Origin of the sequence: Lachnoanaerobaculum gingivalis (assembly GCF_003862475.1) — a bacterium.
Taxonomy (GTDB): Bacteria; Bacillota; Clostridia; order Lachnospirales; family Lachnospiraceae; genus Lachnoanaerobaculum; species Lachnoanaerobaculum gingivalis.
This window is the reverse complement of the sequence record NZ_RRCO01000002.1, coordinates 1-230,686: the sequence shown is the minus strand read 5'-3', so window position 1 is coordinate 230,686 and position 230,686 is coordinate 1. Positions and strand designations below refer to the sequence as shown.

189 protein-coding genes, 1 tRNA gene and 4 pseudogenes (1 of these 194 cut by a window edge) are annotated in these 230,686 nt (G+C 35.4%); 23 read left to right on the top strand and 171 right to left on the bottom strand.

The features are described from left to right. The 9 genes and pseudogenes from EHV10_RS05270 to EHV10_RS05235 form a co-directional block, all read right to left on the bottom strand. A protein-coding gene (locus EHV10_RS05270; protein WP_128673755.1) for an isoprenyl transferase crosses the window boundary here: on the bottom strand, positions 1-207 show its 5' end (the start). 501 nt of this gene lie to the left of the window's left edge; the window shows 207 of its 708 coding nt (coding positions 1-207); its start codon is at positions 205-207; its stop codon lies off the left edge, out of view. A gap of 100 nt (positions 208-307) precedes the next feature. Next, positions 308-862 carry a ribosome recycling factor gene (gene frr, locus EHV10_RS05265; protein WP_128673754.1) on the bottom strand — a complete coding sequence of 185 codons (555 nt, stop codon included), beginning with the start codon at positions 860-862 and terminating at the stop codon, positions 308-310. A gap of 38 nt (positions 863-900) precedes the next feature. Next, entirely contained in the window at positions 901-1,599 is a 699-nt protein-coding gene (gene pyrH / locus EHV10_RS05260; RefSeq protein WP_128673753.1) for a UMP kinase, read from the bottom strand. 146 nt (positions 1,600-1,745) lie between these two features. After that, a complete protein-coding gene (locus EHV10_RS05255) occupies positions 1,746-2,339 on the bottom strand; it encodes a hypothetical protein (RefSeq protein ID WP_128673752.1) in 594 nt (197 codons plus the stop codon). Between the two features lie 67 nt (positions 2,340-2,406). Further along, positions 2,407-2,871, bottom strand: coding sequence for a ComF family protein (locus tag EHV10_RS05250; RefSeq protein WP_243116076.1), 465 nt, complete (start codon positions 2,869-2,871; stop codon positions 2,407-2,409). Positions 2,872-2,934: 63 nt separating this feature from the next. Continuing rightward, positions 2,935-3,087, bottom strand: a pseudogene (locus EHV10_RS15375) (double zinc ribbon domain-containing protein); the annotation flags it as partial. Positions 3,088-3,114: 27 nt separating this feature from the next. Next, entirely contained in the window at positions 3,115-5,349 is a 2,235-nt protein-coding gene (gene recD2 / locus EHV10_RS05245; RefSeq protein WP_128673750.1) for an SF1B family DNA helicase RecD2, read from the bottom strand. A 1-nt stretch (position 5,350) separates the two neighbouring features. Further along, entirely contained in the window at positions 5,351-6,361 is a 1,011-nt protein-coding gene (gene mreB, locus EHV10_RS05240) for a rod shape-determining protein (protein ID WP_007591892.1), read from the bottom strand. Positions 6,362-6,527: 166 nt separating this feature from the next. Beyond that, positions 6,528-8,318: a DNA-directed RNA polymerase subunit alpha C-terminal domain-containing protein gene (locus EHV10_RS05235; protein WP_128673749.1), complete on the bottom strand. Its 1,791-nt coding sequence runs from the start codon at positions 8,316-8,318 to the stop codon at positions 6,528-6,530. A 388-nt stretch (positions 8,319-8,706) separates the two neighbouring features. Between EHV10_RS05235 and EHV10_RS05230 the strand changes: the two genes are divergently transcribed. Continuing rightward, entirely contained in the window at positions 8,707-9,117 is a 411-nt protein-coding gene (locus EHV10_RS05230; protein ID WP_128673748.1) for a PaaI family thioesterase, read from the top strand. Between the two features lie 113 nt (positions 9,118-9,230). Here EHV10_RS05230 and EHV10_RS05225 read toward each other — a convergent pair whose 3' ends face one another. The 18 genes from EHV10_RS05225 to EHV10_RS05145 form a co-directional block, all read right to left on the bottom strand. Next, entirely contained in the window at positions 9,231-10,016 is a 786-nt protein-coding gene (locus EHV10_RS05225) for a P-loop NTPase family protein (protein WP_128673747.1), read from the bottom strand. A 452-nt stretch (positions 10,017-10,468) separates the two neighbouring features. Beyond that, positions 10,469-10,624: a hypothetical protein gene (locus EHV10_RS14620; RefSeq protein WP_009445134.1), complete on the bottom strand. Its 156-nt coding sequence runs from the start codon at positions 10,622-10,624 to the stop codon at positions 10,469-10,471. A gap of 42 nt (positions 10,625-10,666) precedes the next feature. After that, entirely contained in the window at positions 10,667-13,495 is a 2,829-nt protein-coding gene (locus EHV10_RS05220) for an RICIN domain-containing protein (protein ID WP_128673746.1), read from the bottom strand. 280 nt (positions 13,496-13,775) lie between these two features. After that, entirely contained in the window at positions 13,776-15,323 is a 1,548-nt protein-coding gene (locus EHV10_RS05215) for a hypothetical protein (RefSeq protein ID WP_128673745.1), read from the bottom strand. A 211-nt stretch (positions 15,324-15,534) separates the two neighbouring features. Beyond that, positions 15,535-16,590, bottom strand: coding sequence for a zinc ribbon domain-containing protein (locus EHV10_RS05210; RefSeq protein WP_243116075.1), 1,056 nt, complete (start codon positions 16,588-16,590; stop codon positions 15,535-15,537). A gap of 48 nt (positions 16,591-16,638) precedes the next feature. Further along, entirely contained in the window at positions 16,639-18,537 is a 1,899-nt protein-coding gene (locus EHV10_RS05205) for an ABC transporter ATP-binding protein (protein WP_128673744.1), read from the bottom strand. Continuing rightward, positions 18,537-20,282, bottom strand: a complete 1,746-nt coding sequence (locus EHV10_RS05200; RefSeq protein WP_128673743.1) for an ABC transporter ATP-binding protein — start codon at positions 20,280-20,282, stop codon at positions 18,537-18,539. The genes EHV10_RS05205 and EHV10_RS05200 overlap by 1 nt, the downstream gene beginning before the upstream one ends. An 86-nt stretch (positions 20,283-20,368) precedes the next feature. Further along, positions 20,369-20,452: transfer RNA gene (locus tag EHV10_RS05195), tRNA-Leu, on the bottom strand. A gap of 54 nt (positions 20,453-20,506) precedes the next feature. Next, positions 20,507-20,863: a 50S ribosomal protein L20 gene (gene rplT, locus EHV10_RS05190; protein WP_007591881.1), complete on the bottom strand. Its 357-nt coding sequence runs from the start codon at positions 20,861-20,863 to the stop codon at positions 20,507-20,509. 27 nt (positions 20,864-20,890) lie between these two features. Continuing rightward, the gene (gene rpmI / locus EHV10_RS05185) at positions 20,891-21,088 is read right to left on the bottom strand and encodes a 50S ribosomal protein L35 (RefSeq protein ID WP_007591879.1); all 198 of its coding nucleotides are present in this window, start codon (positions 21,086-21,088) and stop codon (positions 20,891-20,893) included. Between the two features lie 28 nt (positions 21,089-21,116). Next, a complete protein-coding gene (gene infC, locus EHV10_RS05180; protein WP_007591878.1) occupies positions 21,117-21,614 on the bottom strand; it encodes a translation initiation factor IF-3 in 498 nt (165 codons plus the stop codon). Between the two features lie 210 nt (positions 21,615-21,824). Then, positions 21,825-23,174: a CAP domain-containing protein gene (locus EHV10_RS05175; protein ID WP_128673742.1), complete on the bottom strand. Its 1,350-nt coding sequence runs from the start codon at positions 23,172-23,174 to the stop codon at positions 21,825-21,827. 21 nt (positions 23,175-23,195) lie between these two features. Continuing rightward, complete coding sequence (locus tag EHV10_RS05170; RefSeq protein ID WP_128673741.1) at positions 23,196-24,206, bottom strand: asparaginase; 1,011 nt, start codon at positions 24,204-24,206, stop codon at positions 23,196-23,198. A gap of 137 nt (positions 24,207-24,343) precedes the next feature. Continuing rightward, the gene (locus EHV10_RS05165) at positions 24,344-29,086 is read right to left on the bottom strand and encodes an N-acetylmuramoyl-L-alanine amidase family protein (RefSeq protein WP_128673740.1); all 4,743 of its coding nucleotides are present in this window, start codon (positions 29,084-29,086) and stop codon (positions 24,344-24,346) included. A gap of 14 nt (positions 29,087-29,100) precedes the next feature. Then, positions 29,101-36,108, bottom strand: a complete 7,008-nt coding sequence (locus EHV10_RS05160) for an InlB B-repeat-containing protein (protein WP_128673739.1) — start codon at positions 36,106-36,108, stop codon at positions 29,101-29,103. A 658-nt stretch (positions 36,109-36,766) separates the two neighbouring features. After that, a complete protein-coding gene (locus tag EHV10_RS05155) occupies positions 36,767-37,012 on the bottom strand; it encodes an ABC transporter ATP-binding protein (protein ID WP_330508470.1) in 246 nt (81 codons plus the stop codon). 17 nt (positions 37,013-37,029) lie between these two features. Further along, complete coding sequence (locus EHV10_RS05150; protein ID WP_243116074.1) at positions 37,030-37,278, bottom strand: hypothetical protein; 249 nt, start codon at positions 37,276-37,278, stop codon at positions 37,030-37,032. Positions 37,279-37,426: 148 nt separating this feature from the next. Beyond that, positions 37,427-38,242: an endo alpha-1,4 polygalactosaminidase gene (locus tag EHV10_RS05145; protein ID WP_128673738.1), complete on the bottom strand. Its 816-nt coding sequence runs from the start codon at positions 38,240-38,242 to the stop codon at positions 37,427-37,429. 166 nt (positions 38,243-38,408) lie between these two features. Here EHV10_RS05145 and EHV10_RS05140 point away from each other — a divergent pair, with 166 nt between their 5' ends. Together EHV10_RS05140 and EHV10_RS05135 are read left to right on the top strand one after the other, a co-directional pair. Next, positions 38,409-38,915 carry a hypothetical protein gene (locus EHV10_RS05140; protein WP_128673737.1) on the top strand — a complete coding sequence of 169 codons (507 nt, stop codon included), beginning with the start codon at positions 38,409-38,411 and terminating at the stop codon, positions 38,913-38,915. A gap of 9 nt (positions 38,916-38,924) precedes the next feature. Then, entirely contained in the window at positions 38,925-39,122 is a 198-nt protein-coding gene (locus tag EHV10_RS05135; protein ID WP_128673736.1) for a helix-turn-helix transcriptional regulator, read from the top strand. A 23-nt stretch (positions 39,123-39,145) separates the two neighbouring features. Here EHV10_RS05135 and EHV10_RS05130 read toward each other — a convergent pair whose 3' ends face one another. From EHV10_RS05130 to EHV10_RS15370, 3 genes and pseudogenes are all read right to left on the bottom strand, one after another. Continuing rightward, positions 39,146-39,523: a hypothetical protein gene (locus tag EHV10_RS05130; protein WP_162497852.1), complete on the bottom strand. Its 378-nt coding sequence runs from the start codon at positions 39,521-39,523 to the stop codon at positions 39,146-39,148. Positions 39,524-39,531: 8 nt separating this feature from the next. Next, positions 39,532-39,774 (bottom strand): hypothetical protein, encoded by a 243-nt coding sequence (locus EHV10_RS05125; protein WP_128673735.1) that lies wholly within the window; start codon positions 39,772-39,774, stop codon positions 39,532-39,534. Positions 39,775-39,867: 93 nt separating this feature from the next. Further along, a pseudogene (locus EHV10_RS15370) lies at positions 39,868-40,047 on the bottom strand (ATP-binding protein); the annotation flags it as partial. Between the two features lie 156 nt (positions 40,048-40,203). Here EHV10_RS15370 and EHV10_RS05115 point away from each other — a divergent pair. Continuing rightward, complete coding sequence (locus EHV10_RS05115; protein ID WP_128673213.1) at positions 40,204-42,066, top strand: IS1634 family transposase; 1,863 nt, start codon at positions 40,204-40,206, stop codon at positions 42,064-42,066. Between the two features lie 135 nt (positions 42,067-42,201). On the opposite strand, the gene EHV10_RS15365 is transcribed toward EHV10_RS05115, so the two are convergent. The 5 genes from EHV10_RS15365 to EHV10_RS14715 all read right to left on the bottom strand — a co-directional run bounded on the left by EHV10_RS15365 (position 42,202) and on the right by EHV10_RS14715 (position 44,111). Continuing rightward, the gene (locus EHV10_RS15365; protein WP_243116088.1) at positions 42,202-42,354 is read right to left on the bottom strand and encodes an ATP-binding protein; all 153 of its coding nucleotides are present in this window, start codon (positions 42,352-42,354) and stop codon (positions 42,202-42,204) included. A gap of 168 nt (positions 42,355-42,522) precedes the next feature. Further along, positions 42,523-42,729, bottom strand: coding sequence for a hypothetical protein (locus EHV10_RS14900; RefSeq protein ID WP_243116073.1), 207 nt, complete (start codon positions 42,727-42,729; stop codon positions 42,523-42,525). Positions 42,730-43,054: 325 nt separating this feature from the next. Further along, entirely contained in the window at positions 43,055-43,639 is a 585-nt protein-coding gene (locus tag EHV10_RS05100) for a GNAT family N-acetyltransferase (protein WP_128673734.1), read from the bottom strand. Between the two features lie 48 nt (positions 43,640-43,687). Beyond that, positions 43,688-43,867: a hypothetical protein gene (locus EHV10_RS14720; RefSeq protein WP_243116072.1), complete on the bottom strand. Its 180-nt coding sequence runs from the start codon at positions 43,865-43,867 to the stop codon at positions 43,688-43,690. Then, on the bottom strand, positions 43,860-44,111 hold the full coding sequence (locus EHV10_RS14715; RefSeq protein WP_207667138.1) for an SIR2 family NAD-dependent protein deacylase: 252 nt from the start codon (positions 44,109-44,111) through the stop codon (positions 43,860-43,862). Before EHV10_RS14715 ends, EHV10_RS14720 begins: the two co-directional genes overlap by 8 nt. 491 nt (positions 44,112-44,602) lie before the next feature. Between EHV10_RS14715 and EHV10_RS05090 the strand changes: the two are divergent. Next, positions 44,603-45,971: pseudogene (locus tag EHV10_RS05090) on the top strand (transposase). A gap of 361 nt (positions 45,972-46,332) precedes the next feature. Here EHV10_RS05090 and EHV10_RS05085 read toward each other — a convergent pair. The 9 genes from EHV10_RS05085 to EHV10_RS05045 all read right to left on the bottom strand — a co-directional run bounded on the left by EHV10_RS05085 (position 46,333) and on the right by EHV10_RS05045 (position 53,827). Continuing rightward, on the bottom strand, positions 46,333-46,968 hold the full coding sequence (locus EHV10_RS05085; protein WP_128673732.1) for an NAD(P)-dependent oxidoreductase: 636 nt from the start codon (positions 46,966-46,968) through the stop codon (positions 46,333-46,335). A 225-nt stretch (positions 46,969-47,193) separates the two neighbouring features. Continuing rightward, positions 47,194-47,451 carry a hypothetical protein gene (locus EHV10_RS05080; RefSeq protein WP_128673731.1) on the bottom strand — a complete coding sequence of 86 codons (258 nt, stop codon included), beginning with the start codon at positions 47,449-47,451 and terminating at the stop codon, positions 47,194-47,196. 231 nt (positions 47,452-47,682) lie between these two features. Then, entirely contained in the window at positions 47,683-48,669 is a 987-nt protein-coding gene (locus EHV10_RS05075) for an SIR2 family NAD-dependent protein deacylase (RefSeq protein WP_128673730.1), read from the bottom strand. Between the two features lie 23 nt (positions 48,670-48,692). After that, entirely contained in the window at positions 48,693-49,490 is a 798-nt protein-coding gene (locus EHV10_RS05070) for a protein-ADP-ribose hydrolase (RefSeq protein ID WP_128673729.1), read from the bottom strand. A 112-nt stretch (positions 49,491-49,602) separates the two neighbouring features. Continuing rightward, entirely contained in the window at positions 49,603-50,028 is a 426-nt protein-coding gene (locus EHV10_RS05065; RefSeq protein WP_128673728.1) for an Rrf2 family transcriptional regulator, read from the bottom strand. Positions 50,029-50,102: 74 nt separating this feature from the next. Then, positions 50,103-51,158, bottom strand: coding sequence for a DMT family transporter (locus EHV10_RS05060; protein WP_128673727.1), 1,056 nt, complete (start codon positions 51,156-51,158; stop codon positions 50,103-50,105). 4 nt (positions 51,159-51,162) lie between these two features. Beyond that, positions 51,163-52,494 carry a putative ABC transporter permease gene (locus EHV10_RS05055; protein ID WP_128673726.1) on the bottom strand — a complete coding sequence of 444 codons (1,332 nt, stop codon included), beginning with the start codon at positions 52,492-52,494 and terminating at the stop codon, positions 51,163-51,165. Positions 52,495-52,501: 7 nt separating this feature from the next. Further along, positions 52,502-53,125 carry a methylated-DNA--[protein]-cysteine S-methyltransferase gene (locus EHV10_RS05050; RefSeq protein ID WP_128673725.1) on the bottom strand — a complete coding sequence of 208 codons (624 nt, stop codon included), beginning with the start codon at positions 53,123-53,125 and terminating at the stop codon, positions 52,502-52,504. A gap of 9 nt (positions 53,126-53,134) precedes the next feature. Then, complete coding sequence (locus tag EHV10_RS05045; protein ID WP_128673724.1) at positions 53,135-53,827, bottom strand: DNA alkylation repair protein; 693 nt, start codon at positions 53,825-53,827, stop codon at positions 53,135-53,137. Between the two features lie 118 nt (positions 53,828-53,945). Between EHV10_RS05045 and msrAB the strand changes: the two genes are divergently transcribed. Then, positions 53,946-55,076: a bifunctional peptide-methionine (S)-S-oxide reductase MsrA/peptide-methionine (R)-S-oxide reductase MsrB gene (gene msrAB / locus EHV10_RS05040; RefSeq protein WP_128673723.1), complete on the top strand. Its 1,131-nt coding sequence runs from the start codon at positions 53,946-53,948 to the stop codon at positions 55,074-55,076. Positions 55,077-55,147: 71 nt separating this feature from the next. Here the strand turns inward: msrAB and EHV10_RS05035 are convergent, their stop codons facing one another. The 7 genes from EHV10_RS05035 to EHV10_RS05005 all read right to left on the bottom strand — a co-directional run bounded on the left by EHV10_RS05035 (position 55,148) and on the right by EHV10_RS05005 (position 64,953). After that, on the bottom strand, positions 55,148-55,747 hold the full coding sequence (locus tag EHV10_RS05035; RefSeq protein WP_128673722.1) for a DMP19 family protein: 600 nt from the start codon (positions 55,745-55,747) through the stop codon (positions 55,148-55,150). A 114-nt stretch (positions 55,748-55,861) separates the two neighbouring features. Then, on the bottom strand, positions 55,862-57,070 hold the full coding sequence (locus tag EHV10_RS05030) for an FprA family A-type flavoprotein (protein WP_128673721.1): 1,209 nt from the start codon (positions 57,068-57,070) through the stop codon (positions 55,862-55,864). Between the two features lie 12 nt (positions 57,071-57,082). Then, positions 57,083-58,993: an acyl-CoA dehydrogenase family protein gene (locus tag EHV10_RS05025; protein ID WP_128673720.1), complete on the bottom strand. Its 1,911-nt coding sequence runs from the start codon at positions 58,991-58,993 to the stop codon at positions 57,083-57,085. A 293-nt stretch (positions 58,994-59,286) separates the two neighbouring features. Further along, complete coding sequence (locus tag EHV10_RS05020) at positions 59,287-60,477, bottom strand: pyridoxal phosphate-dependent aminotransferase (protein WP_128673719.1); 1,191 nt, start codon at positions 60,475-60,477, stop codon at positions 59,287-59,289. Positions 60,478-60,485: 8 nt separating this feature from the next. Beyond that, positions 60,486-60,824, bottom strand: a complete 339-nt coding sequence (locus tag EHV10_RS05015) for a NusG domain II-containing protein (RefSeq protein WP_128673718.1) — start codon at positions 60,822-60,824, stop codon at positions 60,486-60,488. 7 nt (positions 60,825-60,831) lie between these two features. Next, complete coding sequence (gene argH, locus EHV10_RS05010) at positions 60,832-62,214, bottom strand: argininosuccinate lyase (RefSeq protein WP_128673717.1); 1,383 nt, start codon at positions 62,212-62,214, stop codon at positions 60,832-60,834. Between the two features lie 15 nt (positions 62,215-62,229). Then, positions 62,230-64,953, bottom strand: coding sequence for a YfhO family protein (locus tag EHV10_RS05005; protein ID WP_128673716.1), 2,724 nt, complete (start codon positions 64,951-64,953; stop codon positions 62,230-62,232). Positions 64,954-65,078: 125 nt separating this feature from the next. On the opposite strand from EHV10_RS05005, the gene EHV10_RS05000 reads away from it, so the two are divergent. The 3 genes from EHV10_RS05000 (at position 65,079) to ilvC (ending at position 67,600) form a co-directional block, all read left to right on the top strand. Next, positions 65,079-65,876: a class B sortase gene (locus tag EHV10_RS05000; RefSeq protein WP_128673715.1), complete on the top strand. Its 798-nt coding sequence runs from the start codon at positions 65,079-65,081 to the stop codon at positions 65,874-65,876. A gap of 142 nt (positions 65,877-66,018) precedes the next feature. Continuing rightward, the gene (gene ilvN, locus EHV10_RS04995) at positions 66,019-66,516 is read left to right on the top strand and encodes an acetolactate synthase small subunit (protein WP_007591794.1); all 498 of its coding nucleotides are present in this window, start codon (positions 66,019-66,021) and stop codon (positions 66,514-66,516) included. Positions 66,517-66,580: 64 nt separating this feature from the next. Next, positions 66,581-67,600, top strand: a complete 1,020-nt coding sequence (gene ilvC / locus EHV10_RS04990) for a ketol-acid reductoisomerase (RefSeq protein WP_007591793.1) — start codon at positions 66,581-66,583, stop codon at positions 67,598-67,600. Positions 67,601-67,654: 54 nt separating this feature from the next. Here ilvC and EHV10_RS04985 read toward each other — a convergent pair whose 3' ends face one another. From EHV10_RS04985 to clpB, 8 genes are all read right to left on the bottom strand, one after another. Further along, positions 67,655-71,137 (bottom strand): hemoblobin-interacting domain-containing protein, encoded by a 3,483-nt coding sequence (locus tag EHV10_RS04985; RefSeq protein ID WP_128673714.1) that lies wholly within the window; start codon positions 71,135-71,137, stop codon positions 67,655-67,657. A 346-nt stretch (positions 71,138-71,483) separates the two neighbouring features. Further along, positions 71,484-73,652 carry an RNA degradosome polyphosphate kinase gene (locus EHV10_RS04980; protein ID WP_128673713.1) on the bottom strand — a complete coding sequence of 723 codons (2,169 nt, stop codon included), beginning with the start codon at positions 73,650-73,652 and terminating at the stop codon, positions 71,484-71,486. Positions 73,653-73,670: 18 nt separating this feature from the next. Continuing rightward, positions 73,671-75,185 carry a Ppx/GppA phosphatase family protein gene (locus EHV10_RS04975; protein WP_128673712.1) on the bottom strand — a complete coding sequence of 505 codons (1,515 nt, stop codon included), beginning with the start codon at positions 75,183-75,185 and terminating at the stop codon, positions 73,671-73,673. A 13-nt stretch (positions 75,186-75,198) separates the two neighbouring features. Continuing rightward, positions 75,199-76,470 (bottom strand): ATP-binding protein, encoded by a 1,272-nt coding sequence (locus tag EHV10_RS04970; protein WP_128673711.1) that lies wholly within the window; start codon positions 76,468-76,470, stop codon positions 75,199-75,201. Between the two features lie 19 nt (positions 76,471-76,489). Next, on the bottom strand, positions 76,490-77,380 hold the full coding sequence (gene pheA / locus EHV10_RS04965; RefSeq protein ID WP_128673710.1) for a prephenate dehydratase: 891 nt from the start codon (positions 77,378-77,380) through the stop codon (positions 76,490-76,492). A gap of 15 nt (positions 77,381-77,395) precedes the next feature. Then, positions 77,396-78,148 (bottom strand): lysophospholipid acyltransferase family protein, encoded by a 753-nt coding sequence (locus EHV10_RS04960; RefSeq protein ID WP_128673709.1) that lies wholly within the window; start codon positions 78,146-78,148, stop codon positions 77,396-77,398. A 16-nt stretch (positions 78,149-78,164) separates the two neighbouring features. Continuing rightward, positions 78,165-79,643, bottom strand: a complete 1,479-nt coding sequence (cls, locus tag EHV10_RS04955) for a cardiolipin synthase (RefSeq protein WP_128673708.1) — start codon at positions 79,641-79,643, stop codon at positions 78,165-78,167. A gap of 159 nt (positions 79,644-79,802) precedes the next feature. Continuing rightward, on the bottom strand, positions 79,803-82,394 hold the full coding sequence (gene clpB / locus EHV10_RS04950; RefSeq protein WP_128673707.1) for an ATP-dependent chaperone ClpB: 2,592 nt from the start codon (positions 82,392-82,394) through the stop codon (positions 79,803-79,805). Positions 82,395-82,586: 192 nt separating this feature from the next. Between clpB and pyrB the strand changes: the two genes are divergently transcribed. Together pyrB and EHV10_RS04940 are read left to right on the top strand one after the other, a co-directional pair. Beyond that, positions 82,587-83,501 carry an aspartate carbamoyltransferase gene (gene pyrB, locus EHV10_RS04945; protein WP_128673706.1) on the top strand — a complete coding sequence of 305 codons (915 nt, stop codon included), beginning with the start codon at positions 82,587-82,589 and terminating at the stop codon, positions 83,499-83,501. Continuing rightward, the gene (locus tag EHV10_RS04940) at positions 83,501-83,935 is read left to right on the top strand and encodes an aspartate carbamoyltransferase regulatory subunit (protein WP_128673705.1); all 435 of its coding nucleotides are present in this window, start codon (positions 83,501-83,503) and stop codon (positions 83,933-83,935) included. The genes pyrB and EHV10_RS04940 overlap by 1 nt, the downstream gene beginning before the upstream one ends. Before the next feature lie 49 nt (positions 83,936-83,984). Here the strand turns inward: EHV10_RS04940 and ftsH are convergent, their stop codons facing one another. From ftsH to EHV10_RS04830, 22 genes are all read right to left on the bottom strand, one after another. Beyond that, positions 83,985-85,859 carry an ATP-dependent zinc metalloprotease FtsH gene (gene ftsH / locus EHV10_RS04935; RefSeq protein ID WP_128673704.1) on the bottom strand — a complete coding sequence of 625 codons (1,875 nt, stop codon included), beginning with the start codon at positions 85,857-85,859 and terminating at the stop codon, positions 83,985-83,987. Between the two features lie 11 nt (positions 85,860-85,870). Next, positions 85,871-88,165, bottom strand: a complete 2,295-nt coding sequence (locus EHV10_RS04930; RefSeq protein ID WP_128673703.1) for a hydratase — start codon at positions 88,163-88,165, stop codon at positions 85,871-85,873. 95 nt (positions 88,166-88,260) lie between these two features. Further along, on the bottom strand, positions 88,261-88,737 hold the full coding sequence (rlmH, locus tag EHV10_RS04925) for a 23S rRNA (pseudouridine(1915)-N(3))-methyltransferase RlmH (RefSeq protein ID WP_128673702.1): 477 nt from the start codon (positions 88,735-88,737) through the stop codon (positions 88,261-88,263). 3 nt (positions 88,738-88,740) lie between these two features. Next, a complete protein-coding gene (locus EHV10_RS04920) occupies positions 88,741-89,436 on the bottom strand; it encodes a response regulator transcription factor (protein ID WP_128673701.1) in 696 nt (231 codons plus the stop codon). 9 nt (positions 89,437-89,445) lie between these two features. Then, a complete protein-coding gene (locus EHV10_RS04915; protein ID WP_128673700.1) occupies positions 89,446-90,033 on the bottom strand; it encodes a helix-hairpin-helix domain-containing protein in 588 nt (195 codons plus the stop codon). An 85-nt stretch (positions 90,034-90,118) separates the two neighbouring features. Further along, entirely contained in the window at positions 90,119-90,958 is an 840-nt protein-coding gene (locus EHV10_RS04910; protein WP_128673699.1) for a bifunctional 5,10-methylenetetrahydrofolate dehydrogenase/5,10-methenyltetrahydrofolate cyclohydrolase, read from the bottom strand. Beyond that, complete coding sequence (locus EHV10_RS04905) at positions 90,955-91,593, bottom strand: cyclodeaminase/cyclohydrolase family protein (protein ID WP_128674002.1); 639 nt, start codon at positions 91,591-91,593, stop codon at positions 90,955-90,957. The genes EHV10_RS04910 and EHV10_RS04905 overlap by 4 nt, the downstream gene beginning before the upstream one ends. Continuing rightward, positions 91,584-91,925 carry an arsenate reductase family protein gene (locus tag EHV10_RS04900; RefSeq protein WP_128673698.1) on the bottom strand — a complete coding sequence of 114 codons (342 nt, stop codon included), beginning with the start codon at positions 91,923-91,925 and terminating at the stop codon, positions 91,584-91,586. Before EHV10_RS04900 ends, EHV10_RS04905 begins: the two co-directional genes overlap by 10 nt. A gap of 37 nt (positions 91,926-91,962) precedes the next feature. Then, positions 91,963-92,820 (bottom strand): hypothetical protein, encoded by an 858-nt coding sequence (locus EHV10_RS04895; protein ID WP_128673697.1) that lies wholly within the window; start codon positions 92,818-92,820, stop codon positions 91,963-91,965. Further along, positions 92,817-93,128, bottom strand: coding sequence for a hypothetical protein (locus tag EHV10_RS04890; RefSeq protein ID WP_128673696.1), 312 nt, complete (start codon positions 93,126-93,128; stop codon positions 92,817-92,819). The genes EHV10_RS04895 and EHV10_RS04890 overlap by 4 nt, the downstream gene beginning before the upstream one ends. 34 nt (positions 93,129-93,162) lie before the next feature. Beyond that, on the bottom strand, positions 93,163-93,891 hold the full coding sequence (locus tag EHV10_RS04885) for a nicotinamide-nucleotide amidohydrolase family protein (protein WP_128673695.1): 729 nt from the start codon (positions 93,889-93,891) through the stop codon (positions 93,163-93,165). A gap of 24 nt (positions 93,892-93,915) precedes the next feature. Continuing rightward, complete coding sequence (gene pgsA, locus EHV10_RS04880) at positions 93,916-94,455, bottom strand: CDP-diacylglycerol--glycerol-3-phosphate 3-phosphatidyltransferase (RefSeq protein ID WP_128673694.1); 540 nt, start codon at positions 94,453-94,455, stop codon at positions 93,916-93,918. Beyond that, a complete protein-coding gene (gene rimO / locus EHV10_RS04875) occupies positions 94,452-95,774 on the bottom strand; it encodes a 30S ribosomal protein S12 methylthiotransferase RimO (protein ID WP_128673693.1) in 1,323 nt (440 codons plus the stop codon). Before rimO ends, pgsA begins: the two co-directional genes overlap by 4 nt. Positions 95,775-95,846: 72 nt before the next feature. Continuing rightward, positions 95,847-96,092 carry a DNA-directed RNA polymerase subunit omega gene (gene rpoZ, locus EHV10_RS04870; protein ID WP_007591751.1) on the bottom strand — a complete coding sequence of 82 codons (246 nt, stop codon included), beginning with the start codon at positions 96,090-96,092 and terminating at the stop codon, positions 95,847-95,849. Further along, positions 96,093-96,725, bottom strand: a complete 633-nt coding sequence (gmk, locus tag EHV10_RS04865; protein WP_128673692.1) for a guanylate kinase — start codon at positions 96,723-96,725, stop codon at positions 96,093-96,095. It abuts the gene before it with no gap. 7 nt (positions 96,726-96,732) lie between these two features. Further along, positions 96,733-97,611: a YicC/YloC family endoribonuclease gene (locus EHV10_RS04860; protein ID WP_128673691.1), complete on the bottom strand. Its 879-nt coding sequence runs from the start codon at positions 97,609-97,611 to the stop codon at positions 96,733-96,735. 129 nt (positions 97,612-97,740) lie between these two features. Continuing rightward, entirely contained in the window at positions 97,741-98,418 is a 678-nt protein-coding gene (locus EHV10_RS04855) for a copper homeostasis protein CutC (RefSeq protein WP_128673690.1), read from the bottom strand. A gap of 8 nt (positions 98,419-98,426) precedes the next feature. Further along, on the bottom strand, positions 98,427-99,737 hold the full coding sequence (locus EHV10_RS04850; protein ID WP_128673689.1) for an alpha-L-fucosidase: 1,311 nt from the start codon (positions 99,735-99,737) through the stop codon (positions 98,427-98,429). Continuing rightward, the gene (locus EHV10_RS04845) at positions 99,737-102,076 is read right to left on the bottom strand and encodes a transglutaminase-like domain-containing protein (RefSeq protein WP_128673688.1); all 2,340 of its coding nucleotides are present in this window, start codon (positions 102,074-102,076) and stop codon (positions 99,737-99,739) included. Before EHV10_RS04845 ends, EHV10_RS04850 begins: the two co-directional genes overlap by 1 nt. A gap of 2 nt (positions 102,077-102,078) precedes the next feature. Further along, a complete protein-coding gene (locus tag EHV10_RS04840) occupies positions 102,079-102,909 on the bottom strand; it encodes a carbohydrate ABC transporter permease (RefSeq protein ID WP_128673687.1) in 831 nt (276 codons plus the stop codon). A 1-nt stretch (position 102,910) separates the two neighbouring features. Then, the gene (locus EHV10_RS04835; protein ID WP_128673686.1) at positions 102,911-103,801 is read right to left on the bottom strand and encodes a carbohydrate ABC transporter permease; all 891 of its coding nucleotides are present in this window, start codon (positions 103,799-103,801) and stop codon (positions 102,911-102,913) included. A gap of 95 nt (positions 103,802-103,896) precedes the next feature. Next, entirely contained in the window at positions 103,897-105,255 is a 1,359-nt protein-coding gene (locus EHV10_RS04830; protein ID WP_128673685.1) for an ABC transporter substrate-binding protein, read from the bottom strand. Positions 105,256-105,471: 216 nt separating this feature from the next. Between EHV10_RS04830 and EHV10_RS04825 the strand changes: the two genes are divergently transcribed. Both EHV10_RS04825 and EHV10_RS04820 read left to right on the top strand, forming a co-directional pair. Continuing rightward, entirely contained in the window at positions 105,472-107,169 is a 1,698-nt protein-coding gene (locus tag EHV10_RS04825) for a sensor histidine kinase (protein ID WP_128673684.1), read from the top strand. Next, positions 107,166-108,251: a response regulator transcription factor gene (locus EHV10_RS04820; protein ID WP_128673683.1), complete on the top strand. Its 1,086-nt coding sequence runs from the start codon at positions 107,166-107,168 to the stop codon at positions 108,249-108,251. Before EHV10_RS04825 ends, EHV10_RS04820 begins: the two co-directional genes overlap by 4 nt. A gap of 30 nt (positions 108,252-108,281) precedes the next feature. Here EHV10_RS04820 and EHV10_RS04815 read toward each other — a convergent pair whose 3' ends face one another. The 21 genes from EHV10_RS04815 to asrA form a co-directional block, all read right to left on the bottom strand. Beyond that, positions 108,282-109,070 carry a sortase gene (locus EHV10_RS04815; RefSeq protein WP_128673682.1) on the bottom strand — a complete coding sequence of 263 codons (789 nt, stop codon included), beginning with the start codon at positions 109,068-109,070 and terminating at the stop codon, positions 108,282-108,284. A 1-nt stretch (position 109,071) separates the two neighbouring features. After that, positions 109,072-109,809, bottom strand: coding sequence for a class B sortase (gene srtB / locus EHV10_RS04810; RefSeq protein WP_128673681.1), 738 nt, complete (start codon positions 109,807-109,809; stop codon positions 109,072-109,074). A gap of 3 nt (positions 109,810-109,812) precedes the next feature. Beyond that, the gene (locus EHV10_RS04805; protein WP_128673680.1) at positions 109,813-111,066 is read right to left on the bottom strand and encodes a DUF7601 domain-containing protein; all 1,254 of its coding nucleotides are present in this window, start codon (positions 111,064-111,066) and stop codon (positions 109,813-109,815) included. Continuing rightward, complete coding sequence (gene lepB, locus EHV10_RS04800; protein WP_279221811.1) at positions 111,063-111,524, bottom strand: signal peptidase I; 462 nt, start codon at positions 111,522-111,524, stop codon at positions 111,063-111,065. Before lepB ends, EHV10_RS04805 begins: the two co-directional genes overlap by 4 nt. A gap of 139 nt (positions 111,525-111,663) precedes the next feature. After that, entirely contained in the window at positions 111,664-114,039 is a 2,376-nt protein-coding gene (locus tag EHV10_RS04795; RefSeq protein ID WP_243116070.1) for a vWA domain-containing protein, read from the bottom strand. Between the two features lie 199 nt (positions 114,040-114,238). Then, entirely contained in the window at positions 114,239-115,258 is a 1,020-nt protein-coding gene (locus EHV10_RS04790; RefSeq protein WP_128673678.1) for an ABC transporter permease subunit, read from the bottom strand. Next, positions 115,248-116,303, bottom strand: coding sequence for an ABC transporter permease (locus tag EHV10_RS04785; protein ID WP_128673677.1), 1,056 nt, complete (start codon positions 116,301-116,303; stop codon positions 115,248-115,250). The genes EHV10_RS04790 and EHV10_RS04785 overlap by 11 nt, the downstream gene beginning before the upstream one ends. 2 nt (positions 116,304-116,305) lie before the next feature. Further along, complete coding sequence (locus EHV10_RS04780; protein ID WP_128673676.1) at positions 116,306-117,805, bottom strand: sugar ABC transporter ATP-binding protein; 1,500 nt, start codon at positions 117,803-117,805, stop codon at positions 116,306-116,308. Between the two features lie 80 nt (positions 117,806-117,885). Beyond that, positions 117,886-118,965: an ABC transporter substrate-binding protein gene (locus EHV10_RS04775; protein WP_128673675.1), complete on the bottom strand. Its 1,080-nt coding sequence runs from the start codon at positions 118,963-118,965 to the stop codon at positions 117,886-117,888. A gap of 161 nt (positions 118,966-119,126) precedes the next feature. After that, the gene (locus tag EHV10_RS04770; protein WP_128673674.1) at positions 119,127-120,566 is read right to left on the bottom strand and encodes a sensor histidine kinase; all 1,440 of its coding nucleotides are present in this window, start codon (positions 120,564-120,566) and stop codon (positions 119,127-119,129) included. Then, entirely contained in the window at positions 120,556-121,650 is a 1,095-nt protein-coding gene (locus tag EHV10_RS04765; protein ID WP_128673673.1) for a response regulator transcription factor, read from the bottom strand. Before EHV10_RS04765 ends, EHV10_RS04770 begins: the two co-directional genes overlap by 11 nt. Before the next feature lie 3 nt (positions 121,651-121,653). Next, the gene (locus tag EHV10_RS04760; RefSeq protein ID WP_128673672.1) at positions 121,654-122,442 is read right to left on the bottom strand and encodes a Nif3-like dinuclear metal center hexameric protein; all 789 of its coding nucleotides are present in this window, start codon (positions 122,440-122,442) and stop codon (positions 121,654-121,656) included. Beyond that, entirely contained in the window at positions 122,432-123,109 is a 678-nt protein-coding gene (locus tag EHV10_RS04755) for a tRNA (adenine(22)-N(1))-methyltransferase (RefSeq protein WP_128673671.1), read from the bottom strand. The genes EHV10_RS04760 and EHV10_RS04755 overlap by 11 nt, the downstream gene beginning before the upstream one ends. A 5-nt stretch (positions 123,110-123,114) precedes the next feature. After that, entirely contained in the window at positions 123,115-124,284 is a 1,170-nt protein-coding gene (gene rpoD / locus EHV10_RS04750; RefSeq protein ID WP_128673670.1) for an RNA polymerase sigma factor RpoD, read from the bottom strand. A gap of 10 nt (positions 124,285-124,294) precedes the next feature. Continuing rightward, the gene (gene dnaG / locus EHV10_RS04745) at positions 124,295-126,034 is read right to left on the bottom strand and encodes a DNA primase (RefSeq protein WP_128673669.1); all 1,740 of its coding nucleotides are present in this window, start codon (positions 126,032-126,034) and stop codon (positions 124,295-124,297) included. A 10-nt stretch (positions 126,035-126,044) separates the two neighbouring features. Continuing rightward, complete coding sequence (locus EHV10_RS04740) at positions 126,045-127,055, bottom strand: deoxyguanosinetriphosphate triphosphohydrolase (RefSeq protein ID WP_128673668.1); 1,011 nt, start codon at positions 127,053-127,055, stop codon at positions 126,045-126,047. Positions 127,056-127,057: 2 nt separating this feature from the next. Continuing rightward, complete coding sequence (locus EHV10_RS04735; RefSeq protein WP_128673667.1) at positions 127,058-128,683, bottom strand: helicase HerA-like domain-containing protein; 1,626 nt, start codon at positions 128,681-128,683, stop codon at positions 127,058-127,060. A gap of 195 nt (positions 128,684-128,878) precedes the next feature. Continuing rightward, a complete protein-coding gene (gene nifJ, locus EHV10_RS04730) occupies positions 128,879-132,406 on the bottom strand; it encodes a pyruvate:ferredoxin (flavodoxin) oxidoreductase (protein WP_128673666.1) in 3,528 nt (1,175 codons plus the stop codon). 191 nt (positions 132,407-132,597) lie between these two features. Beyond that, complete coding sequence (gene asrC, locus EHV10_RS04725; protein WP_128673665.1) at positions 132,598-133,569, bottom strand: sulfite reductase subunit C; 972 nt, start codon at positions 133,567-133,569, stop codon at positions 132,598-132,600. Positions 133,570-133,579: 10 nt separating this feature from the next. Further along, positions 133,580-134,371 carry an anaerobic sulfite reductase subunit AsrB gene (asrB, locus tag EHV10_RS04720; RefSeq protein ID WP_128673664.1) on the bottom strand — a complete coding sequence of 264 codons (792 nt, stop codon included), beginning with the start codon at positions 134,369-134,371 and terminating at the stop codon, positions 133,580-133,582. Continuing rightward, positions 134,361-135,395: an anaerobic sulfite reductase subunit AsrA gene (gene asrA, locus EHV10_RS04715; protein ID WP_128673663.1), complete on the bottom strand. Its 1,035-nt coding sequence runs from the start codon at positions 135,393-135,395 to the stop codon at positions 134,361-134,363. The genes asrB and asrA overlap by 11 nt, the downstream gene beginning before the upstream one ends. Before the next feature lie 443 nt (positions 135,396-135,838). Between asrA and EHV10_RS04710 the strand changes: the two genes are divergently transcribed. Then, positions 135,839-137,701 carry an IS1634 family transposase gene (locus EHV10_RS04710; RefSeq protein WP_128673328.1) on the top strand — a complete coding sequence of 621 codons (1,863 nt, stop codon included), beginning with the start codon at positions 135,839-135,841 and terminating at the stop codon, positions 137,699-137,701. Between the two features lie 259 nt (positions 137,702-137,960). On the opposite strand, the gene EHV10_RS04705 is transcribed toward EHV10_RS04710, so the two are convergent. From EHV10_RS04705 to EHV10_RS04695, 3 genes are all read right to left on the bottom strand, one after another. Next, a complete protein-coding gene (locus EHV10_RS04705; protein WP_128673662.1) occupies positions 137,961-139,046 on the bottom strand; it encodes an acyltransferase family protein in 1,086 nt (361 codons plus the stop codon). An 82-nt stretch (positions 139,047-139,128) separates the two neighbouring features. Further along, the gene (locus tag EHV10_RS04700) at positions 139,129-141,006 is read right to left on the bottom strand and encodes a fructose-1,6-bisphosphatase (RefSeq protein ID WP_128673661.1); all 1,878 of its coding nucleotides are present in this window, start codon (positions 141,004-141,006) and stop codon (positions 139,129-139,131) included. 21 nt (positions 141,007-141,027) lie between these two features. Beyond that, entirely contained in the window at positions 141,028-142,866 is a 1,839-nt protein-coding gene (locus EHV10_RS04695) for a VanW family protein (protein WP_128673660.1), read from the bottom strand. A gap of 198 nt (positions 142,867-143,064) precedes the next feature. On the opposite strand from EHV10_RS04695, the gene EHV10_RS04690 reads away from it, so the two are divergent. Beyond that, a complete protein-coding gene (locus EHV10_RS04690) occupies positions 143,065-143,943 on the top strand; it encodes a PHP domain-containing protein (protein WP_128673659.1) in 879 nt (292 codons plus the stop codon). A gap of 40 nt (positions 143,944-143,983) precedes the next feature. Here EHV10_RS04690 and EHV10_RS04685 read toward each other — a convergent pair whose 3' ends face one another. The 8 genes from EHV10_RS04685 to EHV10_RS04650 form a co-directional block, all read right to left on the bottom strand. Next, positions 143,984-144,682, bottom strand: coding sequence for an LbetaH domain-containing protein (locus EHV10_RS04685; RefSeq protein ID WP_128673658.1), 699 nt, complete (start codon positions 144,680-144,682; stop codon positions 143,984-143,986). A gap of 3 nt (positions 144,683-144,685) precedes the next feature. Then, positions 144,686-146,680 carry a DNA topoisomerase gene (locus EHV10_RS04680; protein WP_128673657.1) on the bottom strand — a complete coding sequence of 665 codons (1,995 nt, stop codon included), beginning with the start codon at positions 146,678-146,680 and terminating at the stop codon, positions 144,686-144,688. Then, positions 146,680-147,744, bottom strand: coding sequence for an aldose epimerase family protein (locus EHV10_RS04675; protein WP_128673656.1), 1,065 nt, complete (start codon positions 147,742-147,744; stop codon positions 146,680-146,682). The genes EHV10_RS04680 and EHV10_RS04675 overlap by 1 nt, the downstream gene beginning before the upstream one ends. Before the next feature lie 178 nt (positions 147,745-147,922). Beyond that, positions 147,923-149,008: an aspartate-semialdehyde dehydrogenase gene (gene asd / locus EHV10_RS04670; RefSeq protein WP_128673655.1), complete on the bottom strand. Its 1,086-nt coding sequence runs from the start codon at positions 149,006-149,008 to the stop codon at positions 147,923-147,925. 179 nt (positions 149,009-149,187) lie between these two features. Then, complete coding sequence (locus EHV10_RS04665) at positions 149,188-151,425, bottom strand: DNA gyrase/topoisomerase IV subunit A (protein ID WP_128673654.1); 2,238 nt, start codon at positions 151,423-151,425, stop codon at positions 149,188-149,190. Between the two features lie 8 nt (positions 151,426-151,433). Beyond that, positions 151,434-153,347, bottom strand: coding sequence for a DNA gyrase/topoisomerase IV subunit B (locus tag EHV10_RS04660; protein WP_128673653.1), 1,914 nt, complete (start codon positions 153,345-153,347; stop codon positions 151,434-151,436). Between the two features lie 66 nt (positions 153,348-153,413). Beyond that, the gene (gene rho / locus EHV10_RS04655; RefSeq protein WP_128673652.1) at positions 153,414-155,093 is read right to left on the bottom strand and encodes a transcription termination factor Rho; all 1,680 of its coding nucleotides are present in this window, start codon (positions 155,091-155,093) and stop codon (positions 153,414-153,416) included. Positions 155,094-155,096: 3 nt separating this feature from the next. Further along, the gene (locus tag EHV10_RS04650) at positions 155,097-156,419 is read right to left on the bottom strand and encodes a replication-associated recombination protein A (RefSeq protein ID WP_128673651.1); all 1,323 of its coding nucleotides are present in this window, start codon (positions 156,417-156,419) and stop codon (positions 155,097-155,099) included. Between the two features lie 234 nt (positions 156,420-156,653). Here EHV10_RS04650 and EHV10_RS04645 point away from each other — a divergent pair. After that, positions 156,654-157,604, top strand: a pseudogene (locus EHV10_RS04645) (transposase). Between the two features lie 529 nt (positions 157,605-158,133). Here EHV10_RS04645 and fba read toward each other — a convergent pair. The 42 genes from fba to rpsU form a co-directional block, all read right to left on the bottom strand. Further along, positions 158,134-158,997 carry a class II fructose-1,6-bisphosphate aldolase gene (gene fba, locus EHV10_RS04635; protein WP_128673650.1) on the bottom strand — a complete coding sequence of 288 codons (864 nt, stop codon included), beginning with the start codon at positions 158,995-158,997 and terminating at the stop codon, positions 158,134-158,136. 2 nt (positions 158,998-158,999) lie between these two features. Then, positions 159,000-160,499, bottom strand: a complete 1,500-nt coding sequence (gene thrC, locus EHV10_RS04630; protein ID WP_128673649.1) for a threonine synthase — start codon at positions 160,497-160,499, stop codon at positions 159,000-159,002. Positions 160,500-160,558: 59 nt separating this feature from the next. Beyond that, positions 160,559-161,833, bottom strand: a complete 1,275-nt coding sequence (locus tag EHV10_RS04625) for a zinc ribbon domain-containing protein (RefSeq protein ID WP_128673648.1) — start codon at positions 161,831-161,833, stop codon at positions 160,559-160,561. After that, positions 161,814-162,689, bottom strand: a complete 876-nt coding sequence (locus EHV10_RS04620; RefSeq protein WP_128673647.1) for an ABC transporter permease — start codon at positions 162,687-162,689, stop codon at positions 161,814-161,816. Before EHV10_RS04620 ends, EHV10_RS04625 begins: the two co-directional genes overlap by 20 nt. Further along, positions 162,679-163,629 (bottom strand): ABC transporter ATP-binding protein, encoded by a 951-nt coding sequence (locus tag EHV10_RS04615; RefSeq protein ID WP_128673646.1) that lies wholly within the window; start codon positions 163,627-163,629, stop codon positions 162,679-162,681. The genes EHV10_RS04620 and EHV10_RS04615 overlap by 11 nt, the downstream gene beginning before the upstream one ends. Then, on the bottom strand, positions 163,630-166,071 hold the full coding sequence (locus EHV10_RS04610) for a hypothetical protein (protein WP_128673645.1): 2,442 nt from the start codon (positions 166,069-166,071) through the stop codon (positions 163,630-163,632). Next, a complete protein-coding gene (locus tag EHV10_RS04605; RefSeq protein WP_128673644.1) occupies positions 166,037-167,170 on the bottom strand; it encodes a sensor histidine kinase in 1,134 nt (377 codons plus the stop codon). Before EHV10_RS04605 ends, EHV10_RS04610 begins: the two co-directional genes overlap by 35 nt. Then, the gene (locus EHV10_RS04600) at positions 167,160-167,867 is read right to left on the bottom strand and encodes a response regulator transcription factor (protein WP_128673643.1); all 708 of its coding nucleotides are present in this window, start codon (positions 167,865-167,867) and stop codon (positions 167,160-167,162) included. The genes EHV10_RS04605 and EHV10_RS04600 overlap by 11 nt, the downstream gene beginning before the upstream one ends. Positions 167,868-167,879: 12 nt before the next feature. After that, positions 167,880-169,574: an LCP family glycopolymer transferase gene (locus EHV10_RS04595; RefSeq protein WP_128673642.1), complete on the bottom strand. Its 1,695-nt coding sequence runs from the start codon at positions 169,572-169,574 to the stop codon at positions 167,880-167,882. A gap of 153 nt (positions 169,575-169,727) precedes the next feature. Next, complete coding sequence (locus EHV10_RS04590; RefSeq protein ID WP_128673641.1) at positions 169,728-170,672, bottom strand: zinc ribbon domain-containing protein; 945 nt, start codon at positions 170,670-170,672, stop codon at positions 169,728-169,730. A gap of 14 nt (positions 170,673-170,686) precedes the next feature. Then, entirely contained in the window at positions 170,687-172,750 is a 2,064-nt protein-coding gene (locus tag EHV10_RS04585; RefSeq protein ID WP_128673640.1) for a zinc ribbon domain-containing protein, read from the bottom strand. 27 nt (positions 172,751-172,777) lie between these two features. Continuing rightward, positions 172,778-173,878 (bottom strand): N-acetylmuramoyl-L-alanine amidase family protein, encoded by a 1,101-nt coding sequence (locus EHV10_RS04580; protein ID WP_128673639.1) that lies wholly within the window; start codon positions 173,876-173,878, stop codon positions 172,778-172,780. Then, positions 173,875-174,501, bottom strand: coding sequence for a cytidylate kinase-like family protein (locus tag EHV10_RS04575; RefSeq protein WP_128673638.1), 627 nt, complete (start codon positions 174,499-174,501; stop codon positions 173,875-173,877). The genes EHV10_RS04580 and EHV10_RS04575 overlap by 4 nt, the downstream gene beginning before the upstream one ends. A 164-nt stretch (positions 174,502-174,665) precedes the next feature. Beyond that, positions 174,666-175,580, bottom strand: a complete 915-nt coding sequence (locus EHV10_RS04570) for an RluA family pseudouridine synthase (protein ID WP_007591626.1) — start codon at positions 175,578-175,580, stop codon at positions 174,666-174,668. A gap of 17 nt (positions 175,581-175,597) precedes the next feature. Further along, entirely contained in the window at positions 175,598-176,098 is a 501-nt protein-coding gene (gene lspA / locus EHV10_RS04565; protein WP_128673637.1) for a signal peptidase II, read from the bottom strand. Then, positions 176,083-177,171, bottom strand: coding sequence for a 3-dehydroquinate synthase (aroB, locus tag EHV10_RS04560; protein ID WP_128673636.1), 1,089 nt, complete (start codon positions 177,169-177,171; stop codon positions 176,083-176,085). Before aroB ends, lspA begins: the two co-directional genes overlap by 16 nt. A gap of 10 nt (positions 177,172-177,181) precedes the next feature. Then, a complete protein-coding gene (locus tag EHV10_RS04555; RefSeq protein ID WP_128673635.1) occupies positions 177,182-177,931 on the bottom strand; it encodes a YlmH/Sll1252 family protein in 750 nt (249 codons plus the stop codon). A gap of 2 nt (positions 177,932-177,933) precedes the next feature. Beyond that, a complete protein-coding gene (locus EHV10_RS04550; RefSeq protein ID WP_034243316.1) occupies positions 177,934-178,458 on the bottom strand; it encodes a cell division protein SepF in 525 nt (174 codons plus the stop codon). 25 nt (positions 178,459-178,483) lie between these two features. Next, the gene (locus EHV10_RS04545; RefSeq protein WP_007591612.1) at positions 178,484-179,164 is read right to left on the bottom strand and encodes a YggS family pyridoxal phosphate-dependent enzyme; all 681 of its coding nucleotides are present in this window, start codon (positions 179,162-179,164) and stop codon (positions 178,484-178,486) included. Between the two features lie 8 nt (positions 179,165-179,172). Continuing rightward, positions 179,173-180,564: an HlyD family efflux transporter periplasmic adaptor subunit gene (locus EHV10_RS04540; RefSeq protein WP_128673634.1), complete on the bottom strand. Its 1,392-nt coding sequence runs from the start codon at positions 180,562-180,564 to the stop codon at positions 179,173-179,175. Positions 180,565-180,741: 177 nt separating this feature from the next. Then, complete coding sequence (locus EHV10_RS04535; protein WP_007591604.1) at positions 180,742-181,161, bottom strand: hypothetical protein; 420 nt, start codon at positions 181,159-181,161, stop codon at positions 180,742-180,744. Between the two features lie 83 nt (positions 181,162-181,244). Beyond that, on the bottom strand, positions 181,245-182,228 hold the full coding sequence (locus tag EHV10_RS04530; protein ID WP_128674000.1) for a D-alanyl-D-alanine carboxypeptidase family protein: 984 nt from the start codon (positions 182,226-182,228) through the stop codon (positions 181,245-181,247). A gap of 4 nt (positions 182,229-182,232) precedes the next feature. Then, on the bottom strand, positions 182,233-182,628 hold the full coding sequence (locus EHV10_RS04525; protein ID WP_007591595.1) for a methylglyoxal synthase: 396 nt from the start codon (positions 182,626-182,628) through the stop codon (positions 182,233-182,235). A gap of 15 nt (positions 182,629-182,643) precedes the next feature. After that, positions 182,644-183,765 carry an FtsW/RodA/SpoVE family cell cycle protein gene (locus EHV10_RS04520; protein WP_128673633.1) on the bottom strand — a complete coding sequence of 374 codons (1,122 nt, stop codon included), beginning with the start codon at positions 183,763-183,765 and terminating at the stop codon, positions 182,644-182,646. A gap of 78 nt (positions 183,766-183,843) precedes the next feature. Further along, a complete protein-coding gene (locus EHV10_RS04515; protein ID WP_128673632.1) occupies positions 183,844-186,717 on the bottom strand; it encodes a penicillin-binding transpeptidase domain-containing protein in 2,874 nt (957 codons plus the stop codon). Next, positions 186,717-187,226, bottom strand: coding sequence for a rod shape-determining protein MreD (gene mreD, locus EHV10_RS04510; protein WP_128673631.1), 510 nt, complete (start codon positions 187,224-187,226; stop codon positions 186,717-186,719). The genes EHV10_RS04515 and mreD overlap by 1 nt, the downstream gene beginning before the upstream one ends. After that, complete coding sequence (gene mreC, locus EHV10_RS04505; RefSeq protein WP_009662605.1) at positions 187,227-188,057, bottom strand: rod shape-determining protein MreC; 831 nt, start codon at positions 188,055-188,057, stop codon at positions 187,227-187,229. Then, positions 188,057-188,746 carry a RadC family protein gene (gene radC / locus EHV10_RS04500; protein WP_034212413.1) on the bottom strand — a complete coding sequence of 230 codons (690 nt, stop codon included), beginning with the start codon at positions 188,744-188,746 and terminating at the stop codon, positions 188,057-188,059. The genes mreC and radC overlap by 1 nt, the downstream gene beginning before the upstream one ends. Before the next feature lie 85 nt (positions 188,747-188,831). Then, positions 188,832-190,109, bottom strand: coding sequence for a methionine gamma-lyase family protein (locus tag EHV10_RS04495; protein ID WP_128673630.1), 1,278 nt, complete (start codon positions 190,107-190,109; stop codon positions 188,832-188,834). Then, on the bottom strand, positions 190,102-191,052 hold the full coding sequence (gene miaA / locus EHV10_RS04490) for a tRNA (adenosine(37)-N6)-dimethylallyltransferase MiaA (protein ID WP_128673629.1): 951 nt from the start codon (positions 191,050-191,052) through the stop codon (positions 190,102-190,104). Before miaA ends, EHV10_RS04495 begins: the two co-directional genes overlap by 8 nt. Continuing rightward, complete coding sequence (mutL, locus tag EHV10_RS04485) at positions 191,049-193,034, bottom strand: DNA mismatch repair endonuclease MutL (RefSeq protein WP_128673628.1); 1,986 nt, start codon at positions 193,032-193,034, stop codon at positions 191,049-191,051. Before mutL ends, miaA begins: the two co-directional genes overlap by 4 nt. A gap of 4 nt (positions 193,035-193,038) precedes the next feature. Continuing rightward, complete coding sequence (mutS, locus tag EHV10_RS04480; RefSeq protein ID WP_128673627.1) at positions 193,039-195,687, bottom strand: DNA mismatch repair protein MutS; 2,649 nt, start codon at positions 195,685-195,687, stop codon at positions 193,039-193,041. Continuing rightward, positions 195,688-197,115 carry a tRNA (N6-isopentenyl adenosine(37)-C2)-methylthiotransferase MiaB gene (gene miaB, locus EHV10_RS04475; RefSeq protein ID WP_128673626.1) on the bottom strand — a complete coding sequence of 476 codons (1,428 nt, stop codon included), beginning with the start codon at positions 197,113-197,115 and terminating at the stop codon, positions 195,688-195,690. It lies immediately after the preceding gene. 50 nt (positions 197,116-197,165) lie between these two features. Then, positions 197,166-197,753 carry a 5-formyltetrahydrofolate cyclo-ligase gene (locus tag EHV10_RS04470; protein ID WP_243116068.1) on the bottom strand — a complete coding sequence of 196 codons (588 nt, stop codon included), beginning with the start codon at positions 197,751-197,753 and terminating at the stop codon, positions 197,166-197,168. Beyond that, on the bottom strand, positions 197,725-197,943 hold the full coding sequence (locus EHV10_RS04465) for a DUF896 domain-containing protein (protein ID WP_128673625.1): 219 nt from the start codon (positions 197,941-197,943) through the stop codon (positions 197,725-197,727). Before EHV10_RS04465 ends, EHV10_RS04470 begins: the two co-directional genes overlap by 29 nt. Positions 197,944-197,950: 7 nt before the next feature. Continuing rightward, the gene (gene proB, locus EHV10_RS04460) at positions 197,951-198,787 is read right to left on the bottom strand and encodes a glutamate 5-kinase (RefSeq protein WP_128673624.1); all 837 of its coding nucleotides are present in this window, start codon (positions 198,785-198,787) and stop codon (positions 197,951-197,953) included. Position 198,788: 1 nt separating this feature from the next. After that, entirely contained in the window at positions 198,789-200,405 is a 1,617-nt protein-coding gene (locus EHV10_RS04455) for an NAD(P)/FAD-dependent oxidoreductase (protein WP_128673623.1), read from the bottom strand. A gap of 10 nt (positions 200,406-200,415) precedes the next feature. After that, positions 200,416-201,630: an aminoacetone oxidase family FAD-binding enzyme gene (locus EHV10_RS04450; protein ID WP_128673622.1), complete on the bottom strand. Its 1,215-nt coding sequence runs from the start codon at positions 201,628-201,630 to the stop codon at positions 200,416-200,418. Then, a complete protein-coding gene (locus EHV10_RS04445) occupies positions 201,627-203,282 on the bottom strand; it encodes a putative polysaccharide biosynthesis protein (protein WP_128673621.1) in 1,656 nt (551 codons plus the stop codon). Before EHV10_RS04445 ends, EHV10_RS04450 begins: the two co-directional genes overlap by 4 nt. After that, positions 203,282-203,776 (bottom strand): rRNA maturation RNase YbeY, encoded by a 495-nt coding sequence (gene ybeY / locus EHV10_RS04440; RefSeq protein ID WP_128673620.1) that lies wholly within the window; start codon positions 203,774-203,776, stop codon positions 203,282-203,284. The genes EHV10_RS04445 and ybeY overlap by 1 nt, the downstream gene beginning before the upstream one ends. A 39-nt stretch (positions 203,777-203,815) precedes the next feature. After that, positions 203,816-204,808 (bottom strand): PhoH family protein, encoded by a 993-nt coding sequence (locus tag EHV10_RS04435; protein WP_128673619.1) that lies wholly within the window; start codon positions 204,806-204,808, stop codon positions 203,816-203,818. A gap of 71 nt (positions 204,809-204,879) precedes the next feature. Then, the gene (gene rpsU / locus EHV10_RS04430; RefSeq protein WP_005539624.1) at positions 204,880-205,056 is read right to left on the bottom strand and encodes a 30S ribosomal protein S21; all 177 of its coding nucleotides are present in this window, start codon (positions 205,054-205,056) and stop codon (positions 204,880-204,882) included. A 223-nt stretch (positions 205,057-205,279) separates the two neighbouring features. Here rpsU and EHV10_RS04425 point away from each other — a divergent pair, with 223 nt between their 5' ends. After that, complete coding sequence (locus EHV10_RS04425; protein WP_128673618.1) at positions 205,280-206,668, top strand: ISNCY family transposase; 1,389 nt, start codon at positions 205,280-205,282, stop codon at positions 206,666-206,668. 289 nt (positions 206,669-206,957) lie between these two features. Here the strand turns inward: EHV10_RS04425 and EHV10_RS04420 are convergent, their stop codons facing one another. The 11 genes from EHV10_RS04420 to EHV10_RS04370 form a co-directional block, all read right to left on the bottom strand. Continuing rightward, positions 206,958-208,097, bottom strand: coding sequence for a Fic family protein (locus tag EHV10_RS04420; RefSeq protein ID WP_128673617.1), 1,140 nt, complete (start codon positions 208,095-208,097; stop codon positions 206,958-206,960). 48 nt (positions 208,098-208,145) lie between these two features. Beyond that, the gene (locus EHV10_RS04415; protein ID WP_128673616.1) at positions 208,146-210,545 is read right to left on the bottom strand and encodes a cation-translocating P-type ATPase; all 2,400 of its coding nucleotides are present in this window, start codon (positions 210,543-210,545) and stop codon (positions 208,146-208,148) included. Between the two features lie 97 nt (positions 210,546-210,642). Beyond that, the gene (locus EHV10_RS04410) at positions 210,643-211,323 is read right to left on the bottom strand and encodes a DUF1287 domain-containing protein (protein ID WP_128673615.1); all 681 of its coding nucleotides are present in this window, start codon (positions 211,321-211,323) and stop codon (positions 210,643-210,645) included. Beyond that, positions 211,320-211,649, bottom strand: coding sequence for a hypothetical protein (locus EHV10_RS04405; protein WP_128673614.1), 330 nt, complete (start codon positions 211,647-211,649; stop codon positions 211,320-211,322). The genes EHV10_RS04410 and EHV10_RS04405 overlap by 4 nt, the downstream gene beginning before the upstream one ends. 13 nt (positions 211,650-211,662) lie before the next feature. Continuing rightward, the gene (locus tag EHV10_RS14500; protein WP_158609903.1) at positions 211,663-212,418 is read right to left on the bottom strand and encodes a DUF1287 domain-containing protein; all 756 of its coding nucleotides are present in this window, start codon (positions 212,416-212,418) and stop codon (positions 211,663-211,665) included. A gap of 8 nt (positions 212,419-212,426) precedes the next feature. After that, a complete protein-coding gene (locus tag EHV10_RS04395) occupies positions 212,427-213,140 on the bottom strand; it encodes a hypothetical protein (RefSeq protein WP_128673613.1) in 714 nt (237 codons plus the stop codon). Between the two features lie 33 nt (positions 213,141-213,173). Further along, positions 213,174-213,905 carry a hypothetical protein gene (locus EHV10_RS04390; RefSeq protein ID WP_128673612.1) on the bottom strand — a complete coding sequence of 244 codons (732 nt, stop codon included), beginning with the start codon at positions 213,903-213,905 and terminating at the stop codon, positions 213,174-213,176. Between the two features lie 8 nt (positions 213,906-213,913). After that, positions 213,914-214,519: a peptide chain release factor H gene (prfH, locus tag EHV10_RS04385; protein ID WP_128673611.1), complete on the bottom strand. Its 606-nt coding sequence runs from the start codon at positions 214,517-214,519 to the stop codon at positions 213,914-213,916. Continuing rightward, on the bottom strand, positions 214,516-215,616 hold the full coding sequence (locus tag EHV10_RS04380) for an RtcB family protein (RefSeq protein WP_207667133.1): 1,101 nt from the start codon (positions 215,614-215,616) through the stop codon (positions 214,516-214,518). Before EHV10_RS04380 ends, prfH begins: the two co-directional genes overlap by 4 nt. A gap of 251 nt (positions 215,617-215,867) precedes the next feature. After that, the gene (locus EHV10_RS04375) at positions 215,868-216,650 is read right to left on the bottom strand and encodes a YhfC family intramembrane metalloprotease (RefSeq protein WP_128673609.1); all 783 of its coding nucleotides are present in this window, start codon (positions 216,648-216,650) and stop codon (positions 215,868-215,870) included. Between the two features lie 17 nt (positions 216,651-216,667). Beyond that, positions 216,668-217,225: a putative ABC transporter permease gene (locus EHV10_RS04370; protein WP_128673608.1), complete on the bottom strand. Its 558-nt coding sequence runs from the start codon at positions 217,223-217,225 to the stop codon at positions 216,668-216,670. 167 nt (positions 217,226-217,392) lie between these two features. Here EHV10_RS04370 and EHV10_RS04365 point away from each other — a divergent pair, with 167 nt between their 5' ends. Next, positions 217,393-218,154, top strand: coding sequence for a CPBP family intramembrane glutamic endopeptidase (locus tag EHV10_RS04365; RefSeq protein WP_128673607.1), 762 nt, complete (start codon positions 217,393-217,395; stop codon positions 218,152-218,154). Between the two features lie 46 nt (positions 218,155-218,200). Here the strand turns inward: EHV10_RS04365 and EHV10_RS04360 are convergent, their stop codons facing one another. Continuing rightward, on the bottom strand, positions 218,201-219,295 hold the full coding sequence (locus tag EHV10_RS04360; protein ID WP_128673606.1) for a M14 family zinc carboxypeptidase: 1,095 nt from the start codon (positions 219,293-219,295) through the stop codon (positions 218,201-218,203). A 382-nt stretch (positions 219,296-219,677) separates the two neighbouring features. Between EHV10_RS04360 and EHV10_RS04355 the strand changes: the two genes are divergently transcribed. Next, positions 219,678-221,162, top strand: coding sequence for an aldehyde dehydrogenase family protein (locus EHV10_RS04355; RefSeq protein ID WP_128673605.1), 1,485 nt, complete (start codon positions 219,678-219,680; stop codon positions 221,160-221,162). Positions 221,163-221,352: 190 nt separating this feature from the next. Here EHV10_RS04355 and EHV10_RS15110 read toward each other — a convergent pair whose 3' ends face one another. Continuing rightward, positions 221,353-222,021 (bottom strand): hypothetical protein, encoded by a 669-nt coding sequence (locus EHV10_RS15110; protein ID WP_207667127.1) that lies wholly within the window; start codon positions 222,019-222,021, stop codon positions 221,353-221,355. Positions 222,022-222,317: 296 nt separating this feature from the next. Between EHV10_RS15110 and EHV10_RS04345 the strand changes: the two genes are divergently transcribed. The 3 genes from EHV10_RS04345 (at position 222,318) to EHV10_RS04335 (ending at position 225,305) form a co-directional block, all read left to right on the top strand. Then, a complete protein-coding gene (locus tag EHV10_RS04345) occupies positions 222,318-223,121 on the top strand; it encodes an Nmad3 family putative nucleotide modification protein (protein WP_128673604.1) in 804 nt (267 codons plus the stop codon). Positions 223,122-223,351: 230 nt separating this feature from the next. After that, complete coding sequence (locus EHV10_RS04340; RefSeq protein WP_128673603.1) at positions 223,352-224,500, top strand: double-cubane-cluster-containing anaerobic reductase; 1,149 nt, start codon at positions 223,352-223,354, stop codon at positions 224,498-224,500. Between the two features lie 22 nt (positions 224,501-224,522). Beyond that, positions 224,523-225,305, top strand: a complete 783-nt coding sequence (locus tag EHV10_RS04335) for an acyl-CoA dehydratase activase (RefSeq protein ID WP_128673602.1) — start codon at positions 224,523-224,525, stop codon at positions 225,303-225,305. A 204-nt stretch (positions 225,306-225,509) separates the two neighbouring features. Here the strand turns inward: EHV10_RS04335 and EHV10_RS04330 are convergent, their stop codons facing one another. Next, positions 225,510-226,181 (bottom strand): hypothetical protein, encoded by a 672-nt coding sequence (locus EHV10_RS04330; protein WP_158609902.1) that lies wholly within the window; start codon positions 226,179-226,181, stop codon positions 225,510-225,512. 228 nt (positions 226,182-226,409) lie between these two features. Then, the gene (locus EHV10_RS04325) at positions 226,410-227,441 is read right to left on the bottom strand and encodes a S66 family peptidase (RefSeq protein ID WP_128673600.1); all 1,032 of its coding nucleotides are present in this window, start codon (positions 227,439-227,441) and stop codon (positions 226,410-226,412) included. A gap of 568 nt (positions 227,442-228,009) precedes the next feature. On the opposite strand from EHV10_RS04325, the gene EHV10_RS04320 reads away from it, so the two are divergent. Continuing rightward, on the top strand, positions 228,010-229,635 hold the full coding sequence (locus tag EHV10_RS04320; protein ID WP_128673599.1) for a DUF262 domain-containing protein: 1,626 nt from the start codon (positions 228,010-228,012) through the stop codon (positions 229,633-229,635). Positions 229,636-229,819: 184 nt separating this feature from the next. On the opposite strand, the gene EHV10_RS04315 is transcribed toward EHV10_RS04320, so the two are convergent. Beyond that, positions 229,820-230,686, bottom strand: an 867-nt coding sequence (locus tag EHV10_RS04315) for a transposase (RefSeq protein WP_148092612.1), incomplete at its 5' end; no start/stop codon positions are given.

The window sequence follows — 230,686 nt, the reverse complement described above, 5'->3', positions numbered from 1 at the left end:
CACTGCTGATCTTTTCCAATTCTCTGTAGAAAAGGCATATACTGTAAGGCACTCCACTCCAAGTCGTACACAGTCTTCAACAGTTTTTTCAAGCGCCTCACATCCGGCTTTATGTCCCATTGCTCTTGGCAGGTTTCTTCTTTCAGCCCATCTTCCATTGCCGTCCAGTATTATGGCAATGCTTTTTGGTATAACTAAGTTTTCCAAATTTATACTCCATTCACTTTAAACTATAAAACAAGAAGGTGGAAGCCCACCTTCTTAAACTTTAGAAACTATTTGTCTCCACTGATATGAAGTCGGCTAATTAAACTGTTAATATTTCCTTTGACTTGTCTTCAATAGCCTTATCTACTCTCTCAATAGCCTTATCTGTAATCTTTTGTATTTTGTTTTCGCCGTCCTTTAAATCATCCTCTGTGAACTCTCTGGCCTTTTCAAGTTTTTTGATGGCATCTATAGCATCACGTCTGATATTTCTGACAGCAACCTTACATGCCTCACCTTTTTTCTTTACATCCTTAACAAGTTCTTTTCTTCTCTCCTCTGTAAGCTCAGGGAAGATAAGTCTGATACATGAACCGTCATTTGTAGGATTGATACCGAGGTCAGACATATTGATAGCCTTCTCGATCTCCTTTAAAAGAGACTTCTCCCAAGGTGCTATCTGTATAATTCTAGGTTCCGGAACTGAAATATTTCCTACCTGCTGGATAGGTGTAGGTGTTCCGTAATATTCAACTTTTATTCTGTCAAGTACATGAGGGTTAGCTCTTCCTGCTCTGATTGATGCGTATTCCTCAAGCAAAACATCGATAGATTTGGTCATCTTCTCTTCAAACTTTTTAATACTCTCTTGCATAAAATCTCCTTAAAATTATATTAATAAATATATTACAATTACACTGTCACAATTGTTCCGTTTATCTTGCCGTCCAACGCATTTTTTATAGAATTCTCTTCATTTAAATCAAATACTGCAAGCGGCATCTTATGCTCAAGACACATTACTGAAGCGGTCAAATCCACTACAGCAAGTCTCTTATCAATAACTTCCTGAATTGTAAGTGTATCATACTTCTTTGCATTAGGATCTACCTTAGGATCTGCATTATATACTCCGTCAATAGATTTTGCCAAAAGTATCATATCTACGTCCATCTCGATAGCTCTTAAAACTATACCTGTATCTGTAGAGAAGTATGGGTGACCTGTGCCTCCACCGAAGAATACAACCTTGCCCTCTTTAAATCTTTCATTTACTCTGTCTTTTGAGAATACTTCCGCCATATCTCCGCAAGGAAATGCCGAAAAGATTGCAGTATCTATACCCTCTGAACGGAATATCTCAGATACATAGATACAGTTCATAATGGTTGCAAGCATTCCTATCTGGTCCGCCTTTGTTCTGTCAATAGCTTCAGATGTTCTGCCTCTCCAGTAGTTACCGCCACCGATAACCACACCTATATTTGTACCTGCCCCCAAAGAAGGCTTTAATTGCTTTGCAATATCTCTTACTTTATCTTCGTTGTAACCACCCTCAGGTTTTGCCAAAGCTTCACCGCTTAGTTTCAACATTACTCTTTTATTTTGCATAGATTCTTCTATCCTTTTTACTTGGAATTATGACACAAGTATACCATAGGGGAAATAGTTATACAATAAGTTAAAATACAGCAATAAATATTTAAGTACTATACTTTTAGCTATATACTCCTATTTGCCATCTACCGGAAATTAAATTATTTCCACTCAAAACTCTTTGCCATCAGCTCCGCCGCCTGCTTTACAGACTCATCACCGTCAAAGTTTGACATAAAGACCATCACATATTTTTTATCTCTTAATATATAGTATTGACGATCTATCTCGTCACTGTTATTAAACTTGATATCAAAAATATACATTATATCGCCTGCATCTGTTTTTCCTGATGAACCGTAAACTGAAGCATCCATACCGTATTGCTTTATTTGTGTATTTAACTGCCATGTGGTAGACTCAGCAAACTTTTCACTTTCATCCAAGTTATAATTTTGATGCCCCATATTTATAGATATATTATTTGGTCTCGCATCATGTTCATGACCTTCAACAACATAAAAATATCTACCACCGCCTGATTGTTCCTTTGCTTCACCGAATCCTTCTGCCACAATAAAGCTTCCAAACTCCTTCTCAACTCTCTTTGAGTCTTTATTACCGGTATCACCTTTTTGTGTAGCTTCCACAGTACTCTCATCTGCCTTTGTACTTGTAACTACATCCGCATGTTTATTTCCACAAGCAGAAAGCATTACAATCATTAAAGGTAACAGATATAAACTCTTTTTCATAAATTATGTCCTCCCAGAATTTAAAATGTAAGGTTTTAGAAACTGCAAACCTAAGTATATTTTACTACTAACTAATGCTTCCTGTACATATGGTCAAGAAATAAATTTTATTTATTCCTGAATCTTTTAAGACTTTTGCACATTTTTCTATAGTTGTACCTGTAGTATATACATCATCAACAACTAAAACATTTTTAAGGCTTTTTCGCATCTTTTTAACCGTAAATGCATTGTCAAGATTGTGAAGTCTTTCAGTTCTGTTTAGTCCTTTTTGATCTTTAGTCTTTTTTACTCTGCAAAGGCAGTCAAAAAATACAGGTAAATCAAGATACTTTGACAAATATTTTGCCAAAATATCGGACTGATTAAATCCTCTCATCCTCTTTCGTGAGCTGTGAAGCGGTACAGGTATAATACAGTCAATATTTGAGACTTTAATAAACTTTTCATAACGAATTGCCATAAGCTTTGCAAAGCCTTCAATATATTCTCTTTTATTATCATACTTAATTTTAAGTACAATATGCTTCATTTCATCAGTATAATTACAAAGCCCTCTTCCGGCTTCAAACTCTCTGTCTGATTTACATTCATCACAGTAGGCAGAATCTTCTGAAATTATTTCCTTACCGCATTTAATACAGTATGGATCTTTTACAAAAGGAAGCTTCTTTATACATGCCTTACAAATAAGATGACCTTTTTCATTTACTATCTCTTCACATACAGGACATCTTCTCGGGTAAATAATATCAACTATCTTTTTTAATATGTCCTAGTCCTCCTTAAATAACATGGAAAGCTCAATTATTTTTGATTTTAAACCGGTATATCTTGCCATCTCCTTTGTGTTTTGTATCATATTGTAAAACACTTCAGGAATACCTACAAGTACCACGCATTTTTTTGCTCTTGTGACAGCTGTATATATAAGATTTCTGTTCATCAGCATTGCCGGTCCCTTATAAACAGGAATAATTACAGCCGGATACTCGCTTCCCTGTGATTTATGAACTGTAATGGCATATGCAAGTTCAATCTCATTAAACTCCGAAAACTCATAATTTGAAACTTTGCCGTCATCAAAACAAATAGTGAAACTTTCTGAAAACATATCTATTTCTTTTATTATTCCGGTATCACCATTGTAAACTCCAAGTCCCTTATCCACCGGCAGATGTTTTTCATTGTATACGAACCACTCTTTTTGGTAATTGTTTTTTATCTGCATTACTTTATCGCCTTCCCTAAAGACGGTGGCATCATATTCTTTTTCTTTTTTTGAGTTACTTGCGGGATTTAATTTGTTTTGTAAAAACGAATTTAAAACTTCCACTCCTAGAGGACCTTTTCTCATAGGCGTCATAACCTGAAGTTCATTTGTAGATGCTTTTACATAAGAAGGAAGTTTATCTCTTACAAGTGAAATTACCGAATCCATTACATGCTCGGGATTACTTTGCTTGATGAAAATAAAATCATTGCTTTTTTTGCTTAGATCAATCTCCTCATTTGTCATTATCTTATGAGCATTTACTACAATATCGCTTCCCGTGGATTGACGGAATATCTTATTCAGCCTTACAACATTAAAGCAATTTGACTCAATCATATCCTTTAACACTGTTCCGGGTCCTACACTTGGAAGCTGATTTATATCTCCAACCAAAATCAGTCTGGTTCCTATTGCTACAGCCTTTAAAAGTGCATTCATAAGAAAAATATCCACCATGCTGACCTCATCCACTATAAGTACATCGGACTCCAGCGGATTGTTTTCATTTCTCTCAAAATGAGTACCTATATTGCTTGAATTATCACTGTTATTCGGTGTTATTTCCAAAAGTCTGTGGATGGTTTTTGCCTCATATGACGTGGCTTCCGACATCCTCTTTGCCGCTCTGCCCGTAGGTGCAGCGAGCGCAATACTTTCACCTTCACTTTCAAAGTATTTGATAATAGTATTTATAGTTGTAGTCTTTCCTGTTCCCGGTCCTCCGGTAATTATTATAAGACCGTTGCTTATAGATTCTATTACCGCCTGCCTTTGCAAGTCATCAAGAACAATACCTTCTTTGTCCTCAATCTTTAGAATTTTCTCTTCTATCTTTTCTATATCATACTTTGCTTTTATATTGATATCCGTCAGCATTTTTGCTACAGCAAGTTCAGTATAATAGCACTGTGAAAGATAAACTTGAGTTTCTTCATTTTTCTTCACAACGATTCTTTTTTCCATCTGCATCTCAGAAAGTAAAGAATCAAAGTCAAATATATTTTCACCGAATAAATCAAGGAATTCATCTTTTAAAACCGTATCAGGCAGATATAGATGTCCGGACATCATGGCATTTGAAAGAATATATTCCACTCCTGCAACGGCACGAAACTTGGAATCGGCTGTAATACCTACTTTTTTGGCAATATCGTCTGCAATCTTAAAACCTATACCGTCTATATCATCTGCAAGTTTATATGGATTGGTCTCTATTATAGTATATATTTTACTGCCGTATTCCATATATATCTTTGCGGAAAGCTTCATACTGATTCCAAACTTTTGTAGAAAAATCATGGCATCACGCATGGACTTTTTTTCCTGTATCTGTTCACTTATCGATCTTGCAAGCTTTTCACTTACACCTTTGACTTCAGCCAGTCTTTCAGGTTCTTCTTCCATCACTCTAAGAGTGTCCATCTTAAACTTTTTAACTATTCTTTTTGCCAGTGCCTCGCCTACACCCTTTATTGCGGAAGATTCCAGATACTTTTGTATACTGTCAAGTTCTCTCGGCTCTATGATTTCGTATTCATCGACAAAAAGCTGCTCTCCATAGTTTGGATGCAGCTTCATATTTCCTTTTGCCTTTATAAATTCGCCTTCAGCAATATAGTTGAAGGTACCGACAAGGACATAGTCATCATCATCGGCCTCCACGCTGAGCACAGTATAGCCATTAGTTTCATTCCTATAAATGATTTTTTCGATATAGCCTGATACTGTTGACATATTATTTTTTAGAATCTCCCTTATTACCGGTTCTGAATTCGATAAACTTACCTGTACCGATAGCAACCGCTGTCAAAGGATTGTCAGCTATTACCGTGTTGATACCTGTCTTTTCCTCAATAAGAGCGTCAAGACCTGAAAGTAATGCACCACCACCGGTAAGCACAATACCTCTATCATATACGTCAGCTGCAAGCTCAGGTGGTGTTCTCTCCAAAACATTGTGAACAGAGTCTACGATCTGCATTGCAGGCTCTCTGAGTGCCTCTAAAGTCTCATCAGAGTTAACTTCTATAGTCTTTGGAAGTCCTGTTACAAGGTTTCTACCCTTAACTTCCATAGTAAGAACCTCAGGTCTTCTGTATGCGGCACCGATATTAATCTTAATTTCTTCCGCTGTTCTCTCACCTATTAAAAGATTGTGCTTCTTTCTCATATATCTTACGATAGACTCATCGAAATCGTCACCTGCAATCTTTATTGATGTACTTACAACAGTACCGCCAAGAGATATAACCGCAATATCAGCTGTACCGCCACCGATATCAACTATCATGTTTCCTACAGCCTTCTCGATATCAATTCCTGCACCGATAGCTGCCGCTACCGGCTCCTCGATTATTTTTACTTCTCTTGCACCTGCAGAATATGTTGCATCCTCTACAGCCTTCTTCTCGACCTCAGTAGCACCTGACGGGATACATACTGCAATTCTAGGCTTTCTGAAAGTCTTCTTTCCTACAGCCTTGTCGATAAAGTACTTTAACATCTTTTCTGTAATTGTATAATCTGAAATAACACCCTGACGAAGCGGTCTAACTGCAACAATATTTCCCGGTGTCCTTCCGATCATAAGTCTGGCTTCTTCACCTATGGCCTGTATCTTACCGTTTTCTCTATCTATAGCTACAACACTTGGCTCTTTTAAAACAACACCCTTGCCCTTTATATAAACTAAGATACTTGCTGTTCCAAGATCTATACCAATGTCATTGGATGTAAACCAAAACATATTCTCCTCCAAACTTACTTAATAATAATTTTACTATAACACACTGTCTTATATTCTACAACAAATTATCAATTTAGCCAATATCAATATTTAGAAATAAATTATAAAGAAATACGATATTTCTGTATAAAGGATACTTTATTACACTTTTTATAACTTTGACTACTTAAGCAGATATCTTAAAACCTATCTTTGAGTTGTTCTGATCAGATTTTAAATCCAAATCATTCATATCTATGAAATCTTCTTTTCTTAAAATATACTCTATTTTTTCATTTACATTCAAATCTCCATAGTTTCTGAATGCAAAATTGAGTACTCCCGTTTCTATCAGATTTCTGCAAAATCTTCCGTTTCCATTATTTTTATTTTTAATAGATTTCTCACATATTTCCATAATCCTTTTATCAGCCATGTCATCTGTCAAAAATCCCTTCTTAAAGGCTTCCAGTTTACATATATCTAACATCTCCTCAACATTATAGTCTTCAAAATTTACTCTAAAAGGTACTCTTGATCTAAGCCCCGAATTTCGCAAGAAGAACTCATCCATCTCATCAGGATAACCGGCAAATATTACTATAGTGTCCTTTCTGTTGTTTTCCATCTCCTGAACAATCGTATTTATAGCTTCATCACCGAATTCTCCCCTTACTTCTTCCAGAAGTGAATACGCCTCATCTATAAATAGCACACCGCCCTTTGCCCTTTGAAATACATTTTTTACCATAGGAGCTGTTTGTCCCACATACTGTGCTACAAGATCGGCTCTTCCTACCTCTATGAAATTCCCTGTTGTTATAATACCGATTTCTTTCAGCAATCCGGCCACAATCCTTGCTACAGTGGTCTTTGCAGTACCCGGATTTCCGACAAATTCCATATTCATAGTTATAGGTTCTAAATGTTCCCCATTTTCTTCCATAGCCTTTCTCATCTTTGCAAATGCCAAAATCTTTTTTACCTGATCCTTTGCAGCCCTTATCCCAACCAAAGCCTGTAATTCATCCATATAGTTACGCTTATCAACTATATCATCAAAAATATCTTCGGGAATTGCCGGCAATACGATAGAGTCCATATTTTCAAAGAATTCTTCTTCACATGAACTTACATAATTCTTTTCAATAAGCTGTGTTCTGATCTCTGAAATACATTTCCTGCCGAGGTTTCTAATCTTAAGAAGTTCCATATCGGACATCTCAAGAAGCCTTTTTAAAGAAGTAATATTCGCTTTTTTTAATGCATTGTAGGAGCGAACCCCAAGTTCAAGATTGTCAATAGAGTCCTTATCTACCTTTTGCTGCATACCAAGTATTTTCAAAAGAATAATAATATAATCTTTTAAATTCTTTTTACTTATATTATTATCTGTTACTTCATCGCCTACCTCTTCCAAAACACAACCCTTAAAGACCATGGTTATAAGTGATTTAAGCTTTTTGGATATTCTTTGCGGAAAATCAAAGACAATACTTCCAATATTACCGTCCTTTTTTCCTCCGACTATAATCACACTGATATGTCCTCCAACCTCACTTATCTCCTTACACATTGCCTTAAAATATCCGGAATCAGGAATCATATATATTATGTCATCATCTATAAAATTTATATTCACACTTTTATCAACAACAGCTGTATACTTTACTCTGTAATTTTTTGTGGTTTTATCTTCCAAAATATACTTATCCGGAATCACCTTTGCATAATTGTTGAAAATCCAGTCAAACTCATCTGTAGAAACCTCATTATCTGAATCCAAGTATATATAGTTTTTATAAGGCTCACCCGAGTTCATTACGATTTCAAATCCCAAAGTCTCGCCTACTTTTAAATACATTCCATAGGTCATAAACCTGTCACTGACACTATACACCTCACCGTTAAAGTCATCTTTATATTCTATTGAACTTGAACTTAAATATTCTTTACGTATTTCATTTGTATTATTCATTGCTATACCTCTTTTTAAAATTATTTTGTTAATGTCGCAGTCTACAATAACTCTTCCTTGGCATGCTCACTTTATTTTAGGTCATCGCATACTTCTCCGTCCGGCCGTCATTTATATCTGCGGATTTAATTTTCAAGGTACAAAAAAGCACAGCAAAAAGCCATTGCCTTTAAAATTGACGCACTACCCCCAGGTAGTACAATTCATTCTAAAAACAATGGCTAATAATAATTCAATTAAATTTTACCTAGATATATTAGCACACATATTTCATTAATACAATACATATTATTATGTGTAAAATAAAAATGATATTTTTATATGGTACATTTTATTGTATAATTATTAAAATCAATCGGAGTAAATTCCGATTATCAGGAGGATGCATATGGATTATGAGAAACTGAAATCATTTAGAAATATAAACAACAACTTTGCAAAATTACTTGGTATAGAACTTACCGAACTTTCAAACGGCTATGCCAAAGCTGAAATGAAAGTCACAAAAGAACTTTTAAATCCAATAGGTTCAATACATGGAGGCTGCCTCTATACTATCGCCGACATAGCAGGCGGTGCCGCTGCAAGTTCCTACGGAATACATGTAACTACAATTGACGGAAACTTCCATTATCTGCGTGCCGGCTTAAATACAAAAGAACTTTCCGCTACCGCCACAGAAATAAAGAAAGGAAAGAAAATCTCCGTCTACAGCATATCTGTAAAAGATCAGGACTATGTCGAGCTTGCTGTAGGTATATTCTCATTTATGTCGCTGGGGAAGGCGATAGAGATATAAAGGAAGTTTTTCATTCAGTTAAACATTTATCGAATTAATCTTTACACTAAAACTTGCACTAAGATTATACTTAATGCAAGTTTTTAAAAATTATATTTTACAAAACATCCATTTTATTTAATAGACCTTGTTAATCTTATATTTTCTTTCTCAATATTGTATTTTTTCAACTCGTTGATATAGGCTCCTTTTGATACTTGTACATCATTTACTTCATAAACCTCAGCCTCACCATCGAAATGCTTATAATATGCTTTACTTACCCAAATTCTGTTGTCATCACTATCTAATATAGATAAGCTATTGGTATCCCAGCTGGCATTACTATTACTGGTTGAAATATATCCACCTTTAAGAACGTTAAATCTCCAATCACTTACACCCGGGTCAATTACAATCTCAACAGGAGTTTCATTATTTAAAGTGTATATACCTGTAATGAAACCATTATCTCTATCTCCTATTATCAGCTCCTTACTACCATTTCCATTTATATCTATAAAATCATAAACAGGATCCAGTGCATATCCGGCTTCGTCGTTTCTCCATTTATCTATCACAGATGCATACTTTTCCATATAATAGCTGTCACTTTTTTCAGTACTTGCATTTTTTGTTTGTACTACTCCGTTTACAGTCCATGCCCCTGAACCATTTACACTGTAATTGTCAGGTGTAGTAGTATTGAGCATACAATAACCTGCACCGTCAAAGTAGTAACACTCCGCTATTCCGTCAGAATTACCGTCTATCCACTGCCATGATGATGACGGCCAAGTACCGTTACCGTTATCATACCACCAACCGGTATTATTTTTTACCCAATTACCTGCATATGCACTTATTGTCATTATGCAGCTGAAAGTTGTTATCGCTGCTGCTAAAATTACTTTTCTCATCAAAAAACCTCCGCATTATTAATTATATTCTATTCTTATACATAGTTAGTCTTCTTTACTACTATAAAGTTTACAAATATTTCATTCGGTCCTATTCCCTGCAAATTACAGTCAATAAGATTTTTTGAAATAATTTGAGCTAATTACGTCTAGTTTGTTTTTATAGACATTAAATATTTCTCAAATTTCAACTTAAAAATAACGTGATATACTTTTAGTAAAAAGATATTCCAACTAAAATTTATTTGAATATAAATAATATAAGTTACACCGGCAGGAGTAGTGTTTTCAAAACTACTCCTACCGGTTACTTGTATGTTTTATTTTTTTTAATATCAACCATAAACTCATACAGCATAAAACATAATAAAAATTCTGTTATAAGTTAACATTTTTTGATTTTTATCACTTGCCATAAATTTACAGTCAACATTTTCTTTAAATAATATATTCTATAGACAATATCTATTAAATTCACTTATGGCATCTGCCAATGAACTATATGGTCCGTATGATGACCTTCCATCCATAACATATACCCAAAAATTTACACCGTCACCCTCAATCCAACAATGTCCATATGAACTATGTCCTTCTTTGTATACCATGTTTCTCTCCTTTATTTATATAATTTAAAAATATTAACTTTATTACTTTACCCATACACCGTCAGCCCCTAATCTATAGCCGTCTATTGTTGTATTCAAAAGCATTTTTCCTCCACTACCGTCTGTAGCGGTGCTTAGATAATACCATTTTCCTGATACTACTCTCCAACCGGTGACCATCTTTCCATTGTCACTACCTTCGTCTGTATTCATGAAGTACCAACTTCCATTTGAATTTAACCAACCTGTGAACATATATCCTTGTGAATCAAAGAAATACCAACTGTTGTTAACAAGCTTCCATTCATTTCTTGGATATGAGCCGTCACTGTTCTTTATCCACCATCCTTTGTTGTCTCTTTGCCATGATATACTTCCATTGGATACTGAAGATGAGTTCTGTGATGTCTTGGTACCTGCATTACCGGAGCGTGAACCACCGCCACCGCTTCCACCGGAACGTGAGCTACCGCCACCGCCTCCACCGGAGCGTGAGCCACCGCCACCGCCTCCACCGGAATGTGAACCACCTCCACCTCCGGAGTGTGAACTGTTACCAGATGTTGAACCACTAGTATTATTATTTTGTGAATTACTGTTTACAATATTAGAACCGGTATTTCCGGCATTGCTTCCGTTATTTCCTATATTTATTCCATTGTTATTACTTCCATTGTTACTATCAGGCAATTTATTATACTTTGCAGTTACAAAAGTGTTTGCGTGAACATTACTATATTCACCTTCCCAACCTACAAATACATAACCTTCTTTGTAAGGAGCCTGTGGTGCAACCGCTGACTCTCCATCTTCTACAATCCTAGTAGATATTATATTTCCATTATTCTCCTTAAATGTTACAGTATATTCTACAGGTGCAGGAACTCTTTCAAAGAAGAACATTTGTGCCGGATGTTCATGCCAAATATATTGTTGCACATTAGTACCGTTTGCTGTTTGACCTCCGGTTATATCCACAACTTTACCTGAATTCTTATTTACAATTCTATATGTTCCCTTAGTATCATTGTTTTTCACAATATACCAACTCTCACTTGGATTATAATGCCTTTCCCAGCTATATATATTTGCTCTGTTGCTCAAGGAATACCATACTACATCCATATATTTATTATTGTATGTATTCTTTATAAGAAATGTTCCTTCTGACTGCTTCTCAAGCTTCCAAATCTGTGTTGAAGGTAAATTAGGTGAATTATAATCATAGAGGTATATATTTTTACCGTTTGCACCACTTGAATCAGACTCGGTAGTGATAACTTTTGATACATCCAGTTTTGATCGAATTATGTAAGTAGCATTATCTTTTAAATCATCTGCACTTGTTTCTTCTACATTTGGAAAATCATGCTTTTCAAGATAGAATCTTTGTGCTGTAGATTCATTAGGATAGTATTGGTATATATTATTGCCGTCAGTAGTATCTCCGTTTCTTACATCCAATGAATATCCTGAATGTTTAGCAATAAATCTATATCCGCTACCGTTTCTTACTATGTACCATCTTTGGTTGTCATTTCCCTGTACATAGTCCCACATAATGGCATTCTTTTCATTTCCATATGAATATGGTCCACCTAATATATCAAGGAGTTTTCCACCTTGCTTTGTTTTTACGATAAAACTGTCATCACTTTGACGTTCAAGTGTCCACACATAGTCACCATTTTTAAAATAATCTTTTAAGCATACATTCTGTCCGTTTGTATTTCCGTCACCTTCCCAACCTAAGCTTCTACCTTCTGCCACATCTGAACGTATGGTATAGTCTCCGTCAGCTATATCATCATCACTTCCACCTACAGGTCCCGGTATATGGTCAGGTATTACAGGAGGTATTACAAAATCCGGACGAATAATACTTGTAAAATTTCTGAGTGGTTTCCATCTCCACGTACCGGCATCATAATTTCCTGTACCGTTATAATCAAGGTATTTATACGATGTTGAATCTACAGCACGCACTATACCTATGTGGCCGGTTCCGTACATTCCATATTGATGAGCCCCAAATACAACTATATCTCCGGGTCTTGGATCAACATTATTCCCAAATCTTTGCCATCCCGGCGGTAATGGTGAATAATTAAACGTATATGCATATCCATTACCGGCAACATAATTAAATATATTATATCCGAGATATCTGTAATATGATGAGATTAAATCAACACATTGTACACCATAGGCTCCATCATAGTCTATTGCTGTTCCATGCATGCTATCAATCCAAGCTTCTGCATCTGCCTGTGTATGCCCACCTGCAGCACCAAGCATTGCAAAACCATATACTGAAAAGTGTTCTGCAACAAAGTCTATTTTTCCGTCATCTAAACTATCATTTGCAATTTTTGAAATATCACCATCTTCAGTTATATGGAATACTTCTGCTATATTTTCTTTACTCTTATTATTACTTAATAAAGGTTCTATGCTTACATTTACATTGCCATTTTCAGGCTGTATTTCAATGCCGTTTAGCCAAAGTGAAATATCAAATGCAACTACATCAAGTACCTCTCCCTCATCATAATCCACATTTGAGTTTACTATCTTATTAATAGACTCTCCATTTAGCTTCTCTACCTTTTTAATTTTTACAACAGTATCCGGCGGTACTACATTTTTATCTGCTTGTAATATTATTCTGTATCCTTCAAATATTGAATCAAAATAAAATTCATCTGCTATTCTTGCATTACTTGATGTTGCCACATAAATTTCATTATTAACATTTGTATTGTCTAATGCATTCGCACTTGCAACAATATACGAATTAAGATTAAACAATACTAGAAAAAAGGAACAACAAAGTGAAATATATCTTTTTAATCGTATTCTTCTATCCATATTTTTATCCTTTCACATTACATAAATACAATTTTTTTCTAAATCTGTATACCTTCTCACAACATATCAAGTCCCCCTTTTTATTACGTTTAATGATATTTGTACTTTAGTATTTTTTACGAGAAAAGAACATCCCACCAACTTACAACTTACTGTGTAATTTTAGTGTAAGTGCTATAATCCTTATATTTATTGACATTTTTATAAAAATGCACATGAAATTTACAATAAAAAACCACCGTACTAAAACGGTGGTAAAATCAAATTTATAAAATTACATTTAAATACAATTGAGTATAATAAAAAACAAAACCAAAAGTGATGTATAGACAGAAAAATAAATCTTATTGTTTCTCATCACCGGCGCTAATTTTCTCTCTTCTTTATAAATCAGGCATACAAGCCATACTATAACAGCTATTACATTTACACCTATAACCATCATATATGAAGTTGAGTTGTTAAAACACATAATTGTATACAGTGAGGTAACAGATGCTATAAAAGGTGCAAGTAACAAAAAAGACCCCGCACATTGTGCATTGAACTCTACCGCATATGGCGATGTTGATGAAAACCATAAATATGAATACAATCCTATAAGTACAAGACAAAACATAGGTGATATATTTCCCATTACATTATAGCTTGAAAATCCATACATAAATGAAAACAGTATTCCCATAGACGAGAAGAATATATTTACTGCTATGTGAACATTGTTGGCTATAACACTTAGCCTTGTGATTTTCAATGTGTCCGGGTTTTCTTCTATATCATGGAAATCTTTCATAGGCTCTCTTGTAAACAGTAAGAAGCTGTTTACAAATACCAGTACCAATACAAACATTAGAGCTATATTTGCCACTATAGAAAAATCTTTTGATAATAAAAAAGTATCAAAGCTTTCCTGTTTCTTTAAATAGCTGTATAAAGCCAATGCACATAGGGCTCCTGTTATATTGCAAAATAATGAATAACATATATGGCTTATTCCAAGATCATACCTTCCACGACCTTGTATTATTTTGTCTTTATCACCGTATTTGGCAATCATATATATGTCTTTGTAAGTTAATTTTTCCCGGCTTTTATTTTTTATATTATAAATAAAAACTGCAATACCTGTATCAACAAACCCGAAAATCACTGTAGATACCGAAATAAATAATGTCAAAAAAGAAAACAAAGCAGGTGACATATTCTTCATCCAAAAAAACATATCCATTGCGGAAATCCTATAAATACTGAATATTATCGACCCAAGTGTTAAGAAAACAAAACATAGAAATATATAGTTCCAATTTTCCCTTATACTGCTTATATATCTGTTTTTTTCATTTGTATCTATTTTATTTGAATATTCCTCAATATCAATGACATCCAATATATCTTCCGGCACCACAGTCGGTTCTTTAATATATTCTAAGTCTTCCACAAGTAATACAATATTTTTATGGCTGGACGGTAATTCACAATTCTCCAGACCATACTTTAGCATTCGCAAAGAATAAGATTTATAATCATCATCCTGTAAACCTTTATGATTGGGGAATATTAATTTCTCACGTTCAATAAACTCTCTTAATTTATGAAATCCAAGCTCCTCATCTTTGATTGTAAAGCATGTATCAAAAAATAGGTCTTCATGGTTTTCAAGTTCCTTGTATCCCTTTCTCTTCCCACGTTTTATCTCACTGATTCTGGGCTCCACCATATTTCCCGGTCTTACCTTGTCTATAACAGTGCACAATGACGAGTATGGAATACCCAGCTCTTCATTTATATATTTAATTATATCACTTTGACAAATCCTGCGTTCTTGCATGTAATAAACCCTTTAACTCAAACTGCTACATATATTATGTATATTATATTCGTATTTAATTTATAATTAATATATCTAAATACTATCGTAAGGTTTATATAATAAAATGTCAATATTTTTCTTAAGTATATATTACAAAAAATAACAGCCAAAGCAACCCGCTACGACCGTTATTCTATCTTAAATATTAATTTTTATACATCAATGATTATTAGTGCATATTCGAAATCATCCAATAAACTATAAAGTCTATGAACAATCTTAATACAACGCTTAATACTGTCCAAGTTAAAAATCCCATTAAGGCAACCTTCAGTGCAGTTTTTGCTTTTTTAGGATACATACTCTTCCATGCAAAGTATAGAGTCAAACCTATTATAGGAATAAAGAAACATAAAACATTTATACCGGTATTTGGTTCATCAAGTTCATTGGTATTTGCCGTGTTCTCTACGTATACATTTCTTATTTCGTTTTCTCTACCGGCTGTATGTACAGCTTGTTTTCCACATACACTCATACTCCACATAATGAAGAAGATACATACTTCATATACATAAAAAGATATTGTCGCTATAATCCAACAAAGAGTACTTAAACTTGAAAGACTGAATAAGTTCTCAAGTATCGTAGTAAATTCATAGCCAGTAAGATATATTATACTTACCGTATGGCGCAATACTGTTAAAATTAATATAAATCCGCAAAATTTAACAAGCGTCTTATTTTTACTTAATGCCAGTATACATAGCACAACAAATACGATACAATCATCGATTGCGGCTACAAAACTTGTAGGATATATAAATACAGCTTTTAACAAATCAGAAAATAGAAATTCACTTCTAAAATATTGGTAGTAAAGAAATATCGACGGTATCGAGGAAATGATGATGAATATCTTCGGTACAGCCAATATTATTTTGTTCTTTGAATTCAGAACTAAAAGCCCTACTATCATTACTAAAGAAATAATACATAGCAATGAAATATAAAACGGAACACCTATCATTGTTCTTGAGCTGTCAAATATATCAACAATATAAATCATAAATCTGGATAAGATGTAAATACCTGCCGAAACTAAAGCTGGTTTTTTAATATAGCTCGGTATTTCTGTATTTCCGTCTTTTTCTACATTACTATGTGTTTTATCGGGCTTATCTTTACTCAATGTAATATTGCTTTCGCTTTGTACAGGTACGCCGCAAAAACCGCATACTTTATCACTATCTTCAAGCTGTTTACCGCAATTTGAACAAAACATATATGTACACTCCTTAAATTTAGGCCTAAAATATATACTACATTTTTATTATACCACTTTTCCCGTATAAAGTTGATAATATCTTCCTTTTTGTTCCAATAAACTTTCGTGTGAGCCACGCTCTATTATTCTTCCTTGCTCAAGTACCATTATTACATCAGAGTTTTTAATGGTTGAGAGTCTGTGGGCAATAACAAATGTTGTTCGACCAATCATCAAGGAATCCATACCTGCCTGTATAAGCTGTTCGGTTCTTGTATCAATTGAAGATGTAGCTTCATCCAAAATAAGTACAGGAGGATCTGCTAAGGCAGCCCTTGCAATAGAAAGGAGCTGTTTTTGACCCTGTGACAGATTTGCACCACCCTCGTGAAGGAATGTATTATATCCGTCAGGAAGTCTTTCTATAAAACCGTCGGCATTTGCCAGTCTTGCAGCCGCTATGCACTCCTCATCTGTTGCATCAGGACGACCATAACGAATATTTTCCATAACGGTATCTGAGAAAAGATTTGTTTCCTGAAGAACCACACCCAAAGATCTTCTGAGGTCATCCTTCTTTATCTTTTCGATGTTTATACCGTCATATCTTATCTTACCGTTTTGAATATCATAAAATCTGTTTATAAGGTTTGTTATAGTTGTCTTACCTGCACCTGTAGAACCTACAAATGCAATCTTTTGTCCCTTGTTTGCAAAGAGATTTATATCATGTAGTACTATCTTTTCAGGTACATATCCGAAGTCGACATTTTCAAATACAATATCTCCCTCAAGTTTTGTATATGTAATTTCTCCGTTATCATGTTTATGCTTCCATGCCCAGATTCCGGTTCTTGATTTTGACTCTGATATATTTCCCTTACCGTCTATCTTTGCATTTACCAGTGTTACATATCCTTCATCATCTTCTACAGTTTCATCCATAAGTGCAAATACTCGCTGACTTCCAGCAGCCGCCATAACTACCGCATTGAGCTGTTGTGATACAGTCATAAACGGTCTGTTAAATGCTTTTACCAGCGAAAGGAATGCGGCTATAGTTCCTATGGTCACTCCGAAATGACCGTTTATAGCCAGGTAGCCACCAACTACAGCTATTACTACATAACTTAAGTTTCCGATTTGTGCAACTATAGGCATAAGTATATTTGCAAATCCGTTTGCTTTTGAAGCGGCATCACATAATTCATCATTTATGGATATAAACCCTTTTATGTTCTTATCTTCATAGTTGAATACCTTTACAACCTTTTGACCGCTTATCATCTCTTCTATATATCCGTTTACTTTTCCAAGAGTAGCCTGCTGTATTCCGAAATATTTACCTGAAATACTTGCGGCCTTACCTGAAGCCTGTACAGATATAATAATCATAATAACAGACACTAAAGTCATCATAGGACTTAATGAAAGCATTGTGATAAATACAGCAATTAAAGAAAATAGTGCTTCTACCAGCTGTGGAAATGATGTTCCTATAAACTGTCGCAATGTGTCTGTATCATTGGTATAGATGGACATTATATCGCCATGTGAATGTGTATCAAAATATCTTATAGGAAGTTTTTCCATATGTGCAAAAAGATTTCTTCTTATCTCACGCATGGTTCCCTGTCCTACATTTACCATTATCCTGTTATAAGCAAATGATGCCAATACACCCACCGAAAATATACAAATAAGTTTTCCTATCTCAATTGCCAATGGTGTGAAATCAGGATTAGTTTCTTTTGTTAGAGGAATTATATAATTATCTATAATATCCTGCATAACGGAAGCACTGATAGAACTTACTATCGCCGATATCAGTATTCCTATAATTACAACAAAGATACTCTTTTTATAGTTTTTTAATACAAGTGATATTACTCTTTTCATGCTGTCACTTGCAACAACCTGTATAGTTTGATTTATACCGCCTTTTTCTCTATTTATTCCCGACATTATGCACCTGCCTTATCAAAATCCGCATTACCTTCAGACTGCGCATTTGCTGTAGTTCTGTAAATCTCATTAGTCTCAAGTAATTTTTCATGTGTATCAAATCCAACAATCTTACCGTTATCCATTACAATAATCTTATCAGCCTCTTTTATAGATGATATTCTTTGAGAGATAATAATTTTTGTAGTATTAGGTATCTCTTCTTTGAATGCTTTTCTTATCTTTGCATCTGTAGCGGTATCTACAGCAGATGTAGAGTCATCAAGAATCAATATCTTAGGTTTTTTCAGAAGAGCTCTTGCAATACAAAGTCTCTGCTTTTGACCACCTGATACATTACTTCCGCCACGCTCTATCCATGTATTATACTTTTCAGGCATTCTTTCTATGAATTCGTCGGCACAAGCAAGTTCACAGGCTTTCTTTATCTCGTCGGGTGAAGCATTCTCATTTCCCCAACGAAGATTGTCAATTATACTGCCTGAGAAGAGTACATTTTTTTGCAATACCACACTTACCGCATCTCTAAGACTCTTTATATCATAGTCCTTTACATTCTTTCCACCCACATATACATTTCCCTGTGTGGCATCATAAAGTCTTGGAATAAGATTTACCAAAGATGTCTTTGAACTACCTGTTCCACCGATTATTCCTATGGTCTGACCTGATGCTATATGAATATTTATATTTGACAGCACAGGTTTTCCGATACCGGCTTTATATGAAAAGCTGACATTATCAAAGTCAATGCTGCCGTCCTTTACATCTTTGGATGCATTTTCCTTTGTCTTTATATCACTTTCCTCCTGCAAAACTTCCGCAATTCTCTTTGCACTTGCTTCAGATAAAGTAATCATTACAAATGCAAACGAGAGCATCATCAGTGAAATAAGTATACTCATTATATATGAAAAAAGAGATGTAAGTTCACCTGTTGTTAATGCTCCGGCTACGATTCTTTTTGCACCGAACCATGACAGCGCAATTATACATGCATATACCGTAAACATCATCAAAGGATTGTTTATTACAACAAGTGATTCCGCCTTTACAAACAACTTATATAAATTTGTTATAGCTCTATCAAACTTAGATATTTCTTTATCTTCCTGTACATATGATTTTACAACTCTTATACCTGAGATATTTTCTTGCACATTTGCATTCAATGCGTCATACTTTTCAAATACCTGATTAAAGAGTTTAAAAGCTACCGCAATTATAATAGCAAGAGCCGTAGCTAAAAAGAAAATAGCAACGAAGAATATAACCGACATATCTCTTGAAATAGATACAGCCATAATCAGAGCAAAAATAAGTGTAGCAGGAGCTCTCATCAACATTCTAAGTATCATTTGATATGAATTTTGAACATTGGTTATATCTGTCGTAAGTCTTGTGACAAGACCGGCACTTGAAAACTTATCAATATTTGAAAAAGAGAAATTTTGAATATTTCTAAACATACCTTCTCGTAAATTTTTAGCAAATCCCGCTGAGGCATTTGCACCGTAAATACCTGCGGCTATACCGCAAATAAGTCCAAGAATAGCCAGAACTATCATTATTGAACCGTATTTTATTACCGCACCGAAATCATTAATTGCAACGCCTTTATCAATTATAAATGTCATCATATATGGTATAAGTAATTCAAATACTACTTCACCTATTATGAATGCAATTGTGAGTAGGGAAGCAACTTTATATTCTTTTATATATTTTGCCAGTACCTTTAACATATGTTTCTCCTCTCTCTAATAAAAAAAAATTGCACATAATGTACAATCTTTTAAATGAACTACCTCTCAATATTTAGATAGATTGATGCAGAAAAAGGGACTTGAACCCTCATGATATTGCTATCACACGGACCTGAACCGTGCGCGTCTGCCAATTCCGCCATTTCTGCTTATAAGACCACGTGAGATTACCTCACGTGGCAAGTATAATACAATACTAATTATTATGCAAGCTTTGATTTTGCAACTTCTGCTAACTTAGCAAAACCTGCAGCATCATTTACAGCCAACTCAGCAAGCATCTTTCTGTTCATATCAACGCCTGCAACCTTAAGTCCGTGCATAAGCTTTGAGTATGAAAGACCGTTGATTCTTGCAGCAGCATTGATTCTTGCAATCCAAAGCTGTCTGAACTGTCTCTTTCTCTCTTTTCTACCTGCATAAGCACTTGCTAAAGCTCTCATTACAGACTGCTTTGCAATTCTGTACTGCTTTGAACGAGCTCCTCTATATCCCTTTGCAAGTTTTAAAACTCTATTATGTCTTTTCTTTGCATTTAAAGCACCTTTAACTCTTGCCATTTAAAAACCTCCTAACCCTTCGTCAACTTATAGATATGGTAAAATTTTCTTCATAACTTTTGCGTTTGTAGCATCTGTTACGATATCTTTTCTAAGATTTCTTTTTCTCTTTGTTGACTTCTTAGTTAAGATATGTGACTTATAAGCTTTATTTCTTACAAGCTTACCTGTTCCTGTTTTCTTAAAACGCTTCGCTGCTGCTTTATTTGTCTTTAGCTTTGGCATAATGAATCCTCCTTTTATTACAATATCTTTAAGCCTTCTTTGCTGATAAAAACATTACCAAACTTCTTCCTTCTGCCTTAGAAGGTTTGTCAATTGTTGCCACATCTGAAAGAGCCTCGGCAAAATCATCCAAAATATATTTTGACTTGAACATTCTTGCCATCTCCCTGCCTCTAAATCTTAGAGTAACCTTAACCTTGTTTCCTTTTTCCAAGAATTTTCTGGCTGAACCGACTTTAGTATTAAGATCATTAGTGTCAATATTTGGAGATAAACGAACCTCTTTTACTTCTATTGTCTTTTGCTTTTTCTTTGCTTCCTTATCTTTTCTGGCAAGTTCATATCTGAATTTACCATAATCAATAATTTTACAAACAGGGGGTTTAGCTGTTGGAGCAATAAGAACCAAATCCAAGCCTGCTTCCTCTGCTTTTTCCCTTGCCTCATTTATTGAAACTACACCTAACTGTTCACCCTCTGATGAAATAAGACGAACTTCTTTAGCTTTAATCTGTTCGTTAATCAATTGTTCGCTAATACCTTTATACCTCCATTTTCCTTACCAATATAAAAAGGCAGATAGAAAACTATCCGCCCAAATAATCATTTAATCAAAACCAAAAAAATGTTTATATGAACCAAAGTCACTCCTGTGCTAAGGTGAGGCGAACCTGCTTTCTTTCAACGTGTTTATGTTATCAGTTTTCTTTTTGTTTGTCAATAAGTTTTTTTATTTTTATGGATGTACAACTTCATATCCTTCAATGTCATAATAACCTGCCGGATCTTCATCTCCTCCAAACCATAAATGAGAGTAATTTTTATCCATAGCCACTCCCATAGTTGTTATAAATGACCAGTCATTATCACCTGTTATTACTTCATTGTGACCTGAAGAACTCTTCCATAAATCAAGAGCAAGCTTAGGATCTATTCCTATACTGTGGTATACGGATATTTCATATCCCGTTCCCTTATAGTCTGTCAACTCACTTGGCTTATCCCACATGATTTGTGCATGTGCATGATCGGGTGTGTATGCTCCACTGCTCCAATTTCCGTTATTTGACCAGCTGTGCAGATTGCCCTGAATACCTCTGCTATCAAGCTGAAGTCTCGGTGTGTAATCATGTGAATCTTTTACATGGGCTCTTGCAACACTTGTAAGCGATTTTGAGAATGACAGCTTAGAAAGTCCAAGACTCTCTCTATACTCATTTATCAAATAATATAAATTTGCCTCAGCTTCACTCAGTCCGTATTCCCTAAGTTTGGCAATAATCTTTGCTCTTGTATCTCCTTCAACATTGTCGTTTGTAATAACAGTTGTAGGAACATTTGTAACATTAGTATCATTAGCACTTGGTACTGCCTGAGTTGTAGTCTCATTGGCATCATTAACACTCGGCACTGCCTGAGTTGCAGTATCATTGTTTTGGTCGGCAGTCGGTCCTATATTATTTGAATCAGAAGCTGTATTGTCAGCCACAGGTCCGATATTATTATTTGTGTTTTCAAATACTTTTGTTTCTTCAAAGAGATTTGAAGTATAAGCTTCTACTGCATTATTCTCATCGTATACCTCTTTGATACCCTCACCGGCCAAAGAATCTATATTATTTTCCAAATTTTCAAAAACTTCACTCTTATAATACTCGCTTAACTCCGCACCCGGACCAATCAAGCTTTCCAATTCTCTTTTATCAACATCCGGCTTGTGAACGTTGACAGTAATACCGGTCTGATTTGCATCCAAGCTGTCTTCTATCCTCTCACCGTTTTCAAGTACATAGTGACCGTCAGGTGTCATTGCACTTACAAGCATTGCACCGTCAGAACCCAAATAATAGTTTTCCACCCATGAGTCTTCTACCATGTAACCGTTATCATCAAAATAATACCACTTTTTATTTATATTTTTCCAAGAGTCACTAGGGTATGTGCCATCGACCTGTCTATACCACCACCCAATATCATTTTGCTTCCATCCCTCTAAAACAGGAGGTGATGCTAAAGCAGTCATTGATAATAAACAACTTGTAAAACAAACAAAAATTAATCCCAAGATTTTCTTGCTTAAACCCATTTTAATCTCCAAAATAAGACTTTACAATCTCTCAAATGCACATAATATGTCATAATTTATTTCTTCATAGAAAGCTCTTCTAAGCTCCGAATATGATGTGTATCTTTTCAACAGGACCATTAATTTCGTAATTGTAGCTTCCAATGTCATGTCATATGCCTCTATAAGATTGAAATCTTTTTTGATTTTTTGACCTACCTGATAAATTTCCATGTTGGAACCCTCGTTTACCACCTGAGTTGCCATGACAATGAATTTACCCATTTCCTGCCACTTCTCCATCTCAGTATAGAATTTATCAAGCATATTGTCGGGTATACCCCCAACTCCGAAACTCTCTATAATAATGCAATCATAGTTATCAAATAAATATCCAAGCATGCCCTCTTTCATACCCGGAATCATTTTTAATACACATACCGAATCACTTAAGTCAAGGAAGAATCTTACCCTCTCTCTCATTGGTATGTATGGAATGTATCTTATTATGTGCTTTTCCTGGATTCTTGCAAGTACCGGGAAATTCACACTATGAAATGCATTGAATGATTTTGCCATCATCTTTTTTGCTCTGGTACCGGCAATTACATTACCGTCAAATACCAGAACAACATTTTGAGAATAATCATCACATGCATAGAGAATACTGTCTCTTAAATTTAATTTTGCATCTGTGCCGTCTATACTTATCGGCTTTTGTGCTCCTGTGATAACTATAGGCTTTCTGGAATTTTGTATCATATAGCTAAGAGCCGCCGAAGTATATGCCATAGTATCCGTACCGTGTAAAATCACAAATCCGTCATAGAAATCATAATTTCTTTCAATAGCTCTTGCTATATCCTGCCAAATACTTGGAGTAATATTTGTAGAGTCAATATTGCAAACCTGCAATACATCTATCTCACAATACTCTTCTACTTCAGGTACAAATGTCAAAATCTCAGGTGCCGAGAGTGCCGGTGACAATCCCTCACCCATTTGCTTTGAAGCAATCGTTCCACCTGTTCCTATCACTAAAATCTTCTTCATAGTGTACTCCTTATTCGATATATTAGAATACATTCAAATAAGGCAAAACTCAAGTAGAATAATTACCCTATTTTAGGTAATACGCCTCGAACGAATCGAGGCGTTCACCATTTTATCTGAATATAGTTCAGACAATATTATCGCCAAGCTCCCTCAGCATTTACATGAAATCCGTCAGGAGTCTCTTCGTTTACATACATAGAACCAAGCGGTCTTATATCCTTGTTATCTCCATAGTTCCAACGACCTGTGGTATTGTCAAAGAACCATGTCTGAGCCGGTGGGTTAGGATTGAAGAAATACCAGTTTCCATCGATCTTATCCCATGAAACATGCATATGACCGTCGTTTCTGTCAAGGAAATACCATCTTGTATCATCCGGATCATGATGCCATCCCTTAATCATCTCGCCAAAGAAGCCGTCATGATTCATTGACAGATAATACCACTTGTTTGTATCTCTATCTAAGAACCATCCGCTATCCATGATACCGTCCTGTTCAAAGTGATACCATTCAACCTTTGTTCTGCCCTCAAATGTGTAGCTTAGTAATTGCCATCCTGTTACTCTCTCACCTGTTGTAAGCTTAAATATCCACTTTGAATTATCAAGATTCTGAGCTGCTTCCTCAGGATTGATAAGTTCCCAGTTTCCGCCTATGCCTACTGCAATAGGTGTTGATCCTGACCAAGTGTTAGCTCTTCCTCTTCCTGCATTTGAAGAAGCTGCGCCACCACCTGAGCTTCCACGACCGGAGCTACCGCCACTTGAAGAACCGCCACCGGTTGACTTTCTTCCTGCATTTTTTAATGCAAGCTCAAGTGCATCAAATGCAGCCTTTAACTCGGCTGTTGATGACTTTCTGTTAGTCTTTGTGAGTACAGCCTGTGCAGCATCAATTGCCATTTGTAACATTCCTGTATTGGCAACTTTTGGAAGTTCAATATTAGCCTGTTTTATAAGATCGTCAAGGTCTCTTGCAGCCTGAGCTCTATCTACTCTGTCATTTGAGAAATAGAGATATACTGTAGCATCAGACAATACTCTTGTAGTTGTATCTGTAGGTACAAATGAATTTCTGTCATCACTCACACCTTCATAATGCCATGTTATACCATTATTATCCACATAGTCATTTGTAATGTTTGCTGTGTACAAAGACGCATAATCTTCTATTACTCTTGTAGGAGCAATATTAAGTGTGGAAACAAGACTGCCATCTCTTGCATCTCTTACTATAACTTTTCTTACATCATCAGGAAGTGTATATCCCCAAGCATATGTTGAACCGTTTGCCACTGTAAGCGAGAACTCTCCTGTATAAGAAGGTGATGTGAAATCAACTCCTGTAAACGGATTTATTGTATTACCGCCTGCATTTGAAGGTGATGCAAGACTTCCTCCAAGCTCATAGAATCCATAGCTTCTGTTGCCGAGCAAAGCACCTGTCTCAATGTTTGCATCGAATGTAATGTCTGCTCCTGTAGGATCTACATAGTTCTCCCAATTTCCTGTTGCAGGATTCTTCTTTTGAACATTAAATGTCATAAGGAAAACAGACTTGAAGCTGTCATCTGTTTCAAATGCAATAGCATTTCTTGTAGCTGTAGGTATGCTCGACTTTATAATTTGAATTCTAAAGTCCCCGGCCTCATTTACTACCGGATAAATAACACCGACATTCTGGTTTGAACCAAGATTGTCCACGTAGTTCTTAGACCATGTATTACTTGCTGATATCGGTGAAAATACTGTCTGTAATGTAACAGGAACATTAGGCATAGTAAATGCAATTCTGTCTCCTACAATATTGTAGTTTCTAAGGCCTCTAACTACATTCCAGCTCTGGAAATTCTTGCCTGAGGTATCTATAGGAGCTGCCTTTATTTCTACTTGTGTCCCTTCAGCTACACCCTGTAAAGGGTTTCCGGCAGAAGCATTTGCGCCGTTAATTCTCACAAAAGTATACTGTGGAGTGGCATCTGCAATAAGTGTTATATCATTGTTCGTATTAACAATAACAAGGTTTGCAGTACTTACAGTTGTAGGTGATGTAGTAGCCTGTCTGGTTACAGGATCTGTTGTTGTTCCTGTAGGTCTTGCTACTATCTGATAATTCACATCAGGATCAAGGTTGTCAAATACAATATTGTTTCCTGAAGGAGTTGTAAACGGATATACCACTCCGTTTGGTCCTATCAGTGCATAGTCTGTATTTGCAGATAAAGGTGATATTGTAATTTTAGCTTTACCACGATTATTCGGATCAGCCCCCGGCTGAGGATTTATTGCTGTAGGTATTGTTGTAGATGTCGGTGTTGAAACATCACTGCTTGGAACAGGCATTCCTACAGATATCACTGCCGTAGGTAAAGCTGTATATACTTGATAGCTCTGTCCCGGATTGAGCGAACTGTCTGTTATCTCACCGGCTGTAGGTACAAGATTTGCTCCGTTCACTATTTTTACAACATTTCCTGTAATAGGATCGACTATTACATAGCGAAGCCTTGAGTCAATAGATGAAGGATGTATCTGTATTGAAGGTGTTCCGTTTGTAGGATGTAATTGACCGTCGGCTACAGGTGCATTTGCTACAAGTGCTGTGGTCGGCTGTGCAAATGCTGTAAAAGTCTGTCCGTTCAAATTGTTAATAGGTGTGGTTGCATCAACAGGATTAAAGTTACCGTCAAACCACTGTACAGTATAACCCGTATCAGCATTTACTGCAGTATAAGCACTTAAATCACCAAAAGTAAGATTTATAGGATTTCCGCTTGCATCTACATTTGCAATCTCCGCATCCTGACCCAATGGCAAAGGAGATATATGACCGCCTATATTAAAATGATAAGTATTAAAGTTACTTGGTATCTTTGTAAACTTGGCAGTCAATGTAATTGTATTCTTACTTTTTGGAATTCCTGTAACAGTCTGAGGTGTACCAAGATTTAAGTTTACAAGCTGTGATCCAAGTTCAGATGATGTCTCCCAATGATCAAATCTATACCCTGCGTTTGGTACCGGATAATATATCATATCACTTGGCTTTATATCCACATCATATGTAGTACTTGTACTTGTCTGATTAAGCCTTGACAGATTAATTGCAGCATCTGTATTTACATTGTACTCTGCAGCTGTAGGTGAATTTGCAACTCTTATACTTCCTCCGGCTCCGTTTATCGGAATAAGTTGAACTATAGCTGTAGGATCAACTGCATATGTTACAATTATCTCTTTATTTTCGATAGGACCTGTAGCGACAGTAGTTAAATCAAAGTATTGGTTTGTATCACTCCAGCTTGAATCAATATTTGCTATAGCTGTTTGATATGAGCTACCCCATGTTGCGGTACCACCGTTTAGCTGTGCCTTCGGATGATCTGTACCGTATTTATAATTAGCTACCTTAGGAACAGGTATATTAATATTATATGAACCTGTACTGCTATATCCTGTTTTAAATTTGAGGAATGTTGCATTACCCGAACCATCCACTTCTTTATATTTGCTGCCGTTAGATGCTCCGGTTGTTGTAGGAAGTGCTCCATTAGCTCTTTCATACTCCGATAATATCAGGCTTGTGATATCATTTCCCCTATCATCCATATACTTCACACTAAGTGTAGTCTCAAATGCTGGATTGATATAGTATTTGTAGGTTATCTTGACATCCTGGTTTGGCATTTGACCACTTATCTCACCGGCACCTGTTGCTGCGCTTACTGAATTTGCAGTGAGTCTTGTATAGTTACCTGTAGCAGAAACTGCATCATTTGTAAGCAATGTAGCATTAGCTGTGGGATTACTTATTGCAATATTCCTATCGCTGTCAATATAACTTATATTTACTTCTTTAAGAATATATCTATCTGATGAAGCAGCCCTAGTAACATCTTTTGTACTGATGTTTGTATTTGGTCCAATATTCTTTGTACCAATATTTTCCAGTGCAGACTCATAGTATAAGCCACCTACTCTTCCTTTTCTACCTGACAAAACAGTTAAAGCAGCATCTTGGTATATCTCATCCACTACTTGCAAAGATTTTTTTACACCTGTATCTACTGCATAATTAAATGTAATTTCTGTATCTTTATTTACCATGGTTCCACTTAGGTTTTTATTATTATCCATAGTAAAACCTGAATCAATAGCATTAAAACCTGTAAATGGTGTTGTAAATAAAGGTGAAGTATTAGGTTTGAAAAATTTAACAGTATCGTCTGCACCTGTATTTGTTATCTTAAACCCGTTAGGTACTATAGGTGACTGCGGTATTGCATCTAATACATTTTTTGTTGTATCTAAATTTGCCGGAAGTCCCGGAACATAAACACCTGTATCAGCAGTATACTTTACTCTTAAATTATAGTTTTTACTTGGATCGGCCTTAAGTTTAGCATAATAAGTTTTTCCGTTACTTGGATAATTTAGGCCGTCCATTCTCCATAAACCAAAACCGTTTTCCTTATCAGTCATCCAATGCTCTATCGCATAGCCTTCCAATCCGATATTGTCCCAAGATTTACCGTCAAGAGTCTTTGTATTATCAAAAGTTCCGTTATCCGGATTACCTGTGTCCGGCGATACGAAAGGCAGATATACATAGTGATTGGTGTGATTTACTTCCATTCCATGAAAGTCTCCACTACCTGTATCTATTAATGTATTTGCAGTTCCTCCCGTAATATTAATGTTTTGAATAATATTTTTTAAAGAAGGATTCAAATCCGTAAAATTAAACTGAAAGTTTGAACCTGTTGGAGCATCCGGCTGGGTAACCGCTGCTCCCCAAACCGGCAAACTTGCCGGCTGGGTTGCTAACATTGTTCCAACCAATAGGGTCGCAATTTTTCTTTTCATTGTTTTCATATTTTTCTCCAATATCACTGAAGTCTCTCACCATTGGCATTTACAGTGTAGCCGTCAGGTGTTTTTTCATTTTCATACATTGATCCATATGGTCTTGAAGATGTCTTTACATAATCCCATCTCATATCAGTAGAATTCCATTCATATGTAGGTGCAGGAACCACAGGATTGAAGAAATAGTTCTTTCCTCCAATATTTTGCCATCCTGTAAGCATAGCACCGGAATTATCCATATAGTACCATCTTCCGTCTTGAGGATCCTTATGCCATCCTCTTGTCATTACACCATTGTCTTCATCCATGTAATACCATTTATTTGTATTTGTATCTAGTACCCAACCAAGAACCATTTGACCTTCAAGAGCTCCCTTCCCGGTATTCATAAAATACCAGTTCTTTGTAGAAGGATCCTGCATCCATCCTGTTACCATAGTTGACCTTGAATCAAAGAAATACCATCTGCTCACAAGTTTTCCATGACTGTCAGGAATCTGAATCTTTGCCCATGAAGAGTTGAGTGGAAGGCCACCGTTAAGTACAAAACTCCATCCACCGGTCACAGGATTTGTCTCCCATTTACCGTCAGTTCCCAAAATAAAGCTTGTTACATTGCTTCCCTCAAGAGAAGCCTTATTGCCTATTGTATTTTTTTCTCCCGGTGTCAGAAGTATAGATCCTCTTCCTGCTGAAGAGTTACCACCTCCGCTTGCACCTCCGGTTCTTCTGTTTCTGTCTGCAATTCTGCCGTTAGATATATTGCTGTATCTGTTAATAATATCAAGCAATCCGTCAATAGCTCTTTGAAGTTCTGCATAGTTTGCCATTCTTCCGTGGTCGATACCGTCTTTATCCAAGATACCTCTAGCCCAAGCTAATGTATCCATAGCTTCCAATATCTTTTCTCTTATCGTATCAGCCTCGCCTGCCTTCAGATAAGGATCACCAAGTAAATCCTTTGCTGTTTGAATTGTATTTCTAAGATCTACTCTGGCTTTGTCTACCTTCGGCTTGTTATTTTCATAGTAAGCATAGATAGTCATAGCCTTTGTAATATTCATTGAAGGATCAAATACAGAGAGAGAATTCTCCTTCTTTGACCAATTCTTATAGTTGTGTTCCACACCGTAAATATCTTCAAAAGGTGTTACAAGATTTCCGGCTGTTTCTCCGTCCGCATATGCTTGTACAAGAGAATAGTCAAGAGAATAATCCGCATCCTCTACAGCCTCTTTTCTTCTAACCTTAAACTTATGATAGAAGTTTCTGCTTGTATCATTCAAATACTTATAGTCAAGTACAGGCTTATTATCTACAAACACAACCTTAAATATCTTTGAATAAACCAAAACATAAGTATGATTTATATTTGCAGTAAATTTAAACAGTCCTGCATTATTATCAAGTTCTCCTATATAACTCATAGCAACAGGTGTACCTGTAGTTACATCAAAAATCTCATAGTCAAGCTGATCGGTATCTGCTGCCGGAAGCTGTGCTGTTACATCAATGCTTGCATTTGAATCTGTAGCTCTTCCAACCTTTCTTCCGTCAACATATCTTTCAAGTTCTATATCAAGAGCGTATGCTGCAGTGTATGCATCAGGATGATCCACACCTGAAATAGAAACAGGCTTTACCAAAGCGCTTTCAGCATTGCTTGCATTTCTCTTTGAGAATATAACTCTATAGTCAACCTTTGCTCCGTTTATTCCGATAAGTGATTGATCCTGTGGTGATGTAAGATCATGTGCCAGTGCAGGTATCTGATTCGGATCAAGTCCGAACTCTCCTACTGCACCTCCTCTGATTTCTTCATCTGCATCCGCATCATCAGCTGCAATCTTAGGTAAATCATATACCGCCTTGAAAACAATATTTGAATTTGACATTGTAAATGAATAATCATTATCAAGTATCTTTCCGGTAACTCCTACTGCTCTACCTGCAAGAACCTGCCAATACTTAAAGTTATATCCTGCAGAATTCACCATATCTGCATGCAGATTTACAATATCTCCGGCCTTTGCATTATCAAAGCTTACTGCATTAACACTGTTAGCTCCAACCATTACAACTTCGCCATTTACAGCTTCTACAATATACTTAGGTGCATCAGCCATATCTCCGGGGTTAGCTGTAATTGCATTTCCGTCAGGCAATTTACTGAGCGGATCAGTAATAGATGTATCACCCTTTCTTCTTGCCACTACTGTGTATGTCTCATTAGGATTAAGGTTTTTAAAAGTAACTATTGAAGGATTTCCTGATGAACCTATCCATCCGTTATCACTTCCCGGATAATTTATGACATTTCCGTTTTCGTCAATAAGTGCATAATCCGCATCAGGGTCGGCAGGATTTATAACAACCTCAGCCATTCCGTCATTTTCCGGATCATAACCGACACTATAGTTATTATCAACTGTAGGTATATATGTATCTATAGGTGCTGATATATTACTGCTTGTAATACTTGACGTAGGATTTCCTACAACAGCAATAGTATCAGGTGTACCCTCTTGCACATCATAGTGTGCTCCCGGAATAAGATTTGGAACATTTGTAATACTTCCAATAGCTTCACCTGTAACTACTGCTACAATCTTTCCGTTCTTATCACTTATAACATATACATTTCCCGGTGTTGTACCGTTTATTCTGATTTCACCGCTTCCATCGTTTCCAAGATGACCTGTCGGTACTATAGAACCTATAGTAAGTCCCCATGTAACAGGATCCTTAGTAAAGTTCGCATAGTATGTAGCATTATTTACAAGCGGACTTGTTGCAGTCATTGCATTATTTGCACTGTCACTCCAGTTGGCAAAGTTGTAGTTTACAACAGGAATAGTGCTTGGTAAATCACTTTGAATCTGTCCCCATGTATAGTCATATGGCTTATGAAGTGTAGCAGGTGTTCCAACACTTCCATTTGCATTTGCGGCAAAGTTTATATCAATCCACATAGAAGGATCTTCAATGAATTTTGCATAAAGTGTAAGTGGAGTACTTCCTGCTGTAGCTGTATCGGAAGGTAGCGGATAGGTACCTACAACAGGTATAGTTGCGGCAGCATCCATATACCAACCGTCAAACTTATAATAACGATTAGCTACCGTTCCCGGTATACTTCCCTGAGCATTAAGCTTATTAAATGTATCTGCTTTTCTGTCACCTAAAGCTGTACCGTCACTACCAAGGAATGTAGTCGGAACTCCGGGGAATAATGCACCGATACTTCCCTCATTATTTGGAGAAGCTGCAACCTGGAAGTTTATAGCTCTCCACTTATTCGGATCACGACTAAGCTTGTAGTCAACACCTATAGGTCCTGTGGATGAAATAGGCATAGCTCCGGTTAATGCGCCATCTGCCGGATTTACACTTCCCCATGTTGAACCTGAAGGATTAATGTCTGCTGTAGAGTTGCCATCCCAGATATATCCATATAGCTTATCTCCTGCAGTAGTTCCTATTGCAGGTATTTGCATATTTGTAATAGTAGAACCGGGTGCTATAGCATCCACACTACTTGCAAGTACACTATTCGGTACTTCTCTGTCAAAGAATCTACGAACAAGATTGTTTGAAGAATCGGCTGTATAAATATATGTGATTTCTACATTCTGATTCGGCATATGTGCAGTAAACAGTCCGTTTGTCTGGTCATTTAATGTTATAAAACCTGCACTGTCAAGACCTGTCTTATAATTTGGGAATGTTAAATCCTCATGTCCCCCCTGTACTATACTAAAGGATGTATAATTATATCCTGTAATTGAAGTATCAGGCTGACTTGAGAAAATCTGTTCTGCATTTAATGAAGCAGTTTGATCAGCTGCCAATGTATTTCCCGCACTGTCACGGTGATGAATGGTGTAAGTAAATGTCACAGCAGGGTTAACCTTATATCTGTATGTAAGATCCACTCCTGTTGTATTCATTGTTGCATCTACATGACCTGATGTAGCATTCACAGTTCCGGCACTATATGGATTAAGCACACCTGTATTGAATTCATATCCTGCTATAGAAGTAAGCGGATCTGCAGTAATTGGTTGTGTAAAGCTATACTGTCTAGGTGGTTCGCTACCAAAGTCTATAGGTAATGCTACATTCGAGTTCTTATGTGTTACTGTAAAATTATGTAGCGTTGGATCAGGTGTCCATTTTGCATAAAGATATACATTACCTGCCATAGTAGGTGCAGGGAATGTATTAGAAGTACCAGTTACAGGTGGTACTCCATTAAATGCAACACCATCTATATCACCTGTATTATATACTTCATCCCCAGTATTATCAGTATATGTAAACCAACCATCGAAATTATATCCATACTTTGTCGGAATTGGTAAAGCACCTAAAGTTGTGACCGTTAGAGATGCGCCGGCATTCTCTTCCATATTTGCTATCACATTACCACCCTGTGTATCAAAATGATAACGAACAACATTTTTCTTAAAGTACACCGTAATATTTACAGAGTTGGTGCCCATAGTACCTATAATATTTCCGTTTGGGGTTCCTGATGTATCGTTTTGTGAACGTACAGTTGTTACTACTGACGGAATATCAACTCTGTCAAGTACATACCCGGCATAGTTTCCTGTAAGTGTAGGTAAATCATATTTTATATTTGCACCTGCCGCATATGAAGTTGTATACGGATTTGTACCAACTATATGATCACTTCCTGTAAAGCTCATATTTCCAAATGGAATGCTGTTTCCATCCTCATCTGCATAGTTTAGCGTAAAGCTATATACAGGTGCTTTTAAGTATACAACGTTTTGTAATTGATTTGTTCCACCGTTTATAGTGGTTCCGGTTCTTACCTGTTGTGATACATTGCCCGGTGCAATCGTCTGTCCCGGTTTATCTGCAGTAATACTGCCTATTGAATATGGAAGTGCCACAGTTCCTCTTCCGGAGTAGTCTAATACTGTACTTCCCTCAGTATTTGAAGAAGGTAGCCTTGTCTGGTCTGCTTCATTTACACCAACACTTCCTGTAAACTTAGCTCCCTTTGGTATATAAAGATAGTTTGCACCAAGACCTATATTGGCATTAGTTGTTGTATTTGTAGTTGTATCTGTAGTAGTGTTTCCTGTTACATTTACATTTCCTGCAAGTGTAAATGGGTATACAGTTGGTGTTGAACCGGTAATAGCCATTGCATCTGCCAGACTTACAGCAGAAACCTTGTTATCAGATTCGTTACCTGTAATGTTTACAGTACCTGTACCTGCATTTGCCGCCACTACACCATTACCTTCAACATCTATAGCCGAAGCCTTAGCAGTAGTTCCTTTAACCTTATTGTTTATCAGTGTAGTTCCGGATTTCAAATTAAGCTGACCTTCAACCTTTACCAAAGCACCTGTAACATTAGTACCTGCTGTATCAGTTGCAGCCTTGTTACCATCTATCTCTATATTTGTAAGAGTAAGCGTCTTTCCGGCAGGGACCTCTATTAGGTCGCCAGTAAAATCGTTCTTACGAATAAGCTTCTTTGCCTGACCGTCAGGCATATCTTCCGGATGAGTTCCATAGTAACCTGGATCATCCGGTACACTCATTGAACCTATTTTATCATATAGACTGGTCTGGATTGTAAGACTCTTTAAATTTAAAGCATTATTCCAATTAAGTGTTGAAGGAATCTCTGTATCTTCCATTACATAAATATATGCCTTTTCAGTTCCACTGGCTCCTATAGCATCTATTGCATCCTGTACATTCTTATAAGGTTTTGTAATATATCCTGTAGATGCACCATTTTGATCACCATAAGTAGGATCAACATAGTATACAGATACTCTCATAGAAACTTCAAAGGTTGTACTCTTGGTTTGCCCAGGTGCCAAATCAAAGAATGCTGAAAAAGCTGCTGCTGAATCATATCCCTGTACCAAAGATTCCCTTGATTTCACAAACGTAAAACCTGTATGATACACTGATGAATTTGTAGCATCCCATGGTGTCATTGGCCATTGACCGGCCCACACCCTTCCCTCTCCCGACTTTACCTTTACATCAAAGTCAGAAAGTTTATAAGTATTATCTGTAGAAGCCAACTCACCATTATTAAATAAATCTTGCACTTCTGTATTTGTCAAATTTGCCATCATGTGAAGATGTTTTCCACCCTTTGTAACTAAGATAGGTGCCTTGTCATGATTATATAAGAATGTATCTGACTCATTACCAATCATAAATTTTATATTATCACTAGTTGTGTTAGCTACTGTATAAGTTACCAGTAAGTTTTTATCATCGTCATCCGGCTTTATTTCTTGTCGGACTTCAATTTTTGTACCTGCCGGTTTTCCTGGTACTTGAAGTTCTGTGATGCCACCATTATATGTAGCAGGAAAAAGTTTTACAGGAAAACTATTGGGATCTATTGACTTATATTTAGCAGCGGCTCCTGCACCACTAAGATGCGCAAAATAATCATTACCTTGCATTGAAGCGTCATCAGGAGTAATCCCGTTCCCTCTGTATGTAATATATGGTGTCAAATATGTAAGTGAATTAATTGTATCATTTGGTCTAGGCTCACCAAAACCATAATAAGTAGGCCAATAATTTTTTCCATATGCAGTACGTACAGCAGTAGTATAACCCTTTTGAGGACCACTTCTAGCTGTTTCAGTATCATCTATTACTGCTGAAATATTAAAGGAGTTTGTATTACCAATGTTGTTGGAATATAGGTAACCCCCTTGAGTAAATAAATCGGCAGGATCGTAGTTAGTATTTTGGCCAGTAAGTCCTGCTCCCATCTTCTGGAATGTGAATCCTGTAGATTCCGAAGAACCATAACTGATTCTATTATTACCGGCACCACTTGTAGTCATATACGGGTATCTATCCCCATTATCCGTTAAGCTTGTATTCGGCACCAAACTGGTCGCCTTTACTTCCATCTCCCCAAAAGGCAGCGTTGTTGCCACCATTAAAAAGGATAGTAGACCCGCCAACAGTCTTTTACCCTTGTGATTATTCTTTTTCATATATCACCTCTATTTTTCTTTTCGTACAAAATAAAATCATTATCTTGTTATCCTCCATTGAAAATATAAAGAATCTAAAATCGTATTTTTCGCACCCTAAACAAGAGTTTCCTACCTAGCCCAAGTAAGTTACCCTTGTTTTTTATTCTCAAAATAAGGGTTTCTTACCTAGCCCAAGTAATCTTCCCTTGATTTTATATCCTTTATTTTACCTTTGTTTACCCTCTTGCATAGATAAACTACCCAATTTAATTTAAAACAATCTTCTTAATAGAAGAATGAAATTTGTCTATACGAATCTAGCCCTTATCCATATAAACAAAGACTTCATTTTATTGCATTCTTGCTTTGCAAAAAAATGAAAATTTACCCGATTAACCCTACACCTCCTTAATAACAATAAAATTTGATTTTTAAATCCTTACTATTCTACTCTATTTTTTATGTTTTTGGAACTATCAAATGATACTTTGAAAGTTTTTTTCTTAAACTTTTCTTATTTTTTATATTTATAATGCTTTTTAAAACCGTCTATAAAGAAAAAATAGTGTAAATGATAATCTCATTCACACTATTTATGATACTTAAGATATTTATTCCTCAGGCATAAAGATTATATTCAATCTGCCCGTCTTTTAATTCTATATTGCATGTGTTTCTATATCAAAAAGCTCTTTAATGTTCCCCTTGTCAGAATCTCTTTCGGACTTCCGACATCAAATACTTTCTTATCATTCATCAAAATAATTCTATCACAATATGACGCCGCTATATTAAGATCATGTACACAACAAAGTATTGTCAGTCTTTGTCTTTTAAGTATATTCATGATTTGATACTGGTATCCTATATCCAAGTGATTTGTATGTTCATCAAGAAGTATTACAGGAGCTTTCTGACTCAATGCTCTGGCGAGTAAAGTTATTTGCTTTTCTCCACCTGATAATGAAAGAAAATGTCTGTATTTTGTCCGGCACCCGTTCTCTCAAGATTTAGAGTTATGGTGTATGGCTCATATTCCTTTTCTTCCGAGTCATTGCCAACCTTTTGTACATCCTTATTTATTGTGTACTGATCACCTTTAGAACCTACTACTCTCTTTTGATTGCTACATGCAGATAATACAAGTGCTGATATACACAATCCTGTTAATAATGCTATTTTTTTCATTTTTCTCCCTTCAAGTAATTCAAATCAGTATCTGTAAATGATTAAAATTTACACCAGGTATGTATTTTAGTATTTTAGTAAACAAAGTCAGTACATAAAACTAAATTTTTATGCAATATGGCTATGCCCCTTTGGGTATAGCCATTACCTACCTCAGCTCAATATTTTTCGCATTGTACCAATGGAAATCGTTTTCAATACAATATCTTTCTATCTCATTTTTAAGTTTACTGTCAGCCCCATATTCCAGTAGAAATACTTTTAATCCACACGAATTCACTTTTTTCAAGTATTTTGTAAAATATTCTCGTTCTTCTATGCTCTTTTTATTATAAGTTTTATGCTCAAAGTCTATATCGGTAAATACACTTTCTTGATTAACACCGTCAAACATATCCTTTGCAATTTTTTCATCAATGCATTTACTCACAAAAGTATCTCCACCATTGATTATAATATCAAGATTATATTTTTGAAGGCCCTTCAAAGTAGAACAAAGTCCGTTAAAGATATTTTCATCCTTAAATTGATAATATACATCACAGTTATCTATAAAAAATCCGTCAAAACCCTTATCTGCGATATTTTCTCCAAGTTCATCTACAACAAGATTCTGCCATTCCTTATCAGAAACATCCATCCAGTACTCATCTTTCCAGTTCTCATAATTCCCCAAGACTTTACCTTTAAACTTCTCATAGTATTGACGGTAGCTTTCCAAAGACCCTATATTAAGATAGGCATATATTTTTTTATTCTTCTCATGTAGTTTCTTTATATCATCCTTATTAAATTCAGTCGGTTCAAGAACCAGAACTTCGTAATTATTAAGCTTCATCCCGTCTTCTTTACTGATACCTATAAATACACCGTAATATTTATCTTGTAAAAATCCGGCTTTAGCAAAAGCAAAAAGAACAATGCCGCAGACAACAGCCAAGATGATAACTCCATTTTTTTTCATAGAAAAACATCCTTTCTATATTTTATACACCCTATTTATATCAATTATATATACTTTAAGCAAGCCCATAATTTTACATAAAGTAAAATATACTTGATATAATGTAACTAAAGAGTTATATTGATGATGTAAAACATATATGACATTTTGTCTGAAAGGAGTTTTTATGGAATATATTATGATTGGTTTATTTTTTGTAGGTGTATTTGGAGTTTTGGCTTTCAATTCAAAAAAGTCAAAAGAAGAATATGACGAAAGACAGTTGGCTGTCAGAGGACGTGGTTATACTTATGCATACTTTACCGTAATGATACTTTCAATTTTACACGTATTCACAAAAGATACTGTATCATTACCTGTTTCAAATGATCTTATAAGTGTTATAATACTTTTTATATCAGGTATTGTGCTGAATACTTATATTATTTTTAATGACGCCTGTGGCAGTTATAAAAAGAATAATTATATAAAGCAATTTATCACCTATATCATTATTTTTTTATTAAATGCCTACTACTTAATAAGGCCTGTATCAGATCACACATTGTTTAAAGACGGAGTATTACAGTTTAGAGAAGGCATAAATTTTATTGCAGCTGTTGCCATTATTATTTTAGCTTTAAACTTGGTAATAAAATTGATTATAGACAGATGTAAAAAAGATGAGGAATAAGGGAGAACTATGAAAAACCTTAAATTAAAATCCGCCAGAGCCGCCAAAGACCTCTCTCAACAGCAGCTTGCAGATATAGTAGGTGTGAGCCGCCAAACTATAAATGCTATAGAAAAGGGAGACTACAATCCCACCATTCGTCTTTGCCTATCCATCTGCCACGCACTTGATAAGACTTTAGATGAATTGTTCTGGGAAGAAGAATAAGAGGGTACTTGCCCTCTTATTTTTTAATCGACTTCCTCACCCAATTTAGATAATGTAATCTTTTTGTATGCATTAGATTTATCATTAGGATGCGGTTCCAATCCGATAACCGTAATATCATTTTTTTCCGGTCCATAGACCCAAAAAATCCTACCTGCTCTTGGTGTATTATTTTCCAAATATGATTCCCATACCTTTAATCCGTATCTCTTTGATAGAGAGTCTATCTCATGCGTTTGCAGCCCGGGATATCTAGGATTTTCCGACAATAATTTAAACGCTTTACCTATCTTCTTATATTGCTTTTCATCTTCCTTATTTGCAGTATTATTCTTTACCTTTGATGAAAGGTTATCCCAAAAATTTTTCATTTCAGGTACACCCAATTTTATTTTATACATATTTCACCTTAGAACTCAGATAAGTCAATTTCATCTGATGTAATCCCGTCTTTAATATTTTCGACTGCTGTATCCATCATATGTAATGTATTTTCAGAAATTCTGAACGGCTCTCTAAGTTCACGAGGCTCAAGCAGTATTGTACCGTCTTCTTTCTCTTTAACATGGTAGTACTCAAATATACATCCTCTTAAAGTAATTCTTTTCTTTGAATCTAACTTTGCATCATATTCTCTTACACTTGTATTCATAAATCCCCCTAAAAAACACCTAATTTTGTGGGAATTCCCACCTGTGTCTATAGAATAACATTATAATAAATCCCTGTCAATCTTAGCTACTACCTATTTTATTTCCATCCTACACACAAATCCTACATCCTCACCATTATAAAATCTTACTTTCCATCTATGATACCATGCTACCTTCTTAACTATCTTAAGTCCGAGTCCATGTTTTCCGACGCTTTTACTCTCGGCATATGATTTTTCATTCAGTCTTTGTAAAATTTCAGCCGGTACTCCGCTTCCGCTATCTCCAAAACTGTTTTCTTATTTTCGGGTCTTCAACAGTTTGTTACATGCAAACAGCCTCTAAAGCCTTATAAATAAAGGGTTTTCTGTGTCAAATTTCTTTTATTTTATTGTTGTATTTTGTTGTATTATATGATATAATGAAGTATGAAACTTTGGTATGACAAAAAATCGAAGGATCCTACTTATTTTATTCAAAGAGGAATCCGAAACGGAAAAAAGACTACTACTAAAAATGTGGTTCGCATAGGAAAACATTCCGAACTTCTAAAAACTACCGCTGACCCTCTGGCTTACGCTCTTGATGAGGTCAAAAGATATAATGAGGAGTTAAAAAACAATAAATCGGTAGCTTTAGATTTTAAGTTTGACTTTAATGAAAAAATCACCTATCAAGATGATTTAGTATCTAAGTCTAAACTTTTAAACATAGGATATTTTTTCCTTCAGCAAATTTACCATGATCTCAAGATTGGAGCCTTCTTCAAAAATATAATAAAAGATACTAGAATACAGTTTGACCCAAATCTGGTAAATAGATTCCTCACTTATTCTCGTATACTTAATCCTGACTCCAAGCTAGGTACTCATCAGAATCTTGTTAGCTTTTATGAGCAACCCACATTTGGTTACGAACACATTCTTCGTACACTTGACATTATGTATGATCATTATGATGAGTATATTTCTCATCTATATGATGCAAGTACGAAATTAATAAAGAGAGATACCTCGGTATGTTTTTTTGACTGCTCAAACTATTACTTTGAAATAGAATCAAATGACGAAGATTATATTGATCCTGTAACCGGTGAAGTGACTAAAGGTCTACGAAAATATGGTGTGAGTAAAGAACATAGACCAAATCCTATTGTACAAATGGGACTATTTATGGACAAAGACGGTATACCACTATCTATGTGCATTACTTCCGGTTCTGATAATGAGCAAACTACTGCTATTCCTTTAGAACAAAAGCTAATAACTATGTTTAAGGGCAAAAAGTTTATTTATTGTGCTGATGCCGGTCTTGGGTCTTTAAATATCAGAAATTTTAATTCTATGGGTGGCAGAGCTTTTATTGTTACTCAATCCATAAAGATGCTTTCTAATACGTTAAAAGAAGCTATTTTTAGTGATATTGATTATCGCCTATTATCTAATGATAAACCTGCAACTATTCAGCAAATGAAAGATTTTGATAGGTTTGATAAAGTTAATGCAGAACTGTACGATGATAGGATATACAAGATAATCCCTGCTGATAAGGCATTTGACCTTGGACTTTATGAAGAAAAGGCATGTAAGAATGGTACTATTAAGAAAGTTAAGTCAAAGGCCGTAGTTCCACAAAAAATCATTGTCTCATTCTCAAGAAAAATGATGGAATATCAAAGATTTATACGAAATCGCCAGATAGAAAGGGCTAAGAAGCTCCTTACTAAGCTGGACCCCGAAACCTATAAAAAAGGGGCAAATGATATAACTCGTTTTATAAAACGAACCACATCAACATCCTCCGGTGAAAAAGCTGTAGATACCTACGAACTTAACCAAGAAGCCATAAATGAAGAAGAAAAGTATGATGGATTCTATGCAGTGGCAACAAATCTTGAAGATTCAGCTAAGTATATCTTAGAAATTAGCTCAAACAGATACAAGATAGAAGATTGCTTTAGAATAATGAAAACCAATTTTTCAGCCAGACCTGTATTTCATCAAAATAGAGAGCGAATAGTAGCACACTTTATGGTCTGTTACACAGCTCTTTTAATATATAGGATTCTGGAAAAGAAGCTGGATATGTATGGAACGCATTTCACTGTAGAGAATGTTATAGAAACTTTGAATAACATGCAGGTAGCTAATTTAGAAGATGTATGCTATATGTCAACATATGATAATTCACAAGTACTAACGTCATTAAATGCTATCTTTAATCTTGAATTGGACAAGAAATACTATCAGCCAAAAGATTTAAATAAAAAAATAAAAAAGATTTCAACTTGAACTTTCCATACAACATTTTTTAGATACTTAAAAAAGTGGCTAAAGCCTTGTAAATACAGGGTTTCAAGCCACTTTTCTATTCCCAAACTGTTGAAGATGGGATTATAATAAATCCCTGTCAATCTTAGCTACTACCTATTTTATTTCCATCCTACACACAAATCCTACATCCTCACCATTATAAAATCTTACTTTCCATCTATGATACCATGCTACCTTCTTAACTATCTTAAGTCCGAGTCCATGTTTTCCGACGCTTTTACTCTCGGCATATGATTTTTCATTCAGTCTTTGTAAAATTTCAGCCGGTACTCCGCTTCCGCTATCTCCAAAACTGTTTTCTTATTTTCTTTATATAGATTTATATATATTCTGCATCCGTCTGGGTTATGACGAAAAGTATTATTCAAAAGATTTACAATAGCTCTTTCAAAAAGTTCTTGGTTTAATAAAATTTCATATTTTTGCATTCAACTTTCCGACTATAAGCAATCTGTCTTCACCGACTATATACGTACGTACAGGATAGTCATCCAGATAATACCTTGTAAACTTGGCTACATCCTGTAAAGTATACTTTGATTTTTTCAAAATTTGCAAGTGTACTTTGTATAATTGCCGTTTCAAGTTTTCAGTGTATGCTTTCGCTGATAATACCTTCATTTGCAATACCTGTAGGGCTTGCGTTCCTCGGAAATATTTTAGGTCTTCTCCTCACCGTGAAGGGATTTTTCTACGCAACACCTTTTTCAATGCTTATATACTCTATTGGCAGCACAAATATAACCGGTGAAATAAATCTACCTGTTGTAATAATAACTTGTATACTTTATATTTTCATTTCTTTTGCTATAGGATTACTTTATCTGAACAGTACTGATATAAAGACGGGAAGGTAGAGGAATATTTAACAAAAAACAGCCTTGATACTTATTGAGATTAAGGCTGTTTTTGATGTTTTTCATTCATTGCCCACTCTATTTCTTTATTAAAAATCAATTTCTTTTTTATTTTCTCTTCTTATTGTCTCTAATCTTTCAAATGCTTCTATTTTTCTATTATTAATTTTCTCTCTCAAGTCCAGATACATCAAATCCGCATCTATATACTCACAGTTTATTTTTGAAAAGGCAGGTATCCGGCCGATTTTCACAAATCCGAACTTTTTGTATAGGCTAATCGCTCGCAAGTTATCACTTCTAGTATCAAGGTTTATGATTTCTATTCCGTTATCCTTGGCAAAGGAAATACATTTTTCTAAAAGTGCACTTCCGATTCCACTTCCCCATTCTGATTTAACCACGCTGACAGCAAAATTTGCTCTATGGCTCATCCTGCGTTTCATACCGCTTATATTTGCACATCCGACTATATCTTCATTCTTCCACGCAAAGTACATTACAGATTTAGGATCTGAGTTTATCCTTTTAATAAATTCTTTCTCTTCCTGAACCGTTCCATCTATTCCCTCTTTGCCAAAACTTAAATTATCGGTTTGTGCACCTACTATCTTTGTGTATTCAATCAGCTTATTAGCATCTTCAGGTTTTGCTTCTTTTATTATAATATCCATGACTACCACCTATACTTATAGATTTTTATATGCATATCATAAATCAGCTTATTTCAATTTGGCAAGTACTTCTCCAATATCCCCGTCAATACAGATACTTCTACCATTTATCTTCTCAGGACAGAAAGCTTCTCCATAATTTAAACATGCATATATTGCCTTTTTATTGTCATATGTCATCTTCCAAAAAGGATATTTTTCAGTGCTTTCATATACCGATTTACCCAAATGTGACGGCTCCACCATCCCCATAATGTTTACATATCGGGGAAGTGATAAAAGCTTCCAGCATCTTCTCCACGATTTCCTGATTGTCGTAGGTTTTTGCCACTGTGGGGCGGGTGCTTTGGAAAAGTCCAAAATCCCCCTGTGTATAAAAGAGTCTTTCTTTTTCAAAGCCTGCTTTTTGAAACTGATGACCCACATTGGTGGTTAAGACAAAATAGTCCTTTCCCTCCACTATTTTTTTCATGTTTCCATAGACATCCGAATAGATATAAATATAGCGATTAAAGTAAATGTTTCTACTCCACCATGCCCAAAATTCCTCGGGGCTTTCAAAGGGAAAGAAGCCTCCGGAATACATATCTTGTATAGGATATTTTTGGCAAAGTCGAAAAAATACTTCTGAAAACGCTCTCCGCTGTAGGTAACGCCCGCGGCAGTAGATAGTTCGGAGCCGGAACCCAGCATAATAGCCTCCGCATTTTGAATTTTTCCTTTAATTTACGAACTTGCTCTTCGTATGGAATATTTTCTCCGGGATGCTGTATGGTATTACTATTAAAGAAAAACATGGGCACCGCTCCTTTCTATACAATATAGAATTTAGGCGTTTGCGAAACGCCAAAAGCCGTATAAATACGACACTTTTTTGTTACTGAATATAAAAATCTCCTCTAGATCTGTGATATAATGGAGTTGCACAAAACCATAAACCACATCCCTAAAGGAGACATTACTATGATATCACAAAAACAACTCTCTTTGGCAGATATTTTTGAAGATTGTAAAGATATTTTTGAATCTGACAAACCTCAGTTTCTTACTCTGCTCGAAAATCACATTGACCTTGATGAAATTATTCCGTTTTCTTTTTACAATCATTATTATGCAGCCACAGGTAGAAATCGAAAATATCCTTTGACTGCTATGCTTTGGGCTTTGATCATTCAACGCCTGTTTTCTATTCCTACAGATTCTCTTTTACTGGTCTTCCTTCATTATTCCAGACATCTTAGAGAATTCTGCGGCTTTACCAAAGTTCCTGATGCCTCTAAAATCACTCGTTTTAAGCAAGATTTTTTATTGGACTTACAATCTGTTTTTGATAAGCTTGTTGATATAACTGAACCGATATGTAGGGATATTGATAACAACCTTGCTTCTATGCTTTTGTTTGATACTTCAGGTATTGAAGCTTATGTAACCGAAAATAATCCTAAATATGCCAACCGCATTATCAGGCAGCTCAAATCCTATGCAAGATCTATGAATTTTGATAGTTCTTATGACCCTTATAAGGTGGCATACGCTTCTATGCCTACATCAGCTTCATCAAACCATGAGGTTAAACAGCAGTACATTAACGGGCATTTCTGCTACGCTTACAAGTTCGGTATTATTACCAATGGACTTGGAATTGTTCGTTCCATTGATTTCTACAACAAGGATTATCTTTCTTCCCATCCTGACATTGTAGTTGAAAAGAAAGCAAAGTCTCCAGATGAAGACAAATCACTTGCTGATTCCAAGGCTTTACTGCCTACCTTAAAGGACTTTAAAACAAGGCATCCAGACATTAAACCATCTATATTCCTTGGTGATGCAGCCTTTGATACCATTGAGATTTACAAATTACTTTTTGAAGATTTCAATTTCCAAAAAGCATTTATTCCTTTAAAAGTTAATCTCTCAATGGATAATGTTAAATATACATTCAATGAAAATGGGATTCCCTGTTGCCCTCATGATTCTTCGCTTCCGATGAAACGTGAAGGAAGTAAATCCCATTTAAGGAGCAAACTGTCTACAATGAAGTTCGTTTGTCCAAAAATGAAATGGAAATACAACCGACAAGACAAGTCCAAACGGCGTGTCTGTCACTGTGACAATCCTTGTACAACTTCTTCCTGCGGTAGAATGATTTATGTTTATCCTGAAAAGAATCTCAGAGCTTATCCCGGAGTAGAACGAGGTTCTAAAGAGTGGGATGAAACATATAAGATCAGGGTAAATGTTGAAAAATCAATCAATCACTTTAAGGACAGTTTCTGCATTGCCAAACGGAAAACAACAAATGAAAAAACACTGCATTCCGATTTACTGCTAGCCGGTATCTCACAGTTATTAACTGTAGTTGTTGCTGATAAAATCAACCAACGACAACATATCAGAAGTTTAAAATCTTTAATTGCTTAGGACTTATCAACTTTATATAATCACTATGCTTATTAAAGTGCGCCCAAATCTTGCAGTTATCAACTTTTTAGCTTGAAATTTGTGATTTGCACAAATTTATCCTTGTATACAATAATGATTGCGAACGAGCTCAGCGAGTTTCGCAATTACCTACAATATAGAATTACATAATTATAGTCTAATAAACTTCTCTCAAAAACAAGGTCTTCCTTGCTTATCCATAGGGATTATGCCTGATTTAGCCGCTAATCCTACTCCATACTCATACGCTATTACGCTCTTACTACGGAAATTCTTTCCTGAATATGCTTTCCGGATTCGATTTCATCCACCATGGCAATGGCATAGTCTGCATAAGAAATCACAGACTCTCCTGCAGGATTTAGGGTGAACTCTTCTCCGGCAAGGATATATTTTCCGCTTCTCTCTCCTTCTGCCTGAAAATCTGCTGCAGGACTGATGTAAGTCCACTTCACATCCTTTCTCTCTCTAAGCTTGGAAAGTGCTACTGCCATGGCCTGTGCAATGGGCTTGTAATCCTCAGGGAAGTCCTTTCCGTCAGCCAGTCGAATCGTATGCTCCGGATTTACGTAAAGAGATCCCGCTCCTCCTACTATTAAAAGTCTTACCTCGGTACCGGAGAGAATGTCTGCTAAGTGCTGTGTTGTCTTGCTATGAAGAGGAAGAGTTTCTGCTGTCCATGCACCAAATGCATCTATCACTGCATCATATCCCTTTAAGTCCTCTCTTGTAAGCTCCATAATATCTTTTTGGATATAGTTCTTGGCATCCGTATCGTTTTCTGCTCCTTTTCCAAATGCCGTTACTTCGAAACCTCTGTTTACTGCCTCTGTAATGATTTTCTTTGCTGCTTTTCCGTTTGCTGCTACAACTGCGATCTTTGCCATGTTTGGCTCCTTTCTGAGGAAACTTTCCTCTCCACACTAAAGCTTGTTTTTCTTTGATTTCTTAGACTGTAAGTTCCTAAACTTTACTTTTTCAGTCTTGTCAAAGTAGAGTAATAATTTCAGACAACTCTTTGTTGTAATCTTTTTTATTACATCTTTGACGCATTCAATATATCACTATTGAATTTTGTTGTCAACAGTTTTATTACATTGTTTCAAAAAAAGTCAAAGCCTATTAGATCGTGTCCAAGAAACACAATCAAATAGGCTTTGCCTGGCATTGGCACTGATGCAAAGAAGATCAATCTCCGATATGTCCTGATAGTCCGGCTTTTTCCAGATATTATCCTTTTTGACGTACTTTTCGGCTTCGCGCTCGTTCATTCCGTCCAGATCATCGGTATATAACCCGCGGTCTTTCCAAAGGTCTTTCTTTGCGCCGCCAATTTTTTCTCCAAAGTCCTCATGCAGTTCAGGTGGCACTTACGACCTCCTTTGATAAATTATAAGATATACCCTATATTTTTACAATATATAAGCCTTTACGCTTCCATCTCACTTTTATCGTTATGTCACTAATATTGTATATTATTCGTGACATAATTCCAAGATATGCCTTAGAACTATTGCTTTTCACTCCTTTCCGGTGAGAATGAGTATCAAAAAAGGGCGTCAAACAGTTACAGTCAAACGCCCACGTCAAAAAATTCACTTTTATTTAAGCTGTGACAGAACTTCTCCAATATCCCCGTCAATACAGATACTTCTATCATTTATCTTCTCAGGACAGAAAGCTTCTCCATAATTTAAACATGCATATACAGACCTTTTATTGTCATATGTCATCTGCCAAAAAGGATATTTTATAATTACAGGAGTATTTGCTCCTACTCCAAGTTCCAAAAAGAGTATATGCAAGTTTTCATGTCTCCTTATAAAATCAGCATAATTACATGAAGCATTATGCCAGCCTTCATCTTCTACAAAAGTATCATCAACTCTAAGATTTGTAGTCACATCATCACCTTCCAGAGTCTTCGGTATCAGCTCGGTAGGTATTTCCATAAGAATCTCTTTATCATCAGGTACTATAAATATACCGTTCTCATCTTTAATAAATCCCTGCGCTTTTAAGGCTTTTTCTACCCATACCTTATTATCAAAGGTATCTTTACAATCCGGTTTTATACTTTGAAAAAGTCCGTAATCTCCCTGAGTGTAGAAAAGTCTTTTCTTATCAAATCCGACCCTTTGAAACTGATGGTCTACATTTGTGGTAATTACAAAATAGTCCTTATCCTTAACCAAGTCAAGTAAGTCCTTATATACAGGTTTTGGTGCATCAACATATCTGTTAAAATAAATACTCCTTGCCCACCATGCCCAAAATATCTCTTTTTTGGGAAAATGATAAAAACCGCCTGAATATATATCTTTTATACCGAAAGCCTTTGCAAAATCAAAGAAATACTTATCAAATCTTTCACCTGAATAAGTAAAGCCTGCAGATGTGGAGAGGCCTGCGCCGGCTCCAATCAAAATCGCATCAGCATTTTCTATTTCTTCTTTAAGTCTTTTTATCTGATCATCCCTACTGCCTTTACCATATGAAGCTCTACCTCTAAAATAGTGTACCGCAGCTATTCCCTTAGCTATTGAGTCTTGATAACCATTTGGTCTTTTATCAAAAATCTTATTCATAGCACAGTCCTCCTTCTACAAATTTATACTGAAATTTCTTTCTCGTAATACTTCTTATCTTCATCCTTAAATACATTAAATATTACAAGGTCCAATTTACCTTGATTTTCTTTCAGCCATTCTCTTACAGTTGCTATTGCAATTTCGGCTGCTCTTTTATTTGGAAAATGAAATACTCCGGTAGATATGCAGCAAAATGCCACGCTTCTCAATCCGTTTTCAACACAAAGATCTAAAGTGTTTTTATAACAGTTTTTAAGATCTTCCTCATTCCTTTTGCTAAGTCCCCCCTGTACAATAGGACCTACTATATGAACAATCTTTTTTGCAGGAAGATTATAAGCATCGGTTAGCATAGGAATTGCTGTAGGTTGTTCATAATCTCTCCCATAACGGATCTTTAGCCTGTTCATTTTTTTGTTACATTCATTTCTAAGCTCCACACCGGCAAATGTATGTATGCAATTATCAATACAGCTATGCATAGGAATAAAGCAACCAAGCATCTGTGAGTTTGCGGCATTAACTATTGCATCCACCTTCAGCCTTGTAATATCTCCCTGCCATATAGAAATAGAATCTCCCGCTTTATCTATATCGGAAATATTTACTATACCGTTTTCATTTATTGCTTCTCTAAGATATTCATCTTGTATTTTTAATACCTCAGTATTCATTTCCCTTGGCATTCTGATATTCATAAGGGAACGTAGGATTCTTTTCTTCCCATCTATATCTACAGGTACTTTTAAGTTCTTATACTCTACAGAATCTTCTTTAAAAGCATCTATGAGATAATCAAGTCTTTCATTTTGATTCATACTTACCTCGCAATTTAATATTAATACTTATCATAGTTGTAATATAATTTATTACAACAAACTTGTCAATACTTTAATTAAAAAAAGATGCTCTTATAAGCACCTTTTAATCTTAAATCTCCTTTATACCCTTTTGAATATCCAAAAGGGTATAGCTTTTCATCTTATTTTCCATAGCATCCTGTATTTCACTAAGCTTACCGTCTAATATTCCATGTATATTTTTTCCTACGGGACAAGCTAGATTTGGCTCATCATGGAAATGAAACAGTCCGTCTTCTTTTACTGCTTCAACCGCCTTATAAACATCATAAAATGTTATCTCAGACAGCTCTTTTATAATCTCTATACCTCCGGTTCCTCTTACTACATTTATAAGTCCGGCTTTCTTTAACTGAGAAAGAATGTTTCTGATAATTACCGGATTTGACCTTATACTTCCTGATAGAAAATCACTGGTTATCTTCTCTTTATCTTTAAAATATTCTACACATGCAAAAATATGTAATGCTATTGTAAATCTACTTGATATCTGCATTTGTATACCCCTATTTTTTAATAAAATAATATAGCCTATTTAATGTAAAGTCAATATTTACATTAAATATAAATCTACATACCTGCCTCATGCATTCTTTTATGCTCATCACTGTTTATATAATCATCATGACTGTGATAATGCTTTTCTTCCGAACCCATATGAGAGTGAGTATGCTCATGTTTAATTACATGCTTATGTGTCGAGCCGTTATGTGTATGAACAATAGTATGTATATGATAATGAATATGATTTTTTAACATTGAATCATATACAACGATTACACTTCCGATTATCATAAAGATAAGTCCGATAAAATAAACTTTTGTCAGTCTGTCTTTGTCTACCGCAAATGATAAAAAAGTACCTATAAAAGGAGCTATTGCATAGTATGCACTTGTTTTGGCGGCGCCCAACTCTCTCTGTGCTCTTATATATAAAAATATACTGAGACCATATGCCACAAATCCAAGTAACATCGAAATCAAAATATATTTTATTCCGGGTATATTTTCTCCAAGTATAATTGCTATTATAAATGAACCTGTACCGGAAAAGATTCCTTTTAATATCACTATCTCATATGTGCTCTTATCCGAAATCATTCTTGTACAGTTGTTTTCAAGTCCCCAACAACATGTTGCAAGTATTACAAACAATGAACCCAAAGAGAATTTAAAGCTTCCTCTTCCTTCAAATGAGAGAAGTATACTTGACAATGTAATAAATCCTATGGCAATCCACAGTCTTGATGTTACAACCTCTTTGAATATTAAAAGAGCAATGAGCGCGGTTGCTACAATTTCAAAGTTACCAAGCAGCGAAGCGTTTGAAGCCGAACCTATATTTATTCCGATCATTAAAAATATAGGTGCCAAAATATCAAGCACAATCATTCCGACAGTATATGGCAAATCTGTTTTTGACAACTTTTCAATATTCTTATCTTTTTTTGAATTAAGCAGATACATTATACCTACACCTATTCCTGCTCCAAGATACAAAAAAGAAGCCATAAATGTAGGCGTCACTTTTTTCAACAGGACTTTTGAAAAAGGAGTATTTATCGCGTAGAATGTTGCAGCAAGTAATGCCATCATTACAGCCATAACCTTTGTGCTCTTTTTCATATATCTACTCCTCCAAAAAGTTCATATTCGGCCAAAGTTTTCTTACCACTTCATTCGGATACTCATTGTCTATAAACTGCTCTATTACATTCCTTGCCTGTGGGTGTTTTTTTCTGTCTGTAGTCCTTATCATCACCATTGATGTAACTGTTCCGTTACAGATAAAAAACAGTGCTATAAAAACTGCAAGGACTGAGCCTGTTACCGGTGGAATTTTCTCTATAAACTTTGAAAAATGCGGATATATAAATTTAAACCATACCAAAGCCACAATGCCCCAAAAGAACATAAACAAAAGATTTGTTCTGCCGTCAATATTAAAAGGCATATATGAATAGTCCCAAAACTTCATACCGAAGAATACTTCTGTAAATACGGAGCATAAATATTCAAATACTCCTCCAAAGAAGAAACCTGATACAAATATAGAAAGATTATTCTGTCTTTTTACTTTTGAAAGTGCTAATGTAAGTATTACAGCACCAAGTCCCCACACCAAACTGAAAGGACCAAGTACAAAGCTTGAACGTCTCATAAGTTCATGCCCTACAATAAGTACATATATTGTTTCTACAATATCTCCGATAAGTGAGGAGATAAAAAGTACCCATATAAGCTTTGCCGCATTTATTCCCTTCGCAAATATAATTCCCTGCTCTTCAAGCAGCTTATCAGCATCTGAAATGCCTTTATTGCTGTCTTCAAAGTCATCTGATAAAAGACTTGGGTAAATCTTATAGATTCTTTTCCAGATATTTTTTGAAATCCATTCTCCAAAAGTATTTTTTCTCTTGGTCATATTAGTGTCCATACTTTGCATAGGATATTTTCTGACAAAAATATAAGTCACCACAATATCAGAAATCAAAATGAGTAAAAGAACAAAAGCAATTATATTTACTATTATTTTGGGAATTAGCGATACCAAAGAAAATATAATAGGCTGTAAGGTCTTTAAAAATATAAAGCATATCCCCACCACTATAATTGCATTTATACAACTAAGCTTCAAACTCTTACCATAGCCATCCCTCAAAAAATTTATTTCCTTTTTTAAAAGAAGCCTCTGTGAGAAAAACAATCCCATCTTCTCAAGTATAAGATAGTCAATAAAAGCCATCATAAGCATTCCGTAGTAACTGACATTTTTTCCGGAAGACACTATGATCATCAAAATCATAATAAAAGTAGGACATCCGATTATAGGAATATTCAACACACCGGTATTTATATATTTTTGTTCTTTTAAACTATATATCACTGTATTAAGTACCCAAGCCAAAATCCCGTATATAAAAAAATATATGATTAAATCCGCTCCGCTAAATAGCTTCATAAAACTCCTATTCTAAACCATACTTTGATAGATCTACTTTATTATTCTTAACTTCTATTCCCTCCGCCTCAAGAAGCTTTTTCTGTTCTCCCATTCCTCCAAAGGCAAATTCCGGTGCAAGTTCTCCTTTTGAATTGACCACACGAAAGCAGGGAATATTTTCGGGATCAGGGTTTTTATGAAGAGCATTTCCTACCGCTCTTGACATCTTTTTATTTCCCGCCATCTCCGCCACCTTGCCATAGGTTGCTACCTTACCTTTCGGTATCCTCTTTACCGCCTCATAGATTCTTTTTGTAGGTGAATCCGTTACCAAATCATAGCTTTCAGCAATCATCCTCTTGATATCATCTTCCTTTATACTGCCGTCAAGTATAAGGGTATTCCAATGTTCCTTATTCTGATGATATCCCGGAACAACTGAAGCATATGTATTTCTCCAAAAGTCTCTCCAAGCAGGATCAACTTTCACATTTAAATTTACAAAACCGTCTTTTTCATAAATACAAAGAAAGGCTTTCTTTGTATCCTTTATCCTTATGAGTTGCCATTCAGCCTTCCTAAAAGGTTTATCCAAATATGTATTTTCAAATTCTAAGCCGAAACTACAGGCCTCTTCTTTTGTTCTCACTCAAACACCTCATACCTTCTTTATCTTTAATTCTCTTAGATACGTCTTTTGCTCTGTACTGATTCTATAACTCTCCAGTGCCTTTTGTATAGCCTTATTATGAGTCCATGTATCAAGGCTGCAGTTTTCAATAAATGGAAGTATACTCTCATACCGCTTTGCCAGTGCTGTTGCAAAGTACCAGGCAATCATCATATTCACATAGTATTCATCTGACCTTATCTTTGAAACTGTCTCAGGATATATTATATCAAAATCCTCATCAAGAAAATGCTCCATAAGCATACCTATTCCAAATCTGAGCGTGTATACCTTATCCGATTTCAGCCAATCTTTTATATATTCAAATAATTCATTATGATATTTCTTAAATAACTTTGGTGAGAGCTGATCGCAGGTTGCCCAGTTGTCTATATACGGAAGAAATCTGTTTATCTCATCAATACAGTTTTTAAAGTCCTTTATTTCAGAAATAATAAATGCATGCAACTGATTTTCATCAAAATATTTATGAGGTAATGCTTGTAAAAATTCTATAACCTCACTACTTTTACCGAGTTTCTTTGCATATTTTCTAAGTTCCGGTGTTCTTACACCGATAAAAAGTCTCTTATCAACTGTAGGTATCAGCTTACTGTTAAAATCCCTATACTTAATATCCTGCATTTTAAACAATTCATCTCTTATATCATTCAAAATCATATCAGACTCCTTTTAAATACATAATTTTACCGATTCTTTACCTTGTAAGTCGTATTATAATCTATATTACATCCAATTCCAATATGGTTGCATTTTAATATAATAGGAGGAAATAGATATGAATCAAAACAAATTGTTGTTTATAATACCTGTATTTGTTGTGGCAATAGCTGTATATATATTTGCTGCGGGTTTGAAAAAGAAAGAAGAAAATTTTCCAAATGATGAAACCACTCAAAATTCAGGTAAAGTAACAAATACCGCACAGTCAACAAATCTAAAAGAGATCTATCTTGCAGGTGGTTGCTTTTGGGGGCTTGAAGCCTATATGCAAAAGATAGATGGTGTTGAGGATGCTGTGAGTGGATATGCAAACGGTAAAACTGAAAATCCTAAGTACCAAGATCTTCATACAAGCGGTCATGCTGAAACTGTAAAAGTAATGTATAATCCGGATAAAGTAAGTCTTGAGGATCTACTGGAGTATTATCTGCGTGTAGTAGACCCGCTAAGTGTAAATAAACAGGGAAATGATACAGGTACACAGTATAGAACCGGAGTATATTATACAAATGAAGAAGATAAAACTATAATAGAAAAGGTTCTGGCAACTGAACAAACTAAATATGACAAACCTATCGCAATAGAAGTTTTACCCTTACAGCAATTTTTTGATGCTGAGGATTACCATCAGGATTACCTTGCCAAAAATCCTGGCGGATACTGCCATATAGATTTATCTCTTGCAGATAAACCTTTGGATAAGAAAACTGAAACACAAAGTAAAGAACCAAAGATAGATGCTTACAAATATAAAAGGCCTTCAGATGATGAACTTAAAAAAATGCTTACCGATGAGCAATACCAAGTTGCTGTTAACAGTGATACTGAAAGACCTTTTGCAAATGAATATTGGAATAATTTTGAAAAAGGAATTTATGTAGATATCACAACCAAGGAACCGCTCTTTGTCTCAACAGACAAGTTTGAATCAGGTTGCGGTTGGCCAAGTTTTTCCAAACCTATAAATGAGGATGTAGTAAAATACAGTGAAGATGACAGCTTCAATATGAACAGAACAGAGGTGATAAGCAGAAGCGGTAACGCCCACTTAGGACATGTTTTTGATGACGGACCTAAAGAATCAGGTGGTAAAAGATACTGTATAAACAGTGCCTCACTTGAATTCATCCCCTATGAAAAAATGGATGAAAGAGGATATGGATACTTAAAATATCTGCTTGAATAATCTATTTAAAGGCTGAGAATACATGTGAAAATGATCTCAGCCTTATCTTTACTTATATATTATCCATACTATTACACTATCTTATTATAGTATCCCTCAAATACAAACTTTTCAGGATGAGATTTTATATATTTCATTTCAAATGTATAGTCATAGTCATACAAATCATATACTACATTATCAGCCTTATCCAAAAGTTCTTCAAAATTTTCATCCATCAAATCCATAGCTTCCCATCTCTCATCTCTGTCAAAAGGAATTTTCCCGCCAAACAGATCTACAACTTTTTTAAAGTTGTCAGCCAACTCTTCCATTCCGAACTCTTTAAGTCCGTTTAGGGTATCTTCCCATACAATTCCGGTGGAGTTGTCAAAAAACTGAAAATGTCCACCATTATTTACTTCCATAAAATACCACGATATTGCATTTAAATATCTCTGCTCCAGTGTGAAATTCTTTGCTGACTTTAAATACTCTTCATATGAATTATAAATATCTATTGTCCAATATATGGGATCCAAAATATCCCAAATTTCTTCCATTCTCTCAATATCTTCCGCAATTATCTTTACATAAGTTTTACCTGTTGCTGATTTGTCATGATTTATACTTCCCGGAACTTCTATAGTATTCTGCGGCTCATTTTCATCAAAATTTTCAAATGATTTCATATTTACCTCCGATAATATTTTATTGTATATTTATATTCTTAAACCTAAAATCCTTTTTGTCAATATAAAAAGGCCGGAGAATACTCCCCGACCTGAAATTATAAATATATTAGATTACTTTTTATTGAATGAAGCAACGAGAGCATCTACCAATGCGTCCATATCACTTTCATTGTTCTCTCTGTATGAAGAGGTTATATTTACTTCATCATCCAAGATATCCATATGTTTCATCTCTTCAAGCTCCGCCTTCATCAAATTTCCTGAATTTGGTGCCCATGAGCCGTTCTCAACTATTGCACAAGTTCTCTTTTGTAAATTGAGAGCCTTAAGATCCATAAGGAAGTTGTGCATTGGAGGGAATATTCCAAGATTATATGTCACCGATGCAAGAACAAGGTGACTGTATCTGAACAAGTCTGAGATAAGATAGCTCATATGTGTGCTTGAAACATCATAAAGTCTTGTCTTTGTAATACCTTTTTCACATAACTTTCTTGCCAAAACTTCAGCAGCAGCCTCTGTATTTCCATACATAGACGCATAGACTATCATTATGCCCTTCTCTTCAGGCTCATAGCTTGCCCAATGCATATATTTGTCCAAGATATAAGGAATATCTTTTCTCCAAACCGGACCATGAAGCGGGCAGATATACTTAATAGGCAGTGTAGAAGCCTTCTTTAATACCTGTAGAACCTGCGGACCGTACTTTCCGACTATATTTGTATAGTATCTTCTGGCATCATCAAGCCATTCTTTATCAAACTCAACTTCATCAGCAAAGAGCTTTCCGTCAAGTGCTCTGAATGAACCGAATGCATCTGCCGAGAAAAGTACTCCGTTTGTAGTATCAAAGCTTACCATTGCCTCAGGCCAATGAACCATTGGTGCTTTTACAAATGCAATTGTATGCTTTCCGAAGCATCTGCTGTCACCTTCTGTAACCTCGTCCACCTGCTCAGGCCTGATATTGAATCCGAACTGGCGAAGTATCATAGCGGCCTTTTCTGTTGTAATAATCTTTACATTCGGCCAACGAAGTAAAATCTCAGGAATAGAAGCCGCATGATCAGGCTCTACATGATTTATCAAAAGAAAATCTAAACTTCTGTCTCCTAAAACTCCTTCTACATTGTCAAGGAACTGTCTTCCGATCGACCAGTCTGCCGTATCAACTAAAACTGTTTTTTCATCCATAAGAAGATATGCATTATAAGATACTCCATGATATATAGGATGAATATTTTCAAAAAGACTTAATCTGTGGTCATCTCCACCGACCCAATACAAATCGTCTGTAACTTTACGGTAATTATACATACTCTCCTCCTATTATACTTCAATCTCTATGAAATTATCTGCAGCTTCACCACAGTGTGGACATACCCATTCTTTTGGAATATCCTTAAACTCTGTTCCGGGTCTTACATCACCCTCTTCATCTCCCAGAAGTACATCATATTCATAGCCACAGCCGTTACACAGATAAAGCTTTCTTGAAGGTGTGTGTTTCTTAGCTACAGCCCTCTTGATTTTCTTCATCGGCGGCGCAGGCTTCTTCTCTCCTGTATCAAGTGCTTTTGTAAGTGCAGGCAGTACCTCATTTACATCACCCACTATACCGTAGTCACAGTTTTTGAAGATTCTTGCATTCGGATCCTTATTTATTGCAACTATTGTAGAAGCATTCTTGATGCCCTTTAGATGCTGTAATGCACCTGATATACCACAGGCAATATAAAGATTTCCTTTAAACTTTTGACCTGACATACCGACATATCTGTCAAGCGGCAAATATTCCAGAGTCTCAGCTACAGGTCTTGAAGAACCTATTGCAGCTCCGGCGGCCTTAGCCAAATCTTCTACAAGTTTCATATTCTCTTTTGATCCTATGCCCTGTCCTGCACTGACAACTCTTTCTGCAGCTACGATAGGTGTATCCATAGGAATACCTACACTGAAGTCATATCCGTCTTTTTGAAGACTTGCAACAAGTACATCTATCTTTTCTTTTAATGAGCCTTCTGTGATGATCATTCTCTTTCTCTCACCGGTTTCAGGTCCCTTTGTTTTCTTAACGGCAGCAGTTTCACCCCTTGATATCTTACCTAAGATATGAGCTGCTATTACGACTCTTTGAATTTCATTTGTTCCCTCATATATAGGAGTGATTCTGGCATCTCTGTACATTCTTTCTACAGGCATACCCTTTAAGTATCCGTTTCCACCGAATATCTGCAGTGCGTCTGAAGTTATCTCAAGTGCCACATCAGATGCATACTGCTTTGCCATAGCGGATTCCATTCCATATGGAGCATGAGCTTCCTTAAGTTCCGCAGCGGAATATACAAGCATTCTTGCACATCTAAGCTTTGTTGCCATATCTGCAATCTTGAATGCTATTGCCTGCTGTGCAGCTATCGGCTTTCCAAACTGCTCTCTTTCCTTACTGTATTCAACAGCCTCTTCAAAAGCTCCCTGTGCAATACCCAGTGCCTGTGCAGCTATACCTATTCTGCCTCCGTCAAGTGTAGCCATTGCAATCTTAAATCCCTGACCTTCTTTACCAAGAAGATTAGCCTTCGGTACCTTTACATTATTAAAAATAAGCTCACATGTAGCAGATGATCTGATTCCCAGCTTGTCATAGTGATCACCGAAGCCAAATCCTTCCATACCCTTTTCTACTATAAGTGCAGAAATACCTCTTGTACCTATATTAGGTGTGGTAAGAGCAAATATTACATAAACATCAGCTTCACCGCCGTTTGTGATAAATATCTTATTTCCGTTTAAAAGATAATAATCTCCCATATCCTCTGCAGTTGTTTCGGTACCTCCCGCATCAGATCCGGCATTCGGTTCTGTAAGACCGAAAGCTCCAAGGAGCTCTCCGCTGCAAAGCCCCGGTAAATATTTCTTCTTTTGCTCTTCATTACCGAAAGCCGCTATAGGATAAGTACCCAATGAAGTATGAGCTGAAAGTATAACACCTACGCCACCGTCAACTCTTGAAAGCTCCTCAACTGCTATAGCATAGCTGAGTACATCTGTTCCGGCACCGCCATACTTCTTCTCGTATGGAAGTCCCATGATTCCCAGTTTACCCATGTTCTTTACAACTTGAGTTGGAAATTCGCTCTTTACATCAAGACTGAAAGCTATCGGTTTCACTTCTCTCTCTGCAAACTCACGAACCTTTTCTCTAAGCAACTCATGTTCCTTTGTTGTTTGATAAGACATACATTCCCTCCACTTAAATTATTATATCGGTATAAAACCGGTATTTTGAGCTGTCAATCACAACTCATTTACATTATAGAAAACTGACTATAATGTAATAAACACATATCTGTTTATATGTATTTTTAAAAAGTTTACTCTTATAGTAAAGTATAGAATATTATATATAATAGTCAATATACTTTACCAAAAAAGTATATAATCGTGATACTGCATAATAAATGGCTATAAAACTGGTAACGATTACCAATTTTATAGCCCTGTCATTTTATACAAAAATATTCAAAATTCAATTACCCTAAATCATACTCAGACATGAGTTCCTTAAAGATACTTATAGATTTTTCTATCTTTTCCGTGTCTACACAGAAGGATAAACGTGCATATTCTTTCATTCCAAACCCTTCTCCCGGTACCAAAAGCATATTGTATTTTTTTGCCCTTTCACAAAAATCTTTTCCGTCATTATTTGGTGACTTTATAAACATATAGAAAGCGCCTTTAGGATTTGGCAATGTATATCCCATTTCAATCAATGCTGTATATAAAAGATTTCTGTTTCTTTGGTATACTTCAATATTTGGTTTAACATCTATACAATCCTTTATAACCCTCTGAAACAATGAAGGAGCACAAACATATCCAAGCACTCTGGCTGCTCCGCTTATTGCGGCATATATATCCGTATAGTCTGTAGCATTAGTCGGTACCAAAATATAACCTATTCTCTCTCCGGGAAGAGAAAGTGATTTTGACCATGAATACGCCACCAATGTATTGTCATATAAATTCGGTAAAAACTCCGGACTCTCTTCTACAAATACAACTTCTCTGTACGGCTCATCACTTATTAAAAAAATAGGATGTCCATATTCTTTCTGTTTTCTGTTTAAAAGATCTACCAGAGCATCTATATTTTCTTTAGGATAAATCACTCCTGACGGATTATTTGGCGAATTTACTAAAACTGCTTTTGTATTAAAATTTATATTTTTTTCAAGTTCATCTGTATCGAGTGTGAGATCTTCACTGCATTTTACCAATACAAATTTTGCTCCCTGACCCTCTATAAATACCTTATAATCCGGAAAAAACGGAGTGTTTACTATTATCTCATCATTTTCACATTCAATAACAGCTTTAAATATAATATTCAAAGAAGCTGCCGCACCACAGGTTAAAAATATATTATTTTCATCATAATCTGTAGAAAAGCGTGTATTCAAATTTCTTGCTACCGCAAGTCTGGTATCTCTGTCACCCGGTGCCGAAGTATAACTGTTGTATTCCTTTGGAGAAAGCTCACTGACTATATGCTTTATAGTATTTCCGACTTCTCTCGGTGCAGGAGTGCTTGGATTTCCCAGACTGAAATCCAGTACATTCTCAGCTCCTATTTTTTCAGAAAGCTTATTTCCATACTCATATATATCCCTTATACCTGACCTTATTTTTCCAAGATCCAACATCTTTTTTGAAACCATATTCTCTCCTATTCACTGATAATCGTTACTGAAGCCTGTGCCGGCAAACAAATTGCCGACTCACCTACATTTTTTATATAGCCGAATCTTTCACAGATATGGTCGGGGCATTCACTGTGAATAAATGCAATTGCACCATCCTTTATATCAAGATGTATCTCTATACCGTTGCTTTCCAGATTGATTTTGTTATCCTTTGACAGATCAATATCCATGCTTTGATTATTCCCATACTTTAAAACGGCTTTACCTCCCGGCTTTTTATTTAAATAAATATAAAGTCCTGCCGCAATTCCAAGGATAACTACAACAATTATCAGATATATATCATTCTTTCTTAATTTCATAAATTTCCTATTTCTTTATAGACTCCAAAAGCTTTTTTGATTCCTCTATTTCATTCATTATAGCTGTAAGTCCCGGAGCTCCCTTGGTATTTCTCTTTTCCACGCAAGTTTTTAAAGAAATAGCATCGTATATATCATAATCAAAATATTCGGATATATTTCTAAACTCTTCGAGTGAGAAATCATCAAGTGCCTTTCCCTGCTCAATTCCATATAGTACAAGTCTGCCTACAATCTCATGTGCATCTCTGAAGGCAACATTTTTCTTTACAAGATAATCTGCGGCATCGGTTGCATTTGTAAATCCTCCTCTTGCACGTTTTGCCATTCTTTCATTATTGAACTTCATACTTGAGAGCATTCCGCTCATAAGTTTTATCAGACTTTTTACAGTATCTATAGCATCAAAAGACATCTCCTTGTCTTCTTGCATATCTTTGTTGTATGCAAGCGGTAATCCCTTCATTGTTGTAAGAAGAGATATAAGACTTCCGTATACTCGTCCGCTCTTTCCTCTTATAAGCTCGGCAATATCCGGATTTTTCTTCTGCGGCATTATAGATGAACCAGTAGAATATGTGTCATCCATCTCCACAAACCTGTACTCATCTGTATTCCATATGATAATTTCTTCTGACAGCCTGCTAAGATGCATTGATATTATTGCAAGATCTGATAACAGCTCCAAAAGATAATCTCTGTCACTTACGGAATCCATACTGTTTCTTGTAGCAGTCTCAAACTCCAAAAGGCTTGCTACATAATCTCTGTCAAGATCATATGTCGTCCCTGCAAAAGCTCCCGAGCCCAAAGGTGAAAGATTCATTCTCTTTCTTGTAGAGCGAAGTCTGTCAAAATCTCTTATAAACATCTCAAAATATGCACCGAAATGATGTGCCAGAGTTGTAGGCTGAGCCTTTTGTAAATGTGTAAACCCGGGCATATATGTTGTTGTATTTTCTTCCATTATACTAAGAACTTCACTAAGCAGTTCATATATAAGATCCTTAAGCTCATCTATCTCATCTCTTATATAGAGTTTCATATCAAGTGCCACCTGATCGTTTCTGCTTCTTCCTGTATGAAGCTTCTTACCTGTATCACCTATTCTCTCGATCAGATGTGCTTCAACATATGAATGAATGTCCTCGGAACCGTCATCAAATTTTAATACTCCGCTTTCTATATCCTTTTCTATAGAATTCAGTCCTTCAATGATTTTATCTCTCTCATCATCTGTAAGTATATTTTGTTTTGCAAGCATCTTTACGTGAGCTATACTTCCTCTGATATCCTGCTTATAGAATCTATGGTCAAATGAAAGTGATTCATTAAAACTCTCCACCAGTTTGTTCGTTTCTTTTGTAAATCTTCCTCCCCAAAGTTTCATATATACACCGTCTTTCTATTTCAAATCTTCATCATTAATATTTTCATCAGTTTCAGGATTATAGTTTTTTGTTAACAGCTCAACTACACCTTTTCCGCCGGCTGTGGATGTATCTGCATTTACCGGTATATTTTCGTTTGTATTTTCCACAGTTTCTTCGTCATCTTCTTCATCTTCATCCGAATCTTCTATATCAAGTTCTTCAAACTCATCGTCTTCAATAACTTCTTTCTTTTTGAATTTGATTCCGCCATCTTCTATTACTTTTTTCACAAGACATATCAGTAATAATAAAGCCAATGAAACCGCACTTATTACAGCTCCCTCAATGATACCTGAACTTACATACTTAAACTCTATTTCATGCTGCCCTTTTTCAAGTTTCAAGCCGATAAAAGCATCTAAGAGCTTTATTTTCTCAGCTTTCTTTCCGTCTACATAAACACTCCATCCTTCATCATATGGAATAGAGGTAAACAATGTGGTATTTTCAACCGCATGAACATTTCCTGACAGGTATGAATCTGAAATTTTACTGAGATATAAAGGATTTTTATTTAAGATATAATACAGTTTCTTCAGTGAATCATAATTGACTCTATATACTCTTGCATCAATAGATTCATCCTTATCATCTGTACTCACAAATCTTCCGTTTTTCTCACCCTCAAGGGTTCCAAGTTCCAATATATAATGTCTCTTCAGATTCTTAAATGACTTTTTGACGTCTCCGTCTCCATAACTGAACTCCACTTCATCAATAGACGGATTTGTAACATACGCATAGTATTCGCCGTCTATATCAGTCTGAAAGTTTACTGACGTAGACTCCTTTATAGTCTCTATTTGCTCAAATATATCAGGTAAACCGTAAACGGCCGCCAAATCATTTTGTACATCTATAGGGTCTCCGAGATTCAAGTTCCAATCATCACTAAATCTTTCATCAACCATATATCCAAGAGGCAGAGTATAGAGATTTTCATATAAATAACTGTTTCCGGATATATCCACATAAGAAATATTTGTATTTCTTGATTCACCGTTATATATTGCATATCTTACCGCAAAAAGCATATCTAAAAGAGGCGTCTCCCCAGTTATTGAATATGCATTAGTAGATGCTTCATTTCCAAGTTTTTCAAATAATTCGGTAAGTGAAGCGTTTGCCGTAGATGAAAAAATAGATACCGATTTAAAATTCAACCATGCACCGTCATCCTTTGTCTTTCTGTCCACCTTATCAATACGATAAAAATCATCCATCGGTAATTTCTTAAGTAAAGCTCTTACATCAGCATTGTCATTTATATAATTGCTTCTGCTTATTGTTGTCACACTTGTAACCGACATATTAACACTTGATTCAATTACCACTATTGCAAGTGTAATCAAAAATAAATATGTTTTTGATATTCTCTTTTCCATATGCAAATACATTAACATTGCGTAAATGCTTATAAAAATCATTGCCCCGTAAAATACTGCAAAATGGAAATCCTCATTATTTACTATCTTTTGTGCAAGCAAAATATATATCATACTGATTCCGAATGCCAACCCCAAATCTTTGGTTGTATTCGCACTTAAATTATCATAAGCCTTTGCACAAATAAAAAGTACAAGGAATATATAGATAAAACTCTGTCTAGCAGGTAATGAGTTGGGATAATGGAGTCCGTGCCATATATAATTTAATACATTTATTGAAAAACCTGCAAGAAAAAATACCAGCAATGAAATATAAACCGTTTTTTCTTTCTTTGAAATCTTTCTGTTCAGTATGTACAAAACAACAAATAAAAATATTCCGACACCACAGAATATATTCGGCCAATGATCAAGTCCGATTTCAACTTTTACATTGCCCATATGTCTGGCAATCATATCGAAAATAGAAAAATATGAATTAAATGTACTTGGAAAATCAAAGTCTCCCGAGGCTGTAAGCTTAAGTGCATATATTTCAGGCAATAAAACAAGTGCACTCAGTCCTCCGGCAAGCAATGAATAAACAACAAATCTAAATGAAGCAATTGTAAATTTTCTCCAATTGTTTTCAGTATCCATTACATTGAGAGAAATGAAGTATATGACCATAAATAGACAAATCATTATGGAAATATAGTAATTTGACAGTATACATAGTCCAAGTAAAAGTGTATACAGTAAACCTTTTCCTGTTTTTACAAGCCTTTCAATACCGAGACATACTATCGGGAAAAGTATAATACAATCCAGCCACATAATGTTCCAGCTATATGCTGCCATATAGCCTGAAAGTGCATAGAATATACCGAAGAATAATATACCTGCCTTATTGCCTGAAGTATGTTTTGATAAATAATATGTAAATGAAAGTCCGGAAAGTCCTATTTTTGCTACTATCATATATGTCATAAACTCTATCACATATTTTTGTGGACATAGAATAATCAGCCAGTTTAGAGGACTGGCAAGATAGTAAGCATAAAGTGCCGAAAAATTTATTCCCATACCGAGGTCCCAGCTGTAAAGAAGTGAACCGCCGTTACTCAGCTTATATTTAAACTCTGAAAAAAACGGAGCATACTGATGATACATATCAGTTCTCAAAAAGCTCTCATCACCAAATGGGAATATTCCTCTTTGTATGAATATTAATATCATTATAAAAACCGGTATAATAAAAGATAAAGTAAATATTGCCCTTTTATCCATTATAATTTCATCTCTCTGATTCAAATTTAAATCGTTCATTTTTCTCCTCCGTCTTCTCACTAATTATAGTAGAGGTTTTTTTTTTAATCAATCTAATTCATAAGATTTATATACAATAGTAAAAAAAAATGCTATACTTCTACCTAAAAGTTGTTAGGAGATATATGAAAAAGAAAATTTTATTACCTATTTTGGCTTTCGCAATATTACTTACAGCGATTGCAGTCATATTTTCAAATATAAAAAACAAAAATAAAGAACCTGAAACTACTCTTGAAACTACAACCACTCAAGAAGAAACTACAACCGAGCCGCCTACAAAAGCTTATGAGACTGATGAAAATTATACAAGGAAAATTGATTTTGATTCGTTAAAGGCTACAAATCCTGATGTTATCGCATGGGTGTATATTCCCGGAACTGTAATTGATTATCCTATATTATGGAAAGAATATGATATAGAATATTATTTACACCATGATATAAACCATCAGGAATCATATTATTCCGTGTACATGGACGGCTACAGTAATTCGGATTTTTCAACTCTGAATAATATTATCTACGGTCATCATATGAAAGACGGTAAAATGTTTACCGATATCACCAAGTTCAAAAAAGAAGATTTTTTTAAAGAACATAGAATGATATATATTTATACTCCGAATAAAACTTACAGATTAAAGACTATAGCCGCTCTTTATACCGATTCGGCACCTGAAAGAAGACAGACATATTTTGACGATATGGATTATTTCCACAACTATGTGGACAGGATGACGGAAAAATGTACCTTCAGAGAGATTCCTGAAAAGGGTGTAAATAAGATTTGGTCTTTTATAACCTGTTCGTATGAGGGTGATGATACAAGAACTGTTTTATACGCATATGAATTGGATGATAATGATGAACCTGCACAATATGATTTATCAACTATTGATTTTGGAGAAGATCACAGGTAAAATATATACTGTTTTTTGTATTATAACCTCAGGTTATAACAATTATATTATATAATAAATTGACATTTATCATAATGGTGCTATAGTAAATTGAAAACCAATATGATTTTATTAATTACTACTTTTAATATTGGGAGGTAAAATGAGACGAGTATTTTCACTTATTGTAGATAATTCTGCAGGTGTTTTAAGTCGTGTGTCAGGTCTGTTCTCAAGGAGAGGATACAATATCGACTCTCTCACTGTTGGAGAGACAGCCGATCCGCGCTTTTCAAGAATGACAGTTGTTTCTATCGGAGACGAGGATACACTTGATCAAATAGTTAAACAGCTGAGAAAACTTGAAGATGTAAGAGATATCAAGGTTTTAGAGGAAGGCAAAAGTGTTTTCCGTGAAATTATAATGATAAAGGTAAAAGCCGATGCTTCACAGAGACAGGATATCGCAGCTCTTTGTGATATTTTCAGAGCTACTATTGTAGATGTGGCTAAGGATTGTTTGACAGTTATGCTTACAGGTGATAATTCAAAACTTGAAGCACTTTCAAATCTTCTTTCCGATTATGAGGTTTTGGAACTTGCCAGAACAGGACTCACTGCTCTTTCAAGAGGAAGTGATGATGTAGTTGTTTTCAACTAGTTTTTATTTTGATGGTTCCCCAACCTAAATGGGTTAAAATAGAAGTTACTTAGGAGGTATTTATATGTCTAAAATTTATTATCAAGAGGATTGTAATCTTTCAATGCTTGAGGGTAAAACTATCGCAATCATCGGTTACGGTAGCCAGGGACATGCACATGCATTGAACTTAAAGGAAAGCGGATGCAATGTAATTGTCGGCCTTTATGAAGGAAGTAAGTCATGGGCAAAGGCAGAAGCACAGGGACTTAAAGTTTACACAGCTGCAGAGGCTACAAAGAAAGCAGATATTATAATGATTCTTATAAACGATGAGCTTCAGGCTGATTTATATAAGAATGATATCGAGCCGAACCTTGAAGCAGGAAATATGCTTATGTTCGCTCACGGTTTCAATGTTCACTTCGGTTGTATCACAGCACCTAAAGATGTGGATGTTGCAATGATTGCTCCTAAGGCTCCGGGACATACTGTTCGTTCAGAGTATCTTGAGGGTAAGGGAACACCTTGTCTTGTAGCTGTAGAGCAGGATGCTACAGGTAAGGCTCTTGAGCTTGCACTTGCTTACGGTGCAGGTATCGGTGGTGCCAGAGCAGGTCTTCTTGAGACAACATTCCGTACAGAGACTGAGACTGACCTTTTCGGTGAGCAGGCTGTTCTTTGCGGCGGTGTTTGTGCACTTATGCAGGCAGGTTTTGAGACTCTTTGTGAGGCAGGCTATGACCCAAGGAATGCATATTTTGAGTGTATCCATGAGATGAAGCTTATTGTAGATCTTATCTATCAGTCAGGATTTGAGGGAATGAGATATTCTATCTCAAACACAGCAGAATACGGTGACTATATCACAGGACCTAAGATTATTACAGAGGATACAAAGAAGGCTATGAAGCAGATTCTTACAGATATCCAGGACGGTACATTTGCTAAGGACTTCTTACTTGATATGTCTAATGCAGGTCGTCAGGTTCATTTCAAGGCTATGAGAAAACTTGCAGCTGAGCATCCTTCAGAGAAGGTAGGTGCAGAGATCAGAAAGCTCTACAGCTGGAACAATGATGATGAGAAGCTTATCAATAACTAATTCTTATAAAGTTTTAGCCACTGCTTTCGCAGTGGCTATTTTAAGTTATATATATTATTTTCTTATACCATTAGCATCTACTTGATATCCGTCTACATAAGTATTTACAGACAGATCTCCATCAATACCGAAATGATAGAATTTCTCTCCTATATTTTTCCATGCAGACTGAAATATAGCTCCACCGGATTTAGAATAATACCATTTGTCCTTGTATGATATCCACTCATTTTCTGCGATATACCCACCTGCTTTTGCATAATACCACTTTCCATCGATGTATAGCCATTGATTTTCCACCAGCTCACTATTATCATCCATATAGAACCAATGATTTCCATCCTTTACCCAAGATGACTTTATATTTTCTCCAAGTATTGTCCACTTACCATTTGTAAGCTTATACCAATTCTTGTATGAAACCTTATTTGTACCTTTATTTTGATTTGCAGAAGATGATTTACCACCTGATCCACCTACGAATAGTCTGCTACTTGCGTTTGGTTTTATAATATTTGATGGTGTTTTTTTACTCTCTACATCCTTTATCTCCTTATTTTTATCTGACTTTATCTCTGATGTAGAATCAGTAATTGTATTTTCATCATGTTTTATATCAGTTTTATCTGATTTGGAATCTCCTGCTATCACTGTATTTGAGTCTGTTTTTTGTTCCTCATTTGTATTTGTAGATAAGTCTTTTTCATCTTCTTTATTTATAGGTGGAGTTTTTTGCTCCTCTTCTTTAGCAATATATTTTGCTAAAATATCATCTACTCTATCTTCCAATTCTATCAAATCTTGTAAATCACTTGCTGAATTTACCTCATCAATCAAACGTTCTTTTTCAACCTCATTAATCTCTGAAGAATTTATCTTTTCAAGTATTTCTTCTTTCAAATTAAGTTTTGCTTGAATTGATCCAAATATAGCTACATCAAGGTCAATTCCTGCACTTCTAAGTTCTCTAAGAGTTTTTGCATTCTCTATCTTAGATTGTAGTGCTTTCACCTGTGAATTTCTTAATTTCCTTGCATTTGATGGTGTAGAAACCTTTTCTAAAAGTGCTTCCTTTTCACTTCTAAGCTTCTCATTGTCAAAATCAAATTTTACTTCGATATTATCATATAAAGTTGACTTTAATATCAGTTTATTTTCACCATCTAAAAGTAGTCTTTCATTTATAAGTAATGTACTGCCAAGAGCTGATCTTGTGTACTGTGTCTTACTAAGTTTTTTGTTATTTAGTTCCACATAGGCCAATGAATCTGTATAGCCATACTCAGGCAATTTTCCCTGTGAGAAATTAACAGCTATATTCTTCTTATCCGGATCTTTTTCTACCTCAAATGTAATATTGGTATCCTTTATAGCAAAATCAATATTTGCATCTTTATATCCTTTAGCGGATATTGTCATTGAGAAACTACCTACAGTCTCAAGAATACCTGCAGACTTTCTCCAATCTTCAAAATCCAGAGATACCTTATCATTATTTTTTACAAATCCATCAGTTTTTGTAGTGCTGTATCCCCTGTCATTTGATATTTTTATAGACTGTATAGCATCCACATATTCTTTATTTGAAGATATTACAACCGGATTTCCTTTTACAACAGATTTTACTTTGACTGAAGGCTCCTTTAACTCTCCTATAAGCTCTGAAGGTGCTACAATATCCTTTAAAACAACTGTAGGATAATCATTATTTTGCAATATAACAGTATATGTATGATCTGCAATAAAATTCTTTGCGAAGATCTTTAATACATTTCCTCCGGCATACTCTGACCAAAAATCCTCATTTGGTCCCGGCTTTAAGACTTTAAAATCTCCTGTAGTTTGATCCTTTACAGTAATCTTACTTTCCGACCTTGGAGCATTGTTATTTCTTTTATCAAAATATGTACGCAGTACAAATGTACTAGGAGTTGTTTTTGATTTAAGTTCCAGACTGTAATCACTGTCTGTTAAAAATCTGTACTCTACCTTTACATCCTTTGTACCAAACACTCCGCTTCTTTTTATAAAAAAGCTTACACTGCTGTCATCATATCCCTTAGCCTTAAACTCTAATATAAATCTTCCGCTGTCATTCTTAAAATACCTTTTATTTATTTTTAGAGTAAGATTATCCTTATCAAGTTCATAATAACGATTAGGATTATCTCCATACTCATCTTCATATCCGTGTTCTTCATCGTCAATAGCCTTTTGTGCTATCGGATACATCTCATAACTGTATCCGTTTCTATCCTTTAATACTATTTTATTTAACTCTGAAAGCCAAGCCTTATCATCTTCATCAAATGACATTAAAAAGTCTTCATCCGATTTAATATCATCAGCCCACAATGTTCTTGCCGGCTTTACATTTGCAAGGTCAGGACTTTCAATATCCAAATTCAGTGTTTTAACTGAAGGGTGATATAATGAAAGTCTATATTTTTTGTTTGATTCAAATACTTTTGAAAAAATCTGTAATTCACTGTAGGACTTTTTGTAATCCTTATTTTCTTCCAAAGTCTTTGTATTTTTCGCCTCACCTTTTTCATCCAATACTGAAAGTTCAATATCACTTATTTCACTCAGATAAATAGAGTTTACACCCTCACCGTAAGTTATCTTTAAACTGTTATCTCCTTTTGTATCCCAGTTATACTTTAGTGGATCGGCATGCTCATATAAAATAACTGTACCCTTGGTATTTAAAAATCCTTCCACTGCTATATCTATATCATAGATATAGAGTGACTGATATATTCTCTTACCGTTTTTAAACTGAATTGTCAATTCATCATTATCTTCGTCAATACTTACATCATATTTATCTTTTTCTATCTCAGTTGTACTGCCTGCCATTGTAAATATTTCACTTACAGTAATTTTTTCCTTTAAATCACCCCTAACAGCATCATAAAATGCCGCTCTTTCCTCGTCACTATTATGTTTCAGTTTTAATTTAAAGGCAACATCCACTCCATCTGTATTTTCAAGTGCAATAAGCTTAGGGCTGATTTTTTGTTTTTTAAATTCATCGCCCAGTTCCACAAATGTTTTATATGTAATATCCTTCATATAAAAATACAGTATATTTTCACCTTTGTTTAGATATTTATATGGTATAAATATAGTATACCATTTTGATCTGTCTGTATTAACAGTCTCATATCTATATTTAACATCATTTATACCTATATACTGAATCTCATTTACAAAGCCGTTACTTAAGAAATCCTTATTAAGGTGCATTATCAGATATCCATAAGAATTGTTGTATTCCAATGATTCAATAAAATCACTCTCAAAAGGCAAATTCTTATCTGATTCACTGACCTCTGTACCTTTATCTTCTCCTTCACCTCTTCCGGGTCTTAGAGAAGGTACAGGTGGTGGTCCCATAGTTGATGCATGTGATACCACATCAACTTCCCTTACACCAATCGGCTTCAAAACTTTTGTGTAGAAAAAAGATGACATAACCATATTCGTGGCTAATATACTACACAATACTACTTTAAAAATACGCTTAAACATGTCTCGTCCCTCCAAACGAACAAATAAAAATTTCTATGTAAAAGATCATCATATTATTTAGTTAGTATATACTAACTCATATTCTGAAAAAATCTGTCCAACTTAATAAGTTAATCCTCGTTTAATAACATCGGAAAATTCTTAATAAGTACCGGACAGATTCTAATAATATTCAAACTATATTTTACATAAAATGTATCTGATACATACCGTAGTATATAATTATATATATATTTAGTCAAGTATATAAAGTGTATTCATTGTATTTTTTGTATGCTAATTTTAGAAATATCACTTATTATTGTACAAACATATTACTAAATGTAAATTATTTATTAAATCATCTCTAATCTCCTTGTAGAGGTATAAAAGTTCTATCAGCTTCTGCTTTATTTATTTTAACAGCATTTTCATATATTTGATTAGCTTCTTTTACAAAGATTGATTGTGAATTTTTCTTTACATTTCCTTCTCTTTTTAGCTTCTCATATCTTCCGTCAGGTAACAGTATAGACGCCTTTACATTATCCTCCAGCTCCACATCCAGATAATGTTTTATACTCTTTATTATATCCTCATCCGCCACCGGGAATACTATCTCCACTCTCTTTTCCAGATTTCTGTTCATCCAGTCGGCGCTTCCAAGAAAGATCTCTTCATCATTATCTATTCTAAAGTCAAATATTCTTGCATGTTCAAGGAATGTTCCTACAATAGATCTAACTGTAATATTCTCAGAGACTCCTTTTATGCCTACTTTCAAACAGCATATACCTCTGACAATCAAATCTATTTTTACTCCTGCACAGCTTGCCGAATACAGTGCGCATATAATATCCTTATCAGAAAGCGAGTTCATCTTTGCTATGATTCTTACCTCGGATCCTCTTTTGGCGGCCTCTTCGCATTGGCTAATCTTTTTTAAGAATATATCCTTCATCCAAAGCGGTGCAACCACATATCTTTTCCAGAAAGGCGGCTCCGAATATCCGCTGAGCATGTTAAAAACTGCCGTAGCATCCTCACCGTAACTTTCTCTTGCTGTAAACATACCAAGGTCAGTATAAAGCTTTGCAGTAGAATCATTATAGTTTCCGGTACCAAGATGCACATATCTTCTGATACCGTCCTCTTCCCTTCTTACAACCAGAGTTATCTTTGAGTGCGTCTTTAATCCTACAAGTCCGTAAATTACATGACAGCCTGCTTTTTCAAGCATCCTTGCCCAGTTGATATTATTCTCCTCATCAAATCTTGCCTTAAGCTCCACCAAAACCGTAACCTGCTTACCGTTATCGGCAGCATTTGCAAGCGCCTTGATAATAGGTGAATTTCCGCTGACTCTGTATAAAGTCTGCTTTATAGCAAGAACATTTTTATCCGCCGCCGCCTTTGATACAAAATCTATCACCGGATCAAAACTCTCATATGGATGTGAAAGCAAAATATCCTTCTTTTTTATCTCCTCAAATATATCCTCACAGTCTATAAGCCTTTGGTTCATTACAGGAACATGCTTTTTATCCTTTAGCCTATCAAAACCTTCAAGAGAATATATCTTCATCAGAACTGTCAAATCCAGAGGTCCGTTTATCTTAAATATATCCTCTTCATCAACATTCAACTCATTCTTTAGAAAATTTAAAAGGCTTGCATCCATTCTTTCTTCGGCTTCAAGTCTTATGGCCTCTCCCCACTGTCTCTTCTTAAGTTTTTTCTTTATTTCCTCCAACAGATCCGATGCATCATCCTCATCAAGCTTAAACTCAGCATTTCTCATTACTCTGAATGTTGCTGCGGATATTACTTCATAATTTAAGAAAAGTTTATCAATATTTTTCTCTATAATATCCTCAAGATAAATTATCTTTCTCTCCTCGGACTCTGTAGGTATCTCCACAATTCTCGGAAGTACTGACGGCACCTGCACCATTGCAAAGTCCATATCTTTGTCTACATTTCCAAGATATACATCCTTTTTCTTCTTTTTTGATGTCTCTTCTTTTCTTTTTCTTATCAGAGCCGCAATATTTAAAGTCTTATTTCTGACAAGTGGAAAAGGTCTTGAAGCATCTACAGCCATAGGTGTAAGCACGGGGTATACAAACTCGTCAAAATATTCATTGATGAATTTTTTTTCATTTGCATCAAGTTCATCATCATGACTTATTATATGCAGATTTTCCTTCTTTAAAAGCGGAACCAAAGATTTGTTATAAACCTCGTACTGCTTTTTAACAAAATCGTGAGTCTCCTTAGTCAGTATACCAAGTTGCTTATCCGCACTCATTCCCGAGATATCTTTTTTCTTATAATCAGCATCCACCATATCTTTTAATGAAGCAATCCTTACCATAAAGAACTCATCAAGATTTGAAGATGTTATACTTAAAAATTTCAATCTTTCAAAAAGTTTAACATCATCATCCTCAGCTTCATTTAAAACTCTGATATTGAACTTCAGCCAGGACAGCTCCCTGTTTGTAAAATATTCTACATTATCAAACTTTTCCATAATAGCCACTCCTTCCTATCAAAAAGTTCTTATCTGTTTCAAAATAAATTCTATTCCGAAGATTTCTCTAAAGAAATCTCTGTGAGAATTAAAACTTAGTATTTCAAGACTCAAATCACCCATGTAATTCACTTCAAGTTTCAGCTTATTTTCATCTAATTTCAATGTAAAATTCTTTATTTTCTGCTTATGAGATCTGTCAAGTGCATTTGCCATTTGCAGTATTGCACTTAATTTTGCAAGCCTGATATCTCTTTTGTTATAAATATTTTCTTCATTATCAATGTTTGATATTTCCGCCATAAGCATTCTCTCATCATGAGATATACCTATAATCTCTCCTGATGAAATGATATTGTAGGTGGCCGTATCACTGTTTTTCATATTTATAAACTTACCGATATTATGAAGTATCGCGGCTATTTGTACCAAGAGCCTGTCTCTTTCCGTTAAACCGCTGACCTCCTTTATGGCATCAAATATAAGAAGAGCGTTCTTTTCCACCGCACTGTTGTGTTTGCTGTTTCCTCTGTATCTTTTTGCAAGATTTTTTGATGCCGCAATTATATCTTCTTCAAAATTATGACCTACACTTATGATTCCGGTTTTCTTTGCATATTCTGCCGCAATACCGTCTATTAAAAGCGTACCCGGCATCCATATTTCCTTAGCATTAAAAAGATCAAAAATTCTTTGAAAAATAAGTACACTCGGCAAAATCATCTTTGCATAATTTTTACTTACACCAAGTATATTCTCTATTTCCTCAACACTCTTTCCGCGTATTCTATCAAATAATTCAATAAATCTCTCATAATCTATTATCATATCTGATGATTTATGATCCATATATCTGAATACATACATAAGAGGTTCTCCGATACCGATTATAGTCTTTACTTTTTTATTCTTAAGATAAATTTTCTTAAATGTATTAAGGTCGTTATCTATAAGCTCTGTAAGTACATTATGCTTTTTTTCATTGATATTATCAATCTCTTCCACCATCTCTCGAAGTCTTAAAACTCCAAGTGATAAATTTTGCGTGCTCTGTATTGCACCGTTATCATAAAGAGTAAGCTGCATACTTCCAAATCCGACATCGGCAATAGCGGTACCGCTCTTTATATATTTCTCAAAGAGCTCACCTTTTGAATCAATCGACATATAATTGATAAATCTTTGCTCTGAGTTTGATATTATACTTATATCAATCCCGGCTCTTACCTTTATCTGGTCAAGCACCTGCATATTGTTTGAGGCTTCTCTCATGGCGCTGGTCGCATATGCCTTATACGCATCCACCTTATAGCTATGCATTATTTTCTTAAAATCCGATAAAATATCACATAGCTCATCTATCATTTCATAACTGATCTTACCGAATTTGTAGGTATCACTGCCAAGCGCAATAGTATGCTTGACATAATCAATTCTCTTTATTCCTGATTTACTTATCTCATAAATTCCAAGTTCAAGCTCAAATGAGCCTACATCAATCGCCGCAAAATATTTTATCTCACTCTTTCCCATACGCTCTCCAAGTCTATTGACTCTGTAAATAAGTTATAAATTGTGTTGCACTTCTTCCGGACATACCACCATGAGACAATTCCCACATGTTGGCTTTTGAAAGTATTTCACTCTCATCCATATCTATATTATGCTTCTTTGCCAAAGCAAGTACAATAGAGTTAAACTCTTTTTTATCAGGTGAACCGTAATAGATTTTTTCACCGAATCTTGCAGATAATGAAAGCTTCTCCTCAACAGTATCTCTTGTATGAAGTTCTTCATCTGTTTCAGTCTTATCTCTGAAACTTTCTCTGATAAGATGTCTTCTGTTACTTGTAGCATATATCAACACATTCTCAGGTCTTCTTCCAAATCCTCCTTCAAGAATCGCCTTTAAATACTTGTATTCAAGCTCCGACTCTTCAAAGCTTAAATCATCCATATATATGATAAACTTATAATTCCTGTCTTTAAGCTGCTCAAGTATATCTGACAAATATCTGAATTGATGCTTGTAGATCTCAATAATCCTAAGACCTTTATCATAGTACTCGTTTACAATAGCTTTTACACTTGAAGATTTTCCGGTTCCCGCATCTCCGTACAATAAACAGTTATTTGCAGGCTTACCCTTTATAAAACTCTCTGTATTTTCTATAAGCTTTTTCTTTTGAAGATCATAGCCTATTATATCATTCAAATAAACATGCTCGACTCTGGTTATAGGTATTATATTTGCAGTCTTTAAATCCGTACCTTCTTCTATACGAAAAGCTTTATTCAAACCGAACTTTCCTACACCGTATTCCTTATAAAATTCAGTTATTATATCTTTAAACTCATTGTCTGAGTCCGCCTCCATAAGTTGCTTTGAAAGTCTTAGAATTCTGTCTCTTACTCTGGTGTTTACAAGCTTTGAATCTCTCCCGTTACCTTCATAATTATATATCTCTTTTAATAAATCACCGTTAATATTAGGTATAAAATGAATCAACTCTCTTAATATTCTAAAATCATGTATTGCAAAGGTATTTATACTTCCTGAAGTTTTACCTACAATCTCTGTAGCTTTTGAGTATACATTCTCATTGTATGCAAGTGCCAATGCAAGTATATTAGCCCAAAGATTCCCGTGAAGGCCGTACTCACCTGCAACTTCAAGCATCTTTGATATGGTTTTACTTACATTTGTGCTGTTCTTATCCAAAGCACAAAACATTCTTATTGTGTCTTCAAACTTCAAGTCTCTATATAATATCAAATCATCTATCTTTGAATCTTTGCATGTTTTTATGCTGTACATATTTCCCCCTTAAGCTACATTAATTATTTGAACAATAGTTTCCCAAAATCTTTAAAAATGGCACTTTATTTTTAAGTATTTCAAGTACATTTGAAACATTTGCCGAGTTTAGATTTGCCTCAATATCTATAAAAAATCTGTACTCAAATGTTTTCTCCGCTATAGGTCTTGATTCTATCTTTAAAAGATTCAATCCGTTTAAAACAAATATTCCGAGAATATTATACAGCATACCTTTTTCATGTGGAAGTTCCAATATAAGGCTAAGTTTATTTGAGGCTTTCGAAAAAATCTTTTCCTTACTTAATACTACAAATCTTGTGGTATTATTGGAATTTCTGTTAATTCCCCTGTCTAAAATATTCAGACCGTAAAGTTTTGCTGAAAGCTCGGAAGCAATTGCCGCCTGCTCAATCTTGCCTTCATTTTTTACTTTTTTTGCAGATACGGCAGTGTTTAAAAGACTAATCTGACTCCATTCAGGATGTTCTTTTAAATAAGAAGCACATTGCATTAAAGCCTGTGGATGTGAATATACTATTTTAATATCAAAAAAGCTTGCACCCTTTATACCCAAAAGACAGTGGCTGATATGTAAATCATATTCCGCCACAATTACTACATCTTTTTTTAAAAGCAAATCGAAAATATCTGTAACAATACCGGCAGATGAATTCTCAATCGGTACAACACAGTATGACGCCTCACCGTTTAAAACTGAATTTATAGCATCTTCAAAAGTATTTACATTCTCTGTATCTGCATCCGGAAATAATGTCTGTGTTACTATATGTGAATACGCACCTTCCACACCCTGATACACTATTTTTTTTATATCGGAATCCATATATTCTTTGCATTTAAATCCGCTTGGCATATCATCAAATTTTATTTCCTCAAGTCTTTGCATAGTACTCCCAAAGTTTTATCTTTTTTCTTTCACCATGTTTTCAAGCATATTTACAATTTTATTTCTTGCATATGCACCAAGCTTTTTCTTCTCCTCATCGGACAATTCCGATATTATTATCGGCTCACCATACTCAATTATTACATTGCTCTTTTTCATAAAAGGTAAATGCTGTTCCCATATCTCATATGTACCGTAAATAGCTACAGGTATAACTGGTACCTTTCCTTTTTCAGCTATCTTCAATGAGCCTTCTTTAAAATCCTTTACATTTGTGACATCATCATTTAAGTTTCTTGTTCCCTCAGGACAAATCCATATCGAAATACCTGATTTAACTTTTTCTACACCCAGTAATATTGTCTTAAGTCCATGTTTTATATCTTTCCTGTTTAAGAAAAGGCAATTGAGCAAATCCATCCACTGTTTAAGAAGCGGAACCTTTATCATTTCATACTTTGCCACAAAACCGAGCGGTTTATAAGTATATGCATATCCTGCAAGTATATCAAAATAACTTCTATGATTACTTACAAATAAAACGCCTCCGTCTTTTGGAATATTTTCACGCCCTCTTACTTCCACTTTTGCCCCGGCCAAAAACAGTAAGAGTCTGAAAGTTATACGCACCATTGTTTGTGCAATAGTAGAAGAAGTAGAAGAAGTAGCAGGTTTAAACCTTTTTATTATAAGTAAAACAAGCATTGTAGGTATAAAAAGTACCAAGTATAAAAGTAGACATAATGCTACCAAAATAAATCTAATCATTTGAAAAAACCTCTCATTATAATAATGGACTAAGGAGTCTGCTCACCTGTTCTTTAACTCTTTGAATAAGTGAGCGATTCTTATACATTGACAATGTATACTCCTTTGAATCATAAATATCTCTCATAAAATTATCTTCAAGTTCTGTTGCAATATCTTCATCGTAAATCATTGCATTTACCTCAAAATTAAGCTCAAAGCTTCTTATATCCATATTGGCCGTACCCACACAGGCTACCTTGCCGTCAGCCATTACTGACTTTGCATGTAAGAATCCCTTCTCGTAGGTATATACCTTTCCACCGGCTTCAAGAAGAGTTCCCGCCCAGCTAAGTGTAGCGGAATATACAAACGGATGATCCGGCATACATGGAATCATAAGCCTTACATCAACTCCCGATCTTGCCGCAATATTGAGCGCACTTATAAAAGCCTCATCAGGTACAAAATAAGGCGTGTGAATATACACATGGTCCTTTGCATGATTTATAATCTCTATGTAATTATCTCGTATAAGTTTAGTCTCAGAATCGGGTCCGCTTGAAATTATCTGCATTCTAAGAATATTGTCACCTTCTTCAGGTACAAAATCCATCTCATCCGGTCCGATAAAATATTTGTCATTTATGAAAATATCTTCTTTTGTCGCGTACTTCCAGTCCAGTCCGAATCTAAGTTCAAGTCCGTTTACAGCCTCTCCGACTATTCTAAGATGTGTATCTCTCCAGTGTCCGAATTTCTTTGAGCCGTCAACATATTCTTTTCCTATGTTAAAGCCTCCTACATAACCGATTTTACCGTCTATTACAGCTATTTTTCTGTGGTTTCTGTAGTTTATACGAAAGTTGATTCTTCCCAAAGTTGCAGGGAAAAATACACCTAACTTTATGCCATGAGATTTTAAATTATCTAAAATCTTCTTTGACATAAACCTTCCGCCCATTCCGTCAAACAGAATTCTTATCTCAACACCCTCATCAGCTTTTTTTATAAGCTCCTTTGCTATATTAAGGAAAAGATAGTCCTGCTTTATAATATAATATTCCAAATGTATATATTTTTTAGCATTCTTAATATCTTCAATAAGTGCATCAAATTTATTATTCCCGTCTGTGAATATATCCAAGGAATTTTTCATTGTCAAAAGTGAACCGCCGGACATAAGGTTGTACTGCATCAATCTATGATATTCCTTGGCATACAAATCATTCTTCACCATTTCACTTTTTGTGAAGAATTTTTCCTGCCTGATAGTAGCTCTCCTTATGCCGTCTTCAACACTCTTTAATTTAAACATTCTGGATTTTCTGTAGTCCTGACCTATAAATAAATACAGTATTATTCCGACAATAGGCAAAAAATTAAGTACTAAAATCCATGTCCAAACTGTTCTCGGATCTCTTCTTTGGAAAAATACTATTATCAATGACAGTATCAAATTCAAATAGAACAAATGAACAAATCCTAAGTGACCTGTTTTTAAAATATCAAACATATAACTCCCGGTTTATTAATTTAACTACAATAACTAAATAATTTATGTAATATACGTTACTATAGCAACAGAATTTTCTATAATCCTGTCTATTATACCACTAATATTGTTTTTTTACATTAAATAAAAAAGAGTCGGTCGCCCGACTCTTTAAATTATTTATTTTTGTACAACCGCAGTAAGCTCATTATAAGGATCCAAATCTATATAGATTATATCCTTTGCTTTCAACTCACTGTCTGAAAGAATAAGCTTTGCAACCATGGTCTCGACATTCTTTTGCAGATATCTCTTTAGCGGTCTTGCACCATATGCAGGATCATATCCGTTATCAATGATATAGTTCTTTGCCGCATCACTAAGTTCCACTTTAAGTTCCTTACTTTCAAGTCTCTCATTGAGCTCATCCATTAACAGATTTATAATATTTCCGATATTGTCCTTTGTAAGCGGTTTAAACATAATGATTTCATCAAGTCTGTTTAAGAACTCAGGTCTGAAGCTGTTTCTAAGCTCATCCATTACTTTATTTCTTGCCTCTTCGCTGATATCACCATATGTATTGATACCGTCAAGCAAGTAACCCGAACCGAGATTTGATGTCATTATTATAATGGTATTTTTAAAATCTACAGTCTTACCGAGCGAATCTGTAACTCTACCGTCATCAAGTACCTGTAGCAGTACATTGAATACATCAGGATGTGCCTTTTCTATCTCGTCAAAGAGTACTACGGAATAAGGTTTTCTTCTTACAGCTTCTGTAAGCTGTCCACCCTCATCATATCCTACATATCCCGGAGGAGCTCCTATAAGTCTGCTCACGGAGAATTTCTCCATGTACTCACTCATATCGATTCTTATCATATTGTTTTCATCATCAAATAGAGCCTTTGCTAGAGATTTTGCAAGTTCTGTCTTACCTACACCTGTAGGTCCGAGGAATAGGAATGAACCTATAGGTTTTGAAGGATCTTTTATACCCGCTCTTGAACGAATTATAGCATCGGTAACCTTCTCAACCGCCTCATCCTGTCCGATTACTCTCTCATGTAAAGTATCTCCAAGATGAAGAGTCTTTTCTCTTTCACTCTCACTTAGCTTTGAAACAGGAATATTTGTCCATCTTGAGATAATTCTTGCAATTTCTTCATCTGTAACAGATTCACGAAGAAGTCTGAGATCTTCTTTTTTAACCTTTTCTTCTTCAATCTGAAGCTGTTTTTGCAACTCAGGAAGCTTTCCGTATTGAAGTTCTGCAGCTCTGTTAAGGTCATAGCTTTGCTTTGCGGCATTTATCTGTCTGTTGACCTCATCAATCTCACCTCTGAGTTTTGCAAGACCTTCAACACTCTTTTTCTCATTTTCCCATTTTGACTTTGCTTCATTTAACTCATCATTAACCTCTGCTAGTTCTTTTTGTAAAGCTTCAAGTCTTTCCTTTGAAAGATTATCATTTTCTTTTTTAAGTGCGGTTTCTTCAATCTGAAGCTGCATCTGTCGTCTTGAGAGCTCATCTATCTCTGTAGGCACTGAATTAAGCTCGGTCTTTATAAGAGCACAGGCCTCATCTACAAGGTCGATAGCTTTATCAGGAAGGAATCTGTCACTGATATATCTGTCTGAAAGTACTGCCGCACTTACCAAAGCTCCGTCAGTAATTTTGACTCCGTGATATGCCTCATATCTGTCCTTCAAACCACGAAGTATTGATATTGTATCCTCTATTGTAGGTTCTTCTACAAGTACAGGCTGGAATCTTCTCTCAAGTGCCGGGTCCTTTTCAATGTACTTTCTGTACTCATCAAGTGTTGTAGCACCAATACAATGCAACTCACCTCTTGCAAGCATAGGCTTTAACATATTTCCGGCATCCATACTGCCCTCTGTTTTACCTGCGCCTACAATTGTATGAATCTCATCTATGAAAAGAATAATCTCACCTTCAGACTTTCTTACCTCATCCAAAACCGCTTTCAGTCTTTCTTCAAACTCACCTCTATACTTCGCACCGGCTATAAGCGCACCCATATCAAGTGCAAAGAGTTTCTTATCCTTCAAATTATTTGGAACATCACCTGCTACAATTCTTCCTGCAAGCCCCTCTACTACCGCAGTTTTACCTACACCCGGCTCACCTATAAGTACAGGATTGTTCTTAGTTTTACGGCTCAGTATTCTGATAACATTTCTTATCTCACTGTCTCTTCCGATAACAGGATCAAGTTTTTGCTGCCTTGCACGTTCAACAAGATCATATCCATACTTATTCAAAGTATCATATGTAGCCTCAGGATTATCGGAAACCACTCTTTGATTGCCTCTTACCTCTGAAAGTACCTGTAAAAACTTATTTTTATTTATTCCATACATTCTGAAGATCTGTGCTACATTTGATGAAGGATTTTCCAAAAGATTCAGGAAAATATGCTCTACCGAAACATACTCATCTCCCATGCTCTTTGCTACATCCTCAGATGTAATAAGAACTTTGTTCAAATCATTACTTATATAGGCATTTCCGCCGCTTACCTTCGGAAGCTTTTCTATTGCGGATTCAACTTCGTTTCTAAATTCATTTTCATTGATACCCATCTTTTTTATAAGATTAACTATCAATGAACCGTCTATATCTAATAGTGATGCCAACAAATGTATTTGTTCTATCTGTTGATTGCCATGAGTAGCTGCAACCTTTTCCATGTTTTGTACAGCTTCAATTGACTTTTGCGTAAATTTGCTAATATTCATTATATCACCACCTTTGTTATCTTTGTTATACACGTACTATAACAGACTTATTTCTATATGTCAAGCGAATTTTAAATATTATTTTGAAATATTTTATAGCCCCTGTTAATTAAATTCTTTTTACATTTTAGGTCTTGTAAAAGTGTAAAATTTGGACTATAATACGAAAAATGATTTTTATAAAGGAGAAGTATGAGACATCTTTTAAACCCATTGGACTTTTCTGTTGAAGAAACTAATGCACTTTTAGAGCTTGCTATTGATATTGAAAACAACAGGGGAAAGTATTCCAAAATTTGTGAAGGAAAAAAATTAGCAACTTTATTTTATGAGCCAAGCACACGAACCAGACTCTCATTTGAAGCAGCGATGCTTAATTTGGGAGGTAGCGTACTTGGCTTTCATTCTGCCGATTCATCATCTGCAGCAAAGGGCGAAAGCGTTGCGGATACTATTAGAGTAATTTCTTCATATGCGGATATCGCGGCAATGCGTCATCCAAAAGAGGGTGCACCGCTTGTTGCAAGCAAATTCTCTTCTATTCCTGTAATTAATGCCGGTGACGGTGGACATCAGCATCCTACACAGACTCTTACAGACCTTTTGACAATAAAGAGAATGAAGGGAAGTATCTCAGACCTTACAGTCGGACTTTGCGGCGACCTTAAGTTCGGTAGAACAGTTCATTCACTTATTAACGCTCTTATCAGATATCCGAATATCAAATTTGTTCTTATCTCTCCTGAAGAGCTTAAAGTCCCTGACTATATCAGAGATGATGTACTTAAGGCAAATAATATCGAGTTTAGTGAGGTTACAAGCCTTGATGAGGCTATGCCTGAGCTTGATATTCTTTATATGACAAGAGTTCAAAAGGAGCGTTTCTTCAACGAAGAAGACTATATTCGTTTGAAAGACACATATATTTTGGATAAGCAGAAATTAAAGCATGCTAAAAAGGATATGTATATACTCCATCCGCTTCCAAGAGTAAATGAAATAAGCGTTGAGGTTGATAATGACCCGAGAGCCGCGTATTTCAAACAGGCTGAGTTTGGTGTATATGTAAGAATGGCTTTGATTCTCACTCTTTTGGAGGTAAAATAATGTTAAATATCAGTGGATTAAATGAAGGTGTGGTACTTGATCATATAGAAGCCGGAAAAAGCTTGGATATATATTTTCACTTAGGACTTGATAAGCTTGATATACCTGTTGCAATTATAAAGAATGCCAAGTCTAAAAAAATGGGTAAGAAAGATATTATCAAAATCGAAGGTGATGTACTTGATTTGATAGATTTTGACGTAATCGGATATATCGATCACAATATCACAATCAATGTTATAAAGAATAATTCGATTGTTGAGAAAAAAACTGTTTCATTACCTGAGAAGATAACAAATATTATCAAGTGTAAGAACCCCAGATGTATCACTTCTATAGAGCAGGAACTCCCACATATCTTTTATCTTTCAGATAAGGAGAACGAGGTATATCGTTGCATATATTGTGAAGAGAAAAGAAATAAGAAAAAATAATATTTTAAAACAACAAACTGCCGGATTAAATTTTAATCCGGCAGCCTTTTTATACCAATATGGCTTTCTTAATTTCCACCTTTTCAGGTAATCCTTTTATTTCTCTTAGAATCTTCATGAACTCTTTTCCTGTAATAGTTTCCTTTTCTATAAGGAACTCTGCCAGTTTGTCCATTACATCCTTATTTTCTCTAAGGATTCTAAGGGCTTCATCATAGCTCTTTTTAAGTATTTTCATTACTTCTTTGTCAACTTCGGTAGCTGTATTGTCACCACAGTCAAGTATTGACTGTCCTGAAAGATATTGATTTTCAACTCTTGCAAGTCCCATCAATCCGAACTTATCACTCATACCATACTGTGTAACCATTGCCCTGGCAATAGATGTAGCCTTTTCAATGTCATTTGATGCACCTGTTGTTACGGAATCAAATACTATTTCCTCGGCCGCTCTACCTCCAAGAGTACTTACAAGCATATCCTCAAGTTCTTTTTTTGACTTAAGATATGTCTCTTCTTCAGGAACATACATTACGTAACCCAAAGCACCCATTGTTCTTGGTACAATAGTTATTTTTTGTACAGGCTCGGAGTTTTTTTGCAGTGCAGAGATAAGTGCATGTCCCACCTCATGGTAAGATACAATTCTTCTCTCTTCCTGATTCATTACTCTGTCCTTTTTCTCCTTACCTACAAGAACAACTTCGACAGCTTCAAAAAGGTCTTTTTGCTTTACAGCCTTTCTGCCTTTTTTTACCGCCAAAATAGCCGCTTCATTTATCATATTGGCAAGGTCTGAACCTACAGCACCTGATGTAGCAAGACCTATTGCTTCAAGATCTACGCTGTCATCCATAAGCACATCTTTTGAATGTACCTTTAGAATGTCAACTCTTCCTTTAAGATCAGGTCTTTCAACAATTACTCTTCTGTCAAATCTACCCGGACGAAGTAATGCAGGGTCAAGTATCTCAGGTCTGTTTGTAGCACCAAGTACTATAAGACCTTTTGATGAATCAAAGCCGTCCATTTCGGAAAGAAGCTGATTGAGAGTCTGTTCTCTCTCATCATTTCCTCCACCCATTCTGGAATCTCTGCTCTTACCTATTGCATCTATCTCGTCTATAAATATGATAGCAGGAGCCGCCTCCTGTGCCTGTTTGAATAAATCTCTTACTCTTGAAGCACCTACACCTACAAACATCTCTACAAAGTCTGAACCTGACAGAGAAAAGAACGGTACATCCGCTTCTCCGGCCACCGCCTTTGCGAGAAGTGTTTTTCCTGTTCCCGGAGGTCCCACCAAAAGAGCTCCCTTCGGAAGTCTGGCACCAATCTTTGTATATTTCTCAGGATTATGCAAAAAATCAACTATTTCAGTCAAAGATTCTTTTGCCTCATCTTCACCTGCTACATCCTTAAATGTAATACCGGTTTCCTTTTGAACATATACTTTGGCATTGCTCTTGCCGACTCCCATGAATCCGCCTCCGCCCATTCTCTTCAACAAGAAATTCATCATAAGTATGAAGAAAATAAACGGTAGAATAAAACTTAGGAATGACAGTATTGTAGATGTAGTCTCAAACCTTTCCATAGTTGCCGGCACATTGGCCGCATATAATCTGTCAACCAATGCATCGTCTTCTATTCTGACCGTCTTATACACAGTCATGGTTGAGTAATCTGAAAGATTTGGCTTTACCTTTATTTCAATAGTACCTGCCATTACCTTTACCGACTCTACCTTTCCGTCATTTACCATTTGCATAAACTCAGTATAAGGTACTTCCTTCGTTGTGGCCTTCTTAAGCCTGTTTGAAAGTATGCTTACTGCAAAGAATGCAATGGCAGCCGCAATAATAAGTATAATAATAGTCCTATTATTCAGCCCATTGGATTCATTTTTATTTTTTTTATCCATACACTTCCTTTCTATTTTATTTTACTCTTATTATAATTTATAAGAGAACCTGCCTCCACTATGGATTTTTCCGCATCAGTCATTTCCGCAATGCTTAAGCTTATTTCTTTTATATTTTCTCCTATAATATAGGCAGGAATTTTTGACATATCACCTCTTAGGTGCTTCTTGATATTCGGTACAAAGATATAATCTCCAACCTCGAAATCAGGCTCCGAATCTAAGAGGAACGGCAGCATGCCCCAATTCATCACATTAGAGCGATATCTCTTTGTTGCATACTCCTTAGCAATATTTGCAAGACCGCCGATAACTCTCTGGCAACTTGCAGCTTGCTCTCTTGCAGAACCGTCACCGGGTTTCTTGGCATATATAATACTGCCTATCTCGGTTTCGTTTGCGACGATATCTGCAAATCCGGGTATAGTCTTTATCTTATCAAATATTTGGGCCAGCTCTGTATTATCTTTTAAGATGTCTTCACCTTTTCTTCTTGACTTTTCAATAACATCTACCGCCTTGCTTCTGCCTACATATTCAGGATCTCTTCTTGAAAGTGTAAACTCCGCAAGTCCAAGCGGATTTGATCTGTAAGATGATGTCTCTCCTGAAGGTATAAGCTCATCTGTAGTGGTTACTTCATCAAGAATCTTTGAACATACCTTTAAAAGGATATTATCTGTAAGAGCAGTCATCTCAGGCCAATCCTTAATATTAGGGCCGTAAACCAAAACGCTGTCCTCTCTCGCCGCTCCAAATCCCTGATAAACTCTGTTCTTATATATTGTGTCATCATAATTATACTCAGGCACGATATAATCATCTGCAAACTCTGTGGCAGGTGTTAAAAATCCCTTGTTTCTTGCAGTTGCGGCTACAGATCTCGCATCCATAAGCGCTACGGCGGACATCTGTCCCGATCCCGGCTTTGATCCCTCTCTGTTAGGGAAGTTTCTTGTAGTATGTCTTATAGAAAGACCGTTATTTGAAGGAGTATCTCCCGCACCGAAGCATGGTCCACAGAATGCAGTCTTTACTACCGCACCGCTTTCCATAAGATCTGCCACAGCACCGTTTCTTGTTGTTTCTATAAATACAGGCTGTGACGAAGGATAAACATTTAAGTTAAACTCATCAAATCCTGTACTGTGTCCTTTAAGAATATGTGCAGCCTCCATTACATTTGAATAAGTTCCGCCTGCACATCCTGCTATAATACCCTGTGATACTCTGAGCTTTCCGTTTTCGATCTTATCTAAAAGTCTGAGACCTTTTCCGGCTTCTCCACCTATCTTTATTGCCTCAAGTTCCACCTCGTGAAGCAGATCCTTTAAATTTGCATTAAGGAAATCTATTTCATATACATTACTTGGATGGAATGGAAGTGCAATCATAGGCTTGATTGTAGAAAGGTCCACATGTACAACACCGTCATAATATGTAATATCGGCAGGCTTTAACTCCTTATAATCCTCAGCTCTTCCATGAACAGTAAGGAATTTCTTTGTATCCTCATCAGTCTCCCAGACAGATGAAAGGCAGGTAGTCTCTGTAGTCATAACATCCACACCGTTTCTGTAATCTGTGGTCATAGATGCGATTCCGGGTCCCACAAACTCCATTATCTTATTCTTTACATATCCGTTTTTAAATACCTTACCTATTATTGCAAGTGCGATATCCTGCGGTCCGACACCTGCCTTCGGTGCTCCCTCAAGATAGATTGCAATTATTTCGGGTCTGTTTACATCATAAGTATCCTGTAAAAGCTGCTTTACAAGCTCACCACCGCCTTCACCGATAGCCATCGTTCCAAGCGCTCCGTATCTGGTATGTGAATCCGATCCAAGTATCATCTTTCCACAACCTGCAAACGCTTCTCTCATATACTGATGTATTACAGCAATATGAGGCGGCACATATATACCGCCATACTTTTTTGCAGCGGAAAGACCGAACATATGGTCATCTTCATTTATAGTTCCGCCGACTGCACAAAGTGAATTATGACAATTTGTCAAAACATAGGGTATCGGAAATTTTTCCATACCGCTGGCCTTTGCAGTCTGTATTATTCCAACAAAGGTAATATCATGTGAAGCCATTGCATCAAACTTCAGTCTGAGCTTATCCATATTTCCTGAAGTATTATGTTTTTCAAGTATATTGTAAGCTATACTTCCTTTTCTGGCTTCTTCTTTATCTATATCTTTTCCTGTAACAGATTTTAATTTATCTAAATCATTCTCTTCTATAAGCGTCTTACCGTTAATAAGGTAAGCTCCACCATTGTACAAATTAACCATATTTCCTCCTAGTTTTCCAGAATAGTATATACTATCAAAAAATTATTTTCAAGGCTGATGATTTTATTAAAAAAACCAAAATGAGGGCACTGCCCTCATTTATGATACGGTTCATTATTTCTGATCCTATATGCTCTGTAAATTTGTTCAAGTAAAATAACTCTCATCAGCTGGTGAGGAAAAGTCATCTCTGAAAAACTTAATCTTTCATCAGCTCTCTCAAGCACGGTTTTATGAAGTCCCAAGGAACCTCCGATTACAAATGCCAGATTTCCTTTTGATAAAATATCATATTTTTCCATTCTCTTAGAAAAATCTTCCGAAGAATATTTCTTGCCGTCTATTGCAAGTGCAACAACATAGCTGTTTGACAGCTTTGATAAAATCCTTTCGGCTTCAATTTCCTTGATTTTTTCTTCCTCAAGCAAACTTGCATTTGCAGGAGTTTTTTCATCTTTCAGTTCTATTATATTTAACCTTGCATACCTTGAAAGCCTTTTTGAGTATTCGTCTATAGCATCTTTGAAAAACTTCTCTTTGATACTCCCGACAACCACAATATTTATATTCATAAACTATTCCTTAAAGTAATATCCCACACCCCATTTGGTATGAATATACTTAGGCTCACTTGGGTTAGGTTCAATCTTTTCTCTAAGCCTTCTCACATGTACATCCACAGTTCTTACATCACCTGCTTCATGAAGCTTATTTCCCCATACAATACTTAAGAGTTTCTCTCTGGAATATACTTTGTCAGGATTTTGTGTGAGAAGCTCAAGAATATCAAATTCCTTTGCCGTAAGATTAAGTTCCTTATCCTTTTCAAATACCCTTCTGCTGTCAAGATCAAGCTTAAGATCCGAAATTTCGATAATTCTCTCGTTTTTTTGTGCGGCCTTAGACTTCTTTGAATTTCTTCTTATAATTGCCTTTATTCTTGCCTTAACCTCAAGTATATTGAAAGGCTTTGTTATATAATCATCTGCACCATACTCAAGACCAAGAATCTTATCCATGTCTGTTCCCTTGGCAGTCAGCATAATGATAGGCATTTCGGAAAACTCTCTGATAGCCTGACAAACCTCCATGCCGTCCATCTCAGGTAACATTACATCCAAAAGCACTATATCATATTCTTTTTCCTTAGCCATTTTTAAAGCTTCACTGCCGTCATAGGCTACATCAACCTCATAACCGTCCTGCTCCAAACTGAACTTTATTCCTTTGACTATTAATTTTTCATCATCTACAACAAGTGCTTTATTCATTATTTACTCCTAATTTATACAAATCTTATCTTTAATCTTACTAAATGCCGCTTCTTTTATTCCCGATATATTCATTATATCTTCAATATTTGAAAAAGATTTAGAGTTTCTATACTTTATTATAGCTTCAGCTTTTCTCTCTCCGATTCCCGGTAAACTCATAAGTTCTTCCTTTGAAGCCTTATTGATATTTACAAGAGAACTGCTGTTTGGAGCATCTTCAACCTGCACAGGATTTAGTTCTTTGGCTTCATCCTGACTTGGAATTATTATATGTTCACTCGGTTCAAGCTTTTTTGCCAAGTTTACATAATCCCTGCATGCATTTTCACTGAAGCCTCCCGCCATTTCGACAGCATCTTTTATTATTGAGCCCTTTTTCAACGTATATACATCAGGGTTATTCACACATCCCGAAATAAATACATCTATATATTCTTCCAAAGTTACGGTAGCGGATTCACTCTCTTTGGTTAAGCTCTTTGTAACAACTTCTTCGGTCTCGGTTTCAATATTTTTCCCAAACTCTATATCGGAATCTTTTTTACAAGATGTTAATAAAATCGTTAAAAATATTATTAAAAAAATCTTTTTCATAGCTTTCTCCTTAAGAAAGCCTTGTAAGTATAATTATATTCTAGCAAATAAAATGTTAAAAACAAGTATCTAAAATATTAAGTATTTAATACAGTCTCTTTTTTAAAGCGGAAATCACAAGATGTTGTGCCAATACGGACGTGGTCACAGCCCCTACACCTTTGGGAACCGGTGTTGCCATAGCGGCATTTTTTACATTTTCAAGGTCCACATCTCCGCAAAGCTTTCCTTCAAAGAAATTTATACCTACGTCAATTACAACAGCATCTTCTCCTATATAATCGTCATTTATCATCTTTGCTCTGCCTATTGCAACTATTAAAATATCGGCATTTTTACATACTTTTTTCAAATCAGCGGTTTTTGAATGACAAAGTGTTACTGTAGCATTTTTTTGAATTGCAAGCATAGCTACAGGCTTACCTATTACCATACTTCGCCCAAGTACAACTACATTCTTTCCTTCAAGTTCTATATTATTGCTTTCAAGTATTTTTATTACTGCCTTTGCTGTGCATGGTGCAAATCCGCTTTCATCTCCTGCAAAAACCTTTGCTATATTTTTATATGAAATACCGTCCAAATCTTTTCTCTCATCCAGCACCTCTATAACCTTCTTCTCATCTATATGCTCAGGCAAAGGTCTGAAAAGCAAAATTCCGTCAATTTCATCATCTTCATTTATCTTCTTAAACTCGTCTATAAAATCATCCGATGAAATATTTTCATCAAATTCAAATACTTTTGTATTTAATGAAAGAGACTCCATCTTTTTTACAGCACCTTTCTCATATGAAATATCTGAAGGATTTGATCCTATTCTGACTATCCCAAGAGTTGGAGTATAACCTTTAAGTTCTGAAAGCATTCCTGAAATTTCCTCTTTTATTTTCTCAGCTGTGTCTGCCCCATATAATAAAATCACAAAAGTACCTCCAAAACTTCTCTGTATATAATATCTGCCTTATTCATAGTGTTTTCAAGTAATTCACTTGCTTCATCCATAAGATTTTGAGCTTTAGGTCTATTCTTCATATACCTTACATTTATTACTACATTCATCATAGCACCGCATACCGCACTTCTAAGCATACTTACCGCCACACCGGCATCTGATACGGCAAGCTTTGAGCCCTTTTTTGCAAGAAAATCAATGGCACCAAGCATACCATAAGCCTCTTTCATAATATCAAGCGGAACCATGGCCGCATCAAAAAGAAGCTTTTCCATATTTTCTTCATGCAATTTCTTTTCCTCATCATTTTGCGGTTTAAAGCCATATGCCTGTGAAAGCGGATAAAAAACTTCGGCATCCTTATCTGAAAGCTTTACAAAACTTTCCATATGCTTATTCATATCTTCCAATATTTTTTTTATATCATCTTCCACTGCCATATAGCTCTTCTTGCCTACTGTAAGATTACAGACCATGCCGGCAAGAGCCGCTGATAGTGCTCCTGCAACGGCACTTGCGCCTCCGCCTCCGGGTACAGGAGCCTTGGAGCCAAGTTCATTTATATATTCATATATTTTATATCCGGCTGTATTCACTATGACCATCCTTTCCATACTTCAGGTGCATACCCTATAGTTGCTTCCTTACCGTTTCTTACTATCGGAAACCTTAGTACCTGCTGATTTTCTAAGATTTTAGGTATTTTATCTTCCTCGGAAAGATAGTTTATCAAAGTAAGAGTTTCACTGTCCTTGCATTTTTCATCAAGCATATTTTCAAATCCGCCTACCGCCTGCATTACTGAAGTAAACTCACCCTTTGATAAGCCCTTTTCCTTCATGTCTACAAGTTGAAACTTTATATTTCTTTCCTTAAAAAATCTGACAGCCTTCTTGGTGTCTGAAGACTTATTAGTTCCAAATATCTGTATATTCATATTTTCTCCAAAACATGCTTTTTTAAAATAAAGGCCCTTATTGGGGCCTTGTTTTTATTTTCTTCTTATTTAACCATAGAATCAACCCTATATAAAGAGCATAGAAAACTCTAAGTCTTCCTTTAAAAGATATATCCACTTCTATGATTTCATCATAAAACATAGGTACTATCTTAAAATCATCTCTATAAAGCGGATAGAATATTGCCACCGCCTCAAGTACCTGCCCTGTTGTGGAAGGGTCATCAAAACCGAATTTGAAAAATCCGACTATTTTTTTTGGTAATATATGTACCAAAAGATTTTTGGTTTTTTCAAGCATTAATAAAAGAGTTTTCTTGTTTTCCTCTTCAGTAAGTAAATAATGAATATCCTTTGCTTTATTTACAAGCTTATCAAGTTTACTTTCTTTCTTAGCTGAGCTTTTCTTTTTATTAGACTTACTTTTTTTCTTTTTTGATTGTTTCTTTTCTTGTTTATCCAGCTCTTTTATTTTATTATCGACTTCTAAAACATCAACTTTCTTTGTATTCTCTAAAGTAATATCATCTTTTTTATTTTCATTAACCGTATCTACAGTTTCTTCAACTTTTGATTCGTAATCTTCTATTTCTTTATTTGTATCAGTGTCATCATCATGATTTGAATATACTTTAAAAAGCCATCCCGCCTTGCCTATAATATCAAGTCCGTCTTTGTATGTAATATTTAAAGATAAAAATTTAAAAAACCATGTTACACTTAATGCTATATCAGGTACTTCTTTAAAATATATCTTACCCCTGTATCTTATAGGAATAAAAAGTACCATCAGTATAATCAGTAATGCCAAAGCGATGATTGCGAGTATGACAATACCTATAATTTTCAATGCCGTGAGCAGTACACCGATCATACTTCCTCCATTTTAAAAAAGCTGTAATACTCAAAATCTTTTCTTGTTCTATAGGTATCTTCGACTATATTTGAGATAAGCTCTATTCCGGACTTTTTACCGAGAGCAAGACCCACTATAAGAGCATCAGTCTTTCTGTAATTGTTCAAAAATATGGAATTGTGCACAAGCGAGAGTGTCTCTTCTCCCTCAAGAAATACCACAAGGTGTAATAAAAAACCGGGTTTATTAAATTTCAGCATTCTCATATATTTTCTATAGTCTTGTTTTATATCCGGTGAGAGATATATCTTTTTTGAAAATACCATAATCTACCTTGATACCTAAATATCTGTCCCTTTCTTAAGAGAAATGTTCCAAAATGCATTTTCTCAGTAAGCCAAGTGCGGAAATAACTGTTTGCTCCCTGACATTGGCTCTGTCACCTGAGAATCTGAACTTCTCTACATGTACAATATCCTTTATACAAACTCCTACATATACAAGTCCTACAGGCTTCTCATTTGTTCCTCCGTCAGGACCTGCAATACCGGTTACAGATATACTTATATCTGTATCTGCCGCAAGAGCCGCACCTACAGCCATCTCTTTTGCCGTCTGCTCACTTACCGCTCCGTATTTTTTCAGAGTTGATTTATTTACACCGAGAGTTTTTCTCTTTGCCTTATTTGTATATGTAATAAATCCCTCTTTATATACGTCCGAAACTCCGGGTACATTTATAAGTCTTCCTGCCAAAAGTCCTCCTGTACATGACTCGGCTGTAGAAATTGTGAGTTCGTTCTTTTCAAGAAGATTTACCACACTCATTTCAAGAGTTATTTTTTCCTTTGTCGAATAAATATATTTTCCGAATCTTCTTTTTATTTCCTTTGAGACAGGCTTTATCAAATCTTTGGCAGCCTCTTCGGTATCCGCATCGGCTGAGAGAATAATATAAGTTTTAGCATCAAAAGGTTTTATTTCAATTTTCACATCTTCATTATCAATCAAGTCTAAAATAGAAGTTCTTATCTCGGCTTCATTTATTCCTATAAGTTTTATTGTCTTATTTCTGGTAACAGTATCCATTTCCACTCCTTTATATAATGATTATTACTTACTGCTCATTATAACATTCTTATTCTTGATAATATACTCACAAAGAGAAAATATTGTAAGGAAAAGCATCAAGATAATAAAAATATTTGTTATCATACTTAGCTGTGGCAGATTTAATATCAGTAAAATAACGGTAACCATCTGTACAACAGTTTTTAACTTTCCCGACATTGCAGCCGCAATAACCACGCCGTTGTCGGAAGCCACAAGCCTTATACCGCTTATTATAAACTCTCTTGCTATAACAATAAGCACAATAACAGAACTCAACTGTCTAAGCTCCACAAAACAAATAAGCCCTGAGCATACCAACACCTTATCCGCAAGCGGGTCCATAAACTTTCCGAAATCTGTAATCAGATTATATTTTCTGGCAATCATTCCGTCCAAAGTATCTGTAAGTGCCGCAACAGCAAATATAATAAGCGCAATTATTCTGAACTTATAATCTTCTCCACCTTTAAATAAAAGGCTTGCTACAAAGAAAGGTATAAGCAGCACTCTTAAAACCGTCAATTTATTTGGCAAATTCATATTGCATCTCCTATCAAATCATACTCGGATGAACCTGTTATGATTACATCACAAAAATCTCCGGTCATAAAATCTCTATCTGTATTTACAAAAACATATCCGTCCACACCCGGAACATCCATATATGTTCTTCCTATATATACATTTTCCTCAGGAAGTCTGCCCTCTATAAGTACATTAAATGTCTTTCCGACCATTTTTTCAAGATTCTTTTCGGAGATTTCCTGCTGGACTCTCATTATTCGATCTCTTCTGGCCTCTTTTTCTTCTTCATCGATTTGATTTTCAAAGCCTGCCGCAACCGTACCTTCTTCTTCACTGTATGTGAAAACACCCAGTCTTTCAAACTTCATCTTCTTGATAAAATCAATTACAGTCTCAAGATCTTCTTCAGTCTCACCCGGGAATCCTGATATTATTGTGGTTCTAAGTGTAATATCCGGTATATTCTTTCTAAGCTTACCTATAATATTTACCAAATCGTCATGTGAAGTTCTTCTTGCCATTCTTCTTAGTATATTGTCTGAAGCATGCTGTATCGGTATATCCAAATACTTACAAACCTTATCTTCATTTGCAATAACCTCTATAAGTTCATCTGTAATCTCTTCAGGATAGCAATAAAGTATTCTTATCCACTCTATACCGTCAACCTTTGCAAGCTCCTTTAAAAGTTTAGGTAAGCTCTTCTCACCGTAAAGGTCTAAACCGTAAAGTGTAGTCTCCTGAGCTACCAAAATCAGCTCCTTTATTCCAAGTGCGGCCAAATCCTTTGCCTGAGCAATTAAATCATCCATAGGATAACTTCTGTAATTACCACGTAATGACGGAATAATGCAATATGTACAGTTTTTATTACAACCTTCCGCAATCTTCAAATATGCATAGTATCCGCCTGTGGAATTTTTTCTCTTATTTGAAATGGAAGGCAATCTGTCAAGGTCAAGAAACTCATTTTTTATCTCTCCACCAAGTACATCTTCCACAGTTTCAACTATCTTATCAAAGCTTGATGTACCAAGAAGAGCGTCTACCTCAGGTATTTCTTTTATTATCTCATCCTTGTATCTTTGAGCCAGACAGCCTGTAACTATCAATGCCTTAAGTGCACCTTCTTCTTTTAATCTTGCCGCTTCCAAGATAGCATTTATACTTTCTTCTTTTGCGGACTGTATAAAACCGCAAGTATTGATTATCATTATCTCCGCTTCTTCATCAATATCTGTGTATTCAAATCCCTTTTCATTCATCAGACCCAGCATCATCTCTGAATCCACTGTATTTTTGTCACATCCAAGTGACACCATTGACATCTTCATATAAACCTTTCAATATAAATCCTAATATTAATAAAAAGCCATCATGAAAATGATGGCAAATCAAAATGATTCTTAAGCTTCGTTATTAGGATCATCATTTGTTATTCTGACCTTCTGCTCAAACAGCTCTTCAACCGCAATAGAAAGAGGTTTCTTTCCGTCAGCCTTCACCTCAGGTATTTCACCGTCAATAATCTGTCTTGCTCTCTTTGCACTTGCAATTACAATTGAATATCTGCTCTGTACTACAGGTGCCTCGCCCGGATCTACGTCCGCATTTGCAACATTAATAAGTTCACTGTATGATGGGTGTAACATTTATTCTTCCTCCATAAAAATCCTGTTTAAATCTTCTTTTATCTTCTTAATAAAATCTGTATTATTTGACTTTATATCTCCACGGTGTGAAATGATCTCATTGAGCTCTTTTACCGCCCTTTCCAAATCATCATTTATAACAACATAATCGTACTTGCTCATGCAATCAGCTTCTTTCGTTGCCTGACGCAGTCTCGCTTTTATATCCTTCTCACACTCGGTTCCCCTGCCTACAAGCCTGTCCCTCAGTGTATGAGCATCCGGCGGTGTTACAAAGATAAGCATTGTATCAGGATACTTTTCCTTTACCTTTAGAGCACCCTGTACTTCTATTTCCAGAATCACATTCTTTCCGTTCTTTCTTTGCTCCAGCACATAATCTCTTGGTGTACCGTAGTAATTATTACAAAATGATGCGTACTCTATCAGCTCATCATTTTCTATAAGTTTTTCAAAATCTTCTTTGCTTTTAAAAAAATATTCTCTTCCTTCTACCTCTCCCGTTCTTGGAGCTCTTGTTGTAGCAGAGACAGACAATGCATACTCATCATATTCTGACAGCAGCTTTTTCATCAAAGTACCTTTACCTGAGCCTGAAAAACCTGATACAACAACCAAAATTCCGTCAGCCATAATTCCTCTATTCTATATTTTGAATTTGTTCCCTTATTTTTTCTATTTCAGTTTTTAATATTATAGCATAATTTGCTATATTTAAATCAGTTGATTTTGAAAGAATTGTATTTGCTTCTCTGTTCATTTCCTGAGCGAGAAAATCCAGCTTTCTTCCTATTCCCACATCCAGTTTCATTTCATCAGACATAGCTTTTATATGGCTTATAAGTCTTACAACCTCTTCATCCACACATATCTTATCTGCAAAGAGTGTTACCTCTGTAGCAATTCTGTTTTCTTCTATACCTGACCCGTTTAAAAGTTCATTCACTTTTAAATACAGCTTATTTTTATATTCATCCAAAACTACAGGATATCTTTCCTTTATATCCTCTGTTGTAGAGGACAGAAGTAGAAGCTTTGAACTTATATCTTCAAACAACTTCTCTCCTTCCGCTTCTCTTGTATCGTAAAAAGATTTACAAGCATCTTCCAATACCTTAAATAAAAACGCCTTTATCTCTTCTTCATCAAGCTTAGGCTCGTCAATACTTATTACATCAGGGAGATTTAAAAGATGTGAAACCTTCAAATCATCAACTATTCTATACTCTTTACAAAGCTCCAATCCTATATCCAAATACTTTTTTACAATATTTTTATTCAGATATACTCCGTTTGCTTTGTCTTTAAAGTCCAGATAATTGATAAAAAGGTCCACTTTGCCCCTTGAAACATATTTTTTTACAATATTTCTTATCTCAGCTTCAAATGGGAAAAATCTCCTGGGCATTTTTATATTTAAATCCAGATATCTGTGGTTTACTGACTTAATCTCTATAGATAGTTTATAATCACCTGTTATTTCTTCGGCTCTTCCAAAGCCTGTCATACTCTTTATCAATGTTTTATCTCCATTCAGGTTTATGACATATACACTTGATTATACTTATTTCTCTTTTACAAGTCAATAAAGCCTTGGGAATAATTTAAGAAAAACAGCAACTTAAACTTGTTGCTGTTTTTCATCACATTATATCTCCACTATCTTAGTTCCATGTACCGCAACTATATTAGGGAGCTTCTTTATTAATTTATCCAGATTTTTAAAGCTTACACCACCACCGGGCATTATATCCACATGGCATTCATTTCCACATTCAATATATGCTTTTAGAGTATCTATATTATCAAATATATCATTATTTTCATGATAACCATGTGTAAGGATGGTATCTATTCCAAGTTTTGATAATGTTTTTATTGCTTCCAGTCTTTTTTCAAGAGCCTCCTCAGGCTTTAATCCCACACCTATTTGATCAAAGGCCATATGGAATGTAAAATCCATATCTTTTCTGAAAAACTTAGGCGCACCCACAAGTTCTTTAATAAATTCCTTGTCAAGTTCTCCGTCCTCTTTCAAAGCACCTATAACGGCTCTTTTTACACCTTGTTTTGCCATATCCTTTAAATCATTGTACATAACCGCTTTTTCAATATTGTTATATACAAAGTTTCCGCCTCTGGCTCTTATCATGACCGCAAGCTCTACATTATTTGAATCACAAAAATACTTGGCATAGTCTCTTACTCCGACACTTACTGTAGTTCCTCCTACAGCCAAATTGTCGCAAAGCTCAATTCTTTTTGCTCCGGCATTTACTACTTCCTTCAAATAAGTAATATTTTCAATACAAGCCTCTAAAATCATATTATCTCCTATTTCAATTCTATCTCCACCACAGAATCTCTATCATCCGGAAGTGGATAACAATCACTTGCAGATGTATCAAAGAAGAAGAAAGCATCCTTTGCAAATTCCTTCAAATTCCAGTAATTACTTTGCAATATTTCACTTCCATCTCTTAAAAGACGCATCTTCTTTATTTTACCGACCATATTACATAAAGCTATAGCACCTGCCTGTTCCTCAAACACATGTGCATATAAAAACTTACCGTTTTGAGTAAATCTACCCCACTCAGGTTTATTATATTCCGAAATTCCGCATCCGTAAATACTCTTTGAGTTTTCCTTCATCCAATCACCGACTTTTTCGAGTATTTCAACAGATTCCTTCGGTATTTCTCCATTTGCCTTAGGTCCGACATTTAAAATAAGATTTCCGTTCTTGCTTACACATTCCACAAGCATTCTGATTATAAGCTTGTCGGATTTAAAATGCTTATCATGAGCATGATATCCCCAGTTATTATTCATAGTGATACAAGCCTCCCAAGGAATTGAGTTACCTGCTTCATCCACAATTCCCTCCGGTGGTATCATTTGCTCCGGTGATGCAAAATCACCTGCATAAGTACTTGGGTTTAATGTTTTGATTGTACCTGCATATTCAGCACTGCCCTCAAGTCTGTTATCTGTGATAATATCCGGCTGATACTCTCTTACCATCTCCATAAGTTCCTTTGCCTTCCACTTATCACAGTTCATAGGACCGTAGGAAAAATCAAACCACATCAAATCAAGCTTTCCATATCCGGTTACAAGTTCTTTTATTTGAGCATGCATGAAATCAAGATAATTATCAAAATTGTGATTATATCCCTTCCACTCCTCATTATCTCTCATGGGGTGGTGCATATCACCGTAGTGAGGATAGTCCTCATGTCTCCAGTCAAGCAGTGAAAAATAAAGACCGACCTTTATACCCTCCGCTCTGAATGCGTCCAAAAACTCTTTTACAAGATCTCTGTGACATGCCGCATTCATAGAATTAAAATCACTCACCTTACTGTCATAAAGGCAGAATCCGTCATGGTGCTTAGCTGTCAACACCGCATATTTCATGCCGGCCTTTTTTGCAAGTCTTGCCCATTCCTTGGGATCATAATTCTCACAGGAAAACTCATCCATTAAATAATCATAGTTCTCTTTTTTTATCCTCTCTCTTGAACGTACCCATTCTCCTCTTGCCGGTATGGCATAAAGTCCCCAGTGTATAAACATACCGAATCTTGCATCCCTATACCACTCGGTTCTTCTTGTTCTCTCTTCAATAAGCTTATTCATCACTTCTCCTCTATAAGTTCACTAATCTTTTCTATTAAATTTCCGCTTCCTACCTGATAACCGCTAAAAGCATATACAGCCTTTTTACCCTTACAAAGGGCTACTATAGGCAAAGTCTCATGATTTACAAAAGTACTTCTTCCAAATGCCTCCTGTAGATCCTCACCGAAATTTGTATGAACATTATTGTACAGGCTTTTTTTCAACAGTTCATTTATTGCACTGTCTTTATTTTCAAATTCATTTGTAAAAATAAGATCCAGCTTCATATTCTTTAAAAGATCTTCTTTTATCAAAAGATCGTTTGCAATATGTTGTGACGGTTCCTCTTCTTCCTTCATCCACATAATAAGCCTTATCTTATCATTGTCATCAGAAATATTTAACCTCTCCTCCAGTTCCCTTGGCAATATAAATTCAGAAAGCATATCATTTATATCAGCCTGCATATATTCCAATTTAACCTTATTTTCAGTATCTGGTTCTAAGTTCAATATATTATATTTTGCACATATATTTCCGTTCGGTAATCTGTTTTGAGTTGCCAATACATACTCTCCGGCGGGCAATTCCATATGCTCTTTAATACTGCTCTTATCAAGAGATATAAGATTATTTTCAAAGCTGTCAAATTTTGAGATTGAAAATGATTCTCCAAATCCGCTAAGATCTCCCTCAATATGTAAATGAGACATTTTTGTATTTGTAAGCTCTTCCCTGATACAGCAACTGTCTATATACTTTAAAGTATCAAGTATCTTGGAAAGTTCAGATAGCAATCTGAATTCTTCATTTTCATATATATACACATCAGCATTTACAAGTTTAGAAGCTATTCCCATACTTCTTAGTACATTAACGGCAAAAATCTTCACAGAAAGTGCATTTGAAATCCTTGTTTTATATACTCCCATTGCTTCTGTAATCGGCTTTTCCCTTGTAAGACTTATACCTTTAACAAATTCCAGTAAAGATTCTATGTCTGTAAATTTATCTCTGAAAACATGTCTGCATGGTGTAAGATTTTCAAAATAAACTTTGGGATTTTGAATATAGTTTAAATATATTTCTCTATTTACATTATAAATATTCTTTGAATCAAAGCAGTCCCTAAGTACCTCTATACTTATATCTCTCTTATCCTTCTCTGAGAGTATATTCCAAAGTTTATCCATTCCTTCAGATACAGCCGTTTTTCTTACTGTATCATTTGGAAATTCCTTTATCTTGTATTCACTTTCTCTTTTTTTAGGAGATTTTTTTCTGTTTCTTGTACTTGCCTGAGGAACATTGATAAAGATTTCCTTATATTCATTATACTTAGGTGCAAAATCGTTTATATCGACATAAAAAACATTATTTTCCTTAAGATCAATCGGTATAATATAGTTTTTTTCAATAAACATACTAAGAAATATATGTCCTATACCAATATCAGTCTCATATAATCCGGATTCATCAGTCCTTGCCTTTATTATAGGCGAGAACATTGAAAAATTCATAAGACAGATATTAAAATCAAAATTTGAAAGAATTTTATCTCCTGCATATAGATATATTTTTATATGCTTTGTATCGGCATATCTTTTTGTTTGGTTTATCTCATAAAGTCCTGCATTAAGGCCCAGATAGTCCTTTGACTCTTTTTTAATATTTCCATATAAAATATTTTTTACTATCATTGATCTGGCTGAAGCATCATCAAACCAGCCTTTATCAAGTATTTCTTCAGGTTCACATGCTCCAAGATAATGCCAGTCATTATCCACATACACCTCCACCCATGCATGATTGTCATCACAATGAGCCCAAAGCGGTACATAGATCTGTCTTGCAGGTATACCTGCCGCTCTGAATACAGATACTGCAAAAATAGATTCTTCACCGCATCTGCCAAAAGAGGATTTATAAACTGTTATAGGATCCAAAGTTCTTATATCAGTAGTTCTGTAGGTTACATTTTTTCCACAGAAATAGTTGAGTTTTAGAATATTTTCCGTCTCGGATTCTCCAAGCATATCCTTTATAAGATCATAGAAAAAAGTCCTGTTTGCAACTATTTTTTCACTGCCTATTCTATGAAATAAAACATAGTTTAAAAATATATCCTCATCCAGATCTTTACATAATGTATTTCTTAGGTTTACACCTGACTTTGCATAATCTAAAATCACTTCCTTATCAACATTTGCTATATCCGCATACGGCATATGTAAATATAAAAATGACAAATATTTTTTAAGTTCTTCATCTTCAAAACTCAAAATAAAGCTCTTTATTGAATCAGCAAAAGGATGATTTTTAAGTCTGTCTACCATCTCAATAAAATATTCACACATATTTACTCCTTTACCGCACCTGCTGCAAGACCGCTCTCAACCTTTTCCTGGAATAAAAGATATATTGCAAGAGGTACTGCAACTGTTATAACTATACCTGCCATCATAAGACCGTATTCAGAGCCTCTCTCACCGTTAAAATTTAAAAGTCCGAGTGAAATAGGGCGAAGTCTCTTATCATTGATAAAGAGAAGCGGGAAAAGTATATTATTCCATGCGCCCATAAAGTTAAATATAGAAATAGTGGATATAGCAGGCAATGTAAGAGGTATCATTATCTTAGAATAAATCTGAAAATAATTTGCCCCATCTATAATAGCAGCCTCTTCTAAAGAACGGTTAACTCCCTTCATAAAGGTTATCATTACCATAATGCTGAAAGGAAGATTAAATGCAACATAAACAAGTACCAGTGCAAAAATATTATTTTTCAGATTAAACAATCCAATGATATAAGATACCGGAACCAAGATAGTATGCATAGGTACCATCATTCCAAGCATAAATACCAATACCAGCACCTTATTAAGTTTAAAATCAAATCTTGCCAGAGCATATGCTGCCATTGTTGAAATCAAACTTGTTAAAATAACAGTCGATCCTGATTGTATAACAGAGTTTATAAAGTAAGCACTCATGTTTGCATCTTTCCATGCTATAAAATAATTGCTCCACTGCGGATTCTTCGGCAGTGCAAAAGGATCTGAGAATATATCCAGTTTTGTTTTCAAAGAAGAAATAATAGTAAATAACATAGGCATTATAAATATTATTGCCATAATAATCAGGAAAGTATATGCTATTACCTTCATACTTATATTTGATTTTTTCATATCAGTCCACTCTCCTTCCTCTGTTTAATAATGTATTACTTCCAACCGTTCCCACCAAACATATAAGCATAATAATTATACCTATAGCTGAACCTACACCATAATGGCTGTATTTAAACGCCTCACTTATCATAAGAGTTGTCGGCAGGTTTGTAAGTCCGTTCGGACCTCCGCTTGTCATTGCATACACAAGATCGAATACCTTTACACTTCCGATAATGTCCATTACTATACACATAATCAAAGTCGGCTTTAGCATAGGAATTGTAACATTGAAAAACATCTGTACCGGATTGGCACCGTCAATAGATGCCGCCTCATATAAGTCTTTCGGAATTACTGTAAGTCCTGCCAATATGATTACCATATAATAACCGATCCCCGCCCATACATTTACACCTACGATTGTATTCATTGCGGTTGCTTTATTTACCAGCCAAGGAATTGCAAACTGCTTCAAGCCCATATTTGTAAGCAAAGTATTAAGTGCACCTGTAGGCATGAAAACAAAGTACCACATAAGACCTATTGCAGTCATAGGAAAAACCGTAGGTACAAAAAATATTGTTTTAAACAATCTGTATCCCTTAAGCTTTGCATTTACGGCTACAGCCAAAAGAAGCGCTATAGGTGTGTGTAAAAGCACACTGAATACTACCATTCTTGCCATATTTGAAAGTGAAAGAATAAACTGCTTATTGTGAAATGCACTTATATAATTATCAAAACCTACAAATGTCAGCTTGGTACCTGCCAGTCCGTCCCACTCTACAAAGGAGAAGTATATTCCTCCGGCTATAGGTATAAGCTGGAATATCGTATATAGAAGTAATGCCGGCAAGATAAATAAAAAAATCGTGAATTTTGCTTTGGTGGTTTTTAACTTTATCATTTTGTCTCCTTAATATTTAAAATAGAGCTGTTTGTAAAATCAAACAGCTCTAATACCTCTAAAAGCTTAGTCTATATTTCGGGTCTAAGCTATTCTTATTTTGCACTATCTATCTCAGCCTGAATCTCGGCAGCGGCTTCCTCTGCACTTGATCCTGTAAACAAGCTCATAATTGAGTTTCTTGTTCTGTCCTGCATAGATGTAAGTTCATCAAAGTCAAATACATCAACTCCGATACCCTCACTTGTAGCACCAAGCTTCATACTTTCCAAAAACAAAGGAGTCACCTTGCTCTCATCAATATCTACATCCTCTATAGGCATAATAAACTGCGCTTCTTCTGCGTATTTCTTTGCCGCTTCTTTGCTTGTGAGCATTTTTACAAGTTCAATTGTAAGCTCCAATTCTTTTCCTTCAAGCTTTCCGTTTATCATATATGGGCTGATTACCTGCATATCATAGTTCTTGTATTCAGGTTTCTCTTTGAAATACGGGAATTTAGCAAGTTTGATATCCTCATGTACAGGTGTCTTCTCAGGATCTGTAAATCTTCCGATCATCCAAGGTCCTGTAACTACCATTGCAGCCTCACCGTTTTGGAAAGCTGTCATCGCCACATCATCCTGCATACCTACAGCATTAGGATCAAAAGCCTTAGCATCAATTAAATCCTTGATATACTGAAGTGTCTGTACAACATCAGGATCTGTCCACTTCTTGCTTCTGTTTCCAAGTTCCTTTGCAGCCTCTGTTCCAAGCCACTTATAGAAAATCTGATCATGTAAATGTCCGCCCATATAGTTTGAGCTCTCGCCTAAAGCAATCGGTGTAACACCGTTAGCATTTAATTTATCTATTGCTGCTAAAAGCTCATCCCATGTCTCAGGGAATTTTTCAACTCCTGCCTCTTTTAATATATCCTCATGATAATAAACACCTATAAGACCCGACTCCATAGGAATAGCATAAGTTCCCTCTTTACCCGGAACACTGTAGTATGACAAAGCTCCCGGTGCAAAGCTCTTTCCCCACTCAGGGTCCGCTTCAAGATATGGTGTAACATCCAATAAGAATCCGTTATCAATATACTTTTGAAGATTTGCAACACCCTGAACACGATAGATATTTGCCATCTTACCTGAAGCCATATCTGTTGATAAGATATTGTTAAATGCGCTCTCATCACCCTGTGAGTCATCAATTATCTCAACTTCAGGATGCTTCGCCTTAAATTCATCTATAATACCGTTGTAGATTTTTACAATATCTGAAGTTCCCGCCATACGGGTAAGTAATCTTATCTTAATCTTTTCATTTGAATCACCCGAACCGTTTGCAGAATCGGCTGCCTTTTGTGATTCACCGCCTCCCTTGCTTCCTGATCCGCAAGCCGCAAGTGCTCCGATTGATAGTGCCAATGTCATACCCAGCATCGCAATTTTCTTTAACTTCATAAACTCCTCCTTAAAAAACACGATACAAAATTTATGCTTTGATTATAGCAATTTAGAGTTTTACATCCCATGGAATTTTTATAGATTTCTTGTCATTTTAAACTCACCCATGTATAATTATTTCAATAAATTTTTGATTAAAAAGCATATCAATAGTTATATTTTAAACAAAGTTGAAAATATAAGGTTATTTATTGCTATTTTTAGGAGTTGAGTTTGAAAAGTAAGAGTATTTATCTGCAACTGTTTGACGGCCTCAGGCTTATGGTGTTGCTTCCTGTAGGTATACTGTTTTTTATTACTAGTATTATATTTATATTCTATTATACAGACGATAGAATTGAGGCTTCAGATATACAGCTTAGCCATATAGAAAATCGTCTGGATCACTACTTTACTTCAGCAACCCACTATTCAAGACTTCTTTTAAACAATGATGTTATACAGCATGGCTTTGACATTTATTATAATAATACAGACGGTTTCTCTGTTCAAAAAATCAATATGAGCCTTGAAATCTACAAACTTATATATCCGGCTCCGTATATTTACGGTATAAGCATATATGATAAGGACTACAGTATTATAATGAGTTCTGAAAGGAAGCAGTACCCAAGTGATTTTAAAGCTATACGTGTAACAGGCGGCAAGTGGTTTGCCACAAAAAAGTTTGATAATTCCAGCGATAATTTGATCGACACTTTCTCATATGTGCATCCGATATACGACTACAGGAGCGGCGACCTCTACGGCTATATAGAGCTTATAATCTCTGAAAAAAGTATATCCGATATATATGCGGTATCGGATACCTCAAGTTCTCTCTATCTGCTTGTAGATAATGAGTATGATATTATAAGTAAATCCGACTATCTGAATGAGAAAAATACTCTTACGGACACTATAATAGGTGCAGTAAAATTAGGAAAATCAGGACATATTTTTTCAGGTTACGGCTTTATAAATACAATGCCTTTAAAGTCTTATCCTTGGAAACTTGTACATTTTATTCCTCTTTTCTTTTTTATAAAGCCTGCGCTAACCATCGGAATCGCTTTTTTTATAACTGCATGCTTTTCTCTCGGACTGGCACTTTTTATGTCAAAAAATATAGCAAAAAACTTAAGTAAACCTATTTATGCCTTGGTAGAGCATACACGCTTTGTAAGTAAAGGAAATTGGAAAGAATTTTCTTATGAAGCCGACTCTCCGGAAATGATTGAACTTATAGGTGATTTTAACATAATGTTGAAGTCTCAAAATGAGCTTAAGAACAAGTTGATAGATATTGAAAAAGAGAAAAACCGTATTGAAATAGATAAGGTGAATGAACAGATAAAGCCTCATTTTCTCTACAACACTCTTGACAATATATATTCTCTTGCAAGTCTTGATGAAAAGCAAACTTTAATGGAACTTGTTATGAATCTTTCAAAATTTTACAGAGGAAGTTTAAGTCTCGGAAAAAGTTTTGTGAATATAGAAGAAGAGTTACATACTTGTAAGGCCTATCTTGATATAATGTCTGTAAGATACCATGACAAATTTGAATACAGCATATATTGTGTCGATAATATAAATCAATTTAAATGCCCGAAACTTATACTGCTTCCGCTTGTGGAAAACAGTATTTATCATGGTATAAAGGGTTTAAAGTATAAGGGAAATATAAATATAACAGTAAATCAGGATGAAAATAATATATTATTTAAAGTATCTGATAACGGCTTCGGAATAGACATGAATAATTTAAATCATATACTAGAAGATGAAACCGATAATAACCACCACTTTGCTCTAAAGCATATAAACAGGATCTTAAAGCTGTATTACGGTAATGATTACAAGCTCGACTTTGAGAATCAAAGTCCCGGCTGTTGTATTTCCTTTAAAATAAAGAAGGAGTTCTTATGATAAAACTTGTTATTGCCGATGATGAATATTTTATACGTGCAAGACTTGAAAAGATTATATCCGATAACAGGACAAATATAGATATAGTCTCATTATGTGAAGACGGGGAAGATGTTATAAAATGTCTTTCACTTACTAAAGTCGATCTTTTACTTATGGATATAAAAATGATATCGCTCACAGGTCTTGAAGTAGCCGGATATATTTTTGAAAATAAATTAAATACAAAAATAATACTTCTATCAGGATATAACGATTTTAATTTTGCTGTAGAGGCAATGCGCTATGGTGTTTTTGACTATCTTACAAAGCCTATAAGTGAAGATGCTCTTTTAGAAAGTCTTGATAAATGCATTGATGTTATTGAATCTTCAAAAAATATGCCAAAAGACCAAAGCATAGCTAAGTTATCAGGATTATTTAAAAAAGAAAATGTGATCTTACAAGCTAAAGATATCAGTACTATAAGACCGTCTGTGATAAAATATATGTCAAATTCAGATAAAGATTCTTATGTGAGTTTTATAAGTGCTAATACAAAAGATATACTGGATAATTATAATGCAACCACTCTTTATAAGTTCATTCGTGAAATACTGAATAGTCTTGATATAAAGTATCATATACTGCAAAGTCTTACCTTGGTTCAGTTTATGCAGGAAAATATTTTTGAAAAGGATATATCCTGTATAGAAAAACTTGAGGATATTTTAGTTGAAATCGGTGTTGACTGTATGGGATTAAACACTATCTTAACCAAGGAGCAGCTTATCGGAAAGCAGATACTTGAAGATATAGAAAGAAATTTTTCGAATTATGATTACACTGTAGCAGAAATTGCAAAGAATATTGGTAAAAATCCGTCCTATATCAATACTGTATTTAAAAAAGTATATGGCAACACGATAAAACAAACTCTCTCGGATTACAGACTTGAAAAGGCGAAAAAACTTTTGCGAAACAGTAATATGAAAATAGTGGATATAGCCACAGAATGTGGATATTCCGATATATTTTATTTCAGCAAAAGATACAAAGCAAAGTTTGGATATCCTCCAAGTGAAGAGAATTTAAAATTATAAGAAAAAACCACCATGTAAAAATTATAGAATTTACCGGTGGTTTTTCTTTTTCCTAAAAAACAGTAATATAAAAATACATGTTGATATAAAGAACAGAGTTGTATAGAACTCAACTGAACTCTCATCTCCTGTCTTTACAATAGCCTTTTGCAATCTCTTTACCGCTTCAATCATCTTACCCTTATTATTATCCGGCTTGTCTATGATAATTAAAGGCTCACCGTCCAAGCTGTTATCAGGACGACTTTCATTATCTGAAGGCTTGTTATTATTTTTATCTGTATTTTTTTGACCGTCTTTTTTATTATCTCTATTATACCCTGTATCGGAGCCGCCTTTGTTTTTATCCCTCTCGTTCGGATAAACTATTTCTACAAGATATTTTACATTAAAATCCACTGCAGCAGGCTTTGCCGTTTCACTCGGATCCTCAAGATACGTATTTGTATAAATATCGGTTCCGTTGGTCAATACCTGTATATGAACAATATAATTTCTTCTGTCGAAAACAAATCTCTCATCATCGTCATTTGCCAGACTTATACTGTATCTATACTCTCCGACATTGTCAAAATCTCCGAAATCATAAGTATATATCCCGTTTCTTCTTAAAGGCATCGAAATTTCTTCAGTTGAAACAACATTATTCCTTGAATCAAGCTTGCTGATATTTACATCATATCTGTAGTAAACAGGATTGGTTCCCGATACGTTTATGTTAATAGGCAATTTTACATTTGCGGCCAAGGCATCCCTTGGCACAAATATAAAATATGTCAACAAAAGGAAAAATATGATTTTCTTATAAATTTGCTTCATATCATCTCCTTATAAGTTCGCCAAAAAGCACAATCCTTCCGTTTGTATAGGACTCTGTACATGTAGACATTGTAATAACCTTATTATTACGATTTACATCCCTTATATGTACCGCATTTTTCTGAAGATAATTATAAAAATCATCTTTGTTTTCATTTGCAAAATACGGGAAATAAATCTTCTCATTATAGGCATCTGTCTCCAAAACGGCAAATACCTTTACATCATAGATCTCTGTTTTTGTATAGAGTATTCCGTCCACATGACTGTCAAAAAAGCTCTTATCAAGGAACTTTTCAACATCACCGAACATAGCTCCATTGTCCATATGATGTCCGTAGACAAGTGAGTAATGCTCATTTAGATCACCGTTACAAAGACTGCTTAAAAATATAGATCCGGCCAAAGAAAAATCACCGTCTATATTCTTATTCAGATACTCCGCATCATCAATACCCTGAACTATAGGATAGTTTATATTGGTATCAAAAATATTGAGCCATGCTCTCATATCAGGATATTTGTTAAATAAAGCCTCTACATTTACGGTATCATCCGCATTTCCGGCAGTACCGGGGGCACTCTTTAAGATTTCACTTGAAAGAGATGCCCCTTTATATACATGAAAAATATCATATAGTGAATACGCCCCGAATAAAAGCATTATCACCGCCATAAGAATAACAATTATATCTATAACCCTGTTTCCTATGTATGCACATTTTCCTATAAGATTCATCTTTTAGTTCTCTACTTCTTCTTTTTTTCTTCTCTTAAAGAATACCAAGATAAGTAAAATACCGAATCCTGCCATGATTGCAAAAGGAGCCACGCTCATTGCAACGCCTGTAGGTGTAGGTGTATCACGGTAGTTCAAGAAGAATATTGTATCCGCAACTGTATCATCAGCCTTTACAGGAGTAACTGCTGTAACAGCGGCTACATTGGCATACTGATTTGTAGATGTAGGTGCTGCAATTCTTGCAACATTAATACCGTGAGTTGTCTTGTATCCTGCAGGTCCTACAGTAGTAACATCCTCAGTAACTTTGTACTTTGCTGTAGATGGAAGACCTGAAATCTTTATAGTCTGACCGCTCTTTAACTTAACATTAGTAAGTGAATATGTATTTCCTGTAACACCTGTTATAGCGGTAGGGTTTGCAGTATTTGTAGAAGTCACTTTATAATCCATACCTACACCGATATTGCTAAGATCGATAGTGAACTTAAACTCTTCAGTTGTAGAACCCATGTTACCGGCTACATCCTTTTGAAGGATAATATCTCTTGTCTTAAATGTACTTACATCATCCTTATTATCTGTTGTAAGTGCACCGTTTAAATCATCGATATAACCTGTAGTCTTTGAGTTATCTGTAACTGTAGCATCCTTCTTCATCATAACGGCTGTCTTTACTTCAAGCTTTCCTGCCGCATTGTATCCTACATATACATCAAGGTATCTTTTCTCCTTGCCGCCTGTAAGCTGGCTCACATCGTTTGTGTAGTCATGCTGACTTGTAGTAAGGTTAAAATTACCGGTCTCTGTAATCTCATATCTATAGATACCCGGTACAGTTATATCATTATTTCCGTCTTCATTAAACTGCTCTGTAAAGTCTACTGTAACTTCCTTTTTTACAAGGTGGTTTGTAATTGTATCATTATGACTAAACTCTGCCGCTGAGATAGTAGGCATTGCTGTACCTGCAACTACAGTAAGCCCTCCGTCGGTACCGCTGACGGGTGTCTTTCCGCCACCGCCTGTACTTCCTGCGATAGTATATGTATACTTTACATCAGGTGCTTTTGCACTTCCGCCTGTTGTATCATCTACATTGTAGATTTTCATCTCTTTAGTGAACTTGATTTTGTTCGGTGATCCTGCTGCAGGCTTTAACTGCTTTGTTGTCTCTGCAGCTATTGCACTTCCCGCCATTGCGATTGTCATGGCAGACACTGCCGCCAAAGTCATAATCCTTTTTAACATCATATATTATCCTTTCTTATAACGATAATTATTTTACCTTCAATATCCTTCTTTTTTATAATTCCGAAATATCTGCTGTCTTTTGCAAGCGTTCTGTTATCGGCAAGTATAAAAAATTCATTCTCTCCCAGTACGATTGGATATGTTACATCAGTATTGTACTTATCTGTTTTGCCTCTGGTATCATCTTCTACCAATACGGCACCGTTTAGTATAACATTTCCGTTATCATCTATATCAATAGTATCTCCCGGCGCTCCTATTATTCTTCCTATATACTTTTCACCGTCAAAATGATAGCATATGGCATCACTTGATTTAAGTCTGCCTTCAAGTCTATAGAAAAATAATAAATCCCCCGCTCTTATTCTCGGTAACATTTCATTATTTGGCGAAATCCTTATTCCAAATACTATGAATACCAAGACATAAATCATTGCGACAAGTGTCAGAAACCTTATTATAAACGACTTTAATTCCGCTATACTGCGCTTTTTGATTTTCTCCTTTTCCTCTATAAATCCATCCTCCTATATATGTGTTAACTATTGCTTTTTCAAGCTCTCATATGTCACAGGTTTTGAATAGTTATAAAATATATTAACATCTCTTCCTCCTGTTAAAATAAAATATTCCAATCGAAAGAATCGACATTATTATAAATATTATGGCATAAGATATATCAAATTCCACACCGGTAGGTATCGGATTTATGTATGGTTGGATAACAGGTTTTTTAAATGTTTCAACTATCTCCTTATCCTTATACTTGTATGTAAGAGCTGCTATATCATTGGAATAAAATCCCTTTTGATTTGAAGATTTTAAACCTGTTCCCGGATCTCCGACCACATCCGTTCCGTTGGAATTTTTCTGGAATTGCTTTGTGGCTGCATATTTTGCCTCAGCTAAAGGTGTAGTCTTTATCTTTGCCTTTACCGTATAGGTATATCCGGTCTCCAAAGTATAGGCAGTCGGAAATTCCAACCTGATTGTTTTAGTAGCATCATTGTATGAGGATACAATATCTGCCATTGCATTTCTTGGAGTGGAATTTAATCTGTACATACTGTTTGGCACCACATAATTTCCTGTGTGTATTCCTGTAGGGCCTAAAACCTCAATCTCAAGCGGATATGGATTACCGGAAGAATCCTTTGCAATCATTGCATATTGACTGAGTTTATCCTCCAGTACAACATTACTCACCCTAGGATTTTCTAAAACATTTACCATTTTCATCATCCTATCTAAGAAAGAATTTTTACTGTCTGCCGAATATGGACTTGCACCTACCTCCACTCCCGGCGCAGGTAAGGTGATACCCTTATATCCTCTTACAGGGCTGTCATTGTCATTTGAATTTGTCAAAAGTTTCAGCTTGTCATAATCTCCTTGATTACCCAGACCTATTGTAAAGAAATAGTCCAAATCAATAGCATACAATGCAAACTGTCCGTGAAGCATTGCCATTGTGCTGTATCTGTCAATTACATTGCCTTCATTCCTACCTGTATTGTGATTCGTATAGTAAGTAGGATTTCCGTCCGTAATAAAGATAAGGACTTTTTGTGCATCGCTTCTGCCGTTTCTAAAAAGTTCATTTGCCTTAACAAATCCCTTTTCATAGTTTATTCTACTCACATTATTCGGGCTTATAGGAATCTTACTTATAATGGAATTTCCATTACTTGTCCAGTTCTGATACAGATTCGGTTCACTGTCGATTCCCACAAGCGCATAGTTTACATTATATTTACTGCTGTCAAAATAATTATTTCTTATTACATTTCTAAGTACACTGTAAACTGAAGATATTTTCGGATCCGTACCACGACCTGAAATACCCTCACTCATACTGCTTGTTGTGTCTAATAAGAAAAGTACATCCATATTTGTTCTGTTTGAGGTACTTCCGGTCTGATTATTTATTTTCAGTGTAAGATCGTAGATTCCGTCCTTATCCGGATCTTCTACAGTCTTACTTATATCAGTCCTTATTCTTCGGTTTGAGATAGTTCTTCCTTCAGGCTCATAGACCAGTTCAAGATTTCTCATTTCATTAGATGAAAATACTACCCAATTGGTACCGTCCACTGTATACCTGAGCCCATTTATAAGGCTGGTTTCTCTTTCTATTTGCAGTACATTATTTACTACAGTTCCGTTTGACATTACTACCCTGGCATATCTATACCTCATACCTACTATACCGGTATCAAGCTCTCTCGGGGTTATCTTATCATTGTCATTGCGGAGTACTCCGTTATTATTGTCCTTAAATAATTCAAGTTTGCTTGGATCTGCAGTTATCTCATTTCCATTTGTATCGACATATTTTACATTTACATAAGATCTGCTGCTTGCCGATCCCCAATGAAGTGAAAATGTTGAGAAGCTGTCCGTACTGAAGTTTGTAGTAATACTGTTATCATCTTTATCCTCTATAAGAGCAATATCATCTATCTTATTTACAGTACTATCATCATTTATATGATAAACTTCCATATCTTCAGGCTTTGCTCCTTCAGGAAGCAAAGCATTGTCGATTTTTATATTAACATATACCGCTGTCAAAGGTTCAATCTCTACATGATTTTCATCCTCAAAATGAATATCCAAAGATATCGAATCTTCCGGGTATTCTTTTATTTCAGATTCCGTATTTCTTATTCCCGCATCCTCTGAATAATTTGTATTCTCAACATCTGCTTCACTTACCGCCTCTGTAACCTGATTGTTTTCAAGCTCATTTACGGTTAATCTTTTCGCCTTTAGTATTACACTTGTATCGAATGCACCTTCCGGCACATCAACAATTACACTTATGCCGTCAAGCTTTACTTCATGCCGCCTTGCATCGGAAGAAGTAGCCGTATCCATACCCGGTGATATGACAATATCATTAAACTCGGCGTTTGACGGTGTGGCCATATCTGCCAAAGAATCGGTAAACAGGTACGCAATTAAGCACATGAAAAAAACAAACAATATTTTTCTAAAATGTTTATATATAAATTTTAAAATTATTACGCACCTCCTCTACCCAAAATTTAATGACTTTATCATAACATATGTTCATAAAATTTCAACAAGAAACAAAAAATACCGCCATAAAATATATGACAGTATTTTTCATAGAAATGTACACTTTTCTACAAATGTCCATTTATTGCTACTTCTTCCCTCTCTTCGACATTGCGAGTATACTTTGCAATATTATAAAAAATGCAAGTATGGCAGCTATTATTATCTTTGTCCACCAGGATGATAATGTTCCCTGGAAACTTACAAAAGCTTCAATGGTACCTTTTATAAGTACACCGAAAAGACTGCCGAACACATTGCCTACACCTCCGGTAAGTAATGTTCCACCGATTACCGCTCCCGCTATTGCTTCCATCTCAAATCCTTTAGCCTGTTCCACAAATCCTGCACAAGTGTTTAGACAGAACAAAAATCCACCGATGGAACATAACAATCCGTTCAGTATATATACCTGAAGTTTTATCTTTTTAACATTTAATCCAAGAAGCAAGGCTGACTGCTCGTTTCCGCCCACAGCATATACACTTCTTCCAAACTTGGTATATTTTAACATAATAAACATAAGTACAAGTATAATAAGTGCGACTATTACTGTAGGGTAGATATATGGGTATACTACAGCTCCTTTTTTATTTACTATACCGAATAAAGGTATTGTTATCTTCTTATTCGCCCATGAAAGAAATGTTTCATTTGTTATACTTATCATCTCCTGAGATATAATTGCTGTCATACCTCTGGCAAAGAACATACCTGCCAGTGTAACTATGAACGGTTGAATATTAAGATATGAAATAAGTATTCCTTGTACAAGTCCGAATATCAGACCGATTATGATTACGATTACTATTGCACTTAGCGCGTTTATCTTAGTTTTCTCCATTAAATATGCCAATACCATACAGGTAAGTGCTACAAATGAACCGACCGAAATATCTATTCCTCCTGATATTATAACCATGGTCATACCTGTTGCTATAACTATCAATCCTGCATTAGATATGAAGAGATTTAAAAATACCTGCGGTTTTTGAAATCCCTTATTCCCAAACATTATAACCCCTATTCCATACATTATAATAAAGAGAACAATTGTCATATAAAGTAAGAAGGTTTTATTATCTATATTTTTTAACTTATTTTTCATATACAACCTCGGCTTTCTTCTTATTTAAATTAAATCCTCTTATTATCTTTATAAATTCCTTTGACTGTAATGAAACTATTATTACAACCACAATCGCCTTATATACCGGTAGCTGATCTGCCGAAACACTCATAGCATATAATGTGGTAGTCAATGCTTGAATAGTGTAGGCTCCTATAACACTTCCAAGAAGTGAAAACTTTCCGCCTGAGAGACTGTTTCCGCCAAGTGCCACCGCCAATATTGCGTCAAGTTCTATATTAAGTCCGGCGTTATTTGCATCTGCTGAATATACTCTTGATGAAACTATCATTCCTGCAAGGCCCGCCAAAAGACCACAAAATGCATAAGCTATAAACTGTATATACACAGGATTTAATCCCACAAGTCTTGCAGCTTTATTATTTATTCCTACAGTTTCTATATACAGACCCAAAGCTGTTTTTTTTAGTATTATAAGTGTTACTAGGACAACAGCCAATGCTACAAATACAGGTGTTGGAAGAGGTATTCCATGTATAGAATTACCAAGCATCCTGAATGATTCGACTCTTATATAGGTTATTTGTCCATTTGTAACAAGCTGAGCCATTCCTCTACCTGCTGTAAACAATATCAAAGTTGCAACCATAGGTTGGATATTCATCTTTGCAACAAGAAAAGCATTAAATGAACCACAAAGCAATCCCACAAATATTGCTGCTATAAACGCTGCTATATATGGTGCGCGATATACATCTGTAGAAACTTCTCCACCTGCAAGAATAAAACATGCAACAGCACCTGCAAGCGCACATACTGCACCTACCGAAATATCCGTACCTCCTGATGAAGCAACTACAAGAGTCATACCCACAGCAAGTATTACAAGCTCACTTGCACGATTTATTACATCAATTATGTATCCGTAAAATACTCCGTTTTGTATAGTAATATTAAAGAAGTTAGGTGTCTTTATCATGTTTATAATTAAGACTAAAATCAAACTTACTATAGGCAGAAAGAGTCTTGTTGATGTTATGTTTTTTATTTTTAATGCTCTCAATTTTATTCCCCTCCTGCTATAGCACTCATTATATTATTTTGAGATATTTCATCAGATTCTAATTCACCTACTTTTTTCTTATCTCTCATTACTACCATTCTTTGGCAAGTTCTGATCATCTCCTCGATTTCTGATGAAATAAATATTACAGTCATACCCTCAGTCGCCAATTTCAAAACCAATTTTTGAATCTCAGTTTTTGTTCCGACATCAATCCCTCTGGTAGGTTCATCCAATATAAGAAGTTCAGGATTTGTGAGCAGCCATCTTGCAAGAATTACCTTTTGCTGATTTCCACCGGAAAGCTGTTTTATAGGTGTTTCTCTCCCGGCTGTTTTTATCTGTAATATTTCTATATACTTATCTACAAATTCTTCCTGTTTTTTCCTTGGTATAAGTTTAAATATTCCTTGTTTTGCCTGCATGGCTATTATTATATTTTCTCTTACAGACAGATCCGCTATAATTCCTTCATCTTTTCTGTTTTCAGGAAGATATGCCATCCCAAGTTTCATGGCATCAATCGGAGCATTTATTTTAACTTCCTTACTTTTAAATATTGTTTTACCGGTATCCGTTTTGTCGGCACCGTATATAGCTCTGACAAGTTCAGAACGCCCTGATCCCAAAAGACCGGTTATTCCTATAACCTCTCCTTTATTTAACGTAAGATCAAACGGTTTTATATTACCGGTTGATCCAAGCGACTCGGCCTTAAGAAGTACTTCTTTATCATCAGTCTTTGTGCTTTCACCCTTAATATTTTCAAGATCGTTAAAATCCTTACCCATCATTTTTGCTACAAGCTGTACTCTTGGAAGGTTATCCACTTCAAACTCTCCTACAAGAGCTCCGTTTCTCAAAACAGTTATTTTATCACATACCGCATATACCTGCTCCAAAAAATGGGTAACAAATATTATTCCTATACCCTCCTTTTTTAATTTTTTCATCAAAACAAAAAGTTTTTCAACCTCTCCGTCATCAAGTGATGAGGTAGGCTCGTCAAGTATCAGTACCTTTGCCGACATATCAACCGCTCTGGCAATGGCAATCATTTGCTGTATTGCAATTGAATAGTTTTCTGTAGGTTTGGTTACATCTATTTTGATATCCAATTTATCCAAAAGTTCCTTGGACATTCTATTCATTTTTTGCCAATCAATAAGTCCGAATTTTCTTGGCTCACGATCCAAGAACAAATTTTCCGCCACTGAGATATTCGGGCAAAGATTTACTTCCTGATACACTGTACTTATTCCGTTTTCCTGTGCTTCTTTGGGGCTTTTATTTATTATACTTTTTTTATCTTCAAGGATTATCTGTCCGGTTTCAAACTCTTCCACTCCTGTAAGTACCTTTATAAGTGTGGACTTACCTGCACCGTTTTCTCCCATTAAAGCATGTATTTCACCCTTGTTTAAACTAAAATCCACATTATCAAGTGCTTTTACTCCCGGAAAATTTTTACAGATTCCTCTCATTTTCAATAGATTATCCATAATCACCTCAAAAGGAGTGAGGAGCAAATAACTCCTCACTCCCGGTATTTTCTTTATGCAAAATATAAAATTATGCCTTATTAATAAGCTCTTCCTGCCTTAATTTTCTCAAGATCCATACTTGTATCAAAATATGATTCGTCTACATACTGGATCTTATCCACTGTTTCACCCTTCTCAAGCTTTTGAATAATTTCAGCTACTCTAGGTCCATGAAGCGGACTGCACTCAATACTTGCATTTAAGTCACCGGCAATCATTGCATCAAATGCGGCCTTTACAGCATCAAATGATATAACTGTTATATCGCCTTTCGGTCCGCATGTTTTTCCTGCCGCCTTTATAGCATCTATAGCTCCGAAAGCCATATTGTCATTTTCGGCAACCACTACATCAATATCATCAAACTGCTTTAAAAATGACTCCATAACTTCCTGACCCTTTGATTGTGTAAACTCACCTGTTTGCTTTGCAAGCATATTCCAGTTTGCATTTTGTCCTAAAATATTTGCAAATCCGTCAGTTCTGCCAACCTGTGCAGATGCACCGATTGTACCTTGAAGAGTAACAATGTTTATCTTCTCATCAGCAGCCACATTCTTTGATTTCAAATAATCTTCAAGCCAATGTCCTGCAGTCTCACCCTCTTTTATAAAGTCACCGCATACAAGCGCTGTATAAAGAGAATCATCTGAAGTCTTTATCATACGGTCTGAAAGTATCACAGGAATTCCTGCATCCTTAGCTTCCTGTAAAACTGTATCCCATCCTGTTTCTACAACAGGTGCAAGTACGATATAGTCAACTTCCTGCTGAATAAAATCTCTTATAGCCTTGATTTGATTTTCCTGCTTTTGCTGAGCGTCATTAAATATAAGCTCATATCCGTTTTCAGGAACAAATGTAGATTTAAATGACTCCGTATTTGCCGTTCTCCAATCAGACTCCGCTCCAACCTGTGCATAACCTACTACAATAAGCTTTGAAGCATCCTTAGACACTTCACTCTTTGCTTCCTCACTCTTGCTCTCACCTGCGGTTTCCGATGATTCAACCGACTTGCTCTCCTCAGGTGCTTTTGCACCTCCACCGCATCCTGTAAGTGCAAACATAGTCAGCATAATTGCAGATACAAATAGACTTAAACCTCTTTTACTCATAAACTCCTCCTTAAAATTATTTACGAAACAATTATTTGTTTACTATATTGTAATACAAAAAAACCTATGTAAACATAGATTTTTTTACGCATTTTTTATATTATTTTCATTATCGGAAATTTATGTATATTATTTTATGATATATGTTTAATATATTCAGATTAGATTAAATCACTTTCTAAAGGCAGAATTATACTTACAGTTGTACCTATATTCTCGGTACTGTCTATATTCAGTCCATATTCATTACCATAATAAAGCCTTATTCTTTCCGCCACATTATAAAGTCCGAAGCTCTCTTTTGATGACTTTACTATATCAATTTCATCTATATATTCACTTTTTATAATATTTTTTAAGCTTTCAAGCTTTTTAGTCTCCATTCCGATCCCGTTATCTATTACCTGTAAAATTATATGCTCATCTTTTCTATAACCTTTTACCGAAATCTTACCTCCACTTCTTTTATACTTTATACCATGGTAAAGTGCATTTTCTACAATCGGTTGTAACAAAAGTTTCAAAATTCTTATATCATACAGATTATCTTCTATATCAATACTGTATTCCAAAATATCCTCATACCTGAATTTTTGTATCTTTAAATAATTTTCTATATGTCTTATTTCTTCTCTTATCTGTATAAATCTTTTTCCGTTATTTAATCCTATCCGTAAAAAGCCTGACAATGCGGTTATCATATCAACCACTTTTTTCGAATCACCTGCTTCAGCCATCCATACAACAGTATCAAGTGTGTTATATAAAAAATGTGGATTTATCTGAGATTGTAAAAGCCAAAGTTCCGTATTTTTCTTATTCTTTTGCTCTGTCTTTATATTCTCGATAAGCTCTTTTATTCTTATTATTTTATCATTAAAATTTTCCGACAGTTCATCGATTTCTAAAATACTGCTCTCCGGATTATTCTCCAATAAATCATTTTCACTTCTTTTTGTATAATTACAAAGATTTATAATAGGAGCCGCAATATGTCTTGATACCTTTTTATACATATATAAAGTAAAGTACAAAATAAGAAATACACTGATAATACTAAGCATAAATATAACAGCCATCTGATTTCTTATCTTTATACTTACTATGTTAAGCTCTTTGGTCTCCTCATATATATAGTCATTTACAGTATCTTCTATCAGCTCGGTTGTAACCCTGATATCATATTCCAAACTGTCTATATTTTTATTATAGTCTTTATATATATCGCTTTTACCGATATTATCTATTTGTTTCTTGAGCAAATTTAAAAGTATTATAAGGCCTTTCGGTCTGTTTATTCCTTCATCTTTATTGTTTGTTTCCAGTAACTTTTCAAATATTTTATTTGCATATTCAAGGTCTTCATACGGATTTTGATTTTCTATAGTATCCGCACCTATCACCACCCTATACATCTTATGGTCTACATTCTCTTTAAATTTAAAATTAAATTCTGTTGCAATACTTATATTTTTTACTATACTGCCATACTTATCATTCTGCCATTTCATCACAAACAAAAGATAAATAATAATAAATGCAATGGGTATAAAGGTTATAAACAGCCTTTTCATAATATAATTTTGTATACTATTCTTCATTTTTATTTTCTCTGTATGACTTAGGTGTGTCTCCTTGATATTTTTTAAAAGCCGAACTGAAATAATGTTGATCACGATATCCGACTTCCAATGCTATATCAGATATCCTTTTATCAGTGCTTCTAAGAAGTCTTTTAGCTTCATCTATTCTGGTTTTTGTCAGATAGTCTATAAAGTTCATCCCCGCTTCCTGCTTAAAAACAGTACTGAAATATGTGGGACTCAGTCCTATATATTCCGCAACACTGTTTAAAGAAATCTCAGGCTCCATATAATTTTTCTCGACAAAGTCTTTTGCCTTTTTAAGTAAAAAGCTGTACTGCCTTCCTGTAATCTGACCTCTCTTATCAATCATATATTTCAGTAATTTTAAAAAATATTGCTTCATAGTATGAATATCTGCAACGACTTCATCAAACACTTCCATACTTCCGAATTTATTTCCAAGATCCTCCTTATCATCAACATTACTGAGGAATTTTTCAGACTCTATGAAAGCATCCATTATTACATATTGTCTGAATATTAAAGACTTTAACTGTCCGTTCATATTGTCAATATACTCTTCAACATAACTTTCAATATTCTGACTCTTTCCATTTATAATAAATTCCTTGAAGCTCCCTTTATCGAATCCTGATGTATAAAATTTCTTTATATTAAACTCAATATTGTCTGCCTTTATATTTCGAAAAATACTGTGTCGCTTTGATTCTACAATCGGCTTTATTTTCTTTAAAACAGATATGAGTTTTTCTTTTGAAACCGGCTTTAAAAGATATTCGGATGCACCGATATGTATAGCTTTCTGGGCATAGTCAAAATCGTCATAACCGCTTAAAAATATAATAACGGTCTCCGGAAACCTTTCCTTTACTATTCTTCCAAGTTCCAATCCGTCCATAAAAGGCATCTTTATATCTGTTATCAAGATATCCGGTTTTGAAATCTCAATTAGGGGAAGTGCCAATTCACCGTCGGCAGCTTCCCCTACAAAATCAAATCCATATGAATTCCAATCTATTTCATTTTTTATACCTTCTCTTACAAATTTTTCATCCTCAACTAAAAAGACCTTTACCATCCCCTACATTATCTCCACCGGATTTGTATTTTTGAATTCAAAAACATTCAGTTCACTGTATTTTTTTAAATCATTTACAATTTTTTCTGTAAATACATGCTCTAAGCCGTAATGTGTGGCATCTATGATACAAATGCCTTCATTTATAGCATCAAGTCCTTCATGATGTGTAATATCACCTGTTATCAGTACATCCGCCTCACCTAGAGCATACTTATACATTCCTCTTCCTGAGCCCGGGCTTATAGCAATCCTTTTAATATTTCCCTTTATATTCTCTCTGCCAAATACAGTTAAACGCTTTAAATTAAATGTCTCCTTTATTAAAGAAAGTAATTCATCAAATGAAAGCTCTTTTTTTAAATCTCCAATCTTTCCGACTCCAAGCTCTTTACCGTCCGCATTTGCCGTAACTTCAAGTGGTTTTGTATTTGAAAGTGAAAGCTTTTGTTCTGCAATGTCTGCCATACCCCCTGTTGCAATATCGAAATTTGTATGCATTGCAATCACGGAGATATCATTTTTAAGTATCTTTAAAATATAGTTTCCAAGGAGTGTGTCATCTGTAATTCTCTTTATATCTGAAAAAATAATCGGGTGATGTGACACAATCAAATCAATACTCTTTGCCCCGGCGTAGTCAAGTACTTCATTTGTAATATCAAGTACTACCAAGACATTTCTTACCTCTTTATCACTTCTTCCAAGTAAAAATCCTGAATTATCCCAGTCCATAGCAAGCTCAAGCGGATATAATTTTTTTAAATATTCAAAAATCTCACTACATTTCATTCATCGTCTCCTTAATTATATCAAGTCTATGTCTAAGCTCTTTTTTTCTGTCCTCATTTAATCCGGTATTTGATAGAATATTTATATACTTTTCTTCTTCTTTTTTTAGAAATCTAAGTAATACCGGATGTTTATTTTCTATAAGATATTTACCGTATAAGAGCTCAGCCTCCGAATACATCACTGTATTTTCTGTATACCTTACTTCCATTACCGTATAAAACTTGCCCTCATCTATACACATATCTTCTTTTATTATTTTAAAGCCTTTTCTTATCAGATAATCTCTCACTTCATCTGTTTTTGTATGAGGCGACAATATGAAGGTATTTTTCTTATCAAAAAATGCTTTTCCTCTATTTAAAATATCTATAATGAGTTCTCCACCCATTCCGGCTATTATTATTGTATCCACCTCTTTATTTGACATTTTATCAAGACCGTTGGAAAGTCTCAGAACAATATTTTCACTTACACCGAAGTTTTCTATGTTTTCTTTTGCTTTTTCCAATGGTCCTTTATTTATATCACAGGCATAAGCCTTATCTATTATATTATTTTCTATAAGATAGATAGGTATATGTGCGTGATCCGTTCCTATATCCGCTACCACTGAATTTTTCTTCACAAAATCAGCAATAGTTTGCAATCTTTTTGACAGTTTCATTTTTTCTATTCCAAAAAATCTTTTAATCTTTTTGTTTTTGACGGATTTCTAAGCTTTCTTAGAGCTTTTGCTTCAATTTGCCTTATTCTCTCTCTTGTGATTCCAAAGACCTTTCCTACCTCTTCAAGTGTTCTGGGTTTTCCGTCCTCAAGTCCGAATCTGAGGAGGATTACCTTTTGTTCTCTTTCGGTAAGTGATTTTATTACTTCAATCAATTGGTCATGTAGGAGCACATCCATTGCGAAGTTGACAGGAACTTTAGCATTATAATCCTGTAAAAAATCTCCAAGATGTGAATCGTCTTCATCACCTATAGGTGTTTCCATAGATACAGGTTCCAATGCAAAGTTCATTATCTCCCTTACTTTTGATACAGGCAGACTCATTATCTTTGCAACTTCCTCAGGTTTCGGCTCTCTGCCAAGCTCCTGAACAAGTTTTCTCTGTGTCTTTATAAGCCTGTTTATTGTCTCAACCATATGCACCGGAATCCTTATGGTTCTGGCCTGGTCTGCAATAGATCTGGTTATAGCCTGCCTTATCCACCATGTTGCATAAGTTGAAAATTTAAACCCCTTTTGATAATCAAATTTTTCAACAGCACGCAAAAGTCCAAGATTTCCTTCCTGTATAAGATCCAGAAGTTGCATTCCCCTGCCCATATATCTTTTTGCAATACTTACAACAAGCCTTAGATTGGACTCCGCCATTTTTTTTGCGGCTTCCTTTCTTATATTTTCATCTGGGTCGGAAATTTTCTGAGCAAGTACCATCTCTTCTTCCACACTAAGCAGAGGAATTTTACCTATTTCCTTCAGATACATCTTTATAGGATCTTCTACGGAAACATAGTCATCCAAATCATCAAGTATATTTAAATTTATATTTTCAAGATCCTTTATATCCTCTTCATTGAACTCATCTTCAAAGTCATTTTCTTTTAGAATAATGAATTCTTCCGAGTCTGCATCACTGTCAAATTCGGTAGGCTCTTTCTCATAATCATCATCAATAAAAATATCTCTCTTTTCAAGAAATTCAATAAAATCAGGAAGATATTCCTTCGGTATATCATTATCAGAGAAAATCTTTTGGATATTTGAAGCATTAATTTTTCCGTCAAAATCTTTCTTTAATATCTTTTCAAACTCATTTTTTAAATTCTTCCCCCTCATACTTCCTCCACTAACCTAAATCAACATGAAGTTTTCGCAATATCGCCTGTTCCTCGATAATTTTTTGAAACTCTTCTATACCTTTTGCATTCTTACTTTTCTCGTCTAAACTCGCCTGTCTGATTTTAAGTATACTTTCAGTGACAGCTTTTTTCTTTTCGTCGTCACTGAGGTTAGTCCCCAAAGTTGTATTAAGTATTTTGGAAAGCAGTCTCTGTTTTTCCATGTCATCCGCATAGTCATCACATATATTTGAAAATCTCAAATCTCCGAATCTAAGCTTTTCAAATATCTTTACCGCTACATCCCTATAGAAACCTTCACTAAAATTTTCCGGTGAAACATACTCACTTATCTTATTAAAAAGTGATACTTCCTCCACCATCCATGTAAGCAAAAGTCCCTGTGCTTTTGTATATCCGTCATCAATTTTTTTATTTTCTTTACTCGTATTTTTCTTTTCTGAAACTGCAGTATTTCCGAAAGAATTAACCATATCAAAGAGTGCATTATATTCAATCATCAATCTCTTTGCTACAGCATGAGTATAGTTTTCTCTTTCAAGCTTTTCATGAAAGCCGCTTAACATTCTTGCAACTTCCCTGTAAAAGTTGGTTCTTTCATCAGGTTCGTTTAAATTATAATCTTTCTTCAGTATTTCGACTTCCCAAAGAAAGGCATTATCTGCAGAATCTATCCTCTTTTGAAATTCCTCACTGCCGAGATTTTTTATAAATTCATCCGGGTCTTTGTACGGAGCCATAGATAATACTTTTACATTTAAGTTTTCTTCTTTTAAAAGAGGAATAGCTCTCTTTGCAGCATTTACACCTGCACCGTCAGAATCATAAGTTAATATAACTTTCTTGGTATATCTGCTTATAAGTTTTACATGTAATGGTGTAAGTGCGGTTCCAAGACTTGCCACAGCATTCTCAAAGCCTGCATTGTGTAAAGCTATGACATCCATATATCCTTCACACACCAAAAAGAAATCTCTTCTTGTTCTCTTTGCAAAATTTAATCCGTAAAGATTTCTGCTCTTATCAAAAGCAAGGGTCTCAGGTGAATTTACATATTTTGGAAGTCCGTCACCCAAGACTCTTCCACCAAACCCTATAACTCTTGAATTGACGTCTATTATCGGAAACATAACTCTGTTCCAGAACCTGTCTCTTGCACCCTTTTCATCAATATTTATAAGACCGCTTTTTTTCAATATATCATCACTGTAGCCCATACCTTTAAGATATTGATACAGATCATTTGATGTTTTTTTTGCAAATCCAAGTCCGAAATGAGTAATATGTCTGCTCTCAAGCCCTCTGTCTTTGAAGTACTTCAATCCGATCTCACCGTCTTTTGAAAGCAGGTTTTCATAGAAGTACTTTGCGGCAGTCTTATTTATTTCAAGAATAATGTTTTTTTCATCATTTTTTGCCCTGTCATTGTCACTGACCTGTGGCAATTCTATATTTGCTCTTTTAGCCAGCAGTGTTAATGCTTCTGTAAAAGAATAATTTTCATACTGCCTTATAAAAGCTATTACATCTCCCCCTACACCACAGCCGAAACAATGGAAAAGTTGCTTACCCGGTGATACTGAAAATGAAGGAGATTTTTCTGCATGAAAGGGACAGAGTCCCATATAGTTGGCACCCTTTTTTTGTATTTTCACATAGCTTGAAACAACATCCACTATATCATTTGCAGATCTTACCTCATCTATTATTTCATTTGAATAATACAATTATTTCTCCTTAATATACATCCCAGGACTTTGGAACAAATATATCTTTGAATTTTTCTATTGCATATAAATCAGTCATTCCTGCAATATAATCACAAACTACCAGTTCCCTGTCCTGATTCAACTCTTTTATAAAAAATATATATTCATCCGGAAGCTTATCGGTATGGCACATATAATAGTCAAATAATGACTTTATCATAGTCTTGGCCTTTCCCTCCTGTGATTTTGGAACTTCATTGTAGTATACCTTTTTAAACATCCATGTTCTAAGTCCCATCATTGCCTTATATATCTCTCTATTCATAGAAATTTCAGGCTTATCAATACTTCCTTCTATCACACCATGTACCAAATTGTTAAGTCTTTCTCTCACCGAATGGCCAAGTATATCACTGTATTCTTTTGGAATATCATCTTCTTCCATAATACGTGCTCTTATAGAATCGTCTATATCATGATTTATATAGGCAATCTTATCTGAAAGTCTTACAACATGTCCCTCCAAAGTGGAAGGATTACCTGATGTACGATGATTTAATATACCGTCTCTGACTTCTTTTGTAAGATTAAGTCCACGTCCGGATTTTTCTATAAACTCAACTATTCTCACACTCTGCTCATAATGTGCAAAACCGAATGAACATACATCATTTAAAACGTCCTCCCCCGAATGTCCAAAAGGTGTATGTCCAAGGTCATGCCCCAAAGCTATCGCTTCCGTCAAATCTTCATTTAATCTTAGAGACTTGGCTATAGTTCTTGCAATCTGCGCCACCTCAAGTGTATGAGTAAGTCTTGTTCTGTAATGATCTCCTTCAGGCGCCAGGAAAACTTGAGTCTTATGTTTCAGTCTTCTAAACGCCTTTGAGTGAAGTATTCTGTCTCTGTCTCTTTGATATACAGTCCTTATATCACAGGCTTCTTCATACCTGTCTCTTCCTAAAGAATTTTTACTTAAAGCGGCATATTTACTGAGAGTCAATTCCTCTCTGAGTTCTATATCTTCTCTTATATTCATAATTATTTTAGTTTAAATAATGTTGAGAGTACTCCTCTTCCAAGGCTTGCTCCCAGATTGCCTCCCAGGCTTGAACCGAATTTTCCGCCTGATTTTCCTAAAGTTTTACCTATTTGTCTTCCGATAGTTCCTGCAGCTGTACCTGCCACAGCAGCTACCCCCTTCTTTATGGCATTCTTTTTCTTTTTTTCTTCCTTTTCGGCTTCTTTAGCCTGCTTTTCGGCTTCCTTTTGTGCCGCCTTTGCCTGCTTTTCTGCCTCTTTTCTTTCTATTTCAACCTGTTTTTCAGCTTCTTTTCTTTCTATCTCAGCCTGTCTTTCCTCTTCCTGCTTTTGTGAAATTTCCACTTGCAGTCTCTGTAAAAATTCATATGCAGAGTCTCTATCCACCATATCTTTATATTTCCCTGCCAAATCCGACATTGAAATAACTGCGGCTCTCATCATGTCATCAATTGCCCCGAGATATGACTGTGGTGGAAGTACCTTAGCCTTTCTTACCATAGCAGGTGCACCGTCATCCTCTATAAATGATACTACCGCTTCACCTATACCCAAATTTGTTATAATTTCAGCCGTATCAAAATCAGGATTTACTCTGTAACTCTGTGCTGCAGCCTTTATACCTTTTTGCTCTGCAGGTGTATAAGCTCTGAGTGCATGCTGAACCTTATTACCTAGCTGCGCCAGTACCTCATCCGGTATATCACTTGGGTTTTGTGTTATAAAGTATACTCCGATACCCTTTGATCTTATAAGTTTTACTACCTGCTCTATCTTTTGAAGCAAAGCCTTTGGAGTATCTTTAAATAAAAGATGTGCTTCATCAAAGAAAAATACCATCTTAGGCTTGTCAAGATCTCCAACCTCAGGCATTATCTCAAAGAGTTCAGCCAGCATCCAAAGCATAAAAGTTGAATATATTACCGGATCGTTTATGATAGTTGTTGCATCAAGAACATTTATCATACCTTTGCCGTCCTTGGTAACAAACCAATCATTTATATCAAGTGCCGGCTCACCGAAGAATATATCTCCGCCCTTATCTCCAAGAGCTACAAGACCTCTCATTATGGCATTAACACTTTGAGGTGCTATATTTCCATACTCCGCCTTATAGTCTGCGGCATTTTCACTGACATAGTTGAGCATACTCTTTAAATCTTTTAAATCAATAAGAAGTAATCCCTCATCATCAGCTATCTTAAATATAATATTCAGTATATCCGTCTGAATCTGATTAAGGTCAAGAAGCTTTGCCAATAGCATAGGTCCGAACTCCGAAATTGTGGTTCTGAGAGGTAATCCCTTCTTCCCAAATATATCCCAGAAAACTGTAGGATATGCTTTAAAAGAAAAATCTTCTCCCATACCAAGCTCGGCAACTCTTTTAGTTATACTTTCTTTTTCTTCACCCGGCTTACACATACCTGATAAATCACCCTTTATATCAGATAAAAATACCGGAACTCCGGCGTCTGAAAATGATTCCGCCATTACCTTTAAAGTAACTGTTTTACCTGTTCCTGTAGCTCCCGCAATCAGTCCATGTCTGTTTGCATATTTTGATTTTATACATAATTTGGCATCACCGTCACTTGCCACCCATATTTCATTGTCTTTATACATAGTATCTCCTAAAATTTCACTTTATACTTATATTCTATCCCAACTTTCTTATTATAACAAGTGAATATAATATTTTAATACAAAAAGAGCCGATACTTAAAGTATCGACTCTCTTTGACCGCAAAAGCGGCTTCCGTCTGTACACTAAATAAACTTTCGTCTATTAATTCTATTTATATTAAATCTAAGCTTATATTATTTTGAATATAATGTTACAAGCTTCTCAAGATATGAGAATCTTTCCTTAGCATCTTCCTCATTCTTCTCGAAGAGTTTAGCTGCTCTCTCAGGATCCTTGAGTGCAAGAGATGAGTAACGAACCTCACCCTTAAGGAACTCTTGGTAATCTCCTGTAGGTGTCTTTGAATCAAGAGTAAACTTGTTCTCAGCATCAGGGTTGAATCTGAAGTTATTCCAGTAACCTGCCTCAACAGCAAGCTTCTCCTCTGTCATAGCCTTGCTCATACCCTTCTTGATACCATGAGCGATACATGGAGCATATGCAATAATAAGTGATGGACCCGGATAAGCCTCTGCCTCAGCTAAAGCCTTAACAGTCTGGTTGTAATCTGCACCCATAGCTATCTGTGCTACATATACATAACCATAGCTCATTGCAATACTTGCAAGATCCTTCTTCTTTACATCTTTACCACCGGCAGCAAACTGTGCTACAGCACCTGTCTTTGTTGACTTTGAGCTCTGTCCACCTGTATTTGAGTAAACCTCTGTATCAAATACCATGATGTTTACATCCTTACCGCTGGCAATAACATGGTCAAGACCACCGAAACCGATATCGTAAGCCCAACCGTCACCACCGAAGATCCACTGGCTCTTCTTTGATAAGAAGTCCTTATTGTCTAAAATTTCCTTAGCTTCAGCTGTATTTAACTTCTCAAGCTCAGCTACAAGTTTATCTGTTGCTGTACCGTTGAGTGCACCTACAGTAAATGTATCAAGGTATTCCTTAGCTGCAGCCTTAAGATCATCTGAACCGTTCTCTGCGATAGCCTCTACCTTTGACTTAAGTCCCTTTCTAATAGCCTCATTTGCAAGGAACATACCGTAACCGAACTCGGCGTTGTCCTCGAACAAAGAGTTGGACCAAGCAGGACCATGTCCCTTATCATTTACCGTATATGGTGTTGAAGGTGAAGAGTTACCCCAGATTGATGAACAACCTGTAGCATTTGCGATATACATTCTGTCACCAAAGAGCTGTGTGATAAGTCTTGCATAAGGTGTCTCACCACAACCTGCACAAGCACCTGAGAACTCAAGTAAAGGCTTCTTGTACTGTGAACCCTTAACTGTTGTCTCCTTAAACTTGGCAATAACCTCAGCCTTCTCAGGTGTAGCTGTTGCATAATCAAACCACTTCTGTCTATGTACATTCTCCGGCATACTCTCCATAACAAGAGCCTTCTCGCCCTTCTTACCGGGACATACATTGGCACAAGAACCGCAACCTGTACAGTCAAGTGCTGATACGGCTACTGTAAACTTGTAGTTTGGCATACCTGTCATCGGAAGTATACTCATTCCCTCAGGAGCATTATTTGCCTCATCCTCTGTAAGAGCAACTGTTCTGATAACAGCATGAGGACATACATATGAACAGAATCCACACTGTATACAGTTATCACTGTTCCAGATAGGCATATTTACGGCAATACCACGCTTCTCATATGCAGCTGTACCTACAGGTGTTGTACCGTCTGCATAGTCAACGAATGCAGATACAGGAAGGTTATTACCCTCTTGCGCACTTACAGCTGTCTGGATAGTATTTGCAAACTTGATTGCATCCTCTCTACCCTCTGTATGCACTGCATAGTCAAGACCCTCATCCTTTGCATCAGCCCAGCTTGCAGGAACCTCTACCTTATGAACATTCTTAGCACCCTCTTCAATAGCTGCCCAGTTCTTCTTAACTACGTCCTCACCTTTTCTTCCGTAAGTCTTCTCGGCAGCCTTCTTCATAAGGTCAATAGCCTGATCCTCAGGAATAATTGCTGAAAGCTTAAAGAATGCTGACTGAAGAATTGTGTTAATTCTTGTAGGTCCCATACCTGTAGCAATACCGATCTTTACACCGTCAATTGTGTAGAAGTTAATCTTGTGATCGTGGATATACTTCTTAACCTGTCCCGGGATATGCTCTTCAAGCTCTGCATCCGACCATGTACAGTTAAGTAAGAAAGTACCGCCGTCAACAAGTTCCTGTACCATATTATACTTTCTGATATATGCAGGGTTATGACATGCTACAAAGTTTGCCTTACGGATAAGGTATGTTGACTTAATAGGCTTCTTACCGAAACGCAAGTGGCTCATTGTAATACCGCCTGACTTCTTTGAGTCATAATCAAAATATGCCTGTGCATATAAATCTGTGTTATCACCGATAATCTTGATAGAGTTCTTGTTAGCACCTACAGTACCGTCAGCACCAAGTCCCCAGAACTTACAGTTTGTAGTTCCCTCAGGTGTTGTAACAAGTGCAGGTCCCGGATCAAGTGAAAGATGTGTAACATCATCATTGATACCGATAGTAAATCTCTTCTTCTCTGTGTTATGGAATGTTGCAACGATCTGAGCAGGTGTTGTATCCTTTGAACCAAGACCGTAACGACCGCTGAATACAGGAACGGCATCAAACTTTGTTCCCTTAAGTGCTGCAACAACATCAAGCCAAAGCGGCTCACCGAGTGAACCCGGCTCCTTTGTTCTGTCAAGAACCTGAATTCTCTTAACACTGTCAGGGATAGCGTTAATAAGTGCCTCTGCACTGAAAGGCCTGTAAAGTCTAACCTTAACTACTCCGACCTTCTCACCCTGCTTTAAAAGATAATCAATTGTCTCTTCTATTGTATCGTTAACTGAACCCATAGCGATGATGATTGTCTCAGCATCAGCAGCACCATAGTAGTTAAATAATTTATAATCTGTACCGATCTTAGCGTTAACCTTATCCATATACTCCTGAACGATTCCGGGTAATGCATCATAATAAGGATTGCTTGCTTCTCTTGCCTGGAAGAAGATATCAGGGTTCTGTGCTGAACCTCTCTCTACAGGACGGTTCGGATTAAGCGCATTCTTTCTGAAAGCAGCTATAGCATCCATATCTGCCATATCCTTAAGGTCCTCATAATCCCAAGATTCAATCTTCTGAATCTCGTGTGATGTTCTGAATCCGTCAAAGAAGTTGATGAAAGGAACTTTACCCTTCAACGCTGATAAGTGTGAAACAGGTGTTAAATCCATAACCTCCTGAACTGATGATGAACAGAGCATTGCCGCACCTGTCTGACGACAAGCGTAAACATCTGAATGATCACCGAAAATACTAAGTGCATGTGTTGCAATAGCACGTGCAGAAACGTTAATAACTGCCGGAAGCTGCTCACCTGCTATCTTATAGATATTTGGGATCATAAGAAGAAGGCCCTGTGAAGCTGTATATGTTGTAGTTAAAGCTCCAGCTGAAAGAGAACCATGAACTGCACCTGCAGCACCTGCCTCTGATTGCATTTCTGTAACTTGTACAGTCTGGCCGAAAATATTCTTTCTACCCTCTGTTGCCCACTCGTCGGTGTGCTCCGCCATGACAGATGATGGTGTTATCGGATAAATTGCAGCAACATCAGTATACGCATATGATGCATGAGCAGCTGCCTGATTACCATCCATGGTCTTCATTTGTCTCTTAGCCATTTAATTCCTCCTACTAAGTAATTCTTTATAATATTTATAATAATAAAATATTAGTTTTTCGTATCTCATTATACCAATTTAAAAAATATTTGCAAATAATTATGTATGTATTTTGTGTACTATTCTTAGTACAACAGCTTTTGTTTCCTTTTTTAAACAATAAAACCTTTAAAATCTTATTTTAAGGTCAATTATTCATGGTCGTAGTGCTTACCGCCCCAATACATTGTCTTTGCAACTTCCGCCTTCGGCCCTAAGTTCACGTCTTCCATAATCCATTTATAAAATTCTTCAAAGCCGGTTCTGTCAACTATATATCCGACATGCTCTTTACCGTCAGGTGCATTCGGATCAATATATTTTTCAACATATGAATATGCATTTTTTACAATCTTAAGAATACTGTCTTCATCCACCCATTTAATAAAATCCTCAGCCATTCTTGGATTTTTCTTTCCGGTTCTGCCAAGTAAAACCAGTCTGTAGTACTTCTCCTTACTTCTTGTCCATGCTCTTGTAGGGCAGACTGTAATACATACACCGCATCCGATACATTTTTCCGTGTTTCTTACTATCTTTCCGTTAACAACTTTAAGAGCATCCACACTTTTAGCCTTACATCCCTTTACACACGCCTCACATGTAACACAGCGGTCAGGGTCATACTGCGGTTCCGTCATACCCATAATGCCGAAATCATTCATACGAACCTTGGCGCAATCATTTGAACAACCTGTAAATGCAACCTTGAAATGTAGATTATTAGGGAAAATCTGCTTTTCCATTTTTCTTGCAAACTCTGTAGTGTCGTAATTTCCATAAGGGCAAAGTCTCTTACCCGGACAGGCAACTACATTTCTTGTTCCTGAAGCTGCATATCCCGTATCTCTCTTTTCCTGATTCGTTCCCTCATTATCGATAATAAGCTGTATTTCTTTATTTACGGCATCCATATCCGATATTTTGATACCAGGAATCTCAACGCCCTGACGATTTGTAAGAAAAATGCTTCCGTTTCCGTACTTATCCGCAACTTCTGCAATTCTCTTTAAACTCTCGGCATCTATATATCCACCTGGCATTCTTATTCTGGAAGCTGTCTCACCGCGTACCTTAGAAACACGAAAGGCATTTTTTTTAAGCTTTTTTACATTAATATCCATCTTTACCTCACTAATCAATCAAAGACTTACTGTCAACATAATTAAATACCGGTCCGTCAAGACAAATATAAGTATCATTAACCTTACAATGTCCACATTTACCGATACCGCAGCACATCTTTCTCTCATATGAAACCCAGATGTTCTCCTCCTTAAAACCAAGCTTTAAAAGCTCTATTACCGAAAACTTCATCATTGCAGGAGGTCCGACTACCACAGCCTGTGCGGTTTCAATATCTTTTAATTTAAGTTCCGGAATGAACTTTGTTACAAGGCCGACATTTCCTGTATAGCCTTCTGCTTCCTTATCCATTGTTAAAATAAGATTCATTTGAGATTCCCATCTGATAATATCGTCTCTAAAAAGCATATCATCAGGGCTTCTGAATCCGAGTATTACATGTTTATCCTTTGAATCTTTACTTTCACCAAGCGCGTTGATAACTCCGCGTACAGGAGAAACTCCGGTACCTCCGGCTACAACCACACATTCTCCGTTAATATATTTATCAACATCAAATCCGTTACCGTACGGACCTCGAAGAAGCAGGGTATCACCGATATAATTTTCAAAAACCTCATCAGTAACTCTTCCCACCTTACGGATAGTCAAATCTATACTGTTTTCTGTTATTCCGCTTACGGAAATAGGTGCCTCACCGAATTTTGGGATTGAAACTTCAAAGAACTGTCCCGGCTTTACATCACCTTTAAATTCAAGCCTGAATGTGTATTCTTTCTCTGTATGTTTAATAACATCTAAAATCTTTGACGGAAAAGGAATATAAGGATTATTTCTCATTCTGCACCTCCAATGTCTTAGCTGTTACTTTATTTATTATATTTGAAAATGAGATATACTCAGGACATACGGTGTCACATCTTCCGCATCCTACACACATATTGTAGCCGAATCTCTTTTTAAAATCATATATCTTATGCATGGTTTTAAATCTCATGCGCTCACCATACTTTTTCCTGTATTCTCCACCGCCTGCAACATTTGTATATCCGTCTACCATACATGAAGCATTGACTCTTCTTCTTTCTCCAACTCTGCCGTTATCTGTATAATATACATCCTGCATTGTGTAACAAGTACATGTAGGACACACATAGTTACATCTTCCGCATCCTATACATCTTGTGTTATATTCCTCCCACATATCGGATGTAAATATTGAAAGAGGTACGCTGTCAGGCAATTGCACTCTTGTTTCATTTTCAGTTACAAATCTTGGAGTAATATCCTGCTCTTTTAAGGCGTTATTTGTAAATACATCTTCAAGAACACTGTCTTTTAACTGACAATGAAACCGGTTGTCTATATAATCCACAGAAAAACTGTAATCCAAATCATCTGCACGATTTGTACCCATATCTACACAGAAACAGTCCTCATATGAATGAGCACAACCCATAAGAACAAATTTCACTTTATCTCTGATTCTTGCATAAAAATAATCTTCTTCTCTTCCATTGTGAAGATATATCTGATCAAGCCTTTTTAACGCATTAAGATCACAGCTTCTTAAAAATACCAAAACCTCTCTCTCGTCTATTTCAGACTCTTTTACATCATTTTCCGTAAAGAAAAACAATGTCTGTGACAGAGGTGTCAAAATCTCCTTAAATGAATAATCGGATTTTTTATCAAGCTCGATCTCTGAAGCCTCTTTTACAAAATCATATCTTACTACGTCGGTATCTGTAAACCTTCCTTCTCCCACCTTGAGCACAGGTGCGTAAATACGGTAGCTTTTTGATAATTCCTCAATTACTTTATTGAATCCACCGGGTAAAAATATATAACCCCTTTTCCCCATACTTTCTCCTTTATTACTGCACTATCTTCATCGATACGGTAAAGCTTAATCATATTTAAACTCTAAATACCGATGCATAGCCAAACTTCAATACATATTGATAAAACTTTATCACTGTATACAAAAAATTATAACACGAAATTTGAAAATATCAATTCTAATACTACATTGATTTGCACGAATTATTGCATATTTTTACATACAAAAAGACTCATACTCTGAAAACCGTTTTCAATAAGTATGAGCCTTATATTATTTAAATCTGCAAAATCTGTTTGTATTATCATTACCTAATATCATACATGTCAAAAAAGAGAGCGTCGGGTCTTCAACAGTTTGTTACATGCAAACAGCCTCTAAAGCCTTATAAATAAAGGGTTTTCTGTGTCAAATTTCTTTTATTTTATTGTTGTATTTTGTTGTATTATATGATATAATGAAGTATGAAACTTTGGTATGACAAAAAATCGAAGGATCCTACTTATTTTATTCAAAGAGGAATCCGAAACGGAAAAAAGACTACTACTAAAAATGTGGTTCGCATAGGAAAACATTCCGAACTTCTAAAAACTACCGCTGACCCTCTGGCTTACGCTCTTGATGAGGTCAAAAGATATAATGAGGAGTTAAAAAACAATAAATCGGTAGCTTTAGATTTTAAGTTTGACTTTAATGAAAAAATCACCTATCAAGATGATTTAGTATCTAAGTCTAAACTTTTAAACATAGGATATTTTTTCCTTCAGCAAATTTACCATGATCTTAAGATTGGTGCCTTCTTCAAAAATATAATAAAAGATACTAGAATACAGTTTGACCCAAATCTGGTAAATAGATTCCTAACTTATTCTCGTATACTTAATCCTGACTCCAAGCTAGGTACTCATCAGAATCTTGTTAGCTTTTATGAGCAACCCACATTTGGTTACGAACACATTCTTCGTACACTTGACATCATGTATGATCATTACGATGAGTATATTTCTCATCTATATGATGCAAGTACGAAATTAATAAAGAGAGATACCTCGGTATGTTTTTTTGACTGCTCAAACTATTACTTTGAAATAGAATCAAATGACGAAGATTATATTGATCCGGTAACCGGTGAAGTGACTAAAGGTCTACGAAAATATGGTGTGAGTAAAGAACATAGACCAAATCCTATTGTACAAATGGGACTATTTATGGACAAAGATGGAATACCACTATCTATGTGCATTACTTCCGGTTCTGATAATGAGCAAACTACTGCTATTCCTTTAGAACAAAAGCTAATAACTATGTTTAAGGGCAAAAAGTTTATTTATTGTGCTGATGCCGGTCTTGGGTCTTTAAATATCAGAAATTTTAATTCTATGGGTGGCAGAGCTTTTATTGTTACTCAATCCATAAAGATGCTTTCTAATACGTTAAAAGAAGCTATTTTTAGTGATATTGATTATCGCCTATTATCTAATGATAAACCTGCAACTATTCAGCAAATGAAAGATTTTGATATGTTTGATAAAGTTAATGCAGAACTGTACGATGATAGGATATACAAGATAATCCCTGCTGATAAGGCATTTGACCTTGGACTTTATGAAGAAAAGGCATGTAAGAATGGTACTATTAAGAAAGTTAAGTCAAAGGCCGTAGTTCCACAAAAAATCATTGTCTCATTCTCAAGAAAAATGATGGAATATCAAAGATTTATACGAAATCGCCAGATAGAAAGGGCTAAGAAGCTCCTTACTAAGCTGGATCCCGAAACCTATAAAAAAGGGGCAAATGATATAACTCGTTTTATAAAACGAACCACATCAACATCCTCCGGTGAAACAGCTGTAGATACCTACGAACTTAACCAAGAAGCCATAAATGAAGAAGAAAAGTATGATGGATTCTATGCAGTGGCAACAAATCTTGAAGATTCAGTTAAGTATATCTTAGAGATTAGCTCAAACAGATACAAGATAGAAGATTGCTTTAGAATAATGAAAACCAATTTTTCAGCCAGACCTGTATCTCATCAAAATAGAGAGCGAATAGTAGCACACTTTATGGTCTGTTACACAGTTCTTTTAATATATAGGATTCTGGAAAAGAAGCTGGATATGTATGGAACGCATTTCACTGTAGAGAATGTTATAGAGACTTTGAACAATATGCAGGTAGCTAATTTAGAAGATGTATGCTATATGTCAACATATGATAATTCACAAGTACTAACATCATTAAATGCTATCTTTAATCTAGAATTGGACAAGAAATACTATCAGCCAAAAGATTTAAATAAAAAAATAAAAAAGATTTCAACTTGAACTTTCCATACAACATTTTTTAGATACTTAAAAAAGTGGCTAAAGCCTTGTAAATACAGGGTTTTAAGCCACTTTTCTATTCTCAAACTGTTGAAGATGGGATATTGATAAAACTTTATCACTGTATACAAAAAATTATAACACGAAATTTGAAAATATCAATTCTAATACTACATTGATTTGCACGAATTATTGCATATTTTTACATACAAAAAGACTCATACTCTGAAAACCGTTTTCAATAAGTATGAGCCTTATATTATTTAAATCTGCAAAATCTGTTTGTATTATCATTACCTAATATCATACATGTCAAAAAAGAGAGCGTCAAAAGTATAATCAATATAGTTATTTTACCAAATACAGGATATATAAAATTGTCGAGTAACAAATGTGAAAAGGCATCTCTTATAATTCTGTGAAATGCAAATATCGGCAAGCTGTATACACCGAATCTTTTTAATATATTTGTCAAAAAATTCTTCTTTAATGATGTTGCTACAAATATAAAATAAGAAGTACTCAAGGCATACAGCATATATATAATTCTAAGCGGGTTTAATACACCCTTAAATATAGGCAATATGTTTCTTTCAGCTATGCGATATCCCCAGGGTCCGTAGAAAATCAAAGTATAAAATCTGATATATTTAAAGAAAACCAAAAAGCCCAATACACAAAAAGCACCTATTCCAAAAAAGCGCATATTTATTTCTTCAAAAATCGAAGTCTTACTTACAGATGAGTATTTTTTATACAATATACCGATATAAAAGTACGGAGCAAAAGATACTACCCTGTCTAAAGATAAAAAATCATCTATTCTCACCTGCCAATTCATGTTAAGCATTGAAAAAAACGTAAAAAATACTGTCAATACCGTTACATATATTGTAACAGCATCATAAGTTAATTTTTTCTTATTCAACTTCAAAAATAACTCCAAAGGATATAGTGACAATCTGAAAAAAATAAGCGCCGATATATACCAAGGTGTAGATGATTCATGTAAAAAATCGGGAATTATATTCCTGTCTCCATAAAATAACAGATCACTTATATGCAATAATATCTTCATCATTAAAAATAACATTATAAGAGGAATAACAGATTTTAATTTAGTCCCCTTCCTTTTCCATGAATCATAATAAAGATATCCGGATAAAAATATAAATGCAGGCATATGAAAGCTGTAAATAAAGAAAAAAAGTTTATTAAAAAGTGCATATTCTCTTTCTTTTACAGGCAAAAGAAAATGTCCGAATACCACAAGAAAAATCAATACACCTTTAAATATATCAAGTCTGTAATTCCTTTTTCTGTGTTTGCCCGTATCAGTACTCATATCTCACCAACTTTCCGTTAAATTTGTTTAAAAATCAAAAAGTATGTAAGCTTTCAGCTTTCAGGCTTACATACTTTTTATCTTATAATTTCCTGTAATTATCCAATAACATTTTTAAATCAGCAATATCTTCAAGTAATTTCTTACCTATATCAGTATCCTTTACAAACATTCGATATACATCCTTTTCAACTATCTCCGATTCCGATTTAATGTCGGTATTGTTTATCAAGACATCTTCTACCGAAGTAAAAGGCGTATGCGCCTTAAGTCTCAGCCCGTGAGAATTAAATATCAAAGTATATCCTGCAATTCCCGTAGTCTTATTCATAGATCGACAGAAACCTCCGTCTATTACAAACAGTCTCTCATTTGCACGTACAGGATGTTCACCGTCAAGCGCATGAACCGGTGTATGTCCGTTTATAATATGTGAATGCGTATCATAAAGGCCGAACTCGTGTAAAATCTGAATACAAAAGCTTTCATCATAGTACTTGCTGTAATATGGATTTGATTTTTCCTTCCAAAAGCTCTTATCTTCAATATAATCACGCTCAAAAGTTTTTACTTTTCTACCGCATAAGGGAGATTTCTCACCACCCCATAAAAACCACATAAAATCAACATCATCCTGACTCGGATTATCCGTATAGGCGGCTCTGGCTTTTTCATCACATATATCAAACAATGCTTTTCCATGATAGCATTTACCGTTTATACAAAGCATATCAAATATTCCGTTTTCATCTACAGGAACACAACCGTGATATATAAGATTCCTGTTGTAAACATTGTACATTCCGCCTTTATCATATAAAAACTTTATATGATTATTTAATCTCTGACCTGATACAAAACTTCTATGAAGCTTCAGCATAATTTCATTTTCCTCGGCAGTAAGTTCATAAGGATTTTCCTTATTTAATGTCGGGAATATATTTGTCTTCAGTTTGGCCTTCACTCCGTTAACAGTTACAAATCCTTCATCAAGGTCTATATGCTCTAAAAGCAGTCTGTCATCCATGCCGTATTCAGGATGCCTTTTTATAAGTTGTCCTTCCAGCTTAAAAAGTATCACTTTTATTGCGGCAAGTGCAGCCTGTATTGCGTCTTCAATACCGTACTTTGACATTCCGAAAAGCATAAGATGTCTTAAGCTGATACCGTAAGCGTTCTCAAGAATTTCTACATTTCCGTACTTTAAATTATTCCTGATAACATTACAAATACATGCATCATTTCCACATGCGGCTCCCATCCAAAGAATATCATGATTTCCCCACTCAATATCAAGAGAATGATAATTCATAAGTAAGTCTATTATCTTGTCCGCATTACCGCCACGGTCAAAAATATCACCTACTATATGAAGATGATCGACTGCAAGCCTTTTTATAAGTGTAGAAAGTGCGATTATAAATTCATCGGCATCATCAAGATCTATAATAGTCTGCAATATATGTCTGTGATAGCTTACTTTATTTGTGTCTTCATTTTTTTGTGCATGCAAAAGCTCATCAATGATATATGCATAATCTTCAGGCAAAGCTTTTCTGACTTTTGATCTCGTATATTTGGATGATAATAACTTTGCAAGCATTATAAGATAATTCAGCGTCATCGAATACCAGTCATTATCTATTCTGTCAATTTCCGCAAGCATAGTCATTTTCTCTCTGGGATAATATATGAGAGTACATAGTTCCTGCCTGTCAAACTCGGACAATGTTTCTCCTAATATAATATCAACTTTTTCTTTTATTACTCCGGAGCAATTGTTCATTATATGCAAAAAAGCTTCATATTCTCCATGTATATCACTTAAAAAGAACTCTGTACCCTTAGGCAGATTTGTTATTGCAGACAGATTTATAATCTCTCTTATAACTGCCTGACTTGACGAATAATTTTGTTTCAGAAGTTTTAAATACTTTACATTTTCCTTATCCCTATTCATAAATTATCCCCCCATATTATATTAATTCTCCAGTTTCTCCACAGTCTCTTCAGTTTTTGCAGCCTCAGTTGTAGTCAGCTTCTCAACAGTAGGTTCGGCTGTGGTTTCCTTCGCCTTTGTACTCTCTTTTGCTTTAGTACTTTCCTTTGCTTTTGTGCTTTCTTTAGACTTAGCCGAAGTCTCTTCCGACTTGGTACTCTCCTTAGTTTCCTTCGCCTTAGTAGACTTTTCTTCGGTACTTAACTTTTCTACGGTGCTTTCACTACTTCCTGAATCTTTTTTCTTTGTTGTACTCTCTGAGGTCTTTTCTTGAGTGCTTTCAGCCTGAGTTGAAGCTGCACTTGTAGTTTGATTTACATGAGCACTTGATATGCTTTCCGTACTTGATACGCTACTTTCATTACTCTTTGAAGCGGAGGTTTCCTCGCTCTCGGGGTTCACCTTTATCTTGGCAGGTTTTCCCTTATATGTTGAATTGTGGAAAGGCTCTTCCTTTACCAACACACCGTCTTTTTTTACAATATATGTAGTTGCCCATCTTGAGCCCTTTTTTGCCTCGATTACAACAACCTGCTTTCCCTTTTTCAAACTCTTATCTTCAATATACTCGGGAACCGGAGGATTTAAATCCGATATCTTCTTTGATGACATTTCAACAGTAACACCTTCTTCCAAAATAGGAATTCCTATAATTGAACATGTAAGTGTTTGTCCGGTAAGTACTGCTCGAATGGCAATAGCGGTGTCGGATGTATTTATAAATTTCATATCCGGACCTGCATATCCGTCATAGCTTACCATAGCATCTTCACCCGGAGTTACATAACTTGGCTCAAATGAATGTGCATGTCTCTCAGTTGTCTTCAACCCTGAGAAAATAACCGCATTGTAAAGAGTTGATGAAACCTGACATACACCACCACCCGGCTCTTCCGATAAAACACCGTTTACATAGGCTCCTGCAGGCTTGTATCCTCTCTCAAGCGTTCTGTTACCTGTAGTATTGTTGAAAGAGAATTCCTCTCCGGGCTTTATTATAAGTCCGTCAAGTGCTTCGGATGCGAGTGAAATATTCGTGTTTCTGTCCTTATTATCTGTAGTCTTTGTAGTAAATGTACCTATTACCTTGTACATCTCCTTTGCTTTTGCTGCCGAAATACTTGCTTTTACTTCATTTCTGACACCGGAAATATCAGCCTCAAAATTCTTGCGACTCAAATATGACTTAAGATCCGACTTAAGCCTCTCTTCATCAATAAGATAGCCGTCACTTTCATCAGCATATGTAAAGCTCTTTGTCTCCTTGTTAAATCCTGATATAGACCCGTTTACAGGATTGATATTCCATTTTTCCTTTGCTTTTTCCACCAATGAATCTATATCGACATCATCAAAGTTTATTTCATAATGTGAAGCGGCATTGTCAACATCTGCATATATCTCATTTAAAAGTTTTGTTACCTTTGTATCCAAAACATTGTCAAGTACCATGCTGTCACTTAAATCATCACCGATATGTACAGTTAATTTCCACGGATATACTTTGTCTATGGCCGCTTTTGCCTCCGACATTTTCATTCCGGTAATATCTATCTCATCAATAGTTATCTGCTTTTTTAATTTTTCATCTGCAATTTCCGTAGTCACCTCAGTGCCTTCAACTTTTGATGACTTCAAAAACTTTCCGACTTTTTGTAATCCCGATATGGCAAGTAATACCAATATAATAAATGCCGCAACAAGAACAGCTACCGCTCTCATATTTATATCAGCCATATAGCCTCTTTTTTGCGATCTCTTTCTTGCTTCTCTTACTCTTTCCGAGCCTGTTTTTTTACTGCTGTTTTGTTTATTTAACATTTCAATTCCTTATAAGATGTATTAATAAAATGCCCTTATGCTGTTTTTGATAAAAACATACCTTGGAATTAAATTATACCAATAATATGATTTTAAAACAATTAAAATCACTTATCAATATTTGCTTTACAAAATTTATTGTGCTAGACTTATTAAAACAAGTATATTATATATAAAAAGTATTTTTTAAGGTGATTTATGAAAGAAAATTTTAAATATATAGACCTCCATACACATTCTACCGCTTCAGACGGTACATGCTCTCCCACAGAGGTTGCCATATCGGCAAAGAAAGCTTCTCTGAGCCTTATCGCACTTACAGACCATGACACTATGTCAGGTGTAGAAGAATGTTTTAAAAAAGGATTGGAACTTGATTTATCCGTAATAGCCGGAGTGGAAATGAGCTGCGTATATAAAGAAAAAGAAATACATATTCTGGGTTATCTGCTGCCCTCTTCAATTTCCGAGAGAGAACTGAATATCCCAAAAGAAATATTTGATGATTTGAGTTTTTTTGCAAAGGAAAGAGCTGAAAGAAACGCTGAAATAATTAGGAGATTTAAAAATGACGGAATAATAATTCTCGAAAATGATTTGAACAACTCAAATCAAAACACCCAGATAACAAGAGCACATTTTGCAAATGCTCTTATAAAGCTTGGACTTGTAAAAAGTAAGTCCGAGGCTTTTGATAAGTATCTTGAATATGGCGGTAAATATATACCGGTTAAGAATATCACGACAACAAGATGTATGGAGTTTTTAAAAAAACATAATTTCTTCATTTCTCTTGCACATCCTTTTCAATACAAATTCTCTGATGAGGATTTGAATACTCTTATATCACATTTGATTGAACTGGGATTAGACGGTATAGAGGTATATCATTCCACACATTCAGCTTCAGATATAAAAAAACTTATGTTATTGGCGAATAAATACAAGCTCTTTCCTACAGGAGGCAGCGATTTTCATGGAGGAAACAAACCGGGACTTGACATAGGTAAAGGATACGGTGATTTAAAGATTCCTTTTGAACTTTTAGAAAATATATTAACAAATAAATCCAACTAGATAAAATTTATGCGTATGGGAAAACCCATACGCATAAATTTTATAATTTTACAGCTGCCGGCTTTTTCTTTGCCTTTGTTACAATATCGTCGGCACTCTTATAAATAGATGACTTTCCGATACAACCTCTTACACTTGACAGCGGATATATTGTAGTGTTCTTTCCTATAACGGTTCCCGGATTCAATATCGATCCGCAACCTATTTCAGCTTCATCACCTACTATAGCTCCAAGCTTTCTGAGTCCTGTCTCAAGCTCCGCATCCTCTAAATGAAGTACAACATCCGACTTATCGCTCTTAAGATTTGATGTAATTGCGGAAGCACCGAGATGCGCCTTATAACCGATGATAGAATCTCCAACATAGCTAAAATGAGGTACCTGTGCTTTGTTAAAAAGTATAGCATTCTTAAACTCACAAGAGTTTCCCGCCACTGCATCTTCACCTATGATTACATTACCTCTGAAGAATGCACATGAACGAATACTTGCATCTTTTCCGATAATAAGCGGACCTGCAAGCGCAATTGTAGGCATAATCTTTACCGAACGATGAACCCAGATATTCTTTCCGATTTTTAAATACTCCGTATCAGGTAATGTAGCACCGATTTCTTCTATAAAACTTCCAAGTTCCTTAAATACTTCCCAAGGATATGTGTATTTTTCGAAGAGAGACTTTGCTATAGTTTCTTCCAAATCAAAAAGTTTTTTTGTTTTTACATCGATTTTTTTCATTTTCTATCCTTTCATGCCCTTATATTCTTTTGAAACCTCTTCAAATACGGCATTTAAACTATATTGGTTATTAAGTTTCTTCACATTAAGACATCGAATACCTACAAATCTTTCAAGCTTTGTCATATATTCTTCAGATGTAATATCACCATTTGACACCATCGTAAGTCCCTTTTCCCAGCTGGCAGTCAGCTCCGGATTTAAAAGTTGTGAAATAGAGCAATTTACTACTTCATATACAATTTCACCAAAAAGTGTAGGGGTAATTATTTGAGTCTTTTTATTTAAAGCCAAGTACTTTATCGAAAATAATTTTTTCAAAATATCAGCCCTTGTAGCGGAAGTACCTATACCGCTTCCCTTTATTTGACTTCTAAGCTCCTCATCCTCTATGAGCTGTCCTGCATTCTCCATTGCAAGTATAATAGAGCCTGACGAATATCTCTTTGGAGGTACCGTCTCACCCTCTTTAATACTCAAAGAGTTAATCATAAGCTTTGAACCCTTTCTGAGTGATGAAATCATCTTTATATACTCCGGATTTTGATTGTCACCGGTTTCGTCATCTTCGCCCTCTGTTTTTACCGGGCTTAATATATCTAAAAATCCTCTTTCAACACACACTTTTGTATTTGCAATAAATATCTCATCTCCTATACCGAAACGTATGGCAAACTTTTGATATATTGCCGGAGGATAAAATATACTAAGAAATCTTCTGCATATAAGTTCATATACAGACAATGACAATTTACTCAGTGAATTCATATTTCCAAACCCGGTAGGTATTATAGCATAATGGTCGGTGATTTGACTATCATTAACATACTTTGTTTTTGAAATATTTTTATATTCACCCTTTTCAAGAACATTATTTGCAAAATTCGCAAGTGCCGAAAACTTACAAAGTCCCTTTATATTCTTGTCTATTTCCTTTGCTACGGCAGTAGAAAGCACTCTTGCATCCGTTCTCGGATAAGTAACAAGCTTTTTTTCATACAATTCCTGAATTATTTTTAATGTTTCATCAGGGCTTATTTTAAATCTCTTTGAACATTCATTTTGTATCTCTGCCAGATTGAAAAGTAAAGGAGGATTTTTTGTTTCTTTCTTTTTATCGTTTGAAAGTACAACCGCTTCCCTATTGTTTTCATCGGCAATCTTTTCTATATGTGATATAAGTTCTTCGGCATATATCTTTTCTCTAAAACCGTTATCCTTGTACAGCATAGGAGAACTAAAGTATTTTGACTTCTCATTTACCTTCCACTCTCCGTCTATACTCAATCCCTGATTTTCAAACTTACCCAAAACTTTAAAGAATGTAGTCTTTACAAAGTTTCTTATTTCTCTTTCTCTGTTTACCACCATTCCTACAACACAGGTCATTACTCTTCCCACACTGAGTACAGCTCTGTCAAGCTTTAAAAAACTTGCAACATTTCTGCTGTATTTTAAGGTTAGGATTCTGGAGAAGTTGATTCCCATAAGATAATCTTCTTTTGCACGAAGAAAGGCGGCTGCAGAAAGATTGTCATACTCAGACCAATCTTTTGCTTCTCTTATTCCTCTTAGTATCTCATCTTCGGTTTGAGAGTCTATCCACACCCTTTTTCTTGTCTTTCCATGCACATTCGCCATCATATCCACAAGTCTGTATATATATTCTCCTTCTCTTCCCGAGTCGGTACAAATATATATCGTATCAACATCTTCCCTGTTTAAAAGATTTGAGACTATGGTAAACTGATTTTTAACGCCGTCAATTATCTCGTATTTAAACTCTTTAGGTAAAAAAGGCAAAGTATCAAGCGACCATCTTTTCAGCCTCTCATCATACTTTTCAGGGTAGCACATAGTTACAAGGTGCCCTACACACCATGTAACTATAATATCATCGCCTTCCAGATATCCGTTTTTTCTTCCTGTAGGTACTTTCAGAGCCTTTGCAAACTCGGTCGCTACACTTGGCTTTTCCGCTATAAAAAGTTTCTTCATTAATCTCTTTCTACACTGAACTTATATACAGTTTCACTGATAAACTCTTCAAGTTCATCTACTACCGGCTGTATAAACTCCGGCATATTTACCGCATTAGGGAAAAACTGTGTTTCAAAACAATATCCGCTTCTCTTCGGATATGTTACACCTCTTTTTCCGACTATTTCTTCTGTCAGGTAATTACCTGTATAAAACTGCACACCCGGTAAATCTGTGTAAACTTCCATAACTCTCTTACTGTTCTCATCTTTTGCTTTTGCAGCAAGTCTAAGTTCACCGTTGTAGTCTTTGATTACCCAGTTATGGTCATATCCGCCACCCTGTATTACAGCATCATAATCAGAGTCGATTTCCTTACCTATCTTTTTGTATTTTCTAAAGTCCATTGCAGTATTTTCGACTTTTCTAATCTCACCTGTAGGTACGGAGTTCTCATCACATGGCAGAAAGCTGTCTGCAAAAATCATAACTTCCTGATCATATATATTCTTACTGTCCTGTCCGGCAAGATTAAAATATGCATGATTTGTTAAATTAACAGCCGTTTTTTTATCACAAACAAAGCTGTAACCTATTGTAAGTGCATTATCATCAGACAAAACATAACTTACATTTATCCTTGCTTCTCCGCCAAATCCCTGGTCACCGTCAGGACTTATAAGCATAAATGTTATCATATCTCTGTCTTCATCTTCAAATGTACCCACTTCCCAGATTCTGTCATGCCAATAGTCAGGTCCTGAGTGCAGTGCATTGTTTCCGTTATTTAGAGCAAGTTGAAATTCCTTGCCGTCAATTGTAAACTTTCCTTTCGGTATACGGTTTGCATATCTGCCTATAATAGAACCGAAATGCGGAATATTATTCTCATATCCGGCTACAGTATCATATCCAAGGCATACATCTTCAAACTTTCCGTACTTATCAGGTAGCATCATACTTACCCAAGTACCTCCAAGATCTGTAAAAGATGCACTTACTCCGTTTTTATTTGTCAGAGTATATAGATTTACAATCTTACCGTCTTTTGTTTTCCCAAATTCAGTTGTCTTAATACCCATGTTTTTCCTCACTTTACAAAGAAAAAGCCATCACAGCTCTACGTGACAGCTATTATACTATATTATACAAATTTTTCAATTCCCTTGCAAGACTTAGTGTAAATATTACCATAGCATGATAAATGCTAAATATATGGAATTTAAAAAGGCATCTGCAGTGCAAATGCCTCATTAATAATTATTTTGCTGTTATAAAATTCTTTGCTGTAAGGTACTCCGCACAAAGAAGTGCACCGCCTGCAGCACCTCTTAAAGTATTATGTGAAAGTCCGATAAACTTATAGTCATACATTGAATCTTCTCTAAGTCTACCCACTGAAACACCCATACCGTTCTCAAAATCAACATCAAGATTTACCTGTGGTCTGTTATCCTCTGTGAGATACTGTATAAACTGCTTCGGTGCTGAAGGAAGGTTAAGTTCCTGAGGCTCTCCCTTGTACTCTACAAGCTTCTTTATAAGATCTTCCTTAGAAACCTTGTTCTTAAACTTTACAAATACTGCAGCTGTATGTCCGTTAAGTACCGGTACTCTTACACATTGGCAAGTAATTTTTGGTGAAGTTGCAGGAACGATCTCATCACCTTCAATATGTCCCCAAATTCTGAGAGGCTCTTTCTCACTCTTTTCTTCCTCACCGCCGATAAACGGAATAATATTTTCAACCATCTCAGGCCAATCCTTGAAAGTCTTTCCTGCACCTGATATAGCCTGATATGTTGTAACTACAACTTCATACGGCTCATACTCTTTCCATGCATTAAGCACAGGAGCATAACTTTGTATAGAACAGTTAGGCTTTACTGCAATAAATCCTCTCTTTGTTCCAAGTCTCTTCTTCTGTGACTCAATAATTGCAAAATGCTCTGGATTTATCTCAGGAACTACCATAGGTACATCCTTTGTCCAACGATGTGCCGAATTGTTTGAAACCACAGGAGTCTCTGTTTTTGCATAAGCCTCTTCAATAGCCTTTATCTCTTCCTTTGTCATATCCACAGCTGAGAATACGAAGTCAACCTTTGAGGCAACTGCGTCAACATCATTTACATTCATTACAACAAGGTCTTTGTAAGCCTCCGGCATAGGTGTTGTCATTTTCCAACGACTTCCTACAGCATCCTCATATCTTTTTCCTGCACTGCTTGGACTTGCTGCTACAACTACAACTTCATACCAAGGATGATTTTCAAGTAATGACAAAAATCTCTGTCCTACCATACCTGTTGCACCGAGGACACCAACTTTTAATTTCTTATCCATATTATCTCTCCATATCTGTTTATTTTGAATAACAGTTCATAAATCTTGTGGACTATTATTTTTAACTGGTTGCAATCATAGTACACTATGAATAATATTGCAAGTATTTTTTCGCATCAGACGCACATTTGTACGCCAGGTATAGACATTTCATTTTACTTGTCTGTTTTTACAAAATATTATTTGATTTTTTGCCCCTTATAACCTCTATGACTAAGCTTAACTTTACTTAGATTAACTTCTTTTCCGGATACGCTTGCAAGTCCAACTTCGTTTGTAAGATACAAATTCTCAACAAATTCATTATACCCAAGTGTAATTGCCTTCTCTCCCCTGGTACTCTTTTTAAATTCATTTACCTCTGAAACATTAAATCTTAAAATATATCCTGCATCGCTTACAATACAAATATCTGTATTTGATGTGGCAGCAAGTATTTTTACACCTATAAGCACATCATCATTATTAAGCTTTGTAGAGGCCACCTGCTTGTTGTTGGTCTTAAATTCCTCTCCTGAAACTCTCTTTATATAACCGTTCTTTGTAAGCATCAAAATAAAGCTGCCCTTCATACTGTCTTCACTTACAGCCAAAAGGATCTCTTCATTACTGCTGTCAAACTTTGTAAGATTGTCAACAGGCGTGCCCTTATCTCTAAGTTTTGAAACACCAAGATCCATGACTTTGAATTTGTATAAAATACCGACATTTGAGAAAATACATATTCTATCTGTATTCATCACAGGGAATACATAAATATTTTCACTTTCTACAGTTTCAGCATTCTTATCAAAAGTATTTCTGTCAAGTATCTTACAATATCCGAATTTGTCCATAACAAAGATAACCTCTTCACTTGCTGTCGGTTCCTCAACATATACGGCTTCCTTGGCATCCTCTATCAAAGTTTTTCTTGGAATTGCGAAATCTCTTTTTATCTTTTCCAAATCTTTTATAAAGAGCTTATCCATATTTTTATGATCTTTTAAAATATTCTCATAGTCCTCTATATTTTTAAGAGTAGTCGCATTATCTTTTAAAAGAGCCTCTATCTCAAGACCTATAAGCTTATAAAGTCTCATATCAAGAATCGCCTGCGCCTGCTTTTCAGTAAACGAAAGCTTCTTAGCATCCTTTTCAAGTGCCTTAACCTTGAAGTTTATACCGGTAGTATCACCTGAAGTAAGGCATTTTTTTGCCTGAGTCAGATTTTTAGAGCCACGAAGTATGGCGATGATCAAATCTATTACATCTACAGCCTTTATAAGCCCTTCCTGTATTTCCTTCTTTTCAAGTTCTTTATTTAAGAGAATATTGTATTTCTTTGTAGTAATTTCATACTGAAACTCAAGGTAATTTTTTAAAATATCTCTTAGTGAAAGTATCTCAGGTCTTCCGTCTACAATCGCAAGCATATTTACTCCGAAAGTATCTTCAAGCTTGGTTTTCTTATACAGGATATTCTTTATCTTTTCAATATCTGCATCTTTTCTAAGCTCCAGAACTATTCTTGTACCGTTTTTATCGGACTGATTGCTTATATCCACCACATCTGAAAGTTTTTTACTCTCTACAAGATTTGCCACATCAACTAAAAACTTGTTTATTCCGGCACCGATCATAGTATAGGGAATTTCAGAAATTATCAGTTTGTCCTTGTCAGCTTTTTTCCTTCCAAGTTCTACTTCAATCTTTCCTCGCAACTTTAACTTTCCGTTACCTGTTTCATAGATATCAATCAAATCCTTTTTATTTGCAATAATTCCGCCTGTAGGAAAATCCGGACCATGCAGTACTTCCAAAAGTCCTTTTGTATCTATATTTCTATTCTTTATATAGGCAATACAGGTATTACATACTTCAAACAGATTATGTGTAGGAATTGAGGTTGACATACCTACAGCAATACCCTCCGCACCGTTTATCAAAAGATTCGGCACTCTAACCGGTAAAACCTCAGGTTCTTTTTCGGTCTCATCATAATTTGAAATAAATTCAACAGTCTTATCAAGATCCTTTAAATACACTTCTTCCGCAAATTTTGCAAGTTTGGCTTCCGTGTATCTCATGGCGGCCGCTCCGTCACCTTCTATAGAACCGAAGTTTCCGTGCCCGTCTATTAAAGGCATTCCTTTTTTAAAGTCCTGACTCAAAACGACCAAAGTTTCATATATCGAGCTGTCACCATGCGGGTGATATTTACCCATGGTATCTCCGACTATTCTTGCAGACTTACGATGCGGTCTGTCACTGAATATTCTCAGTTCACTCATATCATATAAAACTCTTCTTTGTACAGGCTTTAGACCGTCTCTCGCATCAGGTATAGCCCTTGCGGTTATAACACTCATAGAATAATCCAAGTAGGATTTTTGCATTTCCTCCGAATATTCCGTTCGCAATATCTTCTCAGCCATATACCCTCCTATGCATCAATAACCGCTTCTCTTGCATGCTCATGTATAAAGTTTCTTCTCGGCGCCACATCGGAACCCATTAAAAGTTCAGTTACCTCACTTGCAAGTCTTGCATCTTCTATTTCAACTTTTTTAAGCACTCTTCTTTCAGGGTCAAGAGTTGTCTCCCAAAGCTGTTCGGCATCCATCTCTCCAAGTCCCTTATATCTTTGCAGAGTGAAATTGTCCTTATGTTTCTTTTTATAATCTTCCAATGCCTTTTCATCATAAAGATAGATGCCCTCACCTCTTTTCGGTACCACCTTAAAAAGCGGAGGCATTGCAATATATACATGTCCGTCATATATCAGCTCAGGCATAAATCTATAGAGGAAAGTCAAAAGCAAAGTATCTATATGACTCCCGTCCACGTCCGCATCTGTCATAAGTATTATCTTGTCATAGCGAAGTTTTGAAATATCAAAATCATTGCCATAGCCTTCAGAAAATCCGCAACCGAAAGTATTTATCATTGTTTTTATCTCTGCATTTGCAAGCACCTTATCTATAGAAGCCTTCTCAACATTTAATATCTTACCTCTAATGGGCAAAATAGCCTGGAAGTTTCTGTTTCTTGCTGTCTTTGCCGAACCGCCTGCAGAATCTCCCTCTACTATAAATATCTCACATTTACTTGGATCTTTTGACTCACAGTTTGCAAGTTTTCCGTTTGATTCAAACGAAAACTTTGATTTTGTGAGCATATTTGTCTTGGCTCTTTCCTCAGCTTTTCTTATCTTGGCGGATTTTTCCGCACATGAAATTATAGCTTTTACCACATCAACATTTCTGTCAAAGTACCTTGTAAGCTCATCTCCCGTAACTGTAAGCACCGCCCTTGTGGCATCGGCTGATGCAAGTTTTGTCTTTGTCTGTCCTTCAAACATAGGATTCGGATGCTTTATGCTGATAATGGCAGTCATACCGTTTCTGGTATCCGCACCGGTAAAATTGCTGTCCTTATCCTTTAATATACCGAGGTCTCTTGCATAGGTATTTATAAGACCTGTAAACTTTGTCTTAAACCCCGCAATATGTGTACCGCCTTCTTGAGTAAATATATTATTACAAAATCCCAATATATTCTCCTCGAATGCATCCACAAACTGTATGGCTATTTCCACATCTATATTGTCACATATTCCCTTGTAAAGTATAGGAGCATGCATTACTTCCTTGCCCTTATTAAGTTCTTTTACATATGCCACTATACCTTCCGGTTCATGGAAAACTTTTTCTTCATGTTCATTCTCTCTTAAGTTTGTAAAATGTAAAATAAGACCCGGATTTAAGTATGCACTTTCATGCATTCTGGATTTCAACCAGTCAGCCTTAAACTTTGTAACTTCAAAGATAGTATCATCAGGTAGAAATGTGATTTCAGTACCTGTATTTCTTGTTTTTCCTATAGTCGGCAAAAGTCCATTTTTTAATTCTACTGTAGGTATACCCTTTTCATATCTGTCATGATGTATAAATCCGTCTCTTGATATTTTTATATCAAGAAAATTGGACAAAGCATTAACCACTGATGAACCTACACCATGCAATCCACCACTGGTTTTATATGATTCATTATCAAATTTTCCACCTGCATGTAAGGTGGACAATACCACTCTTTCCGCAGAAATACCCTTTTGATGCATCTCAACCGGTATTCCTCTACCGTCATCCTTCACTGTACATGAGCCGTCCGCATTTAAAGTCACCCATATATTTTTACAAAATCCGGCCAAATGTTCATCGATTGAGTTATCCATTATCTCATAAATAAGATGGTTTAATCCCTTTACACCGACTCCACCTATATACATACCCGGCCTTACTCTAACAGCCTCAAGTCCTTCAAGTACTGTAATACTGCCTGCATTATAGTCCTGCATAAAACCTCACTTTTACAAAAATGTAACAGTCCGGCAAAAACCAAACTGTTACATTTATACTTTATTTTAAATCAACTGACCTCTTGCTATAATATCTTCAACAAGTTCCTCGTTATTCTTTGTTGAATTAAACTCTTCAATAATTCTTTCGGCCACCTCTTCAGGTTTTGCCAAATCTGTGGACTTTCTGATTATACTTACTACTTCGGCCTCTTCCTTGCTCAATAATAAATCATCTCTTCTTGTAGAGCTCTTTAAAACATCTATTGCAGGGAAGATTCTCTTTTCCGACAGCTTTCTGTTAAGTACAAGTTCCATATTTCCTGTACCCTTAAACTCCTCAAATACAACATCGTCCATTCTGCTTCCGGTATCTACCAAAGCTGTTGCAAGTATTGTGAGACTTCCACCCTCTCTTATGTTTCTTGCCGTTCCGAAGAAGCGCTTAGGCATATGAAGTGCCGCAGGGTCAAGTCCTCCTGAAAGTGTCCTTCCGCTTGGTGCTATTGTAAGATTATAAGCTCTTGCAAGTCTTGTAATGGAATCAAGCAATATCATTACATCCTTTCCATGCTCCACAAGTCTTTTTGCTCTTTCAATAACCATCTCGGAAACTCTCTTATGTCTGTCAGGAAGTTCATCAAATGTAGAATATATAACTTCAACATTATCACCTACTATTGCCTCTTTAATGTCTGTAACCTCTTCAGGTCTCTCATCTATAAGTAATATAATAAGATGCATATCCTTTTGATTTGTAGTAATAGACTTTGCTATTTCCTTTAAAAGCGTAGTCTTACCTGCCTTTGGCTGTGAAACTATCATACCTCTTTGTCCTCTGCCTATAGGTGAGAGCAAATCGACTATTCTCATGGCTTTTGATGCGGAATCATCATTTGCAAGATGTATTCTGCTGTTTGGGAAAATAGGTGTCAAATCCTCAAAATTAGGTCTGGTTTCCAAAGTCTCAGGAGGGAAAGAGTTTACAGTATTTATATATAAAAGTGCCGCAAACTTTTCTGTAGCTGTTTTTATCTTTTTTATTCCCGATACCACATCACCTGTTTTCATTCTGAACTTTTTAATCTGTGCAGGTGAAACATACACATCATTATCGCCCGGTAAGAAATTTTCACATCTTATAAATCCGAAACCGTCAGGCATTACCTCAAGTATACCCTCTGCAATCTCACCTGAATCCAGATCTCTTATATCTGTAGGATAATCTCTTGAAAATCCCGCTCCAAAGCGATTGTCATAGTATTCATTTCTATATCCCGGTTGATTTTGTAAAGGATATTGATTCGGATACTGGTTATGATACTGATTTACATACTGGTTTTGATTATTGTACTGGCCCTGATAATAATTAGACATATTACCTTGAGCATTTACTTGACTATACCTTTGTCCGTTTTGATATGTATTATTATATCCATTATTTCTACTTTGATTTGAAGTGCTTCTTTGTGCACTGTTATATGTACTTCTGTTTTGACCTGTATAATTACTCTGACCGGAATAGTTTTGTCCGGTATAACCGTCTCTTTGATATGAATTATCTTTTCCCGTCATCTCAGGTGAGCCTCCTTCACTATTTGAAACCTCTTTACTTCGATTCTCGGAAAACTCCACTAACAACTCTATTATATTTGCTTTATTTAAATTGCTGACTCCTTTAAAGCCCTGTTCTTTTGCAATCTCTTTCAACTGTACCAATGATAAAGTTTGTAACTTTTCTCGCATATATTATCTGTCCTTTTTTATTTTATTAAAATAGTCCTTGATTGATTTTTCAAATCCCATATCTGTAAGATTAAAGAACACCTTATCTTTTATCTCATCAGGCAGGTATTGTTGTTTAACATAATGATTTTCATAGTCATGAGCATATTTATAGCCCAAACCTATTCCTATATCTTTTTCCCCGGTAAAATTTGCGTTTCTGATATGTTTAGGAACTTCAAAGTCTCTGTTTTCCTCCACAAATCTTAACGCTTCATTTATAGCAAGATATGATGTATTTGACTTAGGGGCACAAGCAATATAATTTGCCGCTTCAGCCAAAATTATCCTTGCCTCAGGCATACCGACTCTTTCAATCGCCAAAAAGGCATTTGTGGCAATACTTAAAGCATTTGGATCTGCAAGGCCTACATCCTCGGCTGCACATATTATGATTCTTCTGGCTATAAACTTTATATCTTCACCTGCATAGAGCATTTTTGCCAGATAATACATAACCGCATCGGGATCCGAGCCTCTCATACTTTTTATAAATGCCGATATGGTATCATAATGATTTGTTCCGTCCTTATCATACTTCACTATCTTTTTTTGAATACATTCACTTACAATATTTGTATCAATATGAATCTTTCCGTCTTCTGAAATATCTGTTGTAAGAATTGCCAGTTCTAAAGCATTCAATGCACTTCTTGCATCACCGTCTGTACTTTTAGAAATGAATTCTACAGCCTCTTTAGAAATTTCTACTTCATACCTTCCCATCCCTCTTTCTTTGTCTTTAATTGCTCTATCTAAAATGTTCTCTATATCCTGATATGAAAGCGGTTTTAATTCCAAAAGTCTTGACCTTGAAATCAAAGCCTTATTTACTTCAAAGAACGGATTTTCCGTTGTTGCTCCGATTAATATTACAGTACCGTCTTCTACAAAAGGCAGCAGGTAGTCTTGTTGAGATTTATTAAATCTATGAATTTCATCGATAAATAAAATAGTTTTTTTCTTATACATTGAAAAGGATATTTTAGCTTCAGATATCGCTTCTTCCATCTCTTTTTTTCCGGCCGTAGTAGCATTAATTTGCTTAAAATTTGACTTGGTGGTATTTGCAATGATCTTTGCTATAGTTGTTTTTCCACATCCCGGAGGACCAAAGAATATAATCGAACTCAGTTTATCAGCCTTTATAGCCCTATATAAGAATTTGTCTTTACCCAAAATATGTTCCTGCCCTACTATCGAATCTAAAGAATCGGGTCTTAATCTTGAAGCTAACGGGGCATCTTCTTTTTCATTAACTTCTTTCATATAATCAAATAAGTCCATTTTTTCTCCATGTAGGTTGTTACCACTACTTTACCATATTTTTTTTAAATGTCAAATACCGAGTTATTAATCCTAGATTATTCATGGGTAACTCCATGAAAGTGGCTGAAAGCCACATAATTACTATATTTTAACAAAATATTGCTTTCACTTATTAGGTGAAGAAAAAAGAGCGCCCATTTGTGGTAAAATTAAGGTGACAAAACTCAAAAAAATTACACAAAGAAGCCCATTATGAGTATTGTAAACACCTTATCACTTGAAAGCAATAGAAAAATTAAAATTAATTTCGACGGAGGAGATTTATCCTCCGATGCAGGCTTACTTCTTATAAAAGAATTCGTAAGTAAACTTGGCATTGATAAACTTTTCAGTCAATCATTTAAGACAAATGATTCTGCATCATTCCGTTATCACGCTGATAAAGAAAACCTCAGATACCTGAAGCTATCATTTTGGATTTGGACTCAACACTTCTTAATGCCTATGGCAAACAGGAAGGCAGAGCATTTAACTTCCACTATCAAAGTAACGGTTACAATCCACTTGTTTGCTATGATGGACTCACAGGAGTCTTGAAGATTTTCCGGAAATTAAACTTCTCCTTCGTGGAGATAGTGGCTTTGCAACACTAAGTTTTATAAACAGTGTGAAGAAAACGGTATCGGCTATGTAATTTGTTTGAAAGAAAATGCTATACTTCATGATAGGGCATCATATCTTATAGATGAACTTGATGAAATCACAAAAAACAACAAAGTGGATTATGCTGTAGTTTATGGTGAATACATGTATACATTCATTGTTACAAACATGGAATCGTCCCCTGAATATCTTATCAAGTTCTATTGCAAAAGAGGCTTGATGGAAAACTTCATAAAGGAAAGCAAAACAGGTTTTGACTTTGCTTCTGTAAGCAGTCATACAAGAGTAGTAAATGCCAACAGGCTTCAAATACATGCACTTGCTTATAACATATTTAATTGGTTTAGACGACCCTCATTATCTGCAAATATGAGAAAACAACGCATTGATACTGTACGTCTAAAACTGCTAAAGATTGCAGCAAGAGTAATCCGTTCAGCAAGGTATATAACATTCAAGCTGTGTAGCAGTTGTCTATATAAGGATTTGTTCTATAATACCCTATCCAATATCAGCAAGCTATGTATAAAGCCAGTATAACAACTAATAATGAACCTTGACAGCTTGATAACTACTTGTAAACTCTACCTAGGGGAAGTCTGCCCATTTTTAGGTGTATTAAGTCAGTTATAGCGTCATGGGTTAAGTTTAAAGATTTATAGCACGTTTTTTAATGTAAATATTACGCCGTGAATAATTTAGGAATAATATGATAGAATATAGTATTATATTTAATTTATTGAGGATATTATATGGAAAAGAATCTAGAACAAATTTTTTTAAGATGTTGCCTTGGCTATTTTTTCAGCGGAACTGCGACTCTTATCATAGGAGCTACTCTGCCTCATCTTTAATGATACCCCTTTCTTTTATAAAAACCATACCAAGAAATCTACTGCAAGTGGAGAAGACAGCGATACAAAATCTTTCAAATATAAAAATTTTTATATAAATACAATACTTTTATTCTTCTATTTGGAATTTGAGTACAGTGTGAACGGATGGTTTATTACTTACCTATAAAAAGAGCATCACGTTTGTGACGCCCTAAAATTTTATCTTAATTAAATCAAGCCTTGTTTGCTGAACCGAAAAGCTCTATCTTCTCTCTTACAGTTGCCTTTATAGCCTCAGCACCCGGTGCTAAAAGCTTTCTTGGGTCAAATCCCTTACCTTCAAGATCCTTACCTGCTTCGATATACTTTCTTGTAGCATCTGCAAATGCAAGCTGACATTCTGTATTAACATTGATCTTAGATACTCCAAGGTTAATTGCCTTTTGGATCATATCTGCAGGTATACCTGTACCGCCGTGAAGAACCAATGGAAGATTTCCTGTTTTCTCCTGTACCTTTGCCAAAACGTCAAAGTTAAGACCGGGCCAGTTTGCAGGATACTTACCGTGGATATTTCCGATACCTGCTGCAAGGAAATCTACCCCAAGATCTGCAATCATCTTGCACTCATTCGGATCTGCGAACTCACCTGCACCTACAACACCGTCTTCCTCGCCGCCGATTGATCCTACCTCAGCCTCAAGTGACATTCCGTTTGCATGTGCCAAAGCTACAAGCTCCTTTGTCTTTTCAATATTCTCTTCGATTGAGAAATGAGAACCGTCAAACATTATTGAAGAAAATCCTGCTTCAATACATTTCTTACATCCCTCATATGAACCGTGGTCAAGGTGAAGTGCTACAGGAACTGTAATTCCCATCTCCTCTAGCATCGCCTTTACCATTGCAGCTACTGTCTTATAGCCTGTCATATACTTTCCCGCACCCTCTGAAACACCGAGAATAACAGGTGAATTCATCTCCTGAGCTACTGACAAAATAGACTTTGTCCACTCTAAGTTGTTGATATTAAAATGTCCTACCGCATAATGTCCGGCTTTTGCCTTATCAAGCATTTCTTTTGCTGATACTAACATATCTACCTCCTGTTGTTGAATAGAATATCTTCTACTTCTTTTTGCATATCTGCACTGTCACATTCTCTTGTATGTCGAATCTTTGCATCCTTTATCTCCAATATTGCCTTCGGAATTTCAGGTGCTCCAATCTCATGCAATTTGTCAATGACTTCAAAATCTCCCATATCCTGCTTTTGTCCGAAGATTGCTTCAAGTACACTGTCAGCAAACTTATACGGACTGGCTGTGGATGCTATGACCGTCTTTGTCATATCCTTTGTGGCTTTTTTATAATCCTCATATACTGAGAATGCCACTCCGGTATGTGTATCTATAATATAACCTGTACTGTCATACAGAGATTTTATACCTTCAAAATTTTTCTTTTCATCAGCAAATCCGGCTATAAAGTCTTTCATAAAGTCCTTCATAGCTTTGGTAACTTCATACTTACCGCCTGCTGATAAATCTTTCATAAGCTTTGAAACATACTCTCCGTCACTTCCACAACTTAAATAAATCAATCTTTCAAGATTACTAGAAATAAGTATATCCATTGACGGTGATGATGTTAAAACAAACTTACGGTTTCTATCATAAACCCCATGCTCAAAGAAATCAAATAAAACTTTATTTTCATTTGATGCACATATAAGTTTATCTACCGGTAATCCCATCTGTTTTCCTATATATGCCGCAAGTATATTTCCGAAGTTTCCTGTAGGAACACATACATTTATCTTTTCTCCTGCAGCTATATCGCCGGTTTCCAAAAGCTTAACGTAAGCATATACATAGTAAGCTATCTGTGGTACAAGACGTCCTATATTTATAGAATTTGCACTTGAAAGCTGTATTCCGTTTTCTGAAAGCTTCTTTGCAAAATCCTTATCAGAGAATATCTTTTTAACTCCGCTTTGTGCGTCATCAAAATTTCCATGTATGGCCACTACATCCGTATTATCACCCTTTTGTGTCACCATTTGCAATCTTTGCACATTGCTGACACCGTCCTTAGGATAGAATACAATAATACCTGTACCCTCAACATCACAAAATCCCGACATTGCAGCCTTACCTGTATCACCGCTTGTAGCTGTAAGAATAACTATTTTATTCTTTATACCGTTTTTCTTTGCGGATGTTGTAAGCAAATGCGGCAATATTGAAAGGGCCATATCCTTAAATGCTATAGTATCACCGTGGAAAAGTTCCAGAAAATACGCCCCTCCCGCCTTTACAAGCGGTGCAATCTCCTCTGTATCAAACTTCTCATCATATGCTTTTTCTATACAATCCGTCAGCTCTTCTTTTGTATAATCACTCAAAAGAAGTTTCATTACCTCATAGGCAACTTCCTGATATCTTTTCCCCTTCAAATCCTCCAAAGCAAAATCAAACTTTGGAAATTTCTCAGGCATAAACAGTCCGCCGTCATCTGCCAATCCCTTAAGAATAGCTTCTGACGCATTTACTCCCGACTCTTTGCCCCTGGTACTTTTATACTTTATGAATTCCATTCTAAACTCCTATTTCTAGATTGTCTAAACTATAACATATATATTAAAAATAATAAAGTTTATTTTCTGCTTTCTATTCTCGACCTTCCGATTATTCTTGTACCCAGGTCTATATCCTTACAATACTCAATCTTTTCAGAATAATTATTATTGAAATCTATCTGGTTTATACCACGGTTCTTAACACTTGCGGAAGTCATATTGTAGTCCGCCGTAACCTTGGAAATATAAAGGAAATATCCCACTATACTTCCCACCAAGGTAAACCAAAAAATATTGCTCTGCAAATTATCGGTAAAATAAAGTATTGCCATGATTATTGCAAATATCGGTAAAACATACATAAGTCCTGACAGATAAAGTTTTCCCATATCCAGCGGTAATTTACCGACTACCTTTCCGGTCTGTCCGTTTACACTGAAGAAAAAGTGCTTATTACTGTCTTTATCATTATACGATATTGCCCAAACCGGCAACATGGCATATTTAAAGCTTCCCTGACCTATGGTAAAATCATTGTTTACCACATTAACACTTTCTCCCGTCATAGAATCTCTTACCACTTTTGCAGAGTATCTATATACATCATCTTCTATCGAGGACATAAGAGCTTCTTTTTCTATATCCTTTTTCTCGGCAACAAATCCGCTTAAGTATGAAGAGTCAAAATCTATCGCACCGTTAAAATCAAAAGGATATACAGACTCTACAAGAACTTTATTTGACTTTGCAAGTGCAAGTTTGGGGAGATTCTTAATATCCACATCTCCTTTTCTGATAATCCTGAAATGCTTTTCATAAGTCACCCTGTAATTTCCTTCAGTTCTTGAATATGTCCTGCTTCCTTCTCTGTCAAGATCAACAAGTACATTTGTGTCATACAGCCAGTATGGGAAATATACTCCGTTTATTTCTTCTATCTCTTTCTTGTCGTTGAAAAAACTCCTAGGTACAAATTTCTTTGTCTTCATCCATTTTTCAAAAGATTCAAGGGCCCTTGTTCTGTCCACTTTAAAAGGTATAACTTTTGTGGGAAGCTGTGATCTCTCAAGTTTTCCTGACATCACTATAGGATTTTTACAATAATAGCATGTGGTTGCTACAGTAGTCTCATCCGTTACAATATTTGCACCACAGCTTGGACAGTGGTATTCAAGATACTCACCATTGTCTCCATCTTCCACCACATCCTCATTTTGAGACATCAGATTTAAGTTTTTTACCTCTTCCTCCGTATAAACTGTATTACAATATTCACAATTAAACTTCCCAAGTGTTGCAGAATACTTTACCGGACCGCCACAATTTTTACATTTATAAATTACTGTTGCCATGCTTCCTCCAAGTCTTACCATGTGGTTTAATTTTCAATACCGACAATGCCAAAAATACAAATGACAATATCGAATCCAAAAACATATTTACATAAAACCAATTATTATACCAAAAAAGGCTTACCAATATATCAGAACTGTCTTCTCCCATAATCTTCGATAACAAAAAATCTATGCTGACTAAAGGATTAAATAACAAAACAAACTTACTGAATCTGATAAAAACAATTCCGAAAAATCCGCTCTCATCCGTTACAAATGAATTTGCAGATAAAAAATATAACATAAATGTTCCTATAAACAGACCTAAAACTCCAGAATACAGGAGAGCGGTTGCAACACTTGTCCTCTTAGATATGCTCGAACAAAATATTCCCATTGAAATAATAAGTACTACAAACACGGCAAAGTTTATAACAAGTTTTATAATATCGGGAACAGTTATTCCGCCATATAAAAATAAAATTGCCATAATCGGTAATTGTGATATCAGTATAAGCATAATCGAGGAAAATAAACTTAGAAACTTACCGAAGACTATATTTTCTGCAGTCATCTTTGTAGTCAGTAATATTTCAAGCGTTCCCCTTTGTCTCTCATCACTTATTGCACCTGCTATAAAACTCGGTGCCACAAATATAAGCAAAAGCGCAGGAACAAATATAACTATTCTAAATATTTGCAAAAAAGAGGTATAATCTATAAATGATGTTTTCCTTGCAAAGTCTACAACATCATTCATCTCTATCAGAGTAACTGCCGCCACAATAAAGTTAAATACAAGAATAGCCATTGATAATTTCATACTTCTTGTACTTACTCTGTGTTCCCTTTCATAAATCGGATTAATATTCATTGCTAAAAATCACGCTTTCATTTGAATGGTTTGTAACTTTGATAAAATATGATTCCAGACTTCCCGGTTCTCTTATAAATTCACTTACTAAAACATTGTTTCTTATAAGTTCCGACAATAATCTAGCTTCATCTATCTTTTTACCCTCAAAGTATACCATAAAACAGCTGTTATCTACAGATAAAAATCTGACATTTTTATTATTTTTTAATATTTCAAGTGCTAAATTTTCATTATTTAATACCTTTATTTTTATAGGGTTTGCCCCCTCAACTTTTGCCAGTATTTCTTCAACACTTCCGGATATTATCATCTTTCCGCCTTCTATAATTCCAATATCCGTACAGATTTCTGAAATCTCCGATAAAATATGTGAACTTAAAATCACCGTTTTACCTGCAGCATTTAACTCCTGTAAAAGTTCCTTAAGCTCATATCTGGCTCTCGGATCAAGTCCGCTTGCAGGCTCATCCATAATGATAAGTGCAGGATCATGTATTAATGCTCTTGCTATACAAAGTTTTTGCTGCATTCCTTTTGAAAGCTCATTTAAATAAAACTCTCTCTTATCAGTCATACCGACCTGCTCCAAAAGAATTTCCGACTTCTTTCTTGCAATATACCCGGTCAGACCGTATGTGGAAGCAAAAAACATCATATATTCAAATACCGTCATATCATCATAAATTCCAAGTACATCCGGAACGTAACCTACCGTTTCCTTTGATTTTTTTTGATTGTCACATAGATTTATATCATCAAAAAATATACTCCCTCTATCAGGATATATAATTCCTGAAATAATCTTTATAGCGGTTGTCTTACCTGCACCGTTTGGACCGACAAGTCCGTAAAGTGCTCCATCCGGTATTCTTAGGCAAAGATTTGATAATGCCGGATGTCTTCCATATGATTTACTTATATTTTTTATTTCTAACATCTATTTTTCCACACCTAAAACACTTAACATCGGCAAAGCCGTTTCCAAATTTCCGGTTTCTATATTTGAATATCTGACTCTGATAGTATTTGTATCCGACAGATATGTCAATAACTCCAATATAGAGAAATTATTCTTTGAAATATAATCAAAGTTTCCGGTTTTAAAATTATACAAAGCAATATTTCCCTTAAAAACCTTCACACTGTCACTGTATCTTGTATCTGAAAATATATCTGATATCTGCTCAAATTTTACTTGTGCGATATTTATATCTTCGCCCAAAAAATACTCAAGTACAGTAGCTTCATTGCTCTTTAGCGCATTGTCTATATAGGAATAATCTCCGCTAAGCACTATAGGCATCTTTAAAAGCGACTGCCTGTAAATTTTTCCGTCTTCTATAGAGTTTACAGGTATAACAGATGTAAGCAATGTCAGTCCGCTGCCCTCCATTGTATTATTAAAAAATATAGGATTTGAGAGCGCCGTATCTGAAAATGCGATAATTCTTGCATCTGCAGTATATCCGTTAGAATTTTCTCCAAGATAAAACGAAAGGAAATTTGAGACATTTAAAAGCTGCATATATTTCTCGGTGTCCATACCGTTTACACTGCCGTTTTGATCTATCGTAGTTTCTCCAACCATTCCTGTGATAATTCTTGAAGTAATATCAAAGTTTGTCAAAGGTATGTTTATAAACTGACAATTATCAATCTGTTTTGTCTCTCCCTTATCAAAATCTCCAAGCAGCGCAATTTTTCCATAAAGAATAAGGGTGGCATTTTTCACCTTATAATCATAGTTATTTGTAATTTCAACACTTAAACTTCCGTCAAAAAAATTAATTTCACCTGTAAATCCCTCATTGTTCAAATTTTCTATTGTTTTATCCAACTTCCAGATATTTGAAGCAAATGCACCTACATGATTTAGAGAAATATTTTTTGTGTACTCCTCATTATCAATATTTACAGATGTAGACTTATTTAAAACTCTTCTCTCGTCCACATCAGACCTGTCTCTTATTACCGGTATAACAGAGTAATTTGAATCTATGACTACATTATAAGGTTTATTATAAGGGTTTCTAAGGTTTACATATGTGGATTCCGATACATCCAGATCTCCTGCCTCATAAACTGTAACATAGTTGTAGAATGTTGTCGTAAACCTTGTCCTGCCGTTATATATAATAATTACTGCCAGTAATAATAATGACATAAGCACTACAATTTTCCTGTAATATATTGCAATTCCGTAGTCTTTTAAATATATAAAAGATATTGGTCCTATTAAAAGTACATAAGCAATAAATATCAAGGTATAAACCGTCATAGGAGGCAACTTATTGGTTTCTGACGAATTTAATATCGGCTCAATATTTTGGAATGTATCATCCGAAATTTCACTTTGCTTTGAAAAAGCCTCTATCCTCTCATCGCCCAGGACAGTTGAAATAATATATCTTGCGAACTGAGTATTCTCTGCCGCAAAATCATTTAAATCACAAAAGTCAAAACCTGCAACCGCTATCAATCCCTTTTGTTTATTTACGGAAGTTATAAGAGGAAAATCTTCATCAGAGAGCAAGATATTTCCTCCATGCATATTTATTGATGTAGAGTAAAGGTCGATACTTTTACTTTCATTGTTAAATGTAAAGTTCAAAGTTTTCATCTCCGGAGAATCATATATGTCCTCCAAAAGCTCAGGAGCATATCTTCCGATCGTGTCATCAGCTCTGCGGCCTGTACCCATTACAAGGACTCCTCCCTGTTTTACCCAATTCATCAATGCTCTGGACTGTTCTGTTGATAAATCTCTTATTCTGTAATTACTGATTATAATCATATCCAGCTGTTCAAGCCCGGAACTTGACTTCGGAAATGATCCTGCCGCCAAATTTACCGTATTCAGATTTAATAAACCGAAATTTATTGCAACATCATCAAAGTACTCCAGCTTACTTTGGCTGTCACTAAGTAAGCCAACCATTATTTTTGAACGGTTGGCTTCCATATTCAAAGATACTTCTTTTTCTATTATTGTCTTTTTATTTTCATCTTTCAGTACAACTACAATTTTATTAACTTCATTGCTGATTCTTATGTAATAATCAGCCAGATAACTCTTCTTTTGCTCAAGATTTACATTATACTCATACGCATATTTTTTATTATCCGCCTCATTAAATTCAATAGATACTTTTCCGGCAAAATCATCATTTGTAAAATTTTTATAATATACATGAATAGGGAGGTATCTCCCTCCCTTTGCTATATTCCCGTAACCGTAGTTTATATCTATAGTTATTCCTTTATTTTGTTCAGTTGCAGATAATGTGTCTATAGGAAATCGTACTGCAGACATTAAAAATAATACCAATGATAATAAAAGTATTTTATTCAGTCCTCTTAAAATTTTCCCTTTCAACATCTAACTCCTTTGGTAATGTTACACTGAATATTGTTCCGCTCAAATCACTGCTTACATCAATAATTCCATGGTGAAGCTCTGTGATATTCTTTGCTATGGCAAGTCCAAGTCCCGTTCCTCCCGTATTTGAATTTCTGGCCTGATCCACTCTGTAGAATTTGCCGAAAATAAGAGGTAACTCGTTTGCCGGAATAACTTTACCATAGTTAATTACCGCAATCTTTACTATTTTCTTTTCAACAGAAATTTTTATATCTATTCTTTTTCCGTCAGCACCGTATTTGATGGCATTATTAATAAGATTATCAAACAATCTTGCCAATAAAGTACCGTCCCCGTCAATTACACATGAATCCTCATTTGTGTTTACACTGCAAGTAATACCCTTATTTTCAAAATTAGGATAAAACTCTTCCATAAGTTGACATAAAAGCTTTATAATATCAATTTTTTCTATTTTCAATACAAGTTTTGATGAATTTGTCTTTGTAAAGCTGAAAAGACTCTCAATAAGATCCTGCAGCTTCTTTGACTTTTCATAAACAATTTTCAAATACTCTTTTTTAGTCTCCTCAGACAAATCTCTTTTATTTATCAAATCAAGATATCCGAGTATTGATGTCAACGGAGTTCTAAGGTCGTGAGCAATATTTGTAATCATCTCATTTTTAGACTTTTCATTATGTCTCTCACTCTCCATCAAAACTCTGATTTCCTCAGCCATTTTATTAATACTTGCAGCTATCTCCGAAAACTCGTTATCGCCTTTTACATCAATATTGGTATTCAAATCTCCGGCCGAAATCTTCTTTATTGCCAGAAGTATATCATCTATATACTCAAATGACTTTCTTTGTAAAATCCAAAACGAAAGTGCAAATATTCCTATGCCGAATACAAGTAAAATCAGAATAACAACCAAGTCACTTCCGTTACCCCTTATCAGAAGAGTATCATTTTCACGATTTATTATATGTAATCCGGAGAACATCGAAAAATTGCTGAGCAAAAGAGTTTCTACCAAAATAGAAATCACCAGACTGAAAAGTATGTTAATTATTACTTTAGTCTGAAATTTCTTTTCCAAATCATCTCTCAATTTTATATCCAACGCCCCATACAGTAGTTATAATCTTGTTTTCTCTTTCATCTTCATTCATTTTCCCGCGAAGTCTTCTTATATGAACCATTACTGTGTTGTTGGCTTCATATACCTTTTCATTCCATACCTTCTCAAAGATTTCATCTGTTGAGAATACTCTTCCGGCATTACTTGCAAGCAAATATAAGATATCGAACTCTATAGGTGTAAGTTTAACTTCTTTTCCCTCTATGACTACCTTATGATTATCTTTGTTTATAGACATTCCCTTAAGTCTTATCTCATTAGGATCGTCATTTTCCAAAACGGCACTGTTCGGATTCAGCTGAGTATATCTGCGAAGCTGTGATTTAACTCTTGCTGTCAACTCTAAAGTATTAAAAGGTTTTGTAACATAGTCATCCGCACCTGTTCCAAGTCCAAGTATCTTATCAAGATCCGCACTCTTTGCACTTAGAAGTATTATAGGAAAATTATGTGTTTCTCTTATCCTCTTACACATCTCCAGCCCGTCCATACCCGGCATCATTATATCAAGTATTGCAAGATGTATATCTTCGTTCTCTATTATCTTCAATCCGTCTTCCGCACTGTTTGCTTTAAAAACTTTATATCCGTCACTGACCAGATAAATTTCAACGAGGTCAGCAATCTCTTTTTCATCATCTACTACTAAAATATTTGTATCCGCCATTATATTCTCCTTTTATTCACTGCTTGTTTCACTTTCGCCTTCAATTACAGCTTCAGTTACATTCTCTTCAGGTTGTGTATCTTCATGTGACTCATACTTTTGTGTTTCATCCACATGCTCACCCTCGTTATTTTCATGATGCTCCTCACCTTCACTCTTATGAGGACTTATTCCTATGGCTCCGTCCAAATTGGAATCCAGAGTTATATCTGTGCTCTCTTTATCGGCTCCCATACCTGTATCCTTGATAATTTTATTACTTATCTTAACAAGTGTCTCACTCGGGGTATAACTGTATCCCGGTATCTTACCGTAAAGCATCTCATGAAGCGCTATGACATTTGATTTCAATGTTATTGGAACAACATAATCTCTCTTATGCATTTTCTTTGTATCTTTATCAAAAGGGAAGCCTGTTGTTTCACTCAGGTGATATTTTGATATATCCTTTGCAAAAGGTATAAGATTATCTATTCCGACATTAGTAGCGGTCTGAGGCAAAACAGCCACCAAAATACTGTACAAAGTCGAGAAATTAGCGTTCTTCGCCTTATCAAAAGCAAGGCTTACAACTTTTCTCTGTCTCTCCGTTCTGTTAAAATCCGTATCCATAAGTCGCAGTCTCGCATATGCTACAGCCTGAACTCCGTCAAGGTGATTCATTCCCGCATGCTCAAGCTCATATGATCCCACACCTGTGGCCTCTACAGTCTTTGCAATAAATGAATTCATATATTTAAACTCTGCATCCGTTATCTCAAGGTCCACTCCGCCAAGAATATTTATGGCGTCAATTACCGCCTTCCAGTTCACAGTTATATAATCCTTTATATCAAGATCAAGGTTTCTGTTTAGAGTCTCCAGCGCCTGCTCCGGTCCGCCTTCTACATAGGCCTGATTGAACTTATGGAATTTTCCGTCCCTATCTATCATTGAATACATATCTCTATAGATTGATATAAGCTGTATATCTCCGCTTTCTCTGTCTACATTGACAATCATATTCACATCACTTAATGCACCTTTTCCCACATTTCCGTCTCTTGAATCTACACCGAAAACTGCCACGGTATAGTATCCTTTTTGATTTTTAACATAGTGGAATGCAAAATAAGTTCCTCCTCCGACTATTGTGAAGAGTAATATCAAAAGGAAAAGTCTTGTCAAAAAACCTCTTTTCTTTTTCGGCTTTTTAGTTTTTTCTTTTTCGAATTTTTTCACCGTCTTAGGATTTACATTTTTTATAACTTTTTTGGTTTTAACAATCTTTTTGGTAACAGGCTTTGTAACCTTCTTTTTAACCACCTTTTTCGGTGCCTCTTCTCTTTGAACGGTCTGAGTTCTGTATACATTATCCCTTCTTACCACAGCTTTTTGACTGCTTTTGGGCAAAGGGATTTTTATTCCGCTTGTTTCCTCAACATCGTTAGTATTACTTTTTATATTTCTTCCGCTTTTTAACTTAGAAGATTTATTTGAACCTATGATATTTATCTTATCCGGTTTTTTTTCTACTTTTCTTATATTCTGTCCTATTTCTTCAATCTTCTTATTGTTTTCACTTAATTTTTTCAGTAGTTTTTTGTTTTGTTCTTTTAGTTTTTCTTCTTCTCTAATTTTTTTAAGCTTAGCTAAATCTTTTAAGTATTTTTCAAGATCTTCACTGTCAGCCTCACTAAGTTCTCTGTAAAAATCATCATCTCTCATTTTGGAGTAATGCTCCTTTCAAGAAGTACTTCTATATATTCTATCATAGATGAAAACAATATACACTAAGAAAAATAGAATAATAAATGATATTTCTATAAAAAAGGCGGGCAAAAGCCCACCTTAAAGTATTAAACGCCATCTCTTAATATTTTATTTAGAAAGTGATACCCCGTTTGAAGTCGTATCTTCCTTATTCTCTTCAACCGGTTCCGCATTGTTTTCCACATTGTCGGAAACTTCTTTGGCTGCAGTTTCTGTAGCGGCACTCTCATTTGATGCCATCTCTCTTGCAAGTTTTGCAGCCTCATCTACGTAGGAAGGTGTTGCTTCTTTAGCCTTTTTTGCATCTTCAATGCTGTGCCCGCATTTAGTACAAAAACTTGAAGTTTCAGGACATTCATTGCCGCAACTGTCACATACAACCGTATTTAATTTAACTTCATCCTTTTGCTCTTTCAAAGGCTTTGATGCCGCAGCCTTTGAAGCGGCTGCCGATACATTACTTGCCACATTTGTAGCTACATTGCCGGCTTTGTTGAGTATTCCCTTTGCATAGTCCACATTCATATCCAAAGCGGCCGCATTCTCATCAACTTCAGTTCTACCGGTTTTTAATATACCGTATACAGATAATATAAGATTTACAAGTAATATCAACAAGAATATCCATACAAAGAATGTGCCCTTCATTTCATCCGCATGCAAACCGGATAAAGCATTCATTATTATAAACTCTGTAAATCCTAAAGATATATTGAGCAAATAAATAACATGTACAAATACATAGCTGCCCTTACCTGTAGCTTTTTTATTCAGTAGCCACATAACGATATTTACTATAGGATAAATTATAAATAATAATGTATATCCCTTTACAGCAGCCAATCCGCTAAGATCAAGCTCATCAATCTTCAAGGTTGCCATACTGAATAAAGAAAAACTCTTCTTTGCGTAAATGAAATCCACTTTCAATACCGGGATAAAGAAAAACAGTGTAGTCAAGGCCGATAAAATAAACAATATATTTAAAACACTGAGACCTTTATTATTGATAACCAAATCATTGTTTTTTGTTCTTTTTATACCTTTAAACATTCAATCTACCACCTTTATAAAATTTCTTTTCCACAAGACGAACAGAACTTATCACCTGCATTGTTTTCTTGACCGCAGTTGGAACAAAATACCTTATCATTCGGATTAGCCTCATCATTTAACTTAGCCTCATCCTTTTTAATACTTACCGTATTGCTTGTTGTATTAACCGGTGCTTCTGCAACCGGTATATCTCTAACCTGTGCATCGTTCTTATTCTTCTTTGATTTTTTAAATAAAATCAGAAGGAGAACAGCTATTATCAAAATAAATATAAATGCAACAGCCGCAAAGATAATATATATAGTAAAGTTTGTGCGAACGCTCACAAAGAATGGAGCAATGTAATTTGACATCATAACATTCTCACCCTTTACGATAAAGTCGTTGCCTTTAAACTTGGCTTCGGCATTTTCAAAGCTTCCGTCTATATATAAACCCCTATCTACAGGCTTACCGGCATTTTTAACAATGTATTCATATGAATCAACATTTCCTGATGTGAAAATCTCAGGATTAAAGTCGTCCATAAATGAAATTTCCTGCTTTGTTACAAAATATCCCTTCTTATCGATGTCCAGGCTGCTTATTGATCTGCTGTATCCTGTAGTTTCTTCCCACATCTTTGCATCTTCATCCATAGTACCTGAAGAAGATATCTTAACTTCAAGGTCCTTACCGTTTAAAGACACTTTATCAAGTTTTATCTTGCTGTGAGAAAGAATACTCTTCAGTTTTTCCTCAAGAGAATTTGCATCATTCTCATTGAAAGACTCACTGAAAACCACAGTAATATTTCTTTTTATCTTACCTGTCGGAGTAATCTCAACGATATGCTTATATTTACTTACATTCGGCAAAATATTCACATCCAGCTTTATATCAAAAGTTGAACTGTAACCGCTATAGAGCAAAGTTTTTGATTCGCCGCTCATTGCAGAACGTGAAACCGTAGTTGAATATCCTGTACCGTCTGTTATAGTTCCTTCATAGTTATTATCAGGATTCACATAATAATCAAAGCTGACTGCATTATTGTAATTACTGATATAGTCTTCCAAATTTATATACTCATTAAGAGTATAATTTTTAGAAAATAAATGTCTTTTATCTACAGCATCAGATGAATCGGATATGGCTTCAGTGCTCTCCTCGGTACTTTTTTCGCTCTCAGATTCCACCTGAGTCTCCTCTGAGGCTTGATTATCCTTTGCATCTGAACCTGTCTTACTGTCAAGACTCTTTCCGGTAAACTTTTCAGTCATTTTTTTACAGTCTTCTGCACTTAAAGCCTTACCTTCAACAGTGAAAATATGTGAATTATTTGCTTCCGACCAGGTTCCCGTTCCGACTTCACCCGATCTTTCAACCATAAATTTATCTATATCATCTTTAGCCTGATCATAGCTGGTATTCGGAATATTTAGAGCGATACTTCTGTCAATACTTCCGTCTTTATTTATAACGGTATTAAACTCGACACCGTTAATAGGCAAATACTTTGTAGTATTTACATCTATTATGCTCATATTGGCATCTTTTTCATATTCCTCACCTGCTATATTAAGACTCACCTGACTTGTAGAAAATATATAAACCTCATAAGAAGATGTTATATAATCATTATTTATTATTCCGTCACTCATCCATTTAAGGAGGTCCTCAGTGCCGAAATTTTCCTGAAATGCAACTCCCTTTGCAAATGCGGTATTTGATCTTAAAAGTGTAACCTTCGGTTCTATGTCGCTTCCGACAGCTTTTAATATATTTCCGACCTTTTTCTCGTAGTCATCTTTTGATGAGAAATTTATAGTAAATACGGCAACAATATTTGAATCATCCTGTGTAACTGAAGTGATTTCAATATCTTCAGGACAAAGCGCCTTCAATGTTTCCGCTACGGTTGCAAAATCCTTTTGAACATATGATGTATAGTCCGAATTTGATATTGTATATGTCATAACTCTGCTTCCTGCAAAGGAATCATCAAAATTCATATCTGTTTTAACAACACCGCCACATGCTGTAAGAAGCAAAAATGCCAATATACATATGAGATATTTTAATTTATTTTTCATAATACTCCCTAAATTTTTACTTATATTTTATCTTCCGAAGTAACTGTCAATACCGTCAGCAAGTCCCTTTGACAGTTTTTTCAGTTCGTCTTTTCCGTGATCAGATGTCTTATCTCCCAATTCAATATCAATCGACGGAATAGTTGAATAAGATGTCTGTGTAAGATCCATCTCCATCCTTCCCTTACTGAAAATCTTTGTTCCGTTTGAAGACAATCCGTTTATCAAAGACTTACCTAAGGCTTCATGCTTTTTCCAGTTTGAAGCTACAGGTTCCATACTTCTGTATGAGTCCACTTCAGGAACGCCCATATAAAATGCTCCCTTATCTGCATTTGTTGAATCCCAATGCAACGCAATATGCGCAGAGGCAACATTATTGGCTATTACCGTTCTTGCAATATTGTCAAGCTGAACATCACTGCCGTCACGAATCATCAACACATTATATCCTCTGGATAAAAGCTCGTCTTTCAGTATCTTTGCCATTTCAAATGTCACGGTACTTTCAGGTGTACCGTCAGAAAATGTCATACCCTCGGAAACTGCAACAGCCGTGGTGGCTCCCGCTTTTGTAGTGCCGCTTGTAACCTTTGGAGTTCCGTCAGGATGGCATTGTGTTTTTTGTGAAGAGCCTCCCTTTGTACCATGTCCGGCATTTACGGCTATTGTTATTCCGTTACCGTTCTCACCGGGCTTATATAGTACGCTTTTACCTGAATTTATCTTTGAAAATGACGCATACTGCCAACTTGGATCAAGTCCTATTTCGCCCGCTTCTTTTACCTCGGATTTTTGTGCTTTGGTTTCAGCCCTAGTTTCCTTGACTGTAGTAGTCTCTTCCGGGGCTGCAGACTCCGATACGGTAGTCTTTTCAACAGCTTTTGAAGTAACTTCAGTACTGCTTTCAGACTCTTTAGAGCTCTGTGCAGTTGTTGAATCCTTGTCGCTCTTTGTTGTAGATACCTTTCTTACAACATCCGTCTGCACTACCTTCCCGTCTGCACTAGTTTCCATACTCACAGCGGATGAAGTTTCAACCTTATTCTCGGTACTTGAATTGTTACCGCCACATGCCGCCAAAACTCCCGCTATAAGCATGGCCTGACAAATAAACTTTAATCTCATAATAAACCTTTTATCTTTGCAAATGTTTTAATAAGTTCTACAGTGCCTTCAAGTCCAAGTGTTGAACTGTTTACAGTTAAATCGTAACTTCTTGAGTCTGCCCATCTCTTACTTGAGTAGTAGTTATAATAGCTTGATCTCTTCTTGTCTGTCTTTACCATAATATCCTTTGCCTTATTGGCTTCAATATTATTGGTTTCCATAATTCTCTTGATCTTATCCTCGTCATTTCCGGTAATAAATACCGAAAACGCATTCGGGTCGTCAGCCAAAGCATAATCTGCACATCTACCGACTATAATGCATGATTCCTCGGATGCAAGCTTTTTAATAGTATCAAACTGTGCCAAAAAAATCTTATGATTTATAGGCATATCCATATAGGATGAAGATGTATATCCTAAAGAATAAGTGTCCATCACAAGAGAGTATAAAAATGAACTTGTCGGCTTCTCATCATGAGTCTCAAACAACTCTGCAGCCAGTCCGCTCTCCTTAGCAGCCCTGTTGAGTATTTCTTTATCATAGCATTTTATACCCAATTGTTCAGCCAGCATCTGACCGATCCTTCTTCCACCGCTTCCGCACTGTCTACCTATGGTAATAACCAATCTATTGTCCATACCTACCTCCTAAATAATCAATTTTCGTCTACATTTTCTTTTACAATGCAGAAAATGTAAACACAGATAATTTATATGTATTATTATATAACAAAAAAAGCAGAATGTATATATATCTGTCTTTCAGTTGTCACTTTTTAGCTAATGTTTATGCCGTTTTATATTTAATTCTTTCTAAATTTTCTTAATATTTCATTAAAGTAATCCGGAACAGGTGCTTCAAATTCCATATATTCATTTGTTCGTGGATGTATGAATCCAAGCACCTTTGCATGGAGACATTGTCCCTCCGATCTAATATTTTCTTTCTTTCCTGAATACACTTCATCACCAAGCAGAGGATGATGTATATATGACATATGTACTCTTATCTGATGAGTTCTTCCGGTTTCAAGTACACATTCAATATATGTATAATTATTCAACCTTTCAAGGACTTTATAATGAGTGACCGCTCTCTTTCCGTCTTTATCCACAGCCATTTTCTTCCTGTCATTTTTCGATCTGGCTATCGGAGCATCTACCGTCCCCTCATCATCTTTAATATTGCCGGTAGCTATAGCAACATACTTTCTGGTAATACTGTGTTCGGCCAATTGTTTTGCAATATGCTGATGGGCATTGTCATTTTTACATGCAATTATTATACCTGTGGTATCCATATCTATCCTATGTACTATTCCCGGTCTTAGCACTCCGTTTATTCCGGAGAGATTATCCTTGCAATGATATAAAAGTGCATTCACCAAAGTTCCACTGTAATGCCCTGCGGCCGGATGAACCACCATACCCTTCGGTTTGTTTATAAGTATTACATCATCATCTTCATATACTATATCAAGCGGTATGTTTTCAGGAAGAATTTCAAGCGGCTCAGGCTTAGGTATGGCAAGATTTACAATATCACCGTCTCTGAGTCTGTAATTTGACTTTACATCTTTCCCGTTTACACAAGCCTTACCCTTCTTAATCAAATCCTGAATATACGATCTTGAAAAGCTCTCAAGATTCATCGCAAGAAATACATCTATTCTTTTGTCAATATCCGATTCTTCCACTTTTATTTCAAAGTTATCCATTTATCTCCAAACTAAAATTATTTTTTATAAAATTCCAATTCGTTTTCTTTGTATACAAATACCAGACAAAGAAAAAGTACAAATGTACCCACTGTTACGCAGATGTCCGCAAAATTAAATATAGGAAAATTAATAGGTTTAAAATAAATAAAGTCGACCACATAACTTCTTATTATTCTATCGATGAAATTACCGATTGCACCTGCAAAAATTAAGCCTCCGCAAAGCAGCAAAGGATAATAATGCTTATCTGAAGGCAACTTAAAAAGTAAATAGATTATGCCCAGCAAAACCGCTATGGTAATTATATAAAAGAAAATATGCATTCCCTGTAATATTCCAAAAGCTGCACCGGAATTTTCCGAGTACCAGAAATACAATACATTATCTATAAGAGGATAAGCAGGAGCATCTTTTAATTTCATCATAACTTCGTATTTACTCCACTGGTCAACTCCAACCAATATTGCAACCATAATAAAAAATGATGCAAACTTATAAACTATATTTCTTTGCATATACTCTTCAACGCCTCCACCATATCTTCTTTTTTAACATTTCTGTCTATATACGCATCTCCTATTTTATTTAATAAAACAAACTTTATTTGTCCCGCTTCCATCTTTTTATCATTAAATGTAGCTTCAAAAACTTTTTCTACATCAATATCCGTTCCGGTTTCAAGAGAATAAATCTCCAGCAAATCACTAAAAAACTTCCTGTCATCTTCACTGAGTTTATTCTTTTTTATACAGATATCAAATGCCGCAAGCATTCCAAGCCCCACACATACTCCATGTGAAAGGCTGAAGTTCTTTTCTTTTTCAATAGCATGACCCAAAGTATGTCCGAAATTTAATATAGCTCTTTGACTTTTTTCATAAGGGTCGTTTTCCACAACCTCTTTTTTAATCTTCTGACTTGTAAGTACCATATCGGCCAATGCTTTTATATCACCTGACAATATTTTTTTATGATTTTCAAAAAGGCCGTAATAATAATCTTTGTCAGATATCAAACCGTGTTTTATAACTTCTCCCATTCCCGATGAGAATTCCGCTTCAGGCAGAGTATTTAAAGTATTTATATTTACATATACAAGTTTCGGCATATAAAACGCTCCAACCATGTTTTTAAAATGCTTGAAATCAACTCCTGTTTTACCGCCTATACTTGAATCCACCTGTGACACCAAAGTTGTCGGGATTTGCACAAAATCAATTCCTCTAAGATATGTAGCCGCCGCAAATCCGCAGATATCACCTACCACACCTCCGCCAAGAGCAAGTAAGATATCTTTCCTGTCAAATTTATTAAAGATTAAAGTATCATATATTCCTGAAACAGTTTCAAGATGTTTATTTTGTTCTCCCGCTTCAAATATATGCGTAAATACTTTCAGTCCTTCAAGTTCTTCTTTTACCTTATCAAGATATATTTCAGCCACATTTGAGTCTGTGACAATACAAATTTTTCTGTTTTCTATATCAAATTTACTTAATTCATTTTTTAAGTCAGAAAAGTCATCATAAATAACAATGTCATAACATGGCTTATTTTCAAAGTTAACTTCTAATCTATTTAAATACATTTGCTAATCCCTATTTAAAAATTTCCGTTTCTGCAAACAGTCTGCCTTTTTTGGATAAAGCACTTATACCCAAAAATTTTGCTCTTCCAAGCCCTCGTACAGTTATAATATCTCCTGATTTTATTTTTGATGAATGTGAAAAACACTGTCTTGAATTTATAAACACCTTACCGGCGTCAATATACAAATTGACTTTGCTTCGTGAAATATTGTATATTGAACCTATTATTGAATCCAGTCTCTCAGAAGGAATATTTATCTTTTTATATTCCACTCTGTTTACAGCCTTCAATTCATCCGCACTTTCTCTCTCCAATACGACTTTTGTGTGTTTTACTGTAGTAAGCTCGCTTATTATAGTTTCCGACATACTCTTAAACGTAATGATATGAGCTGTATTATCCGCTATGCATATATCACCCACCATATGCCTTTCAATACCCAAATTCATCAATGCACCCAAAAAGTCACGATGAGTAAGTTCGTCTGCAAACTTTTTATTAACCGGCGAAACCTTAATATATTCCAGCATATCGAATTCAGGAATATTATCACAATAAAAGCAGACAATTTTTCTTTCCGCTTCAGAATAACCGCCAAACATAACATATCTTATATTCGGGAGATCTTTCTGAATTGTTTCAAAAATTGCCTGCTCATTTAAATTTAAGAACATGGAATACATAACAATGTTCTTAAAATATGCGTTTCTTGCTAAATCTAAAAACTTATTTCTTAGAAATAGTTCTTCTTTTTCCAAAACTATAACCTCATACCATATCCTGAAGCGTCTGCACTGCTGCGATCTATACTTCCTGAGCTACCAAGTAAATCAACAAACTCACCTGATAAACTTATATTTGAAGGTGTAACGATAAAAATACTGTCGGAAATGCTCTGAAGATTTCCTTCCATATCGTAAGCGGCACCGCAAATAAAATCTACTATTCTCTGTGCAATAGCGATTCTTACCTCTTCAAGGTTAAGAACAACTGTCTTTCCTTCTTTAAGACTGTCAACTACAAGTCTTGACTCTTCTACAGATGTAGGTCTGAACATAGTAACTTCCATATCTTTTCTGATAGGAATAACTTTGTTAACCTTAGTATTTCTGCTTGCAACTCTAGGCCTCATAGGCTCTTCTTCTACCTGCTCGCTTGCGTTTTTGATGTCTACATCATCCTCATCATCTTCATACTCATCGACTTCGATAATATCATCATCATAAGATTCATCATCGCTGTCATTCACTCGTAAATAACTTTTGATCTTATCAAAAAATTCCATCTTCGCGTGTTCTCTCCAATCTTTTTTATCTTTTCCCAAATATTCCTGTACCAACTCTTACCAAATTTGCACCTTCTTCAAGCGCTACAGTATAATCGCCAGACATTCCCATTGATAAAAATTCCACTTCTACATTATCATAGTTTTTCTCAATTATGTCAACAGATATTTTCTTTATTTTCTCGAAATTTTTTCTATTTTCCTCCGATTTTTCTACATTCGGAGCAATCGTCATCAATCCTTTGATATGTAGGTTCTTATATCTTGCAAATATAGGTAAAACCTCATAAAGTTCTTCTTCCAGGAAACCGTATTTTGAGGCTTCTTTTGCAATATTGATTTCAAGTAATCCGTCAACATGAATACCTTTTTTTCTTGCCTCCGTATCTATCGTGTCCGCAAGTCTTATGCTGTCTATAGAATGTATCAGCACAGTATTACCTAAAAGTTGTCTGACTTTATTTGTCTGAAGATGTCCGATCATATGCCATCTGATATCTTTCGGCAGTTCCTCTTTTTTCCTTAAAAGCTCCTGCACCTTATTTTCTCCGAAATCTCTTACTCCGCTTTCATAAGCTTCCATAATAAGTTCATTCGTTTTTGTTTTGCTTACAGCAATAAGAGTTACATCATTTATATTTCTACCGCTTTTTTCACAGGCGATTTTCATATCATCTATAACATTTTGTAAGTTTTCCTTAACCATAGTTTCTCCTATTGATAAATAAATTCTCCTTCTTTAAAACCGTCAGGATTCAATAAAATATGATCATATACCTTTAAACCGTATTTTGTACCCTTATCTACAATATAGAATTCCTTATTCGATCCAAGTATATCTATATTCTTAAATACTGTATATCCTTTATTTATATTGTATACTCCCAACAATTTTTCCTTGTTCGAAACCTCAAAGATCTCATTTGAATCAGGTTTTATCAATTTATCACCGGATGCTATATCCTTATTTTCTGTACTGATATAGCAATTTGTATCCGTAATCTTGATTATATCTTCCGGCACAAAAACTGTTGAAGTCGTACCGTCTTTATCCACCTGCTTATAAAATCCGTCGCTTACACCATCTCCGCCCTTTGCCATATATTCAACAGGTATAGTATAGAAGTCTTTTTCAAGCACACATTTGGACGGAATCTTTAAGCCGTTTACAACTAATGACTGTATATCAAACTCCGCATATCTGTTTGAAATAAATTGTACCATATATTTATCAAATGTCAATTTTCCCAGACTATATCCGTCTTTTGTTTCTACAACAGAGTAATCTCCTGTAAGTGTCAGACCATTTGATTTGAATTTTACAGTCAAAGTTTTCTTTTCGGCATATAGCTCTTCCTCACCTTTTTCAAATTCAAAATATATACTCCATGATTCACTTTTTACAATCCTATAAACCTTTGTTTCCGCCTCTATAAGCTGTTCATTCTTTATATAGCTTATAGGATGTTTTGATGTATCAAAATCACTCTTAGTAAGATCTTCCTCTTTTTTCTCGGCAATATCATCTATAGCATATGATATTTCTCCGGAATAAGGTGAGGTAATCACATTAAGACTCAAACCGTTTTCGTTTGAAATATTATCAATATTTTCTATGTTTATTAAATTCGAATATTCACTTGCGGCATTGTCCAATAAATATTTTGTATCATAGACATACTCAAAATCAGAATCCGAATAATTCGAAGTAAAATTTGAAAGTTTCTTTTTCATTTCAATAACACTCGAATCCGATATGGTATCTTCTTTTCCTGACGAAGCCTCCATAAGTTTCTTTAAATCTCCGGTAGCATCAAGAGAGTATACTCTGCTTCCTACAGCTGCTCTTTTACCGTCTCTCATATATATATTTATATATCCTCCATCCGGTGAAACTTGAACACTCTCATCTCTTAGTATAAGTCCGGTGTGCGTCTTATTCTCGGACATACTTCCCTCAACCACTTCATTATATCTTATCTGTTTTCTTGTAGCTCCTCTGACAGCACTTGGTATCAAATAAATCAGCAAGGACAGGAATATTATAACACCCACATTAAAAGTTCTTTTTTTTCTATAGGGAATAATTTTTTTAGAATCAGCCAATTTTATTCTCCTTAAAAAAACAAGCAATTATTGCCTGCATAAATACAATTCTCTACATTATACTGCACAAGAGTGTTTTTTTCAATTAAATTTAAAAAAGACAGACCTCAAAATCGAGTCTGCCTTTATCTATTAAATCAGATAATTCACATACAAAATTATATGATATTTTCTTTATTATAATGCTGCAGAAACATTCTTCTTTGCATTTTCAGGTAGATTTGATGCATCCGTTGAAACACTCAAAACGAATGTGATTCCATATTTCTCTCCCAATGTCTCTATACGATCGATTGTTGAAGTAATGTCTGCTCCTTCAAGTACTGCCAGTTTCAAAAAGCTGTCCAGGAATATAGCTTCAATATCATGATCGGATGAAATGAGTCCTGCCAGGAATCCTACAAAACCGTCTGCTGACATGATAGGAAATTCACTAACATTAATAAGTCTTATCTTGTTATTAAGTTCATACATATGCTTTGAACTCTTGTCAAGATAAATGACTGAGCCGTTTGCCTTTGAAACAGTTTCATTGGCTCTTTCAAGTAAAATCTTTGTTTTTCCCTTACCCTTCTCTCCTGCAATAATAGAAACCATGGTAACGTCCTCCTTAAACTTACTGTTATCAAATATAAAATAATATAATGATATTATAAAATATTAATAGGAATAGTGCAATGCTATTTATTGATTTTTGAAAGAAGTTTAGACATATTGTCGTACAAGTCCGCTCTGTTCTTTGACTTCAATACAACAGAAATATATCTTTTTCCCTCAGCATTCTCACTGCAAATCACAAGACAACTGCCTGCCGCCAAAGTGGTTCCGGTTTTTCCGGCATCTACCACTATACCTCTCGGTGCGGCCACTTGACCTGTTATATATCTGTTTCCGTTTTTCCAACTTTTTGTAACCTGACTTCCGTCAGCTGCCGTATATGATACATTATAAGACGGAGCTCCCGCATAATTCATAAATCTGCCGTCTTTCATAGCTTCATTAAATATTAAATAAAGATCATATGCCGTTGTATAATGATTGCTGTCGGAAAGACCGCTGGGATTAACAAAATTGGTATCCACAGCTCCGATTCTCTTTGCCTCATCATTCATCATCTTTACAAAATTATCTACACTACCTCCGACATGTACGGCAATAGCATTTGCCGCATCATTTCCCGAAGGCAACATAAGTCCGTACAGAAGTTGATCAAGTGTCAACTTATCTCCGGGCTTAATTCCTGCCAGACTTGCTCCGGCCTCGGTTATAACACTGTCGTCAGTCACAGTCACCTCATCTGAGAGATTTCCGTATTTAAGAGCCAACAATGCGGTCATAACTTTGGTTGTACTTGCAGGATACATCTGTTTTGTAGCATCTTTCGATGCCAAAAGACTTCCCTCGCCTCCTGCCAATATGACACTTTCCGAAGAAATATCATCTACGTCAACATTTTCCTCACCGGGCAATGCAAGATTTGCCGCAAGAGGCGAAATTTTTGTGTCAATATCAAGACTTGAAAGTCTCCCGGAGAAGTCGTACTCGGTCATCATAAACTGATAATAGTATGCCCCTCCAAGGAAAAGTGCTATCACTATAATAATAGGGATGATTAAATATATTTTATTTACCGGCTTTTTTCCTCTTTTAGTATAATCCGCCATCAGACTATCTATATGCCTCTCTAAACTCAAAGTCACCTCTGTCAAGTGCCATTATAAGAAGTTCTGCTGTAGCAAGATTTGTTGCCAAAGGTATATTATGTGTATCACAAAGTCTCATAACCTTATCGGCATCCGGCTCATGGCTCTTCTTTGTGAGTGGATCTCTTAAGAAGATTACCAAATCTATATCATTATTTTCTATTTGGGCACCAAGCTGCTGTTCACCGCCAAGATGTCCGGCCAAATATCTATGTATATTAAGATTGGTAACTTCTTCCACCAATCTTCCTGTGGTTCCTGTCGCTGATAAATTATGTTTTGATAAAATACCTCTATATGCAATACAAAAATTCTGCATGAGCTTTTTCTTAGCATCATGTGCGATCAAACCTATATTCATCTTTACCTCCAAATTTTAGTTCTTACCCTGTCTTACAGCCACACTTGCAACCAGTCCTACACCTAAAAATAAGCTTAAAAGCGAGCTCACCCCATAACTTATAAATGGAAGCGGCAATCCGGTATTAGGAAAAAGTCCTGTTGCAACCGATATATTTGTGAAGCTCTGAAATCCGACCAATGCGGCAAAACCTACACAAACCAACTTACCTTCTAAATCTTTTGCTTTAGAAGCAAGGTGAAAACATTCAACAACTATAAGCGCAAAAAGCGCTATTACCACCATACTGCCTATAAATCCCAGTTCCTCTCCAATAACCGCAAATATAAAATCCGTCTGCTCCTGGGATAAAAAGTTTCCGTTCTTAACCGAAGCAAAAGTGTTATTATTCAGTCCCTTACCCATCAACTGACCTGATGAAATAGCCATAATCGAGTTATCTTGCTGTACGTTTATGTCTGCATACTTATCCGGATATATCCATCCAAGTATTCTATTTGCTTGATATCCCCTTAAGAAGGGAACTGTGTTACTTTGTAATAAAAATATAAATATTACTGCTGATGGTATTAAAAATGCAAGACTGCCAAGTACCCATTTATAGCTGATTCCTGAGATAAACAGCATACTTATTATCATAACAAAAACTACAATTGTAGTTGATAAATCAGGCTCTTTCAGTATTAAAATACATGGTATAGCAGCAACTACGGCAAATACAAGTAAAAATGAAATTCTGTCGATATCCTCCTGATGTTTACCCAAAAAAGCGGCAATAAATAAAATCATACCTATTTTGACTATTTCAGAAGGCTGTAACTGTCCAATAACCGGTACCTTAATCCATCTCACCGCTCCTGCACCCTCCGGCTCATAACCGAAAAGTAACACTGCAAGCAGCAAGATAATACATATTCCATACACTATCCACATCAGTTCCATCAATTTTCTGTAGTGTATAAGTGATATCAATACCACAAGTACAAGTCCGAGGACCACGCCAAATATCTGCTTGGCCACCATTCCCTTGTCTCCGCCTGTAGCACTGGAAATAACCAATACACCTATAGTATTTAAAACTATAATATAAACCAACAGTCTGAACGGATAATATCTAAGCTTAAAACCGTCTAACATTCTCTACTCTCCAAATTCTACACGAATTTAGCAAAAAAATCCAGTGTTTTTTGAAAATTAACATATTTTCCTCTAAAATCAGTCGCCAATTCTTACATCACTTACATCAAGTGCACTATTATTCAATATATAATCCAAACTAATTTGATTATAATAATACTTATAAATATTCTTACCGATAACTGCCGCATTTGTTGAGGAATATCCGTAAGGGATATTTACCGTAACGGCTATCTCAGGACTTTCATAAGGTGCAAAAGAGATAAAGAAAGCATGATTTCCTCTCGTCTTTGACTCCTGTGCAGTACCTGTCTTTCCTGCAATATTAATATTCAGATCGGTAAATACTTTCCTTGCGGAGCCTTCTTTTATAACCCTGTACATACCCTCTCGAACATTATTCCATGTATCCTGACTGATATCCACATGATAATTTGAAACAGGGGTATAATCCTGTACAACATTTCCGTATTGATCACAAACCTTATCCAAAAGACTCAGTTCAAAAACAGTTCCCTGATTTGCAATAGTCGCTACATATCTTGCAAGCTGAATATTTGCAAATGAATGATTACCCTGACCGATAGATGACTGTTCAGGGTTGATATCTGAAATCTGCGGTTCATTTTCCACTATTTCAACTCCCGATTTATGATCGAGTCCGAACATTGTAGCATATTTTTTAAGTCTCTCTATACCAAGTTCGGATGAATACTCACCGTTACCGTCTGTAGAAAGCCTGTGTCCCGTCTCGGCAAAATACACATTACATGAATCCTGTATAGCTTTTACTACAGAATCCGGTCCGTGACTTCCCGGATAAATCCAACATTTTATAGCCGGATTTATAGTATCGTAAATACCTGTACACACTACCGTGTCCGTTGCATTTATAACATGCTCCTCAAGACCTGCAATTGCTGTAATAGGCTTGAAAGTTGAACCCGGCGCCTTCTTGGTTTGAGTCGCATTATTATATAGCGGCAAACTTTCGTCCTCCAGTAATTTGTTAAAGTATGCAACATCCATAGAGTTTGCCAATCTGTTATTGTCATAACCCGGATACGATACCAATGCTCTTACTTCACCGGTATTTACATCTGTAACCACCGCTCCGGCAGAACAAGGATCCAGCGCAAGCTGTGCCGGCGTTATCTCTATCCTTGAAATCTTATCAATAAAGAAAGGAAAAGCAAAGCCTTCATTTCCTGCAGCCAATTGAGCATATGCGGCTTCATCCATATTGAGTACTCCCTGATCGAAAAGTGCCAGACAAAGTTCTCTTCCTGTAACCACATTGTTTCTGATCAAATATTTATAAACAAGCTTATCAAAATCGGCATCATCCTTAAGCATATTTTGAATATACTCTACAAGCTTGCTGTATATATCTTCAGCACTTGAATAATTACTGTCGTTAAAGAATACCGTAGTATCAATATAACCGCTTGATATTCCTATAAACAAATAATCTCTAAGCGAAGTGGTCTCATTTTTCCATGCCTGATAAACCTCGGATTTTGTATCTATATTATCCTTTTTTATTATGCTCTTCTTTGTAAGTGCGGAATGTATATAGTTTAAATATGCCTTTGTATCTTCAGGCAATCCGCCCATTACCGTAGGGGTACTTGAAGTCAACTCGTTATTTATTGATACTAAAATACTTTCCTTTTGTGCTGTAAGCTTTGCATTAAGGCTTTGCTCCGTTGCAGACGCATCCACTTTTGCAAAGTGAGTCGTATCAAGTACATTGTTACCTATAAGCTGATAGTAAGCATCTTTCACAGGTATAAGTCTATGTGTTGAATCTGTTGAATCCGTATTCGGATTGTCCTCGTTTACAATCTTGCTTGCCAAAACGCCTGCCAGCTGCTGCTCAACCAGGCGATAGGTAGCTATTTGCAAATTCTTATCAATAGTAAGATATACATCATTTCCGGCACTTGATTCAACTTCGCTTATGGTCTCTATAATCCTTCCCACATTGTCAACTATCATAGTCTTTGAGCCCTTTGTACCCTGCAATGTGGTCTCCATGCTCTCTTCTATACCGATTCTTCCTACAATATCGTTTAATGTATAATCAGGTCTTTCCTTTAAAAGTTCATCAAGCTTTTCATCCGGAACTTTTCCGGTATATCCGATTATATCTGAAAAATAAACCGCATCATTGTAGACTCTTAGGGTGTCATTTTCCACATCAACACCTATCAAGGATGCTGTATTTTCCATAATATCAATCTTTGCTTCCTCAGATATATTTGTAGATATAATAGTGGGCTCATACCTTCTGTAAAGTTTTTTACCCATCTCATATCTTATATTTATCAAATCTATTTTGTCCTGACCGGACAAATTGTAGATATTGCCGTCACTGTCAGTCATTTTATCAAGTCCGTAGGTTTTAAGTTTTTTATCAACCATCTCCTGCGCACTGATATTTGAAGGATACTTTCCGGCCTTATCATCAAGTTCATCCAATGATTTCAAGCCGTACATATCTGCAATAAATCTAAGTCTGGCAGCGTCGGATTTTGTGGTATAGTAGAAATCACCGTTTTCATCTACCGCTACCAAAAAATCCCCTTCGATATTCTCGTTATGTTTTCTTAAAATCTGCACCAGCCTGTAGTACATATTATTTTTATCATTTACTTTTTTATAGTATCCGCCATCTGTGATAGTTACAGTATATGACAACTTATTATAGGCCAAGAGATTGCCGTTTCTGTCATATATATTTCCTCTTGCACCTGTAGTGGCTACCGTTTTCTTTATTTTTTGAACATACTTATCCTGTGCCTCTTTTCCGTTTACCATTTGCATGGTGAAAAGTTTAGATCCAAGGATAAATACCATGAAGGCGTATATTACACTAAGTATAAATAGTCTGGAGGATTTTATCTTTTCAAAAAAGTCCCCTAAAAAATCTTTAAAATCCCTTATCACTAATTAATTCCTCTACTGTCCAATATCCTGAGTTTTTTATTGTACCAAAGTAAAAACCTGTATAATAACAATGTAAATATAAGCGTTATTATTACCTCGGGTATTACAATATTTTTCAAATAGTATAAAACCTCAAATTTATCCCTTATCAAGAATCTGAAAACATAAATAAACACATTGTACATAACTTCACTTATCATGCACACTATAACAGGTAAAACTATATATTCCTCATAAAAGAAGGCTGAAAGCCTACCGTTAATATACCCTATCCATATAAATAATAAAGTAAAAAATCCGAAAGGACCTGCAAAGTACAAGTCCATCAAAACTCCGCATAACACACCGTAGAGCATTCCTTCTTCCACACCGAGACTGAATCCATAAGTGAATGTCAGTATTATAAGTAAGTTCGGCGAGGCATATAAAAACGGTATGAACGGGAAAATGCATATCTGAAGTGCAAATGCAAATATAATAAAAGCTATATTCACTATTATTCTTCTCATTTAATCACTCACTTCCTTCTTTTTGGTTATTACAAGAACTTCAGATATAGTATCAAAATTCACTATCGGTATTATATATCCGCTCTTTGTAAGCCTTGAAGAATCTTCCTTTAAATCTCTGGCATAGCCGATTAAAATATTCGGCAAATACTTGGTTGATACATTTGATGTAACTATCATATCACCTTCGGAGATATCCGCATCCGACTTGACATCTTTTAAAATCAATCTTCCGTCATTATAAAGCTCAAGATTTCCGTCAACTCTGCAAAGTGAACCTGTTCTTAGAGACATTGCACTTACTCTTGATATATCATCTATAATTGAACGTACATTTGCATAATTTTTCCCTACATCGGTCACTATTCCGATCAGTCCGCCATAGCCTATAACATTCATATCTACGGCTATGCCGTCATCACTGCCTTTGTCGATAGTAAAAGTAGAAAACCACTTTGTACTGTCCTTTGCCACTACTCTGGCTCCAACCTTCTCATAGTCCGAATAACTTTCATCAAGCTTATACAGTTCTCTGAGTCTTGCAAGTTCTCCGTTATCCGCCATCAGCTTTGTATTTTCCTCTGTAAGCTCATCGATTCTTTTATTGAGCAATGTATTTTCATTGATTGCGTCATGTAACTTTCTTTGCTCTTCTATATTGTCATATATCGCCCTACCTGCAGTATTTACGCCGGATTGAACCGGCAATAATACAATTCCTACAGCCTGTCTTAAAGGCGAAATAATAGAATCATTGAATGAAGTTATTCCTATAAGAATGATACTAATTATACTTAAAATTATCAGTACAAGTCGGTTTCTAGAATCCATTAAATAATCCCCTGTTCCTTAAAGCTGTAATAGCAGTTATCGCCTATAACTATATGGTCTATAAGTTCTATCCCTATACTATCCAACGCTTTATTAATATCCTTTGTTATATCTATGTCCGCCTTACTCGGCGACGGGTCACCACTTGGATGATTGTGCAGTAAAATAACATTTACCGCCAAATGCTTTAAGCTTTCTATCAAAATCTCTCTGACGGAAACCAAAGAAGCATTCACAGTTCCAACAGAAATCACCATATCTGAAATCGGCCTCTGTCTTGTGTCAAGGAAGATTATTCTAAGTTCCTCAACTTCCAAGTGTCTGATACTCTCCTTATAATAATTTGCAACCACATCAGGAGAAGAAAAAGAAATACTTTTTCTTGTGTTTTTTCTCTCCCACGCTCTTTTACAAAACTCTCCAAGTGCAAGTATCTGTACAGCCTTCACCTTGCCTACGCCCTTGATAGCCATCAATTTATCAATATTATGGTGAAAAATACTATGTATTCCAAATCCTTCACCATTACCCTCAAGAATATTGTATGCAAGATTTACTACATTGACATCCTTTGTACCGCTTCTAAGAAGCACAGCCAAAAGTTCAACATCTGTAAGCGATTCCACTCCATACTCCAGCGCTCTGTCATATGGTCTTTGTTCAAGTGGTAATTCCTTTATTTTTCCCATAAATCCCTTTCCGCTCTCCAAGCATGAAAGGTAATTTTATTTTATCACAAAATATAAAAGTAATTAATTAATATTTTGTAAAATTCTAAAGCAATCCTGCATCATATATCTTCTGCAGTGACAACATTATTCCAAGTTTTGCATGATACCATGTAAGTCCACCTTGGAAAAATACCGAATATGGCTCCTTCATAGGTCCGTCTGCACTAAGTTCTATAGAAGAACCGCCTACAAAAGCACCTGCCGCCATAATTACATCGCTGTCATAACCCGGCATTGCCCATGGCTCAGGCTTTACATATGAATCTACCGGAGCCGCAGCCTGTATGCCCTCACAAAAAGCACATAAAGCCTTAGGATCTCTTAAAGTGATCTCCTGAATAATATCAAATCTTGGCTCGGTAGCATTCGGATGGCAGTCAAATCCTAAGCTTTCATAAAGATTTGCCGCAAATATAGCACCCTTTAGTGCTCCTGCAACTACAGTAGGTGAAAGGAAAAATCCCTGAAACATACTTGTATTCATTCCAAGACTTGCACCTATCTCTTTTCCAAGTCCCGGTGCCGAAAGTCTATAAGAAGCATTATCCACGCATTCCTTGGTTCCGACAATATATCCGCCTATAGGAGCCAATCCGCCTCCCGGATTTTTTATAAGAGAGCCAACTATCATATCAGCACCTACTTCAATCGGCTCTATTCTCTCTACAAACTCACCGTAGCAGTTGTCTACCATACATATGATATTAGGATTTATTGATTTTACAAACTTTATAAGTTCACCTATCTGCTCAACAGATAATGTTTTTCTTGTGGCATAGCCCTTTGATCTTTGTATTGTAACAAGCTTGGTTTTTTCATTTATAGCTTTTCTTATTCCTTCAAAGTCAAACGAACCGTCCGGAAGTAAATCGACCTGTGAATATGTAACTCCATACTCTCTTAAAGATCCTCTTGAATCTCTTATACCGATAACCTCTTCCAAAGTATCATAAGGCTTTCCTACAGGTGATAAAAGTTCATCACCCGGTCTTAAGTTTCCTGAAAGTGCCACATGAAGTGCATGTGTTCCGCTTACCAGCTGTGGCCTGACTAAAGCAGCCTCGGCCTTAAACGCTGTAGCATATACATCTTCCAACACATCTCTTCCAAGATCATTGTATCCATATCCTGTAGTAGCCGCAAAATGTATATCGCTTACCTTATGTTTTTGCATTGCGGCAAGTACTTTCATCTGATTAAACTCGGCATTTTTATCTATCTCTAAAAATCTCTCTTCCAAAGATGACAAAACCTTTTCTGATAGATCTACCACTTTTTGTGAAATACCAAATTCCGCATAAATATTATTTAAATCACTCATTATCTATTCTTTCTAAATTAATTTTCTCAATCATATAATCAACTATTTTTTCATTGCTCTCAAATAAGAAAGGATCCACATAGATCACATCTTTTTCTCTCTTAAACCAAGTCACCTGCCTTTTTGCCATATGCCTTGTATTTTGCTTAATATTCTCTATAGCAGTCTCAAGAGTGGTATCACCTTCCAGATACTCAAGTATTTCCTTATATCCAATGCCCTGCATGGAAATATTAGCCTTTGATAGGCCTCTTTCTTTTAATGATTTTACCTCATCCACAAGACCTTTTCCCACCATTATATCTACTCTTTGATTAATTCTTTCATATAGGATATCTCTTGGCGGATTCAGCACAAAAAATCTGTAATCATATGGAGAGGATTTTTTTCTTTGTGCTTCATTATGTAAAGAAATAGGTGTATTATTTATCATAAAATACTCTATTGCACGAATTATTCTCTTTTTATTGTTCTTATGTATACTATTCGCAGAAACCATGTCAATTTTTTTTAGTTTCTCATACATAAAGTCTGCACCGAAAGTATCATATTCTTCTTCGAGAGTTTTTCTTATAGATCTGTTATCATCCTCATTATTAAAGTCAATATCATAAATAATAGATTGTATATAAAATCCTGTTCCACCGACCAATATAGGTATATGTCCGTTCTTTACTATTTCCTCTATAGAAGATTTTACCATGTTTTGAAACTTTACGATATTGAAATCTTCATTCGGATCCAGCACATCTATTAAATGATGTTTTACCCCCTGCATCTCTTCTACCGATATTTTCGCAGTTCCCACATCCATATATTTATATACTTGCATGGAGTCCGCACTTATTATCTCTCCCCCAATTCTCTTAGCCAAATCAATAGATACAGAGGTTTTTCCCGATGCGGTAGGTCCTGCAAGAATAATCAATTTATTCTTTGTCATACTATCCTTTTAAACTTCTTTTCAATTTCCTGCTTGCTCATTTTTATTATAGTCGGCCTTCCGTGCGGACAATTGTATGGATTATCCAGTGAAAGCAACTCATCAAAAAGATCATTTGCCTCAACAAGAGAAATTCGCATATTTCCCTTTATAGCAGCCTTGCAAGCCATAGATGCCGTCTTTGCCAAAATAAGCTCTGACGGGGATATAATATCATAATTTGTGCTGTCTGCAAGCATCTCATTAAAAAGCTCTGCCTTAGGAATTGAAGGGAAAATATTCGGAATTGAGTTTATCTTATATTCTTTTCCTCCAAATTCCTCTATATCAAATCCTGCAGCCTTAAACTCATCCATATGCTTATTTAAAACATCCTGCTCCAAATCAGTTAAGGTAACTATAATCGGCGGATTTATCATCTGTGCTGAAATCTTATTGTCCTTACTTTCTTTTAAAAGTCTTTCATACATTACCTTTTCATGTGCCGCATGTTGATCTATTATATACATCTCATTTTCCAGCTGTACTATCCAGTATGTATCAAACACCTGTCCGATTACCTTTATATACTTCTTTGCTTCTGTATCAAAAAATGACAGCTGTGATGCAGATGGTCTTGCACTTAAATTATCTATCTCGCTATTTGTATGAACAGGATTTGAATTATCTGAAATACTTTGTTCTGCACTGTTTTTAACTGTTTGCATTTCATATGATGAATCTTCAAGTACATCCTGCACCTTATTTGCATGCTCAAAATCTCTATAATATCCTGTATCCTTTTCAGAAGAGTTATTTGAAATATCATCTTTTAAAAGTGCATAGTCATTTTGCGGATTGTAATTACTCTCCTTGGGTATAGTCCACTGTATTTTATCACTTGAATTATCTGTAGGCTTTTGCGACTCGATATCCCTTCTTCTGTTTTCAAAAGGCTCAGGTGTATTTGTAAACACCTTCCTTTCATTGGCGGAGGTTTTACCTACAGGTACCTCTCTGATACTGCTCTGAGTCTTAAAAATCTCCTCCACAGCTTCTTTTGTACAATTGTAGATATGATTTCCGTCAGAAAATCTTACTTCCATTTTTCTTGGATGAACATTTACATCCACACCTTCCAAATAAAAACTGATAGCACAAAAAGGATACTGATGTTGCATAAGTCTGTCACCAAAACCGTCTTCAATAGCCTTTGATATAATATTATCCTTTATATATCTTCCGTTTACAAAAATATTTTCAAGACTTCTGGAACTTCTTGTAACTTCAGGTCTTGCAATAACACCTTTTATTTTTACCCCGTCTTTTTCATAATCAACCGCACATAATGCTTTTGATATCTCCTTTCCATAGAGCTGATATATAATATCTTTCAGATTTCCGTTTCCGTTTGTCTGTAGCTTCACCTGATTATTTGCTATAAACTTAAAGGCAATATCTGTATTTGACATAGCCATCTTCTCTACAAGCTCACTGATATGTGCCCCTTCAGTAGAAGCGGTTTTCAAGAATTTTCTTCTGGCAGGAGTATTATAAAAAATATCTCTGATAATTATACTGGTTCCGTCCGGTGCTCCGATTTCCTCAAATTCAACCTCGACACCGCCTTCCATATAGTAGCGAACCCCGGTAAGCTCATCTCTTGTCTTTGTGATTATCTCACATCTTGAAACTGCAGCAATACTTGAAAGTGCTTCACCACGAAATCCCAAACTCTTTATAGAGATAAGATCTTTATCACTTACTATTTTTGAGGTGGCATGCCTTAAAAAGGCCGTTTTTACTTCTTTTGAATCAATACCGCAACCATTATCCGTTATTCTTATCAGGTCAATTCCGCCATTTTTTATTTCTACTGTAATGGAAGAACTTCCCGCATCTATTGAATTTTCCAAAAGTTCCTTTACTATTGATGCAGGTCTCTCAACCACCTCACCTGCCGCAATCTTATCAATAGTACCCTTATCCAGTATGTTAATCATACACTTATATCCTGTTCTTTATCTTATTCTGCAAAGCATACAATGTGTTCAAGGCATCCATAGGAGTCATTGAAGTAATATCAATTTCTGAAATTTCCTTAATAATCGTATCATTATTTATCGTATCAAATAGTGAAAGCTGGCCTGCCTCCACTTCACTCATCTTCTTTACAGGTTTTCTCTTTGAAACCGCCGGTGTAGCCTCCGCAATCTCTCTTGCTCTGGTCGCAATATCTGCACTTGAAAGCTCCTCTATAAGCTCCTTTGCTCTGTTTGTCACGCTGTCAGGTACTCCCGCAAGTTTTGCCACCTGTATACCGTAGCTCTTATCCGCACCGCCTGCGATTATCTTTCTAAGGAATACTATATTATCACCGTTTTCTTTTACGGATATACAGTAATTGTTTACACCCGGAAGTGTACCCTCAAGTTCTGAAAGCTCATGATAATGTGTTGCAAAAAGAGTCTTTGCACCTATCAGCTTTATATTTGAAATATGCTCTACCACCGCCCATGCAATAGCAAGACCGTCAAATGTAGATGTACCTCTTCCTATCTCATCTAAAATAACCAAAGAATTTCTGGTAGCATTTCTGAGAATATTTGCAACCTCAGTCATCTCCACCATAAAAGTTGACTGGCCGCTTGCAAGGTCATCCGAAGCTCCGACTCTGGTAAAGATCCTGTCGCAAACACAAAGGTTTGCCTGTTTTGCAGGTACAAAACTTCCTATTTGAGCCATCATACAAATAAGAGCTGTCTGTCTCATATAAGTTGACTTACCCGCCATATTCGGTCCGGTAATAATAGACATTCTTTTCTTATTCTGATCAAGATAGGTATCATTTGCAATAAACGAATCATCACTTAGCATTGTCTCAACTACAGGATGCCTGCCATCCTTTATGTCAATAATACCTGTAGTATTTATTTCAGGTTTTATATAATTATTGTTATAAGCCACTGTGGCCAATGAACATATGGCATCTATATAAGCAACCGCCTTTGCACTTGATTGTATTCTGTTTACATTCTTTGCAATCTCATCTCTGATTTCAACAAAAACTTCATACTCCAAGCTGTTTAGCTTATCCTCAGCACCAAGTATTATATTTTCCAAATCTTTAAGCTTGTCTGTGGTATATCTTTCCGCATTGGTAAGAGTCTGCTTTCTTATAAAATAATCCGGTACCATATCTTTAAATGAATTGGTTACCTCAAAATAATATCCGAATACCTTATTAAACTTCACTTTCAGATTCTTTATTCCGGTTTTTTCTTTTTCTTCAGACTCCAAAGAAGCCAGCCAATTCTTGCCCTCGGTTTTTGCCTGTCTAAGCTTATCTATCTCACTGTTATATCCGGTATTTATAATATTACCCTCTTTTAATGAAAGCGGACTGTCTTCATTTATAGCCCTGTCTATTATATCGATTATATCTTCAAGTCTGTCGAGATTATTATTTGTCTTTTTAATCTCTTCAGACTCAAAAGTCTTTAATACCTCTTTTATCGGACTTATCATCTTCATAGAAGCAGATAAAGATAGAAGGTCTCTGGTATTGGCATTCTTTGTTACAACTCTTGACATAAGTCTTTCCAGATCATATATAGGATTTAGGTACTCTCTAAGCTCTTCTCTGTCAATGTATCTGTCAAAGAGTTCCGCCACGGCTTCCTGCCTGTTTATTATTCTTTCTTTATTTACAAGCGGCTGCTCCAAAAATCCCCTAAGCATTCTGGCACCCATAGCTGTATTTGTCTTATCAAGTACACCTAAGAGTGAGCCGTTTTTCTTTTTCTCCCTCATAGTTTCCACCAACTCAAGATTTCTTCTTGAGCTTGTATCCACTATCATATAGTCTCCATTTTTATATGCACTTATTCCAACTATCTGTGCACAGGAGCTCTTTTGCATCTCATACAGATATCTAAGCATTGCACCTGATGATATGGTCGCATCCAAAAACTCTGAAAGTCCCAATGCTTCAATACTTGAAACTGCAAAATGTCTCTTTAATATATCCGTACTGTTTTTCTCACTGAAATATGTATTGTCAAGAGATGTTATTGTAATATTATACTTTTTCTTCAGTTCCTCAAGTGAAATACCGCTGATTTCAAAAGCGTGATTACATATAATTTCTGTGGGCTGATACTTTTGTATCTCATCAAAGAGTTCCCTTATAGAAACCAGCTCTGTAACAAAGAAATCACCGGTTGAAATATCACATGTTGCAAGCCCAAATCTCTCATCAATATAGAAAATAGAGATAATATAATTATTTTTATCATCAGCTAATACTCCGGTACTTGTGATAGTACCCGGAGTAACAATTCTAACAACTTCTCTTTTTACAAGTCCCTTTGCAAGCTTAGGATCTTCCATCTGCTCCGCAATAGCAACCTTATGACCGTTTTGTACAAGTCTGTTTATATAAGTTTCCGCAGCATGATATGGCACACCGCACATAGGCGCTCTCTCTTCAAGTCCGCAATCCTTACCTGTAAGGGTAAGCTCTAATTCTCTTGCCACCTCTGTAGCATCCTCAAAAAACATCTCGTAAAAATCGCCCAGACGATAAAAAAGTATACAATCCGGATACTCTTTCTTAGTCTCCAGATATTTTGACATCATAGGAGATAGTGCCATTTATGCCTCACTTGTCTTTATATGTCCCATATAGTAAAAGCCTTTTGCTTCATCTAAAATAACATCCACTATTTCACCTATCAGTCTTTCCTGACCTTTGAAATGTACCGTTAGGTTATTCTCAAGCTTTCCGCTAAGATAACCATCCAAATGATCATTCTTTCCCTCTACCAAAACAGGCATACATTTTCCTTCATTTTTCTTTGTATTTTCCGCCGCAATATCCTGTACGGTTTTTAAAAGTCTGTCAAATCTGTCCTTAATAACCTTTGGATCTATCTGATCGTCCATCTTTGCGGCAGGTGTTCCTGAACGTTTAGAATAAATAAATGTAAATGCGGAGTCATATCTAACTTCCTTTACCACATCTAAAGTATCTAAAAAGTCTCTTTCAGTTTCTCCCGGAAATCCCACTATAATATCTGTTGTAAGCGAAATATCCGGAATAGCCGCCTTTATTCTTCTTACCAGATCCAGGTACCCCTCTTTATTGTAAACTCTGTTCATCTTTTTAAGGATCTCAGAACTTCCCGACTGAAGCGGCAGATGCAAATGTTTGCAAATCTTTTTATTTTTCTTCATCACATCAATAACTTCATCTGAAAGATCCTTAGGATGAGGTGTCATAAATCTTAGTCGCTCCAAACCGTCTATCTGTGCAATTCTATCAAGGAGGGTGGCAAAGCTTATCTCTTCATCAAGTCCTCTTCCATATGAGTTTACATTTTGTCCAAGCAGCATGATTTCTTTTACACCGTCAGCCACCAGTCCCTTGATCTCATCAATTATCTCCTCAGGTTTTCTGGACCTTTCCCTACCTCTTACATATGGCACTATACAGTAACTGCAAAAGTTATTACAACCGAAAGTAATATTTACACCTGATTTGAAAGCAAACTCCCTCTTATTTGGAAGCTTCTCAACAATCATTTCGGCACTTTCCATAACATTTACAACCTGCTTTTTAGTTGTAAGATGCTCAAAAAGTATCTCAGCAAGTTTATATATATTGTGAGTTCCAAAAACGAGATCCACATGTCTGTAGGATTTTTTGATCTTTTCCACTTCCTCCGCTTCCTGCATCATACATCCGCAGATACCGATTATCATATCGGGATTTTTTTCCTTGCTTTTTTTGAGCTGCCCCACTCTACCATAGAGTCTGTCATTTGCATTCTCTCTTACAGTACAGGTGTTGAAAAGTACAAGGTCCGCATCTTCTTCGGTCTCAGCTTCTATATATCCTATGCCGCTAAGTATTCCGGATAATTTCTCAGAATCCCTTGCATTCATCTGGCATCCAAAGGTAACCACCTTATATGTAGGATATACTCCTCTGTCTATTGCCTTTGCATGTATTATATCATTGACCTCAGACATGAAATATTCCTGTCTTAACGGTTCCTCATTAGGTATTAAATTCTCCATAATCCTCTTTCTAATATCTTTAAATTGGAATAAGTCACACAATAAATAACTTATCCAACTTTTGCCATAAATATATGATCCATTGCAATATCATACTCATTTACTTCAAAATCAATATTCATCTGAAAATCATAAGCTAAGCCATACAATGTATTATCTCTATGTTCTCCGAAATATTTATCATAAAATCCGCCACCAAAGCCAAGCCTTCTCTTATCTTTATTTAATCCTATAAGAGGAACCATCACATGAGCATTTTTTGCAATGATTTCTTCACTATAAAGCCTCGGTTCCATTATACCGAACTTTGATTTTTCCAGATTATCAAGTGAGTCCACCTTGAAAAATCTCATTTCCTTACCGCATACTCTTGGTAAGCCCAATGTAATATCAATATCAAACTCATTCTTATAATATCCGGAAAGTATCCTTTTATATAAAGGTCTTAGATCTATCTCATTTCCAAGCGGCATAAATCCTAGAAGTACAATACTTTTATTTCTCTTTATTAAAGTATCTATCTCTCTTATTATGCTCTCGCTTGCAGATAAGACTTCCTCTCTTGAGATTGAATTTCTCTTATCAAGTAATAACTTTCTAAGCTCACCCTTATTCATTCTTCTTTCCAAACTTTTCACCAAGATCTGTTATGCTTCCGTCAGCCTCTTGTATTGAAATATTATTAAGGTTTGCTCTTAAGTTTTCTCTTATTGATTCTATATACTCTTTTCTAAGTGCTGCCTGCTCTATCTTTTCTTCCTCAGTAAGTCCCACACTCTTTTGCTTATGAGCCAATGCATTTATTCTGTCGATTTTTGTATTATCCATTTTTCACCTACTCTTCCAAACAATTTAACCAATTAAAATCTTTATTGCTCTTGGCAGGGAAATATGTTCCTATCTCCTCACCATTTGCAATATTTTCTATTATACTCATATTCTCTGCACTTGCAATTACCATATCGCAGCCTGAATTGGTTGCTATCTGTGCCGCCAAAAGTTTTGTATACATACCTCCTGTACCAAGTCCTGACTTAGATGTTGATTTACCCATATCCATATATTTATCCACATCCTCTACAAAACTTATAAACTCTGCATCCTTATTTGTATTCGGATCATCAGTATAAAGTCCGTCAATATCGGATAAAAGTATAAGAAGGTCCGCCTCCACAAGGGCGCTCACAAGAGCAGACAATCTGTCATTATCACCAAACTGAATCTCATATGTAGATATTGTATCATTTTCATTTACTATAGGCACTGCACCATATGCCAAAAGCTGTGTAAAAGTAGCCTTTGCATTTTCACGGTAAATATCATTGGTTATAGTTGACTTTGTCATCAAAATCTGCGCTATTCTAAGATTATATTCAGAGAAAAGCTTTCTGTACTCCATAATAAGTCTGGCCTGTCCTATAGCTGCAAGAGCCTGCTTCTCTGAAAGGGTTGAAGGCTTTTCATTTATACCAAGAGAATGTCTTCCTGTTGCAATAGCACCTGATGAAACCAATACAACTTCATTTCCCGCTCCTTTCAGATCTGCTATCTGTCTTATCAGTTTTTCTATTTTTGAAAGATGAAGCTCACCTGTTTCAGAGTGAGTGATACTTGAAGAACCGATTTTTATTACAATTCTTTTGGCATCTTTTACCTTTTGTCTTATATCCATACTACTCCTTATACTTTTCAATAATCCTTTCGGCAACCTTTAATCCGTCCATCGCAGCACTCATTATACCGCCGGCATATCCTGCACCCTCACCACATGGATATATTCCGGAAAAATTTGCTTCCAAAGACTCATCCCTGCTTATTCTTATAGGTGATGAAGTTCTGGACTCTATAGCCGCTACATAGGCATCTTCATTTATAAACCCTTTTATCTTACGGTTAAAATCTGTAAAAGCCTCTTTCATACTCTCATATATTTCTTTCGGGAAGAGCTTGTCAACTCTTGCAATGGTAGTACTTCCCTTGATCTTCAAATCGGCATTGTCAAAACCGTCGCTATCTCTTCCCTCAAGAAAATCCACCAGTCTTTGTACAGGCACTCTTCCCTTACCCATATTAAAAGTTTCTTCTTCAAGTCTTCTTTGAAACTCAATACCCTTTAGCGGATCAGCCGGATCTGCATATTTATCAAAATCTTCTTCAGACACACTTACAATAATAGCGGAATTTGCCTCTCCCGAGTCTCTTTTATGATAACTCATACCGTTTATCGCAATTCTTCCGTCTTCTGTGGAAGCATTTACTATAAACCCACCCGGACACATACAAAATGAGTACACACCCCTGTCAAAACTTGACCTAAATGTAAGTTTATAAGGTGCAGGCGATAAAAACTTCGCTTCTTTATCTCCATACTGTGAAATATCTATCAAATGCTGTGAATGAGAAACTCTTATACCAAGTGCAAAGGACTTCGGCTCCATATAAACTCCCATTTCCTTTAAAGCTTTAAAGGTATCTCTGGCACTATGTCCAAGTGCGAGTATTATATTTTCACATTCAATTATTTCATGTTCGCCGTTTCTTTTGTTTACTGCTTCTATCTTCTTTTTATTGTCTTTTATATTTTCTATATTTATAAGCTTGGTGTCAAATCTTACCTCACCACCCAGCTCCTTTATTTCTTCTCTTATCTTTCTTACTATACCTGTTAAAAGGTCTGTACCTATATGCGGCTTATTATCATACAAAATTTCCTTTGGTGCTCCGTATTCCACCAAAGTCTTTAATACAAACTTGTTTCTGCCGAAAGTATCTTTAACCAAAGTATTTAACTTTCCGTCCGAGAATGTACCTGCTCCTCCTTCTCCAAAAGAAACATTGGACTCGGTGTCAAGCTTTCCTTCACTCCAGAATTTATTTACACTCAAGGTTCTGTCTTCAACACAGCCACCTCGCTCTATTACTATAGGCTTTAGACCGGATCTTGCAAGTAAAAGTGCGGCAAATATACCCGCAGGGCCAAATCCCACTACCACAGGTCTTTTACTCTCTTCCTGTATTTCAAGCTTTCCGGCATCTTCATAAGCATAAACTACCGGCTTTGCAATACTCAAAGCCCTATTTTTCTTTAAATATTTTGTCTCATTTAAAAGACTTACATCTATGGAATATGAATATGAGATCTCAGGCTTTTTTCTGGCATCTATCGATCTTTTCCTTATTTCATATTCTTTTATCTCATCTATATTACAGCCGATAGTCTTGGCAAGTTTTTTCTTTAAATCATTTTCATCATGATGTACATTCAGCTGTAAAGAATTTATATGTAACATTTTATCTTCCTTATCTTCCTGCACCGGCTATATATCCGGATGTCCATGCCCACTGTAAATTATAGCCTCCGCAGATTCCGTCAACATCAAGTATTTCACCTGCAAAGTACATATCTTTAATACCCCTATACATCAGATTATCATCCACGTCATCTAAGGAAATACCACCTGTACAAACTTGAGCCTTGTCAAAATCTCCGGTACCTTTAACATTAAAATTCATCTCTTTACAAATAGAAATTAATCTTTCAAAACTCTTATTATCACATTTTTTTATTTTTAAATCAGCCCTGATATCTGCCAAACCAAGTATTCCAAGCCAAAGTTTTGAGTTTATAAGTCCGTTTCCTATATCCTCCATAGTAATAAATGAAGGTATTTTCTTTCTCTCGTTCAATATATTTTCTATACTCCCAAGATGTGAAAACATATCAAGCGAAACTCTTGCATTATCTTTTTTATCAATAGCAATACTTACATATCTGCTTACTTGAAATGTAGGTATCCCTGATATGCCGGTGTCAACAAACTGCAATTCTCCAAAATCACTTGCAAGTTCCACATTCCTGACATATACCGATATTTTCCCCTTTGCCCTGACACCTGATGTTATCTTAAAGAAGTTTTTATTATCCAATGCAATTCCGCAAAGCGCAGGCAAAACAGACTTATATTTTATACCAAGATTTTTTAAAATAGGTAAAAAGGATCCGTCACTTCCAAGTTTCGGCGCAGCTTTTAAACCTGTAGCAATAATAATCTTATCAAAATAAAGCTTTGATTTACTTTTATCAGTAGCATTGCAAATTTCCATTGTAAACACATCTTTATTCTTAGATATCTCTGTTACATAGGTATTTAAAAGTATATTCACATCATTTCTTTCAAGCTCCATTAAAAGTGCATTTCTGATAGAAGCCGCCTGCTCCGAGTTTGGATAAGTATACCCGTCTCTTATATACTCTATTATCCCTATAGTGTTAAAAAACTTTATAGTATCAAATTGGTTAAATCTCTCTATAAACTTTATTACCCTTTCATTATAGTGATAATTTGAAGGTTCAAGTTTTGTATTTGTAAAATTACATTTTCCGTTTCCGGTAGAAAGTATCTTTTTTAGAAGCTTGTCATTGTGCTCAATGACGGTAACTTCGTCCTTTCTCTTACACGCAAATAGAGCAGACATAATACCTGCTGCTCCACCGCCTACAATCCCAACTTTCATTTCAAAAGCCTGACTTTCTGTAAAATATTTACTATTTTTCTACCCTTTGGCATCTGCAATATCTCATTCTTTGATATAGTTTTTGTACCGATCAAAAGTATTGCATAAACAGGTGCTCCAACCATAATAGGTATTAATGTAAGCATGACCCTACTGCTGCTGAATCTTAAAACAAATGTGTATACAATATATACAACTATTCCCATTAATCCCGCGCAAATAAACGGCATAAGATAAGTCTTTATAAGCTCCTGTTTATAGGATAGATTTCTTCTTATACTTCTCGCATTTAGAACACACATCGAAAGCGCAAAGACCATATTTCCAAATACCAATCCGATTACATTTGATTTAAATGTAAATAATAATATATACAGTATAATAAAATGTATTATCAGTGATATAAAAGCATTCTTAACCGGCTTATTTATAAGGCTGGTTCCTTGAAGTACAGCATTTGTAACTGTGGAAACAGAATACAGAACTACCACACCCGAGCCTATAATCATTAAATATGATGCCATCATAGCATCTTGGACATCTTTAAATAAAATCCCCATTACAGGCACAGATATTACCGCAAGCCCGATAGCACATGGGAAACTTACAATGGATGCAAATCTTATTACCATTGAAATCTTTGAGTTTACATCAGCTCTTTCACCCCTGCTGAAACTCCTTGAAATTGAAGGAATAAGTGATGATGACATTGCATTTGATATTGCTACAGGCACATTTACAAGTACAAGGTATCCTCCTGTGTATATACCATAAAGCTTTGAAGTCTCCTCCTCCAAGCCCAATGCCTTCATACTCTGTCCAAATACCATACCGTCCAAAACCGAATTTATATTATAAATTGCGGTGGAAGCTATTACCGGAATTACTGTAAGTATAAGTATCCTTGTAATCGTGGAAAAACTCTCTTTTTTTGCCGATTTATCATCTCTTATTTTCTTCCTTCTGTCCTTTGCTGAAAGAAAAAAGAATATCAGAATAACAGATAAAGCTATAACAGTACCCGCACCTGTACCTACAGTACCTCCTGCAGCACCATAAGCCAATTGTACAGCTTCGGGTTTAGCATGTCTTACCGCCATTTCACATAAATAATATGCAGCGGCTACCGATACAACGGCATTTACTATCTGCTCAAATATCTGTGAAAGAGCGGTGGGAATCATAGTTGAATGTCCTTGAAAATATCCTCGAAGCACTCCAAGATATGCCATAATCCATATCGTCGGTGCCAGACTTTGAAGTGCATATTTTGCAAGCGGCATTTGATATAGACTGCTTGCAAAAAAATCCGCTCCGAAAAAAACAACAATAAAACCAAGACCACCCACTATAGTTGCATATATCAGTGCTGCCTTAAGAATTTTATTTGCATTTTTATATTCATTTTTTAAAATTCTTACAGAAACCATCTTACTGACTGCCAAGGGCAATGAATATGAGGACAATAAAAGAATTATTGCATATAAATTATATGCGGTTGAATAATACCCCATTCCGTCTGGCCCTATTATTCTAAGAAGCGGCACTCTGTATGCAAACCCTATAAGTCTGACCAAAATCCCTGCAATCGCCAATATGGCTCCCTGCACCAAAAAATTATTAGATTCCGTTTTTGTTGTTTTCACCGGCATTATCTGCTAATCCCCTCAAGCTCTAAAATTTTTCTCTGTCTGTCTTCCATATCTTTTCTTTCATCATCAATCATATGGTCATATCCCATAAGATGTAGCATGGAATGAACAACCAAAAAGGCAAGTTCTCTGGTTTCACTATGTCCGTATTCCCTTGCCTGTTCAATTATATGCTCTGTTGAAAGTATTATATCACCCAAAAGCAGCTCTCCGCTTTCAGGATTAAATGCATCCACATTTTCTTCGATATTATCAAAATTACCCGGAATATCAAATTCATTAAAAGGAAATGACAACACATCTGTAGACTTATCAATTCCTCTGTATTCATTGTTTATCCTTCTTATTTCATCATCATCCACAATAGTAACAGAAACCTCTGCTTCATATGGACAATCCTCAAAATCAAGTGATGCCACTACCATTTTGTTTATTATATACTCATATGGTATATCCAGCTTTATTTTAGACTCATAGCTTATCTCTATAGTCATACTCCCTCGCCATTATATAATCTGCCAAAAAGGCTGTATTTATTTTCTAAATCTCTTTTTATCATCCTTTGATATATTTTTCTTTTCATATATATCATAGGCTTCCACAATCTTTTGAACCAACGGATGTCGTACCACATCCTTATTGGTCAGCATACATATACCTATATCATCTATATTTTTTAAAATCTTAAGTGCACTGTCAAGTCCTGAGGTCTGTCCTTCGGGAAGGTCCTTTTGGCTTTGATCTCCGGTCACTATCACCTTTGAACCGAATCCGATTCTTGTTAAAAACATTTTCATCTGTGCCGGTGTTGTATTTTGTGCCTCATCAAGAATTATAAATGCATTATCAAGAGTTCTACCTCTCATATATGCAAGAGGAGCAACTTCAATCAATCCCTTTTCCTGATTGTGTAAAAAGCTGTCGGCACCCATTATCTGATACAATGCATCGTATAAAGGTCTTAAATACGGATCAATCTTACTTTGCAAATCCCCCGGTAAAAATCCAAGCTTTTCTCCGGCTTCTATTGCAGGTCTGGTAAGAATAATTCTGTTTACACTTCCTTCTTTAAAAGCCTGTATCGCCATTGCCATAGCAAGATAAGTTTTTCCTGTTCCTGCAGGACCTACACCAAAAACTATCATCTTTTCTCTGATAAGGTCTACATACTGTTTTTGACCCAGAGTTTTCGGTTTTATCGGCTTACCCAAGATAGTTCTTGCTATCACATCCTGATCAATTTCAAGAATCTTGTCATCTTCAAGTGTGAATGACAATGAAAGGGCATAATCTATATTTTGCTCAGTGATTTGATTTCCTCTTTTAGAAAGTTCTATAAGATTGTTGAAAACAGATTTCGCCTTATCCACATAAGGTTTTGGGCCTATTATCTTTATGCTGCCGTCTCTGGCAATCATACTTACCTTCAGCGTTCTCTCTATTTTCTTCAAATATATATCAAACTCACCACAGACATTCCTTTCATGCTCCATAGGTATATCTATAATATTTTCAATTATACTCAAATTGTTCTCCTTAAAAGTTTTCTTTAAAAAGAAAACCCCGGTCAAATGACCGAGGTTGTGAAAACACGCAATTAATTAAACTTACGCTTTCTAGCTGCTTCAGACTTTTTCTTACGTCTTACGCTTGGCTTCTCGTAATGCTCTCTCTTACGAATTTCTTGTTGAATGCCTGCCTTAGCACAATTTCTTTTAAATCTTCTAAGTGCACTGTCAAGACTCTCGTTTTCTTTCACAATCACGTTTGACATCTAAGATCTAACCTCCCTCCGGTTGTGAAATTCAAAATCTATATCATTATACCATAAAGTACAGATTCGTCAATATGTATTTCAAATAAATATACAGCAATATAAGCCATAAATGATAAAGTCCTGGTATACCACAAATAAAAATGTCCCACTTATGGTAGAATAGTATTTTGTATATTCTAACACTAGGAGGGACTGACTTATCAGAAAGGTTATTTTATCAATGAATGAACAAAGAAAATATGAGGTTATTAAAGGGCTGGTAGATCACCCGGATACAGCTAATAAGGATAGAGATGCTCTTATCCTAGGATGCACCAAGAGGCATATAAACCGTATGATACAAGGTTATATTAAAGATGGTAAGGCATTCTTTATCCATGGTAACAGAGGTAAGAAGCCTGCCACCACTATACGTCCTGATGTCAGAAGTCAGGTTATTGATCTATACAGAACTAAATACTACAAGGCTAACTTTGAACACTATACGGAGCTTCTTAAAAAGCATGAGGGTATAAGCATCTCTTCTTCCTCTGTAATGAGTATTTTGGAGTCAGAGTACATTCTATCTCCAAAGGCTACAAAAGCTAAACGTAGACGCATTAAGCAGGCTCTCAGAGCCAAGAAGCAAGCTGCAACATCAAAAAAAGAATTATCACAGATACAGGCTAACTTAGTAGCAGTTGAAGATGCTCACAGTCGTCGTCCAAGATGTGCTTATTTCGGCGAATTGCTTCAAATGGATGCTACACCTTATGAATGGGTGCCCGGACAGATATGGCATCTACATTTGGCCATTGATGATGCCTCAGGTGTTGTTACGGGTGCATGGTTTGATACTCAAGAGACTCTTAACGGCTACTACCATGTGTTTGAACAGATTCTTACTGATTATGGTATTCCCTATAAGTTTCTTACTGATAAACGAACTGTATTTACCTACAAGAAAAAAGGTGCCTTATCTGACGACAAAGACACCTATACACAGTTCGCTTACGCCTGCAAGCAACTTGGTATACAACTTGAATCAAGCAGCATACCACAAGCTAAAGGACGCATAGAACGATTGAATCAAACCTTACAGTCACGCCTGCCTATTGAGTTTAGACTCGCAGGCGTAACCGACATCAATAATGCCAATGAATTCCTTTACCACTACATAAAAGAATTCAATGAGAAGTTCTCACTTCCATGTAATGGTATCAAATCTGTCTTTGAAAAGCAACCGTCTAAAGAAAAAATAAATCTTACTTTGGCGGTTTTAACCGAGAGAACTGTTGATGCCGGACATGCGATTCAATTCGAGAAGAAATTTTATAAGATGGTAGATAATAAAGGAATGCAGACCCATTACCGAAAAGGTACCAAGGTTATGCTTATCAAAGCATTTGATAGGTCTCTGTTTGCGTGCGTAAATGACAAAGATATTTACGCTCTGGAAGAAATACCGCCCCATGAGCATAAATCTAAGGACTTGGATTCTGATTACAAACAACCCGAGCCTAGAAAACCTTATATTCCACCAATGAACCATCCTTGGAGATTAGGTGCCTTTTATAAATTCGTACACTCACAGCCACACAGAATTGAAGAAGACATAAAAAGTGCATGATAAAAGCCCCTTTTATGGGGCTTATAAATTAATTTTTTTGGGACATAATCATTTATGCTTGACATATGTATTTCAAATAAATATACAGCAATGCGTGTAAAATTTATAAAAACAAAAGTGTAAAAGTATTTACATCTGACAGATGTGCAAATATCGACTTTAAATCCGGTTGCATCATAGCTCCTTATTATCTTAGTCGTTTAGCGTATATCTTGGCTTTTCTATACTATCATAGTCTATATTTAAAAATCTTAGTCTACACTCTTTCATCTTGTACTGTATCTTACGACTATGATATCTTCCTGTACTTCTGATATCTGCTTCTGGGTTTGCCCGGTACGGTCATTTCTACCAATCCCATCTCTATTGCAGGATTGAGATAATTTTTTCTAAAGGTAGGCTTATGTGTCATACCAAGTCTAAGCATTATCTCATTGGTTGTAAGCACTTCATTTCCAAGTGCATTTCCAAGTCTTTTTGCAAATATATTCTCACTTGTCTTGTTATTTGTATTCACAGCAGTATTTTTACTGCCATCTGATACTTCTCTGCCAACCGTCTTTTCGTCATTAACTGTCATACCGCTACCTAAAGGCATTTCCCATTTTATACTATCTCCGGTTGTAAATGAAGCATCGGATTCCTTACCCCAAACCGGTATTTTTTCTTCTATCTGTGCTTTTTTTAATGTAAAAAGAATAGTCTCAAGAATAAATTCTATAAATTTATCGCTTTCTTCCGGTCTTCCTATACTGTATGTAAGTTCCTTATATTCCTGTATCCTGTAATAAAGTTCATTCTCAACAGACATACAGAAGAAAATATCCTTCCACTTACAAAGCAAAAGATCCAGCCATAATCTTGAAAGAGGGCCGTTACCTACTGCAAAAGGCTGTAAAAGTTCAAATTCATGATATACTATTGCACATTTTATTACAGGATGAAGTTTGGCTTTTTTATACCATTCAAATATATCTCTTACAGCTCCCGGAATAAATCTTGAAGGGATTGCATTACTGTCAAATATTACTCTGTCGTTGTTTTCCGCCTTATCTTCTCTAAACTCGGCAGACTCTATAGTAAACCCGCTTAAAATCATCTTTTGTGCAAAGAACAAGTCATTTATTGAATACGGATTTAATTTAAAAGACATATCATAGGCCTCATAGAGATTTTTTACAACTCTCATATCCTTATGATTATCAATAGGATTTCCTCCGTATATAAAACCTCTTATCTGTTCAAATGAAATATCACTTTCTTCCATTGCCAAAGAGGCATATACTTTTTTAATCATATTTTCTTTTCGGAGTAAAGGATTCATCTTACCTGAAAGGACAACACTGACCCTTCCGACTTCTTCACTTATCTCAGTCAACAAATTTATCATTCTATCGCTCATGTTAAAAAGTGGACTATACTCTCTCATAACCAACTCCATAAAACAAGGTTTTTCACTTACTACTTATACTATATCTTATTTTTTCTTTTGTTCAAGTTTTATTCTTATTTTTTCAAGTAATATTTGATTTTTTTCTACTAAAATCGTCATATTCCTAAATAAAGATTCCGCAGCAAAACCAAATGTAAACATAAGAAGAATACTTATACCCGAAATGTCGGTAAGTGCAAACAGTTTTCTAAGGAATATGCCTGTAAATATAAGACCTGCAATGTTCAAACATATTATTATATTTTTTCTGAGATCAAGAGGATAACTTATCTTAATCAAAATCATGAATCCGACTACCGACATAACCATAGTCGCAACAGTTCCGATACTGTCTGTGGGTATCTCAAAAACCTCTCCACACACCACAAGTGCAAATACTGCTATAACGTCTGTCAGCCCTCCGGGCAATGCTTTTATCAGCACGTTTTTAAGAAAACTTCCTTTTATCCTATTTTTATTCGGTTCAAGAGCCAATAAAAATCCCGGTACTCCAATTGTAAACATACTTACAAAAGAAATCTGTGCAGGCTCAAGTGGATATGTAAACATAAAAACTGCCGATAATACAGCTAAAAGTAAAGAAAAAATATTTTTTACCAAAAATAAACTTGCAGAGCGCTCTATATTATTGACAACTCTTCTACCCTCATACACAAGATCAGGCATATGTGCAAAGTCTGAATCAAGTAATACAACCTGTGCTGCATGAGTGGCAGCTTCACTTCCGGATGCCATTGCTACACTGCAGTCCGCATCCTTCATTGCCAAAATATCATTTACACCGTCACCTGTCATCGCAACAGTATGACCGTCTGCCTGTAAGGCTCTTACAAGTTTTTGCTTTTGCTTTGGTGTTACACGGCCAAAGACAGTATAACAAGTTACAGCCTCCTGTATCTTTTTATCAGTATCAAGAAGGCTTGCATCAATATAATTTTCGGCATTTTCAATTCCGGCCTGAGAAGCAATTTGTGAAACAGTTAAAGGATTATCCCCCGAGATAACCTTTATATCTACACCTTGAGACTTGAAATAGTTAAATGTATCTACAGCATTCTCACGAATAGGATTTGCAAAAGCTATAAAACCTATCGGAGTTACATTTCCGTTTATACCGTCTTCAATATCACTTCCGTCATACTTTGCAAAAAGCAAAACCCTACTGCCTTTTTCAGTATAGATTAAAATCTCATTTTCAAAAGATATAAAATTACCTTTTAAGATAATTTCTGGAGCACCAAGAATATAACATCCCTCTTCAAATGTAATACTTCCGTATTTAAGAGATGAAGAAAAAGGTAGTACCTTGACAGGAGAACCCAAAGTCTCTTTTATCCGTTTTTCATTTGCATATTCTCTTAAAGCCTGCATAGTTGCATTATTATCTTTCGAAGCAAGTACATAGGAAAACAATAATTTTTCAAAATCCGAATATTTTATAGAACTGTTTGTACCTTTACATAAGTACACATCTTCCACTTTCATTTCAGGTTCTGTAATCGTACCTGTTTTATCAACACATAGCACATCAACTCTTGCTAAAGTTTCAATACTTTTCATATCATGAAGCAATACCTTTTTTGTTGCCAACTTCATAGTACTTAGTGCAAGTGCAACTGTAGTGAGCAAATACAATCCCTCCGGTATCATACCAAGCACAGCTGCAACTGTAGAAGTTACACTTTTTCTAAGAGAATCATCATTTAAATAATAGCTTTGAAAAAACAAAACCACCCCTATAGGTATGATCACAATACCTACAGCCTTAACAATAAGATTGATATGCCTTATCATCTCCGATTGTTCTTTACTTTTCATAGTTTTTGCTTGTGTACTTAGTTTTGAGATATATGACTCATCTCCCACTTTCTCAAGTTTTGCATAGCATTCTCCGGATACCACAAAGCTTCCCGACAAAAGCTTACCGCCTGTATTTTTTTCAATTTCATCAGACTCGCCTGTAAGTAGTGATTCATTAACCTGAACACTTCCGGATATAACAATAGCATCGGCACAAATCTGCTTACCGGCTGTTAAAAGAATAATATCATCTTTTACAAGTTCTTCTGATAAAATATTTTGAAGTTCTCCGTCTCTTATAACATCACTGTGAGGCGCACTTAAAAATTTCATCTTTTCAAGTGTCTTTTTTGCACGCAATTCTTGTACTATGCCTATAACTGTATTTCCGATAATAACAGGTAAGAATGTAAGATTCCTAAAAGAACCTACCACAATCAGTAATATGGAAATAATTAAAAATATCAGGTTAAAGTATGTACATACATTTGACAATACTATTTCCATAGTTGTTTTATCAGTGTTTGTATTTATTTTATTTGTCAGACCTAGAGCAATTCTTTCTTCTACTTCACTGCCTGTCAGTCCGATGATTTTCTTATCGACCTCTCTTATCTCATCCATAGCGTCACCCTTTAAAACATATCTAAAATAAAAGACATCGATAAACAATGCCTTTTATTAATGCCATATTATACTTATATGTAACTATACTGTAAACTTAATTTTTACTTTCCAATTCCCATCTGTAGTGACCGACTATTTCATCAGCCTTACTTTTCAGATATTTTTGTTCATATGCTCTTTGATATTTACTTCCATGATGAATAATATATGGGACTCCGTTTTTGTCTCTTCTATCTGATACTATTCCTATATGCTTCTTAAAAATAACAATATCTCCACCCTGCCACTCTTCTATTTCAGAAAGATCTGTAGTAAGACTTTTTGTATTATTTTTAAAATACACCTGCAGATTTCTTACTCTACGGTAGTCAATATTTTCATCAGGGGATTGTATATCATAATTTTGCGGATGTTCGTGTATATCCTCAGACACAAGTTTTTGTAAATTATATCCCGCACCGAAAAGTGCCGCAGCTACAACATCTGTACATACACCGTAACCGTCATTTGGTGTTCCGCCAATATAGTACCTGCTCTCATACTTCGGTTTTGTCTGTATATATTCCAATGCACTTTCCAATATGTCGCTCTGGTCATCAACACCATCGCCATCCTTGTCGATTCCGCTCTTAATCTGCTCTATCTTCTTTTTATAAGCATACCTTGGACGCTTTGTAGATGTTTCTTTATAAGAAAATCTGTTATATATAAGTACTGCTATTGCCGCAATCACTATACCAGCAGCAATTATTTTAAAAATTCTTTTTTGTTTCATTTTTCCCTATATTTATCATCAATATAAAAAATATATACCGCCATCATAGCTATTGTTAAAATCAGTACTCCTATTATTGATAAAAATATAAATACTGAACTTTTATCAAATAATATAGGCAATCCCAAAGCAATCAAAAGCACTCCGAATAAAACAAACAGCTTCCCCGTAGCATGATTATATCCCTTTACATCCTTTACCGGAGGCAAATTAACATTTGCCCAAAATCCTGCCTGCTTTTTAGAAAAGAAACAACTGATTCCAATAGCGATTATTAAACATCCCGATATTGACCAAATTATAAAGTTTAATAAATTTTCACTCATATAAAACACCTGCCTAGCTGCCGCTAAATAATATGAAATCTTTCAGAAAATGCTTTTTTTCTTTCTGTATTACCATACTCTTTGGCTTTCCGAATGGAATAATTGTCCTGGGTGTTTCTTCACAATTGATATTCAATAGTTTTCTGACCTTATCTATATTTCCCTCAAACTTCATCATTCCATCCATCCAAACCCCGGCATATCCCATTGCAGTAATTGCAAGCATAATATTTTCTGTTGAAGCTGCATAATCTTCTATTTCAAACTCCAGATTATAATCTCCCGCATGAATACATTTAGATGTAACAACAATATTTGTATTGTTTTTAAAATACACCTGCAGATTTCTCACCCTACGATAGTCAATATTTTCATCAGGTGATTGTATATCATAATTTTCCGGATGTTCATGTATATCCTCAGACACAAGTTTTTGTAAATCATATCCCGCACCTAAAAGTGCCGCAGCTACAACATCTGTACATACACCGTAACCGTCATTTGGTGTTCCTCCAATATAGTACCTGCTCTCATACTTCGGTTTTGTCTGTATATAGTAAAGAGCACTGTTTAATATATCGCTTTGATCATCAATTCCGTCTTTATCCATATCAACACTGCTCTTAAACTGCTCTATATGTCTTTTATAAGCATTCTTAGGTCTCTTTACAGAAGTACCTCTATGATAAAGTCTTGTAAATATCAGTAAAATCATTACTGCAAGCAATATACATCCAGCAATAATTTTAAAAAGTTTCTTTGATTTCATTTATATACCTATAATATTCTACTGATTGCTATTGCCACAACGATTGTTAGAATCATCAATATTAAGGAAACTGCTATAATTACAGTTTGTGATTTTCCTCTATCCCTGTATTTGTTTGAAATATACAAAATATCAATTAAATTTACTCCGGGTATAAATCGAAAAAACTTATGCCTGTTATATTTGTTGTTACTTAGACCATATTCATCTTTATAACTGCGAACCAGATAACCGGCCGTCAACATTCCCGGTGACAATAAAACATAGTACAACAATATTAGTATCATCAAAAATATAATACACGGTATTGCAATAAACGGTACGAAAAAGATCGTTGCCGGTACTACCATACATGCAATCAATATAAATATTTCGCCCACAGCTACACCAAGAATACATAGTGCACATAACAGAGAAACCGGAAACATTGCATATCCGTAAAAAAGCGCTCCGTCAATGCAATAATTTATATCATTCCTTTTTATAGCCTTATTCACGCTTATTATTTGCAATATAAGCGGTATTAAAAGTAAGATAAGATATACTATATGAGGTAAAATATCAAATTCCTTTTTTTCTGTGCTGTTTAACTGAGATATAATAACATATGCCCATCTGTAAACTACTATATTATATATTATGCCTAAAATCCAAGGAAAATGCTTTTGTGGAGATTCCTCATTTATAATACAGCCTTTTTCTAATATAAAATCATTTTCCATATCACTATATCTCCTTTTAAGAATTTTTATTTCCTAAGATATTATATATAAAATTATACTTGCAACTATAAGTATACCGGCAGAAACAGCTGTAATTATAGCCAATTTCTTTGCCCTATTCCAATAATGTAGCGAAATATATAATGCATCTATCAAATCTACTACCGGAACAAACTGTAGGAGTATATGTAATACGCAGCTACCAAGTTTCATCTCTTTTTGTTTTCTACTGATAATTACAGTACCTACTGCCAAAACAAATCCCGGTAAAGCGGCTATAAAAGATATTGCCAACATTATCGGTGACAGTATAAAAGCCACCATAAGTATAAACGGCGCCATTAAAAACATTACAGGAATAAAAAAAACTACTAATGAAACACTTATTCCACCCACAAATATAATAAGTGCCAGAAAAATAAAATACAATGTAGAAGGCAAAACGGTATATTTAAAAAATAAAAATCCGTTTATACAATAGTCTATATTCCCATTTCTTATCTCAGGCAATACTCTACTGATCTGAACTGTCAGAAGTGTCATAAACGCAACAAAAAATGCTATATTAAAACCTAGAAATAACCACTTATTCAAATTAAAGTAATTCATTCCGGAAATAACAAAACCGATCCACACATATAATACCAAAATATAAAGTATTGAAATTAGCCACGGATATTTGTTCACACTTTTATTTTCAAGATATACAGACTCTTTGCATGTACTGATATCTTCTGCCACATTGTAATTTTCTTTCTCACTCATAATATCACCTAAAATTTATTTTTTAACCTAAATCTTTCACCCTCATATATTCTTATCGGATTTCCTCTAACTATATCCGTATGCTTACTCCATGCATTGTTCTTACTTTGTTCAATTTGGGAAGCATTCTTGTTTTTTAAAACAATGGCAAGTTTTCTAAGGGCATCCTTCTTATTCATAAGCTGGCTTCGTTCCCTTGTTGAACTTATCCTTATTCCTGTAGGAATATGAATAACCCTCACTCCGGTTTCCACCTTGTTTACATTTTGACCTCCCGGTCCACTTGCATGAAATTTCTCTACTATTATATCTTCTTCAGAAAAGTTATCATCTATATTAACCGCTTCCGGAATAATACTCACATCTACAAACCAGTTCTTTCTTTTATGCTCTGTTCTGTACCGACTTTTACAAATCCAAAGCATAGTACCTTCAAGATATGATAAATCCTCATCAGATGAGAGCATCACTGAATAAAAGGTTTCTTTTTTCTCTCCCTCTACATAACTTAAAATCTCTAAAGACGGAATTTCTTTTATTAGTGCTTTACATATGCCAAATACAGCTCTCTGACATTCCACCGGTCCCATACCTGCACTTATTTGTAAAATCATTTTCTGTCCCCTCCCTTATAGTTAAATATAGGAGTAAGAACATTTTCCACCTCTACGGTATCTTTTATTACTTCTTTTATATAGTCTATTCCTCTATATGCAAAAGGTGCTTCATCCAAAGTATCCTTACTTATACAGCTTGTATAGATACCCTTCATCTCTTTTCTGAACTCAGAAACCGTATGTAAAGAATTTATCGCTCCTCTTGAAAGTACTCTGCCGCTTCCGTGAGGCGCCGAATTATTCCATTCTTCATTTCCAAGTCCCCTTCCTAGTAAAACACCTTCCTTCATATTTATAGGGATTATTACCCTCTCATCTAACTTCGCTGAAATGGCACCTTTTCTTAGTATAGGACTATCATTTGAAAAATCTACATAATTGTGAGAACATGAAATTTCCTTAATCGCCTTCCACTTCATCTTTTTTATAATCTCGGCAGCAATTATTTTTCTGTTTAATATTGCATACTCTTCCACAATTTTTAGATCATGCAGATAATCTTCCATCAAATTTCCGCTAAGGTAGGTCATTTCAAACGGAATATCATTTATACCTTTTCCTTTCAGCTCATCCTGTCCGGCTTTCATATAGTACTCTGCCACTTCTTTTCCAAGATGTCTGCTTCCTGTATGTACTATAAGATAAACTTCCCCGTTCTTTGCTACATCCAGCTCAATAAAATGATTTCCACCACCTAAAGTACCAAGACTGAGCAACGCTTTTTCAGCTCTTATATGTGAAAAGCATTTAAGATTATTTAATTCAATTCTGTCTGCATATGCATGTACATCTTTTCTTAAAGCAAAGCCTACCGGAACATTATCTCTGATTACAGTATCCAGCTTCATAAAATCATTTCTTATTTTACCTAAGTTTACCGCAAGCATACCGCAACCGATATCTATTCCCACTAAAGATGGTAAAATCTTTTTTCCCACAGTCATTGTAAGACCTATAGGACCTACTTTTCCGGGGTGAACATCAGGCATTACCCTAATCTTTGCGCCCTGTGATACTTCATTATCACAAATCATTCTCACCTGAGACTTTGCCGCTTCTTCCACCATGGATTTTTCCATAGTTTCATCACACATAATATACGCCTGTGCGTATTTTCCATTTAATTGTATCAAAATAAAAACCTCTGTTTTCTTCTGTTTCAAAGGCTTTATCGTTCATTCTCTAATAAAAAGTTTAGAATAATAGACAGCGAACAACTATGCCTCTGTAGTTTATAGTTCCACTTATTGTATTATTCATCGTATTCCTCATAGTCATTCTCCTTTCGATCGCTATTATTTATTTTAACTTTATAATTATATCATAGCATTTTTAAAAATACATCTTAACATTCTTCTACATATATCTTTCGTGAAAATAACGCAACTATTATTGAAATCACTCCAAATATAAGTTCTACAAATATCAAAGGTACATGAAATCCGTTTAATATAACTATTAAAGTATCTGCAACAAAATGAATTAAAAGTGCCGCAATAAACAAATATCTTTTCCCTTTAACACTTGACCATACAAGAACCGACAGTGATATCTGTAAAATCACTGCAAATATTCTCTCAACTATACCCAGTAAAAATATATATGAAGGTGACATGGTCAAGGTGTTTACAGTGTCTTTAAGCTGAGTAAGATCATTTCCCCCTACATTGTCTAAAATAGTCGAAATAAGTCCGTTGTTTATTGAAACCGAAAGAGCCAGACTGCCTATCATAGTCAATCCCAAAACAGATGCGGCCTCAAATCCTCCATGTCCTGCTCCATACATACATGCATTTATATTTTTATCTCTATTTTTCCCCAGTATAAACTTAAATGCAACAAGTCTTCCCGTTTCTTCAAATATTGCAGCCATCAGTCCACCGTACAATGCATAAAGTATCACATTATTTTTTATAGTCTCTCCAAACGGCAAAGCAAAAACAGCTCTGTGAACCGAGCTTTCAAGAAACATTGCAAAGAAAATAAATACAATAACACCTATAAAAAACGGTGCTATATCCGCATGCTTCTTCTTTCTGAAATAAATAAAGAGTATAATTGGAATTGCAAATCCGACTATACAGGATATAAACATAAATACCATACTTAAAAAAGGAACTCTATCCATTGTCTACCTCCTAAAAATTATTTTCCTATAAAGTTGCTTCCCAAAAAAGGTCTAAGTCCCAAATCCACAATAAATATAATACCAAGTATTACAGTAAATATATTTACAGTTTTTTGATTTGATTTTTCAATACAAAATCTGATTGCGGGTTCTATCAGGTATATTATTATCAGTCCTCCGAGTCCGAATTTTACACTGCTCCACAGAGCAATCCTTCCTTCAAAATTGCAGAAATAATTGCTGTAGTCCCACAACCAGTCACCCATCATAAGCTCCATAAAATAGCTACCGATAAGTTCAAGTATTGTGGTTATAAGCATAGTTGACAAAAATACCAAAACAAAAGATATACTTAGTCTTCCTAAATGTATTTTCTTATTTCTTATCGGCATCAAAAGTGCTATTAATATTATTCCTCCAAAACCATAAATCGGCAAATACGGACCGAATAAAAATCCACGATTTACATATCCGACATGCGTTTCCAAAAGTCCAACCAGTACTTCATAAATCCATCCAAGGAATGCACATACCATAAACATAAGAAAGATATCTCTAAGTCTTTTTAATTTCATGTATTATCATCCTCCTTTTTTATATTGTATCCTAAAATTTCAAAAATTTCATTTATTTTATACATTGATTTTTCATATATATAGTTTATATTATTCTAGGCAACAAATGTTCAAGCAAATATTCTTGCTTTAGAAATATATTATATAGAAGAAAGAGAGATATAAAAATGAATTTTTTAGAAAAAATCAGACCGAAAGAAAAGCTTAAGTATTTGAGATGGTTTGATATCCTTATTGTTACCTGTATTATGTTCGGTATATTTATCATAACATCGACACAAATATTTATAGGATTACTTCAGTCTGATCCACAGGCTATACAAGATTCAGCGGAATCTATGGATATTGCCTCAGACGGTGCGGCCTATACCGGAAATTTCACATTACAGTCTATTCTTTTAATTATTGCGTTACTGTACTTACTTATCAGAAATTTTGATTTTAAGCAATTGAAAATAAGATTACATTGGTCTGTAATTATTTGGGTTCCGGTACTGTTTGCAATTATGGGTCTCTTCGGCGACCTTGTTACTACAGTGAGTGGCGACTACAACTATTTTGATCCTTCATTGCTTCAAGACATAAATCCGATGGAAGCATTGAATAAATTCCTGGCACTTTCACCGCTTGCAATCGGATATGCTTTTTTAAACGGATTTTATGAGGAATTTTTCTTTCTTGGTCTTATGACCTCTGTAAAGGATGAACATAAATGGTATGCTCTGGCTTTTTCAACATTGGTTAGAGTATCATTCCACACATATCAAGGTCTTCTTTGGTCATTGGTAATAGGTGTGGTATACGGACTATTCTATTATTTCATGTACAAGAAAGTAATAAAGAATTTGTTACCTTTCTTCCTTATGCATGCAATGGCTGATATGTTCGGTTCATCGCTTATATATCTGCTTATAAACTGGAATTATTAATAAATAAAAGCCTTTAGATATTTTATGTACCTAAAGGCTTTTTAATTTACTTTCCTATAATATAATTTACAATATCAGGCAATACTCCGGCATTTTGCTGCCAGATTGTTTCTATCTGTGCTTCAGGTACCGGTGAAGTTCCGATTCCAACCTCAACCGTAACACTTGGAATACCCTTCTCCCAATCAAGCCAATCTTTAAATCCTGTACCGTACTTTGATCCGTCTGCTTCAGGTGAGACAAGCCTATAGCCTGTATGAGCAGCCACTATATCAGCCATAGCCTTATCCATAGCCAAAACTTCTGCCGAAGCATGTTGATTTGACCAAAAAATTATCTGTCCCTGTGTATGATAATTAAGTACAGCTGAAAAATTTTCGTTATTTACAAGTTTTATAAGATCCTGTGTTTCACTTTCAGAACCTGCACTTGCTCCCTTATAATGCTCGTTTGAAGGTTTTTTCCTACTGTCCGCTCTTTGATTCCATCCTTGAGTAGGGAAATTGTGGTTGATATCAACACCGTTTAAATTATTCTTCCACTTATTTAAAAACCAGTTATACTTATCCTGATTTTCTTTTAGTCCCCATTCTGACCAGCTGTCAATTATCTCCTGTAGTTTCTTCTTTGACTCTTCTTTATTAAGTCCTGCCATACCGCTTTGTGAAATCGCTACTCCATCAGGATTTAACATAGGAACATATTGTATACATACAGAGTCCAGACTCTTATCTCCCTCCGCTCTCTTATCAAGCATTTCCTTTACCTGACGCATTACTACTGAAGCTGTAATATATTCTCTGGCATGAATTGCTCCTATAACAAGAATCTTTTTTGAAGCTTCTTTGTTTCCTATTATTATTCTGTAAATATTTCTTCCGTCAGGTGTAGTTCCTATTGAATCTGATGTTACACCCTCATACTTTTGCTTAAACAGATTTATATCACTTTCCATCTTTTGATAAGTATACATATCTGTACTCAAAAATGTAAAATCTGTAGTTTGCGCCACACTTTCTGTCTGAGCGGCCTTATAACTTGCGGAACTGTGTCCAATTATTCCTGCAAAGGCAGGCATTACCTGTGTCAGTATAATACATGCTGACAGTGTCATTGCTCCTAAAACATATCTCTTTTGCATATCTTCCTCCATTGAAAAACTCTTTCACAACTATACGATATTTTGAAAAAAATTACTAGTTACAAAACATTAAACAGATATAGAAAATTTGTCGTACTTTTGAAGATTATACATTCATAAGTACTATATTATAATTATTTTTTACAATGTCTTGTGAATAAAATTTATCAATCCACTATGTTTCTAAATAAAAACAAGACGAATAAATCGGTATTATAATCGTTTCAGATGTAATAATTGTAACCTAAAGCAGTTAAATCCGGTATTCTTATTGTTAAAATATCTACTTTTTAAAAAAATATAGCAATTTATTTTCTTTTATGCTAGAATCAATCTATAGTATTTTACTATAGATTAAGAACTCGAAAGGAGTAATTTAATTATGGCAAAAAGACCGGACGAAAAGTATGGACTTTTTATTAATGGAGAATTCAGAGATTCAAAAGACGGCAAGTTTTTTGATACATACTCTCCTGCTACAAAGGAAAAGATAGCAAGTGTAGCCGAGGCTACAAAAGAAGATGTAGATGATGCAGTAAACGCTGCTTGGGCAGCTTTTGATTCATGGAAGAATCTTGATAAAATAAAAAGAGCTGAAATTCTTTTAAAGATTGCAGATGTTATAGATGCAAATAAAGAGGACCTCGCTTATATCGAGAGTCTTGATAACGGTAAGCCTCTTCGTGAGACATTAAACGTAGATATTCCGTTTGCGGCAGATCATTTCAGATATTTTGCTTCCGCTATTCGTACTGAGGAAGATACTTCAAACTTCCTTGATCCAAACACACTCTCTCTTGTATTCAGAGAGCCTATCGGTGTAGTTGGACAGATAGTTCCATGGAACTTCCCGTTCCTTATGGCGGCATGGAAGCTTGCTCCTGTACTTGCATCAGGATGCTGTACAGTATTAAAGAGCAGCTCTTCTACTCCTCTTTCAATACTTGAGCTTGCAAAACTTGTAAAGGATATTATTCCTAAGGGTGTATTTAATGTTATCTCAGGTGCAGGAAGCAAGTCAGGACAGTATATACTTGACCATAACGGATTCAGAAAACTTGCATTTACAGGCTCTACAGAAATAGGTTACTCTGTAGCAAAGGCTGCAGCAGAGAAATTAATCCCTGCTACTCTTGAGCTGGGTGGAAAATCAGCAAATATATTCTTTGACGACTGTGATCTTGACCTTGCTATTGACGGCGTACAGCTTGGTATTTTGTTTAACCAAGGCCAGGTTTGCTGTGCAGGTTCAAGAGTTTTTGTACAGGAAGGTATCTATGATGAGTTTGTAAAGAGAGCTGTAGATCAGTTTAACAAGATTGTTGTAGGAAATCCTCTTGATATTAATACTCAGATGGGTTCACAGGTAAATGAAAGTCAGGTAGCAAAGATTCAGGCATGTGTAGACAGAGCCGTAGCTGAAGGTGCTACTGTCGCATGTGGTGGTTCACGCTATACAGAAGGTGAGCTTGCAAACGGATCATTCTACAAGCCTACACTTATAACAAATGTAACCAATGATTCTTATGCTGCACAGGAAGAAATATTCGGACCTGTAGCAGTTATCATAAAGTTTAAGACTGAAGATGAAGTAATCAAATATGCCAATGAAAGCGTATACGGTCTTGGCGGCGGTGTTTGGACCAAGAATCTTAACCGTGCATTCCGTGTTTCAAGAAGTATTGAAACAGGTAGAGTTTGGGTAAATACCTATAATGCAATCCCTGCAGGAGCTCCGTTTGGAGGATATAAGACATCAGGTATCGGTAGAGAAACACATAAGGTAATCCTTGATCACTATACACAGATGAAGAATATACTTATTAAGCTTGACGAGAATCCAAGCGGATTCTATCCTAAAAAATAATATAAGGCTAATTCCTTTATATAATGGCAGGTAGATATATTTGATAAAAATACACCCGATATCGGATTCTGCATTGCCTAAAACAAAAACTCTCATTCCGGAAAACCGGTTTGAGAGTTTTCTTTATAGTAATAGCAAGATTACTGATATAACAAAATCTATAATTTGCTAAAACAAGCCAAGTGCATCTTTATTCTCTGAGTTGATATATCATTATCTCCGTGACGTCTCCATCCTCTACTGTAAATGTCAGCATATATTGACCGTCTTCCGGTTTATAAAAATCTACAAATTGATCCTTCATTACCTCTATACCATAACTCAGTTTATACTTTGTTCTATATCTTGTGTTTTTTGTAAATCTATAGCTTAATGTCTTATATCCGACATACTTGTTATCGGAATCTCTGTACATATGTCCGCTTATCAAAAGATAATCTCCACCGGCACTATAATAATCTATCCCATAATTGCCGTCCGCTTGTGATAAATCAAAGGTATATGTTCCGTTGTTCAAATCTATATCATCTTCGTTAGACTTTGAATTTATCCATTTGCCGCTGTAATCAACCATATATCCGTCAGGTGTCTTAGTATTTGTAAGCATTGCACCGTCAGATCCCAAATAATAATCACCTATCCATTGATTAGCTGCCATATAGCCTGCACCGTTAAAATAATACCATTTCAAATCATTATCCTGAAACCATGTATTGGAATAATAACCACCACCGTATAATTCATACCACCATCCTACATTATCTTTTCTCCATGTACCTTTCGCTCCTTCTGCATATACAGTCATACTAAAAGTCGACACTGTTAATGCAATAACCATAGCAATCGCTAATTTTCTCATATAAACCTCCTTAAATAAAATGACATAAATAAAGATTTCTCTTTAACATAATCCTAACATTATTTATTTGTTAAAAACATTATCCAACGAATACTCTTTCCTTTAAAACACAAAAAGTATTCATTTGATAAGAATATATTTAATAAAAATATCCTTTATTTTTTATTAAATATAGTGAACTTTATATTCTAATTGCCTATTATAAAGATTTTCCGGCCGGGATACATACAGTATTACTATTTATTGTGTTTATCAATAGTATATGTTAAAATTGTATCAAAAGGAGGGCTGACATAATGAAAGTAATATTAAGCAGAAAGGGAATGGATAGTGAATCAGGAGTAATGGCAAGTCCTATACTTCCCGACGGAACACTACTGTCACTTCCAATACCTGATCGAAAAAGCAAAAAAAGATATGAAGATATACAATATAAGGGACAAAATTATAGGGATATCATAACTCAGCTATATCCGGAATTTGATTTTGAAAGCTATCCTACCTGTCATTTGGATCCTGATATATATGAAGATATCGACAACCGTCCAAACGACTGGATACCTGCATTCGGGCAATGGGGTGTGCCGGCTACACATTTGGATAAATCTTTTGTTGATGTAGGCGATCTCTTCCTTTTCTATGGTATGTTCAGACAAACCGAAATACAAAACGACAGGCTAACTTATACAAAGGTAGCTCCGATTCGCCATATAATTTACGGATATATGGAGATTGGTGAAGTTATAAAAGATGATCAAAAAATTGCAGAAAAATACAACTGGCATCCCCACAGTATAGCGCCTTTCTATACCAATAACCGCATATATATATCAAAAAGATGCGGTACCTTTAATTATGATGATTCTCTGGTACTTACGCAAAGCGGACAGCCAAACAGAAGTGTTTGGCAATTACCTTCATTTTTTGCAGAAAAGGGTATAGCTATTTCATGGCAGGGGCATACTCATCCTGTCATAAAAAGTGATTCATCTGTATTAAAAACTGCATCCCGAGGGCAGGAGTTTGTTATTACAACCGATACCAAAGAACAGGAAAAGAATTTATCCGACTGGGTAAAAGATATTATTCGACATAAATAGTACATGGATTTATAAAATATATTAAAGTTTTCTCATTTATTTATTATATCGAACAATGTCATTTAAATATTGAAAAATTAAATCACTATACTCATTGAGAATTTACAGGTTTTTTTATATAATTTATCTATGTATTTTTATTGATATAGTGATATTTAAAAAAAGAATGTCAATTTTTCTTATTCTAATATTTAAATCAATATATTTTATATAATAAGGAGGATTTCATTATGTTACGACTTCCGGAGAATTTTGAGACTTTCCCAGAAGCAAGAAAAGCGGGTTTTATGAAGATGAAGGAACATAAAGACCGTGGAGGCAAGATTGTAGGAATTTATTGCTCATTTGTTCCTACAGAACTTATTATGGCGGCAGGTGCTGTAGCGGTATCTCTTTGTGCTACCAGTGAAGAACCTATAAGTGCGGCAGAAGAATATTTACCGTCCAATCTATGCCCTTTAATAAAGGCAAGTTACGGCTTCGGACTTACCGATACCTGTCCTTACTTTTATTTCTCAGACTTTATAGTGGGTGAAACCACCTGTGACGGTAAAAAGAAGATGTTTGAGCTTCTAAACGACATAAAAGAGACCTATGTTATGCAGCTTCCATCCTCAAGAGATGAAACAGCTCTTAATATGTGGGAGCAGGAAATGTATAAATTTTGGAAAAAACTTGAAGATTTCTATGGTGTAACCATCACTGAGGAAGATGTTAAAAAAGCTATTTTGAAAAAAAATGCTGAAAGAGATTTAATACTTGAATACCTTGAACTTAGTAAACTCAATCCGTCTCCTATCTCAGGCTATGAACTTGGTACAAAGCTTGATGCTCTCAGTTTTATCCCGGATATGGATGAACGTTGCAGACAGATAAGACAAAGGATAGATGAGGTAAAAGCTGACTGGGAACAAAATTATAAAGGAAAGGTATCAAGAAAACCGAGAATCTTAATAACAGGCTGTCCAAATGGAGGCGTAAGGGATAAAACCATCAAAATATTGGAAGAACTCGGCGCTGATGTGGTTGCCTTTGATACCTGTAACAGCAATAGGGAAAAAATCGAAAAAGTCGATACATCCTTACCTGTAGCCAAAGCACTTGCAAAGAAATATCTTAATATCAACTGCTCGGTTATGAGTCCTAATGAAAACAGGCTTAAGTTTATAACAGATATGGTTGATGAATACGAGGTGGACGGTGTCCTTGAAATTATACTTCAGGCATGCCATACATTCTCCATCGAATCTTATAATGTAAAAAAAGCCGTGGTTGCTAAGGGGATACCATATCTCAAGGTGGAAACCGATTATTCAAAGGCTGATGCAGGTCAGATTAATACCAGACTTGAAGCCTTTCTTGAAACTATAGCCGTATAAATGAGAGGTATTTATATAATAAATGGATAAACAATATTATATAGGCATAGATATAGGCTCTACTGCTTCAAAAGTGATTGTTATGGATGATGAAAGACTTATAGATTCTTTTTGTCTGCCCACAGGCTGGAACAGTAAGGAAACTGCAAATACAATATATCAAAAACTTAAAGAAAAAGGTTTTTCAGATAATATATCCTGTGCCGCCACCGGCTATGGTAGAATATGTGTGGAATATGCCGATAAAGTAATCACCGAAATAACCTGCCATGCCAAGGGTGCTTATGCATTATTTTCACAGGACGGCACTATCATAGATATAGGAGGTCAGGATACAAAGATTATCAGCTTGGAATCCGGTATGGTAAAGGACTTTTTAATGAATGATAAATGTGCAGCCGGTACAGGCAAGTTTATAGAAGTCATGGCAAACAGGCTTGGCACAGACTTTGAGGAATTATATTATCTTGCATCAAATGGAGAGCCCCTGTCTATAAGTTCCATGTGTACGGTATTTGCCGAATCCGAAGTTATAAGCTATATCGGCTCCGGAGAAAAGAGAGAAAATATTGCCGCAGGAGTTATAGACTCTGTGGCAAATAAGGTCATAAACCTTGCCAAAAAGCATGGACTTCATGGTGAAATAATGCTTACCGGGGGACTTAGTTATACACCATATTTTATTGAACTGATGTCAGAAAAAACAGGCAGACAAATCCATACTCATCCGCTTGGCAGATATGCCGGAGCGATAGGAGCGGCTATTTCTTTAAGACCTAAAAACTCCACTATATGCTTTGGATAAATATAAAGGACTTTTAACATATGCAAGCTTAACTTTATAAATATGTAAAAGTCCTTTTCACTTTAAAAGTTCTTTGCCAAAGGCATTAAGTTCAGGGATACCAAATGTGCCGTGACCTTTATCCCCAATGTTGTGACCAAGAGTAGCAAATGTAGGCTTACATAAAAATTGTAAACCACTGCAACAAAAGCCTAACGAAAATTATTATCTTAATTTATATAGCATTATATCGGCGACATCTCCATTTACTACCGTAATCGTTAATAAACATTGAGCACTATAGTCATTAGCGAACTCTACAAATTGTTCCTGTGATACATCTACAGAACCGCTCATACCGTACTTCGTTCTGTATCTTGTATTACCTGTAAGTTTATAGCTTAATGATCTATATTCGACATGCAGGTTATCAGAATCTCTGTATATATGTCCGGCTATTAAATACTGATTTCCGTAAATACCGCAATAATCTACACCCATCTCTTTACCGTCTACAGTCAAATCAAATGTATAAGTTCCGTTATCCAGATCTGTATCTCCTACTCTTCCATTCGATCCGGCATGTATCCACTTACCATTATAATCAACCGCATATCCGTCAGGTGTAATAGTATTTGTAAGCATTGAACCCCTATAACTCAGATAATAATCTCCAACCCATTGATCGGCAACCATATATCCGTCCCTGTTAAAATAATACCATTTTGAATCACTGTCTTGAAACCATGCATTTCTGTAATAACTTCCATCATAAGTTTCATGCCACCACCCTATATCGTTTTTTCTCCAGCTACCGCCGGTTCCCTGTGCAGATACAATTATACTCATGGCAGATACTGCAAATGCAAATGACATAGCAAACAATAATTTTTTCATGTAAACCTCATTAAATAAAATCAAATGTCCGGACAAACTGTTCCTGTTTATATGGTTTGATTTTAACATTCGGTACATAAAAAATATATTATCCAATGAATACTCTTTTCAGGTATCAACAAAAAGTATTCATTGGATAATGATGTATTTCACATAAATATATTCCTTTTTTGCATAATATAGTACTTTTTATATTATGCCTTTATAAATTTCATTAATACATTACAACTATTCTATAAATCTAATCACCTGATTTTTAACATCCACCTCTGCATCCACTCCAAACGGCATAATACATCTTGGTGTAGCATGACCTATATTGATATTATATACCAATGACAAATCCTTATCTGAAAGCTCTCCCAATAAAATATCTTTATACTCATCATAGTATATTTCATTTTGCGGTTTTCCCACCAGTACACCTGTTACTACATCAAAAATACCATATTGCTTTAAATGCCCTATCATTTTTCTAAATAATTCAGGTTCCGGTTTTTCCTCACTTGTTTCAAGAAGAAGAATTTTGCCCTTCCATTCTTCAAGTTTTGGAAAGATGTCATATTTCTTGCATAATGAAACCGTATCTTCATATCTGGTATTATCAAAAATATCATAGATAGAATCAATACAACCACCCAAAATCTTACCTCCAAATACAGCTTCTCCCTTTAACAGTTCGAAGCCTTTGTTTGGATAACTTTCCATATCTACGCCTATACCATTTTCACTGAAGTCTTCTCTTTCCTTATAATGTATATCACTTGGTCTTATCTCTTTTATTCTACCTGTAAAAATCAGCTCTTCAAAATATTTTCTTGTATATGGAAGCATCTCATTTGCAAGTTCACAAATATCAGATAAAAATGACTGCCCGTAGAAAGTTTTTATACCGACCTTATTCAGCATAAAGTGATTGAAGGTGGTATCGGAAAAACCTAAAAATATTTTCTGCTTAACCACATTTGCAAGTTCATTATTTTCAAACAGATATGGCAATAATCTATAAGTATCATCCCCACCTATCGCACATAATATCATATCAATAGAATCATCCTTAAATGCAGATAATAAATCCATTGCTCTGCACTCGGGATGCTCTTTTATAAAGTCCATTCCCTTAAGTGCATGTGGCAAAAAGTCAACCTCTATACCATATTGCTTTAGTCTTTCTACACCTATCTTAACCTCATGCTTAACAAAATCCTCACCCAAAACACCACTTGATAAGCTGACAATTCCTATTTTTTTAACTTTCATATATTTGATTCAAACTCCTCTATTCATATTATTTTGTGTGCCCAATATCTAAATCTGAATGATATGTATTAATTGCTATTCATAGCCTACAAGTTTAATTCTACTATGTCAAGATTTTCCACTCTATAAGAATCAATTAGCTTTTTACATAGTATGTTCACAATATTTCCGGCTTTACCTGATTCACAATTGTTTACAATGAATATTCCGGTTGCTGCATGATTTCATTTTTCCAAGAAAAACACCGGTCATCCAAAACTATTATATATAAAATGGGGCTTAAACCTTTTCTCAATGGAAAAATTGAATGGTATTATAGTATATAATATACAGTATTGTCGTATGTTATTTAACATTGACTTTTATATCATAAATACATAGAATCATATTTGTACAGTTCATATAGACACTTTATCTGATATAGTTTTGTGATTTGAACCTTAATTTGGAGGTTTTTATTATAATAATATAATATAAAAGTTTTGACCTACAGTTCCAAACATTAATGTTAATAATCTGAACATAAAGAATAAGTGTTTTATTTTATGAAATATAAGGAGAAACGGTAATGAAAACTATAACAGCAAAGCCTGAAGATATTAGAACTATATTTTCAAGGGAATATCAGATTCCAATGTTCCAAAGAGGATATTCATGGGAACAGGAACAATGCGAAACTCTTTGGGATGATTTGATTGATTTTCATAATGAAAATGATAAAAAAGATAAATATTTTTTGGGTAATATTGTAGTACATCCAATTGATGAAAATGAGAAGTTTTCAGTTATAGATGGGCAACAAAGACTAACTACACTTCTTTTGCTTATTAGAGCACTTTTTGATAATGCGGGTACAGTAAAAGCATTGGAGGAATGTTTAAAGACAAAAGACAAGCTAAGTTCAGAGCTCACAAATAATATAAGATTGAATTCAGATGTTATTGAAAATGATAAGAAGAATCTTGAACAAATTATTTTACAAGGCAATTGTGATGATAAAAATTCCAGACTTTATAGAAATTATGATATGTTCAAGAAGAAAATTTCAGATTGGAAACAAGGGAAAACTTCTGATGAATTAAATAAACTTATTTTGACATTCCTAGATAATGTAGTATTATTACCGATATTGTGTGAAACAGAAGATGATGCTTTGAACATTTTTGAGACCATAAATAACAGAGGTCTTTCATTAAGCGATGCGGATATATTCAAGTCAAAACTTTATGCCGGAATTGAAAGTTCAAAACGAACTGAGTTTATAGATGAATGGAATGACTTATATGATCAGGAAGACCTATTTCGTATTTTAATGTACATCTGTAGAGCTCAGGAAAATGATATTTCTAAGGAAAAGGGATTAAGGTCTTATTTTTCGTCTAAAACAGGTAGACTACAGGATACAGCAAAGGTAATGGATTCTCTAAAAAAGATAAATGCAATACTATTTACCAAAGTAGGTATCTACAATGATTCATTATGGAATATTTTGGAAAGTTACCCCAATCAATATTGGAGATATCCATTATATGTATTCTTGCATAAATATCTTGTATGGAAAGAAGACGGTGAGTTATACTTACCTGAAGAATATTATGAAGAATATAAGAAGTTGGTAATGTTGACTACCGCATATTATTTTGTAAAAGGTGTTGTGTATAATTCTGTTAATACTGTAAAAGATACAACATTCAAGGTATGTGCAAAAATAGAAAATAATGATAATTACCTATCTGAATATATAGAAAATATGCGTAATGATTTAAAAATATTCTATAATAAGCTTAAAAGTGCAGATTTGGGTAGATGTAAAAGAGGAATTATCTTACTAAGTGGGTTTTTGAATAAATCACAAAGTATTGAGGATTTTTACGACTTGATTTTAAACTATAATATAGAGATTGAACATATATTACCAAGAAAGTGGTCTGATAATAATGACTGGGATGAACAGAAAGCAAACGAAGTGATGGAAACTTTAGGTAACCTTGCACCATTTGAAAAAAAACTAAATATAAGTGCAAGTAATGAATTTTTCAAAAAGAAAAAGAAAGCCTACGAAGAATCAAAATTTGCAGATATCCAAGATTTACTAAAACTTGATAAATGGGACTATGATGAAGTAAAGCTAAGAGAAAAAAATATTATTAGTAGAATAGAATCTTTTATAAAAGAAGTGTCTGAATTTATATAATTTTTTCCTATGGGGCTGTCGGGAAATACTGAATTTTAATCCCTACAGAACTAAATAGAAATATCCTGACAAATACAAGGCATTTTGGCTTTGTGACTTTGTCAGGATATTTTGTTTTTCTATTATACTGTCTATTTTTGGGCATAAAAACCCCTTGGCTGAAATTTTACTTTTGCATTTTTTACTATGCTGTTTTCTCCTGTGCTTTCCCTTCAAATTTCTTTAGTTTTGCGTAGAGAAAACGATGATATTTATTTATATTTCTTCCTATTGCAAAAAGCATAAATTCTTTATATACCTTATCTGAAGAACGATAGTTAAAGCGTCGGAAATCTTCATTTTCTTTAATATCTCCAAAATGACCTTCTGTTTGAATAGAGCGTGTCTGTCGTTTCAGAATACCTTTTTCACTCTGTATGTTAGCATGTGACTTCTCTCGAAGCTCTTCCCATACTTCATTGATCTTCATCACTTTGTTCTTATCAACATCTTTATCAGGATTATATTTGTATAAGCATTTAGACTTATGTTCACATCCACTACAGTCTGAACATCCATATACTTCATATGTTTGTGTATAACCATTCTGTTCTTTCTTTTCAGTGTTGATATGTCTCAGTTCACGACCGTCATGACAGATATAGACTTGTTCATCCTCAAATACCATTGTCTTCATGTTGTAGTATTTACCTATATCTTTACTGTATGCTCTTGTTTTTCTTTTCTCATGATCCTGCAGTTTTATATAACTGTCTATCTTATTTTCTTTTAGATATAAGAGATTTTTCTCACTACAATAACCGCTGTCTGCTGTCACTTCTTCAAGTACTTCTCCAAATGCTTCCTTATGCTTTTCAAGGACCGGAATTAATGTATTATAATCTGTACGATCATTACTTACATAACTATGTACAATAAAATAATTCTCTACTGCTATCTGTACATTGTATGCAGGCTTTAGCTGCCCGTTCAACATATGATCTTCCTTCATTCGCATAAAGGTTGCTTCCAAATCAGTTTTGGAATAGCTGTTTCTATCTTTCCCCATAAT

Bases quoted from the DNA above. Each gene is read 5' to 3' on its own strand.
- EHV10_RS04585 (WP_128673640.1), bottom strand. From the start codon at position 172,750: ATGAAAAATAAATTAAAATATCTCATATGTATATTGGCATTTTTGCTT.
- srtB (WP_128673681.1), bottom strand. From the start codon at position 109,809: ATGAATCTTATAGGAAAATGTGCATACATAGGAAACAGGGTTATAGAT.
- EHV10_RS04815 (WP_128673682.1), bottom strand. From the start codon at position 109,070: ATGAAGCAAATTTATAAGAAAATCATATTTTTCCTTTTGTTGACATAT.
- EHV10_RS05175 (WP_128673742.1), bottom strand. From the start codon at position 23,174: ATGGGTTTAAGCAAGAAAATCTTGGGATTAATTTTTGTTTGTTTTACA.
- EHV10_RS04890 (WP_128673696.1), bottom strand. From the start codon at position 93,128: ATGGTATTTTCAAAAAAGATATATCTCTCACCGGATATAAAACAAGAC.
- EHV10_RS04795 (WP_243116070.1), bottom strand. From the start codon at position 114,039: ATGTGCTTAATTGCGTACCTGTTTACCGATTCTTTGGCAGATATGGCC.
- EHV10_RS04985 (WP_128673714.1), bottom strand. From the start codon at position 71,137: ATGTTTAAGCGTATTTTTAAAGTAGTATTGTGTAGTATATTAGCCACG.
- EHV10_RS04595 (WP_128673642.1), bottom strand. From the start codon at position 169,574: ATGAGAGATGATGATTTTTACAGAGAACTTAGTGAGGCTGACAGTGAA.
- thrC (WP_128673649.1), bottom strand. From the start codon at position 160,499: ATGGAATTCATAAAGTATAAAAGTACCAGGGGCAAAGAGTCGGGAGTA.
- rpsU (WP_005539624.1), bottom strand. From the start codon at position 205,056: ATGTCAAACGTGATTGTGAAAGAAAACGAGAGTCTTGACAGTGCACTT.
- rplT (WP_007591881.1), bottom strand. From the start codon at position 20,863: ATGGCAAGAGTTAAAGGTGCTTTAAATGCAAAGAAAAGACATAATAGA.
- EHV10_RS05005 (WP_128673716.1), bottom strand. From the start codon at position 64,953: ATGAACGATTTAAATTTGAATCAGAGAGATGAAATTATAATGGATAAA.
- EHV10_RS05165 (WP_128673740.1), bottom strand. From the start codon at position 29,086: ATGAAAACAATGAAAAGAAAAATTGCGACCCTATTGGTTGGAACAATG.
- argH (WP_128673717.1), bottom strand. From the start codon at position 62,214: ATGAAACTTTGGGGAGGAAGATTTACAAAAGAAACGAACAAACTGGTG.
- rpmI (WP_007591879.1), bottom strand. From the start codon at position 21,088: ATGCCAAAGCTAAAGACAAATAAAGCAGCAGCGAAGCGTTTTAAGAAA.
- proB (WP_128673624.1), bottom strand. From the start codon at position 198,787: ATGGATATAAGACAAAAGGTAAAAGATGCCAAAAGAATTGTAATAAAA.
- EHV10_RS04330 (WP_158609902.1), bottom strand. From the start codon at position 226,181: ATGAAAAAATTATTGTTTGCTATGTCATTTGCATTTGCAGTATCTGCC.
- EHV10_RS04805 (WP_128673680.1), bottom strand. From the start codon at position 111,066: ATGATGTTAAAAAGGATTATGACTTTGGCGGCAGTGTCTGCCATGACA.
- EHV10_RS05170 (WP_128673741.1), bottom strand. From the start codon at position 24,206: ATGAAGAAGATTTTAGTGATAGGAACAGGTGGAACGATTGCTTCAAAG.
- EHV10_RS04740 (WP_128673668.1), bottom strand. From the start codon at position 127,055: ATGAATATAAGAGAAGATATAGAACTCAGAGAGGAATTGACTCTCAGT.
- EHV10_RS04830 (WP_128673685.1), bottom strand. From the start codon at position 105,255: ATGAAGTTAAAGAAAATTGCGATGCTGGGTATGACATTGGCACTATCA.
- EHV10_RS04760 (WP_128673672.1), bottom strand. From the start codon at position 122,442: ATGAAATGTAGTGAGATTTTTGAATATTTAAAAAAATTATATCCGCTT.
- EHV10_RS04395 (WP_128673613.1), bottom strand. From the start codon at position 213,140: ATGGAAAATGATTTTATATTAGAAAAAGGCTGTATTATAAATGAGGAA.
- EHV10_RS05070 (WP_128673729.1), bottom strand. From the start codon at position 49,490: ATGAATCAAAATGAAAGACTTGATTATCTCATAGATGCTTTTAAAGAA.
- EHV10_RS04320 (WP_128673599.1), top strand. From the start codon at position 228,010: ATGAAAACTATAACAGCAAAGCCTGAAGATATTAGAACTATATTTTCA.
- EHV10_RS04370 (WP_128673608.1), bottom strand. From the start codon at position 217,225: ATGAAATTAAAAAGACTTAGAGATATCTTTCTTATGTTTATGGTATGT.
- EHV10_RS04755 (WP_128673671.1), bottom strand. From the start codon at position 123,109: ATGAAACTGTCAAAAAGATTGCAAACTATTGCTGATTTTGTGAAGAAA.
- miaA (WP_128673629.1), bottom strand. From the start codon at position 191,052: ATGACAAAGAATAAATTGATTATTCTTGCAGGACCTACCGCATCGGGA.
- EHV10_RS04345 (WP_128673604.1), top strand. From the start codon at position 222,318: ATGAAAGTAATATTAAGCAGAAAGGGAATGGATAGTGAATCAGGAGTA.
- EHV10_RS04660 (WP_128673653.1), bottom strand. From the start codon at position 153,347: ATGCAGGACTATAATGCAGGCAGTATTACAGTACTTGAAGGACTTGAG.
- pyrB (WP_128673706.1), top strand. From the start codon at position 82,587: ATGAGACATCTTTTAAACCCATTGGACTTTTCTGTTGAAGAAACTAAT.
- EHV10_RS04355 (WP_128673605.1), top strand. From the start codon at position 219,678: ATGGCAAAAAGACCGGACGAAAAGTATGGACTTTTTATTAATGGAGAA.
- pyrH (WP_128673753.1), bottom strand. From the start codon at position 1,599: ATGCAAAATAAAAGAGTAATGTTGAAACTAAGCGGTGAAGCTTTGGCA.
- EHV10_RS04325 (WP_128673600.1), bottom strand. From the start codon at position 227,441: ATGAAAGTTAAAAAAATAGGAATTGTCAGCTTATCAAGTGGTGTTTTG.
- EHV10_RS04615 (WP_128673646.1), bottom strand. From the start codon at position 163,629: ATGTTAGAAATAAAAAATATAAGTAAATCATATGGAAGACATCCGGCA.
- fba (WP_128673650.1), bottom strand. From the start codon at position 158,997: ATGTTAGTATCAGCAAAAGAAATGCTTGATAAGGCAAAAGCCGGACAT.
- msrAB (WP_128673723.1), top strand. From the start codon at position 53,946: ATGAATCAAAACAAATTGTTGTTTATAATACCTGTATTTGTTGTGGCA.
- clpB (WP_128673707.1), bottom strand. From the start codon at position 82,394: ATGAATATTAGCAAATTTACGCAAAAGTCAATTGAAGCTGTACAAAAC.
- EHV10_RS04495 (WP_128673630.1), bottom strand. From the start codon at position 190,109: ATGAGTGATTTAAATAATATTTATGCGGAATTTGGTATTTCACAAAAA.
- EHV10_RS04980 (WP_128673713.1), bottom strand. From the start codon at position 73,652: ATGGAAAAGTTTGATAATGTAGAATATTTTACAAACAGGGAGCTGTCC.
- EHV10_RS05235 (WP_128673749.1), bottom strand. From the start codon at position 8,318: ATGAATAATACAAATGAAATACGTAAAGAATATTTAAGTTCAAGTTCA.
- aroB (WP_128673636.1), bottom strand. From the start codon at position 177,171: ATGTATTTAAATAGATTAGAAGTTAACTTTGAAAATAAGCCATGTTAT.
- EHV10_RS04465 (WP_128673625.1), bottom strand. From the start codon at position 197,943: ATGGATAATACAAAAATCGACAGAATAAATGCATTGGCTCATAAGCAA.
- EHV10_RS04735 (WP_128673667.1), bottom strand. From the start codon at position 128,683: ATGTATAAAGACAATGAAATATGGGTGGCAAGTGACGGTGATGCCAAA.
- EHV10_RS04690 (WP_128673659.1), top strand. From the start codon at position 143,065: ATGAAAGAAAATTTTAAATATATAGACCTCCATACACATTCTACCGCT.
- rimO (WP_128673693.1), bottom strand. From the start codon at position 95,774: ATGAAGATGTCAATGGTGTCACTTGGATGTGACAAAAATACAGTGGAT.
- EHV10_RS04960 (WP_128673709.1), bottom strand. From the start codon at position 78,148: ATGATTAGATTTATTTTGGTAGCATTATGTCTACTTTTATACTTGGTA.
- EHV10_RS04405 (WP_128673614.1), bottom strand. From the start codon at position 211,649: ATGAGTGAAAATTTATTAAACTTTATAATTTGGTCAATATCGGGATGT.
- EHV10_RS05045 (WP_128673724.1), bottom strand. From the start codon at position 53,827: ATGATTTTGAATGATATAAGAGATGAATTGTTTAAAATGCAGGATATT.
- EHV10_RS04575 (WP_128673638.1), bottom strand. From the start codon at position 174,501: ATGGACAATAGATTGGTTATTACCATAGGTAGACAGTGCGGAAGCGGT.
- ftsH (WP_128673704.1), bottom strand. From the start codon at position 85,859: ATGGATAAAAAAAATAAAAATGAATCCAATGGGCTGAATAATAGGACT.
- radC (WP_034212413.1), bottom strand. From the start codon at position 188,746: ATGGGAAAAATAAAGGAATTACCACTTGAACAAAGACCATATGACAGA.
- EHV10_RS04580 (WP_128673639.1), bottom strand. From the start codon at position 173,878: ATGAGATTAAAGTTTATTTGTCAGGCCATGCTTATAGCGGGAGTTTTG.
- recD2 (WP_128673750.1), bottom strand. From the start codon at position 5,349: ATGTCAACAGTATCAGGCTATATCGAAAAAATCATTTATAGGAATGAA.
- EHV10_RS04840 (WP_128673687.1), bottom strand. From the start codon at position 102,909: ATGAAAAAATCAAATATAAGTATGAAGGTAATAGCATATACTTTCCTG.
- EHV10_RS04620 (WP_128673647.1), bottom strand. From the start codon at position 162,689: ATGAATATTAATCCGATTTATGAAAGGGAACACAGAGTAAGTACAAGA.
- EHV10_RS04820 (WP_128673683.1), top strand. From the start codon at position 107,166: ATGATAAAACTTGTTATTGCCGATGATGAATATTTTATACGTGCAAGA.
- asd (WP_128673655.1), bottom strand. From the start codon at position 149,008: ATGGATAAGAAATTAAAAGTTGGTGTCCTCGGTGCAACAGGTATGGTA.
- EHV10_RS05060 (WP_128673727.1), bottom strand. From the start codon at position 51,158: ATGAAAAAGAGCACAAAGGTTATGGCTGTAATGATGGCATTACTTGCT.
- EHV10_RS05115 (WP_128673213.1), top strand. From the start codon at position 40,204: ATGAAACTTTGGTATGACAAAAAATCGAAGGATCCTACTTATTTTATT.
- EHV10_RS04970 (WP_128673711.1), bottom strand. From the start codon at position 76,470: ATGTACAGCATAAAAACATGCAAAGATTCAAAGATAGATGATTTGATA.
- EHV10_RS04410 (WP_128673615.1), bottom strand. From the start codon at position 211,323: ATGAAACAAAAAAGAATTTTTAAAATAATTGCTGCTGGTATAGTGATT.
- frr (WP_128673754.1), bottom strand. From the start codon at position 862: ATGCAAGAGAGTATTAAAAAGTTTGAAGAGAAGATGACCAAATCTATC.
- EHV10_RS04895 (WP_128673697.1), bottom strand. From the start codon at position 92,820: ATGATCGGTGTACTGCTCACGGCATTGAAAATTATAGGTATTGTCATA.
- prfH (WP_128673611.1), bottom strand. From the start codon at position 214,519: ATGATTTTACAAATAAGTGCAGGTATGGGACCGGTGGAATGTCAGAGA.
- EHV10_RS05255 (WP_128673752.1), bottom strand. From the start codon at position 2,339: ATGAAAAAGAGTTTATATCTGTTACCTTTAATGATTGTAATGCTTTCT.
- EHV10_RS04360 (WP_128673606.1), bottom strand. From the start codon at position 219,295: ATGCAAAAGAGATATGTTTTAGGAGCAATGACACTGTCAGCATGTATT.
- EHV10_RS04425 (WP_128673618.1), top strand. From the start codon at position 205,280: ATGAATGAACAAAGAAAATATGAGGTTATTAAAGGGCTGGTAGATCAC.
- EHV10_RS04855 (WP_128673690.1), bottom strand. From the start codon at position 98,418: ATGATTTTAGAGGCTTGTATTGAAAATATTACTTATTTGAAGGAAGTA.
- EHV10_RS05000 (WP_128673715.1), top strand. From the start codon at position 65,079: ATGAAAAAGAAAATTTTATTACCTATTTTGGCTTTCGCAATATTACTT.
- EHV10_RS05200 (WP_128673743.1), bottom strand. From the start codon at position 20,282: ATGTTAAAGGTACTGGCAAAATATATAAAAGAATATAAAGTTGCTTCC.
- EHV10_RS04835 (WP_128673686.1), bottom strand. From the start codon at position 103,801: ATGATAAAGTTAAAAACCACCAAAGCAAAATTCACGATTTTTTTATTT.
- EHV10_RS04765 (WP_128673673.1), bottom strand. From the start codon at position 121,650: ATGGTAAAGGTCTTTTTAGTTGAGGATGAAAAATTTGTAAGAGAAGGT.
- EHV10_RS04535 (WP_007591604.1), bottom strand. From the start codon at position 181,161: ATGGTTTCTATTATTGCAGGAGAGAAGGGTAAGGGAAAAACAAAGATT.
- rpoD (WP_128673670.1), bottom strand. From the start codon at position 124,284: ATGAGGGGGAAGAATTTAAAAAATGAGTTTGAAAAGATATTAAAGAAA.
- EHV10_RS04700 (WP_128673661.1), bottom strand. From the start codon at position 141,006: ATGAATAGGGATAAGGAAAATGTAAAGTATTTAAAACTTCTGAAACAA.
- EHV10_RS05055 (WP_128673726.1), bottom strand. From the start codon at position 52,494: ATGAAGCTATTTAGCGGAGCGGATTTAATCATATATTTTTTTATATAC.
- EHV10_RS05210 (WP_243116075.1), bottom strand. From the start codon at position 16,590: ATGTTTTGTTCAAATTGCGGTAAACAGCTTGAAGATAGTGATAAAGTA.
- EHV10_RS04710 (WP_128673328.1), top strand. From the start codon at position 135,839: ATGAAACTTTGGTATGACAAAAAATCGAAGGATCCTACTTATTTTATT.
- EHV10_RS04450 (WP_128673622.1), bottom strand. From the start codon at position 201,630: ATGAAAGTTGGGATTGTAGGCGGTGGAGCAGCAGGTATTATGTCTGCT.
- EHV10_RS04845 (WP_128673688.1), bottom strand. From the start codon at position 102,076: ATGTGTGAATATTTTATTGAGATGGTAGACAGACTTAAAAATCATCCT.
- EHV10_RS05145 (WP_128673738.1), bottom strand. From the start codon at position 38,242: ATGAAAAAAAATGGAGTTATCATCTTGGCTGTTGTCTGCGGCATTGTT.
- EHV10_RS04545 (WP_007591612.1), bottom strand. From the start codon at position 179,164: ATGGTTAAGGAAAACTTACAAAATGTTATAGATGATATGAAAATCGCC.
- EHV10_RS04550 (WP_034243316.1), bottom strand. From the start codon at position 178,458: ATGGAATTTTTTGATAAGATCAAAAGTTATTTACGAGTGAATGACAGC.
- EHV10_RS04775 (WP_128673675.1), bottom strand. From the start codon at position 118,965: ATGAGTAAAAGAGGTTTAAGTCTATTTGTATCTGCAATTATGCTGACT.
- EHV10_RS04525 (WP_007591595.1), bottom strand. From the start codon at position 182,628: ATGAATATAGGTTTGATCGCACATGATGCTAAGAAAAAGCTCATGCAG.
- ilvC (WP_007591793.1), top strand. From the start codon at position 66,581: ATGTCTAAAATTTATTATCAAGAGGATTGTAATCTTTCAATGCTTGAG.
- EHV10_RS04420 (WP_128673617.1), bottom strand. From the start codon at position 208,097: ATGAGAGAGTATAGTCCACTTTTTAACATGAGCGATAGAATGATAAAT.
- EHV10_RS05065 (WP_128673728.1), bottom strand. From the start codon at position 50,028: ATGCAGATATCAAGTAGATTTACAATAGCATTACATATTTTTGCATGT.
- EHV10_RS04695 (WP_128673660.1), bottom strand. From the start codon at position 142,866: ATGTTAAATAAACAAAACAGCAGTAAAAAAACAGGCTCGGAAAGAGTA.
- ybeY (WP_128673620.1), bottom strand. From the start codon at position 203,776: ATGACTATAGAGATAAGCTATGAGTCTAAAATAAAGCTGGATATACCA.
- rpoZ (WP_007591751.1), bottom strand. From the start codon at position 96,092: ATGTTACACCCATCATACAGTGAACTTATTAATGTTGCAAATGCGGAC.
- EHV10_RS05215 (WP_128673745.1), bottom strand. From the start codon at position 15,323: ATGCAAGAACGCAGGATTTGTCAAAGTGATATAATTAAATATATAAAT.
- EHV10_RS04520 (WP_128673633.1), bottom strand. From the start codon at position 183,765: ATGTTAGACGGTTTTAAGCTTAGATATTATCCGTTCAGACTGTTGGTT.
- mutL (WP_128673628.1), bottom strand. From the start codon at position 193,034: ATGATTAACATACTGGATAAGGGTACTATTGATAAGATTGCGGCAGGT.
- mreB (WP_007591892.1), bottom strand. From the start codon at position 6,361: ATGTTTTGGTTTACATCCAATGACATTGGTATAGATCTTGGAACAGCA.
- EHV10_RS15110 (WP_207667127.1), bottom strand. From the start codon at position 222,021: ATGAGAAAATTAGCGATTGCTATGGTTATTGCATTAACAGTGTCGACT.
- EHV10_RS04610 (WP_128673645.1), bottom strand. From the start codon at position 166,071: ATGTTGAAAGGGAAAATTTTAAGAGGACTGAATAAAATACTTTTATTA.
- lspA (WP_128673637.1), bottom strand. From the start codon at position 176,098: ATGCAAAGAAATATAGTTTATAAGTTTGCATCATTTTTTATTATGGTT.
- EHV10_RS04850 (WP_128673689.1), bottom strand. From the start codon at position 99,737: ATGAATAAGCTTATTGAAGAGAGAACAAGAAGAACCGAGTGGTATAGG.
- EHV10_RS04915 (WP_128673700.1), bottom strand. From the start codon at position 90,033: ATGAAAAAGATTTTTTTAATAATATTTTTAACGATTTTATTAACATCT.
- mreD (WP_128673631.1), bottom strand. From the start codon at position 187,226: ATGAGAAGAATAATAGTGAATATAGCTTTTATTATATTTGCATTTGCA.
- EHV10_RS04920 (WP_128673701.1), bottom strand. From the start codon at position 89,436: ATGAATAAAGCACTTGTTGTAGATGATGAAAAATTAATAGTCAAAGGA.
- EHV10_RS04590 (WP_128673641.1), bottom strand. From the start codon at position 170,672: ATGTTTAAAGGTATAAAAAGAACAAAAAACAATGATTTGGTTATCAAT.
- EHV10_RS05130 (WP_162497852.1), bottom strand. From the start codon at position 39,523: ATGTATAAAATAAAATTGGGTGTACCTGAAATGAAAAATTTTTGGGAT.
- asrB (WP_128673664.1), bottom strand. From the start codon at position 134,371: ATGAGAAATAATCCTTATATTCCTTTTCCGTCAAAGATTTTAGATGTT.
- EHV10_RS04375 (WP_128673609.1), bottom strand. From the start codon at position 216,650: ATGGATAGAGTTCCTTTTTTAAGTATGGTATTTATGTTTATATCCTGT.
- EHV10_RS05150 (WP_243116074.1), bottom strand. From the start codon at position 37,278: ATGAAAAAAATAGCATTATTAACAGGATTGTGTATATCAGCACTTGTA.
- pheA (WP_128673710.1), bottom strand. From the start codon at position 77,380: ATGCAAAGACTTGAGGAAATAAAATTTGATGATATGCCAAGCGGATTT.
- rho (WP_128673652.1), bottom strand. From the start codon at position 155,093: ATGCGAGAAAAGTTACAAACTTTATCATTGGTACAGTTGAAAGAGATT.
- gmk (WP_128673692.1), bottom strand. From the start codon at position 96,725: ATGGCTGACGGAATTTTGGTTGTTGTATCAGGTTTTTCAGGCTCAGGT.
- EHV10_RS04625 (WP_128673648.1), bottom strand. From the start codon at position 161,833: ATGGCAACAGTAATTTATAAATGTAAAAATTGTGGCGGTCCGGTAAAG.
- cls (WP_128673708.1), bottom strand. From the start codon at position 79,643: ATGTTTGATATTTTAAAAACAGGTCACTTAGGATTTGTTCATTTGTTC.
- EHV10_RS14715 (WP_207667138.1), bottom strand. From the start codon at position 44,111: ATGAAAAAAATAGTGGAGGGAAAGGACTATTTTGTCTTAACCACCAAT.
- EHV10_RS05230 (WP_128673748.1), top strand. From the start codon at position 8,707: ATGGATTATGAGAAACTGAAATCATTTAGAAATATAAACAACAACTTT.
- EHV10_RS04650 (WP_128673651.1), bottom strand. From the start codon at position 156,419: ATGGACTTATTTGATTATATGAAAGAAGTTAATGAAAAAGAAGATGCC.
- EHV10_RS05140 (WP_128673737.1), top strand. From the start codon at position 38,409: ATGGAATATATTATGATTGGTTTATTTTTTGTAGGTGTATTTGGAGTT.
- EHV10_RS04780 (WP_128673676.1), bottom strand. From the start codon at position 117,805: ATGGATAATCTATTGAAAATGAGAGGAATCTGTAAAAATTTTCCGGGA.
- miaB (WP_128673626.1), bottom strand. From the start codon at position 197,115: ATGGAGAATTTAATACCTAATGAGGAACCGTTAAGACAGGAATATTTC.
- rlmH (WP_128673702.1), bottom strand. From the start codon at position 88,737: ATGAATATAAATATTGTGGTTGTCGGGAGTATCAAAGAGAAGTTTTTC.
- EHV10_RS04365 (WP_128673607.1), top strand. From the start codon at position 217,393: ATGAATTTTTTAGAAAAAATCAGACCGAAAGAAAAGCTTAAGTATTTG.
- EHV10_RS04455 (WP_128673623.1), bottom strand. From the start codon at position 200,405: ATGTTACATATAAATTCTTTACAGCTGAATGTACATCATGATGAAAAT.
- mutS (WP_128673627.1), bottom strand. From the start codon at position 195,687: ATGGCACTATCTCCTATGATGTCAAAATATCTGGAGACTAAGAAAGAG.
- EHV10_RS04445 (WP_128673621.1), bottom strand. From the start codon at position 203,282: ATGCCGGTGAAAACAACAAAAACGGAATCTAATAATTTTTTGGTGCAG.
- EHV10_RS04905 (WP_128674002.1), bottom strand. From the start codon at position 91,593: ATGGTCATAGTGAATACAGCCGGATATAAAATATATGAATATATAAAT.
- EHV10_RS14620 (WP_009445134.1), bottom strand. From the start codon at position 10,624: ATGGTATACAAAGAAGGACATAGTTCATATGGACATTGTTGGATTGAG.
- EHV10_RS05015 (WP_128673718.1), bottom strand. From the start codon at position 60,824: ATGAAATTAAGAAAGAATGATATATATCTGATAATTGTTGTAGTTATC.
- EHV10_RS04940 (WP_128673705.1), top strand. From the start codon at position 83,501: ATGTTAAATATCAGTGGATTAAATGAAGGTGTGGTACTTGATCATATA.
- EHV10_RS05025 (WP_128673720.1), bottom strand. From the start codon at position 58,993: ATGTCTTATCAAACAACAAAGGAACATGAGTTGCTTAGAGAAAAGGTT.
- EHV10_RS04530 (WP_128674000.1), bottom strand. From the start codon at position 182,228: ATGGCGGATTATACTAAAAGAGGAAAAAAGCCGGTAAATAAAATATAT.
- EHV10_RS05250 (WP_243116076.1), bottom strand. From the start codon at position 2,871: ATGAAGCATATTGTACTTAAAATTAAGTATGATAATAAAAGAGAATAT.
- EHV10_RS04900 (WP_128673698.1), bottom strand. From the start codon at position 91,925: ATGAATATACAGATATTTGGAACTAATAAGTCTTCAGACACCAAGAAG.
- EHV10_RS04390 (WP_128673612.1), bottom strand. From the start codon at position 213,905: ATGAGTGAGAAAGAAAATTACAATGTGGCAGAAGATATCAGTACATGC.
- EHV10_RS05135 (WP_128673736.1), top strand. From the start codon at position 38,925: ATGAAAAACCTTAAATTAAAATCCGCCAGAGCCGCCAAAGACCTCTCT.
- EHV10_RS04665 (WP_128673654.1), bottom strand. From the start codon at position 151,425: ATGGCTGAGAAGATATTGCGAACGGAATATTCGGAGGAAATGCAAAAA.
- EHV10_RS14900 (WP_243116073.1), bottom strand. From the start codon at position 42,729: ATGAAGGTATTATCAGCGAAAGCATACACTGAAAACTTGAAACGGCAA.
- EHV10_RS04770 (WP_128673674.1), bottom strand. From the start codon at position 120,566: ATGAAGAATAGTATACAAAATTATATTATGAAAAGGCTGTTTATAACC.
- mreC (WP_009662605.1), bottom strand. From the start codon at position 188,057: ATGGATTCTAGAAACCGACTTGTACTGATAATTTTAAGTATAATTAGT.
- EHV10_RS14500 (WP_158609903.1), bottom strand. From the start codon at position 212,418: ATGAAATCAAAGAAACTTTTTAAAATTATTGCTGGATGTATATTGCTT.
- nifJ (WP_128673666.1), bottom strand. From the start codon at position 132,406: ATGGCTAAGAGACAAATGAAGACCATGGATGGTAATCAGGCAGCTGCT.
- EHV10_RS05205 (WP_128673744.1), bottom strand. From the start codon at position 18,537: ATGTCGGGAATAAATAGAGAAAAAGGCGGTATAAATCAAACTATACAG.
- EHV10_RS04930 (WP_128673703.1), bottom strand. From the start codon at position 88,165: ATGGTTAATTTGTACAATGGTGGAGCTTACCTTATTAACGGTAAGACG.
- EHV10_RS05035 (WP_128673722.1), bottom strand. From the start codon at position 55,747: ATGAAATCATTTGAAAATTTTGATGAAAATGAGCCGCAGAATACTATA.
- EHV10_RS04885 (WP_128673695.1), bottom strand. From the start codon at position 93,891: ATGGATACTGTTACCAGAAATAAGACAATAAAACTTATAGGAATAAAT.
- asrC (WP_128673665.1), bottom strand. From the start codon at position 133,569: ATGGATATTAATGTAAAAAAGCTTAAAAAAAATGCCTTTCGTGTTTCT.
- EHV10_RS04415 (WP_128673616.1), bottom strand. From the start codon at position 210,545: ATGGATGAGATAAGAGAGGTCGATAAGAAAATCATCGGACTGACAGGC.
- EHV10_RS05125 (WP_128673735.1), bottom strand. From the start codon at position 39,774: ATGAATACAAGTGTAAGAGAATATGATGCAAAGTTAGATTCAAAGAAA.
- asrA (WP_128673663.1), bottom strand. From the start codon at position 135,395: ATGGGGAAAAGGGGTTATATATTTTTACCCGGTGGATTCAATAAAGTA.
- EHV10_RS05030 (WP_128673721.1), bottom strand. From the start codon at position 57,070: ATGTATAATTACCGTAAAGTTACAGACGATTTGTATTGGGTCGGTGGA.
- EHV10_RS04705 (WP_128673662.1), bottom strand. From the start codon at position 139,046: ATGAGTACTGATACGGGCAAACACAGAAAAAGGAATTACAGACTTGAT.
- EHV10_RS05220 (WP_128673746.1), bottom strand. From the start codon at position 13,495: ATGGATAGAAGAATACGATTAAAAAGATATATTTCACTTTGTTGTTCC.
- EHV10_RS05100 (WP_128673734.1), bottom strand. From the start codon at position 43,639: ATGGATATTATAATAAAAGAAGCAAAACCTGAAGATGCTAATAAGCTG.
- EHV10_RS04600 (WP_128673643.1), bottom strand. From the start codon at position 167,867: ATGGCGGATACAAATATTTTAGTAGTAGATGATGAAAAAGAGATTGCT.
- EHV10_RS05020 (WP_128673719.1), bottom strand. From the start codon at position 60,477: ATGGTTTCAAAAAAGATGTTGGATCTTGGAAAAATAAGGTCAGGTATA.
- EHV10_RS04335 (WP_128673602.1), top strand. From the start codon at position 224,523: ATGGATAAACAATATTATATAGGCATAGATATAGGCTCTACTGCTTCA.
- EHV10_RS05160 (WP_128673739.1), bottom strand. From the start codon at position 36,108: ATGAAAAAGAATAATCACAAGGGTAAAAGACTGTTGGCGGGTCTACTA.
- EHV10_RS04675 (WP_128673656.1), bottom strand. From the start codon at position 147,744: ATGGGTATTAAGACAACTGAATTTGGGAAAACAAAAGACGGTAAGATT.
- EHV10_RS04570 (WP_007591626.1), bottom strand. From the start codon at position 175,580: ATGGATAACTTTGAAATAAAAGTGGAAGAATCGGATATTGACAAAAGA.
- EHV10_RS04685 (WP_128673658.1), bottom strand. From the start codon at position 144,682: ATGAAAAAAATCGATGTAAAAACAAAAAAACTTTTTGATTTGGAAGAA.
- pgsA (WP_128673694.1), bottom strand. From the start codon at position 94,455: ATGAATTTGCCAAATAAATTGACGGTTTTAAGAGTGCTGCTTATACCT.
- EHV10_RS05075 (WP_128673730.1), bottom strand. From the start codon at position 48,669: ATGAATAAGATTTTTGATAAAAGACCAAATGGTTATCAAGACTCAATA.
- EHV10_RS04380 (WP_207667133.1), bottom strand. From the start codon at position 215,616: ATGTGTGATGAAACTATGGAAAAATCCATGGTGGAAGAAGCGGCAAAG.
- EHV10_RS04340 (WP_128673603.1), top strand. From the start codon at position 223,352: ATGTTACGACTTCCGGAGAATTTTGAGACTTTCCCAGAAGCAAGAAAA.
- ilvN (WP_007591794.1), top strand. From the start codon at position 66,019: ATGAGACGAGTATTTTCACTTATTGTAGATAATTCTGCAGGTGTTTTA.
- EHV10_RS04680 (WP_128673657.1), bottom strand. From the start codon at position 146,680: ATGAAGAAACTTTTTATAGCGGAAAAGCCAAGTGTAGCGACCGAGTTT.
- EHV10_RS04975 (WP_128673712.1), bottom strand. From the start codon at position 75,185: ATGGGAAAGAGTGAGATAAAATATTTTGCGGCGATTGATGTAGGCTCA.
- EHV10_RS05085 (WP_128673732.1), bottom strand. From the start codon at position 46,968: ATGGCAAAGATCGCAGTTGTAGCAGCAAACGGAAAAGCAGCAAAGAAA.
- EHV10_RS05225 (WP_128673747.1), bottom strand. From the start codon at position 10,016: ATGAGAAAAGTAATTTTAGCAGCAGCGATAACAACTTTCAGCTGCATA.
- EHV10_RS04790 (WP_128673678.1), bottom strand. From the start codon at position 115,258: ATGAAAAATAAGTTAAAAAATATAGATAATAAAACCTTCTTACTTTAT.